At 61.0% G+C, this 223,472-nt stretch carries 209 protein-coding genes, 8 tRNA genes and 6 pseudogenes (2 of these 223 cut by a window edge); 125 read left to right on the top strand and 98 right to left on the bottom strand.

Annotated elements, in window-relative coordinates; genetic code table 11:
- Together ACVWZP_RS11800 and ACVWZP_RS11795 are read left to right on the top strand one after the other, a co-directional pair.
- On the top strand, window positions 1-2,103 hold the 3' portion of the coding sequence (locus ACVWZP_RS11800) for a sensor histidine kinase (RefSeq protein WP_057003736.1). 549 nt of this gene lie to the left of the window's left edge; the window shows 2,103 of its 2,652 coding nt (coding positions 550-2,652); its start codon lies off the left edge, out of view; it ends in the stop codon at window positions 2,101-2,103.
- A gap of 37 nt (window positions 2,104-2,140) precedes the next feature.
- Complete coding sequence (locus ACVWZP_RS11795; RefSeq protein WP_457369759.1) at window positions 2,141-2,830, top strand: response regulator; 690 nt, start codon at window positions 2,141-2,143, stop codon at window positions 2,828-2,830.
- Between the two features lie 146 nt (window positions 2,831-2,976).
- Here ACVWZP_RS11795 and ACVWZP_RS11790 read toward each other — a convergent pair whose 3' ends face one another.
- On the bottom strand, window positions 2,977-4,014 hold the full coding sequence (locus ACVWZP_RS11790) for a patatin-like phospholipase family protein (protein ID WP_017848819.1): 1,038 nt from the start codon (window positions 4,012-4,014) through the stop codon (window positions 2,977-2,979).
- Window positions 4,015-4,231: 217 nt separating this feature from the next.
- Between ACVWZP_RS11790 and ACVWZP_RS11785 the strand changes: the two genes are divergently transcribed.
- From ACVWZP_RS11785 to ACVWZP_RS11775, 3 genes are all read left to right on the top strand, one after another.
- Window positions 4,232-4,510 (top strand): hypothetical protein, encoded by a 279-nt coding sequence (locus ACVWZP_RS11785; RefSeq protein WP_017848818.1) that lies wholly within the window; start codon window positions 4,232-4,234, stop codon window positions 4,508-4,510.
- A gap of 82 nt (window positions 4,511-4,592) precedes the next feature.
- The gene (locus tag ACVWZP_RS11780; RefSeq protein ID WP_457369758.1) at window positions 4,593-5,354 is read left to right on the top strand and encodes a CHAD domain-containing protein; all 762 of its coding nucleotides are present in this window, start codon (window positions 4,593-4,595) and stop codon (window positions 5,352-5,354) included.
- 90 nt (window positions 5,355-5,444) lie between these two features.
- Complete coding sequence (locus ACVWZP_RS11775) at window positions 5,445-6,242, top strand: acyl-CoA thioesterase (RefSeq protein ID WP_017848816.1); 798 nt, start codon at window positions 5,445-5,447, stop codon at window positions 6,240-6,242.
- A gap of 3 nt (window positions 6,243-6,245) precedes the next feature.
- Here ACVWZP_RS11775 and ACVWZP_RS11770 read toward each other — a convergent pair whose 3' ends face one another.
- The 3 genes from ACVWZP_RS11770 to ACVWZP_RS11760 form a co-directional block, all read right to left on the bottom strand.
- Complete coding sequence (locus ACVWZP_RS11770; RefSeq protein WP_017848815.1) at window positions 6,246-6,608, bottom strand: Mpo1-like protein; 363 nt, start codon at window positions 6,606-6,608, stop codon at window positions 6,246-6,248.
- A gap of 109 nt (window positions 6,609-6,717) precedes the next feature.
- Window positions 6,718-8,199, bottom strand: a complete 1,482-nt coding sequence (locus ACVWZP_RS11765; protein WP_046483459.1) for a methyl-accepting chemotaxis protein — start codon at window positions 8,197-8,199, stop codon at window positions 6,718-6,720.
- Between the two features lie 98 nt (window positions 8,200-8,297).
- Complete coding sequence (locus tag ACVWZP_RS11760; RefSeq protein WP_046483457.1) at window positions 8,298-9,104, bottom strand: TatD family hydrolase; 807 nt, start codon at window positions 9,102-9,104, stop codon at window positions 8,298-8,300.
- 236 nt (window positions 9,105-9,340) lie between these two features.
- Here ACVWZP_RS11760 and ACVWZP_RS11755 point away from each other — a divergent pair, with 236 nt between their 5' ends.
- From ACVWZP_RS11755 to ACVWZP_RS11745, 3 genes are all read left to right on the top strand, one after another.
- Window positions 9,341-10,768, top strand: a complete 1,428-nt coding sequence (locus tag ACVWZP_RS11755; RefSeq protein ID WP_057003735.1) for an MltF family protein — start codon at window positions 9,341-9,343, stop codon at window positions 10,766-10,768.
- A gap of 103 nt (window positions 10,769-10,871) precedes the next feature.
- The gene (locus tag ACVWZP_RS11750; protein ID WP_017848811.1) at window positions 10,872-11,306 is read left to right on the top strand and encodes a DoxX family protein; all 435 of its coding nucleotides are present in this window, start codon (window positions 10,872-10,874) and stop codon (window positions 11,304-11,306) included.
- 260 nt (window positions 11,307-11,566) lie between these two features.
- Window positions 11,567-11,875 (top strand): hypothetical protein, encoded by a 309-nt coding sequence (locus tag ACVWZP_RS11745; RefSeq protein WP_017848810.1) that lies wholly within the window; start codon window positions 11,567-11,569, stop codon window positions 11,873-11,875.
- Between the two features lie 4 nt (window positions 11,876-11,879).
- On the opposite strand, the gene ACVWZP_RS11740 is transcribed toward ACVWZP_RS11745, so the two are convergent.
- The 3 genes from ACVWZP_RS11740 to ACVWZP_RS11730 are packed head-to-tail and all read right to left on the bottom strand — an operon-like array spanning window position 11,880 to window position 15,232.
- On the bottom strand, window positions 11,880-13,568 hold the full coding sequence (locus ACVWZP_RS11740; protein WP_457369757.1) for a Gldg family protein: 1,689 nt from the start codon (window positions 13,566-13,568) through the stop codon (window positions 11,880-11,882).
- A gap of 15 nt (window positions 13,569-13,583) precedes the next feature.
- The gene (locus ACVWZP_RS11735; RefSeq protein WP_046384248.1) at window positions 13,584-14,309 is read right to left on the bottom strand and encodes an ABC-2 transporter permease; all 726 of its coding nucleotides are present in this window, start codon (window positions 14,307-14,309) and stop codon (window positions 13,584-13,586) included.
- Window positions 14,306-15,232, bottom strand: coding sequence for an ABC transporter ATP-binding protein (locus ACVWZP_RS11730; RefSeq protein ID WP_079443151.1), 927 nt, complete (start codon window positions 15,230-15,232; stop codon window positions 14,306-14,308). Before ACVWZP_RS11730 ends, ACVWZP_RS11735 begins: the two co-directional genes overlap by 4 nt.
- A gap of 260 nt (window positions 15,233-15,492) precedes the next feature.
- Between ACVWZP_RS11730 and ACVWZP_RS11725 the strand changes: the two genes are divergently transcribed.
- Both ACVWZP_RS11725 and greB read left to right on the top strand, forming a co-directional pair.
- Window positions 15,493-16,653 (top strand): hypothetical protein, encoded by a 1,161-nt coding sequence (locus ACVWZP_RS11725; RefSeq protein WP_262381800.1) that lies wholly within the window; start codon window positions 15,493-15,495, stop codon window positions 16,651-16,653.
- A 126-nt stretch (window positions 16,654-16,779) separates the two neighbouring features.
- The gene (gene greB / locus ACVWZP_RS11720) at window positions 16,780-17,253 is read left to right on the top strand and encodes a transcription elongation factor GreB (protein WP_026140354.1); all 474 of its coding nucleotides are present in this window, start codon (window positions 16,780-16,782) and stop codon (window positions 17,251-17,253) included.
- A gap of 43 nt (window positions 17,254-17,296) precedes the next feature.
- Here greB and ACVWZP_RS11715 read toward each other — a convergent pair whose 3' ends face one another.
- Window positions 17,297-19,807 carry an ABC transporter permease gene (locus ACVWZP_RS11715; protein ID WP_424801515.1) on the bottom strand — a complete coding sequence of 837 codons (2,511 nt, stop codon included), beginning with the start codon at window positions 19,805-19,807 and terminating at the stop codon, window positions 17,297-17,299.
- Window positions 19,807-20,490: an ABC transporter ATP-binding protein gene (locus ACVWZP_RS11710; RefSeq protein WP_017849531.1), complete on the bottom strand. Its 684-nt coding sequence runs from the start codon at window positions 20,488-20,490 to the stop codon at window positions 19,807-19,809. The genes ACVWZP_RS11715 and ACVWZP_RS11710 overlap by 1 nt, the downstream gene beginning before the upstream one ends.
- Before the next feature lie 10 nt (window positions 20,491-20,500).
- Here ACVWZP_RS11710 and ACVWZP_RS11705 point away from each other — a divergent pair, with 10 nt between their 5' ends.
- The 3 genes from ACVWZP_RS11705 to ACVWZP_RS11695 all read left to right on the top strand — a co-directional run bounded on the left by ACVWZP_RS11705 (window position 20,501) and on the right by ACVWZP_RS11695 (window position 22,513).
- Window positions 20,501-21,106, top strand: coding sequence for an arylesterase (locus tag ACVWZP_RS11705; RefSeq protein WP_026140353.1), 606 nt, complete (start codon window positions 20,501-20,503; stop codon window positions 21,104-21,106).
- Between the two features lie 58 nt (window positions 21,107-21,164).
- Window positions 21,165-21,458 (top strand): hypothetical protein, encoded by a 294-nt coding sequence (locus ACVWZP_RS11700; RefSeq protein ID WP_017849529.1) that lies wholly within the window; start codon window positions 21,165-21,167, stop codon window positions 21,456-21,458.
- Window positions 21,459-21,544: 86 nt separating this feature from the next.
- The gene (locus ACVWZP_RS11695; RefSeq protein ID WP_017849528.1) at window positions 21,545-22,513 is read left to right on the top strand and encodes a L,D-transpeptidase family protein; all 969 of its coding nucleotides are present in this window, start codon (window positions 21,545-21,547) and stop codon (window positions 22,511-22,513) included.
- Between the two features lie 134 nt (window positions 22,514-22,647).
- On the opposite strand, the gene oprI is transcribed toward ACVWZP_RS11695, so the two are convergent.
- On the bottom strand, window positions 22,648-22,899 hold the full coding sequence (gene oprI / locus ACVWZP_RS11690) for an outer membrane lipoprotei OprI (protein WP_003172710.1): 252 nt from the start codon (window positions 22,897-22,899) through the stop codon (window positions 22,648-22,650).
- A gap of 612 nt (window positions 22,900-23,511) precedes the next feature.
- Here oprI and ACVWZP_RS11685 point away from each other — a divergent pair.
- Window positions 23,512-23,793: a GNAT family N-acetyltransferase gene (locus ACVWZP_RS11685; protein WP_003189869.1), complete on the top strand. Its 282-nt coding sequence runs from the start codon at window positions 23,512-23,514 to the stop codon at window positions 23,791-23,793.
- 70 nt (window positions 23,794-23,863) lie between these two features.
- On the opposite strand, the gene ACVWZP_RS11680 is transcribed toward ACVWZP_RS11685, so the two are convergent.
- Entirely contained in the window at window positions 23,864-24,940 is a 1,077-nt protein-coding gene (locus ACVWZP_RS11680; RefSeq protein WP_017849526.1) for a 3-deoxy-7-phosphoheptulonate synthase, read from the bottom strand.
- Window positions 24,941-25,071: 131 nt separating this feature from the next.
- Window positions 25,072-25,506: a PilZ domain-containing protein gene (locus tag ACVWZP_RS11675; protein ID WP_017849525.1), complete on the bottom strand. Its 435-nt coding sequence runs from the start codon at window positions 25,504-25,506 to the stop codon at window positions 25,072-25,074.
- Between ACVWZP_RS11675 and ACVWZP_RS11670 the strand changes: the two genes are divergently transcribed.
- From ACVWZP_RS11670 to cysB, 5 genes are all read left to right on the top strand, one after another.
- Window positions 25,505-25,891, top strand: coding sequence for a YbbN family protein (locus tag ACVWZP_RS11670; protein WP_017849524.1), 387 nt, complete (start codon window positions 25,505-25,507; stop codon window positions 25,889-25,891). The two genes, ACVWZP_RS11675 and ACVWZP_RS11670, sit on opposite strands and share 2 nt — an antisense overlap.
- Entirely contained in the window at window positions 25,888-26,841 is a 954-nt protein-coding gene (locus ACVWZP_RS11665) for a putative 2-dehydropantoate 2-reductase (RefSeq protein ID WP_046384244.1), read from the top strand. The genes ACVWZP_RS11670 and ACVWZP_RS11665 overlap by 4 nt, the downstream gene beginning before the upstream one ends.
- 15 nt (window positions 26,842-26,856) lie before the next feature.
- Complete coding sequence (locus ACVWZP_RS11660; RefSeq protein WP_046384243.1) at window positions 26,857-27,774, top strand: 5'-nucleotidase; 918 nt, start codon at window positions 26,857-26,859, stop codon at window positions 27,772-27,774.
- A gap of 70 nt (window positions 27,775-27,844) precedes the next feature.
- The gene (locus ACVWZP_RS11655) at window positions 27,845-28,345 is read left to right on the top strand and encodes a universal stress protein (RefSeq protein WP_046384242.1); all 501 of its coding nucleotides are present in this window, start codon (window positions 27,845-27,847) and stop codon (window positions 28,343-28,345) included.
- A gap of 104 nt (window positions 28,346-28,449) precedes the next feature.
- Window positions 28,450-29,424, top strand: a complete 975-nt coding sequence (cysB, locus tag ACVWZP_RS11650; RefSeq protein WP_017849520.1) for an HTH-type transcriptional regulator CysB — start codon at window positions 28,450-28,452, stop codon at window positions 29,422-29,424.
- Window positions 29,425-29,430: 6 nt separating this feature from the next.
- Here cysB and ACVWZP_RS11645 read toward each other — a convergent pair whose 3' ends face one another.
- Both ACVWZP_RS11645 and ACVWZP_RS11640 read right to left on the bottom strand, forming a co-directional pair.
- Entirely contained in the window at window positions 29,431-29,919 is a 489-nt protein-coding gene (locus ACVWZP_RS11645; RefSeq protein WP_046384241.1) for a GreA/GreB family elongation factor, read from the bottom strand.
- Between the two features lie 12 nt (window positions 29,920-29,931).
- On the bottom strand, window positions 29,932-30,300 hold the full coding sequence (locus ACVWZP_RS11640) for an alpha-amylase family protein (RefSeq protein ID WP_017849518.1): 369 nt from the start codon (window positions 30,298-30,300) through the stop codon (window positions 29,932-29,934).
- A gap of 132 nt (window positions 30,301-30,432) precedes the next feature.
- On the opposite strand from ACVWZP_RS11640, the gene earP reads away from it, so the two are divergent.
- Both earP and ACVWZP_RS11630 read left to right on the top strand, forming a co-directional pair.
- Complete coding sequence (earP, locus tag ACVWZP_RS11635) at window positions 30,433-31,566, top strand: elongation factor P maturation arginine rhamnosyltransferase EarP (RefSeq protein WP_457369756.1); 1,134 nt, start codon at window positions 30,433-30,435, stop codon at window positions 31,564-31,566.
- Between the two features lie 49 nt (window positions 31,567-31,615).
- Window positions 31,616-32,188: an elongation factor P gene (locus ACVWZP_RS11630; protein WP_079443153.1), complete on the top strand. Its 573-nt coding sequence runs from the start codon at window positions 31,616-31,618 to the stop codon at window positions 32,186-32,188.
- A gap of 152 nt (window positions 32,189-32,340) precedes the next feature.
- On the opposite strand, the gene ACVWZP_RS11625 is transcribed toward ACVWZP_RS11630, so the two are convergent.
- The 3 genes from ACVWZP_RS11625 to ACVWZP_RS11615 all read right to left on the bottom strand — a co-directional run bounded on the left by ACVWZP_RS11625 (window position 32,341) and on the right by ACVWZP_RS11615 (window position 34,420).
- The gene (locus tag ACVWZP_RS11625; RefSeq protein WP_010211852.1) at window positions 32,341-32,760 is read right to left on the bottom strand and encodes an organic hydroperoxide resistance protein; all 420 of its coding nucleotides are present in this window, start codon (window positions 32,758-32,760) and stop codon (window positions 32,341-32,343) included.
- A 177-nt stretch (window positions 32,761-32,937) separates the two neighbouring features.
- The gene (locus tag ACVWZP_RS11620; RefSeq protein WP_026140352.1) at window positions 32,938-33,390 is read right to left on the bottom strand and encodes a MarR family winged helix-turn-helix transcriptional regulator; all 453 of its coding nucleotides are present in this window, start codon (window positions 33,388-33,390) and stop codon (window positions 32,938-32,940) included.
- A 79-nt stretch (window positions 33,391-33,469) separates the two neighbouring features.
- Entirely contained in the window at window positions 33,470-34,420 is a 951-nt protein-coding gene (locus ACVWZP_RS11615; protein WP_046384239.1) for a LysR family transcriptional regulator, read from the bottom strand.
- 108 nt (window positions 34,421-34,528) lie between these two features.
- On the opposite strand from ACVWZP_RS11615, the gene ACVWZP_RS11610 reads away from it, so the two are divergent.
- Entirely contained in the window at window positions 34,529-35,278 is a 750-nt protein-coding gene (locus ACVWZP_RS11610; protein WP_046486453.1) for a sulfite exporter TauE/SafE family protein, read from the top strand.
- Here the strand turns inward: ACVWZP_RS11610 and ACVWZP_RS11605 are convergent.
- Window positions 35,268-36,149 (bottom strand): LysR family transcriptional regulator, encoded by an 882-nt coding sequence (locus ACVWZP_RS11605; RefSeq protein WP_169881500.1) that lies wholly within the window; start codon window positions 36,147-36,149, stop codon window positions 35,268-35,270. The genes ACVWZP_RS11610 and ACVWZP_RS11605 overlap by 11 nt on opposite strands.
- A gap of 70 nt (window positions 36,150-36,219) precedes the next feature.
- On the opposite strand from ACVWZP_RS11605, the gene ACVWZP_RS11600 reads away from it, so the two are divergent.
- Together ACVWZP_RS11600 and ACVWZP_RS11595 are read left to right on the top strand one after the other, a co-directional pair.
- Entirely contained in the window at window positions 36,220-36,426 is a 207-nt protein-coding gene (locus tag ACVWZP_RS11600) for a DUF1127 domain-containing protein (protein ID WP_167379481.1), read from the top strand.
- A gap of 45 nt (window positions 36,427-36,471) precedes the next feature.
- Window positions 36,472-37,695 (top strand): winged helix-turn-helix domain-containing protein, encoded by a 1,224-nt coding sequence (locus ACVWZP_RS11595; protein WP_079443155.1) that lies wholly within the window; start codon window positions 36,472-36,474, stop codon window positions 37,693-37,695.
- Between the two features lie 102 nt (window positions 37,696-37,797).
- On the opposite strand, the gene ACVWZP_RS11590 is transcribed toward ACVWZP_RS11595, so the two are convergent.
- Complete coding sequence (locus ACVWZP_RS11590) at window positions 37,798-39,144, bottom strand: class II 3-deoxy-7-phosphoheptulonate synthase (protein WP_017849509.1); 1,347 nt, start codon at window positions 39,142-39,144, stop codon at window positions 37,798-37,800.
- Between the two features lie 125 nt (window positions 39,145-39,269).
- Between ACVWZP_RS11590 and ACVWZP_RS11585 the strand changes: the two genes are divergently transcribed.
- Window positions 39,270-40,025 carry a spermidine synthase gene (locus ACVWZP_RS11585; RefSeq protein WP_017849508.1) on the top strand — a complete coding sequence of 252 codons (756 nt, stop codon included), beginning with the start codon at window positions 39,270-39,272 and terminating at the stop codon, window positions 40,023-40,025.
- 117 nt (window positions 40,026-40,142) lie between these two features.
- Here ACVWZP_RS11585 and ACVWZP_RS11580 read toward each other — a convergent pair whose 3' ends face one another.
- Complete coding sequence (locus tag ACVWZP_RS11580; protein ID WP_017849507.1) at window positions 40,143-40,934, bottom strand: crotonase/enoyl-CoA hydratase family protein; 792 nt, start codon at window positions 40,932-40,934, stop codon at window positions 40,143-40,145.
- A gap of 423 nt (window positions 40,935-41,357) precedes the next feature.
- On the opposite strand from ACVWZP_RS11580, the gene ACVWZP_RS11575 reads away from it, so the two are divergent.
- Complete coding sequence (locus ACVWZP_RS11575) at window positions 41,358-43,031, top strand: DEAD/DEAH box helicase (RefSeq protein ID WP_017849506.1); 1,674 nt, start codon at window positions 41,358-41,360, stop codon at window positions 43,029-43,031.
- A 368-nt stretch (window positions 43,032-43,399) separates the two neighbouring features.
- Window positions 43,400-44,395: a hypothetical protein gene (locus tag ACVWZP_RS11570; RefSeq protein ID WP_457369755.1), complete on the top strand. Its 996-nt coding sequence runs from the start codon at window positions 43,400-43,402 to the stop codon at window positions 44,393-44,395.
- 189 nt (window positions 44,396-44,584) lie between these two features.
- On the opposite strand, the gene ACVWZP_RS11565 is transcribed toward ACVWZP_RS11570, so the two are convergent.
- Window positions 44,585-45,352: a DODA-type extradiol aromatic ring-opening family dioxygenase gene (locus ACVWZP_RS11565; RefSeq protein ID WP_457369754.1), complete on the bottom strand. Its 768-nt coding sequence runs from the start codon at window positions 45,350-45,352 to the stop codon at window positions 44,585-44,587.
- Window positions 45,353-45,454: 102 nt separating this feature from the next.
- Between ACVWZP_RS11565 and ACVWZP_RS11560 the strand changes: the two genes are divergently transcribed.
- The gene (locus tag ACVWZP_RS11560) at window positions 45,455-46,111 is read left to right on the top strand and encodes a thiopurine S-methyltransferase (protein WP_261754679.1); all 657 of its coding nucleotides are present in this window, start codon (window positions 45,455-45,457) and stop codon (window positions 46,109-46,111) included.
- Window positions 46,112-46,182: 71 nt separating this feature from the next.
- On the opposite strand, the gene htpX is transcribed toward ACVWZP_RS11560, so the two are convergent.
- Window positions 46,183-47,070: a protease HtpX gene (htpX, locus tag ACVWZP_RS11555; RefSeq protein ID WP_017849408.1), complete on the bottom strand. Its 888-nt coding sequence runs from the start codon at window positions 47,068-47,070 to the stop codon at window positions 46,183-46,185.
- A 304-nt stretch (window positions 47,071-47,374) separates the two neighbouring features.
- Window positions 47,375-48,587, bottom strand: a pseudogene (locus ACVWZP_RS11550) (pyridoxal phosphate-dependent aminotransferase).
- Between the two features lie 202 nt (window positions 48,588-48,789).
- Here ACVWZP_RS11550 and msrB point away from each other — a divergent pair.
- The 3 genes from msrB to ACVWZP_RS11535 all read left to right on the top strand — a co-directional run bounded on the left by msrB (window position 48,790) and on the right by ACVWZP_RS11535 (window position 50,256).
- Window positions 48,790-49,182 carry a peptide-methionine (R)-S-oxide reductase MsrB gene (gene msrB, locus ACVWZP_RS11545; protein ID WP_134939760.1) on the top strand — a complete coding sequence of 131 codons (393 nt, stop codon included), beginning with the start codon at window positions 48,790-48,792 and terminating at the stop codon, window positions 49,180-49,182.
- Window positions 49,183-49,309: 127 nt separating this feature from the next.
- Entirely contained in the window at window positions 49,310-49,795 is a 486-nt protein-coding gene (locus ACVWZP_RS11540; protein ID WP_017849411.1) for a glutathione peroxidase, read from the top strand.
- Window positions 49,792-50,256, top strand: a complete 465-nt coding sequence (locus tag ACVWZP_RS11535; RefSeq protein WP_046384229.1) for a MarR family winged helix-turn-helix transcriptional regulator — start codon at window positions 49,792-49,794, stop codon at window positions 50,254-50,256. Before ACVWZP_RS11540 ends, ACVWZP_RS11535 begins: the two co-directional genes overlap by 4 nt.
- Here the strand turns inward: ACVWZP_RS11535 and ACVWZP_RS11530 are convergent.
- Window positions 50,237-52,546 (bottom strand): response regulator, encoded by a 2,310-nt coding sequence (locus ACVWZP_RS11530; protein ID WP_457369753.1) that lies wholly within the window; start codon window positions 52,544-52,546, stop codon window positions 50,237-50,239. The two genes, ACVWZP_RS11535 and ACVWZP_RS11530, sit on opposite strands and share 20 nt — an antisense overlap.
- A 169-nt stretch (window positions 52,547-52,715) precedes the next feature.
- Here ACVWZP_RS11530 and ACVWZP_RS11525 point away from each other — a divergent pair, with 169 nt between their 5' ends.
- Both ACVWZP_RS11525 and ACVWZP_RS11520 read left to right on the top strand, forming a co-directional pair.
- A complete protein-coding gene (locus ACVWZP_RS11525; RefSeq protein ID WP_026140337.1) occupies window positions 52,716-53,606 on the top strand; it encodes an ATP-binding protein in 891 nt (296 codons plus the stop codon).
- Window positions 53,603-54,085: a GAF domain-containing protein gene (locus tag ACVWZP_RS11520; RefSeq protein ID WP_017849415.1), complete on the top strand. Its 483-nt coding sequence runs from the start codon at window positions 53,603-53,605 to the stop codon at window positions 54,083-54,085. Before ACVWZP_RS11525 ends, ACVWZP_RS11520 begins: the two co-directional genes overlap by 4 nt.
- A 39-nt stretch (window positions 54,086-54,124) precedes the next feature.
- Here ACVWZP_RS11520 and ACVWZP_RS11515 read toward each other — a convergent pair.
- Window positions 54,125-55,573: pseudogene (locus ACVWZP_RS11515) on the bottom strand (ATP-binding protein); the annotation flags it as partial.
- 114 nt (window positions 55,574-55,687) lie between these two features.
- Here ACVWZP_RS11515 and ACVWZP_RS11510 point away from each other — a divergent pair.
- Complete coding sequence (locus tag ACVWZP_RS11510; RefSeq protein ID WP_457369752.1) at window positions 55,688-57,220, top strand: recombinase family protein; 1,533 nt, start codon at window positions 55,688-55,690, stop codon at window positions 57,218-57,220.
- A gap of 62 nt (window positions 57,221-57,282) precedes the next feature.
- On the opposite strand, the gene ACVWZP_RS11505 is transcribed toward ACVWZP_RS11510, so the two are convergent.
- The 12 genes and pseudogenes from ACVWZP_RS11505 to ACVWZP_RS11450 all read right to left on the bottom strand — a co-directional run bounded on the left by ACVWZP_RS11505 (window position 57,283) and on the right by ACVWZP_RS11450 (window position 68,153).
- A complete protein-coding gene (locus ACVWZP_RS11505; RefSeq protein WP_457369751.1) occupies window positions 57,283-58,323 on the bottom strand; it encodes a hypothetical protein in 1,041 nt (346 codons plus the stop codon).
- Between the two features lie 317 nt (window positions 58,324-58,640).
- The gene (locus ACVWZP_RS11500; protein WP_457369750.1) at window positions 58,641-59,003 is read right to left on the bottom strand and encodes a hypothetical protein; all 363 of its coding nucleotides are present in this window, start codon (window positions 59,001-59,003) and stop codon (window positions 58,641-58,643) included.
- Between the two features lie 121 nt (window positions 59,004-59,124).
- Window positions 59,125-59,514 (bottom strand): hypothetical protein, encoded by a 390-nt coding sequence (locus ACVWZP_RS11495; RefSeq protein WP_457369749.1) that lies wholly within the window; start codon window positions 59,512-59,514, stop codon window positions 59,125-59,127.
- The gene (locus tag ACVWZP_RS11490) at window positions 59,507-60,118 is read right to left on the bottom strand and encodes a replication/maintenance protein RepL (RefSeq protein WP_457369748.1); all 612 of its coding nucleotides are present in this window, start codon (window positions 60,116-60,118) and stop codon (window positions 59,507-59,509) included. Before ACVWZP_RS11490 ends, ACVWZP_RS11495 begins: the two co-directional genes overlap by 8 nt.
- A 672-nt stretch (window positions 60,119-60,790) precedes the next feature.
- Window positions 60,791-63,001 (bottom strand): annotated as a pseudogene (locus tag ACVWZP_RS11485) (transporter substrate-binding domain-containing protein); the annotation flags it as partial.
- A gap of 8 nt (window positions 63,002-63,009) precedes the next feature.
- Window positions 63,010-63,633, bottom strand: coding sequence for a response regulator transcription factor (locus ACVWZP_RS11480; RefSeq protein WP_017849417.1), 624 nt, complete (start codon window positions 63,631-63,633; stop codon window positions 63,010-63,012).
- 255 nt (window positions 63,634-63,888) lie between these two features.
- Complete coding sequence (locus ACVWZP_RS11475; RefSeq protein WP_017849418.1) at window positions 63,889-64,275, bottom strand: response regulator; 387 nt, start codon at window positions 64,273-64,275, stop codon at window positions 63,889-63,891.
- Window positions 64,276-64,447: 172 nt separating this feature from the next.
- Window positions 64,448-65,779 carry a deoxyguanosinetriphosphate triphosphohydrolase gene (locus ACVWZP_RS11470; RefSeq protein ID WP_017849419.1) on the bottom strand — a complete coding sequence of 444 codons (1,332 nt, stop codon included), beginning with the start codon at window positions 65,777-65,779 and terminating at the stop codon, window positions 64,448-64,450.
- Window positions 65,780-65,850: 71 nt separating this feature from the next.
- The gene (locus ACVWZP_RS11465; RefSeq protein ID WP_126587920.1) at window positions 65,851-67,014 is read right to left on the bottom strand and encodes an EAL domain-containing protein; all 1,164 of its coding nucleotides are present in this window, start codon (window positions 67,012-67,014) and stop codon (window positions 65,851-65,853) included.
- A gap of 92 nt (window positions 67,015-67,106) precedes the next feature.
- Window positions 67,107-67,448: a hypothetical protein gene (locus ACVWZP_RS11460; protein WP_017849421.1), complete on the bottom strand. Its 342-nt coding sequence runs from the start codon at window positions 67,446-67,448 to the stop codon at window positions 67,107-67,109.
- Entirely contained in the window at window positions 67,445-67,834 is a 390-nt protein-coding gene (locus ACVWZP_RS11455; protein ID WP_017849422.1) for a phage holin family protein, read from the bottom strand. Before ACVWZP_RS11455 ends, ACVWZP_RS11460 begins: the two co-directional genes overlap by 4 nt.
- Window positions 67,835-67,838: 4 nt before the next feature.
- Entirely contained in the window at window positions 67,839-68,153 is a 315-nt protein-coding gene (locus ACVWZP_RS11450) for a DUF883 family protein (protein WP_017849423.1), read from the bottom strand.
- 346 nt (window positions 68,154-68,499) lie between these two features.
- Between ACVWZP_RS11450 and ACVWZP_RS11445 the strand changes: the two genes are divergently transcribed.
- On the top strand, window positions 68,500-69,708 hold the full coding sequence (locus tag ACVWZP_RS11445) for an ammonium transporter (RefSeq protein ID WP_026140339.1): 1,209 nt from the start codon (window positions 68,500-68,502) through the stop codon (window positions 69,706-69,708).
- Here ACVWZP_RS11445 and ACVWZP_RS11440 read toward each other — a convergent pair.
- Window positions 69,695-71,425: a cation:proton antiporter gene (locus tag ACVWZP_RS11440; protein WP_046385334.1), complete on the bottom strand. Its 1,731-nt coding sequence runs from the start codon at window positions 71,423-71,425 to the stop codon at window positions 69,695-69,697. The genes ACVWZP_RS11445 and ACVWZP_RS11440 overlap by 14 nt on opposite strands.
- A 152-nt stretch (window positions 71,426-71,577) precedes the next feature.
- Here ACVWZP_RS11440 and ACVWZP_RS11435 point away from each other — a divergent pair, with 152 nt between their 5' ends.
- From ACVWZP_RS11435 to ACVWZP_RS11425, 3 genes are all read left to right on the top strand, one after another.
- Window positions 71,578-71,814 (top strand): glutaredoxin family protein, encoded by a 237-nt coding sequence (locus tag ACVWZP_RS11435; RefSeq protein ID WP_046384225.1) that lies wholly within the window; start codon window positions 71,578-71,580, stop codon window positions 71,812-71,814.
- A gap of 74 nt (window positions 71,815-71,888) precedes the next feature.
- A complete protein-coding gene (locus tag ACVWZP_RS11430; RefSeq protein ID WP_017529348.1) occupies window positions 71,889-72,224 on the top strand; it encodes a hypothetical protein in 336 nt (111 codons plus the stop codon).
- 71 nt (window positions 72,225-72,295) lie between these two features.
- A complete protein-coding gene (locus ACVWZP_RS11425) occupies window positions 72,296-73,186 on the top strand; it encodes a pseudouridine synthase (RefSeq protein WP_457369747.1) in 891 nt (296 codons plus the stop codon).
- A 54-nt stretch (window positions 73,187-73,240) separates the two neighbouring features.
- Here the strand turns inward: ACVWZP_RS11425 and ACVWZP_RS11420 are convergent, their stop codons facing one another.
- A complete protein-coding gene (locus ACVWZP_RS11420) occupies window positions 73,241-73,462 on the bottom strand; it encodes a YgdI/YgdR family lipoprotein (RefSeq protein WP_017849428.1) in 222 nt (73 codons plus the stop codon).
- A gap of 79 nt (window positions 73,463-73,541) precedes the next feature.
- The gene (mobA, locus tag ACVWZP_RS11415) at window positions 73,542-74,144 is read right to left on the bottom strand and encodes a molybdenum cofactor guanylyltransferase MobA (RefSeq protein ID WP_046384223.1); all 603 of its coding nucleotides are present in this window, start codon (window positions 74,142-74,144) and stop codon (window positions 73,542-73,544) included.
- 76 nt (window positions 74,145-74,220) lie between these two features.
- Here mobA and moaB point away from each other — a divergent pair, with 76 nt between their 5' ends.
- Both moaB and ACVWZP_RS11405 read left to right on the top strand, forming a co-directional pair.
- Window positions 74,221-74,760, top strand: a complete 540-nt coding sequence (gene moaB / locus ACVWZP_RS11410; protein ID WP_017849430.1) for a molybdenum cofactor biosynthesis protein B — start codon at window positions 74,221-74,223, stop codon at window positions 74,758-74,760.
- A complete protein-coding gene (locus ACVWZP_RS11405; protein WP_046384222.1) occupies window positions 74,744-75,970 on the top strand; it encodes a molybdopterin molybdotransferase MoeA in 1,227 nt (408 codons plus the stop codon). The genes moaB and ACVWZP_RS11405 overlap by 17 nt, the downstream gene beginning before the upstream one ends.
- Window positions 75,971-76,037: 67 nt before the next feature.
- Here ACVWZP_RS11405 and ACVWZP_RS11400 read toward each other — a convergent pair whose 3' ends face one another.
- Window positions 76,038-76,367, bottom strand: coding sequence for an EscU/YscU/HrcU family type III secretion system export apparatus switch protein (locus ACVWZP_RS11400; protein WP_046384221.1), 330 nt, complete (start codon window positions 76,365-76,367; stop codon window positions 76,038-76,040).
- Window positions 76,364-77,947, bottom strand: a complete 1,584-nt coding sequence (gene fliK, locus ACVWZP_RS11395; protein WP_454833154.1) for a flagellar hook-length control protein FliK — start codon at window positions 77,945-77,947, stop codon at window positions 76,364-76,366. Before fliK ends, ACVWZP_RS11400 begins: the two co-directional genes overlap by 4 nt.
- A 200-nt stretch (window positions 77,948-78,147) precedes the next feature.
- Between fliK and ccmA the strand changes: the two genes are divergently transcribed.
- The 14 genes from ccmA (at window position 78,148) to phnN (ending at window position 88,853) form a co-directional block, all read left to right on the top strand.
- Window positions 78,148-78,783, top strand: a complete 636-nt coding sequence (ccmA, locus tag ACVWZP_RS11390; RefSeq protein WP_017849434.1) for a cytochrome c biogenesis heme-transporting ATPase CcmA — start codon at window positions 78,148-78,150, stop codon at window positions 78,781-78,783.
- On the top strand, window positions 78,780-79,448 hold the full coding sequence (ccmB, locus tag ACVWZP_RS11385) for a heme exporter protein CcmB (RefSeq protein WP_017849435.1): 669 nt from the start codon (window positions 78,780-78,782) through the stop codon (window positions 79,446-79,448). Before ccmA ends, ccmB begins: the two co-directional genes overlap by 4 nt.
- Before the next feature lie 90 nt (window positions 79,449-79,538).
- Window positions 79,539-80,294: a heme ABC transporter permease gene (locus ACVWZP_RS11380; RefSeq protein ID WP_017849436.1), complete on the top strand. Its 756-nt coding sequence runs from the start codon at window positions 79,539-79,541 to the stop codon at window positions 80,292-80,294.
- Window positions 80,291-80,467: a heme exporter protein CcmD gene (gene ccmD, locus ACVWZP_RS11375; protein WP_017849437.1), complete on the top strand. Its 177-nt coding sequence runs from the start codon at window positions 80,291-80,293 to the stop codon at window positions 80,465-80,467. Before ACVWZP_RS11380 ends, ccmD begins: the two co-directional genes overlap by 4 nt.
- Window positions 80,464-80,919: a cytochrome c maturation protein CcmE gene (gene ccmE, locus ACVWZP_RS11370; RefSeq protein WP_057003716.1), complete on the top strand. Its 456-nt coding sequence runs from the start codon at window positions 80,464-80,466 to the stop codon at window positions 80,917-80,919. The genes ccmD and ccmE overlap by 4 nt, the downstream gene beginning before the upstream one ends.
- A gap of 3 nt (window positions 80,920-80,922) precedes the next feature.
- Complete coding sequence (locus ACVWZP_RS11365; RefSeq protein ID WP_457370393.1) at window positions 80,923-82,911, top strand: heme lyase CcmF/NrfE family subunit; 1,989 nt, start codon at window positions 80,923-80,925, stop codon at window positions 82,909-82,911.
- Window positions 82,908-83,444, top strand: a complete 537-nt coding sequence (locus ACVWZP_RS11360; RefSeq protein ID WP_017849440.1) for a DsbE family thiol:disulfide interchange protein — start codon at window positions 82,908-82,910, stop codon at window positions 83,442-83,444. The genes ACVWZP_RS11365 and ACVWZP_RS11360 overlap by 4 nt, the downstream gene beginning before the upstream one ends.
- Window positions 83,441-83,914, top strand: coding sequence for a cytochrome c-type biogenesis protein (locus ACVWZP_RS11355; RefSeq protein WP_017849441.1), 474 nt, complete (start codon window positions 83,441-83,443; stop codon window positions 83,912-83,914). Before ACVWZP_RS11360 ends, ACVWZP_RS11355 begins: the two co-directional genes overlap by 4 nt.
- On the top strand, window positions 83,907-85,091 hold the full coding sequence (gene ccmI, locus ACVWZP_RS11350) for a c-type cytochrome biogenesis protein CcmI (RefSeq protein WP_057003715.1): 1,185 nt from the start codon (window positions 83,907-83,909) through the stop codon (window positions 85,089-85,091). The genes ACVWZP_RS11355 and ccmI overlap by 8 nt, the downstream gene beginning before the upstream one ends.
- A gap of 15 nt (window positions 85,092-85,106) precedes the next feature.
- Entirely contained in the window at window positions 85,107-85,502 is a 396-nt protein-coding gene (locus ACVWZP_RS11345; RefSeq protein WP_017849443.1) for a hypothetical protein, read from the top strand.
- A gap of 1,009 nt (window positions 85,503-86,511) precedes the next feature.
- Window positions 86,512-87,324, top strand: coding sequence for an iron-containing redox enzyme family protein (locus ACVWZP_RS11340; RefSeq protein WP_046384217.1), 813 nt, complete (start codon window positions 86,512-86,514; stop codon window positions 87,322-87,324).
- Window positions 87,325-87,356: 32 nt separating this feature from the next.
- Window positions 87,357-87,524 carry a rubredoxin gene (locus tag ACVWZP_RS11335; RefSeq protein ID WP_017849446.1) on the top strand — a complete coding sequence of 56 codons (168 nt, stop codon included), beginning with the start codon at window positions 87,357-87,359 and terminating at the stop codon, window positions 87,522-87,524.
- On the top strand, window positions 87,525-88,121 hold the full coding sequence (locus ACVWZP_RS11330) for a LysE family translocator (RefSeq protein WP_046384216.1): 597 nt from the start codon (window positions 87,525-87,527) through the stop codon (window positions 88,119-88,121).
- 168 nt (window positions 88,122-88,289) lie between these two features.
- Window positions 88,290-88,853: a phosphonate metabolism protein/1,5-bisphosphokinase (PRPP-forming) PhnN gene (gene phnN, locus ACVWZP_RS11325; RefSeq protein WP_457369746.1), complete on the top strand. Its 564-nt coding sequence runs from the start codon at window positions 88,290-88,292 to the stop codon at window positions 88,851-88,853.
- On the opposite strand, the gene ACVWZP_RS11320 is transcribed toward phnN, so the two are convergent.
- Window positions 88,842-89,723 carry a LysR family transcriptional regulator gene (locus tag ACVWZP_RS11320; RefSeq protein WP_046384215.1) on the bottom strand — a complete coding sequence of 294 codons (882 nt, stop codon included), beginning with the start codon at window positions 89,721-89,723 and terminating at the stop codon, window positions 88,842-88,844. The genes phnN and ACVWZP_RS11320 overlap by 12 nt on opposite strands.
- Window positions 89,724-90,184: 461 nt before the next feature.
- Between ACVWZP_RS11320 and ACVWZP_RS11315 the strand changes: the two genes are divergently transcribed.
- A complete protein-coding gene (locus tag ACVWZP_RS11315) occupies window positions 90,185-91,687 on the top strand; it encodes a M10 family metallopeptidase C-terminal domain-containing protein (RefSeq protein WP_457369745.1) in 1,503 nt (500 codons plus the stop codon).
- A 30-nt stretch (window positions 91,688-91,717) separates the two neighbouring features.
- On the opposite strand, the gene ACVWZP_RS11310 is transcribed toward ACVWZP_RS11315, so the two are convergent.
- The 8 genes from ACVWZP_RS11310 to gcl form a co-directional block, all read right to left on the bottom strand.
- A complete protein-coding gene (locus ACVWZP_RS11310; protein ID WP_026140344.1) occupies window positions 91,718-92,914 on the bottom strand; it encodes an MFS transporter in 1,197 nt (398 codons plus the stop codon).
- 322 nt (window positions 92,915-93,236) lie between these two features.
- Complete coding sequence (locus tag ACVWZP_RS11305) at window positions 93,237-94,241, bottom strand: sulfate ABC transporter substrate-binding protein (protein WP_046384213.1); 1,005 nt, start codon at window positions 94,239-94,241, stop codon at window positions 93,237-93,239.
- Between the two features lie 95 nt (window positions 94,242-94,336).
- A complete protein-coding gene (locus ACVWZP_RS11300) occupies window positions 94,337-95,161 on the bottom strand; it encodes an ion transporter (RefSeq protein ID WP_079443172.1) in 825 nt (274 codons plus the stop codon).
- Between the two features lie 31 nt (window positions 95,162-95,192).
- On the bottom strand, window positions 95,193-96,068 hold the full coding sequence (locus tag ACVWZP_RS11295; RefSeq protein WP_457369744.1) for an urea transporter: 876 nt from the start codon (window positions 96,066-96,068) through the stop codon (window positions 95,193-95,195).
- 69 nt (window positions 96,069-96,137) lie between these two features.
- Entirely contained in the window at window positions 96,138-97,496 is a 1,359-nt protein-coding gene (locus ACVWZP_RS11290) for a glycerate kinase type-2 family protein (RefSeq protein ID WP_457369743.1), read from the bottom strand.
- A 129-nt stretch (window positions 97,497-97,625) separates the two neighbouring features.
- Window positions 97,626-98,516 carry a 2-hydroxy-3-oxopropionate reductase gene (locus tag ACVWZP_RS11285; RefSeq protein ID WP_457369742.1) on the bottom strand — a complete coding sequence of 297 codons (891 nt, stop codon included), beginning with the start codon at window positions 98,514-98,516 and terminating at the stop codon, window positions 97,626-97,628.
- 107 nt (window positions 98,517-98,623) lie between these two features.
- Entirely contained in the window at window positions 98,624-99,406 is a 783-nt protein-coding gene (gene hyi, locus ACVWZP_RS11280; protein ID WP_108524416.1) for a hydroxypyruvate isomerase, read from the bottom strand.
- A 10-nt stretch (window positions 99,407-99,416) separates the two neighbouring features.
- Window positions 99,417-101,192: a glyoxylate carboligase gene (gene gcl / locus ACVWZP_RS11275; protein WP_017849458.1), complete on the bottom strand. Its 1,776-nt coding sequence runs from the start codon at window positions 101,190-101,192 to the stop codon at window positions 99,417-99,419.
- 266 nt (window positions 101,193-101,458) lie between these two features.
- On the opposite strand from gcl, the gene ACVWZP_RS11270 reads away from it, so the two are divergent.
- Window positions 101,459-101,899: a GlcG/HbpS family heme-binding protein gene (locus ACVWZP_RS11270; protein ID WP_108524418.1), complete on the top strand. Its 441-nt coding sequence runs from the start codon at window positions 101,459-101,461 to the stop codon at window positions 101,897-101,899.
- A 135-nt stretch (window positions 101,900-102,034) separates the two neighbouring features.
- Here ACVWZP_RS11270 and ACVWZP_RS11265 read toward each other — a convergent pair whose 3' ends face one another.
- Entirely contained in the window at window positions 102,035-102,640 is a 606-nt protein-coding gene (locus ACVWZP_RS11265) for a TetR/AcrR family transcriptional regulator (RefSeq protein WP_046384206.1), read from the bottom strand.
- A gap of 283 nt (window positions 102,641-102,923) precedes the next feature.
- Here ACVWZP_RS11265 and ACVWZP_RS11260 point away from each other — a divergent pair, with 283 nt between their 5' ends.
- The 4 genes from ACVWZP_RS11260 to ACVWZP_RS11245 are packed head-to-tail and all read left to right on the top strand — an operon-like array spanning window position 102,924 to window position 105,923.
- Window positions 102,924-103,676 (top strand): transporter substrate-binding domain-containing protein, encoded by a 753-nt coding sequence (locus ACVWZP_RS11260; protein ID WP_108524425.1) that lies wholly within the window; start codon window positions 102,924-102,926, stop codon window positions 103,674-103,676.
- A 17-nt stretch (window positions 103,677-103,693) separates the two neighbouring features.
- Complete coding sequence (locus tag ACVWZP_RS11255; RefSeq protein ID WP_457369741.1) at window positions 103,694-104,410, top strand: ABC transporter permease; 717 nt, start codon at window positions 103,694-103,696, stop codon at window positions 104,408-104,410.
- Complete coding sequence (locus ACVWZP_RS11250; RefSeq protein WP_046384203.1) at window positions 104,407-105,129, top strand: ABC transporter permease; 723 nt, start codon at window positions 104,407-104,409, stop codon at window positions 105,127-105,129. The genes ACVWZP_RS11255 and ACVWZP_RS11250 overlap by 4 nt, the downstream gene beginning before the upstream one ends.
- Window positions 105,130-105,146: 17 nt before the next feature.
- Entirely contained in the window at window positions 105,147-105,923 is a 777-nt protein-coding gene (locus ACVWZP_RS11245) for an amino acid ABC transporter ATP-binding protein (protein ID WP_046384202.1), read from the top strand.
- Between the two features lie 71 nt (window positions 105,924-105,994).
- On the opposite strand, the gene ACVWZP_RS11240 is transcribed toward ACVWZP_RS11245, so the two are convergent.
- On the bottom strand, window positions 105,995-106,783 hold the full coding sequence (locus tag ACVWZP_RS11240; protein ID WP_046384201.1) for an MlaA family lipoprotein: 789 nt from the start codon (window positions 106,781-106,783) through the stop codon (window positions 105,995-105,997).
- A complete protein-coding gene (locus ACVWZP_RS11235; RefSeq protein ID WP_046384200.1) occupies window positions 106,776-108,074 on the bottom strand; it encodes a serine/threonine protein kinase in 1,299 nt (432 codons plus the stop codon). Before ACVWZP_RS11235 ends, ACVWZP_RS11240 begins: the two co-directional genes overlap by 8 nt.
- Window positions 108,075-108,310: 236 nt before the next feature.
- Between ACVWZP_RS11235 and ACVWZP_RS11230 the strand changes: the two genes are divergently transcribed.
- Window positions 108,311-108,679: a hypothetical protein gene (locus tag ACVWZP_RS11230; protein WP_046384199.1), complete on the top strand. Its 369-nt coding sequence runs from the start codon at window positions 108,311-108,313 to the stop codon at window positions 108,677-108,679.
- Between the two features lie 93 nt (window positions 108,680-108,772).
- Here ACVWZP_RS11230 and ACVWZP_RS11225 read toward each other — a convergent pair whose 3' ends face one another.
- Complete coding sequence (locus tag ACVWZP_RS11225) at window positions 108,773-110,326, bottom strand: glycoside hydrolase family 17 protein (RefSeq protein ID WP_046384198.1); 1,554 nt, start codon at window positions 110,324-110,326, stop codon at window positions 108,773-108,775.
- Window positions 110,327-110,657: 331 nt separating this feature from the next.
- On the opposite strand from ACVWZP_RS11225, the gene ACVWZP_RS11220 reads away from it, so the two are divergent.
- From ACVWZP_RS11220 to ACVWZP_RS11210, 3 genes are all read left to right on the top strand, one after another.
- Entirely contained in the window at window positions 110,658-111,509 is an 852-nt protein-coding gene (locus ACVWZP_RS11220) for a glycine betaine ABC transporter substrate-binding protein (protein WP_026139996.1), read from the top strand.
- A 259-nt stretch (window positions 111,510-111,768) separates the two neighbouring features.
- A complete protein-coding gene (locus ACVWZP_RS11215) occupies window positions 111,769-112,080 on the top strand; it encodes a DUF485 domain-containing protein (RefSeq protein ID WP_017846760.1) in 312 nt (103 codons plus the stop codon).
- Complete coding sequence (locus tag ACVWZP_RS11210; protein ID WP_017846761.1) at window positions 112,077-113,735, top strand: cation acetate symporter; 1,659 nt, start codon at window positions 112,077-112,079, stop codon at window positions 113,733-113,735. The genes ACVWZP_RS11215 and ACVWZP_RS11210 overlap by 4 nt, the downstream gene beginning before the upstream one ends.
- A gap of 328 nt (window positions 113,736-114,063) precedes the next feature.
- Here ACVWZP_RS11210 and gltA read toward each other — a convergent pair whose 3' ends face one another.
- On the bottom strand, window positions 114,064-115,353 hold the full coding sequence (gene gltA / locus ACVWZP_RS11205; RefSeq protein WP_017846762.1) for a citrate synthase: 1,290 nt from the start codon (window positions 115,351-115,353) through the stop codon (window positions 114,064-114,066).
- A gap of 363 nt (window positions 115,354-115,716) precedes the next feature.
- Between gltA and sdhC the strand changes: the two genes are divergently transcribed.
- The 11 genes from sdhC (at window position 115,717) to ACVWZP_RS11150 (ending at window position 129,760) form a co-directional block, all read left to right on the top strand.
- Entirely contained in the window at window positions 115,717-116,091 is a 375-nt protein-coding gene (gene sdhC / locus ACVWZP_RS11200; protein ID WP_017846763.1) for a succinate dehydrogenase, cytochrome b556 subunit, read from the top strand.
- The gene (gene sdhD, locus ACVWZP_RS11195) at window positions 116,085-116,453 is read left to right on the top strand and encodes a succinate dehydrogenase, hydrophobic membrane anchor protein (RefSeq protein ID WP_017846764.1); all 369 of its coding nucleotides are present in this window, start codon (window positions 116,085-116,087) and stop codon (window positions 116,451-116,453) included. Before sdhC ends, sdhD begins: the two co-directional genes overlap by 7 nt.
- Before the next feature lie 3 nt (window positions 116,454-116,456).
- A complete protein-coding gene (gene sdhA, locus ACVWZP_RS11190) occupies window positions 116,457-118,229 on the top strand; it encodes a succinate dehydrogenase flavoprotein subunit (RefSeq protein ID WP_017846765.1) in 1,773 nt (590 codons plus the stop codon).
- Between the two features lie 11 nt (window positions 118,230-118,240).
- Window positions 118,241-118,945 (top strand): succinate dehydrogenase iron-sulfur subunit, encoded by a 705-nt coding sequence (locus ACVWZP_RS11185; RefSeq protein ID WP_017846766.1) that lies wholly within the window; start codon window positions 118,241-118,243, stop codon window positions 118,943-118,945.
- A 261-nt stretch (window positions 118,946-119,206) separates the two neighbouring features.
- Window positions 119,207-122,038 carry a 2-oxoglutarate dehydrogenase E1 component gene (locus ACVWZP_RS11180; protein ID WP_046384197.1) on the top strand — a complete coding sequence of 944 codons (2,832 nt, stop codon included), beginning with the start codon at window positions 119,207-119,209 and terminating at the stop codon, window positions 122,036-122,038.
- A 44-nt stretch (window positions 122,039-122,082) separates the two neighbouring features.
- Window positions 122,083-123,306, top strand: coding sequence for a 2-oxoglutarate dehydrogenase complex dihydrolipoyllysine-residue succinyltransferase (odhB, locus tag ACVWZP_RS11175; RefSeq protein ID WP_017846768.1), 1,224 nt, complete (start codon window positions 122,083-122,085; stop codon window positions 123,304-123,306).
- Between the two features lie 101 nt (window positions 123,307-123,407).
- Complete coding sequence (gene lpdA / locus ACVWZP_RS11170; RefSeq protein ID WP_046384196.1) at window positions 123,408-124,844, top strand: dihydrolipoyl dehydrogenase; 1,437 nt, start codon at window positions 123,408-123,410, stop codon at window positions 124,842-124,844.
- 203 nt (window positions 124,845-125,047) lie between these two features.
- Complete coding sequence (gene sucC, locus ACVWZP_RS11165; RefSeq protein ID WP_017846770.1) at window positions 125,048-126,214, top strand: ADP-forming succinate--CoA ligase subunit beta; 1,167 nt, start codon at window positions 125,048-125,050, stop codon at window positions 126,212-126,214.
- Window positions 126,214-127,095: a succinate--CoA ligase subunit alpha gene (gene sucD / locus ACVWZP_RS11160; RefSeq protein WP_003172813.1), complete on the top strand. Its 882-nt coding sequence runs from the start codon at window positions 126,214-126,216 to the stop codon at window positions 127,093-127,095. The genes sucC and sucD overlap by 1 nt, the downstream gene beginning before the upstream one ends.
- Window positions 127,096-127,526: 431 nt before the next feature.
- Window positions 127,527-128,840 carry a branched-chain amino acid transport system II carrier protein gene (gene brnQ / locus ACVWZP_RS11155; RefSeq protein WP_169886615.1) on the top strand — a complete coding sequence of 438 codons (1,314 nt, stop codon included), beginning with the start codon at window positions 127,527-127,529 and terminating at the stop codon, window positions 128,838-128,840.
- Between the two features lie 179 nt (window positions 128,841-129,019).
- Window positions 129,020-129,760, top strand: a complete 741-nt coding sequence (locus tag ACVWZP_RS11150; protein ID WP_017846772.1) for a DUF599 domain-containing protein — start codon at window positions 129,020-129,022, stop codon at window positions 129,758-129,760.
- A gap of 113 nt (window positions 129,761-129,873) precedes the next feature.
- Here the strand turns inward: ACVWZP_RS11150 and ACVWZP_RS11145 are convergent, their stop codons facing one another.
- Complete coding sequence (locus ACVWZP_RS11145; protein ID WP_017846773.1) at window positions 129,874-130,125, bottom strand: hypothetical protein; 252 nt, start codon at window positions 130,123-130,125, stop codon at window positions 129,874-129,876.
- A 158-nt stretch (window positions 130,126-130,283) separates the two neighbouring features.
- Between ACVWZP_RS11145 and ACVWZP_RS11140 the strand changes: the two genes are divergently transcribed.
- From ACVWZP_RS11140 to ACVWZP_RS11125, 4 genes and pseudogenes are all read left to right on the top strand, one after another.
- Complete coding sequence (locus tag ACVWZP_RS11140; RefSeq protein WP_108524429.1) at window positions 130,284-130,760, top strand: PaaI family thioesterase; 477 nt, start codon at window positions 130,284-130,286, stop codon at window positions 130,758-130,760.
- Window positions 130,757-131,209 carry a PaaI family thioesterase gene (locus tag ACVWZP_RS11135; RefSeq protein WP_017846775.1) on the top strand — a complete coding sequence of 151 codons (453 nt, stop codon included), beginning with the start codon at window positions 130,757-130,759 and terminating at the stop codon, window positions 131,207-131,209. The genes ACVWZP_RS11140 and ACVWZP_RS11135 overlap by 4 nt, the downstream gene beginning before the upstream one ends.
- A gap of 89 nt (window positions 131,210-131,298) precedes the next feature.
- Window positions 131,299-133,204: pseudogene (gene htpG, locus ACVWZP_RS11130) on the top strand (molecular chaperone HtpG).
- A 67-nt stretch (window positions 133,205-133,271) separates the two neighbouring features.
- Entirely contained in the window at window positions 133,272-134,000 is a 729-nt protein-coding gene (locus ACVWZP_RS11125; RefSeq protein ID WP_046384193.1) for a dienelactone hydrolase family protein, read from the top strand.
- Window positions 134,001-134,098: 98 nt separating this feature from the next.
- Here the strand turns inward: ACVWZP_RS11125 and ACVWZP_RS11120 are convergent, their stop codons facing one another.
- The 7 genes from ACVWZP_RS11120 to ACVWZP_RS11090 form a co-directional block, all read right to left on the bottom strand.
- Complete coding sequence (locus tag ACVWZP_RS11120) at window positions 134,099-134,965, bottom strand: pirin family protein (protein WP_046384192.1); 867 nt, start codon at window positions 134,963-134,965, stop codon at window positions 134,099-134,101.
- A 64-nt stretch (window positions 134,966-135,029) separates the two neighbouring features.
- Window positions 135,030-135,446 carry an OsmC family protein gene (locus ACVWZP_RS11115; RefSeq protein ID WP_046384191.1) on the bottom strand — a complete coding sequence of 139 codons (417 nt, stop codon included), beginning with the start codon at window positions 135,444-135,446 and terminating at the stop codon, window positions 135,030-135,032.
- 222 nt (window positions 135,447-135,668) lie between these two features.
- Entirely contained in the window at window positions 135,669-136,889 is a 1,221-nt protein-coding gene (gene fabB / locus ACVWZP_RS11110) for a beta-ketoacyl-ACP synthase I (protein WP_017846780.1), read from the bottom strand.
- Window positions 136,890-136,900: 11 nt separating this feature from the next.
- A complete protein-coding gene (fabA, locus tag ACVWZP_RS11105) occupies window positions 136,901-137,416 on the bottom strand; it encodes a 3-hydroxyacyl-[acyl-carrier-protein] dehydratase FabA (protein WP_003190035.1) in 516 nt (171 codons plus the stop codon).
- Window positions 137,417-137,665: 249 nt separating this feature from the next.
- On the bottom strand, window positions 137,666-139,567 hold the full coding sequence (locus tag ACVWZP_RS11100; RefSeq protein WP_457369740.1) for an ATP-binding protein: 1,902 nt from the start codon (window positions 139,565-139,567) through the stop codon (window positions 137,666-137,668).
- Complete coding sequence (locus ACVWZP_RS11095) at window positions 139,564-140,493, bottom strand: ABC transporter substrate-binding protein (RefSeq protein WP_457369739.1); 930 nt, start codon at window positions 140,491-140,493, stop codon at window positions 139,564-139,566. The genes ACVWZP_RS11100 and ACVWZP_RS11095 overlap by 4 nt, the downstream gene beginning before the upstream one ends.
- A 1-nt stretch (window position 140,494) precedes the next feature.
- A complete protein-coding gene (locus ACVWZP_RS11090) occupies window positions 140,495-142,615 on the bottom strand; it encodes a TonB-dependent receptor plug domain-containing protein (protein ID WP_318533470.1) in 2,121 nt (706 codons plus the stop codon).
- Between the two features lie 195 nt (window positions 142,616-142,810).
- Here ACVWZP_RS11090 and ACVWZP_RS11085 point away from each other — a divergent pair, with 195 nt between their 5' ends.
- The 9 genes from ACVWZP_RS11085 (at window position 142,811) to ACVWZP_RS11045 (ending at window position 150,674) form a co-directional block, all read left to right on the top strand.
- On the top strand, window positions 142,811-143,836 hold the full coding sequence (locus tag ACVWZP_RS11085) for an NAD(P)H-dependent glycerol-3-phosphate dehydrogenase (protein ID WP_017846784.1): 1,026 nt from the start codon (window positions 142,811-142,813) through the stop codon (window positions 143,834-143,836).
- A gap of 10 nt (window positions 143,837-143,846) precedes the next feature.
- A complete protein-coding gene (locus tag ACVWZP_RS11080) occupies window positions 143,847-144,194 on the top strand; it encodes a DUF4389 domain-containing protein (protein ID WP_017846785.1) in 348 nt (115 codons plus the stop codon).
- Window positions 144,191-144,640: a phosphohistidine phosphatase SixA gene (gene sixA / locus ACVWZP_RS11075; protein ID WP_057003702.1), complete on the top strand. Its 450-nt coding sequence runs from the start codon at window positions 144,191-144,193 to the stop codon at window positions 144,638-144,640. Before ACVWZP_RS11080 ends, sixA begins: the two co-directional genes overlap by 4 nt.
- 85 nt (window positions 144,641-144,725) lie before the next feature.
- Window positions 144,726-146,381, top strand: a complete 1,656-nt coding sequence (locus tag ACVWZP_RS11070) for an AMP-binding protein (RefSeq protein WP_457369738.1) — start codon at window positions 144,726-144,728, stop codon at window positions 146,379-146,381.
- 30 nt (window positions 146,382-146,411) lie between these two features.
- Window positions 146,412-146,855 (top strand): hotdog fold thioesterase, encoded by a 444-nt coding sequence (locus ACVWZP_RS11065; protein WP_017846788.1) that lies wholly within the window; start codon window positions 146,412-146,414, stop codon window positions 146,853-146,855.
- A 97-nt stretch (window positions 146,856-146,952) separates the two neighbouring features.
- Window positions 146,953-147,756, top strand: a complete 804-nt coding sequence (locus ACVWZP_RS11060) for an alpha/beta fold hydrolase (protein ID WP_017846789.1) — start codon at window positions 146,953-146,955, stop codon at window positions 147,754-147,756.
- A complete protein-coding gene (locus ACVWZP_RS11055; protein WP_057003700.1) occupies window positions 147,753-148,607 on the top strand; it encodes an alpha/beta hydrolase in 855 nt (284 codons plus the stop codon). The genes ACVWZP_RS11060 and ACVWZP_RS11055 overlap by 4 nt, the downstream gene beginning before the upstream one ends.
- A 114-nt stretch (window positions 148,608-148,721) precedes the next feature.
- Window positions 148,722-149,540, top strand: coding sequence for a DUF4892 domain-containing protein (locus ACVWZP_RS11050; protein ID WP_457369737.1), 819 nt, complete (start codon window positions 148,722-148,724; stop codon window positions 149,538-149,540).
- Window positions 149,541-149,612: 72 nt separating this feature from the next.
- A complete protein-coding gene (locus ACVWZP_RS11045; RefSeq protein ID WP_046384183.1) occupies window positions 149,613-150,674 on the top strand; it encodes an AI-2E family transporter in 1,062 nt (353 codons plus the stop codon).
- Between the two features lie 43 nt (window positions 150,675-150,717).
- Here ACVWZP_RS11045 and ACVWZP_RS11040 read toward each other — a convergent pair whose 3' ends face one another.
- Window positions 150,718-151,752, bottom strand: coding sequence for a sensor histidine kinase (locus ACVWZP_RS11040; protein WP_046384182.1), 1,035 nt, complete (start codon window positions 151,750-151,752; stop codon window positions 150,718-150,720).
- On the bottom strand, window positions 151,752-152,513 hold the full coding sequence (locus ACVWZP_RS11035) for a response regulator (protein WP_046385333.1): 762 nt from the start codon (window positions 152,511-152,513) through the stop codon (window positions 151,752-151,754). Before ACVWZP_RS11035 ends, ACVWZP_RS11040 begins: the two co-directional genes overlap by 1 nt.
- Before the next feature lie 259 nt (window positions 152,514-152,772).
- Here ACVWZP_RS11035 and pyrF point away from each other — a divergent pair, with 259 nt between their 5' ends.
- Window positions 152,773-153,471, top strand: a complete 699-nt coding sequence (pyrF, locus tag ACVWZP_RS11030; protein ID WP_017846795.1) for an orotidine-5'-phosphate decarboxylase — start codon at window positions 152,773-152,775, stop codon at window positions 153,469-153,471.
- A 63-nt stretch (window positions 153,472-153,534) separates the two neighbouring features.
- Here the strand turns inward: pyrF and ACVWZP_RS11025 are convergent, their stop codons facing one another.
- Complete coding sequence (locus ACVWZP_RS11025) at window positions 153,535-154,542, bottom strand: NADP-dependent oxidoreductase (RefSeq protein ID WP_046486359.1); 1,008 nt, start codon at window positions 154,540-154,542, stop codon at window positions 153,535-153,537.
- Window positions 154,543-154,770: 228 nt separating this feature from the next.
- Here ACVWZP_RS11025 and ACVWZP_RS11020 point away from each other — a divergent pair, with 228 nt between their 5' ends.
- The 4 genes and pseudogenes from ACVWZP_RS11020 (at window position 154,771) to ACVWZP_RS11005 (ending at window position 159,230) form a co-directional block, all read left to right on the top strand.
- The gene (locus ACVWZP_RS11020) at window positions 154,771-155,532 is read left to right on the top strand and encodes an SDR family oxidoreductase (protein WP_046384180.1); all 762 of its coding nucleotides are present in this window, start codon (window positions 154,771-154,773) and stop codon (window positions 155,530-155,532) included.
- Between the two features lie 202 nt (window positions 155,533-155,734).
- Window positions 155,735-157,147 (top strand): aminotransferase-like domain-containing protein, encoded by a 1,413-nt coding sequence (locus ACVWZP_RS11015; protein WP_057003696.1) that lies wholly within the window; start codon window positions 155,735-155,737, stop codon window positions 157,145-157,147.
- A 115-nt stretch (window positions 157,148-157,262) separates the two neighbouring features.
- Window positions 157,263-158,369: pseudogene (locus ACVWZP_RS11010) on the top strand (HAMP domain-containing protein); the annotation flags it as partial.
- Complete coding sequence (locus ACVWZP_RS11005; RefSeq protein WP_370737521.1) at window positions 158,349-159,230, top strand: methyl-accepting chemotaxis protein; 882 nt, start codon at window positions 158,349-158,351, stop codon at window positions 159,228-159,230. The pseudogene ACVWZP_RS11010 and the gene ACVWZP_RS11005, both read left to right, overlap by 21 nt.
- A gap of 39 nt (window positions 159,231-159,269) precedes the next feature.
- On the opposite strand, the gene ACVWZP_RS11000 is transcribed toward ACVWZP_RS11005, so the two are convergent.
- Window positions 159,270-160,082 (bottom strand): alpha/beta fold hydrolase, encoded by an 813-nt coding sequence (locus tag ACVWZP_RS11000; RefSeq protein WP_457369736.1) that lies wholly within the window; start codon window positions 160,080-160,082, stop codon window positions 159,270-159,272.
- Between the two features lie 117 nt (window positions 160,083-160,199).
- Window positions 160,200-160,958: a hypothetical protein gene (locus tag ACVWZP_RS10995; RefSeq protein WP_457369735.1), complete on the bottom strand. Its 759-nt coding sequence runs from the start codon at window positions 160,956-160,958 to the stop codon at window positions 160,200-160,202.
- Window positions 160,959-161,327: 369 nt separating this feature from the next.
- Here ACVWZP_RS10995 and ACVWZP_RS10990 point away from each other — a divergent pair.
- From ACVWZP_RS10990 to ACVWZP_RS10975, 4 genes are all read left to right on the top strand, one after another.
- A tRNA-Glu gene (locus ACVWZP_RS10990) sits at window positions 161,328-161,403 on the top strand.
- A gap of 2 nt (window positions 161,404-161,405) precedes the next feature.
- Window positions 161,406-161,481, top strand: a tRNA-Gly gene (locus ACVWZP_RS10985).
- 104 nt (window positions 161,482-161,585) lie between these two features.
- Window positions 161,586-161,661 (top strand) — tRNA-Glu (locus ACVWZP_RS10980).
- A gap of 3 nt (window positions 161,662-161,664) precedes the next feature.
- Window positions 161,665-161,740, top strand: a tRNA-Gly gene (locus ACVWZP_RS10975).
- 283 nt (window positions 161,741-162,023) lie between these two features.
- Here the strand turns inward: ACVWZP_RS10975 and ACVWZP_RS10970 are convergent.
- Window positions 162,024-163,646 carry an acyl-CoA synthetase gene (locus ACVWZP_RS10970; protein WP_017846813.1) on the bottom strand — a complete coding sequence of 541 codons (1,623 nt, stop codon included), beginning with the start codon at window positions 163,644-163,646 and terminating at the stop codon, window positions 162,024-162,026.
- Window positions 163,647-163,907: 261 nt separating this feature from the next.
- Here ACVWZP_RS10970 and ACVWZP_RS10965 point away from each other — a divergent pair, with 261 nt between their 5' ends.
- Both ACVWZP_RS10965 and ACVWZP_RS10960 read left to right on the top strand, forming a co-directional pair.
- Window positions 163,908-165,407 (top strand): PAS domain-containing sensor histidine kinase, encoded by a 1,500-nt coding sequence (locus ACVWZP_RS10965; protein ID WP_057005316.1) that lies wholly within the window; start codon window positions 163,908-163,910, stop codon window positions 165,405-165,407.
- Between the two features lie 16 nt (window positions 165,408-165,423).
- Window positions 165,424-166,059 carry a response regulator transcription factor gene (locus tag ACVWZP_RS10960; RefSeq protein WP_017846815.1) on the top strand — a complete coding sequence of 212 codons (636 nt, stop codon included), beginning with the start codon at window positions 165,424-165,426 and terminating at the stop codon, window positions 166,057-166,059.
- Between the two features lie 6 nt (window positions 166,060-166,065).
- Here the strand turns inward: ACVWZP_RS10960 and ACVWZP_RS10955 are convergent, their stop codons facing one another.
- Together ACVWZP_RS10955 and ACVWZP_RS10950 are read right to left on the bottom strand one after the other, a co-directional pair.
- Window positions 166,066-166,680, bottom strand: a complete 615-nt coding sequence (locus ACVWZP_RS10955) for a TetR/AcrR family transcriptional regulator (protein ID WP_126587881.1) — start codon at window positions 166,678-166,680, stop codon at window positions 166,066-166,068.
- A complete protein-coding gene (locus ACVWZP_RS10950; protein WP_457369734.1) occupies window positions 166,673-167,524 on the bottom strand; it encodes a 3-hydroxybutyryl-CoA dehydrogenase in 852 nt (283 codons plus the stop codon). Before ACVWZP_RS10950 ends, ACVWZP_RS10955 begins: the two co-directional genes overlap by 8 nt.
- A 161-nt stretch (window positions 167,525-167,685) precedes the next feature.
- Between ACVWZP_RS10950 and ACVWZP_RS10945 the strand changes: the two genes are divergently transcribed.
- Window positions 167,686-168,732, top strand: coding sequence for an AraC family transcriptional regulator (locus ACVWZP_RS10945; RefSeq protein ID WP_046384175.1), 1,047 nt, complete (start codon window positions 167,686-167,688; stop codon window positions 168,730-168,732).
- Between the two features lies 1 nt (window position 168,733).
- Here the strand turns inward: ACVWZP_RS10945 and ACVWZP_RS10940 are convergent, their stop codons facing one another.
- A complete protein-coding gene (locus tag ACVWZP_RS10940; protein ID WP_046384174.1) occupies window positions 168,734-169,753 on the bottom strand; it encodes an AraC family transcriptional regulator in 1,020 nt (339 codons plus the stop codon).
- Between the two features lie 259 nt (window positions 169,754-170,012).
- Here ACVWZP_RS10940 and ACVWZP_RS10935 point away from each other — a divergent pair, with 259 nt between their 5' ends.
- Window positions 170,013-171,791 (top strand): acyl-CoA dehydrogenase, encoded by a 1,779-nt coding sequence (locus tag ACVWZP_RS10935; RefSeq protein WP_046384173.1) that lies wholly within the window; start codon window positions 170,013-170,015, stop codon window positions 171,789-171,791.
- 43 nt (window positions 171,792-171,834) lie between these two features.
- Entirely contained in the window at window positions 171,835-173,340 is a 1,506-nt protein-coding gene (locus ACVWZP_RS10930) for an acetyl-CoA hydrolase/transferase family protein (RefSeq protein ID WP_046384172.1), read from the top strand.
- A 53-nt stretch (window positions 173,341-173,393) separates the two neighbouring features.
- Here the strand turns inward: ACVWZP_RS10930 and ACVWZP_RS10925 are convergent, their stop codons facing one another.
- The 6 genes from ACVWZP_RS10925 to ACVWZP_RS10900 form a co-directional block, all read right to left on the bottom strand.
- Window positions 173,394-175,133: a dipeptidase gene (locus tag ACVWZP_RS10925; protein ID WP_232591448.1), complete on the bottom strand. Its 1,740-nt coding sequence runs from the start codon at window positions 175,131-175,133 to the stop codon at window positions 173,394-173,396.
- Between the two features lie 184 nt (window positions 175,134-175,317).
- The gene (locus tag ACVWZP_RS10920; protein ID WP_457369733.1) at window positions 175,318-176,535 is read right to left on the bottom strand and encodes a phospholipase D-like domain-containing protein; all 1,218 of its coding nucleotides are present in this window, start codon (window positions 176,533-176,535) and stop codon (window positions 175,318-175,320) included.
- A gap of 56 nt (window positions 176,536-176,591) precedes the next feature.
- The gene (locus ACVWZP_RS10915) at window positions 176,592-177,239 is read right to left on the bottom strand and encodes a MotA/TolQ/ExbB proton channel family protein (RefSeq protein ID WP_046384169.1); all 648 of its coding nucleotides are present in this window, start codon (window positions 177,237-177,239) and stop codon (window positions 176,592-176,594) included.
- A gap of 17 nt (window positions 177,240-177,256) precedes the next feature.
- Window positions 177,257-179,536 carry a TonB-dependent receptor gene (locus ACVWZP_RS10910; protein WP_046384168.1) on the bottom strand — a complete coding sequence of 760 codons (2,280 nt, stop codon included), beginning with the start codon at window positions 179,534-179,536 and terminating at the stop codon, window positions 177,257-177,259.
- Window positions 179,537-179,560: 24 nt separating this feature from the next.
- Window positions 179,561-180,286, bottom strand: a complete 726-nt coding sequence (locus tag ACVWZP_RS10905; protein WP_457369732.1) for an energy transducer TonB family protein — start codon at window positions 180,284-180,286, stop codon at window positions 179,561-179,563.
- A 2-nt stretch (window positions 180,287-180,288) separates the two neighbouring features.
- Window positions 180,289-180,696 (bottom strand): ExbD/TolR family protein, encoded by a 408-nt coding sequence (locus ACVWZP_RS10900; RefSeq protein WP_005786670.1) that lies wholly within the window; start codon window positions 180,694-180,696, stop codon window positions 180,289-180,291.
- Window positions 180,697-180,886: 190 nt separating this feature from the next.
- On the opposite strand from ACVWZP_RS10900, the gene ACVWZP_RS10895 reads away from it, so the two are divergent.
- Together ACVWZP_RS10895 and ACVWZP_RS10890 are read left to right on the top strand one after the other, a co-directional pair.
- The gene (locus tag ACVWZP_RS10895) at window positions 180,887-181,441 is read left to right on the top strand and encodes a GNAT family N-acetyltransferase (protein WP_457369731.1); all 555 of its coding nucleotides are present in this window, start codon (window positions 180,887-180,889) and stop codon (window positions 181,439-181,441) included.
- Window positions 181,438-183,012: an alkaline phosphatase D family protein gene (locus tag ACVWZP_RS10890; RefSeq protein ID WP_046384165.1), complete on the top strand. Its 1,575-nt coding sequence runs from the start codon at window positions 181,438-181,440 to the stop codon at window positions 183,010-183,012. The genes ACVWZP_RS10895 and ACVWZP_RS10890 overlap by 4 nt, the downstream gene beginning before the upstream one ends.
- Here ACVWZP_RS10890 and ACVWZP_RS10885 read toward each other — a convergent pair.
- Window positions 183,009-183,635: a serine-tRNA(Ala) deacylase AlaX gene (locus ACVWZP_RS10885; protein WP_046384164.1), complete on the bottom strand. Its 627-nt coding sequence runs from the start codon at window positions 183,633-183,635 to the stop codon at window positions 183,009-183,011. The genes ACVWZP_RS10890 and ACVWZP_RS10885 overlap by 4 nt on opposite strands.
- Before the next feature lie 89 nt (window positions 183,636-183,724).
- On the opposite strand from ACVWZP_RS10885, the gene ACVWZP_RS10880 reads away from it, so the two are divergent.
- Window positions 183,725-184,657, top strand: coding sequence for a LysR family transcriptional regulator (locus ACVWZP_RS10880; RefSeq protein ID WP_046384163.1), 933 nt, complete (start codon window positions 183,725-183,727; stop codon window positions 184,655-184,657).
- A gap of 97 nt (window positions 184,658-184,754) precedes the next feature.
- On the opposite strand, the pseudogene ACVWZP_RS10875 reads toward ACVWZP_RS10880, so the two are convergent.
- The 3 genes and pseudogenes from ACVWZP_RS10875 to ACVWZP_RS10865 form a co-directional block, all read right to left on the bottom strand.
- Window positions 184,755-185,012 (bottom strand): annotated as a pseudogene (locus ACVWZP_RS10875) (PA2817 family protein); the annotation flags it as partial.
- Between the two features lie 35 nt (window positions 185,013-185,047).
- A complete protein-coding gene (locus ACVWZP_RS10870) occupies window positions 185,048-185,455 on the bottom strand; it encodes a PA2817 family protein (RefSeq protein WP_017846829.1) in 408 nt (135 codons plus the stop codon).
- 74 nt (window positions 185,456-185,529) lie between these two features.
- Window positions 185,530-187,977, bottom strand: a complete 2,448-nt coding sequence (locus ACVWZP_RS10865) for an acyl-CoA dehydrogenase (protein ID WP_102618884.1) — start codon at window positions 187,975-187,977, stop codon at window positions 185,530-185,532.
- Between the two features lie 202 nt (window positions 187,978-188,179).
- Here ACVWZP_RS10865 and ACVWZP_RS10860 point away from each other — a divergent pair, with 202 nt between their 5' ends.
- From ACVWZP_RS10860 to ACVWZP_RS10845, 4 genes are all read left to right on the top strand, one after another.
- Window positions 188,180-188,839 carry a transglutaminase-like domain-containing protein gene (locus ACVWZP_RS10860; RefSeq protein WP_046491106.1) on the top strand — a complete coding sequence of 220 codons (660 nt, stop codon included), beginning with the start codon at window positions 188,180-188,182 and terminating at the stop codon, window positions 188,837-188,839.
- Between the two features lie 56 nt (window positions 188,840-188,895).
- A complete protein-coding gene (locus ACVWZP_RS10855; RefSeq protein WP_017846832.1) occupies window positions 188,896-189,513 on the top strand; it encodes a glutathione S-transferase family protein in 618 nt (205 codons plus the stop codon).
- Between the two features lie 134 nt (window positions 189,514-189,647).
- Complete coding sequence (locus ACVWZP_RS10850) at window positions 189,648-190,580, top strand: ABC transporter ATP-binding protein (protein WP_057005849.1); 933 nt, start codon at window positions 189,648-189,650, stop codon at window positions 190,578-190,580.
- On the top strand, window positions 190,577-191,356 hold the full coding sequence (locus ACVWZP_RS10845; RefSeq protein WP_046384161.1) for an ABC transporter permease: 780 nt from the start codon (window positions 190,577-190,579) through the stop codon (window positions 191,354-191,356). Before ACVWZP_RS10850 ends, ACVWZP_RS10845 begins: the two co-directional genes overlap by 4 nt.
- A 72-nt stretch (window positions 191,357-191,428) precedes the next feature.
- Here the strand turns inward: ACVWZP_RS10845 and ACVWZP_RS10840 are convergent, their stop codons facing one another.
- Window positions 191,429-191,974: a TetR/AcrR family transcriptional regulator gene (locus tag ACVWZP_RS10840; protein ID WP_046384160.1), complete on the bottom strand. Its 546-nt coding sequence runs from the start codon at window positions 191,972-191,974 to the stop codon at window positions 191,429-191,431.
- A gap of 91 nt (window positions 191,975-192,065) precedes the next feature.
- On the opposite strand from ACVWZP_RS10840, the gene ACVWZP_RS10835 reads away from it, so the two are divergent.
- The 4 genes from ACVWZP_RS10835 to ACVWZP_RS10820 all read left to right on the top strand — a co-directional run bounded on the left by ACVWZP_RS10835 (window position 192,066) and on the right by ACVWZP_RS10820 (window position 198,386).
- Window positions 192,066-193,259: an MFS transporter gene (locus tag ACVWZP_RS10835; RefSeq protein ID WP_046384159.1), complete on the top strand. Its 1,194-nt coding sequence runs from the start codon at window positions 192,066-192,068 to the stop codon at window positions 193,257-193,259.
- A 107-nt stretch (window positions 193,260-193,366) separates the two neighbouring features.
- Entirely contained in the window at window positions 193,367-194,515 is a 1,149-nt protein-coding gene (locus ACVWZP_RS10830) for a TDT family transporter (RefSeq protein WP_017846837.1), read from the top strand.
- Window positions 194,516-194,572: 57 nt separating this feature from the next.
- The gene (locus ACVWZP_RS10825; RefSeq protein WP_177032455.1) at window positions 194,573-196,447 is read left to right on the top strand and encodes an MFS transporter; all 1,875 of its coding nucleotides are present in this window, start codon (window positions 194,573-194,575) and stop codon (window positions 196,445-196,447) included.
- Window positions 196,448-196,622: 175 nt separating this feature from the next.
- Window positions 196,623-198,386, top strand: coding sequence for a M91 family zinc metallopeptidase (locus ACVWZP_RS10820; protein ID WP_457369730.1), 1,764 nt, complete (start codon window positions 196,623-196,625; stop codon window positions 198,384-198,386).
- Between the two features lie 67 nt (window positions 198,387-198,453).
- On the opposite strand, the gene sugE is transcribed toward ACVWZP_RS10820, so the two are convergent.
- From sugE to rdgC, 3 genes are all read right to left on the bottom strand, one after another.
- Window positions 198,454-198,768, bottom strand: a complete 315-nt coding sequence (gene sugE / locus ACVWZP_RS10815) for a quaternary ammonium compound efflux SMR transporter SugE (protein ID WP_017846842.1) — start codon at window positions 198,766-198,768, stop codon at window positions 198,454-198,456.
- Window positions 198,769-198,874: 106 nt separating this feature from the next.
- The gene (locus tag ACVWZP_RS10810; RefSeq protein ID WP_017846843.1) at window positions 198,875-199,840 is read right to left on the bottom strand and encodes a bile acid:sodium symporter family protein; all 966 of its coding nucleotides are present in this window, start codon (window positions 199,838-199,840) and stop codon (window positions 198,875-198,877) included.
- Window positions 199,841-199,994: 154 nt separating this feature from the next.
- On the bottom strand, window positions 199,995-200,915 hold the full coding sequence (gene rdgC, locus ACVWZP_RS10805; RefSeq protein ID WP_079443201.1) for a recombination-associated protein RdgC: 921 nt from the start codon (window positions 200,913-200,915) through the stop codon (window positions 199,995-199,997).
- Window positions 200,916-201,074: 159 nt separating this feature from the next.
- Between rdgC and ACVWZP_RS10800 the strand changes: the two genes are divergently transcribed.
- The 7 genes from ACVWZP_RS10800 (at window position 201,075) to ACVWZP_RS10770 (ending at window position 204,281) form a co-directional block, all read left to right on the top strand.
- Window positions 201,075-201,150 (top strand) — tRNA-Val (locus tag ACVWZP_RS10800).
- A 19-nt stretch (window positions 201,151-201,169) separates the two neighbouring features.
- Window positions 201,170-201,246: transfer RNA gene (locus ACVWZP_RS10795), tRNA-Asp, on the top strand.
- 226 nt (window positions 201,247-201,472) lie between these two features.
- Window positions 201,473-202,402 carry a pca operon transcription factor PcaQ gene (gene pcaQ, locus ACVWZP_RS10790; protein ID WP_256822526.1) on the top strand — a complete coding sequence of 310 codons (930 nt, stop codon included), beginning with the start codon at window positions 201,473-201,475 and terminating at the stop codon, window positions 202,400-202,402.
- 129 nt (window positions 202,403-202,531) lie between these two features.
- Entirely contained in the window at window positions 202,532-203,251 is a 720-nt protein-coding gene (pcaH, locus tag ACVWZP_RS10785; protein WP_017846846.1) for a protocatechuate 3,4-dioxygenase subunit beta, read from the top strand.
- A gap of 12 nt (window positions 203,252-203,263) precedes the next feature.
- Window positions 203,264-203,866, top strand: coding sequence for a protocatechuate 3,4-dioxygenase subunit alpha (gene pcaG, locus ACVWZP_RS10780; RefSeq protein WP_457369729.1), 603 nt, complete (start codon window positions 203,264-203,266; stop codon window positions 203,864-203,866).
- Between the two features lie 243 nt (window positions 203,867-204,109).
- Window positions 204,110-204,185 (top strand) — tRNA-Val (locus tag ACVWZP_RS10775).
- 19 nt (window positions 204,186-204,204) lie between these two features.
- A tRNA-Asp gene (locus ACVWZP_RS10770) sits at window positions 204,205-204,281 on the top strand.
- A gap of 79 nt (window positions 204,282-204,360) precedes the next feature.
- On the opposite strand, the gene ACVWZP_RS10765 is transcribed toward ACVWZP_RS10770, so the two are convergent.
- Window positions 204,361-205,881: an MFS transporter gene (locus tag ACVWZP_RS10765; RefSeq protein ID WP_126589467.1), complete on the bottom strand. Its 1,521-nt coding sequence runs from the start codon at window positions 205,879-205,881 to the stop codon at window positions 204,361-204,363.
- Between the two features lie 107 nt (window positions 205,882-205,988).
- Between ACVWZP_RS10765 and ACVWZP_RS10760 the strand changes: the two genes are divergently transcribed.
- Window positions 205,989-206,912 (top strand): LysR family transcriptional regulator, encoded by a 924-nt coding sequence (locus ACVWZP_RS10760; RefSeq protein WP_046384153.1) that lies wholly within the window; start codon window positions 205,989-205,991, stop codon window positions 206,910-206,912.
- Here the strand turns inward: ACVWZP_RS10760 and ACVWZP_RS10755 are convergent.
- The 8 genes from ACVWZP_RS10755 to ACVWZP_RS10720 form a co-directional block, all read right to left on the bottom strand.
- Window positions 206,872-207,564 (bottom strand): response regulator, encoded by a 693-nt coding sequence (locus tag ACVWZP_RS10755; RefSeq protein ID WP_046384152.1) that lies wholly within the window; start codon window positions 207,562-207,564, stop codon window positions 206,872-206,874. The two genes, ACVWZP_RS10760 and ACVWZP_RS10755, sit on opposite strands and share 41 nt — an antisense overlap.
- The gene (locus ACVWZP_RS10750; protein WP_457369728.1) at window positions 207,561-210,212 is read right to left on the bottom strand and encodes a DUF4118 domain-containing protein; all 2,652 of its coding nucleotides are present in this window, start codon (window positions 210,210-210,212) and stop codon (window positions 207,561-207,563) included. The genes ACVWZP_RS10755 and ACVWZP_RS10750 overlap by 4 nt, the downstream gene beginning before the upstream one ends.
- Window positions 210,213-210,342: 130 nt before the next feature.
- Window positions 210,343-212,412 carry a potassium-transporting ATPase subunit KdpB gene (gene kdpB, locus ACVWZP_RS10745; protein ID WP_108524447.1) on the bottom strand — a complete coding sequence of 690 codons (2,070 nt, stop codon included), beginning with the start codon at window positions 212,410-212,412 and terminating at the stop codon, window positions 210,343-210,345.
- Between the two features lie 12 nt (window positions 212,413-212,424).
- On the bottom strand, window positions 212,425-213,084 hold the full coding sequence (gene kdpC, locus ACVWZP_RS10740) for a K(+)-transporting ATPase subunit C (RefSeq protein WP_057005840.1): 660 nt from the start codon (window positions 213,082-213,084) through the stop codon (window positions 212,425-212,427).
- 10 nt (window positions 213,085-213,094) lie between these two features.
- Window positions 213,095-214,801 (bottom strand): potassium-transporting ATPase subunit KdpA, encoded by a 1,707-nt coding sequence (gene kdpA / locus ACVWZP_RS10735; RefSeq protein WP_046384148.1) that lies wholly within the window; start codon window positions 214,799-214,801, stop codon window positions 213,095-213,097.
- A 107-nt stretch (window positions 214,802-214,908) separates the two neighbouring features.
- Window positions 214,909-215,007, bottom strand: coding sequence for a K(+)-transporting ATPase subunit F (kdpF, locus tag ACVWZP_RS10730; RefSeq protein WP_074851717.1), 99 nt, complete (start codon window positions 215,005-215,007; stop codon window positions 214,909-214,911).
- Between the two features lie 523 nt (window positions 215,008-215,530).
- Window positions 215,531-216,661, bottom strand: coding sequence for a catalase family protein (locus ACVWZP_RS10725; RefSeq protein ID WP_432782513.1), 1,131 nt, complete (start codon window positions 216,659-216,661; stop codon window positions 215,531-215,533).
- Window positions 216,662-216,690: 29 nt separating this feature from the next.
- Entirely contained in the window at window positions 216,691-218,502 is a 1,812-nt protein-coding gene (locus ACVWZP_RS10720) for a di-heme-cytochrome C peroxidase (RefSeq protein ID WP_457369727.1), read from the bottom strand.
- A gap of 247 nt (window positions 218,503-218,749) precedes the next feature.
- Between ACVWZP_RS10720 and ACVWZP_RS10715 the strand changes: the two genes are divergently transcribed.
- From ACVWZP_RS10715 to ACVWZP_RS10700, 4 genes are all read left to right on the top strand, one after another.
- The gene (locus ACVWZP_RS10715) at window positions 218,750-219,481 is read left to right on the top strand and encodes an FKBP-type peptidyl-prolyl cis-trans isomerase (protein ID WP_017846882.1); all 732 of its coding nucleotides are present in this window, start codon (window positions 218,750-218,752) and stop codon (window positions 219,479-219,481) included.
- Window positions 219,482-219,796: 315 nt separating this feature from the next.
- Window positions 219,797-220,255 carry a YkvA family protein gene (locus tag ACVWZP_RS10710; RefSeq protein ID WP_457369726.1) on the top strand — a complete coding sequence of 153 codons (459 nt, stop codon included), beginning with the start codon at window positions 219,797-219,799 and terminating at the stop codon, window positions 220,253-220,255.
- A gap of 106 nt (window positions 220,256-220,361) precedes the next feature.
- Window positions 220,362-220,700 (top strand): helix-turn-helix domain-containing protein, encoded by a 339-nt coding sequence (locus ACVWZP_RS10705; RefSeq protein ID WP_046385332.1) that lies wholly within the window; start codon window positions 220,362-220,364, stop codon window positions 220,698-220,700.
- Complete coding sequence (locus ACVWZP_RS10700) at window positions 220,697-221,068, top strand: hypothetical protein (RefSeq protein ID WP_017846885.1); 372 nt, start codon at window positions 220,697-220,699, stop codon at window positions 221,066-221,068. The genes ACVWZP_RS10705 and ACVWZP_RS10700 overlap by 4 nt, the downstream gene beginning before the upstream one ends.
- Here the strand turns inward: ACVWZP_RS10700 and ACVWZP_RS10695 are convergent.
- Complete coding sequence (locus ACVWZP_RS10695; RefSeq protein WP_057005839.1) at window positions 221,065-222,834, bottom strand: bifunctional diguanylate cyclase/phosphodiesterase; 1,770 nt, start codon at window positions 222,832-222,834, stop codon at window positions 221,065-221,067. The genes ACVWZP_RS10700 and ACVWZP_RS10695 overlap by 4 nt on opposite strands.
- A gap of 118 nt (window positions 222,835-222,952) precedes the next feature.
- Window positions 222,953-223,472, bottom strand: the 3' end of a protein-coding gene (locus tag ACVWZP_RS10690) for a carboxy terminal-processing peptidase (RefSeq protein ID WP_169850794.1). It continues 1,562 nt past the right edge of the window; only the last 520 of its 2,082 coding nucleotides appear in the window; its start codon lies off the right edge, out of view; its stop codon occupies window positions 222,953-222,955.

The raw sequence follows: 223,472 nt of genomic DNA, 5'->3' as shown, positions 1-223,472 counted from the left end.
TTGCTGGAGCGCCTGCGCGACGGCAAGGTGTATGTGCCGGAACAGGCCCGCGCGGCCATCGACGCGTTTTTCACCCAGACCAACCTGATGGCCCTGCGCGAGCTGGCGATGCAAACCGCCGCGGCTCACGTCGACGACGACCTGGCCCAGGGTTACCGCCAACTCGGCCAGGCCGCGCCGGCCGTGCGTGGGCGCTTGCTGGTCGGCGTCGACGGCGATGCGCAAGCCGAGCGCCTGGTGCGCCATGCCAGCCGCGTGGCGCAGCGTCGCCATCTGCCCTGGACCCTGGTGCATATCGATAACGGCCGCGCACGCGATGAGCAAGCGCGTCTGCGTCTGCAAAATGCCCAGCAACTGGCCGAACGCCTCGGCGGTGACGTGGTGCTGTTGCGTGCGGGGGAGGTGACCAAGACGTTGATCCAGCATGCCGCCGAGCGCCGCGCCAGCCTGGTGCTGGTCGGGCAGTCGCGGATGAACTGGCGACGTCGGCTGTTCGGCGGTGGCGTGGCCGAGCGCCTGATGCGCAATGCGCGCGGTCTGGAAATCAATATCCTCGACAGCGACGACGTACCTGCACCGCCGCGTCTGCCGGATGTGCGCGGGCTGGTGTGGTTCGACTATGCGCTGGCGGTGGTCGCGACGGTGATCGCGGCGGCCCTGGCCTGGGCGGTCGCCAGTGTGTTGCCGTTGCCGAATATCTCGCTGGTGTTTCTCGCGGCGGTATTGCTGGTGGCGGTGCGCAGCAGCCTGGGGCCGTCCCTGATGTGCGCGGCGCTGTCGTTCCTGACGTATGACTTCCTGTTTATTCCGCCAAAATTCTCCTTCGCCATCCAGCGTGAAGAAGACGTGCTGACTCTGTTGTTCTTCCTGCTGATGGCGGCGCTGACCGGTAACCTCGCGGCGCGCCAGCGCCGGCAGTTGCAGGCGTTGCGCGATACCCAGGAAGAAACCAGCGAGCTGCTCGACCTGTCGCGCAAACTCACCGCCGCCACCGACCGCCAGGCGGTGATCAGCGCGGCGGCGCATCACCTGGAAGGCTGGAGCGACCTGGATCTGTGCCTGGTCAACCGCGACGGCCAGGGCGGCTGGAAAGTCGAGACCGGCGGGCCGCTGACCTTCACCGAAGCCGAACGCGCCGCCGCCGACTGGGCCTGGCAGCATGATCAGCCGGCGGGCAAGGGCACCGGCACGTTGCCGTTCGGGGGCTGGTGGTGGTGGCCGCTGTCGAGCGAAGAGGGCCCGCTGGGGTTGCTCGGTGTCAGTGCAAAACCCGGTATGGAACTGAGCGGCCAGCGGCGTCGCTTGCTGATCGCCTTGAGCCAGCCGCTGGCCCAGGCGTTGGCCCGCGCGCAATTGGCGCAGGAGCTGGAGTCCGCGCGCCTGCACGGCGAGACCGAGCAACTGCGCAGTGCCTTGCTCGCCTCGGTGTCCCACGATTTGCGCACGCCGTTGACGTCCATGCGCGGCAGTATCGACAGCTTGCTGGCACTCGGCGAAGCCATCCCGCTGGAGGATCGCCGCGAGTTGCTCGAAGGCACCCGCGATGAAGCCGAGCGCCTCGACCGCTATATCCAGAACCTGTTGGACATGACCCGCCTGGGCCATGGCGCGTTGAAGCTGGCGCGCGATTGGGTCTCGCCCGGTGATATCGTCGGCAGCGCCCTCGGCCGTTTGCGCGCGGTGCTGGCGCCGTTGCAGGTGAGGATCGATGTGCCGTCTGAACTGCCGTTGCTGTATGTGCATGCCGCGTTGATCGAGCAGGCGCTGGTCAACGTGCTGGAAAACGCCGCTCGATTCTCGCCGGCCCAGGGCCATTTGCACGTCAGCGCCGGGGTGTCGGATAACCAGCTATTCTTCGCCGTGGCGGATGAGGGCCCCGGGATTCCCGAAGACGAGCGCGCGAAGATTTTCGATATGTTCTACACCGCTGCCCGTGGCGATCGCGGCGGCCAGGGCACCGGTCTGGGCCTGGCGATCTGCCAGGGCATGGTCGGTGCCCATGGCGGGCATATCAGCGTCGCCGATGGGATTGGCGGGCGGGGCACTTGCATCACGCTGTTCCTGCCTTTACCCGCACAGCCTGGCCTGGAACGCGAGGCGTGAGCTACTCTCTTTTTTCGATGGATTTTGATTGGACACCATGAGCCAGACCGCGACGATTTTGGTCATTGACGACGAACCGCAGATCCGCAAATTCCTGCGCATCAGCCTGGCCTCCCAGGGCTACAAAGTGATCGAGGCCGGCACTGGCAACGAAGGCCTGGCCCAGGCCGCCTTGAGTAAGCCGGATTTGCTGGTACTCGACCTCGGCTTGCCGGACATGGACGGCCAGCAGGTGCTGCGCGAGTTTCGTGAGTGGTCGACGGTGCCGGTGCTGGTGTTGTCGGTGCGCGCCAGCGAAGTGCAAAAGGTCGAGGCGCTGGATGGGGGCGCGAACGATTACGTCACCAAACCCTTTGGCATCCAGGAGTTTCTGGCCCGCGTGCGCGCCTTGTTGCGCCAGGCCCCAGCGGGTGAAGCCCAGGAAGCGGCGTTGTGTTTTGGCCCGCTGACGGTGGACCTGGCCTTCCGCCGCGTATTGCTGGACGGTGCCGAAGTGGCGCTGACCCGCAAGGAATACGCGGTGCTGGCGCAATTGGCGCGACATCCGGGGCGGGTGATTACCCAGCAGCAATTGCTCAAAGACATCTGGGGGCCGACCCATATCGAGGACAGCCACTACCTGCGCATCGTGGTGGGCCACCTGCGCCAGAAGCTGGCGGATGATCCGACTCAGCCGCGGTTTATCGTGACCGAGGCGGGGGTGGGGTATCGGTTGCTGGGGGCTTAGGTCTGGTGGGTTTTCGTTGGCTGTCAGGGCCTCATCGGGGGCAAGCCCCCTCCCACAGGTTGAAGGCGTTCACAAATCAAAATGTGGGAGGGGCGGTGCGACGATTCGACTTGCCCCCGATAGGGCCCCCAGCCACACCGCCAATCTCAGTGCTGCTCACTCTCATACCGATCCAACGTATCACTGGCGATCTCGCGCCCCAGGGCGATCAGTTCCGGCGCCTTGTAGAACTCGAAAAACCGGCACACTCGCTTCGGCACGTTGATCAGCACATCCGGCGGGTAGCCGGCGATCTTGTATTGCGCCAGCGATGTCTGCATCACCTCGAAGCTCTGGTTGATCAGGTCCAGCAATGATGCCGGGCCGACGTTATCGATGATGAACGAACCGGTCGCCGACTTCGGCGCCCCGGCTTTTTCCGGGGCGGCGGCGGGCTGCTGGGATTCCGGTTCGGCCGACTCCAGCCACGGGTTGATCTCGGCCGCTTGGGCCTGCAAGGCTTCCTGTTCGAGCTTCATCAACTGCTCGGCCTGCTTGCGGCGAAACGGCAAGTGCGAACCCAGCGACTTCGCCAGGCTGTTGAAGCGGCTCTTGAATGCCGGCGGCCGCTGGATCACCGGCAAGTGGTAGTGTTTCTGGTTGGTCGCGTTGAGGTTGACGGCAATGATCAAGTCGCAATGGCTCGACACCACCGGCACGATCGGCAGCGGGTTGAGCAGGCCGCCATCCACCAGCATGCGGTTGCCCTGCATCACCGGGGTGAACAGGCTCGGAATCGCCGCCGATGCGCGCATGGCCTGGTGCAGGCAGCCTTCCTGGAACCAGATTTCCTGCTGGTTAGTGAGGTCGGTGGCCACGGCGGTGTAGGGGATGCGCAGCTCTTCGATATTGATCTCGCCGACGATCTTGCGGATCTGCCCGAAGACCTTCTCGCCGCGAATCGCTCCCAGGCGGAAGCTCACATCGACCAGGCGCAGTACGTCGAGGTAATCCAGGCTTTCGATCCAGTTGCGATACTCATCGAGTTTGCCGGCAGCATAGATTCCGCCGACCACCGCGCCCATGGAGCAGCCGGCGATACAGGCGATGTCGTAGCCGCGCCGTTCGATTTCCTCGATCACACCGATATGGGCATAGCCCCTGGCCCCACCGGAGCCCAGCACCAAGGCAACACGCTTCTTCATGGTCGATGTCCTTCGTTAAGCAGGCGCCCACAATGCGCCCAATACGGGGGCGGCTTCAATCTTCGCGCCACCGCGCAATATTTTTCCAGAATAGCGGCTAGGCTCGGGTATGCTCTGGCAATCGGCGCTTTTGATTTCGGGTGGCGGACAAGGCACTTTTCTTTGTAGGCAACGTCTACACGGTACGACCGTTTTTCTTTATTTTGAGGTGTCATCGATGAAAGCCTGGATGTGTGTGCCTGTGATCATGTTGGCCCTGGCCGGTTGCGCCGGGAAAACTGCCTATCGCGACAGCTGCGGCAGCCAATTGGACGCCGCGTGGAAAGAGCTGGACCTGGCCAAGGCCGAAGGCTTTGCCGGTACCGTGAGTTACTCCAAGGCCTTGTCCCTGTTGACCGGCGCCAAGACCCAGCAGCAATTCGAAGCGTTCGAAGGCTGCGCCAACAAGGCCGAGAAGGCGCGTTTCTATATTCGTGAGTCGCGCGCCGGCCGCTGATTCGTCGCAGCTGTCGAGTGCAACCAGGCTGCGTCAGCGGTTTGAGTGATGCAGGGATTATTCGTCGTCAGTGGGGGAAAGCATGTCAGCCTTGGTAGATCAGTTAGTCGCTCAGGTCATCGGCCTGGAAGTAGGGTTACTGAGCTGCCAGGCTCGGCTCGCCGCCGTCACCGACGATGAAGCCCTGCATGATTTGCGCACCACCGTGCGGCGCCTGCGTAGCCTGTTGCGACCCTTGCGCGGCTTGCCGGGGGTCGAACAACTCGAACTGGCCGCCAGCACCGTCGGCCAATTGACCACCCCGTTGCGCGATCGTGAAGTGCTGGCCGCGCATCTGCACCAGCACGGTCACCATGCCGCCGCCGACCGTCGTCTGCGCCTGCAACCCGAGGCCTATCGCCACGTCGCCCAGGGCCCGGAGCTGGCGCACCTGCTGCAGATCCTCGATGCATTCCCGCGGTTTATCCGTGCCTCGCAACACCAGAAACTGCTCAGGGGCCTGCGCACGCGTATCGAGAAACGCCTGGCCAAGCAATGGCACAACCTCGATGACGCCCTGCAGGACCCCAGTCACGATCGCCACCGTCTGCGTTTGTTGATCAAGCGCGTGCGCTACGCCGCCGAAGCCTACCCCGAGCTGGACAAGCTGCCGGTCAAGGCCGTGTTGCGCCTCAAGCAAGCCCAAGGCGCCCTGGGCGATTGGCATGATTGCTGGCAGTGGCTGCTCCAGGCCGAGCATCAAGCCGATCTGCAGCCCTGTGTGACGATTTGGCGTCGCACCATGGCCCAGGCCGAAGGCGAGGCGGATCGGGTGCTGGACAAACTCTGCGCGGATTGTTTCTGAGCCGGTCCGGTTTTTGGCCGGAATAGGCGCTGTACCTGGTGGGTGCGCTGGTTAAGATCGCTGCTCCGGTCTTTTTGATGTGAGGTCGCCATGCGCTTCAGTGATTTGCTCGACGCCGCCCGTAACCACCCGCTGGAGGTCACCATCCCCGCCGAATGGGCGCAGGGTCGCGCGACCTTTGGTGGCCTGGTGGCCGCTTTGCAATATGAAGCGCTACGCGCCCAGGTCCCTGCCGACCGGCCGTTACGCTCGTTGGCAATCACCTTTGTCGGCCCGGTCGCCGCGGATGTGCCCGCCAGTTATCACGTCGAAGTGCTGCGCGAAGGCAAGGCGGTCAGCCAATTGCTTGGCCGGGTGGTGCAGAACGGTGAAGTGGCGACGCTGGTCCAGGCCAGTTTCGGCGCGTCCCGTGAGTCGCAAGTCGTGGTGGCGAGCGAGCCGCCGCCGACCTTCAAGCATTGGGATGAATGCCAGGAGCTGCCGTATATCCAGGGCGTCACCCCGGAATTCATGCGGCACCTGGCGATGCGCTGGAGTGTCGGCGGCCTGCCGTTTACCGGCAATACCTCCCGCGACATGGGCGGTTGGGTGCGCTTGCGCGGCGATGTGAAGGAAGAGCCGCTGACCGAGTCGCACATCCTCGCCCTGGTGGATGCCTGGCCGCCAGCGTTGCTGCCGCACCTACGCAAGCCCGCGCCGGGCAGTACCCTGACCTGGACCATCGAATTTATCCAGCCGCTGCAAGACCTCACCACACTTGACTGGTGCCAGTACTACGTCAACATCGAACACGCCCGTGACGGCTACGGCCATGCCGCTGCGGCGCTGTGGAGCCCGAGCGGCGAGTTGATCGCCATCAGCCGCCAGACCGTGGTGGTCTTCGCCTGACCTTCAGTGCCGGTGGCGCTGACGCCAGGCGCGCCACCAGCCGCCGCTGAGCACAAAGCGCGGGAAGCTCACGAACTGCTCGACCAACAGGCGTTGGACCGCGTCTTTGCGGTCGCTGAACGGTTCACCGGCCTGGGCTTCCAGGCTGTGGCCATGCCGCTGCAAGGCAAGGCCGGCGAGGATGCCGACAACGCCCACAGCCAAACTGGCCAGGCTCAGGCTGAACACCCCGGAAACGACCAACAGAAACCCGATGATAAACAGCGGCACCGCGATCATGTGCAACGCCAGGTTGGTCGGGTGCTGGTGGTTTTGCGGGTACTGACGCCATTGCCAGGCGGGGAGATTGGGATGACGTTTGCCCATGATGATGAATCCTCTGTCCGTTGAAACAACTTGAACAGAGTTTAGGTCGGGTCGGCTGGCGCGGCGAATCAAGGCTGGCTATGGGGGCCATAGCCTCGCCTTGTATTGCTTATAGCTTCAACTGGCCAATCGCCTTGCTCAACTCCCCGGCCAATGTGGCGAGCTGATTGCTGGTGGTGGCCGAATCCACGGTCTGCTGCACGGTGTTCTCGGTCACATCACGAATACTCACCACGGCGCGGTTCATCTCTTCGGCGACATGGCTCTGCTGTTCGGCGGCGACGGCGATCTGGGTGTTGCTTTCGCGCATCTGCGCCACGGCGCCGGTGATTTCGGCCAGTGCCGCGCCGGCTTCCTGGGCCTGTTGCACGCAGTCATCGGCCTTGAACGAGCTTTCTTGCATGAAGTCCACCGCATCGCGGGTGCCGGCTTGCAGCGCCGAGACCATGAGCGTGATTTCGTCGGTGGAGGTTTGCACGCGTTTGGCCAGGTTGCGCACTTCGTCGGCGACCACGGCGAAACCGCGGCCCATCTCTCCGGCGCGGGCGGCTTCGATGGCGGCGTTGAGCGCGAGCAGGTTGGTCTGTTCGGCGATGCTGTGGATCACGCTGACCACGCCGTTGATTTTCTGGCTGTCTTCGGCGAGTTTCTGGATCATCTCGGCGGTCTGTTGCACGCCGCTGGACAGCCCGGCGATTGAGCGCTGCACCCGATCCACCACTTCGCGGCCGCTGCCGGCGAGGGTGTCGGCGGTCTGGGACAAATCGCGGGTGGCGCCGGCGTGCTGGGCGATGTGGTGGACGGTGGCCGTCATCTCGTTGATGGCGGTGGCGGCTTGGTCGGTTTCGCTTTGCTGGCCGAGCATGCCGTGCTGCACCTCGTTCATGCTGCTGGCCAGTCGCGCCGCGCCCTCATCCAGTTGCTTGGCGGTGCTGGCCACGGTGTTGACCACTCGCTGGTAGCCGGCTTGCATGGCATTGAACGCGCTGGCCATCTGCCCGACTTCATCTTTGCAGGCCAGCGGGACACGCGCCGACAAGTCGCCGGTTTTCTCGACGTGCAGCATCACGTCCTTGAGGGTGTTGAGCTGGCTGAGCAGGAAGCGGATCAGCAACTGCGACGCGCAGAGCATCGCCAGCATCAGGATCAGCACCGCCACCGCGTAGTTGGCGAAGCGCTCACTGAACACCTGGCTCAGGCTTGGCGCGTAAGCGAGCACGGCGACCTGTTGCCCGTCGGCGCGGGCGACCACTTCAGCGCCCATCAACGGGTTTTCGCCGAATAAGGGCAGGTGATTGAGTTCGACCCAGCCGCTGGCACTGCTCAAGTCTGACAGATCTTGATCAGCCAACTGTGGGACTTGGCCACGGGCAAACGTCAGCCACGCCTCGCCCTTGGGCAGCGCCTTGTCGGCCGGCCAGGCGCTGAGCACGCGCGCCTGGGCTTGTGCCGAGGCCTGGGACGCCTGGCTGCGCGACTGCTGTTCGAGATGCACAGCGTATAGCACCAACAGCAGCGTGGTGATAAAGGCGACCGCGTTGACGGCCCAGAATTTGTATTTCAGCGAGATATTGCTAAGCCAGGCACCCATAGAAGGTTTTTCTCTGATAGCGGAAACAGCATTGGCAAGGTGCCATTATTGTGCCGCTACTGAAAAAATACCACTTTGATATGGGTCAATACGCCACATCAAACCACAGCGGGTAGGCCAAAAAAAATACGCGCGCAGGCGGTGCTGTGCTGGGCCAGGTCTTCCAGGCTTTCGTTGCGGTGCAGGGCGACTTCGCGCAGCACCTCCGGCAGGTAGGCCGGTTCGTTGCGGCCGTTTTTCGGTTTGGGCCGCAGGGTGCGCGGCAGCAGGTAAGGCGCGTCGCTTTCCAGCATCAGGCGGCCCCGAGGAATTTCTCTGACCAGCGGATGCAGGTGCGTCCCACGGCGTTCGTCGCAGATCCAGCCGGTGATGCCGATGTGCAAGTCGAGATCGAGGTAGCTGAACAGCGCCTGCTGCTCGCCCGTGAAACAATGCACCACGGCGGCGGACAAGTGATCGCGGTAATCCTTGAGGATCTCCAGCAGGCGCTGGTTGGCGTCGCGTTCGTGGAGAAACACCGGCAGTTTCAGCTCGACGGCTAGGGCCAGGTGTTCTTCGAGGACTTTTTCCTGCTGCGGGCGCGGTGAGAAGTCGCGGTTGAAATCCAGCCCGCATTCGCCCACCGCGCGCACGCGGCTGTCGTTGAGCAAACCACGTAGGCGTTGGGCGCTGTCGCCGTTCCAGTCGCTGGCGGAGTGGGGGTGGATGCCGGCGGTGCAGAACAGTCGCTGGCCGCTTTCATCCAGCTTTTCGCACAATTGCAGGGCCTGTTCGCTGCCGTCGACACTGGTGCCGGTGAGCACCAATTGTTGCACGCCGGCGGCATACGCACGCTCGAGAACGGCCTGGTGCTTCTCGTCGAAACTTGGGTTTGTCAGGTTGACGCCGATATCAATGAGTTGCATGGTGCTATCTCCGCCTGCGGCCGGAAAGCATATCAGAGCTGTAGATTTATAAGAAAAACCTAGAACTACAACGAGTTATAGCTGTCTTTGAACGTCGCAAGTGACATTGTGGTGGGTCTATCGCCTACCCTGGTGCCGCCGTTGCGTGCCTTGTCAGCGCATAAAGCGCTCTGTTTCTGACCTCCAGCCCCTCGTTTTTCGCGAAGGTGCTGGCCAGTATTCTTTCCGGAGAGCGGATGATCCGACCCTCGGCGTTGCTTATGTTGTGCCTGACGTTATCGCTGCCCATGGCGGCGGTCGCGCGGCTGGACGGGCCGCTGGAAGTGACCAAGCCGAGCAAGGTGCGCGACCTGGCCGAGATTCGCTCCAGTCGTACCCTGCGCGTACTGGTCAACCAGAGCCGCAACAGTTCCGGCGAAATCCAGGGCCAGGCCATTGGTGTCGAATACCATCGCCTGCGTGCGTTCGAGCAGTACCTCAACGACCAAGCCCGCGATGGCCAGGAAATCAATCTGAAGATCATCCCCAAGGCCAAGGACCAACTGCTTGGCGCGCTGGCGCGGGGTGAAGGCGATCTGGTAGCCCCCGGGGAATTGCTGGAAGTGAAGGCTACGCACAAGATCAGTGCGAGCGACCCGATTGCCAGCGGCGTGCCGTTATGGCTGGTGGGGGTCAAGGGCGAGCGCCGGTTCACCCGGCTGGAGCAGTTGTCCGGGCGCACATTGGCGCTGACCACCGGCAGCGCGGCGGCGGATGCGATCAACCAGGTCAACCAGAAACTGGCCCTGCACAAGCAGCCGCCGATCAAGGTGGAGTGGGTCGACCCGAGCCTGGCGGTGGAGGACGTGCTGGAGATGGTCCAGGCCGGCATCTTTCACCTGACCATCGTCGAGAAGCCCATCGCCGAACGCTGGTCGAAGATCCTGCCCAAGCTGCGCTTCGACAAGCAGGTGGTGATCAATGAGCCGGGCGAAGAGTATTGGTTCGTGCGGCAGGACGCCGCGATGCTGCGGGCGAGTATTGATCGCTTCCTCAAGACCTACCGCACGCCGTCCGACCAGGACGTGGCGTTTCAGCGCATTTATCGACGCCTTTACCAAGTGCGCAACCCGCTGGCCCGCATCGACCGCCAGCGCCTGGAGAAACTGCGCCCGATCCTGCAAAAGCATGCGCGCGAGCAAGGCATGGATTGGTTGAACCTCGCCGCGCTGGCCTTCAAGGAGTCCGCCCTCGACCCAAGCGCGCGCAGCAGCGGTGGCCCCACCGGCCTGATGCAGATCACGCCTTCGGCGGCGCAGCGGGTGGGCGTGAACAATATCGAAAATCTCGACAGTAACGTGCAGGCGGGCGCACGTTACCTGTCGATGATCCGCCGCAAGTTTTTCGCCAGCCCCAAGCTCAACGAGCGTGAGCGCATGGCGTTCGTGCTGGCGGCCTACAACATGGGGCCGGAACGCGTGCAAGGCATGCGTACCGAAGCCAAGCGGCGTGGGTTGAACCCCAATCAGTGGTTCTTCCAGGTGGAGCGCATTGCCATGGAGCAGGTGGGGATGAGCGGCGTGAGCTATGTGAATAGCGTCAACAAGTACTACCTGGCGTTTGATCGGGAGCGGGACTCCCTGGAGCCGTCGGCGTTGGAGCCGAAAATCGCTTCGCGCAAGTGATCGATTTTATAGATATTAATCAGGCATTTTTTCGGCTTTTATCATTGCCTAAACTGATTAATATAGCGGCCAACCAACCCCTACTCTGAAAAGGATTATCCCCATGAGCCCACTGATCAAAAGCATCCTGTCCACCCGCGCCGGCTATGGCTTGACCATTCTGCGCATTGTCGTCGGCATCATCTTCGCTGCCCACGGTTCGCAAAAACTCTTTGGCTGGTTTGGCGGCTACGGCCTGGCGGGCACCGCGCAGTGGATGGAAAGCATCGGCCTGGCGCCGGGCACCCTGATGGCCTTGTTGTCGGGCGGTACTGAGTTCTTCGCCGGCCTGGCCTTGATCATCGGTCTGCTGGCACGCCCTGCGGCCTTGGGCCTGACGATCCTGTCGCTGGTGGCGATCTTCTCGGTGCATATCCATAACGGTCTGTTCATGGCGAACAATGGTTATGAGTTCGCCCTGGCCTTGCTCGGCGGCTCCCTGGCCGTCCTGTTCGAAGGTGCCGGCAAACTGTCCGCCGACCGCGCCATCACCCACTGATCGGTCTGTAACCGCTGGAGAAGGCCCGCCATGTGCGGGCCTTTTCGTTGCGCGGGATTCTTGACACCGCCCCATCGGCTTCTCTAGGATGTTGGTTATGCGCCGATTTAAACAGCTAATTGCGGGGCGCCACTGGGACTCGATGCAGCCCGACAGAAGCCAGTTCTCATTGCAGACGCCGGCTTCGAAATACCGCTAAAGCGCTGGTTCGGTGTTGCCTCTCACCTGCCCGCAGACTTTTGAGGCAGAGACACGACACGATGAATGCACCACGCCCCCTCATACGCCTGGCTCCGATCACTGCGGAGCTGACTCAACGCAATCCGAGAATTCTCCTGGGCGGCAAGCACCAGCCGACGCTGTTGCGTTACCTGGACGGCTGGCCGCGTCGGGGCGGGCGGCCCTCGGCGTTCCTGATCCAATTTGTCGAAGATGGCGATTCCCTGGCACGCTTTGCCAGCAACAGCTTTGACCTCGCGGTGATCCAGGCGCCCAGCGCCAGTGACGCGGCTGAGGTGATCCGCCAACTGACGCGCATTGCCCGACAAGGTTTGATCGCGCGGCGCTGAGCCCTCAATAAAACGCCGACGGCGGCACCGGCCAGCGACGACGCCGCCGCCGAAACAGCCCCCAGGCAATCAGGCACAGCAGTGCCGGCAACGGCACAATCACCAGCAGTTTTACGTTGCGTTCCAGGCGCTGCACTGGCGCGTAAAGCGTGTTTTTCAGCGTATGCAGTTCCATCGGTAGACGCAGGCGTTCCTTGTTGAGCGCTTGCAACTGGGTACTGGTATCGACCGACTCCGTGCCCAGGGCCGTGACGTCGGGGTTAAGGCGCTGCCATTCCTTTTCCGTTCGTGCCAGGCGCCGTTCCAGCTCGGCAGCCTGATCCCGATAGGCGCGTTCGGCAGCCTCGCGCCGCTTCGCCAGCAGCTTCAATGAATGGCCGGCCACCGCGCGCGGGCGAATATCCGCCAGGGCCTGCGGCGCGGCGAGGTTATCCAGTGCGTTCATGACAAACAGTTTGTTGGCATTTCGCGCGGATTCGCCGGGAGGCTCGCTCAACATATCCGTATCTGCAACCACGACCACATGGATCTGCGCCGCCTTCTGCAACCCCGGCGGCCGCCCGCCAAATCCGTCGGCAAACGCCGAATAGGCTGGCCCTTCGAGGCGGGCAGCGATCACGTGAGGCTCGCCACGCGTGGGTAACGCACTGCCCACGGCGTCTGAATCGATCAGTAACGACTGTCTGGAACTGCGCAACAGCGGCGTGAAGATGGCGCGGCTTTTATCCAGGGAGAACAGGGCGCCGCTATTCGACACGGTCACTGTGCCCAGCTTCCAGGTGCTGACATCGCGGGTATTCATTGCTTGGCGTGGCAGGGTGAATGTGGCCGGTTGATGTTCCGACGGGGCATAGGTGGGGTCGACCAGCACTTTGTTGCTCGGCATGCTGACCCCCCAGCCGGCGAGCAACGCGTCTAGCCGGGTGGCGGAGGACGTTGTCTTTGAGCCGCCTTTGTCGAGGGGGTCGATAAACATCAGCAGTTTGCCGCCGCCCAGGACGAACTGGTCGATCGCATACAGTGTTTTTTCCGGCAGCCCGCGTGGATGTACGAGCATCAGGGTTTTAATCCGCGAGGGCACATGATCGGCCGTCGGCTCCAGCTCCAGGAGGTCGAAATGTCGGTGCAATTCCAGTACCAGCGGCTCGATGGATGCGCCGGCCGGTAACCCTGATAACAGCCCGACGATCGCGGGCTCGGGGTGCAGCAACTGGGTGATCAAGTGGCTGATTTCATACTCCAGCAGCGGCTCGTTCTCCGGGTTGAACGACTCGATGCGTTGGGCGGTTTGCCCCTCCCGAGCGCCGATAAGACCGAAGAACCCCGGTTGATCGCGCAGGCCATACAGTCCTGCTTTGTAGGCATCCTCTGAAAAGGGAGTGGGATCGATAATGTGCAGATTGATCTTGCCGTTTGCTGCGTGTTCGAACGCCCTGAGTTGTTCTTCAACGCGTTTGGCATAGTGTTTCAGGATGCTTTTTTTGGCCGGTATGCTTGAATTGAAATAATAGAAGTCCAGTGGACTTTCCAGTGTGGTGAGTAAGTGCAATGCCGAGGGTGACAATGTATTGGTCTGTTGTTGGGAAAAGTCCTGGCGTAAATCAGGAAGTTTGACTACCCATACCAGGTTGAATGCGAGGAACAGCAGCAGTATGACGCTAAGTGTCATGCCGGTGCGCAATGGATATCGCATCGAGAGTGTTCCTTCTCAGCTGTTCTTGTAGTTGAGGATAACGGTCGTCGCAGCAAGAAAAGCAATGATCATGCTGATGAAATACGCGCCGTCCTGAAAGGTAAGTGTCCCGTGATCAATCAGGCCAAAACGCAGGAGTGGGCTGAGAGATGTCAAACTGTCGATGATCCAGATGGGGGCTTGACGCTCCAGTGCATCCAATATCGAAGACACGCCGCTGGCCAATAACAACAGGCTCAGCGTCAATATGAAAATGGCCAGGCGCTGGCGGGTCAGTGCACAAATAAAAACACCCACTGAGAGATAGCTTCCGCTCAATAACCAACTGGCCAGGAATTGGGATGCGATGACCCGGTTGTCCGCACTGCCCAACAAGTTGACCACCGTCACGATGGGGAATGTCAGTAATAATGCCAGGCCCGCCACGACCCAGGCGGCGAGGAACTTCCCAATAACCAGTTCGGCGGGCCGCACAGGCAGTGTTTTCATGAAATCGCCAAAGCCTGTCTCATTCTCGTCCGCCCAAAGTTGAGTCGACAGTGCAGGGATCAGTAACAGGTACAACCAAGGGTGCCATTGAAAAAAGCCCTGCAAATCGCTGCTGCTGCGCTCCAGCAATTGGCTGGTGTGCAACCCCAGCAAGGTCGACAGCAACAGGAACAGCGCAACGCTCAGGTAGGTGGCAGGTGCCGATAGATAGCTGGCAAGCTGGCGTTTGAAAACAGATGGCAGCAGGTTCAATGGGAGGCCTCCTGGCTCAGGTGGTGAACGACATCGTTCAGGCGGCCTGGCTCCAGATTCAGTGAGTGTATTTCCCAGCGTCGGTTGGCAATCAATGCGCAGATGGCGGGGTAGATGGAGTGTCCCGGCATGGCGAGAACGGTTACCGTGCCCGGGCCGTGCCGGTCTTCTTCGATACCTGCCACGCCGGGCAGTACCGCAAGTGCCAGTAAATCCAGGGCTGACTCCGCCGCCAGGGTGACCGCGCGAAAGTGCCGGGAACTGCGCTGCAGCTCGGCCATCGGGGTGTCCGCCAACAGGCGCCCGCCGCCAATGACCAGGGCGCGGGTGCAGACGCCGGCCAGTGCTTCGCAATCGCGTGAGGCAACGATGATCGTCATCTCGTCGGCCAACGACTGGATAAGCCTGCTGATCTTGCCTTGCTGATGGGGCGCCAACCCTTCGCTGGGTTCGTCCAGTAACAGCACGTCGGGGTCGTGCAGCAGGGCCTGGGCAAACGCGACTTTGCGTTTCAGGCCAGGGGGAAGGGTGTTGATCGGGTAATCGAGGACTGGCCAGAGTTCGAGTCGGCTGGCCGCGTGATCCACCCGCCTGCGTCGCTCCGCGCCTTGGAATCCCCGAACGGTGGCGATGAAACTGAGCAGGTTCTTGACCGACAGGGTCGGGTGACTGACACCGGATTCGGGTTGATAGCCTATTGCCTTGCGTGCGTGATAGCCGTGCGTGTGTGTATCCAGCCCCAGAATCCGCACTTGCCCCGAGGAGGGTTGGATGGCGCCGGCGATCATTTTTAAAAGTGTCGTTTTACCTGCCCCCTCCAATCCAAATACACCAAGGCACTCTTGGCGTTTGGCAGAAAATGAGACATCGCTGATTACACTCTTTTTGTTCAAGTATTTTGTGAGGTTGCTTATCTCGATCATTATGCTTTTCTGTTCGGTTGGTGAGGCAAGAAGAATGAAGAGGCAAGCGCCTTTGTTGAGTGATATAGGGCTCGGGTTTAAAAATGGTACGTTCAATGTACAGCGCTTGGAAATGCTGAAGTATCTTAATAAGAGAAGTCCTACGTTCAGTCTGTTACTTCGCTGAAACAATCGTTGAGTGATAAATGCATGTTGATGGTCGGATGTTTATCTGATGTTTATATACGCTTTGCTTGTTGTCATGAGGCCTGATTACTATGATGCTTCTACGTACCCTAGTTCTTGAACGCTCTGGTGAGGATGCGCCGGTCAACGGTGCTCTGCTCTGTGGTTTTGCTGTTCCCCAGATCGCGTCGAACTTTCTTGTGTACAGCCTGGATGAAGAAATAGAGCCGGGTAGTTCCCGGGTATATGTCGCAGCATTGCGTAGGAAAGTTGAACGCTACTTCTTGGGTGGGGTGGATGCCCAAGAGGATCTGCAAGTTGCGATGCGGGTGTTTAAACAAATACTGACCCTGGCCGCGTCCGGTACCAAGTCGGGTAGCGTCGGCGACGGCCAGATTCCCTATCACTTTGTCGACTTGAAAGGCTGTAAGTTGCCGCCCGCCAGGCCCGAAGATCATCATTCAATGAACATCAAGAAAGCCTTGGTGATGAAGGTGATTACCTTGGGCACATCGGCCCCTGCGTCAGAGGCGATTGAAAGTCCCACGCTGATTGTCCCGTCCATTCGTTTTTCTTCCAAATTGGTCTCGGCTCCCAAAGTCACCAAAGCGCCTGAAAAGGTCTTGCCCGTGGTGATCGAGGGGCTGGCTGAACCTCAGCGGCAGGTGCCCGCGGTCGTGGCGCCAACTGCTGCGCCGGTCGTCGCGGTTGCACCCAGTGCGCCGCCGGCATCCAACGAACAGGCAGAACACAATTCACTGTTCGAGGTGGACAGCACCTTGACCAACCTCGCGCGTGTCGCCCAGGAACTGACCCAGCAAAAACTCGCGATGCAAAAGCGCGAAGAAGCGCTCGAACAGCGCCAGGTTGAACTGCAGCGAGGGCTGGCGGAGCTTGAGCAAAAGCGCCAGGAACTGACCCGTCGCATGGTGCAGGAGGAGGGCGCCGTGCAGTTGCAGGCGCAGGCGTTGGAGGGGCGTGAAGCGCAGTTGGCAAATGCCGTGGTCATGCAGCAGCAAGGGCAGCGTCAAATGGATGAGCGCACCCGCGTCCTCGAAGAGCGGGCCATTCAAGTCGAGGCGCAAGAGCTGCGGGCGCGTCAGAAAGGCGAGACGTTGGCGGCGCTGCTCGTGCAGTTACCAGGGTTGCGCCAGAATGTGCATGCCATTCTCTTTGAACTCGACCAGGCGTTGGACGGCCTGGCCAGGAATGAGCTGGTTCAAGCGAGCAGCGAGCCGGGCGCAATCCAGCTGTGATGCGAGGCGTCAGAGGGTCTGGCTACTTTCCCCGGTTCATTTATCATCACCCTCTGTTCGTCGACGCCGGGGCCTGCATGCCGCGGCGTATTGGAATCAATGGACATTGCCTGGGGATGCACACGTTTGAGTACCAAGCTGATTACCAAAGAAGGTCATGAGGCGCTGAAGAAGGAGTTGGATTACCTGTGGCGCGAAAAGCGTCCGGACACCACGCGCAAGGTGACTTGGGCTGCTTCCCTGGGGGATCGCAGCGAGAACGCGGACTACCAGTACAACAAGAAGCTGCTGCGTGAGATTGACCGACGGGTGCGCTACCTGCGCAAGCGTCTGGAAGACATGCGCGTGGTGGAGTACATGCCCGAACAGGAAGGGCGGGTATTTTTCGGTGCCTGGGTGGATATCGAAAACGAGCAGGGCGAAACCAAGCGTTTTCGCATCGTCGGCTATGACGAGATCTACGAACGCATGGACTACATCTCCATCGATTCGCCGATGGCGCGGGCGCTGCTGCGCAAGCAAGTCGACGATGAGGCCATCGTGCAGACGCCGAACGGCGAGGTGTGCTGGTGGATCACCGCTATCGAGTATGTGAAATAGACAATGATGGCCCGCGGTCTGTGACGCGCGGGCCACTGTCGTCTCAGCCTTCGCGCAATACCGCCAATGGCGTGGCATTCAGCGCGCGACGCGTCCCGAACACCCCGGCAGCGCCGATCAGCACGCCACCGATCACCGGCAGCAACAGCAACCACGGGTGTGGGTGCCAGGCCAGGTCGAAGGCATAGCGGTAGAGCACCCAGGTCACCAGTTCGGTGCCCAGCGCCGCGAGCAAACCGCTGACGGCGCCGAGCAAGCCGAACTCGATGCGTCGGGCCTTCACCAGCAGCTTGCGCTCGGCGCCCAGCGCACGCAGCAGCGCACCTTGGCGAATGCGCTCGTCCAGGGTGGCCTGCAGGCCGGAGAACAGCACCGCCATCCCTGCCGCCAGCACGAACAGCAGCACGTACTCCACGGCCAGCGTTACTTGGGCGAGGATGCTGCGCAACTGTTCCAGCAGGGCCTCGACCTGCAGGATCGTGACCGCCGGGAAGGCCCGGGACAGGTCGACGATCTGCCGGTCATGGCCGGGGGCCAGATAGAAGCTGGTCAGGTAGGTGGCCGGCAGGTCTTTCAAAGTGCCAGGCTGGAAAATCATGAAGAAGTTGGGCTGGAAGTTATCCCAATTGATGGTGCGCAGGCTGGTGACCCGCGCTTCACGGGTTTCGCCCGCCACGGTGAACACCAGGTGGTCGTCGAGCTTGAGTTTCAGGCTTTCGGCAACCTTGGCTTCCACCGACACGCCCGGTATTTCATCGCCCGGTTGCTGTGACCACCAGGTACCCGCGGTCAGGGCATTGCCCGGCGGCAGGTCGGCGGCCCAGGTCAGGCTCAGGTCGCGCTGGATTGCGCGGTCGCCGCTGGAGTCCTTGCTGACGATCGCCTGCACGGGCTCGCCGTTGACGCTGATCAGCCGGCCGGGCACCACCGGATACAGCGGCGCCGATTGTGCCTGCAGTTCGAGCAGGCGAGCGCCAAAGGCGTCTTTGTCGGCGGGCAGGATGTTCAGCGCGAAGTAGTTGGGGGCATCCTTGGGCAGCTGGTTTTGCCAGGTGTCGAGCAATTCGCCGCGCAGCAGGGCGATCAAGCCCATGGACAGCAGGATCAAGCCGAACGCCAGCGACTGGCCTGCCGCCGCCAACGGATAGCGCAGCAACTGGCCCAGGCCCAGGCGCCACGGCAGGGACGCCCGGGCCAGCAGGCGGCGCAGGCTCTGCAACAGCAGCAGGAGCAGGCCACCGAGGATCAACGCCGCAACCACGCCCCCGCCGAGCAGGGCGAAGGTCAGCACCAGGTCGAGGCTCAGGCGCCACATGATCAGGCCCAGGGCAAGCAGCGCCGCGCCGTAGACCATCCAGGTGCTGGACGGGATGGGCAGCAGGTCGCGCCGCAACACGCGCAGCGGTGGGACGCGGCCCAGTGCCGCCAACGGTGGCAGGGCGAAACCGGCGAGGGCCACCAGCCCGGTGCCGATCCCGGCAATGGCCGGCAGCAGCCCGCCGGGCGGTACGTCCGCCGGCAGCAGGTCGTGGAGGAAATAGAACAGGCCAAATTGCGCCAGCCAGCCCAGCAGGGCGCCGGCCAGGCTCGCCAACAGGCCGAGTACGCTCAGTTGCAGGCTGAACAACAACATGGTTTCACGCCGCGATAAACCCAGGCAGCGCAACAACGCGCTGGCATCAAAACGTCGGCTGGCGAAACGGTTGGCGGACAACGCCACGGCCACACCGGCCAGCAACACCGCCACCAGGCTGGCCATGTTCAGGTAGCGCTCGGCCTTGCCCAGGGCGCCGCCGATCTGCTGGTTGCCATCCCGCGAGTCCTGCAGGCGCTGGTTGGCCGCGAGGCCCGGCTTGATCAGGTCGCGATAGGTTTGCAGTGCCGTACTTGAGGGGGCTGCGCGCCACAGTTCGCGGTAACTGACGCGGCTGCCGGGCTGGACGACGCCAGTGGCGCCCAGGTCGGCCAGGTTGATCATCACCCGTGGCGTGAGGCTGTAGAAATTGCCGGCGCGGTCCGGTTCATAGGTCAGCACACGCGCCAGGCGCAGGGACTTCATGCCCACGTCGATGCTGTCACCGACTTTCAGGTCGAGTGCGGTGAGCAGCCGTGCCTCCACCCAGGCTTCGCCGGGTTTCGGGCCGCCGCCCGCGGTTTCGTCAGCGAATGGCGCGGCTGCGCTCTTCAGTTCGCCGCGCAGCGGGTATTGTTCGTTGACCGCCTTGATGCTGGACAGCTGGATGCCGTTATCGGTGGCGATAACGCTGGAAAACTCGACGACGCGTGCGTGATCCAGGCCCAGTTCGATCCCGGACCTGATTTGCTCGGGGCGCGCGGGTGAGCTGCCCTCGAGCACCAGGTCGGCGCCGAGGAACTCGGTGGCGCGCAACAGCATGGCGCCATTAAGGCGTGCGCCGAAGTAGCCGATGGCGGTGCTGGAGGCCACGGCCACCAGCAGGGCGAAGAACAACACGCGCAATTCGCCGGCGCGGGCATCGCGCAGCAATTGGCGCAGGGCAAGGCTGAACAGGCGCAACAGCGGCAAGCGTGCCATCAAGGCTCCAGGGGCGCGACCAGCAGGCCGGCTTCAAGGCGGATCAGGCGTCGGCAACGGTGCGCCAGGCGCTCGTCGTGAGTGACCAGGACCAGGGTCGTGCCGCTTTCTTTATTCAGTTCGAACAGCAGGTCGCTGATGCGCTCGCCGGTATGGCTGTCGAGGTTGCCGGTGGGTTCGTCGGCAAACAGCACGTCCGGTTCGGCGGCAAAGGCGCGGGCGATCGCCACCCGTTGCTGCTCACCCCCGGAGAGTTGGCGTGGCGAGTGGGTCAGGCGTTGGCCCAGGCCGACCCGTTCGAGCAGGTACCTGGCGCGCTCGCGGGCGTCTTTGCGGCCGTCCAGCTCCAGCGGCAGCATGACGTTCTCCAGGGCGTTGAGGCTGTCGAGCAGTTGGAATGACTGGAAGACGAAGCCCACATGCTCGGCGCGGATGCGCGCGCGCTGGTCTTCGTCGAGGCTGCTCAGGGCTTGGCCGGCGAGGATGACTTCGCCGCTGCTGGGCAGGTCGAGGCCGGCCAGCAGACCGAGGAGGGTGGACTTGCCGGAGCCGGAGGCACCGACGATAGCCAGGCTATCGCCCTTGTTCAGTTCCAGGCTCAGTTCGTGCAGGATAGTCAGTTCACCTTCCGCGCTGGGAACCACTTTGCTAAGGTTTCGCGCGATGAGAATGCTTGCGCCCATGGAGAATCCGATGCGAATGTGGTTTTTGAGTGCTGGCCTGGCCTTGATGTGCATGGCCCAGAACGCAGCGGCGGGTACAGTCCTGATCGTTGGCGATAGTATCAGTGCCGGTTTCGGACTGGATACCAGCAAAGGGTGGGTAGCCTTGTTGGGACAGCGGCTCAAACACGAAGGTTTCGACGATAAAGTGGTCAACGCGTCCATCAGCGGCGACACCAGCGCCGGAGGCCTCGCGCGGCTGCCGGCGGCGCTTGCGGAGCATAAGCCCAACCTGGTGATTATCGAGCTGGGCGGCAATGACGGCCTGCGTGGACAGCCGCCCGCGCAATTGAAACAAAATCTTGCGTCGATGATCGAGCAGTCCCAGGCGGTCGGCGCCAAGGTCCTGCTGCTGGGCATGCAGTTGCCGCCTAACTACGGTCCGAAATACACCACGGCATTTGCCGGGGTCTACGCGGCCCTGGCCAAGGAGAAGAGCGTGCCGTTGGTGCCGTTTTTCCTCGACGGCGTGGGCGGTCATCCCGAGTTGATGCAGGCCGATCAACTGCACCCGGCGGTCGGCGCCCAGGGTAAGTTGCTGGAAAATGTCTGGCCGACGCTAAAACCGCTGTTATGACGCTTTTCTACCGGCAGGCTTTCGGCTAAGGTGGCGCCCCCCCGATTTGGAGCCCTCGATGTCGCGTCCTGCCTGGTCCCTGTTTAATTACCAACTGATCGAGCCGGACGAGCAGCTGGATCTGTTCGCCTGCCAGGAAGTCCGGGTGCATCTGGTCACGCGTCAATTGGAGCTGGGCGGCACGATCGATCGCACGCTCTGCGGCACGTTGTTGCCGGCTCAGCCACGCTGGTCGGCGGTGGATCGCTCGATTTTCCAGGATCAGCGCCTGTGCCCCCTGTGCCGTGCCATCTTGGAGTCGCAAAAGCGTGGCACGCCGCCGATCTGGCCGGAGCTGCGCTTCGAGTGGTGAGGGGCGCTACGAGCTTGCAGCTTGAAGCCCGCATCGCGTATACAATCGCTTTTTACCTACACGTTGTTCTGCGAAGGATTTTCCGGATGTTGTCGCGCCTTTCCGCCGTCACCTGCTGCCTGTCTCTTGCCGCCCTGTGTGCGGCGGGTTCCGCGGCGGCCTTGCAGTTGCCCTTGCCACCCCCGGGCGAAGACATCGTCGGCCAGGTCCAAGTGATCAAGGCCAAGTACGAAGATACGTTTGCCGACCTGGGTACCACCTACGACCTGGGCTACTCGGAGATGGTCGCCGCCAACCCGGGCGTCGATGCCTGGTTGCCGGGGGCGGGCACCGAGATCGTCCTGCCGACGCGGTTCATCCTGCCGCCGGGCCCCCGCGAAGGCATCGTGATCAACCTTGCCGAATACCGGCTCTACTATTTCCCCAAGGGCCAGAACGTCGTCTACACCTTCCCGCTGGGGATTGGTCGTGAAGGCTGGGGCTCGCCGATCGCCCATACCAGCATTGTCGCGAAAACGCCGAACCCGACCTGGACGCCACCCGCTTCGATCAAGGCCGAGCACGCCGCCAACGGCGATCCGTTGCCCAACGTGGTACCGGCCGGCCCGGACAACCCGCTGGGGCCGTTCAAGTTCACCCTGGGCACGCCGGGCTACCTGATCCACGGCTCCAACATGAAGTTCGGTATCGGCACGCGTACCAGCCACGGCTGCTTCCGCATGTTCAACAATAACGTGCTGGAAATGGCCGGCATGGTACCGGTGGGTACTCCGGTGCGTATCATCAACGATGCCTACAAGTTCGGCAGCAGTGGCGGCAAGGTCTACCTCGAAGCGCATACGCCGCTGAACGACGATGGCACGCCGTCGGTGGTCGACAAGCACACCGCGGTGATCAACGCGCTGCTCAAGCGTGAAGACCTGGCCAATCACCTGCGGGTGAACTGGGATCAGGTGCGCGACGTGGTCGCGGCGGAAGATGGCCTGCCGACTGAAATCGGTGTGCCGGCTGCGGCGTCGATGGTCTCGAACGCGCCGCTCGATCCGTTGCAATAAGCCGGTTCGATCAATCGCCCGCCACGGCCTTGGGCTGCGGCGGGCTTTTTATTGCCCGTGATCCGGGACCGAATCGCAGGCAATAAAAAGCCGGTCCAAGAATGGACCGGCTTGGTAACAACCCCGAAGGACTATTACTTGCGGCTAGCTTTTTCAAGCATGCGCAGAGCGCGCTCGTTAGCTTCGTCAGCAGTCTGTTGTGCTTTTTGAGCAGCAGCCAGAGCTTCATCAGCTTTACGGTAGGCTTCGTCTGCACGAGCCTGGGAGCGAGCTGCTGCGTCTTCAGTTGCAGTCAGACGAGCTTCGGTTTCTTTGGAGACGCTGCTGCAACCGGTAGCCAGAACTGCGGCCAGAGCCAGAGCAGAGAATTTCAGAACGTTGTTCATCGTGTTCCCCTTCAAGGACTTTCTATAAGATAGCTACTATCTCAGAGTGAGCTAATAGCCGGCGTACATACTACTCATTACTTGTAGTAAGTAAACTGACGTAGCGCAAGAAGCAAAAAAAAATTTCTGTGCTGAATCTATTTTGGCTAATCTTTTGGGAAATTGTATAAAAAGCGTTCAATTTTTAGCAGTCTGCTGAAGAATGCATGCGCCCTGAAAGGGCCGGCCAGCATGTGTCAAGCCTTGTAAGTAGATGAAAATTTATATACTGAAGCTAACACTTTTGTACAGGTTGACTTTGCCAAACCCTGTATCTTTTGCGCATGTAGAGGTGACTTTAACAGCGCCTGTTCGTCTCAAGCTTCAACTGCCGGCAATGTTCAGGCTTTCGGTCACCGATTGATCGAGGCCCTTTCTATATCCGCCAGCCCCAGGGATGACGAGTGCGTCTTGAGCAATTTCAGGATTGCCGCCTACTATTCTCTACGTGCTGGTTGTGAGCGCTCACGGTTTTCTCGTCGTCGAAACCGGCACGGGGTGGCGTAGATGTTCCTTCGCCGGAAAAACATCGGTAAGGTAGGGGTCAGAATCCAAGACCCGCGAGGAGTAGTGATGAGCGAGGCGTTGTCCATCCACCATGACCAGGCTGGTCATCAGTTCGAGACCAATGTGGACGGTCATCGTGCCTACCTGACCTATATGGACCTCGGGAAGCAGACCTTGGACATCTATCGGACCTTCGTGCCCAACGCACTGCGAGGTCGCGGTATCGCGGCTGCATTGACCGAGGAAGCCTTGAAGTTCGCCGAAGAGGCCGGCTACACGGTGATCCCGTCGTGCTCTTACGTCGAGCGCTACATGGAGCGCCACCAGCGCCATGCGGCCAAGCTGTAAGGCATGAACTGCAACATGAAAAACGCCGGGCTTAGCCCGGCGTTTTTGTGTGCGCTGATCAGGATCAGACTCAGCTGCGCTTGCGCAGGGGCAACACGTCCTTGAGCTTGGCGTGCATGCTGCGCAGGGTGTTCTCGGTGGTCGCCCAGTCGATGCAGGCATCGGTGATCGACACGCCGTACTGCAAGTCGGCCAGGTCTTTGGGGATAGCCTGGCAGCCCCAGTTCAGGTGGCTTTCGACCATCAGGCCGATGATCGACTGGTTGCCTTCCAGGATCTGGTTGGCGACGTTTTCCATCACCAGCGGTTGCAGGGCCGGGTCCTTGTTGGAGTTGGCGTGGCTGCAATCGACCATGATGTTCGGCTTGATCTTGGCCTTGTTCAGCGCCTGTTCGCACAGGGCAACGCTGACCGAATCATAGTTGGGCTTGCCGTTGCCGCCGCGCAATACCACGTGACCGTAGGCGTTGCCTTTGGTGGTGACGATGGAGACGCCGCCTTCCTGGTTGATACCCAGGAAGCGATGAGGGCTGGAGACCGACTGCAGCGCGTTGATCGCCACGGTCAGGCCGCCGTCGGTGCCGTTCTTGAAGCCCACGGCCGAAGACAGGCCGGACGCCATTTCGCGGTGGGTTTGCGATTCGGTGGTGCGCGCGCCGATGGCCGACCAGCTGATCAGGTCCTGCAGGTACTGCGGGGAGATCGGGTCGAGGGCTTCGGTGGCGGTGGGCAGGCCCATTTCGGCCAGGTCCAGCAGCAACTTGCGACCGATGTGCAAGCCGTCCTGGATCTTGAACGAGTCGTCCAGGTACGGGTCGTTGATCAGGCCCTTCCAGCCGACGGTGGTACGCGGTTTCTCGAAATAGACGCGCATGACCAGATACAAGGTGTCGGACACTTCTTCGGCCAGCGCCTTGAGGCGCTCGGCGTATTCGTGGGCCGCCTTGAGGTCGTGGATCGAGCATGGCCCGATTACCACGAAGAGGCGGTGGTCGGTGCCGTCGAGAATGTCACGAATGACTTCGCGACCCTTGGTGACGGTCTGCAGGGCAGCGTCGCTCAGGGGGATTTCGCGCTTGAGCTGATCGGGCGTGATCAGGGTCTCGTTGGATTCGACGTTCAGGTCGTTGATCGGTAAATCAGCCATCGTGTTACTCGTCAGGGTCACGGGTGCCGGCCGCCAGCCATCCCCGTGCGGCGGAGCACAGCATGATTTGAATGCAGGGGGGAGGAACCTTAGCGCGTAACACGGGCCCGCGACAATGGGCAAAGCCCGCTTTAATCCAGTGCCGGCGCTACAAACGCCTCATGGGAGAATTCACCGGCATGCCGCGCCACCCACTCGCGGGCCATCGTTTCGAACTGCTCGGGCGTCGACTCAGCGTCTTCGTGCTGGCGGCAGTAGCGCTCTATCCGGCATGCTTGCTCACCCATGCGTGCGCCGAACAACGCATGTTCATCGGTAAACGAGATGCCGACGCGATAGCCGTCTTCTACCTTGCGGCACCATGCCACATAGCCCGGGTAGCGGGCCCCGGCGCCCAGGGACGGGATATGCAGGTCAACCGCTGTACCCTGGCGCCAGGCACGCGGGCAATTGCAGGCGATGCCGCCCAGGCCGATAGTGTGCAGGCGTTGGCGGGGAATGGGGGGAGAGGGACGTTGGATCAACAGGGCAGCGACATCATCAGGATGAGGTAAAAAACGACCCATGTACACGGACTCCGAGCACCGTCCAGTCGACGGCGGTGGCAGCAGTATAGTGAAGGAGCAGGCATTGACCGACCTGGATATTGACCAGCAACTGTTGGGATTACCAGGCATTTCGCTCGTGCTGTTTACCAGCGTGGGCTGTTCCGGTTGCCGTTGGGCGCATCAGCAGCTACCGGGCTGGCAGTTGCCGGTGGATCGGTTGTGCTGGGTGGATGCCGGGCACAACGGCGGCGCGGTGGAACGTTATCAGGTCTTTCATTTGCCGGCGCTGTTCGTGGTGTGCGAGGGTCAATTCTTCGGGCAGATACAGACACGTCTTACACCTTCCGAGCTTACCGACGCTATTCATCAAGCGCTTACCCGCACTCCAGAGGATTTGCCATGACCGCATTGTCGCCACGCATTGGCATTATCGGCACCGGCGCCATCGGTGGTTTCTACGGCCTGATGCTGGCGCGCGCCGGCTTCGATGTGCATTTCCTGCTGCGCAGCGAATACGCAGCGGTCAGTGAGCGTGGCCTGCGCCTCAACAGCAGCGTGCATGGCACCTTGCACCTGAACCCCGTGCAGGCCTACGCCCACGCCGCCGACATGCCACCGTGCGACTGGCTGCTGGTAGGCACCAAATCCACGGGCAATGTCGACCTGGCCCCGACCATCGCCCAGGTCGCGGCGCCCGACGCGAAGGTGGTGTTGCTGCAAAATGGCCTCGATGTCGAAGACAGCCTGCGCGAACACTTGCCGGCGTCCCTGCATCTGCTCGGTGGGTTGTGCTATATCGGCGTACACCGTTCCGCCCCCGGCGTCGTCGAGCATCAGGCGTTGGGCCGGGTCAACCTGGGTTATCACAGCGGCACTGCTGCCAACGACGAAGCGCGCCAGAAGGCGATTGTCGAAGCAGGCGCCGCGTTGTTTCATCAGGCCGGCATCGAGTCCCAGGCCATGGCCAACGTACACCTGGCGCGCTGGCACAAGCTGGTGTGGAACGTGCCTTATAACGGTCTCTCCGTGCTGTTGGGCTGTGGCACCACGGCGATGATGGCGGACGAGTCCAGCCGCGAACTGATCCAGGCGCTGATGGCCGAAGTGGTGAAGGGCGCTCACGCCTGCGGTCATGAGATTCCGGCCAGCTATGCCGAGCAGATGTTTACCATGACCGAAAGCATGGACGACTACCTGCCCAGCATGTACCACGACCATATCCATAAACGCCCGCTGGAACTGGCGGCGATCTACGCTCGCCCACTCGCCGCCGCCAAGGCCGCCGGCTGCGAGCTGCCGCGCATGCAGGCGTTGTATCAGGCCTTGAGTTTTATTGATCGGCATAACCGCTGATTGGGGGGAACCACCATGGCAAACGGATTGGGCGACAAACTGGTGCTGGCGATTTCATCGCGGGCCCTGTTCGACTTGAGCGATAGCCACAAGGTCTACCTGGCCCAAGGCGTGGAGGCCTACCGCAAATACCAGATCGAGCACGAAGAAGAAACGCTCGAGCCGGGCGATGCCTTCCCGCTGGTCAAAAAGCTGCTGAGCCTCAACGCCAGCCTGGGCCGGGCCCGGGTCGAAGTGGTGCTGGTGTCGCGCAACAGTGCTGACACCGGCCTGCGCGTGTTCAATTCGATCCAGCATTACGGGTTGGACATTTCCCGCGCCGCTTTCGTAGGAGGGCGTAGTCCATATCCTTATTTGGCGGCGTTTGGTTGCCATCTGTTTCTTTCGACCCATGCTGACGATGTGCGCAGTGCGCTCGATGCTGGGTTCGCCGCGGCGACGATTCTGTCGGGCGGCGCGCGCCGTGCATCGAGCGAGGAGCTGCGGATCGCATTCGATGGCGATGCGGTGTTGTTTTCCGACGAGTCGGAGCGCGTTTACCAACAGGGCGGGCTGGAGGCGTTCCAGGCCAGCGAACGCGAATCGGCGCGCCAGCCGTTGCATGGTGGCCCCTTCAAGGGCTTCCTCGCGGCGCTGAACCTGTTGCAGCGTGAGTTTCCGGACGCGGCCTGCCCGATCCGCACTGCCCTGGTCACCGCCCGGTCGGCGCCGTCCCACGAGCGGGTGATCCGTACCCTGCGCGAGTGGGATATCCGCCTGGACGAGTCGTTGTTCCTCGGCGGCCTGGAGAAATCCGCGTTCCTGGAGGCGTTCGCCGCCGACGTTTTTTTCGACGACCAGGCCGGCCATTGCGAGAAAGCCAGGGAGGTGGTGGCCACCGGGCATGTGCCCCATGGCATCAGTAATGAGGTGAAGGTTCAGACGCCGAGCTAAGTCAGTCTAATTCCCCAAGGCGCTGCTAAGCTCATTCAATCTCCGCCATCCTGGCAGTCCAGGAGGTTTTATGATCCGTTCGATGCTGTATGCCACGGACCTTGGTCTGTATGCGCCTTATGTGATGCAACATGCGCTGGCGCTGGCGCGAACGTTCAAGGCTGAGCTGTCGGTGATTCATGTGGTCGAACCCATCGGGCTGTTCGCCGAATCGGTGTTGCAAAGCTACCTTGATGAAAAGGCCCTGAACGAATGGCAGAGCCAGGGCCTGAGCACAGTGATGGCGACGATCGAGCAGCGGGTCCTTGAGAGTTTTCGCGAGGAGCTGGGGGACGGCGCGCAAGACTTGCAACTGATCCACTCGGTGCGGGTGATCCAGGGTGACCCGTGCGAGGTGATTCTCGACCAGTTGCGTAAACTTTCCGTGGATTTGTTGATCGTAGGCAGTCATAGCCACGCAACGGCCGCGGCCACACCCCTTGGGCGCACTGCCGCGCGGGTGTTGCAGCTGTCTCCGGTGCCGGTTTACCTGGTGCCATCGTTACAACGTCGACGCAGTGATGACGTGTGAGGGGGAGTGATAGATAAAAAGTTCTAGATTTATCAGTCTAACCTTTAATATAGTTATATACCGTCGCTGATACCCGTGGCGTCTATCTGCTTTGAGGGATACATATGAAGCTTCAACAACTGCGCTACATCTGGGAAGTGGCGCACCACGATCTCAACGTTTCCGCTACCGCTCAAAGCCTGTACACCTCGCAACCGGGTATCAGCAAACAGATCCGCCTGCTCGAAGACGAGCTGGGTGTCGAAGTGTTCGCCCGCAGCGGCAAGCACCTGACCCGCGTCACCCCGGCCGGTGAGCGTATCATCACCACCGCCGGCGAGATCCTGCGTAAAGTCGAAAGCATCAAGCAGATCGCCCAGGAATTCTCCAACGAGAAGAAGGGCACCCTGTCGATCGCGACCACCCACACCCAGGCACGGTATGCGTTGCCGCCGGTGATCCGCGATTTCATCAAGCAATACCCGGACGTGGCCCTGCACATGCACCAGGGGTCGCCGATGCAGATCGCTGAAATGGCCGCCGACGGCACCGTCGATTTCGCGATTGCAACGGAGGCCCTGGAGTTGTTCGGCGACTTGGTGATGATGCCGTGCTATCGCTGGAACCGTTGTGTGGTGGTGCCGCAAGGCCACCCGCTGGCCAAGCTGCCGAAGCTGACCCTGGAAGCCCTGGCGGAATACCCGATCGTGACTTATGTGTTCGGCTTTACCGGCCGCTCCAAGCTCGACGAAGCCTTCAGCCACCGCGGCCTCACGCCGAAAGTGGTGTTCACCGCCGCCGACGCCGACGTGATCAAGACTTACGTTCGCCTGGGCCTGGGCGTGGGGATCGTCGCCAAGATGGCGGTCGACACCCAGCTCGATAAAGACCTGGTCGTGCTCGACGCCAGCGAGTTGTTCGAGTCCAGCGTGACCAAGATCGGTTTCCGTCGTGGCACGTTCCTGCGTGGTTTCATGTGCGACTTCATCGAGAAATTCGCCCCGCACCTGACGCGCGAAGTCATGGCCAAGGCGATCCAGTGCCACAACAAGCAGGAACTGGAAGAGTTGTTCGACGGCGTAGAACTGCCCGTCCACTGAGTGGTTTCAGCGGGCCTCGGTCACCGTAAAGTGTTGCCGGGCGCCCGCCACCAGGATTTCCACCTCATCGCCTTCGAACTTGCCCAGCAGGCTGTGGCCCAGGGGCGAGCGCGGGGTGATGACGGTGACCGGTTGCCCCACCACATCGACTTTCAAACCCGCAGCATCCGGCGCCAGGAACAACCATTGCTGGCGACCGTTTTCGTCCTCCAGGCCCACTAGCGCGCCGACTTCTATGCCCCGTTGCTCATCGTATGCACGCAGCTGCAGTTGCAGGTTCTGGCACAGCGCCAGCGACTGCTTGATTTCTTCCACCCGCTTGGCCTGCCCGGCCGCCAGGTAAGACGCTTCCAGGCCGAGGGTGTCGTATTTGTTTTCGGCGATGTTTTCTTCGTGGGTCGCGGTTTCGTAGGCGGTCTGCGCGGCGCGCTGGGCGATGTCGAGGTCGACGCTGAGTTTTTCCAGGATCAACTGGAGGACGGCGTGTTTATTCATGGTTGGGCTTGATCATTCGCAAAATTGCAGGACATTCGCCTTGCTCTTTTCATTGGGCGCGTTCTGGTCCTGTTGCAGCCAGAACTGGCATTTGGGGTTGGACAGGTTGCGCGCATTGTTGCGCGCCTGATCCAGGCTCTGCCGTTGTTCCTGCTTGCGCAGGTTCTCTTGATACTGCTCGAACAGACGGTTCGGCGGTTCCACCGCGACCGGCGCGGGCTTGCCGAGTTGCTCGACGGCCTGGGCGACCGGCGCCAGGCTCTGCGGGAACAGATAGCGCGACGCCAGCCAGGTGGTCAGCGCAATCGCGATAAACCCCAGCCACACGCCCAGGGCGATAGCGAGACAAAGCTTGAACAACGACAGCGGACGGTCAGACATGGCGGCCTCCTGGCAGGCATTTACGGCGTGGCGGCGATTGTCGCACAGCCACCGTGCAGAATAATCGCGATCAAGCCTTCTGCATCGGGGCATTTATGCGGACAATCGAGCCTTTGAGCGTGGGAGCCCGGAATGAAAGCCCGCTGGGATATTTTTTGCAGCGTCGTCGACAACTACGGCGACATTGGCGTGACTTGGCGCCTGGCCCGGCAATTGGTGGTGGAGCACGCCTGTGACGTGCGCTTGTGGGTCGATGACCTGCGGGCCTTCGAACGCATGTGCCCGGAGATTGATGTGCAACGGGAGCAGCAATGGCAAGAGGGCGTCGACGTGCGCCATTGGCCGGCGCAATGGTCGGCCACGCCATCGGCGGATGTGGTGATCGCCGCGTTTGCCTGCCAGTTGCCGCCTGACTACATGGACGCGATGGCCGCGCGCGAGCACGCGCCGTTGTGGATGAACCTGGACTACCTGAGTGCCGAGGACTGGGTGGTGGGGTGCCATCGTCTGCCGTCGGTGAAGTTCAAGGGGGTGCAGAAGTACTTCTTCTTTCCCGGCTTCCGGCCCGGCACCGGTGGCCTGTTGCGTGAGGCGGGGTTGCTGCAACAGCGTCAGGCGTTTCAGCAGGATGCTGGCGCGCAGAAATATTTCCTGCAAAGCCTGGGCGTATTTCCCGCAACCGGTGCGCGGCTGATGTCGCTGTTTGCCTACGAAAATGCCGCGCTTGCCGGTTGGCTGGACGTGTTGGCGACGGACGGGCGCGCCACTCATCTGCTGGTGCCGGAAGGGCGCATCCTCGGCGATGTGCAGCGCTGGCTCGGCGTGGACCGGCTGGCGGCGGGCGATACTCATCAGCGCGACGCCCTGACCGTGCAGGTGCTGCCGTTCGTGCGCCAGGAGCAATATGACCGCCTGCTGTGGTGTTGCGAGTTCAACGCCGTGCGCGGCGAAGACTCGTTCGTGCGGGCCCAATGGGCCGGGCGCCCGTTGCTGTGGCACATCTATCGCCAGGACGAAGACATCCACCTGGACAAGCTCGACGCCTTTCTGGAGCTGTACACCGCAGCCCTTTCGCCGGCGGCAAAACTCGCGGTGGTAGCGCTTTGGCAGGCCTGGAACACCGAGGGTGATATGGCCCTGCCGTGGAAAAAGCTGCTGGAACACTGGCCGGAAGTGGCTGCACACGCCGAAACATGGTGTCTGGAACAGGCCTTGCAGGCGGATCTTGCGACGGCGCTGGTACAGTTTTATGAAAGTTGGATATGATACGCCACCTTGATTTTTGTAAACCCCATCCAAATTTCGGATATACGCAATGAAAACTGGTAAAGAACTGAAACCCGGTATGGTAATCCGTATCGACAACGATCCTTGGTTGGTTCAGAAAGCTGAGTTCACCAAGTCGGGCCGTAACAGCGCGATCATGAAGACCAAGCTGAAAAACCTGCTGACTGGTTACAAGACCGAAACCGTTTACAGCGCTGATGACAAGCTGGACGACGTGATCCTCGACCGTAAAGAAGCGACCCTGTCTTTCATCAGCGGTGACTCTTACACGTTCATGGACACCACCGACTACACCATGTACGAGCTGAACGCTGAAGATATCGAAGCCGTTCTGCCGTTCGTGGAAGAAGGTATGGACGACGTCTGCGAAGCCATCTTCTTCGAAGACCGCCTGGTTTCCGTAGAGCTGCCGACCACTATCGTGCGTAAGGTTGCCTACACCGAAGGTTCCGCTCGCGGCGACACTTCGGGCAAAGTCATGAAGCCTGCCAAGCTGGCTAACGGTACCGAACTGCAAGTGGCCGATTTCATCGAAATCGACGACATGATCGAGATCGACACCCGTGAAGGCGGTTCGTACAAAGGTCGCGCCAAGAAGTAATTCTGGCCCCACCGGTACGAAAAAAGCCCGACCTTGAGTCGGGCTTTTTTGTGGGCGTTTACCTGTCACTTCAAGTATTGCCTCAGCATCATCCGATGCTTGCCGCAACGCCGGCACGTGGCTGGCGGCGTGTCGTTGGCGAGCCGCGCGGGTTAGACGGTGACGTGCAGACGCACATCGACGTTGCCGCGGGTGGCGTTGGAGTAGGGGCAGACTTGGTGGGCGGCGTCGACCAGGCTTTGCGCGTCGTCCTGGGCCAGGCCCGGCAGGCTGATGTGCAGGTCGATATCCAGACCGAAGCCACCCGGGATCTGACCGATGCCGACATGGGCAGTGATCGACGCATCATCCGGAATTTTGCGTTTGGTCTGGCTGGCGACGAATTTCAGTGCGCCGATAAAGCAGGCCGAGTAGCCGGCGGCGAACAGTTGTTCCGGGTTGGTGGCCTGACCGCCGGCACCGCCCAGTTCCTTGGGGGTGGAGAGTTTGACGTCGAGGATGTTGTCGTTGGACACGGCACGACCATCACGGCCGCCGGTGGCGGTGGCTACTGCGGTATAGAGCGTTTGCATGGTGTTGCCCTCTTGGTGTTTTGCGCTAAATGTTTGCGCGCTAAGTAGTTGGTGGGATGAATGTATAGCGCTAATGTTTAGTGCGCAAGATAAATTTCAGAATTTTTTCGTAAGGGCACCTCAAAACCACCTGTGGGAGGGGATTGCCCCCTCCGCAGGTATGGGGCTTGGGTGTGTTTAGACCGCGCCTTGCAGATTGCCCCGCAACGCAATCAAATCAGCTTGCAGCTTGCGCAGTTGCTCCAGCTCCAGGCCGCTGGCGCCGAGGATGCACTGAGGAATCCCCTTGGCCTTGTCTTGCAAGGCACGGCCAGCGTCGGTCAGTTCCACCACCACCACTCGCTCGTCTTCGCGACTGCGCGTGCGGCTGAGCAGGCCCTCGGCTTCCAGGCGCTTGAGCAGGGGGGTCAGGGAGCCGGGATCGGTCAGCAGGCGGCTGCTGATTTCGCCGACAGTCAAGCCATCTTCTTCCCACAGCACCATCATGGCCAGGTACTGCGGATAGGTCAGGCCGAGGGCTTGCAGCAACGGCTTGTAAACCTTGGTCATCAGCAATGAAGTGGAGTGCAGGGCGAAGCACAGCTGGTTATCCAGCAACAGGGACTGGCAAGGATCGGGATTTTTGCTCATGGTGCTGCCTCAAAAAAGCGTATCTGGGCTGGAATCTAGCGGGCAAATCTTTAATGCGCCAGGTAATTCTGTCCGGGGGTCAGACCAATCCGCTTTGCAGTGCCAGGTCCCAGGGCGGCACTGGGCTGAAGCGCGATTTCAGGTATTCGAGCAACAAGCGGCTACGTGCGTTCGGCTGTTGTTCCAGGCGCAGCGCATAGATGCCGGTGGTTTCCGGGCTGGGCAGGCCGTTTTCGCAAAACAGTGGCAAGAGTTCGCCGCGGACCAGGTATTCACTCGCCAGCCAGGTGGGCAGGTGCGCGATACCCAGGCCGGCCAGGGCGCCGGAGAGCAGGGCTTCGGCGTTGTTGGCGCTCATGCGGATGCGTTGCGGGCGATAGGTGGCGCGACGCCCGTCCAGTTCGAAGCGCCAGGCGAAGATCGGCGCCAGGCCATCCCAGTCCAGGCCGTCGTGTTCGCTGAGGTCTCGCGGATGGGTCGGCGTGCCACGGTTTTTCAGGTAGGCCGGGCTGGCACAGGCAATTCGCACGATGCTGGCCAGCGGCGTGGCGATCAGCCGGGTGTCGACGATATGCCCGGCACGCAGCACCAGATCGACCTTGCCCAGGTGCGCGCCCTGCATGTCCACGAAGCTGTCGATCAAATGCAGGTGTACATCCAGCCCCGGGTAGACGTTCAGGAAGTCGGCGATCACCGGCGCCAGATGCCGTCGACCGAACGCCGCCGGTGCGTCCACGCGAATCAAGCCTTCCGGCGCATGGCTCAAGGACACCGCTTCCGCCCGTGCCAATTGCAACTCGGTGACGATGCGCCGCGCGCGTTCGGCGAACGCCAGGCCGGCCGGTGTCGGCAGCACCGCGTGGGTGCTGCGCTGGAACAAGCGGCTGCCCACCGAGCTTTCCAGGCTGTCGATACGCCGGGCCACGGCGGAGGGCGTCAGCGGATGGCGACGCGCGGCGGCAGAAAAACTGCCGGTTTCCAGCACATCGAGAAACAGGCTGAGTTGGTCGGTGAGGATATGCGGGTTCATCGGTCGACGCTTATGCGGGATTGGCACAGCCATTGTGCGTTGCTGTGCGTATCCGCGCCAGAGCGGACTGCGTAGCATGCAAGGCTTGGGATTGTGGAGTAATGCGTGGTGTTGGATATAGCGATGTACTTGGTTATGGGCGCGGCATTGGGCACGGTGGGCGGCCTGTTCGGCATTGGCGGCGGGTTGATTGCCATCCCGGTGCTCGGCGTGCTGTTCGGCCTCGATCAGCAGATCGCCCAAGGCACCGCGCTGGTGATGGTGGTGCCCAACGTGATGCTCGCGCTGTGGCGTTATCACCAGCGTAATCGCATTGAACTGCGCCACGCGCTACCGCTGGGGGTAATGGGCTTCAGCTTTGCCTGGCTCGGCTCGATCTGGGCCGTGGGCCTGGACGCCGGCGCGATGCGTGTCGGCTTTATCGCATTTCTGCTGGCGCTGTCGGCCTACAACCTGCTGCGCATGTTCACCCGCAATGCGCCGCCGACGGCACAGATGCGCCATGCCTGGCCGTGGCTCGGGGTGTTGGGCGCGGTCTCCGGCTCTATGGGCGGTTTGTTCGGTGTCGGTGGTGCGGTGGTCGCCACGCCGGTGCTGACCAGTGTGTTCGGCACCACCCAGGTGGTGGCCCAAGGCTTGTCCCTGGCCTTGGCGCTGCCCAGCACCGGGGTGACTCTTGTCACTTACGCCTGGCACCACGAAGTGGACTGGATGATCGGCATCCCCCTGGCGGTCGGTGGCCTGCTCAGCATCAGTTGGGGTGTAAAAGTCGCCCACGCTCTGCCGGAGCGCCTGTTGCGCGGTTTGTTCTGCGGTTTCCTGGTGGTGTGCGCCGTGATGCTGATGTTTAAGGTTTGAAGCCGTCGATGATGTACTCCGCCAGGCATTCGGTGATAGGTGACGTCATCAACGGGTTGCGTAACAAGCGCAGATTCATCGACGGCAAGGGCGGGAAACCCTCGTCACTGCCGAGCATGCGCAGGTCATCTGTCACCAGGCTTTCCATGCTGACCATCACTGCCAGGCCGGCGCTGACCACGGCCTGGATCGCCGCCCCGTTGGTGCTGTTGTAGGCCAGGCGATAATTGCGCCCGACGGTATCCAGTGAGGTACGCGCCCACTGGGTGTAAAGGCAATCGGCGCCGGACATCGCCAGTGGCAGGGCGTCGTGCTCGTCCACGCAGAAACACGGTGCCGCGGCCCACACCACGCGCTCGGTGCGCAACAGCTCGCCGATATCATTGCCGGGCTCGCGGCTGATCACCGTCAACGCCAGATCCCGCCGTTGCATCAGCACGGTGGATGCCTCGCAGTGCATCTCGATCTGGATCAACGGGTAGGCCTTGGAAAACTGTTTGAGAATCCCCGGCAGGAAGCGCATCACATAGTCGTCCGGGGTGCCGATGCGTACCAGCCCGACCATATGCGGTTCTCGCAGGGTGTTGAACACCTCGCTGTGCAGTTTCAGGATGCGCCGCGCATACCCCAGCAGCACCTGGCCCTCCGGCGTCAGTCGCACTTGGCGGCCGTCGCGCTCGAACAGTTTGCGCTGCAGCACGTCTTCTTCCAGGCGCTTCATCTGCATGCTGACCGCCGATTGGGTGCGGTTGACCTGCTCGCCGGCACGGGTAAACCCACCCTGGTCGGCGATGGCGACGAAGGTGCGCAGCACGTCGGTGTCGATGCTTGGGTAGGCGGCCAATTGATCAATTCCTGAGATGTATTTCATAAGAAACATTCGTTGGATTGATCATAGCCGCCGGCACACACTCGCGTCATCCCCAAGGGAGGGCGAGAAGATGAAAGGTCAAACAGGTTGTGCAGGATGGACGAAGCGGCCGCTTTCCGGGCTGTTCCAAGCGATTGCGCGGTGGCAGGTATTGCGGCACGAGCGTCGGTTAGTGGCCACGCTGAGCGATGCGGCGCTCAAGGATATCGGGCTGAGCCGCGCTGACGTGGAGCACGAAACCCATCGGCATTTCTGGGAAGACCCACTGCGAAAATGACCGAGGATGCAGTAGGGTGGTCGGCACGTTCATACGGAGATGCCCATGCCCGCCGACCTGTCGTTTTCCCTCAAGCAAGCGCGCCGCATGGCACTGGCCGCCCAGGGCTTTTCCGGGCGCCAGGCGCCTGCATTGATCAAGGCCGCACACCTCAACCGCTTGATCGACCGCCTGGGTGTGCTGCAGATCGATTCGGTCAATGCCGTGGTGCGCTCCCATTACCTGCCGTTGTTTTCCCGCCTGGGTCAGTACGCCCCGTCACTGCTTGAGCAGGCGGCCTGGAGCCAGGGCCGACAGCGTTCGTTGTTCGAGTATTGGGGGCATGAGGCCTCGTTGTTGCCGATGGCGCTGTACCCCTTGATGCGCTGGCGCATGGAGCGGGCAAAACAAGGGCAGGGGATCTACGCGCAGATGGCGCGTTTTGGTCGCGAGCAGCAGGCCATCATCCAGCGCGTGTTGAACACTGTCGAACAACAGGGCGCCTTGGGTGCAGGCAGTCTGTCGACCCGCGCCGAGCGCGCCGGCCCGTGGTGGGACTGGAGCGATGAAAAGCACGCGCTGGAATGGCTGTTCGCCGCTGGCCTGGTCACGGTTGCCGGTCGGCGCGGGTTCGAGCGGCTCTACGATTTGCCCGAGCGCGTCATTCCCGGCGACCGGCTGCACCAGGCCCCGTTGAGCGAGGCCGAGGCTCAGCGCGGTTTGCTGCTGCACAGTGCGACTGCGCTGGGTGTGGGCAGCGAAAAAGATCTGCGCGATTATTTCCGCCTGGACCCCGCCGACACTCGCAGCCGTTTGGCCGAGCTGGTCGAAGACGGCCAATTGCTGATGTGCCGCGTGCAGGGCTGGAAGCAGCCGGCCTACTGCCTGCCGGAGCCGAAAGTACCGCGCAAGGTGCCGGCCAGCGCACTGTTGTCGCCGTTCGATTCGCTGATCTGGGAGCGCAGCCGCACCGAGCGGCTGTTCGATTTCCGTTATCGGCTGGAGATTTACACGCCGCAGGACAAGCGGGTGTACGGCTACTACGTGCTGCCGTTTCTGCACAACGAGCGGATCGCCGCGCGCGTCGACCTGCGTGCCGAACGCGCCCACGGCCGCCTGGCCGTGCATGCGGTGCATGAAGAAGAGCCGGGGCTGGACGAGGAGGGGATGTGTGCGCTGGCGCTGAACTTGCGGCAAATGGCCGATTGGCTAGGGCTCGAACAGGTGCAGCTCAATTGCCCACGGCCGAGTGCCGACCGATTAAGGGCGGCGATGCTCACATCACGGTAGGCCCGAGCTTGCTCGCGAGAAACGTTAACGGTGACGCGGGAAACCGACACCCCGCGGCATTCTCAGGTTTTTCGCGAACAAGCTCGCGCCTACCGAATGGGGTCACCGTTTTACTTGCTTCAACGTCTCTGCGATCAGGAACGCCAGCTCCAGCGACTGATCGGCATTCATCCGCGGGTCGCAGTGGGTGTGGTAGCGGTCCGACAAGCCATCTTCGGTGATCGGCCGCGCGCCGCCGATGCATTCGGTGACGTTCTGCCCGGTCATCTCGATATGAATCCCGCCGGCATAGGTGCCTTCGGCCTCGTGTACCTGGAAGAATTCCTTCACCTCGCCGAGGATCTGCGCAAAGTCGCGGGTCTTGTAGCCGCTGCTGGCCTTGATCGTGTTGCCGTGCATCGGGTCGGAGCTCCACAGCACCTGTTTGCCCTCACGCTGCACGGCGCGAAGCAGCGCCGGCAGGTGGTCGCCGACCTTGTTGGCGCCCATGCGCGCGATCAGGTTCAAGCGGCCGGGGTCGTTGTCCGGGTTGAGGATGTCGATCAGGCGGATCAGGTCATCCGGGTTCATGCTCGGGCCGACCTTGACCCCGATCGGGTTGTGTACCCCGCGCAGGAACTCGACGTGGGCGCCGTCCAACTGACGGGTGCGATCGCCGATCCACAGCATGTGGGCTGAGCAGTCGTAGTAGTCGTTGGTCAGGCTGTCGCGGCGCACGAAGGCTTGTTCGTAGTTGAGCAGCAGCGCTTCGTGGGCGGTGAAGAAGCTGGTTTCGCGCAGTTGCGGCGAGCTGTCCATGCCGCAGGCGCGCATGAAGGCCAGGGTTTCGTCGATACGGTTCGCCAACTGGCTGTACTTCTCGGCCAGTGCGGAGTTGGCGATGAAGTCCAGGTTCCACTTGTGTACCTGGTGCAGGTCGGCAAACCCGCCCTGGGCGAACGCGCGCAGCAGGTTAAGGGTGGCGGTGGACTGGTGGTAGGACTGCAGCAGGCGGTCGGGGTCCGGCACACGGCTTTTTTCGTCGAAGCCGATGCCGTTGACGATATCGCCACGGTAGGCCGGCAAGGTGACGCCATCGATGGTTTCATCGTTGGACGAGCGCGGCTTGGCGAACTGGCCGGCCATGCGCCCGACTTTCACCACCGGGCAGCCGGCGGCGAAGGTCATCACGATAGCCATCTGCAGCAGCACCTTGAAGGTGTCGCGGATTTTTGCGGCGGAGAACTCGGCAAAACTCTCGGCGCAGTCGCCGCCTTGCAGCAGGAAGGCGCGCCCCTGGGTCACCTCGGCAAACTGGCGGCGCAACTCGCGGGCCTCCCCGGCAAATACCAGCGGCGGGTAGCTGGCCAGGCTCTGCTCCACCTGTAACAGGTGTGCAGCGTCCGGGTACTGGGGTTGTTGCTGGATCGGCAGGGCGCGCCAGCTGTCGGGGCTCCAGGGTTGGCTCATCGTGGACTCGATAGGGTGATTGACGGTCGGGCGCCAATGTTATCAGCAATTAGTGCGTGACCTGTTGCCGCCGGTTGGCCGACAATCGCGCCTTTGCCCTGGGGTGAACCCGTTAGGAGTTGTAGATGAGCGAGGAGCGTGTCGAGCGCCTGCTGGCCGAGGTCCATGATGACTTCGGCATGATCCGCGTGCTCGAAGTGGCCGATTACCGTTTTCTCGAGTTTGGCGACGCCATCGAGCAAAGCTGCGTGTTCACCGCCGACCCGAGCTGGCTGGAGTACGACTACACCCGTGCGATGCTGATCGGTGCGTTGTGCCACGAGCAGCCGGAAAGCGCGTTGTTCCTCGGCCTGGGCGCCGGCACGCTGACCCAGGCGTGCCTCAAGTTCCTGCCGCTGGAGGATGTCGAAGCCATCGAGCTGCGCCCCGAAGTGCCGCGCCTGGCCATTGAGTTCCTGGGGCTGGACGACGATCCGCGCCTGTACATCCGCATTGGCGACGCCCTGGAACTGCTCGAAACCGCCGAAACGGCCGACCTGATCTTCGTCGACCTGTACACCGATGTCGGCCCCGGCGTCGGGCACCTGGCCTGGACCTTCCTGGAAAACTGCCAGAAGAAACTCAACCCCGGCGGTTGGCTGGTGATCAACCAGTGGGCCACCGACGACGGCAAGCCGTTGGGTGCGGCCCTGCTGCGCGGGTTGTATCACCGGCATTATTGGGAGCTGCCGGTGAAGGAGGGCAATGTGATCCTGCTGGTGCCTTCGGAGCTGGATCAGGCGCTGGACGCTGCGGCGCTCTCGGCCCGCGCCGAAGCGCTGGCACCGCGATTGGGCTATTCGTTGCAGCCATTGATCAAGGCGATTCGGCCGGCAACCTAGTTGTCTGAACGGGCGTCATCGCGGGCAAGCCCACTCCCACATTTGACCGAGCACATCCTGAAGGAATGTGGTCGATGTGGGCGCGGGCTTGCTCGCGATGACTGCGGCACGGCCAACTCAAATTCCCCTGAATACCCCCGGGCGCTTCTCGAGCATGGCGCGCACGCCTTCCTTGGCGTCTTCGCTGTTGAACAATTGCGCGACCAGCGGCGGTAACGCGGCGGCCGCGACAGCTTCGCCCTCCAAGCGCGCCAGGCGGGCCGACATCAACGTGGCTTGCACGCCGAGGGGTGCCTGGCGCGCGATGCGGCTGGCCAGTTCGATGGCGCGCGGCAGCAGGTCTTCGCTGGCCATCACTTCCTGCACCAACCCCAGGCGCAGGGCTTCGTGGGCATCGAACTCATCGCCGGTGAGCAGCCAGCGCATGGCGTTGCCCCAGCCTGCTATTTGATGAAAGCGCAACGTCGCACCACCAAATGGAAAGATCCCACGTTGTACTTCCATCTGCGCGAAGCGAGTGTTGCTCGCGCAGAGATTGATATCCGCCGCCAGCATCAACTCGATGCCAAGGGTCAGGCAGTAGCCCTGAGCGGCGACGATCACCGGTTTGCCGACCCGAGGGCCGGCGAACACGCCCCAGGGATCGCAGCCCCCCGGTGGCGGTTGCCAGCCTCCGGCCATCACTGCGCTGACGTTGGCCAGGTCCAGCCCGGCGGTGAAGTGGTCGCCGTGGGCGAACACCACGGCCACCCGCGCATCGTCGTTTCGATCAAATTCGCCATAGGCCAGGCTCAGTGCGTTGAGCAGATCCAGGTCAAAGGCATTGCGCTTGGCGACCCGATCCAGGCCCAACAACAGGACATGACCCAGGAGTTCACGGCTGACGAGGCTGCTGCTGGCTTGATTCATCGGGTGTGCCCTCGGGCGCAGTAAGGGGTTTCGGACCAAAGGGGCCGAGTGTGCGGGTGAACCGTTTAAGCGTTTCAGCCAACAGGGCCGGGCACTTGAAAAATAGACCCTGGAGCCCATCTGCGCAAAGGCGGTGACGCAGTGCGGTTTATCGGCGCTTTGCGATAAAAAAAGCTCCCTTTTTCAGCTATTTCCGGTATAGTGCGCGCCGGCCTTTAACCGGGCCGCGTTTAGGTAGCGCAATTCCCCGAAGTCAGCTTCGGCTGCACGTCCGCACAGCGGACTCTTCCTTGACGAATCTTTTTCATTCATTCGTTTTCGCAAATCCCCGCCGACAAAGCAGCCAGGGCGACTCTTGAGTCTCAACACGGCATGCGCAGCTTTGGAGCATGGGTCTTTGCGGATGCACTTAGAGGCAGACCCATGACCCAGGAAACCGGCGGCTTCGCCGCTTTTAATCTTAACCCGAACATTCTTGCTGCCGTCATTGCGACTGGCTACGAAGAACCTTCGGCGATTCAGCAGCAATCGATCCCGATCATCATGGCCGGCCACGACATGATTGGCCAGGCGCAAACCGGTACCGGTAAAACCGCCGCGTTCGCCCTGCCTATCCTGCACTGCATCGATCCTGCCAAGCGCGAACCGCAAGCCCTGATCCTGGCGCCAACTCGTGAGTTGGCGCTGCAAGTAGCAACCGCTTTTGAAACCTACGCCAAGCAAATGCCAGGCGTAACCGTTGTGGCCGTCTACGGCGGCGCGCCGATGGGCCCGCAACTCAAGGCTATCCGTAATGGCGCACAGATCGTTGTCGCCACTCCGGGTCGTCTGTGCGACCACCTGCGTCGTGACGAGAAAGTCCTGTCGACCGTGAACCACCTGGTTCTGGACGAAGCTGACGAAATGTTGAAGCTGGGCTTCATGGATGACCTGGAAGTCATCTTCAAGGCACTGCCACCGACCCGTCAGACCGTGCTGTTCTCGGCCACCCTGCCGCAGTCGATCCGTGCCATTGCCGAACGCCACCTGCGCGATCCGCAACACGTGAAGATCCAGACCAAGACTCAGACCGTTACCGCGATCGAACAGGCTCACCTGTTGGTTCACGCTGACCAGAAGACCTCGGCTGTATTGAGCCTGCTGGAAGTCGAAGACTTCGACGCGCTGATCATGTTCGTGCGTACCAAGCAAGCGACCCTGGACCTGGCCAGTGCCCTCGAAGCCAAAGGCTACAAAGCCGCTGCGCTGAACGGTGACATCGCCCAGAACCAACGTGAGCGCGTGATCGACTCCCTCAAGGATGGCCGTCTGGACATCGTTGTAGCGACCGACGTAGCTGCTCGTGGCCTCGACGTTCCACGTATCACCCACGTGTTCAACGTTGACATGCCTTACGATCCAGAGTCCTACGTTCACCGTATCGGCCGTACCGGCCGTGCGGGTCGCGAAGGTCGCGCACTGCTGCTGGTGACGCCGCGTGAGCGCCGCATGCTGCAAGTGATCGAGCGTGTGACCGGTCAGAAAGTCGCCGAAGTCCGCCTGCCGGATGCCCAGGCCGTTCTCGATGCACGCATCAAGAAACTGACCAACAGCCTGTCGCCACTGGTGGCTGACGCTGAATCGACCCACGGCGACCTGCTGGACCGCCTGACCGCCGATATCGGTTGCACCCCGCGTGCCCTGGCTGCAGCCCTGCTGCGCAAAGCCACCAACGCTCAGGCCTTGACCCTGGCAGCCATCGAGAAAGAACGCCCACTGGTACCGAACAACGCGCCACGCGGTGATCGTCCAGAGCGTTCCGGCGACCGTCCTGAGCGTGGTGATCGTGAGCGTCGCGCTCCGGTGCCATTGGCTGAAGGTCGTGCTCGCTGCCGTACCGCGCTGGGCGCGCGTGATGGTATCGCGGCCAAGAACCTGCTGGGCGCTATCCTCAACGAGGGTGGCCTGGCACGTGAAGCCATCGGTCGCATCCAGGTCCGTGACAGCTTCTCCCTGGTGGAGCTGCCGGAAGACGGTCTGGAAAAACTGCTGACCAAGCTGAAAGACACACGCGTTGCCGGTAAGCAGCTCAAGCTGCGTCGCTACCGCGAAGATTGATCCGCCCCTGGGCTGATTGATCGCACCTAAAAAAATCCCCGACTGGTTCGGGGATTTTTTTTGCCCGGCAATTGGCGCGGATCGTCGTGGGGTGGTCGGCCATAACGGTCAGCTGCTGATCTTATTGGGTTTAGGAAAAGTCTGAGTTTCTGAGCGGCCTTTCTGGCAGCCGGCTTTGCGTAAAGTTTTTACTATCAAGTGACGGGGGGCGGATAAACCTGAGTTGCATCGCTCAAGGGTAAAAAACGCTCTCAATCTGCTCTCGTCAGTTGTTCAAGTTGGAAAGGTTCGCTTGTAACCGTGTCGAGGGATAGGCGCCGGGCTTGACGGCTATTGATTGATTTTTCCAGAAAGGAGCTGTGGCTGTTATGCGTATTAGTAATTCACAGTTGTTTCCACAAACAATGCCTGAGCCTGCGACTTATCCTCCCAGCCAACCGCCTGTTAATCAGGCGCGAGAGCCAGCGCGCGAGCACGGTTTGCCATGGACCGAGCGCGCACTCGCTTCGGATGCCGCGGCCGCTCGTTCAAGAAGAAATACGCCATCCATGCCTGTAGCGTCTGCGACCACGACGTCAACGCTTAATAAAGTCAGCGATCCAAAACTGGAAATCAAGAAGGTAGCCACATCGCCCAATGGGTTGTATGGCCTGAGTTACTCGCTGTCCGCGCCTGGCGCTGGGTTGAGTAACATTACGTTTCCAATGAGTATCGACGAAGGCCTTCAACGAAAAGGAAGCAAGGACGCAGGGATTTATTATGCGATGCAGTTTGGCGTCAATGATGCACAAGGTCGGCCTCTTGGCCGTGGCTATATTGGGATGCAGCCGCGCGGGGATGGCAAGGCGCTGATTGTGTTTTCTGGAAACGGTGAGCATTTCAAAGCGCCACAAGGCCGCCCCGAGTTTGATGGGGGAAAGGGCGCCAGTAACAGCACCTTGGTAGATTTTAAATTTGGGAATAAATATAACCTCACGGTAGAACGAGATCCTGAGGATGCCCATAAGTTGAGGGGGTTTATTCAGGACGTTACCGATGCCGACATGCCGGGCCCCAAGCAGCATGTCAAAGATATTTATGTCGATCAGAAGTTTGCCTTGGCTGGCAGAGACAGAGGCTTCGTCGAACATTACGGCGCGAAAATAGACCGAAGTTCGCAGATCGCACCTACTCGCGGTAGTTTCTCCGCCCCCTTTACTACAGACGATAAGGGCAATGTCAGGGTGGGTGAAATCAAGAGTGATGGGCTCTATGGCCGGTACAAGAACTCGATGGTGGGACTGCAGCGGGTGATCAGCGAAGCGGGTAAAGGTAAGGAAATACAATTCTCTTTTCAGGGCGCAGGTTATGAGAAGAAAGCCTGAAGGCGCTGTTGATAGAGCCTGAGTAAGCGTTTCAACGCTACGCCTGTTGGAGTTGCGCCCCTTGAAAATGTTGGCGATGCAAAAAACCGGAAGGCCCACGCAGGTGAGGATTTCCGGTTTTTCTTCTTGGGCCGCGCTCGCTTTGTGGGCGGCCCTCAATCTGGGTTTGCCCGCGCATTGGGATGTGCGTCAGCCGAAGCGGTAGATGTCCATGCCCAGCGCGCCCATGGTGAAGCCTTGGTGCGCCACGCTGAAGTCGCCGCCGGCACCCCGCGCAAAGTAGAGCGGCAGTAAATGTTCATCACTGGGATGGCTGCGCACGGCGTTGGGCGCCTGGCGGCGATAATCGTGCAGCGCGGCTTCGTCGTTGGCGGCAAGCTTGTCCACCATCCAGTCACGAAACGCCCGCGCCCACGGCTCGATGCTTTCGGACCCGGCGTGCCAATCCAGTTCACCGAGGTTGTGGGTGATGCTGCCGGAGCCGATCAGCAACACGCCTTGTTCGCGCAGGCTGGCGAGGGCGTGTCCGACCCGGGTCTGCAGGGCAGGGCCCATACGGCTGGGCAAGGACACTTGCACCACCGGGATATCCGCGGCCGGATACATCAGCGACAGCGGCACCCAGGCGCCGTGGTCGAAGGGACGGCGCTCATCGATGCGCGCATTCAAGCCATCGGCGTGCAGCAACTCGACAATCTCGCGCGCCAATTGCGGGTCGCCCGGCGCCGGGTATTGCACGGCAAACAACTCGGCCGGAAAGCCGCCGAAGTCATGCCAGGTTTCCGGTGCGGCGTTGCAGCTGACCAGCAATTCCTGGCTTTCCCAATGCGCCGACACCACCACAATCGCCTTCGGCCGTGGCAGTTCAGCCGCCAGGCGCTGCAGAGCCGGGCCGCTGGCACCGGGTTGCAGGGCGAGCATGGGCGAACCATGGGAGATAAACAGAGTGGGGAGCATAAGAAGGGCCCTCAGGGTTAACATGCCCCATCTTCAATCAGATCAATGATCTAAATCTAATATAAGTTTTAGTGCCTTTTGATCGAATTTTTAGGGTGATGTATGGATTCTCAGTTTTGGCGGGAGCGCTGGGCACGTAATCAGATCGGTTTTCACTTGCCCGAGGTCAACCCCTATCTGCAACGGCACTGGCCGCAGTTGGCGGTCGCGCAGGGGGCAAAGGTGCTGGTGCCCTTGTGTGGCAAAAGCCTGGATCTGGTGTGGCTGGCCAGTCAAGGCTGTCGCGTGCTCGGGGTAGAGCTGTCGGAGCAGGCGGTTGAGGCATTCTTCAGTGAGCAGGGGCTGATACCGCATATCAGCCAACGTGGCGTGTTCAAGGTGTACCAGGCGGATGTGATCGAGGTGTGGTGCGGTGATTTCTTCGCGCTGGACGCGCAGGCGCTGCTCGATTGCACGGCGCTTTATGATCGCGCGGCGTTGATCGCCTTGCCGCCGCTGATGCGGGCGCGCTACACCGAGCACCTCAATACGCTTCTGGGGCCGGGTTGCAAGGGGTTGCTGATTACCCTCGACTACGACCAGACGCAAAAGGCCGGCCCACCGTTTGCGGTGACCGATGATGAGGTGAAGGCGCTGCTGGGGGCGCACTGGGCCCTCGAAGTGCTTGAGGAGCAGGACGTTTTGGGTGAGAGCTGGAAGTTCGTTCAGGACGGCGTAACCCGGCTGGAAGAGCGAGTCTATCGACTCACGAAGCGCTGAGTCCTGGGCGGGTAAGGCGCCCACAAAAAAGGGGCGATCAGATCGCCCCTTTCCGTGTCGCCGCCAAGCGGTCAGCCGCGACGACGCAGTGCGTCAATCCGCTCTTCCAGCGGCGGGTGGCTCATGAACATGCGCGCCAGGCCCTGCTTGATGCCGCCGTTGATGCCAAACGCGGTCAGGCTGTCCGGCATATGCACCGGCAGGCCCTGTTCGGAGCGCAGGTGCTGCAAGGCTGCAATCATCGCCCCGGTGCCGGCCAGGCGGGCACCGGCTTCGTCCGCGCGAAATTCCCGTTTGCGCGAGAACCACATGACGATCGCGCTGGCCAGGAAGCCCAGCACCAGTTCAGCGAAGATGGTTGCCACGTAGTAGGCAATGCCGCGGCCTTCTTCGTTCTTGAAGATCACCTTGTCGACGAAGTTGCCGATGATTCGCGCGAAGAACATCACGAAGGTGTTCACCACGCCCTGGACCAGCGCCAGGGTGACCATGTCACCGTTCGCCACGTGGCCGATCTCGTGGGCCAGCACCGCCTTGACTTCATCGTAGGAGAAGCGCTCCAGCATGCCCTGGCTCACCGCAACGAGCGCGTCGTTCTTGTTCCAGCCGGTGGCAAAGGCGTTGGCTTCATAGGCCGGGAAGATCCCGACCTCCGGCATCTTGATACCGGCCTCGCGGGACAACTGTTCGACGGTCTGCAGCAACCATTGCTCATGCCGGGTGCGTGGCTGAGTGATGACCTGGGTGCTGGTGCTCATCTTCGCCATCCACTTGGAGATGAACAGCGAGAACAGCGAGCCGGCAAAACCAAAGACCGCACAGAAGATCAGCAGCTGATTGAGGTTCAGATCAACCCCGTTGGCCGCCATGAACCCGTTGAAGCCGAAAAGGCTCAGGGTGATGCTGGCAATCAGCACGACCGCCAGGTTAGTGGCCAAGAACAGCAGGATGCGCATCATGGTTGTAGAGTTCTCCTCATGCTAAATATGTCGCGTACTGCGGGGTATATAAGGTGCGACATGGGGTGATTCAACCGAGCGACTATTTCAAACTGTGTCCTACAGCCTGAATGTAGAGTCTTGAAGGGAATTTCCGACCTGTATTGCCCCGCTTGATCAGCCTCCTGTTGCCTCGCGGCCCTTTGATTATAAGGGGCACGCGCTGGGAGAGGGGCAAACGCAGTGCGGAGCGGGGCAATGGGCAGAGAAGTGTTGCCAGATACTCGCTGTACGACCAGATCCCGGTCGTACAGCGTCATAGTCGTTACTGGCGATAGGACTTGAGGAAGTTGCCGATGCGACCGATGGCCATGTCCAGGTCATCCACACGCGGCAAGGTCACCACGCGGAAGTGATCCGGCCACGGCCAGTTGAACGCGGTGCCTTGCACCACCAGGAGCTTTTCCGACAGCAGCAGGTCGAGCACGAACTTCTCGTCGTTGAGGATCGGGCAGACTTTCGGGTCGATGCGTGGGAAGGCGTACAGCGCGCCCATCGGTTTCACGCAACTGACGCCGGGAATGTCGTTGAGCAATTCCCAGGTGCGGTTGCGTTGCTCCAACAGGCGGCCCTGAGGCAGCAGCAGATCGTTGATGCTCTGGTAACCGCCCAGCGCGGTCTGGATCGCGTGCTGGCTCGGTACGTTGGCACACAGGCGCATATTGGCCAGCATGTCGATGCCTTCAATGTAGCTCTGGGCGTTGTGCTTGGGCCCGGAGATGGCGACCCAGCCGGAGCGGAAACCCGCCACGCGGTAGGACTTGGACAAGCCGTTGAAGGTCAGGCAGAGCAGGTCCGGCGCGAGGGAGGCGGTGCAGATGTGGACGGCATCGTCGTAGAGGATCTTGTCGTAGATCTCGTCGGAGAACACCACCAGGTTGTGCTGGCGCGCCAGCTCGAGCATGCCCAGCAGCACTTCCCGCGAGTACACGGCGCCGGTCGGGTTGTTCGGGTTGATGATGACCAGCGCCTTGGTGTTCGGGGTGATCTTGGCCTTGATGTCGGCCAGGTCCGGGAACCAGTCGGCGCCTTCGTCGCACAGGTAGTGTACCGGGCGGCCACCGGCCAGGGTCACCGCGGCGGTCCACAGCGGGTAGTCCGGCGCCGGCACCAGCACTTCGTCGCTATTGTTGAGCAAGGCCTGCATCGACATCACGATCAGTTCGGACACGCCGTTGCCCAGGTAGATGTCCTCGATGCCGACACCTTCGACCTGCTTCTGCTGGTAATACTGCATCACCGCCTTGCGCGCACTGAACAGGCCTTTGGAGTCGCTGTAGCCCTGGGCGGTGGGGCAGGTTGCGGATCACGTCCTGGAGGATTTCGTCCGGCGCTTCGAAACCAAAGGGCGCCGGGTTGCCAATGTTCAGCTTGAGGATGCGATGGCCTTCCTCTTCCAGGCGCTTGGCGTGCTTGAGCACCGGGCCGCGAATGTCGTAGCAGACGTTGGCGAGCTTGTTCGATTTGCTGACCTGCATGGCGATGTGATCCTGAAAATGAACGATCCAGACGGTACGGAGCCTACCGTGCTGAGAATCCTGCGTTGGTCGCACCCATAAATACGTTTGAATGCCGCTAACGCGGGTGCCAGACTGCCGGGTTGAAGAGGCGCAATCATACGTGCCGCCTGATCCCTGGAAAAGACACAGATCAGGGTTTTTCAGTTGCCGAGGTGTACTGATGGAAAAGCTGCAGAAAACCATTGAAGAATGGAAAGCGATGCTCGATCCGGAGCAATACAACGTGTGCCGCCTGAAGGGCACCGAACGGCCGTTTTCCGGCAAGTACAATGCCACCAAGACCGACGGCGTGTATCACTGCATCTGCTGCAATGAGCCACTGTTCGACTCTTCCACCAAGTTCGATTCCGGCTGCGGCTGGCCCAGCTTCTACGCACCGATCGCCGACCGCGCGATGATCGAGATCCGCGATGTCAGCCACGGCATGATCCGCACCGAAGTCACCTGCGCCAAGTGCGACGCGCACCTGGGGCATGTGTTCCCGGATGGCCCGCCGCCGACCGGCCTGCGCTATTGCATCAACTCGGTGTGCCTGGACCTCGTGCCGCGCTGAGCCTGAGTCGCCCCTGCGTCTTGCGCGGGGGCGATGTATACCGGGCTATCAGTTTGATCAATTCAATTGCACGCAATTGAATTGCTCGCTATGTTTTTCCTTCTTTCTCCTGATCCGAGGCATTGCCATGAGCGATAACCTGCTGAGCATCCCTTGCACCACCATCAAGGGTGAGCAAAAGACCTTGGCCGATTTTGCCGGCAAGGCCATTCTTGTGGTCAACACTGCCAGCAAATGCGGCTTCACCCCGCAGTACAAGGGCCTGGAGCAACTCTGGCAGCAGTACAAGGACCAGGGCCTGGTGGTGCTGGGGTTTCCGTGCAACCAGTTCGGCAAGCAGGAACCGGGCAACGAAGGCGCGATTGCCGAGTTCTGCGAGCTGAATTTCGGCGTCAGCTTCCCGTTGTTCAAGAAGATCGACGTCAATGGCGGCGCTGCCCACCCGCTGTTCGTGCAGTTGAAAAAACGCGCGCCGGGCCTGCTGGGTTCCAAGGGCATCAAGTGGAATTTCACCAAGTTCCTCATCGGTCGCGACGGCCAGGTGGTCAAGCGCTTTGCGCCAACCACCAAGCCCCAGGAGTTGACCCAAGAGATCGAAGCCCTGCTCAAATGACCGACCTGCCCACCGTGTCCCTGGCGCTGGACAACCAGCTGTGTTTCAAGCTCTACGCCGCATCGCGCGCGGTGACCCGCGCCTATAAACCGATGCTTGACCAGTTGGGCCTGACCTACCCGCAATACGTGGTGATGCTGGTGTTGTGGGAATGGCACCACGCGACGCCGCCCCAGCCCACGGTCAAGGCCCTGGGCGAGCGCTTGATGCTCGATTCGGGCACGCTGACACCGCTGCTCAAGCGCCTGGAGCAGCTTGGGTTGGTGAGGCGCCAGCGCAGCGCGCAGGATGAACGCGAAGTGCATTTGAGCCTGAGCCACGCCGGGGTGCAGTTGCGCGGCCAGGCCCATCAGTTGAAAACCCGCTTGCTGTGCGACAGCGGTGTCGACCTCAACCAGGCCGATGCCTTGCGCGAGGGGTTGGACCAATTGCTCGCGCAGATCAGAGACTTGTCGTCTTAGGCACCCACAGGTCCAGCAGCGCATTGAGTTCTTCGCGGCGAAACGGCTTGGCCAGGTAGTCATTCATCCCCGCCGCCCGGCAACGCTCGCGTTCTTCCGACAGCGCGTTGGCGGTCAGGGCGACAATGGGCAGGTCCGGCCAGCGCCCGCTGCGACGAATCTGCCGACTGGCCTCGTAGCCATCCATCACCGGCATGTTGCAGTCCATCAGCACCATGTCGAAGTGCTGTTCTTCGAGGAACCTGAGCGCTTCGCCACCATGGGCGGCGACGATCACTTCGCAGCCCAACTTGCTGAGCATGCCCTTGGCCACCAGTTGATTGACCGGGTTGTCCTCCACCAGCAGGATGCGTGCCCGGTGGACCAGGGGCGTGGCATCGAGTGCGATCGGGTCGAGGATCAAGTGCGCGTCGCTGCGCAGATTACGTTGCAGGATCTGGTACAGCGCGTTGCGGCTCAAAGGGCGCGCCTGTTGCTGCAACGGCGCCAGGGCCGCGACTTCCTCACTGGGCATGAAATTGCCATAGGCGGTCACCAGCAGGATCGGCGCCGTGATGGCCGGGCGCAGGCGAAACAGGCACTCCGGGCAGTCCGTGATCAACAAGTCGGGTTTTTTCCCGCTCAAGTCCTCATCGATAGAATAGCAATGCACTGTCAGCCCCCAGTGAGGTAACAGGGTACTGAGCAGCTCCGCCAGGCCGCTGTCGGCACTGGTGATTGCAATGACTTCGCCCGTCAGCGGCGCGAGCCGGGGCCCAGGCAAATGGGCGGGCAGCGGCAGGTCGGCGCAGAACTGGCTGCCGAAGCCGACTTCCGAACTGATGCTCAGCCGACCGTGCATCGCCTCGCACAGGTTATGGGTCAGCGCCAGGCCCAGGCCGGTGCCGCCAAACTGGCGGGTGATGCCCGCGCCAGCCTGGGTGAACGGCTGGAAGATCTTCACCTGCGCGTCCTGGGCAATGCCGATCCCGGTGTCGCACACTTCGATTTTTACTCGGCCATCCTGGGCGCTGAGGCGCACATCCACGCGGCCGAAGCGCGTGAACTTCAAGGCGTTGGACAGCAGGTTACTGACGATCTGCCGCACACGTGTCGGGTCGCCGAGCACCTGCGCCGGGAACTGCGGGTCGATCAGGCACGTCAGTTCGACACTCGGCGCGGCGTTCTGCGATAACAGGTTGGCGGTGTCTTCCACCAGCGCGCCGAGGTCGAACGGGATGCGCTCCAGCTCCAACTGGCCCGCGTCGAACTTGGACAGGTCGAGGATATCGTTGAGCAGTTCCACCAGCACCTTGCCGGAATCATGGGCGATCGACAGTTGCTGGCGCTGCTCGGCGTTGAGCGGGCTGTCCAGCGACAGCGCGATCATGCCCAGCAACCCATTGAGCGGCGTGCGGATTTCGTGACTCATATTGGCCAGGAACGCCGCCCGCGCCTGAGCCATGCCCAGCGCGTTCATTTTTGCTGCTTCCAACTCATCGTTGGACTGGCTCAAGCGCTGGTTGCTGGCCTTGAGCTCCAGCGTGCGCGCCGAGACGATGTTTTCCAGTTGTCCCAGGTACTCGGTGAGGCGGTCCTCGGCGTGACGGCGCTGCTGGATCTCGGTTTCCAGGGTGTCGAATTGCTGGTTGGCCATGTTGACCAGCACGCCGATTTCATCGTGCTCGTGCCCCGGCGGGCAATCCAGGCGTGTCTGCCTGCGCGTGCTCAGCTCGCGAATGATGCGTACCAGCGGTTGGGTCAGCATCACATAGAACAGGCCCAGCAGGATCCCGGTCAGCAGCAGGCTGCGCACAAACCCGTTGATCAGGGTGACCTCGGCGCGGTGCAGGAAGCGGCTGCCAAAGGCGTAGGTGTCTACGTCGAGGCGCAGCACGCCAAGGGATTCGTTGGGCATATGGCTGAGGAACAGCCGGTCTTCAAACTGGCGGTTGGCGCCGAACAGGAAATCGCTGACGGGCCGGTAGGGGCTTTCCTTGCGCGGCCGTCCGACGTCGGCCAGTACCACGCCGTTGTTGTCGGTCAACCGCGCCTGAATGATGGCGGGGGAGTGCAACAGGCCGAGGGTCAGCTCCTGGGCCAGCTCGGCGTCGATGTTGTAGGCGATGCGCGACGCCGGGTTATGGCTGATTTCAATCAGCGAACGAATTTCACGGTTGATGGATGCGTCTTCGCTGGCATAATCAATGCCGATCTGGATCAGGCTGAGCAAGGTTCCCAAGACGAAACCGACCAGCACAGTCAATCTGGCTTGTTTATAAGACAAGCGGTGGGCGAACTTGATATCCATCGAGTGTTGAACCACTTCACGTTTCCCTTCGCCCGGCAAGCATAGCTGAACATCCACAGGTTCAGGCTTGCCCGGCACGAATCGTCAGTTTTAGAGGTGCAGCCCGGAGCGCTCGGCCGCAGGGTTGCCAATACGCCATCTTTTACAAGAACTTGCCAGAGGAATAGTCGTGGATTCTCGATTGAATGCCTTTCTTGAGCGTGCCGATGCCGTACTCGCGCGCCTGGAACCCCTGTTGCCAGCCCCGCGCCAAACCATCGACTGGAACCAATGCCTTGCGGCCCGTTGGCAGCGTGAGGGTCGCAGCGGCTTCCTGCTGCCGCTGGAGGTCAGCCTGGACATGCGTCTGTCCGACTTGATCGGTGTGGACAAGCAGCGTGAAACATTGGCGCGCAACACCCAACAGTTCCTCGACGGCCTGCCCGCCAACCATGCGCTGCTGTGGGGCTCGCGCGGCACGGGGAAATCGTCGATGGTGCGCGCCTTGCTCGCCCAGCACGCCAGCGCCGGTTTACGCTTGATCGAAATCGAACGCGATCACCTCGCCGACCTGCCGCGTGTGGTCGAACAACTGCTCAAGCTGCCGCAGCGTTTCATTCTGTTCTGCGATGACCTGTCGTTCGAGGCCGGTGAAGGCGATTACCGCGTGCTCAAGAGCGTGCTGGACGGTTCCCTGGAACAGGCGCCGGAAAACGTGCTGCTGTATGCCACGTCCAACCGTCGTCACCTGGTGCCGGAAAACCAGAGCGACAACGATAACTGGAAACGCGTGGATGGCGAGCTGCACCCGAGTGAGGCGGTGGAAGACAAGATCGCCTTGTCCGATCGTTTTGGCCTGTGGCTGTCGTTCTACCCATTCACCCAGGAACATTTCCTGAACGTGGTGGAACACTGGATCGGCGAGCTGGCGCGCAAGGCCGGCCTGCAGTGGCAGCGTGATGAAGACCTCGATATCCTCGCCGTGCGCTGGGCCACCGGGCGTGGCAACCGCAACGGCCGTTGCGCGTATCAATTCGCCCGTTACTGGGTGGGCCTCAAATTGCTGGAGCGTCAACCATGATCGATTTGCAGCAGGCCGGCAGCGGTCTGGATGGCTATGCCATGTTGTGTGCGCAGTTGGAGTCGCTGCTGGCCGATGAGCGCGATTTCATCGCCAACAGCGCGCAGTTCTCTGCGTTTTTGTTCAATCAGTTGGATGACTTGAACTGGGCCGGTTTCTACCTCAACCGTCACGAAGAGTTGGTGTTGGGGCCGTTCCAGGGGCAGATCGCGTGTGTACGCATTCCGTTCGGGCGTGGCGTGTGCGGTGCGGCGGCCGCGTCGCGCCAGACCCAGCGGGTGGAAGATGTGCATGCGTTCCCGGGGCATATCGCCTGTGACAGCGCATCGAACAGTGAACTGGTGGTGCCGCTGGTCAAGGATGGCCGACTGATTGGCGTCCTCGACCTCGACAGCCCGTCGCTGGCCCGGTTTACCGCGCAAGACCAGGTTGGTATCGAGCAGTTGGCGGCGATTTTCCTGCGCCTGACCGACTGCTGACCGACCGTTGCGGGGGCGGGCCGTGCGGCGCGCTCCTGCCTACCCTGGAGAGCCCAGGCCGTTGAGTTGCATGTGCAGCAGGCGCTCCAGTTCCAGCATGCACTTTTCCAGGGTCTTGATGCCGGTTTCGATCACCGCCCGATCATCGCCGCGGGCGCAGGCCTGCTCCAGCGCTTCGCATTGCGCCGCCAGTACACTGGCCTGGACGATACGCGCAGCGCCCTTGATCTTGTGGGCCTGCTCGATGATGTCCTGCAGTGAAGCCTGCTGGGCCCACAACGTGACCAATATCTGGCGATCGTGACAGCTGCTGCTCAGCAGTTCCTCAAGCAGCCGCCGAGTCAGTTGCGGATCGCCGCCCGTCAGCGCATCCAGGTGGCTGAGGTCGAGTCGCGGGCCGGACGGCTGCGGCGCGATCTGCGCCAGTTGCCGTTCCAGCGCCGTGAGGCTGATCGGTTTGAACAGGCAGTCGTTCATCCCGGCTTCGGCGCAGCGCAGCTTCTCTTCGGGCTGGGCGTTGGCGGTAAACCCCAGGACCACGCAGGGTGTCAGTTGCTCCCGCTGCTCATACTCACGGATCGAGCGGCTTAACTCATAGCCATTCATGATGGGCATGTTGCAGTCGGCGATCACCAGGTCGAAGTGTGCCTGGCGCCAGGCCTGGAACCCGGCGGCGCCATGTTGGGCTGCGGTGAACTGGTGGCCCAGGTAACCCAGTTGCTGGCACATCAGCAGGCGATTCGCCGGATGATCATCCACCACCAGCACGTTGAGCACCGGCGCCGGTGCGGGCGCGGCCGGCAGGGGTTCGTCCGCGGCCTGGATGGGCTGCAGGCAGTTCATCTTCAGGCTGACATGCACCTGGGTGCCGACCATGGGCACGCTGCTCAGGCTCAGTTGCCCGCCCATCATCGCGCACAGGCTGCGGCAGATCACCAGCCCCAGGCCCGCGCCGCTGCGGGCCAATTGCCCGGAATTGTCGGCCTGGGCAAAGGGTTCGAACAGGCGCAACTGGTCGTCGCGGCTGATGCCGATCCCCGTGTCTTCGACCACCAGCTTCATTTCGACTTGCTGTGCCAATTCGGTGGCTTGCACCTGCACCTTGATCTTTACCTGCCCGCGCTCGGTGAACTTGATCGCATTGCTCACCAGGTTGGACAGCACCTGCTTGAAGCGCAGCGGGTCGATCAGCACGTCGGTGTCATCGAGTTCGGGCTTGAACTCCAGCAGCAAACTCAGGGTTTTCTGGCGTGCCAGGCCGTCGAACACCCGCACCACCGACTCGATCACTTCCCGCAGGTTCACACGCTCCGGCGCCAGGCTCAGGCGGCCGGATTCGATCCGCGCAATGTCCAGAATATCACCGATCAGCTCCAGCAGGTCCTTGGCCGAGTGGTAGGCGACTTCGATCGCCGGGCGGTCGAGATGCCCCTGGTCGGCGCGCTTGAGGGTCAGTTCGAGCATGCCGATCACCGCAATCATAGACGTGGATTGTAGAAACGCTACAATCCATTATCTACAAGGGCTTAAGACGTTATGACAGAGCAAAAACCATTGCCCAGGGCGTTCTCTGACGTGTTCAGAAACGACGAAACGATAAACGTGTATAGCTACATCAGATTTTCCTCCAAAGCCCAAAGCTTGGGCTTTGGGGAGGTTCGACAACTCGAACAAATCAACCGATTTTTCGAGCAATATCCTATCGCTCGACTTGTCGAGCGCTACGAAGATTTAGGCGTGTCTGCTTTCAAGGGCAAAAATCTAAAATCAGGACAATTAGCTAGATTCGTTGAACGTATCAAGTCAAAAGAAATTCTGCCTAACTCTCTACTTTTAGTAGAGAGCTTTGACAGAATAAGTCGAATGGGCGGTTATGACGCATTAGAACTTATTATCTCAATCATTCAATCAGACTGTGCAATTTACACACTTTTTGATAATCGTCTTTATTCGAAACGAAAGAAAGATAGTAGCGTTGATATTAGTCTAATACAGAATATTCTTGAACGTGCAAATGATGAATCTCGTGCTAAATCAGAACGAATTTTAGACGCAAAAAAACGGAATAGAGAAAAAGGCGAAAATGGCGGAGTTATCACTAAACAATGTCCTTTCTGGATTTCGTTTGTAGATAATAAATTCGTACTAAATGAACATTCAAATGCTGTAAGGCGTATGACAGAGCTTTGCTATGAGATGGGTTTTCAATCAATTGCACAGCAGTTAAATAGAGAAAATCACCCACGAAAATACACAAGTAGCACTGTGAGCAAAGTGCTTCACAAACACGCAATTTACGGCTCTTATCTTGCTCTAAAACTTGACGAAAATGGCGTTAGAAACGTCTTTAACAAAGAGATAAAAAACTATTATCCTTCTGTGATTAGCGAGTCCGAATTTCACAGAATTAGTGCAAAACTTCAAGAGAGATTAGACCCAAAATTCTCTGGTAGAAAAGCGGAGGATTTTAGAAACATTTTTAGGGGTTTGGCATTTTGTAAGTGCGGTTCTACATTTCGCTTTCATAAGCAGAAAAACCATTATGTTGATTTAGTCTGTCAAGCCTCAACGTTTAATAACTGCGAATATGCACTAGAAAAAAAGGGTGTTAGACATAGATATTTTCTGATTGAAGATTTGTTTATGATGTATCACAAACAAATCCCGTTTGAAACGATTCTTGTCAAATCTGACGATATTAAAATGCTTGAAAAAGAGCAGCAAGAAAATGCTGGTTTGATTATTGCGAAAGAAAAAGCACTTGCAAATAACTTTTCAATTCTCGAAAAGTCATCAGAAAATTCACAAAAGTATATTTTGAGTAGAATTGATGAAGTGAGTCTCGAACTCGACGAACTGAAAAAAAATCAGTACGAGTTGTCATTGAGAATTAATAATTTGCACATAACGGATAAAACGTCTGTTCATACACACGATGTGTATAAGCTTCTTTTAAGCGAAAATGGTCGTATAAAAATCAATAATTTTTTACACTCGCAAAAAGTAAAATTGATTATCACGCCAGTGAAAAAAAAGCATTTCTCTATTGATATTTTTCACGCAGATAGACTGATTGATACAATCGACGTTGCAAATGACGAATATACTGCACGTCTAAAATCTCACCTTGAATGAAACCGATTAGCCCTTTTAGTTGAGCGATTAGAAATCGCTTAACTAAAAGCACTTAAAGTGTTTCACGTGAAACTATTAATGTTTTTACGTCTGCGATGCGTAGGTCTTGTTACTTCTAAACCTTCTTTTTCAAGCTCTGAAACTTCTGTGTCAATCATATTATCAACAAGCAAAATATCACTTTCATCAGCTTTATCACTTTCAGTGATTCTATTCGCTTTTTCTTCAACATCTTGTCGTTTAATCAAAATTTCAAGCGTTGAGTCATTTCTTATACTATTCACCCACCCAATCAAGCTCGATTTAAAATCATTAAAGGCCTTTACAATAAAATTCAACTTCGCTTTTTCAAGCATTATTTGAGACTTTTTATTGTCCAGTTCAATCTCTTTAATCTCTAATTCTTTTAGTTTTGTTTCTGCTTCTTTCTGTGCAAGAACCGCCACAGTCGTTACGTTCTGCGCTTCTAAAACGAGTTTTGAGGCGTTTTGAGCTTCTGCTTTTGCTTTGTCATACTCGTGACGTTGTGCAGTCTTACGCCTGCCCACGTTGACCCTCAACGGTTTGTGGTGTGTGTGATCGATATTACAATGCTTCAATACTGACTGATTAAACTGTAATTTCAACTTCGCTAAAACGTTCTTTCTATCCAAATCAGCCAATCTCTGCCCTGAAAAAATCCTAGGAACAAGAAGGTTTAAGTGAGGATTTGCCTGGTCGTGTATATTCAAAAAACACGCTCGACCAAAACGATTAACATCCTCTTTTATCTCTAATTCTATGTGAATTGTATTGACCAAATCTTTTGATATTTTTGTCCATTGTTCAGCGGTAGGCTTATGCGGAGGGGGTAATATAAAGTTAAAAGATTGAGCAAAAGACTCAACTTTTCTACCTCCTTTTTTGTTTTTCGCATCGAATGAAATCGTTTCTTGAATAGTGTTATTAAGAAACGTATTTACGTCAGAGTTGAACAGTGAGTAGATAGTCGTGTTTTTATGATTCTTGTGCTTCGCACTTGCTAAATAACTAGCATATTCAGACAATCCAAAATCTTTATTTTTGACACGCTCTGTTGTTACAGTCCAGTTTTTTATGCTCATATCGAACCTTCAAAAATGGTTCGACAGGTCTTACAAACTATTGTAAATTTCGGAAAATCAAACTCTGTGCTTGTATGCCAAAGAAGACCGTGTTGGGTTTTTTTCTTGCAGTTCGCACAGAGTAAATATAAGTTATTCATTTGTGTTTTAAGTTGTTATACCTTTATAGTAGCATATCGTAACAACGAAATTTCATAGTTGTTCAGCCGATTAGTCAGAGTTCAAGATAGGACAACCCTGAAGGGTTGACGGGCTGGCGCCCTTCCTCTTGCTAGGGGATACCCCTAGAACCCAAAATCAAAAGCCTAAAAGCCTAATCAAAAGCGCCTAAACGAATTATCTCTACGTGTATTTAAAATCTGCTGTTTATCAACAGTCGATTTTAAAGACACTTTACGAGATTTAAAAAATAGACGCACAACATCGTTAACGATAAAAACCAAGGCAAGACGTTCAGACATATTGCTACGTTCTTGACCAAGAAAAACTACTTGCCTAACAATTTCCCGCTCTTTGTTTTTTGAACTTGCTTGATATGTTTCGACAAGCTCAATCAGCAAAAGTAGTTGCTGAATATTATTCGCATTGCTCAATAATATCTGAAATGCTCTGACGACTTTCAAGTCTCTTATTGAGCCAATCAGATTTTCTGCTTTTTTTCTAACTTCTATTTCGCTCATAGTAATTTGTATTTTGTATCATTATACAATTACTATGTTCTGACTTACCTTTTAACCCCCCTTGCGGGGGGAAGGGGGGAGATGGTAAATAACGGCAGTACCTGCCGCATAGATAACAATTTTAATAATACGGGTTTGTCGGCAAATTATAAGTCTTAATAACAACGCCCTTGCTTAAATACTCTGGATTTCTCCAAAAGTCTCCATCTTGCATTGTCCAGAGTGTTTTTGACTCTTCACAACTTCGTGTTTTAAAGTTAAAACTGTGACTTATTTCCAGCGCCGTACTTCCTCGCTCATTAATGTCGTCTTTGTTTTTACAATCACGAGAAGCAGCTTGATAAGCTCTTACAGACTCTTGTCGTTCTTTATCTGTCATTCTGTCTTTTACTGAAACTTTATTTTCAATTACAGTTCCTGCCGGAACATTGCTAGTAGTTTCAAAATATCCCGCATTTACCGCAATGCACAGCGCAAATAGCACAAACGAAAATTTAAAAAAATCATTCATGTTTAGTTCCTGCACTGTTGTGCATATGCTTTATTTGAACATCATCATAGACAGAAGCTTTTTCAAAATCTGCGCGACGCTCTTTATCCATGCGTTGATAAAGCCCAATAAAAAAGAAATTCGTATTGAGATAAATGCTGTTGTTTTCGTCCACAATTAACACTTTTTTAGTAATGAGTGTTTTCCAATTTCGATTTATTACAGAAGCGCTGATTTTCGTTTTTGCTGCGATTGACGCTTGTGTCATTGCAACAACATTACCCCATTTTAGCGTGTCTAAAATGTGCACGATAATCTTAAATTCCGTCGGTGTTAATTCTAGTTTTAGTAGATTCTCTGAAAAGCCGTAAAAATATTTCACGTCTTTCTTTAACGAATTTTCTTTATCTAATTCTATTTTAGTCGTTACTTTTGCATTGATTTGTTTGTCATCGTCATTAGCGTTTTTCTTGTCATTTACATATCTACTATGTAATACAGACATTGCTGATTCAACAGCGCGATTGACTTGTTCAGCAATAAATTGAGCATTGTCAGAATTTGCAGGTCTAAAATTATCATCTTGTTCAATGTTTGCACTATTAACATCTATAAATTCATTCATTTATTTCCTCATTTTGTTAGTCATAATCATAGCGTAGCATTTAGATTTGAGAAATAAAGACTTAAACGACAAAATAATTAACTTTTTTGAAATTAAAATTTCTGTATGAGCAATTTTTCTTGTTTAAGAGAACTTGGAGAAGGTTTATTTATTGATTGAGAAGTTAATTGCACTGTCGAAATAGTCATTGACGAAAAAGTCAACGTCATTGACGAAAAAGTAAAAGTGCATTGATAAAAAAGTCATAAGCATTGATTAAAAAATCAATGACTATTGATGGAAAAGTATATGAGCATTGATTAAAAAGTACATAAACATTGATTTTTTAGTCAATACCGAAGGGCTGTAAGCCACGTATAACGTGGCTTTGAGGGTTGCTTAAGATGGTAATGAGGTAAGGCTTTTAAGGTTTAATAAGGCCCGTAAGAAGCAATTAAAAATACACGGCATAAACTGCCGTTAATTTACTTATTTTTTTGTAAAAGCAATAAAGCAGAAAAGCATTAAAAAGCGATTTGGCTATTCTCTCTTGATGATTCACCCATTACGTTGCCCCCGAGGGGTCAGGTGAATTACTCACGTCCAGATAGCGCCCGCGCCTATGCGGCGTTTTCGGGCGATTTGTCAAAAAATGCACGTCAAGATACACTCAAATCACGTTCTACAATCTGCGCCTATGATTGCGTTCATCGGGGTGCGGATTTCGTGGCTCATGGTTGCCAGAAAGGTGCTCTTGGCACGGTTGGCTTCGTCGGCACGTTCCTTGGCGGCGCGCAGCTCATCGAACAGCTGGCGTCGTTCGCTGATGTCGATCCAGCCGCCGATGATGCCCTGGACTTCGCCGGTGGAGTCGCGGTAGGGCAGTATCCAGTGGTAGATCGTCAGCTTTTTGCCATTGATGAGCAGGGTGCGATCAAGGATCAGCGGGTTGCCCTCGGCGACCACGCGCAGATAGTCGGCGTGATACTGAGCCGCTTCGGTTGCCTGGGCCGTGCTCATCTGCATCACACTTTTGCCGATGACCTCTTCGCGCTTGACGTCGAACACCTGCAGGTAGCTGTCGTTGCAGGTCTGCAACAGGCCGTTGCGGTCGCGGACATAGATCGGGTGCGGCGTTTCGTTGACCAGTGCGCGCATGAATTCGAACTGGTCGTTGAGGGCGCGTTCGGCCATCTTGCGGTGCTTGATCTCCCGGCGCATGTAGGCGTTCCAGGTCAGGGAAATCAGCAGCAGCAGGCCGGTGACGAGGATGATCTGGGCAATCAGGTGGTGGTAGTTGCGCCAGTAGCTGTCGGAGGCGGCGGCGTAGCCTCGCCAACGGCTGTTGATCACCCCGAGCTCATCGGGGGCGATGCTCAGCAGCGCCTTGTCGAGGATCGCGCTCAACTCGGTGGCACCCCGTGACGTGGCCAGCGCAAAGACTGCGGGGAGGGTGCCGATGCTGCCGCTGATCTGCAGTTTGTCCTGAAACACTTGGGAGGACAGAAAATAGTTGGCGATCACCAACGAGTTCACCGCGCCTTCCACATGCCCCTGGGCCAGGAGTTCCGAGGCCTTGAAGGTATCACTGGTTTCCACCAGGCGAATGTGCGGGAAATCCTTGCGCAGAAGGCTTTCCAGAGGGTTGCCTTGGGTGATCGCCAGGCGCTTGCCTGCCATCTGTTCAAGATTCGATGGGGCGTTGGGTTCCTTGCGCGTGAGCAATACGTAGGAGTTTTCCAGATAGGGACGACTGAAGTTCAGTTGAGCTTCGCGTTCCGTGCTGGGAATGATGGCGCCGATGAGGTCGGCTTTGCCGGTATCGACTTGCTCGATCATCGCGTTGACATCGCGTGCGCGCAGGATCTCGAAGCGCAACCCGGTGCGCAGGCGGATCAGCTCCAGGAGGTCGGCGGTGATGCCGCGGAAGTTGCCGTCGGCATCGAAGAAGGTCAATGGCGCGAAGGTTTCGTTGGCGATTACCCGGACCACCGGGTGCGCCTTCAGCCAGCGTTCCTCGCGTTGCGTCAGTTGCAGTTTTTGCGCGGTGAGCAGGATGTCGCTGCCCGCACTCCAGCGTTTGGCAATGCTCTCCTGCTCATTGGTCGGCACCGCCGCCAGCACCGCGTTGAGGATGCTCAAGAGGGTGTGCTGGTCCTGGCGCACGGCAAAGCTGAAACCATAGGCTTCGTGCTTGCCGAAGTTGGCCATGCGGATATTTTTCAGGTAGCCCTTGTTGATCATGTAATGGGTGGAAATGGTGTCGCCGAGAAACACATCCGCCTGGTCGAATGCCACCGCATTCAGGGCGTTCTGATAAGAGGGGTAGGTGTGGATGATCGCCTCGGGATACAGCTTCTCGACTTCGCCCAGCGGCAGGTAGTGATAGACCAGGCTCAGGCGCAGCCCGGCCAGGCCCTCACTGAGGCTGCGGGTTTCGCCCTCGCGTGTCACCAGCACTGGCTGGTCCACGGCATACGGTGCTGAAAGGGTGAGCAGCGGGTTGGTGGCCTCAAAGCCATTGGACGAGCCCAGCAGGTCGATTTCACCGGCTTCAAGCGCCTGAATGGAGGCTTCCCGGTTGGGGTAGCGCAGCACTCTGACGGGGAGCGCCAGCGCCTTGGCCAACAGCCCGGCGTAATCGGCCGTGAGCCCCTCATAGTCGCGTCCGCTGGCCGTGAGGTCGAAGGGCGGGTAGTCGGGAGCTGCCGCGCCGAGCACCAGTTCGCGTTTGTTCTGCAGCCACTGGCGTTGCGTCTTGTCCAGTTGAGTGTCCAGTTGAACGGCGCCTGCGCGGCTCAATAAGGTGAAGTGTTCCGGTTCCGTTTGAGCAGCGAGCACAGAGGTGCTCAAGCACACGCCTGCGCTCAATATGATCAGATAGTCCTTTATACGCCTGGGCATCCGCTTTCTCACACTAGCGCGTTTCGTTTTGCCAACTCGATAAGTTCTACCAAGGACTTGGCTTTGAGTTTTTGCATAAGCCTCTTTTTGTAGGTGCTGACGGTTTTGTTACTGAGAAACATACCTTTGGCAATTTCCTTGTTGGTGCGACCTTGTGCAAAAAGTTGCAAGACCATTAATTCGCGATCATTCACTGCCTTGAATAGTTCCAGTTCCTGGGAATTACTGTCCGGGCCGCAGGCGTTCAATGCCTGGCTGGGGAAGTAGTTGTAGCCGGATAATACAGCGCGGATGGCACTCAGCAGTTCACTCAGGTCGCCCTCTTTGCACACATAGCCGTCGGCGCCCGAGCGCATGCAGCGGGTGGCGAACAGGGTTGGGCATTGGGCCGTCAGAATCAGGGTTTTCATCGAAGTATTCATTGCGTTAAATCGGCACAGCACTTCGAGGCCATCAAGTTTTGGAATACTGATATCCAGAATGATCAGGTCTGGAAGGCATTCGCGAACCATTTGTATTGCATCACAACCGTTATCCGTTTCGCCGACGACTTTATAGCCTTCGTGTTCCAACAACATACGAATCGCCAGCCTGATAACAGGATGGTCATCAATAATGAAAACTGTGTTCATAATCACATTCCATGCAAGTGCAAATAAAGCGGGCACATTAGCTCAGAAGGCGAGGCGGGAGCATGGAGGTGAGGGGGCGTAGATACAGAACAGGAATATTCCTACATTAAAAAAGGTATTTCCTTACGATCTATCAAGGCTTTGTGGACGTCTGTTTCAGAATTCGGTCGGCGATGCGGGTTCGGGCCTTGGCCCACCGGTTAAGCGGTTGTTGTGGTGAGTTTTTCCTATGTGGAGATGTTTAAATTCCTACATTTACAGCGGGCTTATCAGCGTCATTAGTTCGTCCCGGTTTAACGGTTTTGATAAATAGCCAAGTAACGGCAAGTTACGTTGTAAGGCTTGAGTCTTCAGATTCGCCAGTTCGGGCAGGGGCAGCCCGCTCAACAGGATCGCCCCTGCGATAAACCCCCGCCGACCGGCGATTTCGACTAACTCAAGCCCGGGCAGATCTGGCAGGCATTGGTCGCACAGCATGAGGTCGAAGGGCCGTTCGGACTGGGTCATCAAGCGGATCGCCTGTTCGGCGTTTTCCGCCAGGGTCAGGTGCTCGAAGCCGAAGCTGTTGAGCAGGCACTGGGTTGCCAGGAGCTGAAAGGGGTGATCCTCCACCAACAGGATGCGAAGGCAATTCTTGAACATAGGAAGGGCACACGGTGAGTCAAGCGGCGATTGGGCGGGGCGTAGGAAGGCGCCCTATGCCCTTTAAGAGCGTGCGTGATTATTCATCGGGTGTTTGTACTGATTCGATCAGGCCGCTCTGTTCCCTTCGTAGGTAGATTCTGTTCAGGCAACAGGCAGCTGGATCAGTCATCTATTGCGGGCTGGAACGCCCGGTCATTTCCCGCGCCATCTCGGTGGCGTAGCTGTCGGTCATGCCGGCGATGAAATCGATCATCCGCAGGAACGAGGCGTGCAGCGACCAGGCCGGGTCGGGGGCACTGTTGCCCAGCAAGTCGAGGATGCGCCGGTTCTTGAACGACGGCGTGCGCCCGCCGTGCTGTTCAAGCGCCGCCCCGCAGAAGGCGTTGAGGAGGATTTCCAGGGTGGTGTAGGCGCCGATTTCATGCAGGGTCTTGCGCTTGTCCTGGAAGATTTTCTTGCGCGCCATGTCCTTGGCATCCAGCACGCAGCGTTTGGCGGGGCCGTGCATATGCTCGACCAGATCACCGTGCAAGGTGCCGGCGAGCAAGGCGTCCTGTTGTTCGACGAAAGCGCGTGCGGCGGCGTTGGTCAGGTGTTCGATGGCTTTGCCGCGCAGGATCGCCAGTTTGCGCCGCCGTGAATCCTGGGCGCCCAGTTGCCGGTAGGTTTGCGGCAGGTCGTCGCCGACCAGGTCGAGCAGCAGCGACTCGACTTCGGCATATTGCAGCAAGTCCATTTCCAAGCCGTCTTCCAGGTCGATCAGCGCGTAGCAGATGTCGTCCGCGGCCTCCATCAAGTACACCAGCGGATGGCGCGCCCAGCGTTGTTCTTCCAGTTGCGGCAGGCCGAGCTTGTGGGCGATCTGCTCAAGAATCGGCAATTCGCTCTGGTAGCAGCCGAACTTGTGTTTCTTGTAGCCCAGGGAGTCGGCATGGCGGGCGGTCCACGGGTATTTCAGGTAGGTGCCCAAGGTCGCGTAGGTCAGCCGCGTGCCGCCGTCGAACTGGTGGTATTCCAGCTGGGTCAGCACCCTGAAGCCCTGGGCGTTGCCTTCGAAATTGAGGAAGTCATTGCGCTCGGCCACGCTCATGTCGTCCAGCCAGCCGCGCCCGGCGGCCTGCTGGAACCAATGGCGGATGGCGTCTTCGCCGGAGTGTCCGAAGGGCGGGTTGCCGATGTCGTGGGCCAGGCAGGCCGATTGCACCACCATGCCCAGGTCGCTCGGGTCGCACCACTCGGGCAGGGCGCTGCGCAGGGTTTCGCCCACGCGCATGCCGAGGGAGCGGCCGACGCAGCTGACTTCCAGGGAGTGGGTCAGACGGGTGTGGATATGGTCGTTGCTCGACACCGGGTGGACTTGAGTCTTGCGCCCCAGGCGGCGGAACGCGCCGGAGAAAATGATGCGGTCATGGTCTTTGTGAAACGGGCTACGGCCCAATTCTTCCGGGCTGTGCAGGGGCTTTCCAAGACGTTCGCGAGTCAGCAGGGTGGGCCAATCCAAGGCGGGTACTCTCCGTGCGGTGAATGACTCGCCCAGCTTCCCGGTTCCGGGTGGGCGGAGCAAGCGAAAATCTACAGGCCGACCGCGTCGATATCGATTAACAGCAAGCGCTGACCGTTATCGAAGAATTGTCCGGCGGTCAGGCAATACTGGTTGGTGGTGGCGTCGCGGTAGGTCGAAGACAGCGTCAAGCGGCGCTCGTCCCAGCCTTCGGCCAGCAGATGATAGAAATACGGGCGCCACGACCAATTGTGGCCGAGGTAGCGGCTGTCGGCTTGCCAGGCGTCCTGGCGCCATTCGAAATTGGGGGTCAGTTGGGTGCCATGCCGGTCGCACTGGTAGAACCGCAGCAGCCAGGGATAATCCGGCAATTGCGGCAAATGGCTCAGCGGCGCCTGGCCCTGGGCCCAGGTCTGGAGGATTTTCATCAGTTCGGCCAGTTGTTGGCGCAATTGCATGATGCGTCCGCGTTCGGCGAGTTTTTTCTGCACGTAGGCGCCACGCAGTTGGGCGAAGCGCGGCACGAAAGCATCGGCGGCGAACCAGTCCAGTTGCGCCTGGGCAAACAGATAGCCCTGCACATACCGCGAGCCGCATTCCAGCGCAAAACTCAACTGCGCCTCGGTCTCCACCCCTTCGGCAATGATCCAGCAGCCGGTTTTTTCCGCCATTTGCGCCAGTGCCCGCACCACTTCACTGCTGGGGCCCCCTTTGGCGGCCTCCTGAAACAGGCGCATGTCCAGCTTGAGAATGTCCGGCTGCAACGCCAGCACGCGGTCGAGCTGCGAATAGCCGGCGCCGAAGTCATCGATGGCGATGCGCGCGCCGGCCTCGCGATAGCGCGCCACCACGTCGGCCAGGCGCTGGATATCGCCGCCCAGCTCAGTGATCTCGAACACGATGCGCTGTGGATCGACGCCGTGAGCCTGCACCTGTTGCAAACTGGGCAGGGCCTGGCCGGCACGCAGGCGATTGATCCAGCGCGGTGAGATATTCAGGCTCAGAAACCAGTCCTGCGGTACCTCGTGCAGACGGCTCAAGGCGTTGTCGCGGATCTGCCGGTCCAGGCGCCGCAAGGCCACGCCTGAGGTGCGCGGGTCGGCGAACAACGGGCCGACCGACAGCAGGCGACCGTCAGCCTGGCGCAGGCGGCCGAGAGCCTCGACGCCGGCGATGCGCCCGGTGGCGGTGTCGATGAAGGGTTGGAAGCAGGCGAGCGGTTGCCCGTCGATCACGGGGCCTCCTTAAAAACGTTGGCAACAAAGTGCCCGGCCCTCGTTGACGAGGGCCGGGCCGATTCTGTTTGCAAGAATGCAGCCAGCAGGCCTCAACCTTTGCGTGAGGCGCCCTGCATGGCTAATTTGATCAGTGGGATCAAACCGGCGCCCAGCCGTACCAGGCGGGTCAGGCTGCTGAGACTGCCGCCCTTGGCGCCCTTGCCGGTAAAGAAGCCGATCAGCGTCACTGCGGCCACGCCCCACAGCGGCGCATGCTTGATGCCCAGGCTGTCCTGCCAGTGCTGGCCCATGTTGCGCACCTTATTCAGGGGCGCCATCAGTTGCTGGGACTCGTGGCGGATTTCCTGGCGGTGCATTTCCATGCGCAGGCGGATCAATGCCTTGCGCATTTCCCGGCGCGAGTTGGTGGGTGGGATTTCAGTCAGGCTCATGGCAGCAGGCGCTCCCGGTCATTGGCCAGCTCTTCGAGGGTGGCGTGGAACGGCGTGGACTCATCGAACACCGCCGCCTTCAAGCGCACACCGCAGAATGCAGCGGCCAGGGTATAGAACACGCAGAGGCAGATGATTCCGGTCAGGCGGTAGCCGGTGTCCCACACCAGAATCATCACCAATGTCGACAACCCCACCAGCAACAGCAGGGCAAACACCAGGGCCAGCCCGGCAAACAGCAGCAGGCTGACGGTGCGCGCTTTCTGCTCCTGCAGCTCGATGCCGAACAGTTCGACATGGCTGTGCAGCAAGCCCAGTACGGCTGCGCCCAGGCGTCGGGACGTTGAACTTGGGCCCGTGGACGAGCCGGATTCGCCGATAGACATAGGATTAGCGCCTTGTAGCCAACAGACCGATCAAGAAGCCCACGCCGGCGGCAATGCCCACTGATTGCCAAGGGTTGGCCTGCACATAATCTTCGGTCGCGGTGACGGCGGCCTTGCTGCGGTCGCGCAGGGAGTCTTCGGTCAGTTGCAGGGTTTCACGGGCCTTGAGCAGGCTGTCGTGGATCTTGGCGCGCAGCTCGTCGGCCTGGTCACCGGCCAGGATGGCGGTGTCGTCCAGCAACTTTTCAGTATCACTGACCAGCGTTTGAAAATCCGCCATCAGTATTTCTTGAGCCGTCTGTGCTGTTTTGCTGGCCATGGTTATCTCCGTGAGTGGCTGATCGGTACGTGTGGTTTCGAGTCACCGGTATCGGTGAAGGTTCATTGCAAATGACTGGTACAGCTTTTGCTTTGCCTTGGTGCGCAGGCCCCTGGGTCTGCGCTGAATCTGGGCGGTTGGGCCGCAAACCGGTGAAAACCTTACCCTATATAACTGAAACTCGCGGAAAAACCCTGTCGGGAATGGCCGGTTGTGCTGATCGCTGCGCTAAAGCGGTTCACGCCCTCAGAAGAGGGGCGGAGCCGGTGGTACCAATTTAGTGCGCGAAACGCCGGTTTGAACCGCTTTGGTGCTTTTTGCCTTTATCGCAGGCCTGCCAACCTCCATGGAAAATCTGCAAAGCGCAGTGGACACCCTCGTCCACAGCTCCAACACCCTGTTCATTCTGATCGGTGCGGTCATGGTTTTGGCCATGCACGCCGGTTTTGCCTTCCTCGAAGTCGGCACCGTGCGTCAGAAGAACCAAGTCAACGCCCTGTCGAAAATCCTCAGTGACTTCGCGATCTCCACCCTGGCCTATTTCTTTATAGGCTATTGGATCTCTTATGGCGTGAGCTTCATGCAACCGGCGGCAGTGATCAGTGCCGATCACGGCTATGGTCTGGTGAAGTTCTTCTTCCTGCTGACCTTTGCCGCGGCGATTCCGGCGATCATTTCCGGGGGCATTGCCGAGCGTGCACGATTTGTTCCGCAACTGTGCGCTACCGCGTTGATCGTGGCGTTTATCTACCCGTTTTTCGAAGGCATGGTGTGGAACGGCAATTTCGGCGTGCAGGCCTGGTTGCTCGCGACCTTCGGTGCCAGCTTCCATGACTTCGCCGGTTCCGTGGTGGTGCATGCCATGGGCGGCTGGCTGGCGTTGGCGGCGGTGCTGTTGCTCGGGCCGCGCAACGGGCGTTATCGCGAAGGGCGCCTGGTCGCGTTTGCGCCGTCGAGCATCCCGTTCCTGGCGCTGGGCTCGTGGATTCTGATTGTCGGCTGGTTCGGCTTTAACGTGATGAGCGCACAAACCCTGAACGGCGTCAGTGGCCTGGTGGCGGTCAACTCGCTGATGGCCATGGTCGGCGGTACGGTTGCGGCGCTGGTGATTGGCCGCAATGACCCCGGCTTTCTGCACAACGGCCCGCTGGCCGGGCTGGTGGCGATTTGTGCCGGTTCCGACCTGATGCATCCGGTGGGCGCATTGGTCACGGGGGTTGTCGCCGGTGGCTTGTTTGTGTGGTGCTTCATTGCCGCCCAGGATCGCTGGAAGATCGACGATGTGCTGGGTGTCTGGCCGTTGCATGGCCTGTGTGGCGTGTGGGGTGGCATTGCCTGCGGCATCTTCGGCCAGACCGCCCTTGGCGGGTTGGGCGGGGTCAGCCTGATCAGCCAATTGATCGGCACCGCGTTGGGTGTGCTGGTGGCGTTTGCCGGCGGCCTGCTGGTGTATGGCGTGATCAAGCGCGTACACGGGCTGCGCCTGAGCCAGGAAGAGGAGTACTACGGCGCGGACCTGTCGATCCACAAGATCGGTGCGATCAGTCAGGATTGATCGGCGCCTCTTCGTCAGGGGCCGCCCGCGGGTAGAAGCCGTGCAGCAGACGGTAGCGGTTATGCCGCACCTCATCGACCCGCGCTTGCACCTGCTGGTCCGGCAGGCCCAGCAGGATCAGGGCGTGGGAGGCGAGCATCAGGCTCGACTCCAGCAGCTCGGGCACCACTTCGCTGGCGCCCGCGGCTTTCAGTTCGGCTAATTGGCTGTCGTCGCGGGTGCGTACCAGGATCGGTACGTCGGCGTTGATCCGGCGGGCTTCCTTCAGCACCAGCAGGGCGACTTCGGTGTTATCCACGGCGATCACCACCAGCCGCGCCCGCTCCAGGCCGACTGCGCTGAGCAGGGCGCCACGGCGGCAGTCGCCGTAATGCACGCTGTTGTCTTCGGTGGCGGCTTCCTGCACCCGTTCCGGGTTGTCATCCAGGGCGATAAACGCCTGTTGTTCGTGGTGCAGAAAGCGCCCGATGGATTGCCCGACGCGGCCATAGCCGCAGATCACCGCATGGTCGCGTAACTCGGCGTTGAGCGCGGTGATGGCTTCGAGTTGCACCTGCTGGTTGGGTTTGCGGTGCAGGCGCAGGGCAATGCCCGGTGCCGCGCGCAGCAAAAGCGGGGTCAGCAGCATCGAGCAGAAGGTGGCGGCCAGCAGCAAGCCGTTGAACTCATCCGGAATCAGCCGGCTCTGTTGCATCTGCGCCATCAGCGCAAAACAGAACTCGCCGCCCTGGGCCAGGGCCAGGCCGCTGCGCCAGGCGGTTTCGCGGTCGCTGCCGCGTAGTTTGACCAGCGCCGCGACCACGCAGCCCTTGGTCAGCATCAGCGTGAAGGTCAGGCCGAGGATCAGCAGGCTGTGGCTGATGAACAGTTGCAGGTCGATGAGCATGCCGATGCTGACGAAAAACAGCCCCAGCAGAATGTCGCGAAACGGCCGGATATCCGCCTCGATCTGATGCCGGTAATGGCTTTCCCCCAGCAGCATGCCAGCCAGGAACGCACCAAGCGCCGGGGAGAGGCCCAGCAAGTGCGTGAGCCAGGCGGTCAGCAACACGATCACCAGCGCCAGCAGCACAAACAGCTCGGCCGAATGGGAGGCGGCGACTTCATGGAACAGACGCGGCAATAACCAGCGGCTGGCGAGCAACAGGCCGACGAACAACAACAATGTCTTGGCCAGCGTCAACGGCAGTGCCCAGTACCAGGCCTGTTCGCTGCCACCGGCGAACACCGGCACCAGGGTCAGCAGCAACACCGCCACTACATCCTGGAACAGCAGCACGCCAATCGCGTTCTGGCCGTGGCTGCTGAAGATTTCCCCGAGGCTGCTCAGCTCTTTGCTGACAATGGCCGTGGACGACAACGCCAACCCCGCACCGAGCATCAAGGCGATGTTCGGCGACACGCCAAAGGCCATCAACAGGCCTCCCAGCAGCAACCCGCAGCCCAGCACTTGCAAGCTGCCCAGGCCAAATACCACGTGGCGCAGGGCGAACATCTTGCTCAGGGAGAACTCCAGGCCAAGGGAAAACAGCAGGAATACCACGCCCAGCTCGGCGAGGTCGGGCAGGTTTTCGCTGTCATTCACCCAGTCGAGGGCGGTCGGCCCCACGGCCAGGCCCACGCACAGGTAGCCCAGCACGGGCGGCAATTGCAGCCGGCGAAACAGCGCAATCACCACCAGGGATGAGGCCAGAATGATCAGCAGGTTGGCGAACACAAGCATCTCCGTTGCAGGGCGAGCGGACAAAAAGCCGCGAGAATCGCTGAATCAGTTATAGGGCATGATGATCTGGGTCAGGGTTTATCGGCTCGCCAGCGCTATAGAGTCGGCCTAAAATGGGCGCCTATTCCTGATCAGGTCCTGTCGTCATGCCTCCTGAATGCCAGTTGTTCACTACTTCGGGTTGCCATCTGTGTGAGCTCGCCGAAGCAGAAATCATGCCGTTGGTCGAACATGGGTTGCTGGTTGAGCTGGTGGATATCGCCGATTCCGAAGCCTTGTTTGAAGCCTATGGCCTAACGATTCCGGTGCTGCGCCGGGTGGATACCGGGGCTGAACTGGGGTGGCCGTTCGACACGGAGCAGGTGGTGGCCTTCCTATTCTAGCGCTTGGGCGATGGCAGCTTTCTCAATATTGGGTTACTGTATGTTTGTACAGCGATTGAATAGAGGGAACGCCCGTGGTGAATGTTGAACAACTGAAAAGCAGCGTTAATCGCATGTCCGCCGACGTCGTGCGCGATGCGGTGAACGAGCTGCGCCTCGACGGCCTGGTCACGGAAGGCAAGACGCCGTTTAACAAAGTGCATTTCAATACCTGCTTTGCCGAGATCGAAGCGCTGTTCCAGCGCGCCGGTTATCACAAGCAGTTGGATGTGGTGGGTTACCAGGGCTTGCTGTACGCGCTATATGATCCGGGCCGTTGGGAAGCGGTGGACGTGCTGCGCTGGCTCAAGGAATTTACCGAGGCCGCCAGTGCTTCGCCGATCCTGCGGGCGCAATTGGCCAAGGCCTGAGATCCGCCCTAGGCTCAATCCCGCTCCATGCGGGATAATGCCGGCCTGTTTCCCAGGCTTCGAGCATCTGCATGTCCACTTCCGGTTTTTCCGCGTCCCAGCATCAAGCCAGCACCCTGTACTTGCCGCCTGGCCCTTGGGCGACGGTGCTCGACTGCCTGTGCGAGAATTTCCCGGCGATCGGCCGCACGCAGTGGCTGGACCGCATCGCCCGTGGCCGGGTGCTGGATCTGCAGGGTAGCCCGATCCGCCTGGACCTGGCCTACAAGGAAGGCCTGTGCATCTACTACTTCCGCGAAGTGCCGAACGAAAAAGTCATCCCAGTGCAGGAAACCATCCTGTACGCCGACGAACACCTGGTGGTGGCGGACAAACCACACTTTCTGCCCGTCACCCCGGCGGGTGAGTACGTCGAGCAAACCCTGTTGCGCCGCCTGATCCGCCGCCTGGACAACCCGTCCCTGGTGCCCCTGCACCGCATCGACCGGCATACGGCGGGGCTGGTGCTGTTCTCGGCCAACCCGCAAAGCCGCTCGGCCTATCAGCAGTTGTTTCCCACGCGTCAAATCGACAAGTTCTACGAGGCCATCGCCCCGGCCTTGCCGAACCTGACCTTCCCGCTGGTCCACAAAAGCCGTCTGGTGGATGGCGAGCCGTTCTTTCGCATGCAGGAAGGGCCGGGCGCCAGCAACACCGAAACGGCCGTGGAAGTGCGCGAAACCCACGGCGACTTATGGCGCTATGGGCTGTTCCCTGTGACCGGCAAGAAGCACCAGTTGCGTGTACACATGACGGCGCTCGGCGCGAGCATTTGCAATGACCCGTTCTACCCCGAGGTGATCAAGGATGCCGTGGACGACTACGCCAATCCCTTGAAGCTGCTCGCCCAGGGGGTGCGTTTTATCGATCCGGTCACGGGTGCAGAACGCAGTTTCCGCAGCCAGATCACGCTCGACTGGTAACCGCAGAAACGACAAGGCCCGCGCGAGGCGGGCCTTGTATGCAAGCGTTGCGGCTTACAGGTCTTTAACGGTACGCACTTGATCCTTGTTGATGCGGGTGCGCTTGCCGTCAAGCTGTTCGAATTCGTAGAAACCCGTATCTTCATTGTATTTCGGGGTATCGACAGCCTGGATTTCGCGACCGTCATTCAGGGTGATCACTGTCGGCGAGGCGCAACCGGCAAGGGTAGCGAGGCCCAGTGCAAGCATGAAAGCGGCGATGGTCCGTTGAGTCATGAGTGTGTCTCCAAGAAAATTCTTTTTGATTGCTGACTGTGTGACGCGTGGCGCGTCGACAAAGTTCCTTGTGCGGGGTTCATTCTGACACGTCGGGCCTGGTGTGTAACAGCGCAGGCGTGTTCAGGTTGGCCAGGCGCGGATCATCTGCCGGGCATTCCAGCCCGATGCCCCCCAACTGCAGGAAGATCTTGCGCGGGCTGCGCTCACCGGCTTGCCAGGCCTGTTCTACCGCGCTTTGCAGGTGGGTGGGGATGATGCAGATCAACGGTTCCCAGAATTCGCCGTGGCGCACCATCACCGGCAGCCGCGGATTGCGCTGCGCCGTCTTGCGCAGGTCGGCGAGCAGTCGAGCGTCAAGATGCGGCACATCGCACGGCAAAATCAGTAAGTGCTCATGGCGGGCGGCGTTCAAACCTGCGCGGATACCGGCCAGCGGCCCGGGGAAATCCGTACTGTCGTCACTCACCAACTGGTCGGCATACGGCGTGTAGCGGTCCGGGTTGCGGTTGCACGAGATGATCAGGTCGTCGGTCAGTGGGCGCACCAAGTGGTGCAAGTGCGCGATCAATGGCTGACCCTGCCATTCCAGCAAGCCTTTGTCTTGTCCGCCCATGCGTTGGCCGCGGCCACCGGCCAACAGCAGAATCGAACAGGGCAGAGGCGAAGAATCGTCGGGCATGGGGGTTCCGCAGCGGCAGGTAAATAGGGGCCTGTGATATAACATCGGGCTGTTCCTTCGACAACCGGACCGTGCCATGAAAGCCAAGGCAGATGCGCCCTTTGTACCCCTGAATATCGCTGTACTGACGGTCAGCGACACCCGCACCCTGGACACCGACACCTCGGGCCAGGTTTTCGTCGACCGCCTGATCGCCGCCGGCCACCTCCTGGCCGAGCGCGTGCTGCTCAAGGACGACCTCTACAAGATTCGCGCCCAGGTGGCCCACTGGATCGCCGAAGACGTGGTGCAGGTCGTGCTGATCACCGGTGGCACCGGTTTCACCGGCCGCGACAGCACGCCCGAAGCGGTGAGCTGCCTGCTGGACAAACAGGTCGACGGCTTTGGCGAGCTGTTCCGCCAGATCTCCGTGGCCGACATCGGCACCTCCACCGTGCAATCCCGCGCCCTGGCCGGCCTGGCCAACGGCACCCTGGTGTGCTGCCTGCCGGGTTCGACCAACGCCGTGCGTACCGGTTGGGACGGCATCCTCGCCGAGCAACTGGACAACCGTCACCGCCCCTGCAACTTCGTACCGCACCTGAAGCAGGCCGAACCCTGTGAATCCCGTGGATAAGCCGGGCAAGACCGGCGCCTTGATGCCGGTGGAAGAAGCCCTGCAACGCTTGCTCGAGATGGCCGAGGCCGCGCCGATTCGCGAGCAGCAGGTATTGCCCCTGGCCGCGGGTGATGGCCGCGTACTGGCGCAGGATTTGATCTCCACCCTCGATCTGCCGCCGTGGCCCAACAGCGCCATGGACGGTTATGCCATGCGCCTGGCGGACTGGACGGGCGAACCGTTGGCGGTGAGCCAGCGCATCTTCGCCGGTCAGGCCCCCGCGCCATTGGCTGCCGGCACCTGCGCGCGCATCTTCACCGGGGCGCCCGTGCCGCAAGGCGCGGACTGCGTGGAAATGCAGGAAAACGCCGTGGTCCACGCCGACGCGCGTGTGAGCTTTACCGAGCCGTTGCATATCGGTCAGAACATTCGCCCGCAAGGGCAGGAAACCACCGTCGGCGAAGTGGTGCTGACCGCGGGCACGCGCCTGGGGCCGATCGAACTCGGCCTGGCTGCGTCCCTCGGTCTCGACCAATTGACCGTGGTGCGCCGCGTGCGGGTCGCGGTGCTGTCCACCGGCGATGAGTTGATCGAGCCCGGCCTGCCCCTCGGCCCAGGGCAGATCTACAACAGCAACCGTCGCGTGCTGTGCAGTTGGCTGGAGCGCCTGGGATGCGAAGTGATCGATGCGGGCATTCTTCCCGATGACCTGGACCAGACGCGCACGTGTCTGGCGGGCCTGGGCGCGGTTGACTTGATTCTGTCGACCGGCGGTGTGTCGGTGGGCGAGGCGGATTTTCTCGGCATTGCCCTGCGTGAAGAAGGCGAGCTGGCCTTGTGGAAGCTCGCGATCAAACCGGGCAAGCCGCTGACCTTCGGCCATTTCCGTGGCGTGCCGGTGATCGGCCTGCCGGGCAATCCGGCGTCGACGCTGGTGACGTTTGCCCTGTTGGCACGCCCCTATCTGCTGCGCCGCCAAGGTGTGGCGGAGGTCGAGCCGCTGCGGTTCGAGGTGCCAGCGGGGTTCGTCTGGCCCAAACCGGGCAACCGCCGCGAATATTTGCGCGGGCGCATCGAGCAGGGCAGGGCGGTCATCTATCGCAACCAGAGCTCCGGCGTGCTGCGCAGCGCGGCGTGGGCGCAAGGGTTGGTGGAGGTGCTGGAAGGGACGACGCTGGCGATGGGCGACCGGGTGAATTTCATTCCCCTGAGCGAAGTCCTGAACTGAAGCCGATCCAAATGTGGGAGGGGGCAAGCCCCCTCCCACATTTGGATTGTTGTTTGTCTGGGGCTACTCAGTAGTCGTCGCCACGCTCGGTGACATCGCGCTCGACCGGCTCGGCGTGCGGGTCGTACCCCGCCGGAAACTTGCCCTTCAGCGTCCAGGCAAACGCAATGATCTCGGCGATCGTGCGGTACAACTCTTCCGGGATACTGTCGCCCAGTTCCATGCGCGCCAGCAGCTTCACCAGCTCGGCGTTTTCATAGATGGGCACTTCGTTTTCCCGCGCCAGCTTGAGGATCGCTTCGGCCAGGGCATCGTCGCCCTTGGCGGTCAGGGTCGGCGCTTGTTGGCCGTCATACTTGAGGGCGATGGCCTGGCGCGGTGGGTTGGCGTTGTTCATGCGGTTTCGTCCACCCAGCGTTGCTCCAATCCGGTTTTCGGCCCGCGTGGCGGCGTGCCGAGGTGGCAGTCGAGGTCGCCGACATTGATGCCCGACGTCACCAGGCGCTCGCGCAAACTGCCCAAGTGACTTTCGATCAAACTGGCGGTGAACGGTCGCGTCGCCCACAACTGGCTCGACAGTTTGCCCTGCGACAACTGCGCCTGGACCTGCAACGGCCCCAGCGGCTCCATGTCGAAGGCCAGTTCCACGCGCCAGAGCATCTGCTTGGGGTCTTTTTTGTCCTTGCGTTCAGGCTGGTCCTTGTCCTGCGCGGGCTCTTCGCGCTGGAACTTGACCTGCAGCGGCACGATGTCCTGCAGGGTCCGCATGGGAATTTCCAGCTGCCAGGTGGTTTGCAGGCGGCCGTCGGCGGTGGTGCCGGTCTGTTCCAGGCTCGACAGCTGATGGCTCTGTAACCGCGAGATGGCCCCGGCGGCCAGGCGCAGCAGGTTCTCCAGGTCGCCTTCGCCTGCCAGGCGTTGCATCAGCCGTTCCGGCAATGGAAAACCGGCGGGTGCCTGGCGGGCGCTGATCTGCCCGAGGGTGTTCAGCGGGCTGCGCACGAAGTTGGGCAGTATCTGGGCCAGGGTGTTGGCGGCGAGGATGGCATTGAGGTTGGTGCTGACGGGCAGGGCGGGCAGCAGATCGGCGACCAGGCGCAGCAGCGCGCCCTTCATATCCAGCGGTGGAATTTGCGGGTTTTGCCCGGCCAGCAACTTGGCTTCAAGAAACGCGCCGCTGTTCTGGATGACTTGCGCCAGCACCTTGGGATTGCTGACTTGCGCCAGGTCGGGCAATGCCGCGAGCAGCCGCGTGGCGGCCGAGCGCAGTTCGACGGACGTACTGTCGTCCTGGGGCAGGCGTTGCAACGCGGTGAACACCGCATCCAACGAGCCCTGGCGGCTTTGCTGGGTGGCGAGTTGCTGGGTCACGGCCAGTTGATCCTTGAGCCCGCTCAAGGGCACAAAGTTCAGGGTCTGCGTGTCCTGTACCACGGCGCTGAGCAGGCTGCCGACGCGTAGCGGTTGCGGGCTTTCCAGGGTCAGGGTCGTGCCGGCCAGGGCGCTGTTGAGGACTGTCACCAACGAACGGTAGATCGTCGGTTGCGTGGTGCCTTGGGGCAGCGCTTGGCTGGTCAGGACTTTGGCTTGCAGCAAGGTGCCCGCCGGCATTTGTGTGGTGTCGATGCGGGTGAGGGCGGCGACGTTGGCGCTCAAGGCCTGCTGCAGGCTGAGGGTCAGGTTACCGGCGGACGTCTGGCTCACCGCCACATTGCTGCCCAGCGGCAAGGGTTGCGGGCTGCTGGCCTGCACCAGCGTCTGGCGGCCACCGTCGAGGGTCAATTTGAGCAGCAACTGAAAGGCTTCGCCGCCTTGTTTAAGTGCGATGACTTCGGCGTTCGCGGTTTTTCCCGGGTCGATCAAGCCGATCTGCGGCTCCAGCAGTTTCAGCAACTCACCGGTTGCTGGCGCCGGCGCAGGGGCCGGCCCGGCTGTCGGGGCAGGAGAAAGCGTAGGAAGGTTGATCTCACCGGTCATCGTGCGTGTCGTCTCAGGGGAAATAGCCCTCTTTAGCGTAGGGCATCGCATGTATAATGCGGCCCGTCTGCCATGAGAGCGGTAAAAACCTCACAACTATTTGATCCAGCTCTCTAAAATCGGTCGCCAAAGCCGTTATTGTGCTCCTTTCTATAACGGCCGCAGCACCGCCGACTTGAACCGTAAAGGCCCGCGATCTTTTGACCAGCCCTCTTCTTGAAGCCGTAGCGCTTGCCTGTGAACGCGACCTGCGCCTGCTGTTCGAGCACCTCGACCTGCGCCTGGCGGGCGGTGACATGGTGCAGATCAGCGGGCCCAACGGCAGCGGCAAGACCAGCCTCCTGCGTTTGCTGGCCGGGTTGATGCAGCCCACGGCGGGCGAAGTGCGGCTCAACGGCAAGCCCCTGAACGAACAACGCACCGAGCTGGCCCGCAACCTCACCTGGATCGGCCACGCCGCCGGGATCAAGGACGTGCTCAGCGCCGAGGAAAACCTCAGTTGGCTCAGCGCCCTGCATCATCCGGCCAGCCGCGAGGCGATCTGGCAGGCACTCGCCGCCGTCGGCCTCAAGGGCTTCGAAGATGTGCCCTGCCACACCTTGTCGGCCGGCCAGCAGCGCCGCGTGGCCCTGGCGCGCCTGTATCTGCCCGGCCCGCCGCTGTGGATTCTCGACGAACCCTTCACCGCCCTCGACAAACAAGGTGTCGCCCAGTTGGAAGAACACCTGGCGCGGCATTGCGAGCAGGGCGGCCTCGTCGTGCTGACGACGCACCACAGCCTGACGCGCCTGCCCGCCGGTTACCGCGAGCTGGACCTGGGGCGGTGGTCGGTATGAGTGTGTTCGCGCTGTTGGTGGCCCGCGAGGCGCGGCTGTTGTGCCGGCGCCCGGCCGAACTGGCCAATCCGCTGGTGTTCTTTGCGATTGTCATCGCGTTGTTCCCGCTGGCGGTCGGCCCCGAGACTAAACTGTTGCAAACCTTGTCTCCGGGACTGGTGTGGGTGGCGGCCCTTTTGTCCGTGCTGCTCTCGCTGGACGGGCTGTTTCGCAGTGATTTCGAGGACGGTTCCCTGGAACAGTGGGTCCTTTCGTCGCACCCCCTGCCACTTCTGGTATTGGCCAAGGTACTGGCACACTGGGCGTTTTCCGGCCTGGCGCTGGTGTTGCTCTCGCCGTTGCTGGCAATGATGCTAGGGTTGCCCAGTGAATGCCTGCCGGTATTGCTCATGTCCTTGTTGCTCGGCACGCCGGCGCTCAGCCTGTTGGGAGCGGTGGGCGCGGCGCTGACGGTGGGTTTGAAACGCGGCGGCCTGCTGCTGGCCTTGTTGATTCTGCCTTTGTATATCCCGGTGTTGATCCTCGGCAGCGGCGCTTTGCAAGCCGCGCTCATGGGCATGCCGGCGACCGGTTACCTCCTGTGGCTTGGCAGCCTGACCGCCCTGGCGGTAACCCTGACACCCTTTGCCATAGCCGCCGGCCTGAAGATCAGCGTCGGCGAATAATGAAGTCGGGTTACGCGTAACCCGTTCTTCAACATAAGAAAGACCCTACGCTTCTTGCAAATACAAGACGCAACCGTGATGGAAACAGCAATGAACTGGACCTGGTTTCACAAGCTCGGCTCGCCCAAATGGTTTTACGGCATCAGCGGCAAGCTGCTGCCGTGGTTGAGCATCGCCGCCGTAGTGCTGATCGGCCTCGGCCTGGTCTGGGGCCTGGCCTTCGCGCCGCCGGATTACCAGCAGGGCAACAGCTTTCGCATCATCTATATCCACGTGCCTACCGCAATGCTGGCCCAGTCCTGCTACGTGATGCTGGCGGTGTGCGGCATCGTCGGCCTGGTGTGGAAGATGAAACTCGCGGACGTCGCCCTGCAATGCGCCGCGCCCATCGGTGCGTGGATGACCGCCGTGTCGCTGGTCACCGGCGCGATCTGGGGCAAACCCACCTGGGGCTCGTGGTGGGTGTGGGATGCACGACTAACGTCCATGTTGATCCTGCTGTTTCTGTACTTCGGTCTGATTGCCCTGGGCAACGCGATCAGCAATCGTGACAGCGCCGCCAAGGCCTGTGCGGTGCTGGCGATTGTCGGTGTGATCAACATCCCGATCATCAAATACTCGGTGGAGTGGTGGAACACCCTGCACCAGGGCGCCACCTTCACCCTCACCGAAAAACCGGCGATGCCCGTGGAAATGTGGGCGCCGCTGTTGCTGATGGTGCTGGGGTTCTACTGCTTCTTCGGCGCTGTGCTGCTGATGCGGATGCGCCTTGAAGTGCTCAAGCGTGAAGCCCGCGCCAGTTGGGTCAAGGCCGAAGTGCAGAGCAGCCTGGGAGCGCGTGGATGAGTTTTGCTTCTTTCAGTGATTTTCTCGCCATGGGCCACCATGGCCTGTATGTCTGGACGGCCTATGGCATCTGCCTGGCGGTACTGGCCCTCAACGTTGCCGTGCCGATCCTGGCCCGCAAGCGTTACCTGCAACAAGAGGCGCGTCGTCTGCGCCGGGAGACCGAAAAGTGAATCCGCTGCGTAGAAAGCGTCTGTTGATCATCCTTGCCATTCTGGCCGGCGTCGGTATTGCCGTGGGCCTGGCGATGAGCGCCCTGCGGGAGAACATCAACCTGTTCTACACCCCAACCCAGATCGCCAACGGCGAAGCACCGCTGGGCACGCGCATCCGCGCCGGCGGCATGGTGGAGAAGGGCTCGTTGAAACGCTCCGGCGATTCTCTCGACGTCACCTTCGTGGTCACCGACTTCAACAAGGCCGTGACCATTACGTATCGCGGCATCCTCCCGGACCTGTTCCGCGAAGGCCAGGGCATCGTCGCCCTGGGCAAACTGAATGCCGATGGCGTGGTGGTGGCCGATGAAGTACTGGCCAAGCACGATGAGAAATACATGCCGCCGGAAGTCACCAAAGCGTTGAAAGACAGCGGCCAAACCGCTCCAACTCCAGCCAAGGAGGGCTAAGTGATGACGTCCGCACTGTTTATTCCGGAGCTGGGCCATTTGGCGATGATCCTCGCCCTGTGCTTCGCCATCGTCCAGGCCGTGGTGCCGTTGCTCGGCGCGTGGCGCGGCGACCGCCTGTGGATGAGCCTGGCGCAGCCGGCCGCCTGGGGCCAGTTTGTCTTCCTGGTGTTCGCGTTCGGTTGCCTGACCTACGCCTTTATGACCGACGATTTTTCCGTCGCCTATGTGGCCAGCAACTCCAACAGCGCCTTGCCCTGGTATTACAAGTTCAGCGCCGTGTGGGGCGCCCACGAAGGTTCGCTGCTGTTGTGGGCCCTGATCCTCGGCGGTTGGACCTTCGCCGTATCGATCTTCTCCCGGCAACTGCCGCAAGTCATGCTGGCCAGGGTGCTGGCAGTGATGGGCATGATCAGCGTCGGCTTCCTGCTATTCCTGATCATGACGTCCAACCCGTTCAGCCGCATCTTGCCGCAGATTCCGGTGGACGGGCATGACCTCAACCCGCTGCTGCAGGACATCGGCCTGATCGTCCACCCGCCGATGCTCTACATGGGCTACGTCGGTTTCTCCGTGGCCTTCGCCTTCGCCATCGCCGCGTTGCTCGGCGGGCGCCTCGATGCGGCCTGGGCGCGCTGGTCGCGGCCATGGACCATCGTCGCCTGGGCCTTCCTCGGCATCGGGATCACCCTGGGTTCGTGGTGGGCCTATTACGAGCTCGGCTGGGGCGGCTGGTGGTTCTGGGACCCGGTGGAAAACGCGTCCTTCATGCCATGGCTGGTGGGTACGGCGCTGATTCACTCGCTGGCCGTCACCGAAAAACGCGGTGTGTTCAAGAGTTGGACAGTGTTGCTGGCCATCGCGGCGTTTTCCCTCAGCCTGCTCGGCACTTTCCTCGTGCGTTCGGGCGTGCTGACTTCGGTTCACGCGTTTGCGTCCGACCCTGCCCGCGGTGTGTTCATCCTGATGTTCCTGCTGTGTGTGGTCGGCGGTTCCCTGACCCTGTTTGCCCTGCGCGCGCCGGTGGTCAAGAGCCAGGTCGGCTTCAACCTGTGGTCGCGGGAAACCCTGTTGCTGGGCAACAACCTCGTGCTGGTGGTGGCCGCGTCGATGATCCTGCTCGGCACCCTGTACCCGCTGGTGCTGGATGCGCTGACCGGCGCCAAGCTGTCGGTCGGTCCGCCGTATTTCAACGCCTTGTTCATTCCGTTGATGGGCTTGTTGATGGTGGTAATGGCCGTCGGCGTGCTGGTGCGCTGGAAAGACACCCCGGTGAAATGGCTGGTGGGCATGCTGACCCCAGTGCTGCTGGGCAGCGCCGCCTTGGCCGTGATCGCCGGTATCGCTTATGGCGATTTCAACTGGGCGGTCCTCGCCACGTTCATGCTCGCCGCCTGGGTATTGCTGGCCGGCATGCGCGACATCGTCGACAAGACCCGTCACAAAGGCCTGATCAAAGGCCTGCCCACCCTGACCCGCAGCTATTGGGGCATGCAGATTGCGCACATCGGCATCGCCGTGTGTGCCCTCGGCGTGGTGCTCTCCAGCCAGAACAGCGCCGAGCGTGACCTGCGCCTGGCCCCCGGCGAGTCCATGGACCTGGCCGGTTACCACTTCATCTTCGAAGGCGCCAAGCACTTCGAAGGGCCGAACTTCACGTCCGACAAAGGCACCGTGCGCGTAGTCCGCAACGGTAAGGAAGTCGCCGTGCTGCACCCGGAAAAACGCTTGTACACCGTGCAGAGTTCGATGATGACCGAAGCCGGGATCGACGGCGGTTTCACCCGTGACCTTTACGTCGCCCTGGGTGAGCCGCTGGGCGAAGGTGCCTGGGCGGTGCGCGTGCATGTCAAACCGTTCGTGCGCTGGATCTGGTTCGGCGGTTTGCTCACCGGTCTGGGTGGTGTGCTCGCGGCGCTGGACCGGCGCTATCGGGTCAAGGTCAAGAGCCGGGTGCGTGAAGCCCTGGGCCTGCAAGGAGCGGCGGTATGAAGCGTTGGTTGATGGTCGTGCCGCTGGCATTGTTTCTGCTGGTGGCGGTGTTCCTGTATCGCGGGTTGTACCTGGACCCGGCCGAGTTGCCCTCGGCCATGATCGGCAAGCCGTTCCCGGCGTTTTCCCTGCCGACGGTGCAGGGCGACAAGACCCTGACCCAGGCCGATTTGCTGGGCAAACCGGCGCTGGTCAACGTGTGGGGCACTTGGTGCATTTCCTGCCGCGTAGAACACCCGGTGCTGAACAAACTCGCCGAGAACGGCGTGGTGATCTACGGCATCAACTACAAGGACGACAATGCGGCGGCCTTGAAGTGGCTGGCGGAATTCCACAACCCGTACCAGCTGGATATCCGCGATGAAGACGGCAACCTGGGGTTGAATCTCGGCGTCTACGGCGCCCCGGAAACCTTCTTTATCGATGCCAAGGGCGTGATCCGCGACAAGTATGTCGGCGTCATCGATGAAGTGGTCTGGCGCGAACAACTGGCCGCCAAGTATCAGGCCCTGGTCGACGAGGCCAAGCCATGAAGCGCTGGTTAGCTGCTGCCGTATTGGCCCTGGGCCTGGCGGGCGTGGCCCACGCCGCCATCGACACCTATGAATTCGCCAATGACGCCGAGCGTGAGCGTTTTCGCGAACTGACCAAGGAACTGCGCTGCCCCAAGTGCCAGAACCAGGACATCGCTGACTCCAACGCGCCCATCGCCGCCGACCTGCGCAAAGAGATCTTCCGCATGTTGGGGGAGGGCAAGGACAACCAGCAGATCATCGACTTCATGGTCGACCGCTACGGCGATTTCGTGCGCTACAAACCGGCCCTCACCGGCAAGACCGCACTGCTCTGGTTCGGCCCCGCCGGGCTGCTGCTGGCTGGCATGGTGGTGATGGTGGTGATCGTCCGCCGTCGCCGCGCCGCGCCTACCGATGGTTCCGACGCGCTATCCCCCGACGAGCGCCAACGCCTCGACCAATTGCTGGACACCAAGACTGATGATTGATTTCTGGCTCGCAGCCGGTTTGCTGCTTCTGATTGCCCTGAGTTTCCTGTTGATCCCTGTGTTGCGCGGCCGTCGTGCCCAGCGCGAAGAGGATCGCACCGCGCTGAACGTGGCGCTGTATCAAGAACGCGTGGCCGAACTGCAAACCCAGCAGGACGAAGGCGTGCTCAACGCCACGCAACTCGACACCGGCCGCGCCGAAGCCGCGCGCGAATTGCTGGCCGACACCGAAGGCATGGAAAAGCCCCGCGAATCGCGCCTGGGCAAGCCGCTGCCATTGCTCGCAGCGGTTTTGGTGCCCGTGCTGGGCATTGGCTTGTATCTGCACTTCGGTGCCAGCGACAAGGTCGAACTGACCCGCGAATTCTCCCAGCCACCGGTATCCATGGAAGACATGACCCACCGCCTGGAACGCGCCGCCGCCGCCCAGCCGGATTCGGCAGAAGGCTTGTACTTCCTCGGTCGCGCCTACATGGCCCAGGACCGCTCCGCCGATGCCGCCAAGGTCTTCGAGCGCACCGTGGCCCTGGCCGGGCGCCAGCCGGAGCTGTTGGGCCAGTGGGCCCAGGCCCAGTACTTCGCCGACAACAAGCAGTGGTCGCCCAAGGTCCAGGCCCTGACCGACGAAGCCCTCAAGCTCGACCCGCGAGAAGTCACCAGCCTCGGTCTGCTTGGCATCGCGGCCTTTGAAGGCCAGCGCTACCAGGAGGCGATCGATTACTGGAGCCGCCTGCTGGCGCAACTGCCGCCCGAAGACAACTCCCGCGTCGCCCTGCAAGGCGGGATCGACCGCGCGGCAGAGCGGCTGAAAGCGAGCGGTGGCACCGTCGCCCAAAAAGCCGTGATGAAAGTGCGCGTGGACCTCTCCGCCGACATCAAGGCCAAGGCCCTGCCAAGCGACAGCGTGTTCATCTTCGCTCGCGCTGTCTCCGGCCCGCCGGCGCCGCTGGCGGCCAAGCGTGTGACCGTCGCCGACCTGCCGGTCACCGTCGAACTGGGCGATGCCGACGCAATGATGCCGCAGTTGAAACTGTCCAACTTCCCTGAAGTCCAACTGGTTGCGCGCATATCCCGGGCCGGTCAACCGACCACTGGCGAGTGGATCGGCCGCAGCCAACCCCTGGCCAGCACCACCACTGCGCTGCAGCAGCTGACCATCGACAGTCCGGACAAGTAATTCGAGGAAACGCCTATGACCGCCCTTGCACGCATCACCCTGCTCAGCCTGGTATTGGGCTTGAGCGCTTGTGCGGTCCACCGCCCACCTCCGGCACCCACCGGCCCGACCATTCCCCCATCGGGCCCCTCGACCAAGCCAGCCACCAGACCCTCCAGCCCGGTCACCGCACCCGCGAAAGCGCCACCGAGCAAGTCGCCGACCTTCGCCCCGCCACCCGGCGCGGCCAGCCACTGGGACGGCAAGATGCAAGTGTATGTGCTGGAAGACCAGCCCGACACCTTCTACCGCCAGCGCACCTACTACCGCTGGAGCAACGGCTGGAGCCGCTCCATCAGCCCGGACGGGCCGTGGGAAGAGACCGACGTGCATGGCGTACCGCCGGGGTTGAGCAAGCAGTACGCGCAGTGACAGAAGGCGACCTTTGGGTCGCCTTTTTCATGCCTGCAGTGTGGTCCTTCAAACGCTGGAGATCCAATGCCGGGGCCGGACTTGTCCGAGATAGAGGTCTGTCAGATAAAAATGATTTCCGAACTCAGCGCCATGAGTCCGTCATAGGCTGATGGCGTCATTCGGCGGATCTTCATCCTTACTCTCAACAAGTGCCGTTCGATAAAAGATTGTGCTGTCTTCGCACTTTCCACACGGACTGCCGCCATTCGCCCCTAGACGGACAGTTTGGGTGAAAAAATCGGCTCGACACCTACAAGCGGCTGACGCGGCGTTGCTGCTTTCTTCGCCTTGTAGGACGGACCCTGTAGCGAGCAGGTAGGTATGAATGCCACCTCTGCGGACACGTACTTGGTGACCAGGGAATTGAGTTTCAGGCAAGGCGAAAACTACTGCGATGGCATGGCGGAAAACCGCGCCTGTACTGCTGAAGGGCTGGGTCACATTGATTTCGTGATACTCGCACTTGAACTCCGCAGGATGGCGATCTGCGACACGCCCGCAATATCCGTATTGATTGAGACGGCGTCTGGTCAGCGAGCCGAGGAGGCCTGCGCGCCACAGTACGCCTACCGTAAAGGTAGGGCGAGATGAGCGAGGGGTAACTGCAAACCTGTAATTATGCTGCCCGGTAGCTCATAAGTTGAAGTTTGAAATTGCCCGTCAGGGGATGGTTGATGCGGTGTTGGGGATGTAACTCCATTAAATGAGAGGTTTCACTCAATAAAAAAGGAAGTTTCTATGTGTTGCCTACTTTTGTTGGAGTAGGAAGGAGGTTTTTTTAAACTTGGCGGTTGGCTCATAGTTGGTTCGTAGCGGATGGCAAGGCTCTAAGTCGCATGTTTCATAGGTTTGTTGGAAATAATTGATTTGTGGATTGACATGTGTGGCGTGATGCTAATAATTTTGTGTGCAATGCCTTTTTAAAGGCGGGTTGAAATTCATTTATTATAAAAACAAGGATAATTATATGAGTGTTCAGAATCCGATCGGCGCGGGATCAAATGAAAGATCTACTCGTGGTGAAATATATAAAGTGTGCGAGGCTGGTTATAATGAAATCGCAAATGCGATAGTGCGGCACTCTGCCCTACGTGAGCTTGAGTCGTTTGGGAAAATTATTTCCGATAAGCCACTAAGTCATCCAGAAAGGGCTCTATTTTTTGCAACTATTTGGGCTTTCTTCAAGGATGTTCCGGCTGGAATCGTCGCATTGGCTGCGCGCGTTACGGATGAATGGATTAAAGAAGATATGTGGCACGGCACGGCTAAAGCCGCGCATATTCTTTACGCATCCGTGGATGAATACGGTCTACATCAACATAGCAAGCATATGTTGCCAACCCATCATCAAATGTTCAAACAACTGACCACTCACCTGGGACTTTCCGATGCTGAGCTGTTCAATCCTCACTACATTCTTCCTGAGGGCACCGCCATGGGTAATAATACCCATCGAATGTACCGTTCTGAGTTTTTAGGTGAGGCATTGGGTTTTCATTTGGCGTCAGAAATGACTTCCTCACGAGAGTTTCAGTTTTTCCTGAAAGGATTTCAAAAATATGCCGGCGAATATGGTCTGGTCGACGAAGATGACCCCGTTTTGGCATTCTTTGCGATTCATTGTGAGGTTGAACCTATGCATGTCGCGACCGGGCGCGAAATCATGATTTCGTACTTGGAGAAAAATCCAACTATTGCCCCGCATGCAATGCGCGGGGCGATGGCATTTATGGATGGGTTCGAGCAAATGTTTGCCGCTTTGAATCGGCGGCTGGCCTGAAAATCGAACTTCTGATAGTGAAGGACATTATTATGAGTCGGTCTTATGAGTGCCAGATTTGCCACTACGTTTATTCAGAGTCTTCAGGCGAGGCTCTAGTCGATATAGAACCCGGCACGACTTGGGATGAGATTGGGGAGGCGTTTCAATGCCCGCACTGCCAAGCGAAGAAAAAGCTGTTTATTGAGGTTCTGAGTTAGATGCAGGGTTTTCTGAGTTCGATGGTATTCGCCACAATGCTTTCCATAGGTTTTGGACCGATAGCCTTGATCATCCTGAGGCAGTCCATCGCCTGTGGCTTTCGCGGCGCACTACCTGGGGCTCTAGGTGCGGCAGTTGCAGATGCGGTTTTTGCGGCTGTCGCATTTTATGGTTTGCAGACAATCAAGGCATTTTGGCTAGCCAATAACCGTCTGTTGACCTGGGTGGCAATTGCTTACCTGTTTTATCTGGGGGGCATTACATTTGCAAAACATACAGCTGTGGCACAAGTAAAAACGACAGCAGGATTTATCCCGGTCTTTTTACTGACGCTAATGAACCCACTCACTATCGTAGCGATCTCCTCCTATGTGATTGCCAGCGGCACGCTGTTTGAGGGGCTCGGGCTCTACCTGAGTCTGGCGGGTTTTCTGGTGGGTTCATTTTTAGGCCAGATGTTATATGCGCTGGGTGGCAGCCTCATCAGGACTGCGCTGATCGATAATCCTGATCTTGATGTGATCAATCGCATCAGCGGTGGATTATTGATTGGCTTTGCGGTGTGGCAATGCGCGCGCGTTTTGTCTGGAGGCTGACCCTCTGCCTTCCGGGAAACCGTGCACAGTTCCTGCACCCGAACATGAAAGCGCCTACGCGCACGCCTGACCGAGTGCATAGCGCGTCACAATCCGATACTGTGGCCGCCGCCGTGAAACGTAGTCGGTCATGCAACAAATCTGCAGACAAGCGAAGAGGGTGTATTGATGGCGGGCAGGTTGATCTATCTCATCGGGCCATCGGGTTCGGGCAAGGACAGCCTGTTGGACGCTGCACGACCACGTTTGGCCGAACGTGGCTGCCGCATTGTGCGTCGGGTGATTACGCGCTCGGCGGAAGCGGTGGGCGAGGCGGCACAGGGGGTGAGCGCCGAGCAGTTTGTCGCGATGCAAGCCGAAGGCGCGTTTGCGTTGAGTTGGCAGGCCAATGGGTTGTCCTATGGCATACCCGCGGACATCGACGCGTGGCTGGCGGCGGGGGAGGATGTGCTGGTCAACGGCTCCCGTGCCCACCTGGCGCAGGCCCGCGAGCGTTACCCGGCGTTGCTGGTGGTGTTGCTGAGTGTCGATCAGGTGGCGCTGCGCCAGCGCTTGCTGGCGCGGGGGCGTGAGTCGGTGGCGGATATCGATGCGCGCCTGGCGCGTAATGCACGGTTTACGGCGCAGTTGCTGGCCGGCATGGGTGCGGGGTTGCTCGTGCTGGATAACTCCGGCCCGCTGGAGCATACGGTCGAGTGTTTGCTGCGCTACCTGGGCCCGTCAGCGCGTTGACAACCGTTCCACATACTCCACAAACGCCCGCGCCTTGGCACTCGCCATCCGCCCTGTCGGAAACACGGCCCATAAGTCCCGCGCCGGCAAATGCCAGTCGGTCAGCACCGGCCTCACCGCGCCACTGGCCAGTTCCGGCGCGAACATCCAGGCCGATGCCAGGGTCAGGCCCAAGTGGTTCAGCACAGCCGCGCGTACCCCTTCCGCCGCTGTGATGTGCAAGCGGCCATGGACGACGATCGGGTATTCGCGGGCGTCTCGGGTAAATGTCCAGCGCGCGCCCTCGCCCTGGGTGTAGATGACCGCCTGGTGTCGCAGCAGATCGGCTGGCGTGGCGGGTTCGCCGAAGCGTTCGAAGTAGGCCGGGGTGCCCAGGATATGGCAGGGCGACGCCCCGATCTTGCGTGCGGTCAGCCCCGAATCGCTCAGGTTGCCCATGCGCAGGGCGACGTCGATGCCTTCTTCCACCAGGTTGAGGCTGTGGTCGTCGAGTACCACATCGATGTTCAACCCAGGGTACTGCTCCAGGAACGGCCCCAGGTGCGGAAGGATATGCAGGCTGGCGAAGGTCACGGCGGCGCTGATGCGCAAGTTACCCGACAGCCCGGCGCCCGCGCTGCGGGCAGCGTCGTCGGCCTCGTTGGCCTCATCGATGGCGCGCTTGGCTTTTTCGAAATACGCCAGGCCCGCTTCGGTCGGCGTCAAGCCCCTGGTTGAGCGCAGTACCAAGCGCACCGCCAGGCGCGCTTCCAACTGCGCGACGCTCTTCGACACCGCGGGCTGGCCGATGCCCAGGCGTTTGGCGGCGGCGGAGAACGAGCCGGTTTCGACAACGTGGACGAAGGTTTCCATGGCGGTCAGGCGGTCCATCGGGTGTCCCTTGCTTGTGATTGAGCGCATCGCGACGCAGTACGGCGCAAAGCCTACGGGGAATGGCCATGGCTTGTCACCCGCTCCCAGGCGGGGTTTATCGCCGTGAAGAAGCTTAAGTGGATATGTCTTTGTCTGGCGGGAATTGAAGTAAGCCAGTGACGGGTATTTGTTTAGAATTTGTTTTTTTATTGTAAAAGCAACCCGGTATTGGTGAGTCGGTTGTGTGGTTGGATGTTTAAATTGCAAATAAAATCCTGGTTGTCTGACTGCATGTTACGCGGCGTGTGGTTGTTTCAGCTGAAACTAAAATAGTGTTGGTCCGCTATTTTTCACTGTGCGAGATTATCGGCGATAACGATGAGCCTGGTTTGACGCGGCTCGCGGTTATTGATACTTAATCTCCGGATCGATTCGATTCGGTGTTCTTGTGTATTCATTAATAATACGAGTGCCGCACAATGAATGGACCTGATCTGTTTTCTGTAACTTCCCGCATGGGGTTTCCGATATCGGACCCCGGCCCGTTTGGTGCCGGGGCCTCGAAGAAACCGTCGTTTACGACGGACCAGGCGGCCAAACAAATCACGCGGGAAAATCATCGTTTCCGTGACCGTAACGGCGATCAGAAGATCGACTTGCACTACACGGTCGACGCGAGTTTCACCGCCCAGCAGAAACAGCGCGTGCACCAGGCAGTGCAAGCCTGGCAGGATGTGGCCAATATCAGTTTCCGCGAGCAGTCAAACGGTACGGACGGAGCGCTCAGTATCCACAACAACCCTCGCGGCGACCGGGGGGTTGCCGACTTACCTCATGGTTCCACGAATCGGACAGCAGCCACGATCGGCACCCGGGGCGGGGCGGCTTCGCCTGCGCTGGGCAGTCACTTTTCGGTCACGGCTATTCATGAAATCGGTCACGCTATTGGCCTGCAACATCCGGGACGCTATAACGGCGACGGTGCCAACTACCAAAACGGCGCGGTCTACGCGCAGGACACCAAGGCACGCACCGTGATGAGTTACTGGTCGGAACGCCATCAATCCGGTCATGACTTCAGATCGCTCAATCCGTCTGCCCCGATGATGGACGATATCGCCGCGGCGCAACGCTTGTATGGCGCCAACCACCAGACCCGCAAGACCGACACCGTCTATGGTTTCAACTCCAATACCGAGCGCGAAGTGATGAGCCTTACCAGCGCCAGGGACAAACCGGTGTTCTGTGTGTGGGATGGTGGTGGTGTGGATACGCTGGATTTTTCCGGGTTTTCCCAGGATCAGAAGGTCGATCTGAATGCGGAGTCGTTCTCTGACGTGGGCGGCTTGAAGGGCAATGTGTCCGTCGCCAAGGGATGTGTTATTGAAAACGCGATCGGCGGTGCCGGTCGTGATGCCTTGATCGGCAATGATGCGGCCAACCGCCTCAAGGGCGGTGCCGGCGCCGACACGTTGAGGGGCGGCGGCGGCGCGGATACGTTTGTCTACGATAACGTCAGCGACTCCGCCGCACAGAGCCCAGACCTGATCGAGGACTTCACCAGCGGTACCGATAAGATCGACGTCTCGGGTGCGTTAAAAGCGGCAGGTGTGCGCGCCCTGGTGTTTACCGATCGGTTCAGCGGCCGCGCCGGTGAAGCGGTGCTCAAACACGATGCCAGTACGGGGGGGGCGAGCCTGGCCATTGATCTGAAGGGGACGGGCAACGCGGACATGGTGATCAACAGCAAGGGGCAGATCAAGCCTGGCGATGTACGGTGGGATGGGTCGCAGCCTGAAGTTCAGTCTGTGCCGACGCCAGCCCCAACTCCAGCTCCAACCCCAACCCCAACCCCGCCGCCGGGTGAAACCCCAAACGGGCCGTCCGCACTGATCGAAATGCTTGCCAAGACGCTGTCAGCGTTCGTGTTACAGCTGCTGCAGATTATCGCCCCATCGTCCAGTGGCAGGCCGCGCTCGTAACCCCACCCACGATCCCGAGGCATCATGCCGTCAGGCAGTGACCGCCGAAGTGTGGCGCGAAGCACTGAGAAAGCGCAGCAGCGCCACCAGCGGGAACGCACTGCCCACCAGCATCACGCCCAGCCAGCCGCCGTGTTCGTACACGCTGCTGGCAATCGCCGAGCCGAAGGCACCGCCGATGAAGATGCTGGTCATGTACAGCGCGTTCAGGCGGCTGCGGCTGTTGGCGTCGAGGGCGTAGATGGCGCGTTGGCCGAGGACCATGTTCATCTGCACGCAGAAGTCGAGGACCACGCCGGTCACCGCCAGGCCGATCACGCTGTACAGCGGGTGTACGAAGGCCGGCAGGAAGCTCAACACCGCAAACACCATGGCCAGCAGTGACGCGCGGTGGGTGTGGCCGGCATCGGCCAGGCGCCCGGCGATGGGCGCGGCGATGGCGCCGATGGCACCGACCAGGGCGAAGATCGCGATCTGGGTCTGGCTCAGGCCATGGTTGCGCACCAACTCCAGCGGCGCGGCGGTCCAGAACAGGCTGAAGGTGGCAAACATGCAACCTTGATAAAAGGCGCGCTGGCGCAACAGCGGTTGTTCACGCAGCAGGGTGCCGAGGGAACGCAACAACTGGCCATAGCTGGCGCTGTGGTCGGGCTGGCGCTTGGGGATGGTCATCAGCAAGACCACGCTGATAACGGCCATCAACGCGGCGGCGGCCATGAACATCGCGCGCCAGCCGAAATGGTCGGCGACCACACTGGACACCGGCCGCGCCAGCAGGATGCCCAGCAACAGGCCGCCCATGATGCTGCCGACCACGCGGCCACGGGACTCGGCAGGTGCCAGGTGCGCCGCCAGTGGGATCAGGATCTGCACCGACACCGAGCTGAAACCGATCAACAACGACACCAGCAGGAACAGGTTCGGTTGCTCGGTAAACGCCGCACCCAGCAGGCTGGCGATGGCGATCACGGTGGTGCTGATCATCAGCTTGCGGTTTTCCAGCAAGTCGCCCAGGGGCACCAGGAAGAACAGGCCCAGGGCGTAGCCGATTTGCGTCAGCGATACGATCAGGCTGGCCATGGCGGGCGTCAGGCCGATGTCCGGCGCGATCAGCTCGATGATCGGTTGCGCGTAGTAGATGTTGGCGACGATGGCGCCGCAGCAAAACGCAAACAGCATCACCATCCCGCGGGTCATGGTGCTCGTAGCGTGGGGAGTAGCGTTCATGGTGTTCTCATAAAAGCGAAGGAAGATGGCGAGCGAGAGTAAAGACAAGACACTGCGACGAGTAGGCTGTTAGCGGTGATAACACTCATGCCGTGAAATGATGACTGAAGCCTTGGCGTTGGCTTCGAGCGCCCATGATACATGCAGACACACCGGCCGAAACAGGCGACCCGGCGGCCTGACGATCATGCTTGGCATCAAACGAATGTGGGAGCGGGCTTGCCTGCAATGCGGACACCCCGGTGTATCGGACACACCCGGGCGACGCTATCGCAGGCAAGCCAGCCCCCACATTGGCTCGCGTTTCTTCAGTGCAAGCGGCTTACTGCCCGTTATAGATCTGGTCGAACACCCCGCCATCGTTGAAGTGGGTTTTCTGCACGGTGCGCCAGTCGCCAAAGGTCTTCTCGACCGACAGGAAGTCGACTTTCGGGAAACGATCGGTGTACTTGGCCAGCACTTTCGGGTCACGCGGGCGCAGGTAGTTGTTGGCCGCGATTTCCTGGCCTTCCGGCGACCACAGGTACTTCAGGTAGTCTTCGGCGACTGCGCGCGTGCCTTTCTTCTCGACCACTTTGTCCACCACCGTGACCGGTGGCTCGGCTTCGGCGGAGACACTTGGGTAGACCACTTCGAACTGATCGCGGCCGAATTCGCGGGCGATCATTTCCGCTTCGTTTTCAAAGGTCACCAGCACATCGCCGATCTGGTTGGTCATGAACGTCGTGGTCGCGGCACGGCCACCGGTGTCCAGCACGGGCGCCTGCTTGAACAGCTTGCCGACAAAGGCCTTGGCCTTGTCTTCGTCACCGCCGTTCTTCAGCACGTAGCCCCAGGCCGACAGGTAGGTGTAGCGACCGTTACCCGAGGTCTTCGGGTTGGGCACGACCACTTGCACACCATCCTTGAGCAGGTCCGGCCAGTCTTTCAGGGCTTTCGGGTTGCCCTTGCGCACGATAAACACGGTGGCCGAAGTGAACGGCGCGCTGTTGTTCGGCAGGCGGGTAGCCCAGTTGTCCGGCACCAGTTTGCCGTTGTCGACCAGGGCGTTGATGTCGGTGGCCATGTTCATGGTGATTACATCAGCCGGCAGGCCGTCGATCACCGAGCGCGCTTGTTTGCTGGAGCCGCCGAAGGACATCTGCAAGGTCAGCTTGTCGTTCGGGTGCTCGGCTTCCCAGTGTTTCTGGAAGGCGGCGTTGTAGTCCTTGTAGAAATCGCGCATCACGTCGTAGGACACGTTGAGCAGGGTGGTCGGTGCGGCCTGGACGACACCGGCCAATGCAAGGCCGGCGGCCAGAAGAGAGGCGCTAACGAGTTTTTTCACTGCTCATTCCTTGTTGTACGAGAGTAGAGATAGGCACTTTGCCAGCGACTATAGCCGGGGGGGCACATTCGCTTAAAGATCAAAAAGATCTTTGCTTATTTCAACTTATTAAACAGTGCATTGCCACACCGTGAACAAAACGCCGCGTTCGCGTCATGGGTGTTTTTCTTGCACACCGGGCAGTCCGTTTGCAACTGTTCACCGCGCATGGCGTTGGCCAGTTCGGCGGTGAAGATCCCGGTGGGCACGGCGATGATCGAATAACCGGTGATCATCACCAGGGACGAGATTACCTGGCCCAGCGGGGTCTTGGGCACGATATCGCCGAAGCCCACGGTGGTCAGGGTCACGATCGCCCAGTAGATGCCCTTGGGGATGCTGGTGAAGCCGTTCCCAGGCCCTTCGATTACATACATCAAGGTGCCGAACACCGTCACCAGGGTGCAGACGCTGAGCAGGAACACCACGATCTTCTGCTTGCTGCCGCGCAACGCCGACATCAGGTAGTTGGCCTGCTTGAGGTACGGCCCGAGCTTGAGCACCCGGAAGATGCGCAGCATGCGGATGATGCGGATGATCAACAGGTACTGGGCATCGCTGTAATACAGCGCGAGGATGCCGGGCACGATGGCGAGCAAATCCACCAGGCCATAGAAACTGAAGGCATAGCGCAACGGCTTGGGCGAGCAGTACAGGCGCAGGCCATACTCGATGGCGAAGATGACGGTGAAGCCCCACTCGATGTAGGCCAGCACGGCGGCGTAATTGTCGTGGACTTCCTGGATGCTGTCGAGGATCACCACCACCAGGCTGGCGAGAATGATCAGCAGCAGGGTGCTGTCGAAACGCCGCCCGGCCGGTGTGTCACTCTGGAAAACCATGACATAGAGACGCTGGCGCCAGTCGTTGTTGCTGTCCATCACGTTCGCCCCTATCGAATATCGGGCAAGCCTAGGGGGATTCGAACGGGCTGTCCACGCGGGCTTTGTGCCACATCCGGCGGCTGGCGCGCACCAACCAGCAGGCGAGGATAAAGGGCGCGGTCAACGCGGGCAGGTGCAGCGCGGCAAAACCGGGGGTGAGGATGATCGCCAGGACGATGCCGGCCAGCGGCAACCCAGGTCGGCGGCGTGTGCCGCTCAGGGCCAGGGCGGCCAGCGCCGGGTTGTAGCTGTGCAGGCCGAGGAGGGCGCCGACGGGCTCGCCCAGCAGCAGGGCGAACAGCACGCCGAGGACGGCGCCGGTCAATGCCCATGCTGCGGCACGGCGGTTGGCCAGGCATAACCCGAGCGCAATCAATGCGCCGGCCAGGGGCTGGTCGAGCAGCAGGATTTGCGCGAGGCCGCTAAAAGGCGCGCTGACGATGCCGAGAGCGTCGGGTTCGCGCAAGGCCACGGCGCTTTCGGCGGCCGCGCCCAGCAGCAGCCAGCCGAGGCCGACAAACGGCGCGGTATAGGCGGGCAAGGCCTCGGGCTGGGTGGTGTGTCGCAGCCATTGTCGGGTCAGGATCGCACTCAGGCCGCCGCAGGCGAGGATCAGCGGCACCACCATGACCGACCAGGCAAAGTGCTGGCTGATCAACAGGCCCAGCAACACACCGTTGTAGCTGTACAGGCCGGCCTGGCGTTCCGCCTTGGGATAGTCGCGGCGCTGGGCCGTGAGCAAGCCGGCGAGACCCCCCAGCAGTGCACCGCCGAGCAGGGCCGGAGCGCCGAGCAGGATCGCCAGCAGACACAGCAGACCACACAGCGGCTGGTGCTGCAGGACGATCTGGCTGAAGCCGTTGAGCAGCGCTTCGGCCCAGTCGGGGCAGGAGGGAGTGGGCATTGTTGTGTGAGTCAGTGAGAGCGAGTTGTCCTCATCGCAGACTTGCCTGCGATGAGGCCCTGACCGGCGCTAGATCAACGTCTGATCGACCCCGGTTGCGCAACCCGCAGTTTCGGCCCTTGCAGGTCCATCGGGATGCTGAAGGGGGCATTCAACAGGGTGGGCAGCCTCGAGAATCAGAATGGCGCGAAAGTCGTTGACGTTGGTGCGGGTCGGTTCGGTGATGATCAGATCGTCGAGGGCGGCGAAATAGCCGTAGCCATTGTTGTTGTCCAGCTCGTCGCAGGCCGACAGCCCCAGCGCTTCGGCGCGGGCGTAGCTGGTGGGGGTCATGAGCGCGCCGGCGTTGTCTTCCGAACCGTCGATGCCGTCGGTATCGCCGGCCAGGGCGTAGACGCCGGGCAGGCCCTTGAGGCTGTCGGTGAGGCTCAGCAGGAATTCGGCGTTGCGCCCGCCACGGCCAGTGCCGCGCACGGTCACGGTGGTTTCCCCGCCGGACAGGATCACGCATGGCGCCGCCAACGGCTGGCCGTGCTGCACGATCTGCCGGGTGATCCCGGCGTGGACCTTGGCCACGTCCCGCGCTTCGCCTTCGAGGTCGCCGAGGATCAGCGGGCTGAACCCGGCCTGGCGGGCTTTTACCGCGACCGCTTCCAACGACTGTTGTGGGCGGGCGATCAATTGGAAGTGGCTGCGGGCGAGCAGCGGGTCGCCGGGTTTGACGGTTTCCGAGGCCGGGTTCTGCAACCAACTGCGCACGGACGCCGGCGCGTCGATGTCATAGCGCTTGAGAATGGCCAGGGCCTGTTGCGAAGTGCTTGGGTCGCCGACCGTGGGGCCGGAAGCGATCACCGTGGCCAGGTCGCCCGGCACATCGGAAATCGCGTAGGTATAGACCGTCGCCGGCCATGCCGCCCTGGCCAGTCGGCCGCCCTTGATCGCCGAGAGGTGCTTGCGCACGCAATTCATCTCGCCGATGGTGGCGCCGGATTTGAGCAGGGCTTTGTTGATGGCCTGTTTGTCGGCCAGGCTGATGCCTTCGGCGGGCAGAGCGAGCAATGCCGAGCCACCGCCGGAGAGCAGGAAGATCACCCGGTCGTCTTCGCTCAGTTGGCTGATCAGCGCCAGCACGCGCTGCGCCATTTTGATGCCGGCGGCATCCGGGACCGGGTGGGCGGCTTCGACCACTTCGATTTTCTGGCACGGCGCGCCATGGCCGTAGCGGGTGACCACCAGGCCCGTGACTTCACCGTGCCAGGCGTTTTCCACGACCAGCGCCATGGCGGCCGCGGCTTTGCCGGCGCCGATCACAATCACCCGGCCGCTGCGGTCGGCGGGCAGGTAGGCTTCGAGGACTTGCCGGGGATGGGCGGCGTCAATGGCTGTGGCAAACAGCTCACGAAGCAGGTGTTGCGGATCGACCGACATAAGCGGGCTCCCGGGGATTTTTTGTTATTAGAGATGCAGCAATTGCGGCTATTGAAATGCGATCAACCTGTGGAAGGGGGCTTGCTCCCTCCCACATTTGACGGCATTTCAAAAGGGCAGCGGTGTGGGTTATTTGTCGCGAATCGAGAAGTTCGCCATATGCTCCAAGCCCTTGATCAACGCCGAGTGGTCCCAGTTGCCGCCCCCGATCGCGGTGCAGGTGCTGAACACCTGTTGGGTGCCAGCGGTGTTCGGCAGGTTGATCCCCAGCTCCTTGGCCCCGGCCAGCGCCAGGTTGAGGTCCTTCTGGTGCAGGTTGATGCGAAAGCCCGGATCGAAGGTGCCCTTGATCATGCGTTCGCCGTGTACTTCAAGGATCTTCGACGAGGCGAAGCCGCCCATCAGCGCTTCACGCACCTTGGCCGGGTCGGCGCCGTTTTTCGCGGCGAACAGCAGCGCTTCGGCCACCGCCTGGATGTTCAGCGCGACGATAATCTGATTCGCCACTTTGGCTGTCTGGCCGTCGCCGTTGCCGCCGACCAGAGTGATGTTCTTGCCCATGCTCTGGAACAGCGGCAAGGCACGCTCGAAGGTCTGCGGCTCACCGCCGACCATGATGCTCAAGGTGCCGGCCTTGGCCCCGACTTCACCGCCGGACACCGGCGCATCGAGGTACTGCGCGCCGGTCTGGTTGATCCTGGCGGCAAAGGCCTTGGTGGCGGTGGGGGAGATCGAGCTCATGTCGATCACCACCTTGTTCGGCGACAGGCCGGCGGCCACGCCATCGGCGCGGAACAGCACGTCATCGACCTGCGGGGTGTCGGGCACCATGACGATGATGAATTCGGCTTCCTGGGCGACGTGCTGCGGGGAGGCCCGCGCGATGGCGCCGGCGGCGATCAACTCGGCTGGCGCCTTGCCGTGATGCTCGGACAGGAACAGTTGGTGACCGGCTTTTTGCAGGTTGGCGGCCATGGGTTGGCCCATGATGCCGGTGCCGATGAATCCGATTTTAGCCATGAAAAAATCCTCTTTTTATTCGATAGAGCGCGGTCTGCCAAACACATGGGGTCCAAATGTGGGAGGGGGCAAGTCCCCTCCCACAGGTTGGTTGCGTGTTGTGCCTGTCAGAGGGCGTTATGGGTCTTGAGCCAACCCAAACCCGCTTCGGTGGTGGTCAACGGCTTGTATTCACAGCCGATCCAACCCTGATAACCGATACGGTCCAAATGCTCGAACAGGAACCGATAGTTGATCTCCCCGGTCCCGGGCTCGTTGCGACCCGGGTTATCCGCCAGTTGGATGTGGTTGATCTCACCCAGATGCGCAGCCAGGGTGCGGGCCAGATCGCCTTCCATGATTTGCATGTGGTAGATGTCGTATTGCAGGAACAGATTGGCGCTGCCCACCTGTTCGCGAATCGCCAGAGCCTGCGCGGTGTTGTTCAGGTAGAACCCAGGGATGTCGCGGGTGTTGATCGCTTCCATCACCAGCTTGATACCCGCCGCTTGCAGGGTGTCGGCGGCGTATTTGAGGTTGGCGACGAAGGTCTTTTCTACGATGGCATCGTCCACGCCCTGCGGCCGGATGCCCGCCAGGCAGTTGACCTGGGTGTTGCCCAGCACCTGGGCGTAAGCGATGGCCAGGTCGACCCCGGCGCGGAACTCCTCGACCCGATCCGGATGGCACGCCAGGCCCCGTTCGCCCTTGGCCCAATCGCCGGCCGGCAGGTTGAACAGCACCTGGGTCAAGCCATTGGCATCCAACTGCGCCTTGATTTCGGCAGAGCTGAATTCGTAGGGGAACAGGTATTCGACGCCTGCAAAGCCCGCATCGGCGGCCGCTTTGAAGCGAGCGAGAAACGCCTGTTCGGTGAACAGCATGGACAGGTTGGCGGCAAAGCGCGGCATAAGGTTCTCCTTAATCGAGCAGGGAAATGGCGGTCGGCGCATCGTTGCCGACCAGGGCCAGATCTTCGAATTCGTTGACGGCGTTGATCTCGGTGCCCATGGAAATATTGGTCACGCGCTCCAGAATAATCTCAACGATCACCGGAACCTTGAATTCTTCGAGCATTTCCTGGGCGCGGCGCAGTGCCGGCTGGATCTGGCCAGGCTCGAACACGCGCAGCGCCTTGCACCCCAGGCCTTCGGCGACCGCGACGTGGTCGACGCCATAGCCGTTGAGTTCCGGGGCGTTGAGGTTGTCGAAAGACAACTGCACGCAGTAGTCCATTTCGAAGCCGCGCTGGGCCTGGCGGATCAGCCCCAGGTAGGAGTTGTTCACCACTACGTGGATATACGGCAGCTTGAACTGCGCGCCCACGGCCAGTTCTTCGATCATGAACTGGAAGTCATAGTCGCCGGACAGCGCCACCACCTTGCGGCTCGGGTCGGCCTTGACCACGCCGAGCGCCGCCGGGATGGTCCAACCCAACGGGCCGGCCTGGCCGCAGTTGATCCAGTGACGCGGCTTGTAGACATGCAGGAATTGCGCGCCGGCAATCTGCGACAGGCCGATGGTGCTGACGTAGCAGGTGTCTTTGCCGAACACCTGGTTCATCTCTTCGTACACCCGTTGCGGCTTGACCGGCACGTTGTCGAAGTGGGTCTTGCGCTGCAGGGTGGCCTTGCGCTGCTGGCAGTCATGCAGCCAGGCGCTGCGGTCCTTGAGTTTGCCTGCGGCTTTCCACTCGCGGGCGACTTCGATGAACATCGTCAGTGCGGCCCCGGCGTCGGAAACGATGCCGAGGTCCGGGGTGAATACGCGACCGATTTGCGTCGGTTCAATGTCGACGTGAATGAACGTGCGCCCCTCGGTGTACACCTCCACCGAACCGGTGTGGCGGTTGGCCCAGCGGTTGCCGATGCCGAGCACCACGTCGGCTTTCAGCAGCGTCGCGTTGCCATAACGGTGCGACGTTTGCAGGCCGACCATGCCTACCATCTGCGGGTGATCGTCGGGGATGGTGCCCCAGCCCATCAAGGTCGGGATCACCGGGATGCCGGTCAACTCGGCGAACTCCACCAGCAGGTCGCTGGCATCGGCATTGATCACGCCGCCACCGCTCACCAGCAGCGGGCGTTCGGCCTGGTCGAGCAGGGCCAGGGCTTTTTCCACCTGGATGCGCGTGGCCAGCGGTTTGGCCAGGGGCAGCGGCTGGTAGGCGTCGATGTCGAATTCGATCTCGGCCATCTGTACGTCGAACGGCAGGTCGATCAGCACCGGGCCAGGGCGGCCGGAGCGCATTTCATAAAAGGCCTTCTGGAACGCATACGGCACCTGGCCGGGTTCGAGGACCGTGGTCGCCCACTTGGTCACCGGCTTGACGATGCTGGTGATGTCCACGGCCTGGAAATCTTCCTTGTGCATCCGCGCCCGGGGGGCCTGGCCGGTGATGCACAGGATCGGAATCGAGTCGGCCGAGGCGCTGTACAGGCCGGTGACCATGTCGGTGCCCGCCGGGCCCGATGTGCCGATGCACACGCCGATATTGCCGGCCTTGGTGCGGGTGTAGCCCTCGGCCATGTGCGAAGCGCCTTCAACGTGGCGAGCAAGGACGTGATCGATGCCACCGACCTTCTGCAAGGCCGAATACAGCGGGTTGATCGCGGCGCCTGGGATACCGAAGGCGGTGTCTACCCCTTCACGACGCATCACCAGAACGGCGGCTTCGATTGCTCTCATTTTGCTCATTGTTTTGGTGCCTCTTGCGTTTTGTAATTGTATACAAGTGGTGTTTGGTCGAAGTGTATTCACGGCGAGCGCCACAGGTCAATGCATTTTATTCAGTAGCCTTTGCGTTCGTCGGAAGGTCTTTGCAGGGTATTTTTTCGACATTCGGTAGGTTTGCGCGAAAATATTGTATACAAAAGATAACTATATTGTGTTCTATTTGTCGCATCCGGTATCTGTTCCAACAGAGCCCACGGCTTTCCCATAACAAGATAAGGACGGCACCCATGAGCGCTTTAACCTTGAAAGTCGCAGTCAACCTGGCCGGCCAGGCCCTCGCCGCAGGCCGCGCCATTGCCTCGGCACCGCTGACCATTGCGGTGCTGGACGGCGGCGGTCACCTGATCACCCTGCAACGGGACGACGGCGCCAGCCTGCTGCGCCCGCAGATCGCCATCGGCAAGGCCTGGGGTGCGATTGCCCTGGGCAAAGGCTCACGCTTGCTCGCGCTGGATGCGCAGCAACGCCCGGCGTTTATCGCCGCAGTGAACAGCTTGGGGCAGGGCAGCGTGGTGCCGGCGCCGGGCGGGGTGTTGATTCGGGATCAGGAAGGGCTGGTGCTGGGGGCGATCGGGATCAGCGGGGACACGTCGGATATTGATGAGCAGTGTGCGATCACGGCGATTGAAGCGCTGGGTTTGTGGGCGGATGCGGGGGTGTCAGCCTGATTTTTGGATGACTGTCTGGGCCTCATCGGGAGCAAGCTCCCTCCCACATTTGACGGTATTCACAAATAGACATGTGTAAACCCGATCAAATGTGGGAGGGCGCTTGCTCCCGATTGCCACAGGCGCCTCGGTGTTTTAGTCCGGCGCACAGCCTTTGAGCACCAACCGAATAATCGTCTGCGCCGCCGCCTCGTAATCCGCTTCATCCAATTTGGCCTTGCCGGTCACCGCCGAAATCTGCCAATCAAAATCCGCATACGTCTGGGTTGCGGCCCAGATGCTGAACATCAAGTGATTGGGATCGATCGGCGCAATCAACCCGCGGTCCACCCAGTGCTGGATGCACTGGATATTGTGCTTGGCCTGGGCGTTGAGTTGCTCGACCTGTTCGGCGCTCAGGTGCGGGGCGCCGTGCATGATTTCGCTGGCGAACACCTTGGAGGCGAAGGGCAGGTCGCGGGAGATGCGGATTTTCGAGCGGATGTAGTTGCTCAGTACCACCGCAGGCTCACCCTCCGGGTTGAACGGCGTGGAGGCTGCCAGGATCGGCTCGATGATGCTCTCGAGCACTTCGCGGTAGAGGTTGTCCTTGGACTTGAAGTAGTAGTAGACGTTGGGCTTGGGCAGCCCGGCCTTGGCGGCGATGTCGCTGGTTTTGGTCGCGGCGAAGCCCTTGTCGGCAAACTCCTCGCTCGCCGCCCGCAGGATCTTTTCTTTGTTGCGCTCGCGAATGCTGCTCATAAACCAGAGGGTTCCTTGCCATGACAGGCGGTTGCGCATGGTAGCACCGGCCATCCGCGAGCCTCAACAATGTGCCCGCGACACTCTTGGGGTCGATCGTGCATCCCGGTTTTGGCCTACAAAAAACTCGGAAATAGACTATCTGTAAAATATAGACGAATTGTTTAGGTTGGCGTAGTGTCCGCTGGGTCAGTGACTGAGCCTGCGTCAATCACCCGTGTTCCTTCGGGTTAACCAGGCCTCAGGCACTACCCAGAATAAAAATAATTCGGTAGGTGCCTTCATGAAACAGGTCAAACAGACGCTCTATGCCGTAACGATCACCCTCGGGCTGTTGTCGGTGGCCCATGCGCAGCCGCTGCGTTTCGCCACGGAGGGTGCTTATCCGCCTTTCAACTATGTGGACTCGAATAACCAACTGCGTGGTTTTGACGTCGATATGGCGAACGCCCTGTGCGCCAGGCTCGGCGTCGAATGCACGATTGTTGCCCAGGACTGGGAGGGCATCATCCCGGGCCTGCTCGCGAAAAAGTACGACGCGATCATCGCCTCGATGGCCATCACCGAAGAGCGCCAGAAGACCGTCAGCTTCACCCAGCCCTACAACCGCACGCGCATGGTTCTGGCAGTGCCCAGGGGCAGCGACATTCAGGACGCCGCGCCGGCCACGTTGTCCGGCAAGACGGTCGGCGCTCAGTCGTCGTCCACCCAGGGTATCTACAACCAGGATGTCTATGGCGCCAATGGGGCGCGGGTCAAGTTGTACGTCGGCCAGGACGAGGCCAACAGCGACCTGCTCAACGGCCGCCTGGATGCGGTGGTCAACGACAGCGCGCCAATGCAGGAGTGGTTGAAGAACACCGACCCGCAGTGTTGCCGGGTGCTGGCTATCCCCGGTACGCAAAGCGACGCCGGTATTGCCGTGCGCAAGGCCGATGAGGCGTTGCGCGCGAGGCTGAACCAGGCCATCGCGGACGTGATCGCCGACGGCACGTATCGACAGCTCAAGTTGGCCCATGGCCTTGAGGATGATTAAGCGCGGGGGCGTCTTCCATGTTCGAGTCATTAGGGTTGTTGTCGTTGGGCGCCGGTGGGTGGGGCGGCGCGCTGCTGGCGGGCGCAGGGGTCACGATGGCGCTGGCATTGGCGTGTGTGCCGCTGGGGTTGCCATTGGGGTTGTTGGTGGCGCTGTGCAGCAGATCGGCAAACGCCACGGTGAGGGCGATGGCTGCGCTGTTCTCCACCTGTTTTCGTGGCCTGCCGGAGTTGCTGACGTTATTGATCGTGTATTACGGCATCCAGATCGCGCTGCAGAAGTTCCAGGCGTATTGGGGCGGTTCGGCCGAGTTTGGCATCAACGCGTTCGTGGCGGCGGTGATCGCGTTCAGCCTGGTGCTGGCGGCCTTTTCCAGCGAGGTGTGGCTGGGGGCGTTGAAGACCGTGGCGCGCGGCCAGTACGAAGGCGCCCAGGCACTGGGCTTGAGCCGCAGGCACACGTTTTTCAAGGTAGTGCTGCCGCAGGTGATGAGGATCGCCTTGCCGGGGCTTTCGAACAACTGGTTGAGCCTGCTCAAGGACACGGCGTTGGTGTCGACCATTTCCCTGGTGGACCTGATGCGCCAGACCAGCCTGGCGGTGAACGCCACCAAGGAACCGATGTTGTTTTATCTGGCGGCGTGTGGCCTGTACCTGCTGCTGTCGTCGATGTCGGGGTTTTGCGTCGCGCAGCTTGAAAAGCACTACGGCCAGGGTCGGGAGCGTGCCTCATGATGGGGGGCGAGCGTTTTGCCGAGTGGCTCGGGCTTGAACTGCTTCAGCGCTACGGTGCGCAGTTGTTCGATGGCTTGTTGCTGACCCTGCAATTGGTGGCGATATCCAGCAGCGCCGGGATGGTGCTTGGCGTGCTGTTGGCGTTGGGCAGGACTTCACGCTGGCGTTTGTTGCAGTACGGGTGCAGGGCCTATCTCTACTTTTTCAGGGGCTCGCCGCTGTTGGCGCAGTTGTTCCTGATCTATTACGGCTTGGGTTCCTTCCACGGTTTCTGGCGCGACCTTGGCCTGTGGGGCTGGTTCGGCGACCCGTGGTTTTGCGCCGTGCTGGCGTTCACCTTGAATACGGCGGCCTATCAGGCCGAGATCTTTCGCGGCGGGTTGCTCTCCGTGCCCCGTGCCCACTATGAAGCCGCGACGGTGTTGGGGTTGAGCCGCACCACCACGTTTTTCAAGGTGACCTTGCCGCAGGTGCTCATCGTGACGGTGGGGCCACTGGGCAATGAACTGATTTTGATCATCAAGGCCAGCGCGATTGTGTCGCTGGTGACCTTGCTGGATTTGATGGGCGTGGCCAAGCTGGCGTTCTCACGCACTTTTGATTTCCAGGTGTATGTGTGGGTGGCGCTGGTCTACCTGCTGGTGGTCGAGTGTGTCCGGCGAGGGGTGAACCGGATCAATCGTCGACTCACCCGCCACATGCGGCCAACTGACGAATGATAGGGAAGGGTGGATACATGGGGTCATCAGGGGAGTTTGAGCGGTCGATCTGCGCGCCTGCGCCGGTGGTGATCGACGTCGAAGGGCTGAGTAAATGGTACGGCCCATACCAGGTGCTGCACGGTATCGACCTGCGCGTGGTGCAGGGCGAGCGGATTGTGCTGTGCGGCACCTCGGGCTCCGGCAAGTCCACATTGATCCGTTGCCTCAATCGTCTGGAACCGGCGCAGCAGGGCCGAATCCAGGTGCTGGGCGCCGACTTGAGCGCTTCGCCGACGCTCTGCCGCGCGGCCTTGCGTGAGGTCGGCATGGTGTTTCAGGGCTTCAACCTGTTTCCGCACCTGACCGTCTTGCAAAACTGCATGCTGGCGCCGATGTCCGTGCGCGGCATGCCCCGCGACAGCGCGCAGGACCAGGCGATGGCGCTGCTGAAAAAAGTCGGGATCGATCAACACTGGAAAAAATACCCGGCGCAACTGTCGGGCGGCCAACAGCAGCGGGTCGCGATAGCCAGGGCATTGTGCATGACCCCGAAAATCATGCTGTTCGATGAGCCGACGTCGGCACTCGACCCGGAGGCTGTCGGCGAGGTGCTGGACGTGATGGTCATGCTCGCCGAAAGTGGCATGACCTTGCTCTGCGTCACCCACGAAATGGGCTTTGCCCGGCAAGTCGCCGGGCGTGTGCTGTTTCTCGATGGCGGGCGGATCATCGAAGACCAGCCGCCGGAGGCGTTTTTCACTGCGCCACGCACACCTCGCGCGCAAGCGTTTCTGGCGCAGGTGCTGGGGTAGGCGGCTGGTATCGAGCAGGCAAAAAAAAGCCATTCGAGCGCGTCGAATGGCTTTTTTACCGCGCGCTGCGCTTATTCGGCAATCTGCAACTTGCGCGATTCCGTATAGATGTAGCGCACCTTTTCGTACTCGAACGGCGAGTTCAACTGACCGTAGCGGAAGCTGGTCTGGTAACGCTTGTCGACCACGCGCAGGGCCCAGATCTCCGGATGGTTGGAGCTGACTTCGGAGACGTTCAGGAAGTTGATCTGCGATTCGGCGCTGTAGTCGACCACCAGGCCGCTGGTATCGCGCAGGTTCGATGGGCCCAGGATCGGCAGCACCAGATAGGCGCCGCCAGGCACGCCGTAGAAACCCAGAGTCTGGCCGAAGTCTTCGCTCTGGCGCGGCAGGCCCATGGCGGTAGCCGGGTCCCACAGCCCGGCAACGCCGATGGTGGTGTTGAGCAGCAGGCGCCCGGTGGTTTCCAGGGAGCGGTGACCCTTGAGTTGCAACAGGCTGTTCAACAGGTTGGGCACATCGCCGAGGTTGTTGAAGAAATTGCTTACGCCGGTACGCAGGAAGCTCGGCGTGACGTAGCGGTAACCGTCGACCACCGGCAGGAACACCCATTGGTCGAAGCGGTAGTTGAAGTGGTAAACGCGACGGTTCCACGATTCCAGCGGGTCGTACACGTTGAGGGCGGTCAGTGACGAGCGTTCGAACTCGCGCTGGTCCAGGCCCGGGTTGAACTTGAGTTTGCTCAGCGGCTCCTTGAAGCCGTCGGCACCCACGACGGTGGGCGCGTGCGCCTTGCTGTTGTCGGCATTGGCCACGCTTGCGCACATCAGGGCGGCAAGCAGCAGAAGATATTTAGCCACGGAAAAACTCCAGCATGGCGTCGGCGTTGACGCGGTAATTGAGGTTGCCGCAATGGCCGCCCAGCGGGTAGACAGTCAAGCGATCGCCGAAGGTTTGACGCAGGAAGCCGAGGTCGCCCGGGCCGAGGATCACGTCGTCGGCGTTATGCATGACGGCGATTTTCGGGCTGGTGTGCAGGTAGTCCTTGAGGGCGTACAGGCTGACCTGATCGACCAATTGCAACAGGCTGCCGCCATCGGAACGGGCGCGCCACATCGGGATGACCTGTTCGGTGAGGTAGCAATCGAAGTCACATTGCAGCGCGCGCTTGAGGAACGGCGTGAGGCTGGTGCCTTCGGTGATCGGGTACTTCGGCGGGATGATCAGGCCGCGGCGGTTGATCAGGTCCGAGGTGAAGGCGATGTCGGCCGCCGAAAAACGGAACGTGGTGCCGATCAGCATGGCCATCTGTTCGTTGGTCAGGTGCTGCTTGGAGTTCTGGAAGTCGTAGAGCAGGGCGTCGTTAAGGTCGATGTAGCCCTTTTGCTGGAAGTAGCGGGTCAGCTTGTTCAACACCAGTTCATAAAAGGTCGTGGTGTTGTTGATGCCCTTGACCTCGGTCTGCACCAGCTTGTCGAGGTTGGTGATCGAGGTGTACAGGTTGACCGGCGGGTTGAGCAGCAGCACTTTCTTGAAGTTGAAGCTGCGGCGGGTTTCGTCGAGCTTGCTGACAAAGGCCGCATCCAGCGCACCGAGGCTGTAGCCGCTGAGGTAAAAGTCGGTGACCGGCAGTGAGGCGTTCTGCGCGCGCACTGCTTGCATCACGCGGTACATGTCTTCGGCGTCTTCCTGGGTGATACCCGGCGTGGCGAAGCGCGAGGCGGCGCTCATGAAGTCGAAGCTGGTCGGCGATGACAGTTGCACGACGTGGTAGCCGGCCTGGTAGTACAGTTTTTTCAGGTATTCGTTGATGCTGCTGTCAAACCGCGCACCGGTGCCCGAGATCAGGAAGATCAGCGGTGCGGCGCGGTCTTGCTTGGCGATGCGGTAGGTGAGTTTCTTCACTGCCCAGAAGTTGTCGGGCAGGCTGAACTCGCGCTCGGGACGCATGTTCAGGGTGTAGTCGGACTGGTTGATTTCGTCGTCGCTCGGCAAGCTGGGCCGAAGGTCAGGCGGGGTGGTGGCGATGGTCGCTTCGAACGGGTTGGTCAAAGGGAAGCCATAGCTGGCCTGGTCGATGTCGACGGCCAGTGCTGACGCACTCAAAAAAAGGCTGCCCAGCAAGGCAGCGCAGCGCAAGGAACGGAGCATGACTTAATCCCTAAGAGGAAACGTGCTGAATGAAGTTCGCAGGCTATGACCACCGCGTTGCCACCGAAGTGCCAGCCATCGGCACGAAAAGTCGGATAAAAAACGTCGGAGTCGGGGTAATAGTAGGCAGAAGATACACTTTGCCGCGTATTGATGGACACTTATCTGCGTACACATCTTGCTAACGGCCACCGGGGGATTAAGCTGAGCGCCGTTTTTGCCTATCGGAGTGCTCCATGTCCCGCCGCTTGCCGCTGACCCTACTGCTCATTGCCTTGCCATTATGGCTGGCCGCCAGTTATGCCGCGCGTTACGGCTTCATGGAGGATGGCCGGTGGGTCGGCATTTGCGCGGATGAAGCCAACCGCTGGGAATGCCAGGTGCGTTCGAACCTGGGCTTGATGATTCACTTCCAGGTGATGGGCTGGGCTGCGCTGATCGCGTCGGTGCTGGCGTTTTTCGTGCCGGGCCGTGCGGGGTGGGGGTTGGCGGTGCTGGGGCTGGTGTTCGGGTTGCCGGCGTTGGCGTTGTACAACACCACATTTGCGGTGTTTGCGGTGGTGATTGCCGGGTTGCGCTTGGTCCGCAAGCCACGGGCGGCCTGATAGGGGCAATCGGGGCAAATCGAATCGTCGCACCGCCCCTTCCACATGGGAACGCGTTCCAAATGTGGGAGGGGCTTGCCCCCGACGGCACTCTTAAGCCTTGCGCATCCGCAAGCACCGCCACAAAGCCACAACCATCAACCCACTGACCAGCGCCCAACCCCACGCCTGCTGGTTCAACAGACCTTCGCGGAACAGCTGCGGCGCAATGCCGGCACCGATGATAAAGGCCAGTAGGGCAATTTCCCGACGTGGCCCGGTCACCGGGCGAATCAGATAGACCAGGGCAGGCAGCACCAGCGCCGCACTTGGGAAGCTGCGGTAGCGCGGGTCAAACACCAGCGCCAGCATCATCACCGCGCCAGCGAACCCGGCGATTGCCACCAGCCAGCCCGCGCGCGGCTCCAGCCAGTTGAACGCCCGCTCGCGCCAACCCTCGCGGCTGCTCAAGGCCAGGGCCGCATGTGCCAGTACCAGCAGGTTCAACGCGACCAGCAGCCCCGCCCACACCCATTCATCATAGAAGCGTGCGGTTACGCGGGTCAGTTCGGCCCAGGTGCCGATGGAACAGGCGGCGACGGCCCCGAGCAGCGGCAGCAGCCAGGCGGCGCGCACGCTGCGCACTCGCCCGCCGAGCGCCAGGGTGCCCAGCAGGATGAGTCCACCGACTCCCAGCCACAGTGGCCAGTACGGTACGTTGGTCACTGGGCCTGCGAGGATGCCTTTGTCCTGGCGATCGGCATCGAACAAGCCCCAGTAGCCGCCGACAGCGCCTTCACTGGCACGCTTCCACGGCTGGTCGAAGGCTTCGATCAGGTTGTAGTGCCAGCCATTGGCTTCGGCCATGGCCACGAAACCGCGCATGAACTTGGCCTCATTGACCCGGCTCGGCACCGCGGTTTCGCGCTGGCGGCCTTCGCTGGGCCAGCCGGTCTCGCCGATCATTACGTCCTTGGGCGCGAATTTATTGCCGAAGGTCTGGCGCACGTCACCGACATGCTTGAGCGCCTGGTCGATTCCCGAGGGGGCGTCTTCCCAGTACGGCAGCAAGTGGATGGTCAGGAAATCCACCGCCGGGGCAATTTCCGGGTGTTGCAGCCAGAATTCCCAGACGTCGGCATACGTGACTGGCTGCTTGATCTGGCTTTTGACCTTATGGATCAGCTTCACCAACTGTGCGGCCGTGACTTCCTTGCGCAGCAGGGTTTCGTTACCGACGATCACCGAAGTCACCACGTCGGCGTTGGCGTTGGCCGAGGCGATCAAGGCGTCGACTTCTTTTTCGGTGTCGACCGGGTTGCCGTTGACCCAGGCGCCGATCATCAGTTTCAGCCCGTGCTTGCGCGCCAGGTCCGGCAAGGCTTCCAGGCCGGTCATGGAGTAGGTGCGGATGCATTCGAAGCGGGTGGCCAGCAGGGCCAGGTCGGCGTCCATGCGCTCGGGGCGCAGCTTGAACGGCTGGTCGAACGGTGATTGGTCCTTGTCGAACGGTGTGTAGGAGGCGCATTGCAGTTTGTGGCTGGCGCTGGCCACGTCCGGCAGCACCACTGGCCGGCCGAGGCCATACCAGTACCCGACCAGCGCAAGCAGGCCGAGGATCAAGGCGAATAAATAGGGCAGGGCAGGGAAGCGGGCAGTTGCGGGCATGGTCGGCTTATCTGGGGAGCAAAGGCGCGCATCTTACCCGGATTTGTCGCGTCCCAGTGGGGCTGCATGATTTAGACATGCAAAGTTCGGGCGGGGTATGAGGTGAGCGTCCCATAACAACGCTAGCTGGCGATGTGATGTCGTTTCTTGCTTACCTGAGGTCGCTGACAGAGCAGGACAAAGGCCCCGGCAGGTTGATGATCGAAGTATCAGCACTCCACTGATGTCGTTGCCGCCGGATCGATGCGCGTGAAGGGGGCGTGGCGCACCACATAACAACAGGTTGACGTCGCTCGACATCCGTCGGGCGCAGCACTTTCGGGGAAGTACGATGAAGATGCGACGACTCTTGGGCGCAGTTGCCACTCTGGTAGTTGCGATGAGCTCCACACTGGCCAGCGCCGACAGCAAAACCCTGAGCATCGGCTACGTGGACGGTTGGTCCGACAGCGTTGCCACCACTCATGTGGCGGCAGAAGTGATCAAGGCAAAGCTCGGTTATGACGTCAAGTTGCAAGCGGTCGCCACCGGGATCATGTGGCAGGGTGTTGCTACCGGCAAGCTCGACGCCATGCTCTCTGCCTGGCTACCCGTGACCCACGGTGAATACTGGGCCAAGAACAAGGACAAGGTGGTCGACTACGGCCCCAACTTCAAGGATGCGAAGATCGGCCTGATCGTGCCGGAGTACGTCAAGGCCAAGTCCATCGAAGACCTCAAGACCGACACCACCTTCAAGAACAAGATCGTCGGTATCGACGCCGGTTCAGGCGTGATGCTCAAGACCGACGAAGCGATCAAGGCCTATGGCCTGGACTACAAGCTGCAAGCCAGCTCCGGTGCCGCGATGATCGCCGAACTGACCCGCGCCGAAGACAAGCAGGAATCCATTGCAGTCACCGGGTGGGTGCCGCACTGGATGTTCGCCAAGTGGAAACTGCGGTTCCTGGACGATCCAAAAGGGATCTATGGCGCTGCTGAAACCGTCAACAGCATCGGTAGCAAGGGCCTGGAGAAGAAAGCCCCGGACGTCGTGGCGTTCCTGAAGAAATTCCAATGGGCTTCCAAGGACGAAATCGGTGAAGTCATGCTCGCCATCCAGGAGGGTGCCAAGCCCGATGCAGCCGCCAAGGACTGGGTTGCCAAGCACCCTGAGCGGGTTGCCGAGTGGCTCGCCAAGTAACCCCCCTTTGATGTAACCCCTTGTGGGAGGGGGCTTGCCCCCGATAGCGATGGATCAGTCAGATCATCAGCGACTGACACACCGCAATCGGGGGCAAGCCCCCTCCCACATTATTTTCGCCGCCCGCAAATGTTTCTGCGCCCTCGCAAACCCTCGCTACACTCCCTCTAATACTAAGGTCGTCTGGAACCTGCCCCGTAGCCGCATACAGTGGCTATTGTTTCAATAATAACAAAGCTGTGCTGCGAGGATAAAAACAATGAACGACAGCATTTACCTCTCGATTCAAAACAGCCCGCGCTTCAAGGAGCTGGTTAGAAAAAGGGAAAGGTTCGCCTGGATTCTCTCGGCGATCATGCTAGGGCTTTACTCCGGATTCATCCTGTTGATTGCCTACGGGCCACAATTGCTGGGGGCTAAGATCAGCTCCACTTCGTCCATCACCTGGGGAATCCCTATCGGTGTCGGGCTGATTCTATCGGCCTTTGTCCTCACTGCGATCTACGTGCGACGCGCCAACGGCGAATTCGACGATCTGAACAATGCGATTCTCAAGGAGGCTGCGCAATGATCCGTCGTCTATTGGCTGTACTGGGTGCTTCGGTCTTCGCGCCTGCTATATGGGCGGGGGAGGCGTTGACCGGTGAAGTGCAAAAACAACCGCTGAATATTCCAGCGATCCTGATGTTCGTGGTCTTTGTCGGCGCGACGTTGTGCATTACCTACTGGGCGTCCAAGCGCAACAACTCGGCGGCCGACTACTATGCGGCCGGCGGCAAGATCACCGGTTTCCAGAACGGCCTGGCGATTGCCGGCGACTATATGTCGGCCGCGTCCTTCCTGGGTATTTCCGCACTGGTATACACCTCCGGCTACGACGGCCTGATCTACTCGATCGGCTTCCTGGTGGGCTGGCCGATCATTCTGTTCCTGATCGCCGAGCGCCTGCGTAACCTGGGCAAATACACCTTTGCCGACGTGGCGTCCTATCGCCTCGGGCAAACCCAGATCCGTAGCCTGTCGGCTTGCGGTTCGCTGGTGGTGGTGGCGTTCTACCTGATCGCGCAGATGGTAGGCGCGGGCAAGTTGATCCAGCTGCTGTTCGGCCTTGATTACCATGTAGCGGTGATCATGGTGGGTGTCCTGATGTGCTTGTACGTGCTGTTCGGCGGCATGCTGGCGACCACCTGGGTGCAGATCATCAAGGCAGTGTTGCTGCTGTCCGGCGCCACGTTCATGGCGGTGATGGTGATGAAGCACGTCAACTTCGACTTCAGCACGCTGTTTTCCGAGGCGATCAAGGTTCACCCTAAAGGTGAAGCGATCATGAGCCCTGGCGGTTTGGTGAAAGATCCGGTCTCCGCGTTCTCCCTGGCTCTGGCACTGATGTTCGGTACCGCCGGCCTGCCGCACATCCTGATGCGCTTCTTCACCGTGAGCGACGCCAAGGAAGCGCGCAAGAGCGTGTTGTACGCCACTGGTTTCATCGGCTACTTCTACATCCTGACCTTCATCATCGGTTTCGGCGCGATCCTGCTGGTCAGCACCAACCCGGCGTTCAAGGATGCTGCAGGCGCCTTGCTCGGTGGTAACAACATGGCGGCGGTTCACCTGGCCAACGCGGTGGGTGGCAGTATCTTCCTGGGCTTCATCTCGGCTGTGGCGTTTGCCACCATCCTCGCGGTGGTTGCGGGCTTGACCCTGGCCGGTGCTTCGGCGGTGTCCCATGACCTGTATGCCAGCGTGATCAAGAAAGGCAAGGCCAACGACAAAGAGGAGATTCGCGTCTCGAAGATCACCACTATCGCCTTGGCGGTGCTGGCAATCGGTCTGGGTATCCTGTTTGAAAGCCAGAACATTGCGTTCATGGTCGGCCTGGCGTTCTCTATCGCTGCCAGCTGTAACTTCCCGGTGTTGCTGCTTTCCATGTACTGGAAAAACCTCACCACCCGTGGCGCAATGATTGGCGGCTGGCTCGGGTTGGTCAGTGCCGTGGGCCTGATGGTCCTGGGGCCGACCATCTGGGTGTCGATCCTGCATCACGAAAAAGCCATCTTCCCGTATGAGTACCCTGCGCTGTTCTCGATGTTCATCGCGTTCGTCAGCATCTGGTTCTTCTCCATCACCGACAAGTCGGCGGCGGCAGTCAAGGAACGGGCACTGTACTTCCCGCAGTTTGTGCGTTCGCAGACTGGCCTGGGGGCGAGTGGGGCGGTTTCTCACTAAGGTTGTAGCTCAATAGGAAATGCCCCGGTCGATAGGCTGGGGCATTTTTTTTTTGGCTGGAGTTTTGTGGTGGCTGGGCCATTGCTATCGGGGGCAAGCCCCCTCCCACAGTTGATTGCATTCCAAGGTGGGTAGTTGGTCAGGTTTGGGGGGGCTTAATAGGACGTGTCCCGGTCGATAGGCTGGGGTTTTGTGTTGACTGGGCTAGTGTCATCGGGAGCAAGCTCCCGATAGCTGAATTTCAGACAAAACAGTTTCTTGGTTCCTGCACAAATAAAAACGGCCTCCATGAAGGAGGCCGCTTTTTTATTGCGCGTCGGTCAGATGCTTACTTGCGATCTTCCAACTTGGTAATGTCACGCGACTCGTAGCCGGTGTACAGCTGGCGCGGGCGGCCAATCTTGTACGGGCTGGAGAGCATTTCTTTCCAGTGGGAGATCCAGCCCACGGTCCGCGCCAGGGCGAAGATCACGGTGAACATGCTGGTTGGAATGCCGATCGCCTTGAGGATGATCCCCGAGTAGAAGTCGACGTTCGGGTACAGCGAGCGCTCGATGAAGTACGGGTCGGTCAGAGCGATCTCTTCCAGGCGCATGGCCAGTTCGAGTTGCGGATCGTTCTTGATGCCCAGTTCCCTCAACACTTCGTCGCAGGTCTTCTTCATGACGGTGGCGCGTGGGTCGCGGTTCTTGTAGACCCGGTGACCGAAGCCCATCAACTTGAACGGATCGTTCTTGTCCTTGGCCTTGGCGATGTATTTGTCGATGTTCGAGACATCGCCGATTTCATCGAGCATGGTCAATACGGCTTCGTTCGCACCGCCGTGGGCGGGGCCCCACAGCGCGGCGATACCGGCGGCGATACAGGCGAACGGGTTGGCACCCGAAGAGCCGGCCAGACGCACGGTAGAGGTGGAGGCGTTCTGCTCGTGGTCGGCATGGAGGATGAAGATCCGGTCCATTGCCTTGGCGAGCACCGGGCTGATCGGTTTGATCTCGCACGGGGTGTTGAACATCATGTGCAGGAAGTTTTCCGCGTAAGTCAGGTCGTTGCGCGGGTACATCATGGGTTGCCCCATGGAGTACTTGTAAACCATTGCGGCCAGGGTCGGCATCTTGGCAACCAGGCGGATCGCGGAGATTTCGCGATGCTGCGGGTTATTGATGTCGAGGGAGTCGTGATAGAAGGCCGACAGGGCGCCGACCACGCCGCACATGACGGCCATCGGGTGGGCGTCGCGACGGAAGCCGTTGAAGAACGTCTTCAACTGCTCGTGAACCATGGTGTGGTTCTTTACAGTACTGACAAACTGGGCTTTCTGCTCGGCGGTTGGCAACTCGCCATTTAGTAGCAGATAGCAGGTTTCCAGGTAGTCCGATTTCTCAGCCAGTTGCTCGATCGGGTAGCCCCGATGCAGCAAAATGCCATTATCGCCATCAATATAGGTAATCTTCGACTCGCATGAGGCGGTCGACATGAAACCTGGGTCGAAAGTGAAACGGCCCGTGGCCGTCAGGCCCCGTACGTCGATAACATCAGGACCAACGGTGCCGGTTAAAATGGGCAGCTCGACGGGGGCTGCGCCCTCGATGATCAACTGCGCTTTTTTGTCAGCCATGTGGCCTCCTATTTATGCTTCAAATCATCAGACAGACCCCCCACGCAGGGCCCGCACCACTATAGTGAGATAAATTCAGATGTCAATTTGCCTAAAGTCTTGCCCCAGAAGGCTTTAACCGGACTTTTTCCTCGAAATTTACCGCCATTTACGCCTTTTATCCTGCCAACGCAATGCGCTATTAGGGTGAGGTCAGCGCGTTGTCATTAGTAACCTAACTGTCTATACTCGGCCACCGACCGCCAAGGGCTTTTGGGCTTGCTTTCATTGGGGGTCGCACTCCCTGGGTGGTGTTACCTGACCAGTCCGCTCCCCAACAACTTTGCCCTGATTGTTAGGGGCTCTTCAGTGTGAAAAAAAGCCGTGAATAGCCAACGACCTGTAAACCTAGACCTAAGGACCATCAAACTCCCCATCACCGGCGTTACGTCGTTCCTGCACCGTGTTTCCGGCATCATCCTCTTCCTGGGCCTGGGCTTCATGCTTTATGCATTGAGCAAATCCCTGGGTTCCGAGGAAGGTTATGCCGAGGTGAAGGCATGCTTGACCAGTCCGCTGGCCAAGTTCGTAGCATGGGGCCTCTTGTCCGCTCTGCTGTATCACTTGGTAGCCGGCGTGCGCCACTTGATCATGGATATGGGCATCGGTGAGACGCTGGAAGGCGGCCGCCTGGGCTCGAAAATCGTCATCGCCGTTTCCGTGGCGCTGATCGTTCTGGCAGGAGTTTGGATATGGTAACCAGCGTAACGAATCTGTCGCGTTCGGGCCTCTATGACTGGATGGCACAGCGTGTGTCTGCGGTCGTTCTCGCGGCTTATTTCATTTTCCTGATCGGATACCTCGTCGCCAATCCGGGCATCGGCTATGAGCAATGGCATGGCCTGTTTTCCCACAATGCGATGCGAATCTTCAGTCTGCTGGCCCTTGTAGCCCTGGGCGCTCACGCCTGGGTCGGCATGTGGACCATTTCGACCGACTACCTGACGCCGATGGCGCTGGGCAAGTCTGCGACAGCAGTACGGTTTCTCTTCCAGGCAGTATGCGGCGTCGCGATGTTCGCTTACTTCGTCTGGGGTGTGCAGATTCTTTGGGGTATCTGATCCATGGCTAACATTCCAACTATTTCCTTCGACGCCATCATCATTGGTGGCGGCGGCGCCGGCATGCGCGCAGCGCTGCAACTGGCTCAGGGTGGTCACAAGACTGCCGTGATCACCAAGGTGTTCCCGACGCGTTCCCACACCGTATCGGCCCAGGGTGGCATCACCTGCGCCATCGCCTCCGCCGACCCGAACGATGACTGGCGCTGGCACATGTACGATACCGTCAAGGGTTCCGACTATATCGGTGACCAGGACGCTATCGAATACATGTGTCAGGAAGGCCCGGCCGCCGTGTTCGAGCTGGACCACATGGGTCTGCCGTTCTCGCGTACCGAGCAAGGTCGTATCTACCAGCGTCCATTCGGCGGTCAGTCGAAGGATTACGGTAAAGGCGGCCAGGCTGCCCGTACTTGCGCCGCGTCCGACCGTACCGGTCACGCGCTGCTGCACACCCTGTATCAGGGCAACCTGAAAGCCGGCACCACGTTCCTGAACGAGTACTACGCGGTTGACCTGGTAAAAAACCAGGACGGCGCATTCGTCGGCGTGATCGCTATCTGCATCGAAACCGGTGAAACCACCTACATTCGCGCCAAGGCTACCGTTCTGGCGACTGGCGGTGCAGGTCGTATCTACGCCTCGACCACCAACGCACTGATCAACACCGGCGACGGCGTTGGCATGGCGCTGCGTGCCGGCGTGCCGGTGCAAGACATTGAAATGTGGCAGTTCCACCCAACCGGCATCGCCGGCGCCGGTGTACTCGTCACCGAAGGTTGCCGTGGTGAAGGTGGCTACCTGATCAACAAGCACGGTGAGCGTTTCATGGAGCGTTATGCTCCGAACGCGAAAGACCTTGCCGGTCGTGACGTTGTAGCCCGTTCCATGGTCAAGGAAATCATCGCCGGCAACGGCTGTGGCCCGAACGGCGACCACGTGCTGCTCAAGCTCGATCACCTCGGCGAGGAAGTGCTGCACAGCCGCCTGCCAGGTATCTGCGAACTGTCCAAGACCTTCGCGCACGTTGACCCGGTGGTTGCTCCGGTTCCGGTTGTTCCGACTTGCCACTACATGATGGGCGGCGTGCCGACCAACATCCATGGCCAGGCAATCACCCAGAACGCCGACGGCGTGGACGAGATCATCCATGGTCTGTTCGCGGTGGGCGAAGTGGCTTGCGTATCGGTACACGGCGCCAACCGTCTGGGCGGCAACTCGCTGCTCGACCTGGTGGTCTTCGGCCGCGCTGCCGGCCTGCACCTGGAAAAGGCGCTGACCGACGGCATCGAATACGATGACGCTACCGACGCCAACATCGAAGCTGCCCTGGCGCGTCTGTCCGCTCTGAACGAGCGTACCGAAGGCGAAGACGTGGCTACCCTGCGTCGCGAGCTGCAAAGCTGCATGCAGAACTACTTCGGTGTATTCCGTACCGGCGAATACATGCAGAAGGGTATTGCCCTGCTGGCTGACCTGCGCAAGCGCATCGCCAACGTCAAGATCAACGATAAGAGCCAGGCGTTCAACACCGCTCGTATCGAAGCCCTTGAGCTGCAAAACCTGTTGGAAGTGGCTGAAGCGACTGCGATTGCCGCCGAGGTTCGTAAAGAGTCCCGCGGTGCTCACGCTCGTGAAGACTACGAAGACCGTGACGATGAAAACTGGCTGTGCCACACCCTCTACTTCCCGGGTGAAAAGCGCGTCACCAAGCGTGCCGTTAACTTCTCGCCGAAGACGGTTCCGATGTTTGAACCGAAAATTCGGACTTACTAAGGGTGGCTGCCATGTTGAAAGTCAGTGTGTATCGCTACAACCCTGATCGGGACGCTGCGCCGTTCATGCAGGAATTCCAGGTCAATACCGGTGGTAAAGACTTGATGGTGCTGGATGTGCTGGCCCTGATCAAAGAGCAGGACGAAGGGTTCTCCTATCGTCGCTCTTGCCGTGAAGGTGTTTGCGGCTCCGACGGCATGAACATCAACGGCAAGAACGGCCTGGCGTGCATCACGCCGCTGTCCGCCGTGGTCAAAGGCAACAAGCTGATCATTCGTCCTCTGCCAGGTTTGCCGGTTATCCGTGACCTGGTCGTCGATATGAGCATCTTCTACAAGCAATACGAGAAGGTTAAGCCATTCCTGCAGAACGATACGCCGGCTCCGGCCATCGAGCGTCTGCAGTCCCCGGAAGAGCGCGAGAAGCTCGACGGCCTGTACGAGTGCATCCTGTGCGCTTGCTGCTCGACGTCGTGCCCATCCTTCTGGTGGAACCCGGACAAATTCCTGGGCCCGGCTGCTCTGCTGCAAGCATATCGCTTCCTGGCAGACAGTCGTGACACCCAGACCTCCGAGCGTCTGGCTTCACTGGATGACCCGTTCAGCGTATTCCGCTGCCGCGGGATCATGAATTGCGTCAACGTATGTCCTAAAGGCCTGAACCCGACTAAGGCCATTGGTCACATCCGTAACATGCTGCTGCAAAGCGGCGTGTAATTGACGTTGTAGCAAAGCAGGACCGTTGTGCCCGTAAATGCTACGGCGCAGGCTTCAACCGGCGCCGTAGTCTTAACTTGAGCAGCGACTTACAAAGCCGCGGCTCTTATTTTGAAGAAATGAGACAAGCAGGGGCATTCGGGTTGGTACCCGAACTATCAGCGTGATCCTAAGTGGCTTGTTTTGGTCGCTGCACTTGGCCTTTTGCAAGCAAACTCGGTGTCGCCGCCGGTGGTGTCCCCAAATCGAGGGTGACCAAGCATGCAAGAAAGCGTGATGCAGCGCATGTGGAACAGCGGCTATCTTTCAGGTGGTAACGCTGCCTATGTGGAAGAGCTTTATGAGCTCTACCTGCACGACCCTAACGCTGTGCCAGAAGAATGGCGCACCAAATTTCAGACGTTGTCTTCAGACGGCAACGCTGCCACCGATGTATCGCACGCAACAATTCGCGATCAGTTCGTGCTGCTGGCAAAGAACCAGCGCCGCGCCCAACCGGTTTCCGCCGGAAGTGTGAGCAGTGAGCATGAGAAGAAGCAAGTTGAAGTACTGCGACTGATCCAGGCCTACCGTATGCGCGGCCACCAGGCGGCCCAGCTCGACCCGCTGGGGCTCTGGAAGCGTCCTGCACCTGCAGACCTGTCGATCAATCATTACGGCTTGACCAATGCCGATCTTGATACGACCTTCCGTGCCGGAGACCTGTTCATCGGCAAAGAGGAAGCGAGCCTACGCGAAATTCACGAAGCGTTGCAGCAGACATATTGCCGCACCATTGGCGCTGAGTTCACGCACATCACCGACTCCGAACAGCGTCACTGGTTCCAGCATCGCCTGGAAGGCGTGCGTGGCCGTCCGGTGTTGTCTGCCGATGTGCGCAGCCACCTGCTTGAGCGCGTGACCGCAGCCGAAGGCCTCGAAAAATACCTGGGCACCAAATACCCGGGCACCAAGCGTTTCGGCCTGGAAGGCGGCGAGAGCCTGATTCCGATGCTCGACGAGCTGATCCAGCGTTCCGGCTCCTACGGCACCAAGGAAATCGTGATCGGCATGGCCCACCGTGGCCGTCTCAACGTGCTGGTCAACACCTTCGGCAAGAACCCGCGCGACTTGTTCGACGAGTTCGAAGGCAAGAAAAAGGTCGAGCTGGGTTCCGGTGACGTTAAATACCACCAGGGCTTCTCGTCCAACGTGATGACCACCGGCGGTGAAGTTCACCTGGCCATGGCCTTCAACCCGTCCCACCTGGAAATCGTTTCTCCAGTGGTCGAGGGTTCGGTGCGCGCTCGCCAGGATCGTCGTAACGACGCGACCGGTGAGAAGGTTCTGCCGATTTCCATCCACGGCGACGCGGCATTCGCCGGTCAAGGCGTGGTCCTGGAAACCTTCCAGATGTCGCAGACCCGCGGCTTCAAGACCGGCGGTACTGTTCACATCGTCATCAACAACCAGGTGGGCTTCACCATCAGCAACCCGTTGGACGCGCGTTCCACCGAGTACGCCACCGACGTTGCCAAGATGATCCAGGCGCCGATCCTCCATGTGAATGGTGATGATCCGGAAGCCGTGCTGTTCGTGACCCAACTGGCTGTCGACTACCGCATGCAGTTCAAGCGTGACGTGGTGATCGACCTGGTTTGCTACCGCCGTCGCGGTCACAACGAAGCGGACGAACCAAGCGGCACCCAGCCGTTGATGTACCAGCAGATCACCAAGCAGCGCACCACCCGTGAGCTGTACGCCGAAAGCCTGACCAAGGCCGGTGTGGTTGACGAAGCGCGTGTTCAGGCGAAAGTCGACGAATACCGCAACGCGTTGGACAACGGTCTGCATGTTGTAAAAAGCCTGGTCAAAGAGCCGAACAAAGAGCTGTTCGTCGACTGGCGTCCGTACCTGGGCCACGCCTGGACTGCGCGTCACGATACGTCGTTCGATCTGAAGACTCTGCAGGAACTGTCTGCCAAGCTGCTGGAAATTCCTGACGGCTTCGTCGTACAGCGCCAGGTCGCGAAGATCTACGAAGACCGTCAGAAGATGCAAGCCGGCGGCCTGCCGATCAACTGGGGTTACGCCGAAACCATGGCGTATGCGACCCTGGCGTTCGAAGGTCACCCGATCCGCATGACCGGCCAGGACATCGGCCGTGGTACGTTCTCGCACCGTCACGCGGTTCTGCACAACCAGAAAGACGCAGGCACCTACATCCCGCTGCAACACCTGTACGAAGGCCAGCCACGTTTCGACCTGTACGATTCGTTCCTGTCCGAAGAAGCCGTACTGGCGTTCGAATACGGTTACTCGACCACCACGCCTAACGCGCTGGTGATCTGGGAAGCCCAGTTCGGCGACTTCGCCAACGGTGCCCAGGTGGTTATCGACCAGTTCATCACCAGCGGCGAGCACAAGTGGGGCCGTCTGTGCGGTCTGACCATGCTGCTGCCACACGGTTATGAAGGTCAGGGTCCGGAGCACTCCTCGGCCCGTCTGGAGCGTTACCTGCAGCTGTGCGCCGAGCACAACATCCAGGTGTGCGTGCCGACTACCCCGGCCCAGATCTACCACTTGCTGCGTCGCCAGGTCATTCGCCCACTGCGCAAGCCGCTGGTAGTGCTGACGCCGAAATCGCTGTTGCGTCATAAATTGGCCATCTCGACCCTGGAAGATCTGGCGGAAGGCTCGTTCCAGACCGTTATTCCAGAAATCGATACACTGGACGCGGCCAAGGTCACTCGCCTGATCCTGTGCAGCGGCAAGGTCTACTACGATTTGCTGGAAAAACGCCGTGCCGAAGGCCGCGAAGACATCGCCATCGTGCGTATCGAGCAGCTTTACCCGTTCCCGGAAGATGACCTCATGGAGATCATCGCGCCTTACACCAACCTCACTCATGTAGTGTGGTGTCAGGAAGAACCGATGAACCAGGGCGCCTGGTACAGCAGCCAGCATCATCTGCGTCGCAGCATTGGTAACCACAACAAGGCCCTGGGCCTGGAATACGCCGGTCGCGATGCTTCTGCCGCGCCTGCCTGTGGTTATGCATCGATGCACGCCGAGCAGCAGGAAAAACTCCTGCAAGATGCTTTCACTGTTTAACGCCTTCGCGCTGACTGAAACCGAATTTTAAGGACCCACAGATAATGGCTATCGAAATCAAAGCCCCGACATTCCCGGAATCGGTTGCCGATGGCACCATTGCCACTTGGCACAAGAAACCAGGCGAGGCTGTAAAGCGTGACGAACTGATCGTCGACATCGAGACCGACAAAGTCGTTCTGGAAGTGTTGGCTGAAGCTGACGGCGTGTTGGGCGCGATCATTGCCAACGAAGGCGATACCGTCCTGTCCAACCAGGTACTGGGCTCGATCGAAGCGGGCAGCGCTGCTGCCGCTCCGGCTGCCGCTGCACCGGCTGTTGCTGCTTCTGCTCCAGCTGCCGCTCCGGCGGCGGGTGGCGAAGATCCAATCGCCGCACCGGCTGCTCGTCAGCTGGCCGAAGAGAACGGCATCAACCTGGCTTCCATCAAAGGCACCGGCAAAGACGGCCGTGTGACCAAGGAAGACGTGGTTGCTGCCGTTGAAGCCAAGAAAAACGCTCCAGCTGCCGCACCCGCCAAGGCTGCAGCACCTGCTGCCGCTGCTCCTGTGTTCGCCGCTGGCGACCGCACCGAGAAGCGCGTGCCGATGACCCGCGTGCGTGCCACCGTGGCCAAGCGTCTGGTTGAAGCACAGTCGAACATGGCGATGCTGACCACCTTCAACGAAGTCGACATGACCGAAGTCATGGCCCTGCGTTCGAAGTACAAGGACCTGTTCGAGAAGAGCCACAACGGCGTGCGCCTGGGCTTCATGTCGTTCTTCGTGAAAGCGGCCACCGAAGCGCTGAAACGCTTCCCGGCAGTCAACGCTTCCATCGACGGCAGCGACATCGTTTACCATGGTTATGCAGACGTCGGCGTTGCCGTGTCCAGCGACCGCGGCCTGGTGGTTCCGGTTCTGCGTAACGCCGAGCTGATGAGCCTGGCTGAAATCGAAGGCGGCATCGCCGGCTTCGGCAAGAAAGCCCGTGACGGCAAGCTGACCATCGACGAGATGACCGGCGGCACCTTCACCATCACCAACGGTGGTACCTTCGGTTCGATGATGTCGACTCCGATCGTCAACCCGCCGCAAGCTGCGATCCTGGGCATGCACAACATCATCCAGCGTCCGATGGCCATCAACGGCCAAGTCGTGATCCGTCCGATGATGTACCTGGCGCTGTCTTACGATCACCGCCTGATCGATGGTAAAGAAGCCGTGACTTTCCTGGTGACCATCAAGAACCTGCTGGAAGACCCAGCTCGTCTGCTGCTGGATATCTGATAGAAGCAGCTGCGGGCCTCAAGTGACAGGCTGCCGGATACGGCAGTCGGGCTTGGGGCCTGCGGCTTGACAGCTTGCTGCTAAATAGAGGAACTATTTTCATGTCGCAGAAATTTGACGTTGTAGTGATTGGTGCAGGTCCTGGCGGCTATGTTGCCGCTATCAAGGCCGCACAACTGGGCCTCTCGACTGCTTGCATCGAAAAATACACCGACAAGGAAGGCAAACTGGCACTGGGCGGTACTTGCCTGAACGTTGGTTGCATTCCTTCCAAGGCGCTGCTGGACAGCTCCTGGAAATTCCACGAAGCGCAAAGCGGTTTTGCCATCCACGGCATCAGCCACGCTGGCGTGACCATGGACGTACCCGCGATGGTTGGCCGTAAAGCCAACATCGTCAAAGGCCTGACCTCCGGCGTTGCCACCCTGTTCAAGGCCAACGGCGTAACTTCCCTGCAAGGCCACGGCAAGCTGCTGGCTGGCAAGAAAGTTGAAATCACCAAGCCGGACGGTTCGGTCGAAATCATCGAAGCCGAAAACGTGATCCTGGCTCCAGGTTCGCGTCCGATCGACATTCCACCAGCACCTGTTGACCAGAAAGTCATCGTTGATTCGACCGGCGCCCTGGAATTCCAAGCAGTTCCCAAGCGTCTGGGCGTGATCGGCGCCGGCGTGATCGGCCTGGAACTGGGTTCGGTCTGGTCCCGCCTGGGTTCCCAGGTCACTGTGCTCGAAGCCCTGGACACGTTCCTGCTGGCTGCTGACACCGCAGTGTCCAAGGAAGCCCTGAAAACCCTGACCAAACAGGGTCTGGACATCAAGCTGGGCGCTCGCGTGACCGGCTCGAAGGTCAACGGCGAAGAAGTGGTCGTGACCTACACCGACAAGGATGGCGAACAGACCATCACCTTCGACAAGCTGATCGTAGCCGTTGGTCGCCGTCCAGTGACCACCGACCTGCTGGCAGCCGACAGCGGCGTGAACATCGACGAGCGTGGTTTCATCCACGTTGACGATCACTGCGCTACCACCGTTCCAGGCGTCTACGCCATTGGTGACGTGGTTCGCGGCATGATGCTGGCGCACAAGGCTTCCGAAGAAGGCATCATGGTTGTCGAGCGCATCAAGGGCCACAAAACCCAGATGAACTACGACCTGGTCCCATCGGTTATCTATACCCACCCGGAAATTGCATGGGTCGGCAAGAACGAACAGCAGTTGAAAGCTGAAGGCGTTGAAGTTAACGTCGGCACCTTCCCGTTCGCTGCTTCTGGTCGTGCCATGGCAGCCAACGACACCGGTGGTTTTGTCAAAGTCATCGCTGATGCCAAGACTGACCGCGTATTGGGCGTCCATGTGATTGGCCCAGGCGCAGCAGAACTGGTCCAGCAGGGCGCAATCGGTATGGAATTCGGCACCAGTGCCGAGGACATCGGCATGATGGTTTTCTCCCATCCGACCCTGTCCGAAGCATTGCACGAAGCCGCGCTGGCAGTGAATGGTCATGCCATTCACATCGCGAACAAGAAGAAGCGCTAAAACGAGATAATAAGAAACCACGGCGGTTGCCCGTCGTGAGCCTTGCGCGCAAGACTCACCGCGGAATATCCGCTGGACGCAGTCTTGCGCAGCTTGACCGGGCTTGAGTCCGGCAAGTTGCGTAAGCAGCAGTCACAGGTGGCGCGGCACTCATAATGAGCGCAGCGCCGAATGCGCAGTACCTAACGAAGACGGTAAAAAGCATGAATCTTCACGAGTATCAGGGTAAGCAGCTGTTCGCTGAATACGGCCTGCCAGTATCCCAGGGCTACGCAGTAGACACCCCGGAAGCAGCAGCAGAAGCTTGCGATAAAATCGGCGGGACCGAATGGGTTGTAAAAGCCCAGGTTCACGCAGGTGGTCGCGGTAAAGCGGGCGGCGTTAAGCTGGTTCGCAGCAAAGAAGACGCCAAGGCCTTCGCACAGCAGTGGCTGGGCAAGCGTCTGGTGACTTACCAGACTGATGCCAATGGCCAGCCAGTCACCAAGATCCTGGTTGAATCGTGCACTGATATCGCTAAAGAGCTGTACCTGGGCGCTGTCGTTGACCGTTCGAGCCGTCGCATCGTGTTCATGGCTTCCACCGAAGGTGGCGTGGACATCGAGAAGATCGCTCACGATACCCCTGAAAAAATTCTGAAAGCCACTATCGATCCACTGGTTGGCGCTCAGCCATTCCAGGGTCGCGAGCTGGCTTTCCAGCTGGGTCTGGAAGGCAAGCAAGTTGCCCAGTTCGCCAAGATCTTCGTAGGTCTGGCCAAACTGTTCCAGGATCACGATCTGGCCCTGCTGGAAGTGAACCCGCTGGTGATCAAGGCTGACGGCGATCTGCATTGCCTCGACGCCAAGATCAACATCGACGCCAACGCCATGTACCGTCAGCCTAAGCTGAAGACTTTCCACGATCCGTCGCAAGACGATCCGCGCGAAGCGCACGCTGCCAAGTTCGAACTGAACTACGTAGCCCTGGAAGGTAACATCGGCTGCATGGTCAACGGTGCCGGCCTGGCCATGGGTACCATGGACATCGTCAACCTGCATGGCGGCAAACCAGCCAACTTCCTCGACGTGGGCGGTGGTGCTACCAAAGAACGCGTAACCGAAGCCTTCAAGATCATCCTGTCCGACTCCAACGTCGCTGCAGTACTGGTCAACATCTTCGGCGGCATCGTTCGTTGCGACATGATTGCCGAAGGCATCATCGGTGCAGTGAAAGAAGTCGGCGTGAAAATCCCGGTTGTTGTTCGCCTTGAAGGTAACAACGCTGAACTGGGCGCTAAAGTACTGGCAGAAAGCGGTTTGAACATCATCGCGGCTACCAGCCTGACCGACGCTGCTCAACAAGTTGTCAAAGCTGCGGAGGGCAAATAATGAGCGTCCTGATCAATAAAGACACCAAAGTTATCTGCCAGGGTATTACCGGTTCGCAAGGTAGCTTCCACACCCAGCAAGCCATCGAATACGGCACCAAGATGGTTGGTGGTGTAACTCCGGGCAAAGGCGGCACCGAGCACCTGGGCCTGCCAGTGTTCAACACCGTTAAAGACGCAGTAGCTGCCACTGGCGCGACCGCCAGCGTGATCTACGTTCCGGCTCCTTTCTGCAAAGACTCGATCCTGGAAGCGGCGTTCGGCGGCATCAAGCTGATCGTGTGCATCACCGAAGGCATTCCTACCCTGGATATGCTGGATGCCAAGGTCAAGTGCGACGAGCTGGGCGTGGTCCTGATCGGTCCTAACTGCCCAGGCGTGATCACTCCAGGCGAATGCAAGATCGGCATCATGCCTGGTCACATTCACTTGCCAGGTAAAGTCGGTATCGTTTCCCGTTCCGGCACCCTGACCTACGAAGCTGTGAAGCAGACCACTGACGCCGGTTTCGGTCAGTCGACTTGCGTCGGCATCGGCGGTGACCCGATCCCAGGCTCGAACTTCATCGACATCCTGAAGCTGTTCCAGGAAGACCCGAAGACCGAAGCGATCGTCATGATCGGTGAGATCGGCGGTTCGGCTGAAGAAGAAGCGGCTGCCTACATCAAGGCCCACGTGACCAAGCCGGTTGTTTCCTACATCGCTGGTGTGACTGCCCCTGCTGGCAAGCGCATGGGCCATGCTGGCGCAATCATCTCTGGCGGCAAAGGCACTGCAGACGAGAAATTCGCTGCACTGCAAGACGCAGGCGTAAAAACCGTGCGTTCGCTGGCAGACATCGGCAAGGCCCTGGCCGAGCTGACCGGTTGGGCAGTCAAGTAAGCCTCGCGCTTAACTGACGCTTCACCAGCAAAGGCCACCTTCGGGTGGCCTTTGTGCATTCTGGGCGGCCCATTTATTGAAATGTACGTGGTCCCATGTGGGAGGGGGCTTGCTCCTGATAGCGGTGGCTCAGTCACTGATGATGTGATTGAACCTCCGCTATCGGGAGCAAGCTCCCTCCCACATTTTTTGTCTGTATCGCCACATTAAGTATGAAAACACGACATTCCAATGTCGCTTATCGGACAGTTCGCCCTGCAACAGTGCGTTTATCGGCCAAATTCTGTAACCTTGCCGCCTCTTTAAGCGCTCGCATCCCAAAAGGAAGCCGCGCGCTAGACCGGTCGGTGCCCACAAGGGCCGGCAGCATTTCCCTCATCCATAGGGAAGCCCTCTCTAAATTCCGATTCAGTAGTGTGGTATTTCCTCAAATGAAAGTGTTGAAAAGTCAGGACATCCTGGCGTTGGGCTTCATGACTTTTGCCCTGTTTGTAGGGGCCGGCAACATCATCTTCCCGCCTATCGTTGGTTTGCAGTCCGGGCCCCATGTCTGGATGGCGGCGTTGGGTTTCCTGATCACCGCAGTCGGGCTTCCGGTGGTCACCGTGATCGCCCTGGCCAAGGTCGGTGGTGGTATGGATGCGTTGAGCAGCCCGATCGGCAAGATCGCCGGTGGCCTGCTGGCGGCGGCAGCGTATCTGGCGGTAGGGCCGCTGTTCGCCACCCCGCGTACCGCGACCGTGTCCTTTGAAGTGGGCCTGGCGCCGTTGACCGGTGAAAGCCCGCTGGCGCTGTTCCTCTACAGCGCGGTGTACTTTCTGGTGGTGTTTTTCGTCTCCCTGTACCCGGGCCGTCTGTTGGACACCGTGGGCCGTTTCCTGGCGCCGCTGAAAATCATCGCGCTGTCCATCCTTGGTATCGCCGCGTTTGCCTTGCCGGCCGGTGACGTGGGCGTCGCCAACCCGGAATACGTGGCCGCGCCGTTCTCCCAAGGCTTTATCAATGGTTACCTGACCATGGATACCCTGGGCGCGCTGGTGTTCGGTATCGTGATCGTCAACGCGATCCGTTCCCGTGGTGTCGAATCGCCTAAATTGATCACCCGCTACGCGATCATTGCCGGGCTGATTGCCGGCGTCGGCCTGGCGTTGGTGTATGTCAGCCTGTTCCGCCTCGGGGCGGGCAGCCATGAGATCGCCGCCGGTGCCGCCAATGGCGCCGCTGTCCTGCACGCCTACGTGCAACACACCTTTGGTTCCCTGGGCAGTGGCTTCCTGGCCGTGCTGATCTCCCTGGCCTGCCTGGTCACCGCCGTCGGCCTGACCTGTGCCTGCGCCGAGTACTTCAGCCGGATCCTGCCGCTGTCCTACAAGACCCTGGTGGTGATCCTGGCGCTGTTCTCGCTGTTCGTGTCCAACCTGGGCCTGACCAAACTGATCGCGTTTTCGATCCCGGTGCTCACTGCGATCTACCCGCCATGCATCGTGCTGGTGGCTTTGAGCTTCTGCAAAGACTTCTGGCAGGAGCAGAGCCGCATCGTTGGCCCGGTGATGTTGGTGTCGTTCATCTTCGGCTGCATCGATGCGCTCAAGGGCGCCGGCCTGGCGGGCTGGATGCCGTCGCAATTGGCCAACCTGCCGTTGAGCGAGCAGGGCCTGGCGTGGCTGGTGCCATCGGTGATGATGCTGGTGGTCGCGGTGGTGGTTGACCGCATGCTGGGCAAGCGCAGCGAAGCGGTCGCGTAACCCCCGGCTTCAGGCTGTATTGAAATGCCCCGTATCGATTGATACGGGGCATTTTTTATGGGCGGCGGGCAGTGCCTTTTTCCGTGGGCTAACGTCGAAGGAGTAACGCAAAGCTCAAGCTGGAACCCGGCGCCCACACTTAACCGGGTTCATGAAATCTGTCGTGTATAAGGACCCGCATGCCGTTTATCGAAGCCAACCTGATCCACTTGCTTGCCGCCCTCTGGTTCGTCCTCTGTTGGGGCGGCTACACCCGTTATGCCACCTGGAAAGCCCGCGACACTGCCTGTCTGGCCAGCGTGCTGCACCTGTATCGCGAAGACTGGATGCGTCGCATGCTGCTGCGTGACAACCGCATCGCCGACGCCAGTGTGATTGGCAATCTTGAGCGCAACGCGTCGTTCTTCGCCTCCAGCACCTTGATCATCCTTGCGGGCATTCTCACCGTGTTGGGCGCCTCGGAGCGGGCGGTTTCATTGCTGGCCGATATTCCCCTGGTGCAGCAGGCATCCCAGGGTATGTCGGAGATCAAGCTGCTGTGCCTGGCACTGGTGTTCGTCTACGCGTTCTTCACGTTCAGCTGGTGCATGCGCCAGTACAACTTTGCCGCGGTGCTGGTGGGGTCGGCGCCGATGATCGGTGAGCGGCATGTGTCGGAGCAGGAGCGCAAGGCGTTTGCCCTGCGGGCGGCGCGGGTGATTTCGATGGCGGCCAACCAGTTCAACTTTGGCCTGCGCGCTTATTACTTCGGGATGACCATGCTGGCATGGTTTGTCAGCCCCTGGCTGTTCATGTCGATGAGCGCCGGGGTGGTGTTGGTGCTGTATCGCCGAGAGTTTCATTCCGACGTGCTGCAAGTGATGGTGTATACGCAGACCGATACGTCGCTGCCGGACGTGGCCAAAGACCCGGTGGCGTAAAGCGCTGCAGGCATAGCGCCGGTTTATCGCACTGCGCGCCAACAGCAGACAAAGTAAAGCCCGCTATCTAAGCGGGCTTTCTTTTTGCAGCCAAGCTATTTCAAGCCCCGGTATCAAGAACCGGTTGCTGGGGTAGCAGGTGCTGCTTCTTGTGCTGCGGCTTTGTTCGATTCGGCCTGAGCTTTGGCAGCATCGCCGTTTTCTTTCGCAGCTTCGTTCACTTTATCCTGTGCTGCAGCCATATCTTTCTGAGCTTGCTCAGAGTGCGCGGCGGCATCTTGGGCTTTGTTTTCGGATTTCTTGTCGCAGGCAGCGAGACCGAGGGCAGCGGCCAGCATCATGGAAATAGCTAAAGTCTTGCGCATTGGGTGTTTCTCCTTAGTGAAGATATCTACTGGCCTTTCGAGCACATGGGGCCAGCATTAGTTCCTTATATCCCACAGATATATAAAGCATTTTCCCAAGGAACTTTTTCCGACGGTCCATACTGCGCCGGACCCACATTCATCAGAGTCTGAACCGAATGACCGAAAATCCCTTGTTAGAGCGTGCCAAGCGCTTTATTTCAGCGTTGCGCCATTGCCAGGTGCTGAGCATTACCGTTCATCAAGCCAGCGAAGAGGGGATTACCCTGGTTCTGCCCTACAGCCCGATGATCGTGGGTGATCCCCAGACGGGCGTGATCCATGGTGGCGCATTGACCTCGCTGATGGACACCGCCTGCGGCATGGCCACCCTGTGCGTGTTGCCGGAGTTCGAGGTGTGCCCGACCCTCGACCTGCGCATCGACTACATGCATCCCGCCGAACCGCACAAGCCGGTGTATGGTTTTGCCCAGTGCTACCGGGTGACCACCGACGTGATTTTCACCCGTGGTTTCGCTTACCAGGATGACCCGCAACAACCCGTCGCCCACACGGTGGGGACGTTCATGCGTATGGGCAAGCGCCTCAAGGGCGCGCAGGGGCTGGGCAGTACAGTCACGGGAGAACAGGTATGACACATCACTTCAAGACACGTCTGGAGCAGGCCCATGAGCACGGTAACTACAAGGCGCTGCTCGATCTGATCCCCTACGCCAAGCTGATCGGCATCGAATGCACGCGGATAGGCGATGAGCTGCTGTTCCGCCTGCCGGCCAACAAGGACAACATTGGTAACCCGATATTACCGGCGCTGCACGGCGGTGTGATTGCAGGCTTTATGGAACTCTGCGCCGCGTTGCACCTGCTGGTGTTCACCGGCGCACCGGGCCTGCCGAAAATCATCGACTTTTCCCTGGATTACCTGCGTGCCGGCCAGTTTCGCGACACTTACGCCAAGTGCCAGGTCTGGCGCCAGGGTCGACGGGTGGCGAACGTGTCGATCACCGCCTGGCAAAGCACCGCGGCCGAACCCATCGCCACCGCCCGCGCGCATTTCAAGATCGGAGAAGTGTCCCGCCCTTGAAATCCTGGTCTTAGCCCCCAACTTTGATGACAACCCGCCGCCAACCCTTCAGGGCGCGGCCACTGCCATCCAATTGGAGTTTGATGACCATGAGTGTGGAAACTCAAAAGGAAACCCTGGGCTTCCAGACCGAGGTGAAGCAACTGCTGCACCTCATGATCCATTCGCTGTATTCCAACAAGGAAATTTTCCTTCGCGAGTTGATCTCGAACGCCTCTGACGCTGTCGACAAATTACGTTTCGAAGCCCTGTCCAAGCCGGAGTTGCTGGAAGGCGGCGCCGAACTGAAAATCCGCGTGAGCTTCGACAAAGACGCCAAGACCGTCACCCTCGAAGACAACGGTATCGGCATGAGCCGTGAGGATGCGATCACCCACCTGGGGACCATCGCCAAATCCGGCACTGCCGATTTCATGAAGCACCTTTCGGGCGACCAGAAGAAAGATTCGCACCTGATCGGCCAGTTCGGCGTGGGCTTCTACTCGGCCTTCATCGTCGCCGACAAGGTTGAAGTGTTCAGCCGCCGCGCCGGCCTTGACGCCAGCGAAGGCGTGCATTGGTCTTCGAAAGGCGAGGGCGAGTTTGAAGTCGCTACCCTCGACAAGGCTGATCGCGGTACGCGCATCGTGCTGCACCTGAAACCCGGTGAAGACGAATTTGCCGATGGCTGGCGCCTGCGCAACATCATCAAGAAGTATTCCGACCACATCGCCCTGCCGATCGAATTGCCGAAAGAGCAGGCCGCCGCCGAAGGCGAAGAAGCACCGGCCGTTGAGTGGGAAACCGTCAACCGCGCCAGCGCTCTGTGGACCCGTCCGCGTACCGAGATCAAGGACGAGGAATACCAGGAGTTCTACAAGCACATCGGGCACGACTACGAAAACCCGCTGAGCTGGAGCCACAACAAGGTCGAAGGCAAGCTGGAATACAGCTCGCTGCTCTACGTACCGGCCCGCGCGCCGTTCGACCTGTACCAGCGCGAAGCGCCAAAGGGCCTGAAGCTCTACGTGCAGCGCGTGTTCGTGATGGACCAGGCGGAATCGTTCCTGCCGCTGTACCTGCGCTTTATCAAAGGCGTGGTCGACTCCAACGACCTGTCGCTGAACGTGTCGCGGGAAATCCTGCAGAAAGACCCGATCATCGACTCCATGAAGTCGGCGCTGACCAAGCGCGTCCTCGACATGCTGGAAAAAACTGGCGAAGAACGAGCCTGAGCAATACAAAGGCTTCTGGAAGAACTTCGGCCAGGTTATGAAAGAAGGCCCGGCGGAAGATTTCGCCAACAAGGAAAAAATCGCCGGCCTGCTGCGTTTTGCCTCCACCCAGGGCGAAGACGGCGAGCAGGTGGTGTCCCTGGCCGAGTACCTGGCACGCGCCAAGGAAGGTCAGGACAAGATCTACTACCTGACCGGTGAGACCTACGCTCAGGTCAAGAACAGCCCGCACCTGGAAGTCTTCCGCAAGAAAGGCATCGAAGTGCTACTGCTGACCGACCGTATCGATGAGTGGCTGATGAGCTACCTCAGCGAATTCGACGGTAAGACCTTCGTCGACGTGGCGCGTGGCGACCTGGACCTGGGCAACCTGGATTCCGAAGAAGACAAAAAAGCCGCTGAAGAAGTGGCCAAGTCCAAGGAAGGCCTGGTTGAGCGGATCAAGGCCTCCCTGGGCGACGCCGTCAGCGAAGTGCGGGTTTCCCACCGTCTGACCGACTCCCCGGCGATCCTGGCCATCGGCGAGCAGGACCTGGGCATGCAGATGCGTCAGATCCTCGAAGCCAGCGGTCAGAAGGTGCCGGACTCCAAGCCGATCTTCGAATTCAACCCGGCTCACCCGCTGATCGAGAAACTCGACGGCGAACAGAGCGAAGAGCGTTTTGGCGACCTGTCGCACATCCTCTTCGACCAGGCAGCCCTGGCTGCCGGCGACAGCCTGAAAGACCCGGCCGCCTATGTGCGCCGACTGAACAAGCTGTTGGTTGAACTGTCGGTTTAACCCCGTTGTAGAAAAACCCGCTTCGGCGGGTTTTTTCGTTCTTGTGCAACCTCAACTGGAGTAAATGATGAGCCAAGTCACTGTGCGTTCCGTGGTCTATCAGATTGATGGCCAGTCTTATGAAAGCCGCCTGGCCTTCGATGCCAGCCAAACCGGCCCGCTGCCGGGCCTGTTGATGGCACCGAACTGGATGGGCGTGAGTGCAGGGGCCGAAGAGATTGCCAAGCGCGTCGCCAGCAAAGGCTACGTGGTGCTGATCGCCGACCTGTACGGGCAAACCGTGCGCCCGTCGAATAACGATGAAGCCGGTGCGGCGATGATGCCGTTGAAGAATGACCGCCCGTTGCTGAACAAGCGCATGCAGGCCGCGTTAGCGCAACTGCAAGGCCAGAGCGAAGCTGCGGTGGATACGTCCAGGTTGGCCACCTTCGGTTTCTGCTTCGGCGGTTGCTGTGCGCTGGAGCTGGCGCGCACCGGCGCAGCGTTGAAGGCTGCGGTGTCGTTCCACGGCACCCTCGACACGCCAAACCCGGCGGATGCGAAGAACATCAAGGGCTCCGTGCTGGTGTTGCATGGTGCTTCCGACCCGCTGGTGCCGAAAGCACAACTGCCAGCGTTCGAAGATGAGATGAACGCGGCTGGTGTGGATTGGCAACTGCTGAGCTATGGCGGTGCGGTGCATTCCTTCACCGACCCGCATGCCAACGTGCCGGGCATGATGATGTACGACGCGAAGACCGCTGCGCGGGCCTTCCAGTCGATGCATAACTTGTTGGATGAAGTGTTCAAGGGCTAAGTCTCTGGCGTCTGTCCTGGCCTCATCGCGAGCAAGCCAGCTCCCACATTCGAGCGCATTCCTACAGGGTAAATGCGGTTAAATGTGGGAGCAGGCGGCTATCTCACCGGCAACTCAATTCTTTCGGTTTCACCGGGCACCGTTGGCCAATCCCCAGCCGCCCAACGCTGCCGGGCCTGCTCGATCACGGCCGGGTCGCTCGCGACAAAATTCCAGTTGATCCGGCGTGGCCCATCCAGCGGCGCGCCACCGAACACCACCAGGTGACAATCGCTGTCGGCAGACAGGGTCATCGCCTGTCCGCTCGGCAACACCACCAGACTGTGTGCCTCAAGCGGCTCACCGTCCAACTGCACGTCACCCTCCAGCACATACACCGCGCGTTCTTCATGCTCGTCGGGGATCAGCAGGGTGGTGGCCGTCTGCATCTGCACATCGGCGTACAGCGTGGGCGACAGCACCGGCACCGGTGATTTGAGGCAGAAGCCATTGCCGGCGATCAGGCGGATCTGCACGCCCAGGTTGTCGCTGGTGGGCAAGCTGGCTGCCGGATGGTGGCTGTAATGCCCCGGGCCGCTCTCGTGGTCCCTGGGGGAGGCGAGCCACACTTGCAGCCCATGCAGGCTGAACCCCTTGCTCTTGATTGCTTCGGGCGTGCGCTCGACGTGGGCAATCGCGCTGCCGGCGGTCATCCAGCTCACATCGCCGGCCTGAACCATTTGGTCCGAACCGAGGCTGTCCTTGTGCTGCAAGGTGCCTTCGAACAGGTAGGTGAGGGTCGACAGGCCGATGTGCGGATGCTGGCGGATATTCATGCCGCTGCCCGGTGCATAGCGGGTCGCCAGCATATGGTCGAAAAACACGAACGGCCCGACGCTACGGCATTCTCGCGATGGCAGCGGGCGCAGGATGGGCTGGCCTTCGACATCTTCGAGGCGAGGGCGGATCACGGTGAGGGTGGTCATGGTGCGTCCCTGTCGGAGCGGGTTGGATAGCCCTGAGCATAACCCGCTCGACCGGAGGTTGCCGCTATTGGCTGAAGGCACCTTCCGACAATTTCGTCTCGATACTCACCTCGGCGGTGGTCATCAGCTTGTGTATCGGGCAGCGGTCGGCGATGCGGTGCAGTTCGTCGCGTTGCTGATCGGTGAGCACGCCCTTGAGCGTCAGCTTGACGTTGAGGTGGTACTTGCCCTTTTGCTCTTCGCTGTCGTCGTGGGTGATTTCCACGGTTACGCCGGTCAGCGGGATGCCCTTTCTCTGCGCATACAGCTTCAGGGTCAGGGCCTTGCACGACGCCAGGGCTGCGTCGAAATAGTCGTGGGGCGAGGGCGCGGTGTCGTCACCGCCCAGGCTTTTGGGCAGATCGGTGAACAACTCGTGGTTATCGATGTTGAGGCTGTGGCGGAAGTTGTCGGCATTCAGGGTGTTGACGGTAACAGGCATGGCGAACCTCTCAAGCGTGGCAGGAAGAAAGTCATGCAGTTATAGAACATGCTGGCACTCAAGTGTTCCAGGATTTTTTCCAGGTAGCGGCGGGCAGGATTCCCAGCATCAGTTCGAGGCAACGGAGCAACACCCGCGTACAAGCGAGGCGACCCCGAATTCAAGCGCAAAAAAAACGCCCCGAACCAGTCGGGGCGTTTTCATCTGATCAAGCTGCGGGGCTTACTTGCCCTGCCAGCGTTTCAGCACCAGGGTGGCGTTAGTGCCACCGAAGCCGAAGCTGTTGCTCATCACGGTGTCGACTTTTACGTTTTCGACGGTCTTGGTCAGGATCGGCATATCGGCCACGACCGGGTCCATCTCTTCGATGTTGGCCGAGCCAGCCATGAAGTTGCCTTCCATCATCAGCAGGCAGTAGATCGTTTCGTGAACGCCGGCGGCGCCCAGGGAGTGACCCGACAGGCTCTTGGTGGAGCTGATGGCCGGTGCCTTGTCGCCGAATACCGCGCGCACGCCTTCCATTTCCTTGGCGTCGCCGACCGGAGTCGAGGTGCCGTGGGTGTTCAGGTAGTCGATCGGGGTATCCACGGTGGACATGGCCATCTGCATGCAGCGGATGGCGCCTTCACCGCTTGGCGCAACCATGTCGTAGCCGTCGGAAGTGGCGCCGTAGCCGACGATTTCCGCGTAGATCTTCGCGCCACGGGCCAGAGCGTGTTCCAGCTCCTCGACCACCACCATGCCGCCGCCGCCGGCGATGACGAAACCGTCACGCTTGGCGTCGTAGGCGCGGGAGGCCTTTTCCGGGGTGTCGTTGTACTGGGTGGACAGCGCGCCCATGGCGTCGAACAGGAACGATTGGCTCCAATGTTCTTCTTCGCCGCCGCCGGCGAACACGATGTCCTGCTTGCCCAGCTGGATCTGCTCAACCGCGTTACCGATGCAGTGAGCACTGGTGGCGCAAGCGGAGGAGATCGAGTAGTTCACGCCCTTGATCTGGAACGGCGTGGCCAGGCAGGCGGAAACGGTGCTGCCCATGGTCCGCGTGACACGGTACGGGCCAACGCGCTTCACGCCTTTCTCGCGCAGGATGTCCAGCGCTTCCATCTGGTTCAGGGTGGACGCGCCGCCGGAACCGGCGATCAGGCCGGTACGCACGTTCGAGACCTGATCGTGGCTCAGGCCGGAATCGGCGATGGCGTCCTTCATGGCCAGGTAAGCGTAGGCGGCAGCGTGGCCGACGAAGCGGTAGATCTTGCGATCGATCAACTCTTCGAGGGGCAGGTCGATGGAGCCGGAAACCTGGCTACGCAGACCCATTTCGGCATATTCCGGGTTGAAGCGGATGCCAGGGCGACTTGCACGCAGGTTAGCGGTGACGGTCTCTTTGTCATTGCCCAGGCAAGAAACGATGCCCAGACCAGTGATAACGACGCGGCGCATGCGGATAACCCTTAAAAGTTGTCAGTGGAAGTGAATACGCCGACCCGAAGGCCTTCGGCAGTATAGATCTCGCGACCGTCGACAGTCACCGAACCGTCGGCGATCGCCAGGTTCAGCTTGCCCTTGAGGACGCGCTTGATTTGAATGTTGTAGGTGACTTTCTTGGCGCTCGGCAGAACCTGGCCAAAGAACTTCACTTCGCCCGAACCCAGGGCGCGACCGCGGCCCGGCAAGCCTTGCCAGCCGAGGTAGAAACCGACCAGTTGCCACATGGCGTCGAGGCCCAGGCAGCCCGGCATGACAGGGTCGCCTTCGAAATGGCAGGCGAAGAACCACAGGTCCGGGGTGATATCCAGCTCGGCGACCAATTCACCTTTGCCGTACTTGCCACCCTCTTCACTGATATGGGTGATGCGATCCACCATCAGCATGTTCGGGGCGGGCAGTTGCGCGTTACCTGGGCCGAACAGCTCACCGCGACTGCAGCGCAGCAGGTCTTCCCGAGTAAAGGCGTTTTGTTTGGTCATGCGAGCTCCTCAATAATCCCATGCGGCAGGGTAGGGCAAATCTTCCCGAACCGACTGAAGCGTTCATGCCTCACATCGGCAGCCTACACATAGACTATTGCGTTGTAGTGAAAGTCACAGCGTCAAGGCACTGAATGTACACTTGTTCACTGAAATTTTAAACCGGGCCTGTTTATCGGTCCGTTCGGGTGCCTAAGACTGCCGCACTTTCGTCTTTCACGCCAGTCGCAGTTGGCTGATGGCGCGGCGCTATTGCACCCAACGCTGCAGGATTTGCTGCAAATCCGTGCGTTTGAACGGCTTGGCCAGGTAATCGTTCATTCCGGCGGCCAGGCAGAGTTCACGATCGCCCTGCAAGGCGTTGGCGGTGAGGGCGATGATCGGCAGCTCGGCGCAGCCCGGCAGTTGGCGAATCTGGCGGGTGGCTTCGTAGCCGTCGATCAGCGGTAGCCGGCAATCCATCAGGATCGCGGTGAAAATCAGGCTCTCGGCGCTGCGGATCGCTTCGGCGCCGTCGGTGGCCAGGCTGACTTCAAAGCCCAGGCTGCGCAGCATGGCTTCGACCACGGTGCGGTTGACCGGGTTGTCTTCCACCAGCAGCACATGGCGGCCGTCGCCCGCGCTGGCTTTACCTTCGGCGTTGGCGGCGATGGCCGGCACGCTGTGCTGGTCGATGGCCAGCGGGATTTCCAGGGTGAACGCCGAACCGCGACCTTCTTCGCTCTGCGCGCGCAGGGTGCCGCCCATGCGTTCGGCCAGGGTGCGGGCGATGGGCAGGCCCAGGCCGGTGCCGCCGTAACGTCTTGAAATGGAACTGTCGGCCTGCTGGAACGCATCGAACATCAGTTCCAGGCGCTCGGCGGAAATGCCAATGCCGCTGTCGCGCACGGTGCAGGTGAACCACACCAGTTCATGGTCGAGGGGTTGCCAATGGGGCTCGACGCTGACGCTGCCGTGCTCGGTGAACTTGAGCGCGTTGCCGATCAGGTTCACCAGAATCTGGCGGATACGCGTCGGGTCGCCCTGCACGCGCAACGTGTCCAAGCCCGGCGGGATCGGCAGTTCGAGGCTCAGCCCGCGCTGCTGGGCGCTGTGCTGGAAGGCCTGGGCGCAGCTGTTGATCAGGTCTGCGAGGTTGAACGGAATGTGTTCCAGCTCCAGGGCCGCGCGTTCGATGCGCGAGAAGTCGAGGATGTCATTGATGACCTTGAGCAAATGTTCCGTGGACTCGGAGGCCAGCGCGGCATATTCGGTCTGCTCTTCGGTCATCTCGGTGGTTTCCAGCAACTGCAGCATGCCCAGCACGCCGTTCATCGGCGTGCGCAGCTCGTGGCTCATCATCGCCAGGAAGTCCGACTTGGCGTTGTTCGCCCGTTCGGCTTCCTCGCGGGTCTGGATCAGTTGCGCCATGGCCTGCTGCTGTTCGCGGCTGGCCTGGTTGAGGCCTTCGGCAAGGTTGTTGATGTGCCGCGAGAGGTCGCCCAGTTCGGAGTCATCGACAATCGGCAGCGGGGTCTTGTAGTCGCCTTGCTGGATCGCCTTGACTGCATTACCCATCGCGCTGATCGGCTGCGACAGGCTGGCGGCCAGGCGCCGCGCGAGCAAAAAGGTGAACAGCAGGGCAAACAGCGCGAGTACGCCGGCCTTGAACAGAATCTCCTGTTGGCGCTGGCTGAAGGCATCGTTGGACATGCCGACGATCACCCGGCCCAGGTAGTCGGCACGCGGCGCCTTGGGTTCGTTGAGGTTGTCCTGGAAAAAGTCATTGCCCAATTGGATATGTTGCAGGCGGATCGGGGCCTGGAACACTTTGACCGACAGCGAGCGGTCGTGGTTTTCCGACGGTTGCTCGACGTACACCAGGATGTTCTCGGCGCTGTCCTGGATCTCCAGGAAGCGCACATGGGGCGTGGCCAGCGTCGCGCGCAGCAGGCTGTCGAGCACGTCGTTGTTGCCGGAGATCACCCCGTATTCGGTGGCCGGGGCCAATTGGTTGGCGATCAACTGGCCGGTGTGGTCGAGTTCCTGGCGCAGGTCCTGGATCCGCACGAAGGTGAAGAAGCTGATCAACAGCAACGTCAGCAACAGCGCCGGCCCCAGGGTGATGAGCTGGGTGCGGGTGTTGATGTCCCAACGACGACGTAAGGTCATGGGCGTTGTTCTCCTTCGGCCAGGCGGGCGGCGACGTTGGCTTCGTCGACCTGTTCGATGCCCAGTGAGCGTGCGACTTGCGGGTTGCCCACGACTTTGAAACGCTCCGGGTACACGGCGCGCGGCCAGCCGGCCGGCGGGTGATCGAGCAGGCGGTCGAGCACGGCCAGCCAGTCGGTCTGGTCGCTGTAAGTACTGGCCAGGCTGCCGGCCTTGACGAAGCCGGCATTGGGCCCCACCAGCGGCAGTTGCCGGGCATAACTGCTCAGTAGCAGGTTCTTCGCGGTTTTCGGGTTGTATAACTGCGGGTCGTCAAGGCCGAGCAGCACATCGCTGTTTCTGAACAAATGCTGCAGCGGGCGACTGTCGTTAATGTCGTCCCAGCGCTGGGGCACGATCTCCAGGCCCATCGGCGCGGCGTATTGGCGCAACTCGCGGAGCAGGAATTCACTGTCGGCGCCGTAGAGCACGCCGATGCGGCGGGCCTGGGGCAGGATTGTGGCGATCAGCCGCAGTTGGCGCTCCAGCGGCGGGTCACTCCACAGCAGGCTGATTTTGCCCGGCACGCCCTGGCCCATGCGCTGGTGGGCCTGCAGGCGGCTGATGCGCAACACCAGGGTCGACGGCCCCTGGGTATCCTGCAGGCGCCAGTCGAGGCTGGGCAGGTCCAACAGGATCAGGCGCGTATTGGCCGGTAGGCGGCTGGGCGCGGGCAGGTTGGCGAGGGGGGTGAAGGTCACACGGTCGTCGGGGCGCTGCTGGGTGAGCGCCTGGACGAAGGCCTGCACCCCGGCGCCGTCTTCGGCGGCGGTCAGCAGGATATCGGCGCTCCAGGCCGGTACGCTGAGCAGCAGGCACAGCAGCAGCAGGCCGCGTTGCCAGCGTCTGGGGAGAGAGAGGAGGGTCATCCGTGACTGAGCGCCCATGTCAGAACTCTAACTCCGCGCTGAAGTAGAGCACTTGGCGATGGTCGTAGTTGTTGTCGGCCCAGGTGGTGGGCTGGTTGTCCAGGCGTTGTTGCAACATGCCGGCCAGTTCCACGTTGGCGTTGCCCAGGGCCATGCGCTTGGCGACCCGCAGGTCGACCCGTTCGAAGCGATAGCGGTTAAGGGCGTCGTCGCCATAGTAGAACAGGGCGCTGGACCAGCCTTGCCCCCATTCGCGCAACCAGCCGGCCGAACCGCTGTTGCGTGCGGTTTGCGCCTTGTCCAGCGGGTTGCTGGTGCTGGCGTCGACGTAAGCGTAGGTCAGCCGCAGGCGGTCGGCGTTGCTCATGCGCCAATCGAATTGGGATTCTGCGCCGGTAAAGCGCGAGCTGTTGGCGTTGCTGGCAATGTACTGATTGTTGCGCAGCGGCGAACTGATCATGTCGGTGATTTCGTCGTAGAACAGTTTCACGTCCATGTTCAGCCCGATGTCGGCAAAAAAGCCGTTATAGCCCAATTCGCGGGATTTCATCAGTTCTTTGTCGAGGTTGCCCGGACCGCGCGTGACCACGAAGTACTGCCCGGAATTCTGCCCGTAGGCCGGCGAGTCGAGGTTGGTGACGCGATAGCTCCAGTTGACGTTGTTCTCGAACATGTCCGGCGAACGGATCGCCTCGGAGTACACCGCGCGCAGGCCGTGGCGCGGGTTGATCAGGTAGTTGACCGCCACCCGCGGCGTCAGCGAGTTGCCGCTCAGGTGGGTGTCTTCGTACATGGCGCCGCCCTGCAGCAACCAGTGCTCGCTGGCGCGCCATTCAAGCTGGCCGAACAGGCGCCAGGTGGTGTCATCCAGAGTGCCGTTGAAATAGGTGTCGGAGTCGGCGCGGTCATAGCGATAGTTCATACCGCTGACCAGGCGCAGGCTGTCGGACAGGCTCAGGGTGTCCTGGATCTCCAGGTCGTAGCGGCTTTCGCGGGTGCTTTGGTCGATGTCGCCGCATACGCTCTGGCTGGCGCCGTTGCGCCATTGGTCCAATACTTGGTTGCCCAGTGCTTGTTCGTCGGCGCTGCCGGGAGGCGCAACACCTTGGCTGTAGGTGTCCATATGCCGGGCCAATCGCTCGGCATAATTGGGGTTGAGCTGCCACAGCCGGGTCAATTCCGGGCTGAACGACACCTTGGCGTCACAGGCTTTCCAGATCTGCCGGCGGTCCCATTGTTGGGCCGAGCCCTGGATATACAAGCTGTGTTCGGGATTGAAATCGAAATTCCAGCGCAGGGAGCCGGCATAGTCCTTGGCGGTAACGTCGGAATTGTTGCCGCCCTCGGTAATCCCGGCGAATACCGGCGTGTAGGTATAAGGACGCTGGTTGGTCCCTTCCTTGGCATTCAGTTGCCAGTCGATGCTCTGTTGCGTGTTCAGCGTCTGGCTCACCGCCAGGCTGAAGCGGTTGAGACGCCGGCCGTCACGACGGTCGGCGCCCACCGCGTTGCTGTCAAAGCCATCGTCCTGCTGCCCGGACATCGACAGGCGCAGGTCGCCGGTTTCCCAGCCTACGCCCTGGCTGGCATAGAAGTCGTTGATCCCGCGTTCGCCGCGTACCACTTTTACCCTTGAACCGTGGCTGTCGGCCGGTGAGCGCGTGAGGATATTCACCACAGCCATCAACGCATTGGCGCCGTAGCTGACGGTGTTGGGCCCGCGGAACACTTCGATGCGCTCGATGTCTTCCATGGCCACCGGAATATCGCTCCAGTCCACCGTGGCCAGGCCTGCGCGGTACACCGAGCGGCCGTCGATCAAGACCTGCATGCGTCGCGCATCGCTGGCATTGGTGCCGTGGTAGTTCACCGCCGCCTGGTTGCCGCTGGTGTAGCCGACCATCATGCCCGGCACCAGCCGCAGCAACTCAGCGATGTCCCGCGCGCCGCTGGCCTTGATCAGTTCGCTGTCGATCACGGTCATGCTGCCGGGCACGGCGGCGGCCGATTGTTTGAGGCGAGTGGCAGTCAGCACCTGTGGCAGCGGTTGGTTGTCGAGGAACAGGTCGTCGGCGAACACCGCGCCGCTGCACAACAGCATCAACCACAACGATGAACGGGGAGGAGGGCCCAAATACACGGCACGGCCTTGATAATTACGGATAGCCGACCATGTTAACCGAGGCCGGGCCATTTGCCAGTCGTCGCCTTTGCAATTACCCCGCGTCGCTATGGCATTTTCCGACAGGCGTGTGAATTGATACGGGGGCTGGCCGCAAGCGGGGGGCTCCGTATAATGCGGCCATCGCCACTGGTATGGATTAACGGATTGCATATGACTGAACAGCGCCCTATTGCGGTCCTGGGAGGCGGAAGTTTTGGTACCGCCGTGGCTAACCTGCTGGCTGAGAACGGTCATGCGGTGCGCCAGTGGATGCGCGATCCCGAACAGGCCGAGGCCATTCGCGTCCATCGAGAAAACCCTCGTTACCTTAAAGGCATCAAGATTCATCCGGCGGTCGAGCCGGTCACCGACTTGCAGGCGACCCTGGAGGCCTGCGAGCTGTGTTTCGTCGCGCTGCCTTCGAGTGCGTTGCGTTCGGTACTCGCGCCTCACGCCGAACGCCTGGCGGGCAAGCTGCTGGTCAGTTTGACCAAGGGCATCGAGGCGCACACCTTCAAGCTGATGAGCGAAATCCTCGAAGAGATCGCCCCGCAGGCGCGCATCGGCGTGCTGTCCGGGCCGAACCTGGCGCGGGAAGTGGCCGAACATGCACTGACCGCCACCGTGATCGCCAGTGAAGATGAAGCACTGTGTGAGCGGGTCCAGGCCGTGCTGCATGGGCGCACCTTCCGCGTGTACGCCAGTGGCGATCGCTTCGGCGTCGAGCTGGGCGGTGCGCTGAAAAACGTCTACGCGATCATTGCCGGGATGGCGGTGGCGCTGGGCATGGGCGAGAACACCAAGAGCATGCTGATCACCCGTGCGCTGGCGGAAATGACCCGCTTCGCGGTGAGCCAGGGCGCCAACCCGATGACGTTCCTGGGCCTGGCGGGCGTGGGCGACCTGATCGTCACCTGCTCGTCGCCGAAAAGCCGTAACTATCAGGTCGGTTTCGCCCTCGGCCAGGGCCTGAGCCTGGAAGACGCCGTGGCGCGCCTGGGCGAAGTGGCCGAAGGGGTCAATACCCTCAAGGTGCTCAAGGCCAAGGCCCAGGAGGCCGGCGTGTACATGCCGCTGGTCGCCGGGTTGCACGCGATCCTGTTTGAAGGGCGCACCCTGAATCAGGTCATCGAGTTGCTGATGCGCGCCGAGCCGAAAACCGATGTCGACTTTATTTCCACCAGTGGTTTCAACTGAGGAACGCGTCATGAACGATCCGAAAGCAGCTCCCAAGTACGAGTCCATCGCCCTGCGCATCTTGTGGATGCTGGTGTTTGCCCTGGTGTGGCAAGTGGCGCAATTCCTGCTCGGTGCGTTGGTGGTGGTGCAACTGATTTACCGGTTGGTCTACGGCGCGCCGAACCTGGGCCTGATGAATTTTGGCGACAGCCTGAGCCAGTTCCTCGCGCAGATCGGCCGCTTCGGCAGTTTCCACACCGAGCAAAAGCCCTGGCCATTCGCCGACTGGCCGACGCCGCGTGCGCCGGAAGGCGAAGCCGCCCACAGCGTGCCGCCAGCACCGCACCCGGTGCGCGATGAAGAGCCAAAACTGTGAAACTGTGGATTTTGCGGCATGGTGAAGCCCAAGCGCATGCCCGCACCGATGCCGAGCGCGAGCTGACCGAGCATGGCCGCGCCGAAGTCTTGCGCAGCGCGGCGCACCTGATCGGCCAGCCCATCAGCGCGATCATTGCCAGCCCGTATGTACGGGCGCAGCAGACCGCGCAGCTGGTGCGTGAAGCGCTGGGCTTCGTGCCGGACATCCGCACCGTGCCCTGGCTGACACCGGACGGCAATCCGCAGCAGGTGCTGGAAAAGCTCGACACGGATGAGAATGTGCTGCTGGTCAGCCATCAGCCGCTGGTCGGCAGCCTGATCAGCTTTTTGCAGCATGGTCATCAGCGTCAACCGCTGCCGATGTACACCGCCAGCCTGGCGGAGTTGGAGGGGGAATGCCCGCTGGCGGGGCTGATGAGCCTGGTCAGTGTGAAACACCCGTAGGCGCTTTCACTGCTTTGTGTGTGCTATATAGTCAGCCGAGCAAGTGCTTGGTTGGCTATCATCGGACCACAAAGGAGCGCGTCCCATGCCCGTCGCTTTTCGTTTGCCGTTGCAGGTCTTCTTCGAACGTGAAGCGCGGCATCCGCGCAAACCCTTCCTGGTGCAGCCCGTCGGCGGCGACGAGGTACAGACCCTCACTTGGGCCGAGGTCGGCCACCAGGCCCGCTGCGCCGCGCATTGGCTGCGTGCGAGGGAACTGCCCCAGGGTTCGCACGTAGCCCTGATCTCGAAAAATTGCGCGCACTGGATCATCGCCGACCTGGCCATCTGGATGGCCGGGCATGTCTCGGTGCCGCTCTATCCCAACCTCACCGCCGATTCCGTCGCCCATGTGCTGAAGCACTCCGAGGCGGCGCTGGTGTTCATCGGCAAGCTCGATGACTGGCCCGCCATGGCGCCCGGGGTTCCGGCCGACGTGCCCACCATCGGCCTGCCGCTGTGTCCGGCGGGTGACTTGGATTTCAGCTGGACCGAGCTGCAAGCCTGTTCACCGATCCAGGATCAGCCGCTACCTGCCGCGTCGGATCTGGCCACCATCATCTACACCTCCGGCACCACCGGCCTGCCCAAGGGCGTGATGCACAGCTTCGGCGCCCTGGGCTTTGCCGCCACCGGAGGCACCGAATTGTTCGGCCTGGGGGAGGGTGACCGGCTGCTGTCGTACCTGCCCTTGTGCCATGTGGCGGAGCGGATGTTTGTGGAATTGGCGGCGATCTATACCGGGCAAACCGTGTATTTCGCCGAAAGCCTTGAGACTTTTCTGAGGGACCTGCGTCGGGCACGGCCGACGGCGCTGTTCGGGGTGCCGCGTATCTGGACCAAATTCCAGATGGGCGTCTACGGCAAGATCCCGGCGACGCGCCTGGAGCGCCTGTTGCGGCTGCCCTTCATCGGCAAACGCGTGGGCCGCAAGGTGCTGGCCGGCCTGGGCCTGGACGCGTTACGCATTGCGCTGTCCGGCGCGGCGCCGGTGCCCGAAGCCTTGTTGCGCTGGTATCAGCGCCTGGGCCTGGATGTGCTGGAGGTGTACGGCATGACCGAGAGTTGCGGCTATTCCCATGTTTGTCGCCCCGGCCAGCAGACGATCGGCTGGATCGGCCTGCCGTGCCCGGGCGTTGAAGTGCGTATCGACCCGCTCGGCGAAGTGCAGGTGCGCAGTGGCGCGACCATGCTCGGTTACTTCAAGGACCCGGAAAAAACCGCCGAAACCCTCACCCCGGACGGCTTCCTGCGCACCGGCGACAAGGGCGAGCAGGACGCCGAGGGCCGTCTGCGCCTGACCGGGCGTCTCAAGGAAATCTTCAAGACCAGCAAGGGCAAGTACGTGGCCCCGGCGCCGATCGAAAACCGCCTGGCCGAACATGCACGGATCGAACAGGTGTGTGTGGTCGGCGACGGCCTGCCTGCGCCGATGGGCCTGTGCGTGCTGTCGGCGGCGGGCCAGGCGGATGCGCGCCAGGCCTTGCACGGCAGCCTTGAACGCTGGCTGGAGCAGGTCAACGCGGCGTTGGACAAGCATGAGCGCCTGCGTCAATTGGTGGTGGTGAAAGACAGTTGGGCGGTGGAAAACGGCTTCCTGACACCGACCTTGAAGATCAGGCGCAATGTCATCGAATCGACCTACGGCCCACAGTTTCAGGTGTGGAGCGAGCGCACCGAAGTCATTCTGTGGCAGGATTAGGGTCATCATAAAACCAATAGGGACAACGGTATGAGCCTGTGGCGCACCCAACCCAATATCGAACAACTCAACGCTCTGCAGAAAAACACCATCGGTGAAGTGCTGGACATTCGCTTCGAAAGTTTCGACGAAGAATCCCTGACCGCCAGCATGGTGGTCGATCAGCGTACCCATCAGCCCTACGGCCTGCTGCACGGCGGCGCGTCGGTCGTGCTGGCCGAAAGCGTCGGCTCCATGGCGGCCTACCTGTGCATCGATGCGAGCAAGTTCTATTGCGTCGGCCTCGAGGTCAACGCCAATCACCTGCGCGGGGTGCGCAGCGGGCGGGTGACGGCGGTGGCGAGGGCGATTCATATCGGCCGCACCACCCAGGTGTGGGACATCCGCCTGACCAACGATGATGGCAAGTCCAGCTGCGTCTCGCGCCTGACCATGGCCGTAGTGCCCCTGGGCGAGAACCCGCCGGCGCGATAGGCGTGGCGTGAGTGTCATCATTCCTGGCGGTTACGGTCATTGCCGTAACGGTCGGGCGTGGTGACAATCAATGTCTGTTTTTATAGATGGAACCGGTATGTCGCAGCACGTGTTTTTTGCCCACGCCAATGGCTTCCCTTCGGCTACCTACGGCAAGTTGTTTGCCGGCCTGGCCCCGGAATATACCGTCGCGCACCTGCCGCAGCACGGCCACGATCCACGGTTTCCGGTGGACGACAACTGGCAGAACCTGGTGGACGAACTGATCCACCATCTGCAACAGCAGCCCGAGCCGGTGTGGGGCGTGGGCCATTCCCTGGGCGGCGTGTTGCATTTGCACGCGGCCATGCGCTGCCCGCAGTTGTATCGCGGCGTGGTGATGCTCGACTCGCCGGTGCTGACCCGTGCCGACCGCTGGGTGATCCGCGCCGCCAAGCGCTTTGGTTTTATCGACCGCCTCACCCCGGCCGGGCGCACCCTGGGCCGCCGTGAAGAATTCGCCGACCTGGACGCCGCGCGCAGTTACTTCGCCGGCAAGACCCTGTTTCGCGGCTTCGACCCGGAATGCTTCGACGCTTACCTGCAACATGGCCTGTATCAGGTCGGCGATCGCCTGCGCCTGCGTTTCGATCCGGCCACTGAAATCAGTATCTACCGGGGCGTGCCCCACACCAGCCCGGGCCAGGTGCGCCAGTTGAAAGTGCCGCTGGCGGTGGTGCGTGGGCGCCAGAGCCGGGTGGTGATGCGCCACCACGCCAGCGGCGTCGGGCGCCTGCCCATGGGAGAAATGCTCACCATGCCCGGCGGCCATATGTTCCCCCTCGAACGCCCCCAGGACACCGCGACCTTGCTCAAGCAGCTGTTCGCCCGTTGGGAAGCCCGCGAGCGCAGTTGCGCATGAGTACGCCGGTCGAAGAAGTGCGCCTGAGCCTGCCGCATATCGAATTGGCCGCGCATCTGTTCGGTCCCGAAGACGGTCTGCCGGTGATCGCCTTGCATGGCTGGCTGGACAACGCCAACAGCTTCGCGCGGTTGGCGCCGAAACTGCAGGGCATGCGTATCGTCGCCCTCGACATGGCCGGCCACGGGCATTCGGCGCATCGTCCGACGGGGGCCGGTTATGCCCTGTGGGATTACGTCCACGATGTGCTGCAGGTCGCCGAACAACTGGGCTGGAAACGTTTTGCATTACTTGGCCATTCCCTCGGCGCCATCGTCTCCCTGGTATTGGCCGGTGCCTTGCCGGAGCGGGTGACGCACCTGGGTTTGATCGACGGTGTGATCCCGCCGACCGCCTCCGGCGAGAACGCCGCCGAACGCCTGGGCATGGCGTTGCAGGCGCAATTGAACCTGCAGGGCAAGCGCAAGCCGGTCTACAGCAACCTTGATCGCGCCGTCGAAGCGCGGATGAAAGGGCTGGTGGCCGTCAGCCGCGAAGCCGCTGAACTGCTGGCCCAGCGCGGTTTGATGCCGGTGCCGGGCGGTTACACCTGGCGAACGGACAGCCGCTTGACCCTGGCATCGCCGATGCGTCTGACCGACGAGCAAGCCATGGCTTTCGTGCGCCGCGTAGGTTGCCCTACTCAACTGGTGGTCGCCGCTGACGGCATGCTGGCGAGACATCCCGAATTGCTTTCCCAGCTACCGTTTACCGTGACGACCCTGCCCGGTGGCCATCATTTGCACTTGAATGACGAGGCGGGCGCGGTCCTTGTTGCAGACTGTTTCAATCGGTTCTTCTCTGCACCTTGACTTGGCGCGGTCAACTGCCGAGGCTGGGCGGATTGAAAGGGAGTCAACCATGAACGATCTCAACACCGATCTTGAAACTGCTGCGACCTCCGATGGCCAGGGCTCAACTATCCGATGAGCGTGCGTAAAGGCTGTATCCGTGCCTTCGGGCTGTGTGTGTTCAGCCCGTTGGTGTTCGCCGCCGATGTGCCGGGTAGCCAGGACTTGCCCGCCGTGGCCCGTCAGGTCGACGCGCAAATCGTCGATTATCGTCCCGCCGAAGAAAAAGAGCGCATCTACCCCATGGGCGCGATCCGCAAGATCAGCGGCCAGTTGCGTTACGAAGCCCAGGCCACCGCGCGCGGCCAGGCCACCGCCATCACCTATGAACTGCCCGCCGAGCACACCTCCAGCGCTGCGTTCACCGCCACGCGCGAAGCGCTGCAGCAGCAGGGCGCGCAGCTGTTGTTCTGGTGCCAGGCCCGTGACTGCGGTGAAAGCAGCCTGTGGGCCAATGAAGTGTTCGGTAATGCCAAGTTGGTCGGCGCCGATGGCCAGCAGGAATACCTGCTGTTGCGTCTGGCCGCCCCGCAGGACAATTCCCTGGTGGCGTTGTACGGCATCACCCGCGGCAATCGCCGGGCTTACCTGCATGTCGAACAGATCGATGCCGACGCCCCGCTCGGGGAACTGCTGCCGACCTCCGCCACGCTGTTGCGCGAACTCAAAAGCACTGGCGAGCTGGATTTCCCGGCTTTGGGTGCGGACCCCGATACCACCTGGTTGACCCTGATTTCCCGCGGTTTGAACCTCGACACCACCCTGCGTGTCAGTTTGACCGGCCCCCATGCCGAAGCGTGGCGCCAGGCCCTGATTGACAAGGGCGTGCGGGCCGCACGCCTGGAAACCGGTACCGAGCCAGCCAAAGGCCTGCACCTGCATCTGATACGCTGACCGAAACAGGGCGAACGGACCCGCGCCGTTCGCCTAAACTGACTGCCTTCAGCCTTTTCCTAGAGAAACTCCATGCTCAATAACGATCGCCTGCTGGTGCAAATCCTGCTGCTGGTGCTGTTCGGTGCCAGCTTCTGGGTGATGGCGCCGTTCTGGTCGGCGCTGTTCTGGGGGGCGGTGCTGGCGTTTGCCAGTTGGCCGCTGATGGTGTTGCTGACCCGCTGGCTGGGCGGCCGCGAATCCCTGGCCGCTGGCATCCTGACCTTGGGCTGGATGCTGCTGGTGGCGGTGCCGCTGGTATGGCTGGGGTTCAACCTCGCGGACCATGTGCGCGACGCGGTGACGTTGATCAAGGATATTCAGGTCGACGGTTTGCCGGCGGCGCCGGCCTGGTTGGGGTCGATTCCCTTTGTCGGAGAACGGCTGGTGGCGATGTGGGACAGCATCGACCAGCAGGGCGCGGCGCTGATGGTCAGCCTCAAGCCGTACCTGGGGCAGGTGGGCAACTGGCTGCTGGCGCGCAGCGCGCAGATCGGCGGCGGCATCCTGGAGCTGACCCTCAGCCTGGTGTTCGTGTTCTTTTTCTACCGTGACGGGCCGCGCCTGGCGATGTTCGTCCACCGCCTGCTGGAGCGCTTGATCGGCGAACGTGCCGGTTACTACATCGAACTGGTGGCCGGCACCGTGCAACGCGTGGTCAATGGCGTGATCGGTACGGCCGCCGCCCAGGCCGTGCTCGCGCTGATCGGCTTCCTGATCGCCGGGGTGCCGGGCGCGCTGGTGCTGGGTATCGTCACGTTCCTGCTCAGCCTGATCCCCATGGGGCCGCCGCTGGTGTGGATTCCGGCCACGGCCTGGCTGGCGTGGAAGGGCGATTACACCTACGCAGTGTTCCTCGGCGTGTGGGGCACGTTCATCATCAGCGGCGTGGACAACGTGCTCAAGCCGTACCTGATCAGCCGTGGCGGCAACCTGCCGCTGGTGATCGTGTTGCTCGGGGTATTCGGCGGCCTGATCGCGTTTGGCTTCATCGGCCTGTTTATCGGCCCGACCTTGCTCGCCGTGGCGTACAGCCTGCTGATGGATTGGAGCGCGACCCAGGCCCAGAGCCGCCGCGAAGACGAACCGCTGTAGCTGAGTGGCCAAGATTTATGGGGGAGTTGGACGGCGTTGGCCGTCAGGCGCGGGGCAACCACATCACGGCAGTCAACCCACCGCCCGGGGTTTCCTCGAGGCTCAACCGTCCGCCCAGGCGTTCCACCGCGTCCTTGGCGATGGTCATGCCCAGGCCCACGCCGCCGGAGTTGCGGTTGCGCGAGCCTTCCAGCCGATAGAACGGTTCGAACACCGCCTCGCGCTTGTCGGCGGCAATCCCGGGGCCGTGGTCAATCACGCGGATGGTCAGGGCCTCGCGGCTGTCCTCCAGTTCCACGCGCGCGCTGCCGGCGTAGCGCAAGGCGTTGTCGATCAGGTTGTTGAGGCATGAACGCAACGCCATCGGCTGCACCTGCAAAGGCGCACAGGTGCCGGCACATTGCACATTGGAACCTTGGTCCTGGGCGTTCTCACTGATCGACTCCACCAGCGCCTGCACATCCAGCCAGTGCCGGCTTTCGCTGGTGCGTTGTTCGTGCAGGTAGCTCAAGGTGGCGTCGAGCATGCCGATCATGTCGTTCAGGTCCTGGCGCATCTGGCCTTGCAGCTTGGCGTCTTCGATCTGCTCCAGGCGCAGCTTGAGGCGCGACAGCGGGGTGCGCAGGTCATGGGAGACCGCGCCGAGCATGCGCGCGCGCTGACCGACTTGTTCGCGAATACGTTTTTGCATCAGGTTGAAGGTTGACGCGGCCTGCTGGGCTTCCCGGGGGCCCGATTCGTCGAGAGGCGGGCTGTCGAGGTCCAGGCTCAAGCGCTCGGCGGCCTCACTCAGGCGCTGGATCGGCCGGCTCAACAATTTGGCGCCATACCAGGCGGCGATGATCAACGAGAAAAACTGAAACGTCAGCGGCACCACCGGGCCGCCAAACCATGGGCGAGGGCGTTTAGGCAGGGGCCTCATCGTGCCGTCCGGTTGCTCGACGAAGGTGTCCTTGCGCGGTGGCGGAGGCGGGTCATAGTGGTGGAACCAGAAAAATGCCAACGCATGGGCCAGTACAATCGCCAACAGCAACACACCGAACAAGCGGCCGAACAGCGTGTTGAGGGCGTTGCGCATCAGCCGATATCCCGTGCGTCGAACAGATAGCCTTCACCGCGCACGGTCTTGATCAACTGCGGTGCTTTGGGGTCATCGCCCAGCTTCTGGCGCAGGCGCGAGACCAGCAGGTCAATGCTGCGATCGAAGGCCTCGATGGAACGACCGCGGGCCGCATCCAGCAACTGTTCGCGGCTCAACACCCGGCGCGGCCGCTCGATAAACACCCATAGCAGGCGGAACTCGGCGTTGGACAGCGGCACCACCAGGCCATCGTCGGCCACCAATTGGCGCAACACGCTGTTGAGCCGCCAGTTATCGAAGCGGATATTGGCGCGCTGCTCGGTGCGGTCGTCGCGCACCCGGCGCAGGATGGTCTGGATGCGCGCCACCAATTCACGCGGCTCGAACGGCTTGGACATATAGTCGTCGGCGCCCAGTTCCAGGCCGATGATGCGGTCGGTGGGTTCGCAGCGGGCGGTGAGCATCAGGATCGGAATGTCCGACTCGGCGCGCAGCCAGCGGCACAGCGACAGACCGTCTTCGCCCGGCAGCATCAGGTCGAGCACCACCACATCAAAGGTTTCGGCTTGCATCGCCACGCGCATCGCGGTGCCGTCGGTGACGCCGGTGGCGAGAATATTGAAGCGCGCCAGGTAGTCGATCAGCAGTTCGCGGATCGGCACATCGTCGTCGACAATCAGCGCGCGGGTGTTCCAGCGCTTTTCATCGGCGCTCACCGCGTTTTTTTGCTCGTCGTTCAGCGGGACGGAAGTATGCATAGTGCGATCATCTGCCTGGTGGTAGCGGTCAGCATAGGCGCCCAGCCCCATGGCTGGTAGTGCTGGTCGGTGGGTCGTGCGGGCGAGGCTAGCGGTAGGGCGTGTTGAGGGCATGTCGTGAATGTATCTGCTTTGATACAAATGGCCGAAAGGTCCGCCTGAGTGCGCTTGGTCAGTATTTACCGATCATCGGATCCCGCAACGGCGTCGCTTGCGCTACAATTCGCGCCGATTTCGACTTGCCTGAGAGCCCATTCCAATGTCCGTCTGCCAGACTCCTATCATCGTCGCCCTGGATTACCCCACCCGTGACGCCGCACTGAAGCTGGCTGACCAGTTGGACCCGAAGCTGTGTCGGGTCAAGGTCGGCAAGGAACTGTTCACCAGTTGCGCCGCGGACATCGTCGGCACGCTGCGTGACAAAGGTTTCGAGGTGTTCCTCGACCTGAAATTCCACGACATCCCCAACACCACCGCGATGGCGGTCAAGGCGGCCGCCGAAATGGGCGTGTGGATGGTCAATGTACACTGCTCCGGCGGCCTGCGCATGATGGCCGCCTGCCGTGAAGTGTTGGAACAGCGCAGCGGCCCTAAACCCTTGCTGATCGGTGTGACCGTGCTGACCAGCATGGAGCGCGAAGACCTGGCCGCGATCGGCCTGGATATCGAACCTCAGGAGCAAGTGCTGCGCCTGGCGGCCCTGGCGCAAAAAGCCGGCCTCGATGGCCTGGTCTGTTCGGCGCTGGAAGCCCGGGCGCTCAAGACCGCCCACCCGTCGCTGCAATTGGTCACCCCGGGGATTCGCCCGGCGGGCAGCGCCCAGGATGACCAGCGCCGTATCCTCACGCCGCGTCAGGCCCTGGACGCCGGCTCGGACTACCTGGTGATCGGCCGCCCGATCAGCCAGGCGGCGGACCCGGCCAAGGCATTGGCGGCAGTCGTCGCCGAGATCGCCTGATCGATCACCGATCAACCATGTGGGAGGGGGCAAGCCCTCTCCCACATTGACATCTGCTGTGTATCAGCTGACTTTGAGCACCAGCTTGCCGAAGTTCTCCCCGTTGAACAGCTTCATCAGCGTCTCCGGGAACGTCTCCAGTCCTTCCACAATGTCTTCCTTGCTCTTGAGCTTGCCCTGCGCCATCCAGCCGGCCATTTCCTGCCCGGCGGCGGCAAAGTTCGCCGCGTGATCCATCACCACGAAGCCTTCCATGCGTGCGCGATTGACCAGCAATGACAGGTAGTTGGCCGGGCCTTTTACCGCGTCCTTGTTGTTGTACTGGCTGATCGCACCGCAGATCACTACGCGGGCTTTGAATGCCAGGCGGCTGAGCACGGCGTCGAGAATATCGCCGCCGACGTTATCGAAATACACATCCACGCCCTTGGGGCACTCGCGCTTGAGCGCGGCGGGCAGGTCTTCGTGTTTGTAATCGATGGCGGCGTCGAAGCCCAGTTCATCCACCAGGAACTTGCACTTGTCGGCGCCACCGGCAATACCCACCACGCGGCAGCCTTTGATCTTGGCGATCTGCCCGGCAATGCTGCCCACCGCCCCGGCCGCGCCGGAGATCACCACGGTTTCGCCGGCCTTGGGTGCGCCGGTCTCGAGCAGGGCGAAGTAGGCGGTCATGCCGGTCATGCCCAGCGCCGACAGGTAGCGCGGCAGGGGCGCAAGCGTGGGGTCGACCTTGTAGAAACCACGCGGCTCGCCGAGGAAGTAATCCTGCACCCCCAGGGCGCCGTTCACGTAGTCCCCGACGGCGAATTTAGGGGTGTTCGAGGCGATTACCTTGCCTACACCCAGCGCCCGCATCACTTCGCCGATGCCGACGGGCGGAATGTAGGATTTGCCCTCATTCATCCAGCCGCGCATGGCCGGGTCGAGGGACAGGTATTCGTTGCGCACCAGCACCTGCCCGTCCTGTGGCGTGCCCACCGGCACTTCCTGGTAGGTGAAGGTCTCCCGCGTGGCCGCGCCGACCGGGCGTTTGGCGAGCAGGAACTGGCGGTTGGTCTGGGCAGTCATGGCAAGGACTCTTGAGAAATGAAGCCTGATTGATAGACCCATACTGGCCTGCGAGCAAGGTCGGCCGAGGACTGCGAATGCTTGGCGATAGGCTTCGATGATAGTCAGCCGGGCGGTCTTATCATTGTGATTCATGCAGCGCTAACCGGCCTTCTGATAGTGCTGACGCGCCCGTGTCGGGCTTGGCTAGACTCGGCCCACGGCTATTTCTCCCATAGGACATCCCCCATGAGCATGACGTTTTCCGGCCAGGTCGCCCTGGTCACCGGCGCCGCCGCCGGTATTGGCCGCGCCACCGCGCTGGCGTTTGCCGCCGAAGGTTTGAAGGTAGTGGTTGCCGACCTCGACGTAGCGGGTGGCGAAGGCACTGTCGCGCTGATCCGCGAGGCCGGTGGCGAGGCGCAGTTCGTGCGCTGCAACGTCACCCTGGAAGCCGACGTGCAGCAATTGATGGCGCAGACCATCGCCGCGTATGGCCGCCTGGACTACGCCTTTAACAACGCCGGGATCGAGATCGAGAAAGGCAAGTTGGCGGACGGCACCCTCGATGAGTTCGACGCGATCATGGGCGTCAACGTCAAGGGCGTGTGGTTGTGCATGAAGTACCAATTGCCGTTGCTGCTGGCCCAGGGCGCTGGTGCGATCGTCAACACTGCGTCGGTGGCGGGGCTGGGCGCCGCGCCGAAGATGAGCATCTATGCCGCGTCCAAGCACGCGGTGATCGGCCTGACCAAATCGGCGGCCATCGAGTACGCGAAAAAGAACATCCGCGTCAACGCGGTATGCCCGGCCGTGATCGACACCGACATGTTCCGCCGTGCCTATGAAGCTGACCCGCGCAAAGCCGAATTCGCCGCGGCCATGCACCCGGTCGGGCGCATCGGCAAGGTCGAGGAAATCGCCAGTGCGGTGTTGTACCTGTGCAGTGACGGTGCGGCGTTCACCACCGGCCACGCCCTGGCGGTGGACGGCGGTGCCACCGCGATCTAGGACTCCAAGCCGCACCTCATTCGAAAAAGTTTGAGGTGCTGTGGGGCGTTTCCATAGCTGGCAAAACGCCGTGATCCAATGTGTATCAGGAGGTAAATAAGTCAATAAAATCAATACTTTAGTTACTGTTGGCGACCGGTTGGAGCGGGCTTCTGTGCTTAACTGTTTTGGGTTGAATAACAGATAGTTAAGTGAGTGGCTCATGGATTTAGGGATCGATCGACAAGCCCTTGTACCGGTGGTGCAGCAAATCGTCAGCGCGGTGGCGGAATGGATTCGCAAGAGCGGGGTCAGCCCCGGTACACGCTTGCCGTCCATCCGCCAACTGGCCCTCGACAACCTGCTCAGCCAGTCCAGCGTGATCGAGGCATTCGAGCGCATGGAGGCCCAGGGCCTGCTGACCTCGAAGCAGGGCTCCGGGTTTGTGGTGGCGCAGCCGCCAGTGGCTCAGGAACGCCACTGGTATGAAGGCGCGGAGCGAGAGTGGGGCGCTTTCACCGACAGCCCGTTGGGCGAGTTGAAACTCGGCTGCGGTTGGCTGCCGGACGCCTGGCGCGAAAGCGATGACATCAGCTACGCGATCCGCGAAGTCAGCCGCATCGATACCGGCGGCCTGTTCAACTACAGCACGCCACTGGGGCTGCCGGCGCTGCGCGAGCAACTGCTCAAGCGCCTGACCCAGATTCACGTGGCCACCAGCCTCGACCGCATTCTCACCACCCATGGCGCCAGCCATGCCCAGGACCTGCTGATCCGCACCTTGCTCAAGGCCGGCGACACGGTGGTCGTGGAAACCCCCGGTTATGGCAACCTCTTTCGTCAGTTGGCCTTCCACGGCGTCACGCTGCTGGAAGTGCCGCGTACCCAGGGCGGCCCGGACGTCCCGGCGCTGGAAGCCCTGCTGCGTCGCCATCGTCCCAAGTGCCTGTTTATCAACAGCCTGTATCACAACCCCACCGGCACCAGCCTGTGCCGCAAGGTGGCCGAGCGTTTGCTGGCGCTGGCGCACAGCGAAGACTTTCTGATCATCGAAGAAGATGTCTACGCCGACCTGCAACACGCCAGTTGCACGCGGCTCTCGGCGCTGCCCCATGATGACCGGGTGATCTATGTCTCGAGTTTTTCCAAGACCCTCAGCAGTGCCCTGCGCGTCGGCTACCTCAGCGCCAGTTCGCCGATCATTGCGCAATTGGTACACCTCAAGACACTCACCGGCATCGGTACCTCGCGTTTTGCCGAAGCGGTGATGGCCACGTTGCTGGCCAACGGCACCTATCGCAAATGGGTGCAGCGCCTGCGCAAACGCCTGAACGCGCAAATGGCCGCGACCTTGCAGGTGCTGGAGGATGAGGAATGGCAGGTGTTCGCCGTGCCCGCCGGCGGCATGTTTGTCTGGGCGCGGCCTCGCATGGCCGACCGTTCACGCTTGCAGGCGTGTGCGCGGCAACTCGGCGTGTTGATGTCGCCGGGGGCGCTGTTCAGCCCCACGGGTGAACACAGCGAGTGGCAGCGCATCAATGTGGCCTATGCTGCTGATCAGCGGGCCCTGGCGTTGTTCCGCGCCGCGGGGCCCGCCAGATCGACCTCGACCATTCTGAAAACGACGAGTGTGTAGCTTTTTGCCATTATTGTGGCGCCAACGACTTGTGTTCAGGGCCTTGGGGTTGCGAATCTCGCTGCTGGGAAACCGGACTTGATGGCATCCGCCATTGCAAGAGGATTCAAGTGCAATGATTTCGGCCGTGCAACGACGTTTCGCCAACCTCGGTATGGCGAAAAAACTGGGTTTGGGCTTCAGCCTGGTACTGCTGTTGACTGCGTTGGTCGCAGCGATTGGCGTGTGGTCCCTGCAAACCGTTGGCCTGCGTTTCGAGGGCCTCAAGAGCATGTCTTCGCTCAACAGCGGGCTGCTCAAGGTGCGTTTGATCGAGCAGGACTACGCGCTGCACGCCGACCCCAAGTCCGTCGACGCCCTGCATGAGCAAGTCGACGCCTTGGCCGCCCTGGCCGCCAGCCTCAAGGCCGAGTCTGCGACCAACGTGCCGCTGATGACCGAGGTCGAACAGGCCCTGGCGGCTTACCGCAAGGCGTTCGATGAGTTCGTCGAACTGACCCAGACCAAGGACCTGGCACTGGAAATGGCCAGTTGGTCGGTGTCCAGCGTGGCCAATAACCTCGATGTGTTGCAGGCCGGCCTGGCCGACGATGGCGCCTATGGCCTCAAGGAAAGCCAGGGCAAGGAGGGCGCCGAGTTTATCGAGCAGGCGGGGCAGGTCAGCCAGGTTTCGCGGTTGATGCTGCAAGCCATGAACGAGGCCCATGTGCGCCTCGATCAGAGCCGCAAAGGGCAGGAAGACAACGCCGAACAAGGCAAGATCGAACAGGCCGAGCAAGCGCTGGCCCAGGTCGAATTACTGAAGACCTCGGTCAAGGACGCCGGTTACCAGACGGTGCTCAATGAGGTCGGCGGGCATATCGCTGCGTTCAATGAAAAGCTCGGCGAATACACCGGCCTGCTGGCCCAGGAAAAAGTGGTCTACAAACAATTGCATGATCGCGCCGATCAAGTGGTCAGCCGCGTCGACCAGGCGTATGCCGCCGAAGATCAGTCGATGCAGGCGCAGTTGAAGAAAAGCGCGCTGCTGATCATCGGCTCCTCGGCCCTGGCGCTGTTGATGGGCTTGATTGCGGCCTGGGTGATTACCCGGTTGATCGTCGCGCCGCTGCGCCGGGTGATCGCGGTGGCCCAGCAGATCGCAGCCGGCGATTTGAGCGGGCGCATGGACGTCAGCCGCCGTGATGAAATCGGCCAACTGATGCAGGCGATGCAACAGATGGGCAGCGGCTTGAGCGATATGGTCAGCAGGCTGCAAGCGGGCATCGAGCAATTGGCCAGTTCGGCGCATTCGCTGTCCAGCGTCACCGAGCAGACCAACATCGAGGTCAGCAGCCAGAAGGAAGAAACCGAGCAGGTCGCCACGGCGATGAACCAGATGACCGCCACGGTCCACGATGTGGCGCGCAACGCCGAAGAGGCCGCACAGGCTGCGCAGACCGCCGATGACAAAGTCGACAGCGGCCAGCAGGTGGTGCGCCAGAGTTTGCAGCGCATCGAACAGCTGGCCACGTCCAGCACCAGCGCGAGCGCCAGCATCGACAGCCTCAGCAGCGAAATCCAGAACATCGGCAGCGTGTTGAGCGTGATCAAAAGCGTGGCCGAACAGACCAACCTGCTGGCGCTCAACGCAGCCATCGAGGCCGCGCGCGCCGGTGAGCAAGGCCGTGGTTTTGCGGTGGTGGCCGATGAGGTGCGGGCGCTGGCCAAGCGCACCCAGCAATCGACCGAGGAGATCGAGCGCCTGGTCGGCACCTTGCGCAGCGCGGCGCAAGCGTCGGTGCAGCAGATCCAGCAGAGCGGCGAGTTGGTGAAGCTGGCCGTCAGCGATGCGCTGGAAACCGAAAGCGCGCTGGGCAGCATTGCGGTCGCGGTGTCATTGATCCAACAAATGAATCAGCAGATTGCCGCAGCGGCCGAGCAACAGAGTTCGGTGGCCGAAGAGATCAACCGCAGCGTCACCAGCATTCGCGCGAGTGCCGATCAATCGGCGTTGAGCATGCAAGGCAATGCCGCGTCGAGTATTGCGCTGGCGCGGTTGGGCGCGGAACTCAAGGGCATGGTGGGGCACTTCCGCCTTTGATCGCCGCCGCCGGGCCGCGATCAAAGGGCCGGGGCGCGATCAGGCGTGGTTGGCGAGGAAGGTCAGCAGCGCTTCATTGACGAAGTCCGGGTTCTCGCGGCTGGAGATATGCCCGGCGTCGGGAATCAGGCTCAGGCCGCAGCCGATCAGGCTGGCCATCTGCTCGGACTCGGCGGGTGGGCGAGGCGTGTCCTGTTCGCCGCACAGCACCAGGGTGGTGTCGGCGTCCAGGCGTGACAACTGCTCCAGCACATCTGCGCGGCTGAAGATCAGCCGGCCCAGGGGCACGATGCTGTCCAGCAGGCGCGCCGTGGGGTAGCCCTGCAATACTTTGCGGAAATCCTGGTACAGCGCCGATGCGCGGTCGATACCCGGGCAGAAAAAGATCGGCGCGACCACATCCAGCAGCGGCTCGGGGATGGCGCCGGCGTCTTCGATCATCTTGAACAGCGAAAAGTAGTGCTGGCGCGTGGCCTCGGGCTCGGCGCCGAGGTAGGTGTCCATCAGCACCAGGCTGTTGACCCGCTCGGGTGCCAGCAGGGCCAGGCGTGCGCCCCACATGCCGCCGACCGACAAACCCACCAGATTGACCTGGGCAATCTGCAATTGGTCGAGCAGTGCCAGGGCCTGGCGCGCCAGGTCGTCCAGGGAGCGCGTGTGCGCCGGCAGCGGCCCGGACTCGCCGTGGCCCCACAGTTCGGGGACGATCACGCGGTATTGCTGCGACAGCGCTTCGATCTGCGGTGCCCACATGGCGCGGTCCCACAGGTAACTCGAACCCAGCAGGACGACCGGGCCGCGGCCCTGGTCAACATAGTGCAGCGGTTGTCCATCAATCACGGCGACAGGCATAGCGGGCCTCTAACTTCACGGAGTGAGGGGGACTTTTGTACGCGAGTCGGCGGCGAGGGGATAGATGCTAAATGATGGCATGTGGCGAGGAGCGCTCGCCACATGGGGTGGGGGAGGTCAGTCGTAGATGACTTTTTTCTTCCATTCGGCATCGGTGTCGGCGACTTTCAGGCCTTCGGTCAGTTCGTTGACTTCATCTTCCGCCGGTTTGCTGTTGGTCAGCACCGTGGAGTTGGCGCGCGCCAATTGACTCTCCAGCAATTGCAGTTGCTCTCTGTAGATCGCCGGCTCAGGCTGTTTGCGCAGGTACTGCACGCCGCGCTCGAAGGCCAGGCGCGCCTGGCCCGGCTGGTTCTGTTGCAGGGCATGCTGGCCGAGGTTGTTGAAGAACTCGATGTGCAGCAGGACCAGGATGTGGCGAATCTCCCTGATCCAGTGCTTGGCTTCATTGGCCGGCAGGAAACCGTCCTGGGCGGCGCGGGTGACCTGGCCGTGCAGGGCTTCGAGCAGGAAGCGCACGTCCTTGGCCTTGGCTTCGGTCTGGATCGGGCCGGGCGGGTTGTTGATCGGGATCGATTCGCCCTGGGCCACCAGCGCATTCAGTTCGGCGATCCGCGCCTTGAGCGGTGCGCTGGACTTGTTGAGGTGCAACAAGCGCTGGTTGACGTTGAGTTCCAGGCGGGTCAGCAGCAGCTTGAGTGCCGGAGTCATCAACTGGCCGGGGAAGGTCTCGGTGATTTCACCACAGCGACGCAGCCGGTCATTAAGCTCGATCACGGTGCGTTGCTTTTCCAGTTTGTTGTTTTCCACCACATGGTTCATATAGCCAATGGCGATCAGTATTGCGATCCCGGCTATTACCAGCAGGGTGATCATGAGTGGTGTCACCGGTGCGACCTCTTTATAGGGTTTGCTGTTGAGTGTAGTGACTGAGACATCTGCCGGATAGGACTGTTCGACCAGTTGCCCAGGTAGTTTCTTCTATATACGTAAGCATTCCCTGCGTAGATGCACAATGCCATCAGTTGCTGAGCGAACTATAGCGTCTTGTCGGGCGCCAGAATATAGGCGTCAAGGCGCGGACGCGCAGAATGCCCGCACGGGCCTGGAAAGGGGGGCGAAGTCATTGATTTAAATAAATTTATCCTGGGGGGTTGACGACCTTTCAATCCATCCATAGAATGCGCGCCACTTGCAGCGTAAAGCACACAGCGAAACGCGGCAGGGAGTGAATGTTGTACGTGTGTCCCCTTCGTCTAGTGGCCTAGGACACCGCCCTTTCACGGCGGTAACAGGGGTTCGAGTCCCCTAGGGGACGCCAATGCGGGAATAGCTCAGTTGGTAGAGCACGACCTTGCCAAGGTCGGGGTCGCGAGTTCGAGTCTCGTTTCCCGCTCCATTTTTAAGCAGTGTTGCCTTCGGGCGGCATTGAGTGAAACCAGGACCAAGTCTTAGGACGAGGCCTCTGGGCACTGAAATACACACCATGTGTTTCAGTAGCGTGTCCCCTTCGTCTAGTGGCCTAGGACACCGCCCTTTCACGGCGGTAACAGGGGTTCGAGTCCCCTAGGGGACGCCATTTGCGGGAATAGCTCAGTTGGTAGAGCACGACCTTGCCAAGGTCGGGGTCGCGAGTTCGAGTCTCGTTTCCCGCTCCAATTTTTGATTCGCAGTGTCCATCGGACCTGGGAGTCAGCGAAAAAAAGACGCTTCGGCGTCTTTTTTCGTTTCTGCGATAAATCAAATATTGCATCTGCTGAGGGTGGCTTGAGCGCTTCGGGCTATCCGACACACCTCAACCGCACCTGCACAAAAAACAATGCCCTCCATAGAGGAGGGCATCGGTTTGAGGTTGGCTGCATCAATCCCGTCAGCTAGCGTCCATGCCGTTCAATCGGACACGAGCGTGTGCGCGCAGCGTTCGGGCTTGATGGAAACGGCCTAGAGCTTTTTCGCCATGTCGCGCAGCATGAACTTCTGGATCTTGCCTGTCGACGTCTTCGGCAACTGTGTGAACACCACCGTGCGTGGCACCTTGAAGCCCGCCAGGTGTTCGCGACAGAAGCTGATGATGTCGGCTTCGCGGACGTTCTGGTGGTCGGCCTTGAGGGTGACGAAGGCGCACGGCGTTTCACCCCATTTTTCATCGGGGCGGGCGACGACCGCGGCTTCGAGGATTGCCGGGTGGCGGTACAGCACACCTTCGAGTTCGATGGTGGAGATGTTCTCGCCGCCGGAGATGATGATGTCCTTGAGCCGGTCGCGGATTTCGACATAGCCGTCAGGATGGGTCACCGCCAGGTCGCCGGTGTGGAACCAGCCGCCTTCGAACGCTTCGGCGGTTGCCGTCGGGTTCTTCAGATAGCCTTTCATCACCGTGTTGCCCCGCATGAAAATCTCACCGATGGTGTGGCCATCATGGGGGGTGGGTTCGAGGGTTTTCGGGTCGGCAACCATCACGCCTTCCAGGGTCGGGTAGCGCACGCCCTGGCGCGCCTTGATCTGGGCGCGTTCTTCCAGGGGCAGCTCATCCCATTCCGAGTGCCAGGCGCACAGGGTCACCGGGCCGTACACTTCGGTCAGGCCGTAGACGTGGATCACCTTGATGCCCATTTCTTCCACGGCGCCGATCACCTTGGCGGGTGGCGCCGCGCCGGCGACCATCGCGTTCACCGGGTGGTCGATGGCAGCCTTGGCCGAGTCGGGCATGTTCACCAGGGCGTTGAGCACGATTGGCGCGCCACACAAGTGGGTGACCTGATGCTCGCGGATCAGGTTGAGGATTCTCTGTGGGTCGACGCGGCGCAGAAACACATGGACCCCGGCCAAGGCCGTGATGATCCACGGGTAGCACCAACCGTTGCAGTGGAACATCGGCAGCGTCCACAGGTACACCGGGTGGTTGCCGATCGCCCAGATCATTTGGTTGCCCAGGGAGTTCAGGTAGGCCCCGCGGTGGTGGTAGACCACGCCCTTGGGGTTGCCGGTCGTGCCCGAGGTGTAGTTCAGCGAGATGGCTTGCCATTCGTCTGCAGGCCACTGCCAGGCGAAATCCGGATCGCCCTCTGCGAGAAACGCCTCGTAGTCCAGGTCGCTGACCGGCTGGCCTTCGCCGTATTCCGGGTCGTCGACGTCGATGACCAGCGGCGGATGGTCAAGCATGCCGATGGCCGCATGCACCACATCGTGGAACTCACGGTCGGCGATCAGTACCTTGGCTTCGCCATGCGCGAGCATGAAGGCGATGGCCTCGGCATCCAGGCGCACGTTGAGGGCATTGAGTACCGCGCCAATCATCGGCACGCCAAAATGCGCTTCGAGCATGGCCGGGATGTTGGGCAGCATGACGGCCACGGTGTCGTTTTTGCCGATCCCGCGACCGGCCAGGGCCGAGGCCAGGCGCCGGCAACGGCTGTAGGTTTGCGCCCAGGTGGCGCGTATCGATCCGTGGATCACGGCAGGGTAATCGGGATAAACGCTGGCAGTGCGTTCAATGAAGCTTAAAGGCGAAAGAGCAATGTGATTAACGCTGGTCGGCTCGAGGCCTTGGTCGAAAATGGACATGGTGCGGATACCCGGTGGCTGATTATTAGCTCTATTGTTCGAGACGCTGGTAACGGCAGTTAAGCTGACGGTGCCGGCCTTGAGGCTTTATCGTTGGCACGCCGGTCCCTGCGGGAAAAGCTCAATGACTTCTCCGGCGGCTTTTATATACTGTCCGCGCAGATATATGGAAGTACTACCTGTGTTGTATAGTATATGTACTATATCTTGATGAAACGCTTCCGCTGACCTCGACGTTCCCCTCCCTGTATAGGTTCCATGATGATCGGCAACTCCGTGCGCTTGACAGGCGGTTCGCCGCTGCTCAGGCATGACCCGCAGCCGAGTCTGCTGCTCGATGCCCAGGCTCGGCCGCTGGAGTTCAACGCCGCGCTGCTGGCGTTGCTTGAGCAGTTGTCCCTGGTCGATTGTATGAACCTGTTGCCGATCAATTGCTTGCCGCTGGTGCAGGCGTGCCTGGGGCAGCAGCGGGCGATCGAAAACGTCGAGGCACAGTTCGCCGAGCGCATTCTGGTGTGGACGTTCATTCCCGACCCGGATGAAAACCGCGTGCTGGCGCGCTGCCGGGAAGCCAGCGCGCAGATTGTCGCCGAGCGCGAATCCACCAAGGCGCGGCGCCTGTATCGGCTGATCATCGAAAACACCACCGACCTGATTTCCCGGCACACCCCGGATGGCGCTTTTCTCGACGCTTCACCGGCTTCCTGGGCCTTACTGGGCTATTGGCCGGGGGAATTGCGCGGGACTCGGGCACAGCGCCTGTTCCATCGGCAAGGCTTGGCGGGGTTGGTGCGGCGCGCCCGGGAGGGCCTGGAGCAGGACGGTTATTACACCATGACCTATCGCATCCGCCATCGCCAGGGCCATTACCTGTGGTTTGAAACCGCCTGCCGGGCGATCCGCGAGACCTACACCGGCGCGGTGGTGGAGGTGGTCAGCGTGTCCCGCGACATCACTGCCAGGGTCCAGGCCGAGGAAACCACCCTGACCGAACGCGAGCTGCGCGAGGCCCAGCAACGCCATCATCAGGACGAACTGGCGCACACCGCGCGCGTGGTGACCCTGGGTGAACTGGCATCGGGTATCGCCCATGAAATGAATCAGCCGCTGGCGGCGGTGGTCAATTACGCCAACGCCAGCCAGCGTTATCTGGCCGCGATGGGCAGCGATTCGCCGGCGGCCGAACGGGTGGCTCAAGGCCTGGAACGGATTTCGGTGCATGCCAATCACGCCGCGCAAGTGATCAAGCGCTTGCGTGCGTTTCTGCGCAAGGGGCGCCGCCGCATGGAGGCGCTGAACCCCGGCGAGGTCGCCCGCGAAGCGGTGCGCCTGTGTGCCTGGGAGGCCAGCGATTGTCAGGTGACGATCGAGGATCGCCTGCCGGATAATCTGCCGCTGATTTACGCCGACCGGGTGTTGCTGGAACAGGTGCTGCTGAACCTGCTGCGCAATGCCATCGAGGCGAATCGCGAAGCCCATCCCGGCCAGCCCTCGCTCATCGTCATGAGTGCCTTGGCGCAGCGTGACGGGTGGGTGCAGATCGACGTGAGCGATCAGGGCCCCGGTGTCTCGCCGGCGCAGTTGGAACAGATATTCACGCCGTTCTATACCAGCAAGGCCAATGGCCTGGGCCTGGGCTTGTCCATGAGCCGCAGCATTATCGAAGGCTTCGGTGGCGAGTTGCAGGCCGAACCGATGCCGGTCGGGCTGCAAATGTGCTGCCGCTTGCCCACGCTCGCGCAGAGCGGCGCTCCACAATAAGAAGAGGAATCAAGCGATGGTGAGCGTGACGGAACAGGTGGTGTATGTGGTGGATGACGACCAGGGGATGCTCGACTCGACCGTCTGGTTGCTGGAGTCGGTGGGCCTCAAGGCGCTGCCGTTTACCAGTGGCCGCGAGTTTCTCGACGCCTGCGACAGCCGCCTCAACGCCTGTGTGCTGCTGGATGTACGCATGCCGGGCATGGGCGGCCTGAATGTTCAGGAGCACATGCGCAGCCGTGATTTGCACCTGCCGGTGATTTTCGTCAGCGGCCACGCCGATGTGCCGATTGTGGTCCGCGCGTTCAAGGCCGGGGCGCATGACTTTATCGAGAAACCCTACAACGAACAGTTGCTGCTGGACAGTGTCCTGCAGGCCCTGAGCAAGGCCGATCATCGCCAGAGCCTCGGTGAAGGACCGGCGCGGGTACAGGCGCGGCTGCAGCAACTCACGCCACGCGAGCGCGATGTATTGCTGCCGTTGGTGCAGGGTTATACCAACCGCGAAATCGCCGAGCAGTTGGGCGTCAGCGTCAAGACCATCGATCTGTATCGCGCACGGGTCATGAAGCGCATGGCGGCCAGCCATTTGCCGGAGCTGGTGGGGATGGCGATTGCCGCCGGCCTGGTGGACCCCCTGCAATTGCGCTGATAGGCCTCAGGCCACGGCAATCTGCAGGCTCGGCCGGTCGCTGGCCCTTGTTGCCAGCACGCGCTCGATGGCGCCGGTCAGCAGGTTTTCCAGTAACTCGGTGCGTTCGGCATCATCCAGCGCCTGCCCGGCCAGCCAGCTCGGCGCATTGTTCAGCAGCGTGGCGATCGCGTGGCCGGCCGCTTGCAGGGCGTGGACACTCAGCCGCCGCGGTCGCCCGAGCATTTGCAGCAGTCGGTGCTCGTATTGTTCGCGCAACTGCCGGACCCGTAGCTGCTGGTCTTCCGTGAGGCAGCCGCAATCACGCTCCACCAGGCGGAAGTGCCATGGCATCTCTCGATGCAAATTCAGGTGGGCGTGGATCAGCCGTTGCAAGTTGTCCTGGCGTGAGCGCGGCCGCTGCTCGACGCGCCCCAGGGTGGTCAGCAGTTCTTCGTAGAACTCTTCGATCCAATCCAGCAGCAGGTGCTGCTTGCTGGGGTAGTGGTGGTACAGCGAGCCCGGGGTCAACCCCAGGCTGCTGGCCAGCTCGCGCATGCCGACTTGACCGAAGCCTTTACTGGCGAGCAACTCCAGGGCCTTGTTGCGGTGTTCGCACAAGCGCGAGCGATACTCAGCCATAGGTATGGAAGCCGCGCCCGGTCTTGCGCCCCAGGTAACCGGCGGCCACCATTTCCTTGAGCAGCGGCGCGCTGCGGTATTTGCTGTCCTGGAAGCCCTCGTAGAACGCTTCGAGGATCGCCAGCAAGGTGTCCAGGCCGATCAGGTCGGCCAGGGCCAGCGGGCCGATCGGCTGGTTGCAGCCCAGGCACATGCCGGCGTCGATGTCTTCGGCGCTGGCCAGGCCTTCCTGGAACACCAGGATCGCTTCGTTGATCATCGGCACCAGAATCCGGTTGACCACGAAACCCGGGCGGTTGCCGGCGGTGATCGCAGTCTTGCCCAGGTGCTGCGCCAGCTCGATGGCCTGGGCGTGGGTCGTGTCGCTGGTCTGCAGGCCACGAATCACTTCGATCAGGCCCATCACCGGCACCGGGTTGAAAAAATGCAGGCCGATAAAGCGCTCCGGGGCGTTAACGCCGGCCGCCAGTTCGGTGATGGACAGCGAAGACGTATTGGAGGCAATCACGCATTGCTCATCGACATGAGCGGCGATCTGTTGCAGCACGCGCCGCTTCAGTTCGAGGTTTTCCGTGGCGGCCTCGATGACCCATTGGGCATTCGCCAGGCTGGCGTAGTCGGTGCTGGTGCGGATCTTGCCCAGCGCCGTATGCTTCTGGGGTTCGCTGAGGATGCCCTTGTTGACTTGGCGATCGAGGTTCTTGCCCACGGTGGCCAGGGCTTTTTCCAGGGCGCCGGCGGAGATGTCCAGCAAGGTCACGTTGATGCCGGCCACGGCGCAGATCTGGGCGATGCCGTTACCCATGGTGCCCGCGCCGATCACGCCGATATTCTGCAGATTCATCGTCAGTCTCTCTTCAATTGTGCGCTGCCGTCGCACGGCAGACATGCCTTGCAATACGGTCCATTGGGCGAGAGTCTAGGGCCCGACAATGTGGCGGCCTATGCCGAAACCTGTCAGTTGTATTGGCGTTTCTTACCATGTGTCCGCTACAGGAACTCAGAATGATGCCCACCCGGGAAAAGGATTCGGTTGCCGTCTACTTCGTGCAGGTCATGATCCATGCGCTGCGCGATCAGCCCGAGCGGCTCGCCGCGGTGCTGTGCGAAGCGGGCATCGCGCCGGCGTTGCTGACCCAGCCCGAGGCCCGGGTGCCGGCCAGCGCGTTTGCGGCGTTATGGCTGATTCAGATCCGTGAGTTGAACGACGAGTTCTTCCGCCTGGACTCCCACGGCATGCCGCCGGGCAGTTTCGCCCTGATCTGCCGTGGCCTGATCCAGGAGCCGAACCTGGGCAAGGCGCTCACCCAGTGCCTGGCCAGTTTCGCCCTGTTCCTGCGCGACTTTCGCGGCAGCCTCAGCGTGCATGGCAAGCGCGCGGTACTCAGCCTGGAAGTCGGCGGCGGCGATGAGGACACCCGGCGTTACGGTGAGGAAACCTTCCTGGTGCTGATGATCAGCCTGCTGTGCTGGCTGGGCGGACGCCGCGTGCCCATCGATCGCGCCGACTTTCGCCATGTGCGTGCGCCGCTCAGCGACGATCAATTGCTGTGGGGCTACAACCTGACGTTTGGCGCGGCCCGCACCGAAATCGAGTTCGCCAGCAGCTACCTGCGTCTGGCCGTGGTGCAGGACCTGGCGTCGCTCAAGGTGTTTCTGCGCAGCGCGCCGCAATGGCTGGTGATCCGCTTTCGCAACCAGGACGGCATGGCGACCCAGGTCTACCAACGCCTGCGTGGCAGCCACTACAGCCAGTGGCCGGCGCTGGAGGATCTGGCCGTGGATTTGCACATGAGCCCCAGCACCTTGCGCCGCCGATTGGAGCGCGAAGGTTGCTCGTTTCAGGAGATCAAGGACGAAGTGCGCCGCAGCTTGGCGCTGGAACTGCTCTGCCAGACGCGCGCCAGCATCGGTGAAATCGCCGCGCAATGCGGTTTTCAGGAACCCAGCGCATTCCATCGCGCGTTCAAGAAGTGGACCGGCGAAAGCCCGGGGCGTTACCGCGAGCGGGTCCAGGGCAAAGTGTCGCGGCCTGCGCGCCTGGACGCCTGAGTCATTTTCGGTTGAGCGCCGCGTCGCGGTAAGTCCTGGGTAACTCGCCGGTCCATTGGCGAAAGGCCCGGGTGAACGCCGAAGGGTCCGAGAACCCCAGCTGTTGCGAGGTCTGGTTGATCGACATCGACGTCTGGCTCAAGTAATGAATGGCCATGTCGCGGCGTACCCCGTCCTTGAGTTTCTGGAACTTGCTGCCTTCGGCCAGCAGCTTGCGCCGCAGCGTTCTTTCCGTCAGGTGCAGCTCACTGGCGGTGCTCTGGATGGTGGCCTTGGCGAGATCGCTGACGTTCTCCAGGTGGTCCAGCACCCGTCGCGTGTAAACCGGGTAATAGGCGGGGCGGGTGAACCAGTCCACCGGTGCGCGCTGCAGGTGGTAGGCCAGGGTTTCCGCGGTTTGTACCAGCGGCGCGGTGAGCATCCGGGCGTCGAACACCAGGCAGGTCTCAGGTTGGTCAAAATGCGTGGGGCACGGAAACATCAAGCGGTATTCCGCTGAATGGGCAGGCTCGGGATGGTCGAACGTCACCCGCTTGAGCGTGATCCGCTGGCCGATCAGCCAACTGGGGAAACGATGCCAGAGCAAGAGTAAAAAACCCCTCAACAGGTAACCGGGGTCCAGGCTCGGGTCGCTCAAGGCCATGGAAAACATGGCCTCATCACCGACGACTTTCAGCTCCAGGTGCAGGGAGTCGTTCATCACGTTGTAGAAATGGCTGAGCTTGTAATACACCGAATGCAGGTTGTGCGAATGGATCACTTGCTTGGCCATTATCGCGAAGCAGCCCTTCGGGCAGCGCTGTGAACCTGCGCCGAAAAACTCATCATCACTCAAGCGCCACACGGCCTGCATCAAGCGACTGAACTGGTCGGGGGTGATGCGCAGGTGCAGGTTGTCCAGGCGCTTGCGGCTGATGCCGGCTTCCTTGAGCAATACCTCTTCGTCCAGCGCGAGGCGGCGCGCAGCCGTCATCAGGATGTGGGCGAAGTACATGGAGATGGAATAACGCTCGATGCCCATCGTTCAGGAGTCCGGCAGCAGGGGAGGTTAGTTTAGCCAAAAGTGACTGTCCGTTTATGTCTGTTTTTCGACTGATTTGGTAATTGCCACGCGGGGCTGGATCGGAGGAAGCTGAATAGAGCTTTGCGCTGCTGGCTCCGTCCCTGCTTGCTACCGACCCGGGTTTTTAAGGTAATGGCCGTTTTGGTCAATTACCCGGCATGGGGTAGCGGGCGAAGGGTGTAGCGGCCTGTCTAACGAGTGAATGAGGAAAGTAACAATGAGTGGTTATGCCCATCCGTACCGCGACACCGAATTCGTGCTGGAGGAACTGGTCGGATTTGAGCAGTTGTGCGCGAGCGCCCAGCTTCAGGATGTCAACAGCGAGTTGGTCAGCGCCATCTTGAGCGAGGCAGGCCGCTTGGGCTCCGGCGTGCTGGCGCCGCTCAACCGGGTCGGTGATACCCAAGGTACGCACCTGGGGGAACAGGGTGTGCAAGAGGCACCGGGTTTTGCCGAGGCATATCGGCAATTCCAGGAAGGCGGCTGGCCCTCGTTGACCGCTGCGGAGCAACACGGCGGGCAGAACCTGCCGAACGTGATCGGCACGGCCGTCAATGAGATCTGGCACTCAGCCAATATGGCGTTCGCCTTGTGCCCCATGTTGACCCAGGGCGCCATCGAAGCCATCGCCCATCACGGCTCGGCCGAACTGCAAGGCGCCTACCTGGAAAAACTGGTGAGCGGCGAGTGGACCGGGACGATGAACCTGACCGAGCCGGATGCCGGCTCCGATCTGGCGGCCATCAAGAGCCGCGCCGTGCCCCAGGGCGACCACTATCTGATCACCGGGCAGAAGATTTTCATCACCTGGGGCGATCACCAGATGACCGACAACGTCGTGCATTTGGTCCTGGCACGTTTGCCGGATGCGCCGGCGGGCGTCAAAGGCATTTCGCTGTTCGTGGTGCCCAAGTTCCTGCTCGATGCCCAGGGCCAGCCGGGTGTGCGCAACCGCGTGCAGTGCATCTCCCTGGAACACAAACTGGGCATTCATGGCAGCCCGACCTGCGTGATGAATTTCGGCGATCCCGAAGGGGCCGTCGGTTATCTGCTTGGCGAGCCGCACATGGGCCTGGCCTGCATGTTCACCATGATGAACCACGCCCGCCAGAGTGTCGGCCTGCAGGGGCTGTCGATTGCCGAGCGCGCTTACCAGCAGGCCCGTCAATACGCCAAGGACCGTCTGCAGGGCACGCGCAAGGATGGCAGCCGTTTCTCGATCATCCACTTTCCCGATGTGCGCCGGATGCTGTTGCAGATGAAAGCGTCCATCGAAGCGATGCGCGCGTTGTCGCTGGTGGCCGCCGCCGAAGTCGACCGTGCCGCGCATGCGCCCACGCCGGAACTGGCGCGCCATCACCAAGGGCGGGTCGATGTGTTCACCCCGATCGTCAAAGGCTGGCTGACCGAACTGGCCCAGGAAGTCACCTCCCTCGGCGTGCAAATCCACGGCGGCATGGGCTTCATCGAAGAGACCGGCGCGGCGCAGCATTATCGCGATGCGCGCATCCTGACCATTTATGAAGGCACCACCGGCATTCAGGCGCTCGACCTGGTGGGGCGCAAGACCCTGCTGAACCAAGGCGCGTTACTGAACAGCCTGCTCGAGGAAATGGATGAAACCGTCGAGCAACTGCGTCACATCGATGCCCTCGACTATCAGGCCGTGGCACTGGCCGCTGCGCTCGGCGCCGGGCGCGAGGCCTTGTCGCGGTTACTCGACAACGCCAAGCACGATGCGGATTGGGCCGGCAGTGTCAGCGTCAACTTCCTGATGCTCTTCGGCTACCTGTCGGGCGGCTGGCTCATGGCGCGTTCTGCTGTGCAGGCGCATGCGCAGTTGGAAGCCGGCACGGGCGATGCGGCCTTCCTCAAGGCCAAGGGCGTCAGCGCACGCTTCTACGCGGAGCAATTGTTGCCGCGGGTACACGCATTGTTGGCGGCGGTCAGCGCTGGGAGCGCGAGCATCATGGCGTTGGATGAAGAACAGTTCTGACAGCGCGTTGATTTTTGTGCCTAACTTTTTTGAGGTTCACCCCATGCATCACCAGCGCATCCGCCTGGATTCCTTGCACGAAAAAATCATGAGCGCGGCGCAGGCCGCCGCGTTCATTCAAGACGGCATGACCGTGGGCATGAGTGGTTTCGGTGGCGCAGGGGACGCCAAGGCCGTGCCGCTGGCGCTCATCGAACGAGCGCGGCAGGATCCGCTCAAGATCAACCTGATCACCGGCGCGAGCCTCGGTCGTGGCCTGGACGGGCAGATGGCCGAGGCCGGGCTGCTGGCGCGGCGCATGCCGTTTCAAGGCGACCCGGTGCTGCGCAAGGCGATCAACGAAGGCCGTGTGGTGTTTATCGACCAGCACCTGAGCGAAGTGGTCGAACAACTGCGTGACGGCAGCCTGCCCAATCCGGATATTGCGGTGATTGAAGCGGTGGCGATCACCGAGCAGGGCCATATCGTGCCGACGTCTTCGGTCGGCAATTCGGCCAGTTTCGCCCAGACGGCACGGCAGGTCATTGTTGAGCTGAACCTGGCCAGCAGCCCCTATTTCGAAGGGATGCACGATATTTTCCTGCCCCACGGGCGCCCTGGCCGCGGGCCGATTCCGGTCATCCGCGCGGATGATCGCATCGGCACCCAGGCCATCGAAATTGACCCTGCCAAGATCGTCGCCATCGTGCTCTGCGACACGCCGGAATCTGCGATTCCGATGCTGCCGCCCGATCATGAGACCCAGGCGATTGCCGACCATCTGGTGGCTTTTTTCGAGCAGGAAGTGGAGCACAAACGCTTGGGCAGAAGCCTGGCGCCGTTGCAAGTCGGCGTCGGCTCCATTGCCAACGCCGTCATGTGCGGGCTGATCGATGCGCCGTTCACCGACCTGGTGCAGTACTCGGAGGTGTTGCAGGATTCGACCTTCGAATTGCTCGACGCGGGCAAGCTGAAGTTTGCCTCCGGCTGTTCGATTACCTTGTCCGGCCCCTGCGGCCAGCGGGTGTTCGGCAACCTGGGAAAATACGCCGACCGCCTGGTGTTGCGGCCCCAGGAAATTTCCAATCACCCGGAAGTGATTCGACGCTTAGGCGTGATTGCCATCAACACCGCGCTGGAATTCGACCTGTACGGAAACGTCAATTCCACCCACGTCTGTGGCACGCAGATCATGAATGGCATCGGCGGTTCGGGAGACTTCGCCCGCAACGCGCTGCTGTCGATTTTCGTGACCAAGTCGATCGCCAAGGACGGTGCGATTTCCCGCGTGGTGCCGATGGTCAGCCATGTCGACCACACCGAGCATGACGTCGATATCCTGGTGACTGAGCAAGGGCTGGCCGACCTGCGCGGCCTGGCGCCGAAAGAACGGGCCGAGTTGATCATCAACCACTGCGTGCATCCGGATTATCGCGAGGCGTTGCGCAGCTACTTCAAGGCCGCGTGCGCCAAAGGTGGGCATACGCCGCATGTGTTGAGCAAGGCCTTGAGCTGGCACATCAATCTGCAGGAAACCGGTTCGATGCAGGCGGCCGCCGTCGGCGTCTAGGGTGTCTGCGCCAACTGAAACAAGCCCGCCGTTGCGGCGGGCTCCCGCCGCATTCAGAGCTGCGGTAACTGACCGACCCGCGCCATCATTTCGGTGACGATTTGCAGGTCGAGGAGGAACTGCTCGACCGTCTTGAACTCATTGTCGGTGTGCCCGGTGTACTTCTCTTCCGGGCGTGCCAGGCCGAACTGCACGCCGTTGGGCAGTTCATGCACGGAGGTGGCGCCGGCCGAGGTGCCGAACGCGTGTTTCATGCCCAGGTTTTCCGTGGCCACCGCCAACAAGGCTTTGACCCACTCACCTTCCGGGTTGCGGTACATCGGTTCGGCGATCGAGTAGGTGAAGTTCACGTTGACCTTGGTTTTCTTGTCCCAGGCGCTGAGCTTGTCGGCAATTTGCGCTTTGAGTTTCTCCGGCGACTGCCCCTTGGGCACGCGCAGGTTCACCGCCAGCTTGAAGCTCTTGTCGTCGAGGTCGACGAACGTCAGCGAGGTGGTCAGTGGGCCCATGAAGTCATCGGCGAAGCCCACGCCCAATTTGCCGCCCAGGTAATCCAGGCCCCAATTGTCGGCGGCATAACGCGCCGCGTCGGTGATGTGGTTGTGCTTGAGGGCGATCTTGCCGTCGACGCTGTGGATCAGTTCCAGCATGCGCGCGACCGGATTCACCCCGGATTCCGGTTCGGACGAATGCGCCGAGACCCCGGTGACCGTCAACTGCACCTGTTTGCCGACCACCTTGGCGCTCACCTGGAAGTCACCGCCATTGCGCTCGGCGTATTGCGTACCGGCCTCTTGCAGGCTGGCCGCCAACTCGGCGGGTTTGTCGCTGAGCAACGTGGCGACCGACGCCGAGGGAATCTGGTTGGTGGCCTTGCCGCCGGTCATGGCGATGATCTCTGCGCCTTTGCCTTCGCCTTTGCGGCGTGGGAAGGTGGCCATGATCGTGCCGTAACCTTTTTCGGCAATGACCACCGGGTAGCCGCCATCCAGCGCCAGGTTGTACGGTGGCGTCGGGTTGCGTTCGAAGTAATAGGGGATCGCGTCGCCGGAGGTTTCCTCGGTGGTGTCCACCAGCAGCTTGAACGTGCGCGCCAGCGGCAGCTTCTCTTCCTTGATCACCTTCATGGCGTACATCGCCACCACGATGCCATTTTTGTCGTCTTCAGTCCCGCGACCGTACATGCGGTCGCCAATCAGCGTGACCTTGAACGGATCGAGCCGGGTGCCGTCTTTCAACACCCAGTTTTCCGGCGTCACCGGCACCACATCCGCATGCGCGTGGATACCCACCACTTCATCGCCGCTGCCTTCCAGGGAGATTTCGTACACGCGGTTATCGATGTTACGGAAGTTCAGGTTGAAGGCTTTCGCCAGGCCCTGCAGCTTGTCGGCGATCTTGAGGAATTGCGGGTTTTTGTACTGCGGCACGCCGTCGACGTTGAACGTCGGAATTTCCACCAGCTCGCGCAGGGTCTCGGTGGCGGCCTTGGCGTATTTCAGCCGCGCATAAATGCCCAGCAGGCGATTGATTTCGTTCTGTTGCTCGGCGCTCAGGGGTTTGTGCTCGAGAAAGGCGCTGATCGCCGGCCCCGTATCGCTGGTTTTGCCCAGCTCGCCCTGGGCCAGGGTGCCGAGGAAACTGTTGAAGTCAGTGACCGAGGTTGCGCTGAAGTCCTTCAGAATCGCCGTGCTCTGCTGTGGGGTGATATTGGCGAAAGCCGGGCTGACGAGGGTCGAAAGGCTCGCGGCGAACACGCTGGCGACAGCCAATTGCTTGAGTGGAAAGTACATGGCGGGAGGCATTCCTTTGCTGGTAGTGAGTGGGGTATTTCTGATCATTAAGTCAGAAATATTTCCACACACTACCACCACAGGGACTGAGAATGGCAGACCTTGGCGTAGGAAATTTCTCAGTCAAACGCCCCCGCGTCGAAGGGTACATCCCTGTGCGCGCGGGCGTTGAATCGTGTCCAGGTCAAGGTTGGCCAGGGTGCGGCGCAGGGTAATCGGCCGTTACGTCCAGTGCTTTGGCGTAGGGCCCATCCCACAACTGCTCATGCAATTGGCCTATACGCTTGGCCATCGCTTCGCTGCGCATGACCACCTCCAGGTTGCGCGAATTATCCAGATAACCGCCCAGCCAATTGCTGGTGCCGACCCAGGCCACTTGCCCGTCGATCTCCAGGGTCTTGCTGTGGATCACCCGTGCGTAGGGGATAAACCCTTGCTTGGCCTGGGGCAGGGTGACGATCTTGATCTGCACGTTGGGCAGCACCGCGAGGCTTTTCAAATAGGGCAGTTCCAGCGCATCGGTGTTCCAGTTGGACACCATCAGCTTGATCGACACCCCGCGTGCGGCGGCGGCACGCACGGCGTTGTCGATCACCGCATAGTAGGGCCGGGTTTTATCCGGGCCGTAGGACAGCGGCGCGTAGTCCAGCAGTTGCACGCGCACTTCGTGCTTGGCTTCGCCGAGCAGGCGCGGCAGTTCGAGTTGGGAGTCGCCCACCCCGGGCGGGTTGTAGCGTTGCGGGCTGGCCACCAGGTAATTGCCGCTGCGCGCAGGCGCCTGGCCGGCCATCGGCAGCGGCACCGGGCTGTGTGCGCTCAGCGCCGCCTGGGCTTGCCAGTCCTGATCGAAAATCGCCTGGACCTGGCCGACCACCGTGGCGTCGGTGATGCGCAGCCCGGTTTCGTGGATATGTTCCAGGGACCGCCAGTCGAAATTCTGGCTGCCGACAAACGCCTGCTGCCCATCCACCACCATGTATTTGGCGTGGATGATGCCGCCACTCAGTTGCGCGTAGGGCAGCACGCGCAAGGTCAGGTTGGGAATCGCGCGCAGGCGTTCCAGGGTGGAGGCTTCTGATAGGCGAATGCCTTTTTCCTCCAGCAGGAAGCGAATTTTCACGCCGCGTTTACCGGCGGCCTCCAGGCGCTCGATCACCCGCTCCAGTACCGAGCCTGGATGGTCGGCGGCATAAAACTGGCCGATGTCGATCGTGCTTTTGGCGCCGTCGAACAGCTCGATCCATACCGGGCCCGGCTGGCGTAGATCGGCGCTCGCCAGGTCGGTGTCCAGCGGCACGGTGTGTACCAGTTCGAACCCCGGAATTGAAAAGTCCGCCTGGGCCAGCGGACTGAGCAGCCAGCCGGCGAGGCCGGCGATACGGCATTTCATCGATAGGGACATAGGCATCTCGTCAGGGAAAAAGACAGGGCGGGCGCCTCACGCGCCCGCCCTGACAGTCATGCCGTGCGGCTGTGCAACGAGGTCGGCACCAGGTGCGGCACTTCGCCTTGCACGCGGGCCCCGGTGGCAGCGCGGATCAGCAGGATCTTCAACTGATCGTTGATGCGTTCCAGGCTGTCCTGGAAGAAGTTGTGGAACACCACGCAGAACAGCGCGATGGCGATCCCCAGGCCCGTCGCGAACAACGCGGTGCCGATACCGCCGGAAATCTGCCCAGGGTCGGACACCCCCGCGCTGGCCAACGCCTTGAAGGTGTCGATGATGCCGAGGATGGTGCCGAGCAAGCCCAGCAACGGCGCGGCGGTGGTGATGGTTTCGATTATCCACAGGCTGCGGGCCAGCGGGGCGCGGGTGGTCAGGTACTGGGTTTCGATCACATCGTCCAGGTCCTTGCGCGAACCCTGCGAGGCTTTCTGTGCCAGCACCGGCATCACCATGTTCAGCGGCAGGCTGTCGCGGCGGCTCAGGCTTTCCGGCAGGTCACGTTCGCTGTGTACGTGGGCGCCCAGCACCTCGGTCAAGGCACGGGCCTGGCGGCGCACATAGGCGAAGTAAATACCGCGCTCGATGGTGATAAAGATGGCGATGGCCATCGCGGCGTACATCACATAGAAGGTGATGTCGTGGAGCAGGTTCATGTTCATGTTCGATTACCTCGCCGTTAGAAATTGGCTTCCAGGGACACCGTCACGGTGCGTTCCAGGCCAACGATGTAGGCCGGGTCGCCGTCGCGGAAACCGCTGTAGCTGGCCGCGTTGGTCTTGGTGGTGTACACGCCGTCCAGGTACTTCTTGTCGAACAGGTTGTCGACGTTCAGGCGCAGGGTTGCGTCCTTCACCACTTTCTTGTCCACCGGCAGGTAGATACCGGCGCCGGCGTTGAACACGGTGCGGCCGGAGATGGCTTCGTCGTTGGTCAGGTCACCGTAGAGCTTGCTGGTGTATTTGCCGCCGAAGGTGCCGTAGAAGCGTCCGTCGTCATACCCGATGTTGGCGGCCAGCATGTTTTTCGGCACGTTGGCGAACTGCTTGCCGCTGGTGGGCAACAGGATGGCTTTGCCCGCGTTGTACACGGTCAAGTCGTCCTGTTGCTCGGCCTTGGTATAGGTGTAGGAGGTGTAGTAGTTGAAGTGGTGGGGCAGCAGGCCGCTCCATTCCAGCTCCAGGCCGCTGTTGTTGACCGATCCGGCGTTGATGTCGGCGAAGTCGCCGTTGACGTCCTTGGACGAAACCTGGCGATCCTTGAACTGCATGTAGAACAAGGTGGCGGCCACGGTCATGTCGTCGCCGGTGAAGCGCCAGCCCAGCTCATGGTTCCAGCTGGTTTCCGGCTTGGAGTTGATCGAGTCCACGCCCTTGTCGTACAGCACGTAGTTCTGCGGGATACGCATGTTGCGCGACAGGCTGTAGAACAACTGGTCGCGTTCGTCGAGCTGGTACTTGAGGCCGGCGTTGGGCAGCAGCTTGTTGTAGGTCTGGTGACGTTTTTCCGGCTGCTCGGTGAGGCTGCCGTTGTTGGTGCCGTCGCGCTTGACGTTCATGTAGGCCAGGCCGGCCACCAGGGTCCAGTCCGGGTTGATGTACCAGGTGTCCTGGGCCCAGACTTTCTGCGCCGGCGTGACGGTGAAACGATCGCGGCCTTGCACGGTGTTGCCGTTCGCATCGACCACGGAAGTGCCGTCCGGCCAGGTATCGGTAGGCTTGCCGTTGCTCTTGAGCGCGATGAACGGTTGGGTCTGGCTTTGGCGCGCGCGCTCGTACCAGTAGCCGAATTGCAGGCTGTGATCGCCCAGGTCCCAGTTCAGTTTGGTGGTAATGCCGGGGCGCCAGGTCTGGGTGCGGGAGGGGCGGTAGTACACGCCGGTGGTCGAGGAACCGTCGGCATTGTATTGCGCGGCGGTGGGCAAGTTGCCCAGGTCGAAGACGCCGCCTGCGTTTGAGCCGCGGTTCAGCGCGTAGCTCGACGAGTTGACGCCGCTGCCGTTACCCCAGAAGTAATACGGGATCACCGACAGGGCCAGGTTGTCGGCCAGTTTGAACTGGGTATTGAGCACGCCGGTAAAGGTCTGGAACGGGTTCTGCGCGAGGGCGTAGTAGCTGTTGAGCTTGCCGTTGCTGCCGACCGTCGGTGTGGCGGGGTAGGGGTCGAACTTGCGGCCGTTCTGCTGGAACTGCGATTTGGTCAGTTGGCTGTAACTGTTGTTGTCCTGCTCGTGGTACTTGAGGATCAGGTTGGCGGTGTTGCCGTTGCCGGCGTCGAAGAAGCTGTTCCACTCGACCTTGTCCGCACGCACGGCGCCCGAGCCGCGCCACATCTGCCCTTCGGTATGGGACGCCGACAGCCAGTTGCTCAGGCCGTTGACCTCGCCGGTGTTGAGCCGGGCAAAGGTCTTGCGGGTGGCGTTGCTGCCGATGGTCTGTTTGACGAAGGCCCCGGTTTCCTTGGTGGGGCGAATGGTCACGATACCGATGTTGCCGCCGCTGGAACCGATGTGCGGGCCGTCGGCCTCCGACGAGCCTTGGGTGACGAAAATCTGGTCGATGTTTTCCGGGTCGCCCAACAGGTTGGAGTACAGCGCATAGTTGCCGGAGTCGTTGATCGGCATGCCGTCCACCGACATCCCCACCTGGTCGGAGTTAAGCCCGCGCATGGTGAAGCGAAAACCCGACAGGCCGGTGGCATCTTCGCTGGAGATGTTCAGGCCCGGGGTGTACTTGAGCTTGTCGATGGCGTTGCCGGTGGCGGTTTGTTTATCCAGCGCTTCCTTGGTTATCGTGGAGCGCCCCTTGATGCTTTCTTCCTGCACCATGTAGCCGCCACCGGCAGTGGCCTTGCCTTGTACGCCGATGGTGCCGACGTCGCTGTCGCCGGTGTCGGCCATGACCATGCCATGCCCCATGCTCGCGGCAACGAGTGCCAGATGAATCCGTGTGAACCTCATCAGTGTCGTCCTAGTGTCGGGTGCTTATTGCACGCTGTAGTTGAAGGTGGCGGTGAAGCGCTGCTCGTTGCGCCCCCCGAAGGCTTGCTCGGGGAACGGCTTGACCTGCTTGATACGCCGCAGGCTGTTGGCGGCGGCCCGGTTGAGCAACATGCTCGAGGCCGGGGTCTGCACGCCGGAGTCGAGTACCCGACCCTGGCGGTCCACCAGCAGCCAGACCACCACGTCGCCACTTGGGCGTTCGAGGGAGGCCTGGCGTCCTGTGGGGTATTGCTTGTAAGTGTCCAGCTCGTTACGCAAACCCTTGAGGTAACCGCCCTCCAGGGCCTGGCCGTCGACCTTGGGCGGTGCGGGCGGGGCCGGAGTCGGCGCAGCCTGGGCGACCGCCGCGGGCGCGGGTTTGGCCGCCACCGGGGGCGGTGTCGGCGTGGGTTTGGCGACCACGGGCTTGGGCGCCGGCTTGGGCTTGGGTTCAGGTTTCGGCACCGGCTTGGGCGGTGGCGGGGGCGGTGGTGGAGGGGCCGGCTCGGCCTCTTCATCCTCGATCACCGGCGGTGGCGGTGCTTGCTCCGCCACGGGTGGCGGCACCACCTCGGGCTCCGGCTCGACCAATGCCAACTCGACCGCCGACTCGTCGTACACCGGTTCGACCTTCAACGTCTGGGACTGGATACCCAGTGCAATCAGCACCAGGGCGATCAGGGCCGGGACACTGCCCAGCAGCCGACGCGCACGAAACAGGACATACATGATCAGGACTTACGCGTGGCGATGGACACGGAGGTAAAGCCACCCAGACGCAGGGTGTCCATCACCTCCACCAGGCGCGAAACCTCCACGCCCTTGTCGCTGTTGACGATGATCGTCGACTTGGTATCCGGCTTTTCAGCCGCCTTCAGCGCCGGTACCAGAGCGTCGACCGTGAGGTCCTTGCCATCCAGTTGCAACTGGCCTTCCAGGCCCAGGGTGAGGATGAATTTGTTCTGCGGCTTGAGCTGCTGCGAACTGCTGGCGCTGGGCAGTTGAGTCTTCATGCCGAGTGCCGGAATCACGTTCAGACTCACGAGTACGAAAAACACCAGGAGGAACATCATCACGTCGATCATCGGGATCAGTTCGATGTGTGCCTTGCGTTTTTTCGGTTCATCCCAGGTTCTCATTCCGCTACCCCGTTATTGAATTAGGGGCGACACGCTAACAACGGAAAATGACCGAACGGTTAACTTTAATTTACGTTTTGACGTGTCTAGGACGTGTCTTACAGATTGGTTTCCGGTCACTTCCACGACGTAATGAAACTGAAACGCCGGGGGTACATTCTCGAAAAATTTACACCGAGAGCCGTCTTGTATGAGTCAGTCATTGCCGCATTTGTTGACTTCGCGTTTACTGTTGCGGGCGCTGGAAAGCGACCAGGCCGCGGTACTTTCCAGCCTCGCCAACGGGCCGAAGATTGCTGACAACACGGCCAACATTCCATCGCCCTATACCCTGGAAACGGCCCGGACGTTTATTGACGGGATGCAAGACAAATACCGCGCCGGCGATCTGTTGAGCCTGGGCATGCACCTGCGCGAAACCGGCGAATTGATCGGCATCGTCAGCCTGCGTCTCAATGCGCGTCACCACTACGGGCACCTGGGCGGATGGGTGGCGGCGCACTGTCGCAACCAGGGCTATGCGGCCGAGGCGGCGCGTGCGGTGATGGACTTCGGGTTCGCCGAACTGGGCCTGTACCGAGTGGGCAGCCAATGCTTTGCCCGCAACAAGGAGTCGGCGCGGGTCATGGAGAAAATCGGCCTGCTGTACGAAGGCTGTATGCGCGCCGCGTTTCTCAAGAATGGGGTGTATGAGGACTTGCTCGGGTTTGCGACCGTGCGCAATGACTGGGAGCGCCGGGCGTGAGTCGTGCGGTTGACCATGATCGGCGCCGGGTGCTGGCCGGGCTGGCGCTGGCCACCACCTTTTCGATCCTCAGCCCGTTTGCCCGCAGTGCGGGGATCGATTATCCGTTCACGTTGGGCGTGGCCTCGGGTGATCCGTTGCCGGATGGTTTCGTGATCTGGACGCGCCTGGCGCCGTTGTTCAATGCGGCGGACGGTCGCGGCGGGTTGGCGCGTGCGGTGCCGGTGCGTTGGCGGGTCGCCAGCGATGCGGGGATGACGCGCATTGTGAGGCAGGGTGAGGTGATGGCGAGCGAGCGCTTTGCCCACTCCGTGCATGTGGAAGTCGCGGGGCTGGAAGCCGGCAGGCCGTATTGGTATCAGTTCGAAGGGCTGGGGGCGCAGAGTGCGGTGGGGCAGTCGCGTACCGCGCCGGCTTTGCATGCCCTGGCGACGGCGCGTTTGGGGTTCGTGTCGTGCTCCCACTGGGAACGCGGATACTTCAGTGCCTATCGTCACCTGGCGGCGGAGCAGCCGGACCTGGTGTTTTTCCTCGGTGACTATATCTACGACAGTTCCTACGCGGCCGATTCGGGAAAAGTCATTCGTTCCCACGGCAGCGGCAACGCGCTGACCCTGAGCGACTATCGCAACCGCTATGCGCTGTACAAGACCGATCCGGATCTCCAGGCCTTGCACGCGGCGGCGCCCAGCGTGGCGACCTGGGACGATCACGAGGTGCAGAACGACTATGCCAGCCGCTGGTCCCAGGACCCGAAGGTTGCCGTGGCGCAGTTTCTCAAGCAGCGGGCGGCGGCGTATCAGGCCTATTACGAGCATATGCCGCTGCGCGTGAGCAGCCTGCCCAACGGGCCGGATATGCGCGTTTATCGGCGCCTGGACTACGGCCGCCTGGCACGTTTCCATGTGCTCGACGGTCGACAGTATCGCTCCGAGCAACCGTGCATTCAGGCCAACGGCAGCCATCAGGGCCACATCGCCGCCAACACCTGCAGCGACTTGCGCGACCCCGCTCGCACCATGCTCGGTTGGCAGCAGGAGGCCTGGCTGGACCAGGGGTTTGCCCAGTCGAAAGCGCAATGGAACGTGATCGCCCAGGACTTGCTGGTGGCGCCGCTGCTGCAGCGCGACCTGACCCAGCACACGCTGGGCCATTGGACCGATGGTTGGGATGGCTACATGGCGAACCGTTCACGGATGCTCGCGTCCATCGCGCGCCACCAGGTCAACAACCCGGTGTTCTGGGGCGGCGATATACATTCATTCTGGGCCACGGATTTGCATGCCGATGCCAACAACCCGGACTCGCCCGTGCTCGCCACCGAGTTCGTCGGCACCTCGGTGACCTCCGATGGGCCGCCTTATGACGCCTTCACCCAGATGCTGCCGCAGAATCCCCATGTGAAGTTTTTCGACAGCCGCCAGCGCGGGTATGTATCGGTGGCGTTGGATAGCCAGCGCATGCTCACGGACTTTCGTGTGATTACCGATCCGCGTGACCCGGCCGCCACGGTGTCGACGCTCAAGTCGTTCGTGGTGGAACCGGGGCGGGCCGGGGCGATCGCGGTTTAATCCAGGCTGTAGCGTACCGACAGCGTGCCCTTTTTCTCCGACACGGCCAGGATCGTCACCTGGCCCAATTCGCCCAACGCCTGCACATGCGTGCCACCACAGGCATACGCGGGCAACTCGCCGAAGCCGACTTCGCGGATGCCGTCTTCCAGGCGCATCTGGCGCGGGTAGTCGGCGGCGATCCATTGGTCGAGCTGTTGTTGAAGCGTGTCGGCCTCCATGGCTTGTGCGCTTTCGCCGCGGATAAAGGTGATCTTGCCTTCGCCCGGCCAGTGGTGGGCCTTGATCGGCATCCAGCCCAACGCCTCGCCGGCGTTGCCGATCAAGTGTCCGGCGGAATGCAGGCGGGTGTGCAAGGCACGGCGTGGTGCATCGACCCGTGCGTTGATCGGGCCCGGTTCTACGGGCTGGTCGAGGTAATGCACCACGCGCTCCGCCTCCTGGGTCACCCGCAGCACCCGGCTGTCGCCCAGCCAGCCGGTGTCGAATGGCTGGCCGCCGCCCTGGGGGTGGAAAATCGTCGACTGCAGCGTGACCGCAAACTGCTCTTCGTGGGCGGTGCAGCTCAGCACTTCAAGCTCGGCGGTCAGGTGGTCGTGGGTGAAAAACAGGCGCTCGGTCATCGTCTACATCCGCATCAAGGTTCTGCGGGCAGTATAAATAGTGCGCAGATGGGTGATAATCCGTTCAATTATCAATGGACTTGTGCGTCATGAGCATCAATCTTCCTTTGCCGCTGCTGGGTGAAATGGCGATTTTCGTCAAAGTGGTGGAAGCCGGCAGTTTTTCTGCGGCAGCGCGACAACTGAGCGTGTCGCCTTCGGCGGTGAGCCGCAGCATCTCGCGTCTCGAACAGGCGTTGGCCACGCGCCTGCTGCAACGCACCACGCGCAAACTGCGTTTGAGCGAGGGCGGCGAAGAGGTGTTCAAGCGTTGCCAGGAGATGGTCAACGCGGCGCGCTCGGTGATGGAAATCAGCGGCCAGTTCACCCACGAGGCCGAGGGCCTGGTGCGGGTCAGCGTGCCCAAGGCGGTGGGGCGGTTCGTGGTGCATCCGTATATGCCGGAATTTCTGCGGCGCTATCCCAAGGTCGATGTGCAACTGATCCTCGAGGACCGGCAGGTGGACCTGATCGATGACAACGTCGACCTGAGTATCCGTATCACCGACAGCCCGCCGCCGGGCCTGGTGGGGCGGCAATTACTGCCCATCGAACACGTGTTGTGCGCGACGCCGCAGTACCTGGCCGAGCATGGCACGCCGAGTCATCCCCATGATCTGCTGGCGCACAGTTGCATCTACCTGGGCGAAACCCCGGGGGACTCGCGCTGGAAGTTTCGCCGGGCGGGCAAGGCGGTCACGGTGGGCGTGCGGGGGCGGTATGCGGCGAACCACACCGGCGTGCGTCTGGATGCGGTGTTGCAGCATGTTGGGATTGGCAGCTTGCCGTATTTCACGGCGCGGCATGCGTTGGATGAGGGGCGCCTGGTGCAGGTGTTGCCTGAGTGGGACTTTATTGCGTCCTACCATGGCGAGGCCTGGCTGCTGCACTCGCCGACGCGGTACCTGCCGCCGAAGGTGCGGGTGTTCATTGATTACCTGGTGGCGTGCATGGCCACCGAGCCGACGCTGCGCCGACGGTAGTGTGGGAGGGGGCTTGCGCCCGATAGCGGTGGATCAGTCATGCATGTATTGGCTGACACACCGCCATCGGGGGCAAGCCCCCTCCCACATTGAATGATCAGTGCTTGCTCTGGTCCTGCGGCATCGCCAGCAGCTGTTTTTCCTGGTTCCAGTCGAACGGTTCGTCGTTCTGTTCGGCTTCAAAGCGACGCTCTTCCAGGGCCTGGTACAGGTCCAGTTCTTCGTCGGGCATGAAGTGCAGGCAATCACCGCCGAAGAACCACAGCAGGTCGCGTGGCACCAGATGGGCGATTTGCGGGTAACGCAGGATGACCTGGCTCATCATGTCCTGGCCCAGGTACTGGCTCTCGGTAGTGTGGGAGGGGGCTTGCCCCCACCCACATTGAATGATCAGTGCTTGCTCTGGTCCTGCGGCATCGCCAGCAGCTGTTTTTCCTGGTTCCAGTCGAACGGTTCGTCGTTCTGTTCGGCTTCAAAGCGACGCTCTTCCAGGGCCTGGTACAGGTCCAGTTCTTCATCGGGCATGAAGTGCAGGCAATCGCCGCCGAAGAACCACAGCAGGTCCCGTGGCACCAGATGGGCGATTTGCGGGTAACGCAGGATGACCTGGCTCATCATGTCCTGGCCCAGGTACTGGCTCTCGATCGGATCGATCGGCAGCAGGGCGCGCAGTTCATCGAAACGCTCCAGGAACAGCAGGTGGCTTTCCTCGGGCACCTGTTCGGCTTCGCCGACGGCAACCAGGATGCTGCGCAGGTGGTCGAGCAAGACGAGATGATCAGCAACGACGTTGGACACGAGATAAGTCCTCAAAGCAAAAACGGGCGCGAGAGTATATAGCTCAAGCGCCCGTAATTATATGGCCTGGGGGATCAGCGGACTTTACCCGCGGCCTGGGCCAGTTCTTCCTTGCTGAAATCATCCACGTCGATCACCTTGCGCCGTGCCGCTTCGGCTTCACGCAGGGTTTGCGCCTCGGCCGGTTGCAGCACCCCGGCGTGCAGTGCGGCGTCGATGGCCGGTTCGCCGGCAGCCGGTTTGACCTGGCCGCTTTTGAGGGCCGCATGCAGTTTTTTCTGCAGCGGATGGCTGGCGGCGAGCAGGTCGCAGGCATGTTGCAGGGCGCCCACCGGGTCTTGCGCCGATTGCGGGCGGTAGCAGCCAGCCAGCAGTTCTTCGAGGGTCGGATCGCCCTTGGCGCGACCGATCACCGCGGCCACTTCGGCATCCAGCGCATCGGACGGGCCGGTATGGCGACGGCCGAACGGGAACACGATGACCCGCAGCAGGCAACCGAGCAGCTTGTTCGGGAAGTTGCTCAGCAGTTCATCCAGCGCGCGTTCGGCTTCGCCCAGGCTTTCTTCCATGGCCCAGGTGAACAGCGGTTCCAGGTGGTCCGGCGAATCCAGGTCGTGATAACGCTTGAGCGCCGCCGAAGCCAGGTACATATGGCTCAGCACATCGCCCAGGCGTGCCGACAGGCGTTCGCGGCGTTTCAACTCGCCGCCCAGCAGCATCATGCTCAGGTCGGCGAGCAGGGCGAACGCCGCAGCCTGACGGTTCAGCGCGCGGAAGTAAGCCTGGCTCAAGCGGTTGCCGGGGGCTTTTTCGAAGTGGCCGAGACCCAGGTTGAGCACCAGGGTGCTGGCGGCGTTGCTCACGGCAAAGCCGATGTGCTGCATCAGCAGGCCATCGAATTCCTTGAGCGCCTGGTCGTGGTCTTCGCGGCCGGCCAGGGCCATTTCCTTGAGTACGAAGGGGTGGCAACGGATCGCGCCCTGGCCAAAGATCATCAGGTTGCGCGACAGGATATTTGCGCCTTCCACCGTGATGAAGATCGGCGCGCCTTGCCAACTGCGGCCCAGGTAGTTGTTCGGGCCCATGATGATGCCCTTGCCGCCGTGGACATCCATGGCGTGGCTGATGCATTCGCGGCCGCGCTCGGTCAGGTGGTACTTGAGGATCGCCGACAGCACCGAGGGTTTTTCACCGAGGTCCACCGCGTTGGCGGTGAGCATGCGCGCGCTGTCCATCAGCCAGGCGTTGCCGCCGATGCGGGCGAGGGCCTCCTGGATACCTTCGAAGGCCGCCAGCGGCACGTTGAACTGCTCGCGTACCTGGGCGTATTGGCCGGTCACCAGGCTGGTGAACTTGGCTGCGCCGGTGCCGACCGCCGGCAGGGAAATCGAGCGGCCCACCGACAGGCAGTTCATCAGCATCATCCAGCCCTTGCCGAGCATGTCCTGGCCACCGATCAGGTAGTCCAGGGGGATGAACACGTCCTTGCCGGAGTTGGGCCCGTTCATGAACGCGGCGCCCAGCGGCAGGTGACGACGGCCGATGTCAACGCCCGGCGTATCGGTGGGAATCAACGCGAGGCTGATGCCCAGGTCTTCTTCTTCGCCCAGCAAGTGGTCCGGGTCATGTGCCTTGAACGCCAGGCCGAGCAGGGTCGCGACCGGGCCCAGGGTGATGTAGCGTTTTTCCCAGTTCAGGCGCAGGCCGAGGGTTTCCTCGCCTTGCCATTGACCTTTGCAGATCACCCCGGTGTCGGGCATGGCGCCGGCGTCGGAGCCGGCCAGCGGGCCGGTCAGGGCGAAGCAGGGAATATCGTCGCCACGGGCCAGGCGCGGCAGGTAGTGGTTGCGCTGTTCATCGGTGCCGTAATGCAGCAGCAGCTCGGCCGGGCCGAGGGAGTTGGGGACCATCACGGTGGACGCCAGGTCGCCGCTGCGGGTCGCGAGTTTCATCGCCACCTGGGAGTGGGCATAGGCGGAGAAGCCTTTGCCGCCGTACTCCTTGGGAATGATCAGGGCGAAGAAACCATGGGTCTTGATGTGTTCCCAGGCGGCGGGCGGCAGGTCCATGGCCTGGCCGATTTGCCAGTCGCTGACCATCGCGCACAGTTCTTCGGTCGGCCCATCGATGAACGCCTGCTCTTCTTCGGTCAGGCGTGCCTTGGGGTAGGCGAGCAACGTGTTCCAGTCGGGGCGGCCGCTGAACAGCTCGCCGTCCCACCAGACGGTGCCGGCGTCGATGGCATCGCGCTCGGTCTCGGACATTGGCGGCAAGACCTTCTGAAACCAACTGAACAGCGGCTTGGTGACGTATTCGCGGCGCAGGTCGGGCAGCAGCAGCGGCGCGGCGACGATGGCAATCAACACCCAGCAGATCAGCAGCAGCCAACCCGGTGCGTGGCTCCAGGCGCCCATCGCCAGCAGGTAAACGGCGACCACGCCCAGGGCGGGCAGGGGCGCGGTGCGGCGGTGTGCCAGGTAGGCAATGCCGACCACCAGAACCAGTATCCACAACAACAACATATTCAATCCTCCGTGAAACCAGGGGCGAAACCACCGTTGAGCTTAGTCGGCATCCGAGAAAGCGCGGTGATCAGGGTGTGGCGAGTTGTACTGGAAGCACCTTGGGATCACCGATCACCAGGCGCCGACATTTGGCCGAATCGTCGTTATCACTGTGGCGGACCTGTCGTTAGACTCCAGGCTTCCCCCGGAGATCAAACCCATGGAAACGTACCTGAATCCCAGCCGCTTCATCGATAGTGACCACCCTGCGGTGGTGGAGTTCGCCGAAAAACATCGCGGTTCCAGCGCGGATTCAGGTGACCAGGCAGTCAGTCTTTATTACGCCGTGCGTGAGGCGGTGCGCTACAACCCCTATACCTTCAGCCGCGACCCCAACACCCTGAACGCCAGCTTCGCCCTGGCTGCCGGCCAGAGCTACTGCGTGCCCAAGGCCACCTTGCTCGCCGCCTGCGCACGGCACTGCGGGATTGCGGCGCGCATCGGCCTGGCGGATGTGCGCAATCACCTGTCGACGCCACGCCTGATCGCGCTGCTCAAAAGCGATGTGTTCGCCATGCACGGTTATACCGAGCTGTACCTGAACGGGCGCTGGGTCAAAGCCACGCCGGCGTTCAACCAGCAATTGTGCGAGCTGTTCGATGTGCCGCCGCTGGCGTTCGATGGGATCAACGACAGTGTGTTCCACGCCTTCAATCGCCAGGGCAAGCGCTCGATGGAGTACGTGGTGGACCATGGGCAATTTGCGGATGTGCCCGAAGATTTCTTCTTTGCCCACCTGGAGAAATGTTACCCGCACCTGTTTGGCGAGCAGATGCCGAGCGTGCTGGGTGACATGCAGGACGATTTAAGCCGCCCGTGAACCGGCGTATGCTGCTGCGTTAATCAAGCCATGTTCATCAACAATAAGGCGCGGTCATGCTGAAGATCTGGGGGCGTAAAAATTCATCGAACGTCAGGAAAGTCCTGTGGTGCGCCGAGGAACTCGGCCTGGACTATGAGGCCATCGATGCGGGCGGGGCGTTTGGCGTGGTGGACACGCCGCAATACCGCGCGTTGAACCCGAATGGCCGGGTGCCGATGATCGAAGACGGCGACTTCGTGCTGTGGGAATCCAACACCATCGTGCGTTACCTCTGCGCCAAGCAGGCGTCGAACTGGTACCCGAGCGACGTGAAGGCGCGGGCCAGTGCCGAAAAATGGATGGACTGGACCACCTCGACCCTCGCCGAGCCGTTCAAGGCGGTGTTCTGGGGCGTGGTACGCACCCCGGCGGAAAAACAGAACTGGGACAGCATCAACGCCGGGCGCCAGGCCTGCATCGATGCACTCGGCACCGTGGAGAAGGCGCTCGCCGAACAGCCCTACCTGTCAGGCGACGCCATCGGCATGGGCGATATCCCCTTGGGCTGCTTTGTTTACGCCTGGTTTGAAATGCCCATCGAACGCCCGGCCATGCCCCACCTGGAGGCTTGGTACCAACGCCTGCAACAGCGCCCGGCGTACCGCAAAGCGGTGATGACCGCGTTGACCTGATACTGACTATTAATACAGGTGACTGTACTTGTGCGGCGCGGGCAAGCACCATGTTTGTCATGCGCCGCCGTTGAACGATGCGCGGTGTGCCTTCATCTATTGTCCCTATTCCCTTCTTTGGTGCGTATTCCGCTATGAGTTCCGCTCTGTCCATCCGGCAGCTAACCAAAACCTACGGCAACGGTTTCCAGGCCCTGAGTGGTATCGATCTGGACGTTGCCGAAGGTGATTTCTTCGCCTTGCTCGGCCCCAATGGCGCCGGCAAATCCACCACCATTGGCATTCTCTCGACCCTGGTCAACAAGACCAGCGGCACGGTGAATATCTTCGGCCATGACCTGGACAAATCCCCGGCGGCGCTCAAGCGTTGCATCGGCGTGGTGCCCCAGGAATTCAACTTCAACCAGTTCGAAAAGACCTTCGACATCGTCGTGACCCAGGCCGGCTACTACGGCATCCCGTCGAAAATCGCCAAGGAACGCGCCGAGCAGTACCTGACCCAACTGGGCCTGTGGGACAAGCGCGACGTGCCTTCGCGTTCGCTCTCCGGCGGCATGAAGCGACGCTTGATGATCGCCCGCGCGCTGGTCCACGAACCGCGCCTGCTGATCCTCGACGAGCCCACCGCGGGGGTGGACATTGAACTGCGTCGCTCGATGTGGACCTTCCTCACCGAGCTGAACCAGAAAGGCATCACCATCATCCTCACCACCCATTACCTGGAAGAGGCTGAGCAACTGTGCCGCAACATCGGCATCATCGACCACGGCACCATTGTCGAGAACACCAGCATGCGCAACCTGCTGGGCCAGTTGCATGTGGAAACCTTCCTGCTCGACCTGAAGACCGAACGGTCGGCGCCGCCGCAATTGCTCGGCTACCCATGCCGCCTGGTGGACAGCCGCACCCTGGAAGTCCAGGTGGATAAAGCCATGGGCATCACCGCGCTGTTCGGCCAATTGGCGACCCAGCACATCGAAGTGCTGAGCCTGCGTAACAAAACCAATCGCCTTGAGGAGTTGTTCGTGTCCCTGGTGGAAAAAAACCTGGCGAAGGTGGCGGTATGAATGCTGAACTGCAACCCAACCTCATCGCCCTGCAAACCATCGTCTACCGTGAAGTGAAACGCTTTACCCGGATCTGGCCGCAGACCCTGCTGCCGCCGGCGATCACCATGGTCCTGTACTTCGTGATCTTCGGTAACCTGATCGGCCGGCAGATCGGCGGCATGGGCGGTTTCACCTACATGGAGTACATCGTGCCGGGCCTGATCATGATGTCGGTGATCACCAACTCCTACGGCAACGTGGTGTCGAGTTTCTTCGGCAGCAAGTTCCAGCGCTCCATCGAAGAACTGATGGTGTCGCCGGTGTCGCCGCACACCATTCTGATCGGCTACACCTTGGGCGGCGTGCTGCGTGGCTTGATGGTCGGCGTGATCGTGACCTTGTTGTCGTTGTTCTTCACCCAACTGCAAGTGCATCACCTCGGCATCACCCTGGTGGTGGTGGTGCTGACGGCGACGATCTTCTCGCTGCTGGGCTTCATCAACGCGGTGTTTGCACGCAACTTCGATGACATTTCGATCATCCCGACCTTCGTGCTGACGCCGCTGACCTACCTGGGCGGGGTGTTCTACTCCATTACCTTGCTGCCGCCGTTCTGGCAGACCGTGTCGCTGGCCAACCCGGTGCTGCACATGGTCAACGCCTTCCGCTACGGCATCCTGGGCGTGTCGGATATCCGGATCAGCGTGGCGATCACCTTCATGGTCGTGGCCACGGCGGTGTTGTACATCGGTTGCGCGCGGTTGCTGGTGAGCGGGCGCGGGATGCGGACGTAACGCCGGATTACACGCCGTAAAAAATGTGGGAGCGGGCAAGCCCGTTCCCACATTGGTTTCTGAATAACGTCTTTACCCTTGCAGCGCCAACTCGATCAGCGCGTGCAGCTCATCCACCGCCAGTGGCGCGGGGGAGAACAGAATGCGAAACACCGTCGGCGCCGCCAGCAGGTTGATCAGGCGGTCCGCGCTCGGCGGTGGCGGCGTGGCGTTCGGGTAGCGCTCGACGATCGTTTGAAGCTGCCCGCTCAGGATGCTCACGCAATACCCCGGCGTCTGGCTGGATTGCACATCGCGCATCATGTTGCGCCCCGGCTCCGAACTCATCTCATCCAGGTATTGCTCGGCCCACGCCCGCAGGTCGCCGCGCAGGCTGCCGGTGTTGGCCGGCGCGCTGTCCGGGCGCATGCGCGCCAGGGCCACATCGGCGAGCAACACCGAGAGGTCGCCCCAGCGGCGGTAGATGGTCGACGGCGTGACGCCCGCGCGCGCCGCGATCATCGGTACGGTGACGCTGGACCGCTCATGGGTTTCCAGCAGTTCGCGCACCGCCGAATGGACGGATTCTTGTACCCGGGCACTACGGCCCCCCGGGCGGAGGCCTTCTTTTATCGCCATGCCTGTGACCTTAACACAAAGAATTTGCTTTAAGCGGCGAGCAGTAGCACACTCGACAAAAGCAAAATATTAGCTTTAGCGGAGCGTGCCCATGTCCAGCCTCACTTCTCATCGTTCCAGCCTGGTGTTCCTGGCGATCACCTTGCTGACATTCCTGGCGGCCTCCAGCGCGCCGACGCCGTTGTATCACCTGTACCAGGAGGGCCTGCATTTTTCCTCGGGCATGCTCACACTGATCTTCGGGGTCTACGCCTTGAGCTTGCTGGCGGCGCTGTTGACCGTGGGCTCGCTGTCGGATCACCTGGGGCGCAAGCCGGTGATTTTTGCCGCACTGGCCCTGAATATGCTGGCGATGCTGCTGTTTATCAATGAGAGCAGCGTGGCCTGGCTGATCGCCGCACGGACGCTGCAGGGTTTCGCCACCGGCATGGCCACCGCGGTATTGGGCGCGGCCCTGCTCGACACCGACCGCCAACAGGGGCCGCTGGTCAATAGCGTCGCGCCCTTGCTGGGCATGGCTTGTGGCGCGATGGGCAGCAGCCTGCTGGTGGAATTCGCGCCGCTGCCCACCCAGTTGATCTACTGGACACTGCTCGCGCTGATGCTCGGGCAGGCCATGTATGTGTGGCGTTTACCGGAAACCGTCAGTCGCATCCCCGGCGCGCTGGCGTCATTGCGCCCGACTTTGCACGTGCCGCCGCAAGCGCGCCGGGCGTTGTGGCTGTCGTTGCCGGTGGACGTGGCGGTGTGGGCCATGGGCGGCTTCTATCTGTCCCTGGCGCCGTCGCTGGTACGGGCGGCGACCGGCTCGACCTCCAACCTGATCGGTGGCGGCCTGGTCGCGGTGTTGACCTTGAGCGGCGCGCTGATGATTTTCAGCCTGCGCAATCGCCCGGCCCACAAGGTCCTGCGGTTGGGCGCCAGCCTGCTGGCCGTTGGCGTGGCGCTGATTCTCGCGGCGGTCCACAGCGCCAGCCTGCCACTGTTTTTCATCGCCACGTTGATCGCCGGCAGTGGTTTTGGCGCGGGCTTTCTCGGGGCCTTGCGCAGTGTGGTGCCGCTGGCCTTGCCCCATGAGCGGGCGGGGTTGATGTCGGCGTTTTACGTGCTGAGCTACCTGGCGTTCTGCCTGCCGTCTTTGCTGGCGGGCAATCTGATCCGCAGTTTTGGCCTCATCGCCACCACGGACGGCTATGGTGTCGTGCTGATCATGCTGACCCTCGGCGCCCTGGCCGGGTTGCTGCGCCAGGATGCATTGCGGGTCGGGTGCAAGGGCAGCGTATGACGCTATATTGGTAAAATAGATAACAGTTAGAGATATTACCCGTTATATAGATATGCGCTCAGGTTCTACCATGGCCCCAACCTCCTACGAGGAAGAGGATTGCCATCATGACCTGCTCGACCACCCTGAACTACAAACCCTTCAGCCACCTGGCCCGTCCGCGGGAAGTGATCCGCCAGTTCACCCCGAACTGGTTCGCCGCCACCATGGGCACCGGGGTGTTGGCGCTGGCGCTGGCGCAACTGCCGGTCAATCTGCCCGGCATGTACGCCATCGCCGAAGGGTTGTGGCTGTTCACCATCGGCCTGTTCATCCTGTTCAGCGCCTTGTATGCGGCGCGCTGGGTGATGTTTTTCGACGAAGCGCGACGGATCTTCGGGCACTCCACGGTGTCGATGTTCTTCGGCACCATTCCCATGGGCCTGGCTACGCTGCTCAACGGTTTGCTGCTGTTCGGCCTGCCGCGCTGGGGCGCTGGCGTGGTGCCGCTGGCCGAAGCGCTGTGGTGGCTGGACGTGGCGATGGCAGTGGCCTGCGGTGTGCTGATTCCGTTCATGATGTTCACGCGCCAGGAACACAGCATCGACCAGATGACCGCCGTCTGGCTGTTGCCGGTGGTCGCCGCCGAAGTCGCCGCCGCCAGCGGTGGCTTGTTGGCGACGCACCTGGCGGATGCCCACGGGCAACTGGTGATGCTGGTGACCAGCTACGTGCTGTGGGCATTTTCCCTGCCGGTGGCGTTCAGCATTCTGACCATCCTGATGCTGCGCATGGCCCTGCATAAGCTGCCCCACGCCAACATGGCCGCGTCGAGCTGGCTGGCACTTGGCCCGATCGGCACCGGCGCCCTCGGTATGCTGCTGCTGGGCGGCGATGCACCGGCGATCTTCGCCGCCAATGGCTTGCCCACTGTCGGTGAAATCGCCTACGGCCTGGGCTTGATCGCCGGGATTACCCTGTGGGGCTTCGGTTTGTGGTGGATGCTGATCGCGGTGCTGATCACCCTGCGTTACCTGCGCGCCGGTATCCCGTTCAACCTGGGCTGGTGGGGCTTCACCTTTCCGTTGGGGGTCTACGCCCTGGCCACGTTGAAGCTGGCGAATGTGTTGCACCTGGGGTTCTTCAGCGTAGTGGGCGGCGTGCTGGTGCTGGCGTTGGCGCTGATGTGGCTGGTCGTCGCCAAGCGCACCGTGCAGGGGGCCTATAAAGGTGAGCTTTTTGTTTCGCCGTGTATTGCAGGATTAGGGAATAAGTAAGCGGGATTAGGTAAAGTCGTGGCCTGAAAAAAACCAGGCCACGCAGGAACACGGACGATGAGCCACCCCTCACAATTCACCTTGCTGCGCACACGGCGCTTTCTGCCGTTCTTCATTACCCAGTTACTGGGTGCCTTCAACGACAACATCTTCAAGCAATCGCTGATCCTGGCGATTCTCTACAAATTGACCATCGACGGTGACCGCGCCATCTGGGTCAACCTGTGCGCTTTGTTGTTTATCCTGCCGTTCTTCCTGTTCTCGGCGCTGGCCGGGCAGTTTGGCGAGAAATTCAACAAGGACGCGTTGATCCGCGCGATCAAGGTCGGCGAGATCGTGATCATGGCCGTCGGCGCCACCGGCTTTTTGTTCAATCATCTGGAACTGATGCTGCTGGCGTTGTTTGCCATGGGCACCCATTCCGCGCTGTTCGGCCCGGTGAAGTACTCGATCATGCCTCAGGCCCTGCGCGAGGATGAGCTGGTGGGTGGCAACGGCCTGGTGGAAATGGGCACGTTCCTGGCGATCCTCGCTGGCACCATCGGCGCCGGGATCATGATGTCGTCCGCCCATTACGCGCCGGTGGTGGCGGTGGCGATTGTCGGCGTGGCGCTGCTGGGTTACCTGGCCAGCCGCGGCATTCCGCGGGCGGCGGCGTCTTCGCCGCAACTGCGGCTGGACTGGAACATCTTCAGCCAGTCCTGGGCCACCTTGCGCCTGGGCCTGGGGCAGACCCCGGCGGTGTCGCGCTCGATCGTCGGCAACTCGTGGTTCTGGTTTGTCGGCGCGATCTACCTGACGCAGATCCCGGCCTACGCCAAGGAATGGTTGTACGGCGACGAAACCGTGGTGACCCTGATCCTCACGGTGTTCTCGGTGGGCATCGCGCTGGGCTCGATGCTCTGCGAAAAACTCTCCGGGCGTAAAGTGGAAATCGGCCTGGTGCCGTTTGGCTCCTTCGGCCTGACGGTGTTCGGCCTGCTGCTGTGGTGGCATTCCGGCGGGATGCCGCAGAACGTGCAGGCCAACGACTGGCTGGCGGTGCTCGGGTACGGCCAGGCCTGGTGGGTGTTGTTCGATATCCTCGGCCTGGGTGTGTTCGGCGGCTTCTATATCGTGCCGTTGTACGCACTGATCCAGTCGCGCACCGCCGAGAACGAACGGGCGCGGGTGATCGCCGCCAACAACATCCTCAACGCGCTGTTCATGGTGGTCTCGGCGATTGTGTCGATCCTGCTGCTGAGCGTGGCCAAGCTGTCGATCCCCGAGCTGTTCCTGGTGGTGTCGCTGCTCAACGTGGCGGTCAACGCCTACATCTTCAAGATCGTCCCCGAGTTCACCATGCGTTTCATGATCTGGCTGCTCAGCCATTCCATGTACCGCGTCGAGCATCGCAACCTGGAACTGATCCCGGACGAAGGCGCGGCCTTGCTGGTGTGCAACCACGTCTCGTTCGTCGATGCGCTGTTGATTGGTGGCGCGGTGCGTCGGCCGATTCGCTTTGTCATGTACTACAAGATCTACCGCTTGCCGGTGCTCAACTTCATCTTTCGCACCGCCGGGACGATTCCGATTGCCGGGCGTAATGAAGACATCCAGATCTACGAAAAAGCCTTCACACGAATTGCGCAGTACCTGAAGGACGGCGAGTTGGTGTGCATCTTCCCGGAAGGCAAGTTGACCAGTGATGGCGAGATGAACGAGTTCCGCGGTGGTGTGACGCGCATTCTGGAAGAGACGCCGGTGCCGGTGATTCCATTGGCGTTGCAGGGCTTGTGGGGGAGTTTTTTCAGCCGCGACCCTAACAAGGGCTTCTTTCATCGCATTTGGTCGCGCGTGACACTGGTGGTCGGCCAGCCGGTAACGGCGCAGGCAGCGACACCGTCGCACTTGCAGGGTTTGGTCGGGGAACTGCGGGGGGCGGTGAAGTAGCGAGCCAGGTTTACTCGGCATGCGTGCTGCTGGCGAGCGGTGTGGCGCCAGGATGTTCCGGCGTGACGCGGCTCCTTCATGCCCAGTCCGGTAATTTTTCACTCTATTGGAGGAACGTTTTCGGTCAGCACGCCACAGAGTTATCGTCTTCCTCTGCGTATGACGGGAGCTAACGATGGACTCTCCTTCTACCTCTGCTTCTTCACCGCAGCCGCAGCTGGCTTACTCCGGCGAAGATCAAAAAGCCAACTCGGCCTATCGCGCGGCGAGTGATCCCGTCAGACAGGCCGCCCATGCGGCTCCGATCACTGCCAATGTGCCGTTTATGTACAACAATACTCATGGGCCATCCAGGGTGGAGATCGGTTCAGTCGAGGCTGGCCCGGTGACTTATGGCAGTGACTCCGATCTCCAGCGGCGTGCAAGGCAATCTGATGCTGCGCCGGCCGATTCATACTTCCAGAGCGCGCCCAGTCGTGAACAGGTTCGCGCCAAGGCCGAGGGCCGGCAAGGCAGTATTGATTTTGGCGGCCCTTCATCACCCTCTGCGCCGACCAAGGTCGACCCGAGTCGGGGATACCATGATGGCAATGTCAGCATTACTCGCGAACGTGGCACCTCGTCTCGTGCACAACGGAACCATGAGACCCTTCGCATCAAAACCGGCAATGGTGATGATTCTATCCATATCGAAGAAAGCCGGGACGGTGGGCTCCTCGCGCAGATCAATGGGAAATCCTACGACATTCAACATCATGAAAATCCCGCAATCAAACAGGGCGTTGTGGTCGAAACCGGCGGGGGGAATGATGGCGTCAGCATCGGTTACGGGGGGAGTCGGGAAACGTTTATCTATGCCGGCGCGGGTAACGATACGGTTTACGCCGGGTCGGGCAAGACGAATGTGTTCGGCGGGGAGGGTTCTGACGTGATTAACCTGGGCAGCGGTGAAAGCTACGCCGAAGGTAATGATGGAAATGACTTTATCACCGGGGGCAGTGGCAATGCTGTGATTTACGGTGGCAAAGGCAGCGATGAATTGCGTGCAGGCGGAGGGCCAGATACCAAAACCAACTACGTGGATGGCGGGGAGGATAACGATCTGATTTATGGCGGAAGGGGGCACAACATTCTGCATGGCGGACCGGGCGATGACCATATCGTCGGGGGAGACAGCAATACTATTTATACCGGGAGGGGGCGGGATACTGTCCAGACAACCAATGAAAATGATCGTGTCTTCGGACGGCGAGGGGTCGACGATCTGAGCCAGCTCCGTTCCCAGTCAGGCTTTCGGGAAGTCGCCCCCCTTGACGTCGGTCATCGCGGGATCAAAGTCGAAGGAAGCCCGGAGTTCCGCCAGCGTGTAAATGATGACCTTGAGTTTCTCAGAGGTTCGCCGGTGGGGCAGAGGGTGCTTGCAAAAATCGATTCGCTTGAAGCGCCTGTCAAGATCCGACAAGGGGCCGATGGTAGTTTCTATGACTACAGTGATCCAGGTCTCGGAGTTACGCGCAGCGATGAAGGCCGCCGTGCTGATTATGGCGACGGTTTTGTCAAAGACGGCGTTGCGGGCATACCTGCAACAGATCCGGTCCTGACGTATCAACCTAACTTCATTGTGCCGGGGGACCAACGGCCTCCGATCATTGTTCTGCAACATGAGCTCGCCCATGCGATCAATTTTGGTGAAGGCTCTGCGCTGACAGGTACGACTTTTTCAGGCACCAAAATGGTGGGTTACGACTCAAATGGCCGACCCCGGTTCATGCCGGTGTACGAGGATAATTTTGAGCGCCAGGCGGTCGGACTCTTCACCAGCCACGCCCCCTATAAATTCGACCCGAATCTGCCGGCCTCCACCTCCAACGTCTGGCCCTTCACCGAAAACGCGCTGCTCTACGAGCTTGGTTTGCCATTACGCCAACGCTATACGTAACCATGCGTCGATCGTTGCTGCGGGGGGAATTATGTAGGTGGGGGGCGAGACTGCGTGCCGGCAGAGGCTACGCGCTGATCTTGAGCCCCACCAACCCGGCGATGATCAACGCCACACTGGCCAGCCGGAACAGCGCCATGGATTCCCCGAACAGGATAATCCCGGCGATCACCGTGCCCACTGCACCTACGCCGGTCCAGATGGCGTAGGCGGTGCCCAGTGGCAATTCCTTCATGGCCAGCCCCAGCAGGCCGAGGCTGATGGCCATGGCGGCAATCGTCAGGGCGGTGGGCAGCGGCTTGCTGAAGCCGTCGGTGTATTTCAAGCCGACGGCCCAGCCGACTTCGAACAGCCCGGCGAAAACCAGAATGATCCAGGACATGATGACCTCCCTCTATAAAAGCGGGGTCGTCCCCTGATGTGTACGCGATAGCGTCGCGGGGTCGTCCCCGCGGCGTTCGGTAGAGTGCCGAAGATTGATCAAACGATCAAGTTTTCGCAGTGGCTTCCAGGGTGCGGCGGTCTTCCTTTTCGCTCATGCGGCGGAAGTACGTCGACAGCAGCGCCCCGGAAATATTGTGCCAGACACTGAACAGCGCACTCGGCACTGCGGCCAGCGGCGAAAAATGCGCGCTGGCCAGCGCGGCACCCAGCCCGGAATTCTGCATGCCCACTTCCAACGCCAGCGACTTGCGTTGCGCCAACGGCAGCTTGAACAGGCGGCCGGTGAAATAGCCCAGCACGTAACCGAAGCTGTTGTGCAGCATCACCACGGCCATGATCAGCAGGCCCGACTCGGCGATCTTGGCCTGGCTGGCGGCCACCACGGCGGCGACGATGATCACGATGCTCACCACCGATACCAGCGGCAGCACCTCCACCGCATGGCGGACCCGCTCGCCGAGCACACGTTGCGCCACCACGCCAAGCACGATCGGCAACAGCACCACTTGCAGGATCGACCAGAATAATTCCATGAACGACACCGGCAGCCAGGCCGAAGCCAGCAGCCAGATCAGCGCCGGGGTCAGCAGTGGCGCGAGGAGGGTGGTGACGGCGGCGATCGCCACCGACAACGCCAGGTCGCCACGGGCCAGCCAGGTCATCACGTTGGACGAGGTGCCGCTTGGGCAGCAGCCGACGAGGATCACGCCGACGGCGATTTCGGGCGGCAGGTTGAAGGCCCGGCACAGCAACCAGGCCACGCCCGGCATGATCACAAAGTGCGCGACCACGCCCAGGGCCACGCGCCACGGATGGCGGGCGACTTCGGCGAAGTCTTCGAGTTTGAGGGTCAGCCCCATGCCGAACATCACCAGGCCCAGCAGCGGGACGATGGCGCTTTTCAAGCCGATGAACCAGCCGGGTTCGACGAAGGCCAGCACGGCAAAGATCAACACCCAGTAGGCGAAGGTATTGCCGACGAAGCGACTCAAGGCGGCGAGTGCGCGCATGGGGAAGTCCTTATTATTAGGTGTACGGAAAAACCATTGTAGGAGCGAGCTTGCTCGCGAAAATCGTCAACGATGACGCGGGCATTTTGAATGCACGCGGCGCGCTCAGGTTCTTCGCGAGCAAGCTCGCTCCTACAGTAAGGCGATAGTGCGCTTAGATACCCTGTGGGGTTTCTTCGCCGCCCAGTGCTTCGATCAGCGCCGGCAGGAATTCGCCGAAGGTCAGCATCATCAGGGTAAAGCTGGCATCCAGTTGGCCCAGGGCTTCGTCGCCACCGTCCTGTTCGGCCTGGTCCTGCAGCAGGTCTTCGAACTTCAGGCGCTTGACGGTCATCTTGTCGTCGAGCATGAAGGACAGCTTGTCCTGCCAGGCCAGCGACAGTTGGGTCACCACTTTGCCGGTGCTCAGGTGCAGCTGGATTTCTTCGCTGGTCAGGTCCTGGCGCTTGCAGCGCACGATGCCGCCGTCTTCGTGGGTGTCGCGCAGTTCGCATTCGTCGAGGACGAAGAAGTCATCGGCCGGTTTCTGGGTGGTGACCCAGTCGGTCATGACCGCGGTTGGCGCGGTTTTCACGGTGAGTGGGCGCACCGGCAGGGTGCCGATCACTTCACGCAGGGTCGACAGCAGGTCTTCGGCGCGTTTCGGGCTGGCCGAGTTGACCAGGATCAGGCCCTGTTTCGGCGCGATCGCGGCGAAGGTCGACGAACGACGGATAAACGCGCGCGGCAGGAAGGCCTGGATGATTTCATCCTTGATCTGGTCCCGTTCCTTTTTATAGACCTTGCGCATTTGCTCGGCTTCGATCTCTTCGACCTTCTCTTTCACGGCGTCACGCACCACGCTACCCGGCAGGATGCGTTCTTCCTTGCGCGCAGCGATCAGCATGAAGTCACCGCTGACGTGAACCAGGGGAGCGTCTTCGCCTTTACCGAAAGGTGCGACGAAACCGTAAGTGGTCAACTCCTGGCTTGCACAAGGGCGCGCCAGTTTGGTGGCCATTGCAGTTTCCAACGCCTCGGCATCAACAGGCAGATCTTGGGTCAGGCGATAGATAAGCAGGTTCTTGAACCACATGGGGTGAGTCTCTCCTTTATACAAAGGGGGGCATTATTGTCTTGATAGCGGCTGAGGCCAACCCTGCCTAAGCCATTGGAAGGGCTGAAAAAAAAGATTTAAGAAAGTGCTTGCCAGACCTTGGGTCGCTCCGTAGAATGCGCGCCACACCGAAACGAAGGGTGATTAGCTCAGCTGGGAGAGCATCTGCCTTACAAGCAGAGGGTCGGCGGTTCGATCCCGTCATCACCCACCATTCGCTTCAAGTGTTACGCGCAGCGGTAGTTCAGTCGGTTAGAATACCGGCCTGTCACGCCGGGGGTCGCGGGTTCGAGTCCCGTCCGCTGCGCCATATTCGGTAACCTGGAACGCTGAACGCCAGGTCACCACAGAAAGCCCGCTCATCGAGCGGGCTTTTTTGTGCCCGGGATTCGGCGCCCTGGCGACGCCGCCCAACCTGCGTTCGCTGTGTGGTGAGATCGATCGGCGGTACACTTTCGCGGGCAATCTTCCGAACCAGCTTACTTCTCGCGCTTTTTCACGCGCGGCAGGGGACACCTCGAAGGCGGCAACATACGGTGAATATCGATACCCGCATCAAATTCCGCCATCTGGTGTGCTTTCTCGAAGTGGCGCGCCAGGGCAGTCTGGCGCGCGCCTCGGAAAAATTGGCGATCAGCCAGCCGGCGCTGTCCAAGACCCTCAAAGAACTCGAAACCCTGCTGACCGCCACTTTATTCGTGCGCAGCAAAAGTGGCGCGGCGTTGACTGAAGCCGGAGTGGCTTTTTTGCGTTATGCCGGGCCGAGCGTACAAGCGCTGCGAGAAGGGGTGAATAGCCTGCGTGCCGGCGAGCACGAACCCTTCACCGCCAGGCTCGGCGTGCTGTCCACCGTGGAAAGTTTGCTGGTGCCCGAGGTCGTCTGTCGTTTGCATGCCCGACATCCCGCGTTGGTCGTGAGCGTGGTGACCGGGCCGAGCGCGTACCTGTTGTCGCAATTGCGTGTAGGGGAGTTGGACCTGGTGGTCGGACGCATGACCGATAGCCCGCAGATCCTGGGGCTGATGTTCGAGCATCTGTACAGCGAATCCATGACCCTGGTGGTGCGTAACGGCCATCCGCTATTGGCTGACCCGCAGGCGCATGAACATATCGAAAATTATCCGCTGGTGTTGCCGCTGGCGGGGACGACGATCCGCAAATACGCCGACAGCCTGTTTGTGCAGCACGGCATCAGCCCGCCGCGCCAGCGTCTGGAAACCCTGTCGTTGATCTTGAGTCGGCGTTATGTGCAGGGCAGTCAGGCGATCTGGGTCGCGCCTTTTGATGCGGTCAGGCAGGACCTGAATCGAGGTGATCTGTTTGAGTTGGAGTTGGGTATTCGTGAACCCGGTGGTTCTGTGGGGCTGTGCAGCAATCCCTCGCTGACGATGTCCATGGCGGCTCAATGGTGCGTGGAGGTGTTGCGCGAGGTGGGCGCGGAATATCGCGAAGGCAGCTATCCATAACCATTTGGATATGGATAGGGTCGGTTTTTTCAGTGTTGGAGGACGCCTGATCAGGCGAGACTGGGGCGGTGATTGCCGGTTACCCAGCGTTCACCCCTGATTTTCATCCATAACAAAAAGGAAACCGACATGTCTGATGCGGACAACAGCCGTTTCGTCATTCGTGATCGTAATTGGCACCCCAAAGCCCTGACGCCTGACTACAAAACCTCGATCCTGCGTTCCCCGCGTCAAGCCTTGGTGAGCATCCCCCTATCCCGCTCGGAAACCAGCGGCCCGGACTTTTCCCACCTGAAGATGGGGCAGCACGATAACGATCTGCTGCTGAACTTCAACCACGGGGGCTTGCCCATCGGTGAGCGCATCATCGTCGCCGGTCGGGTCTGTGACCAGTATGGCAAGCCGATTCCCCATACCCTGGTGGAGATGTGGCAAGCCAATGCCGGTGGTCGCTATCGACACAAGAAAGACAGCTATCTGGCCCCCATCGACCCTAACTTCGGTGGCGTCGGCCGTGCCTTGACCGACCGCGACGGCAACTACAGTTTCCGCACGGTCAAGCCCGGCCCGTATCCGTGGCGCAATGGTCCCAACGACTGGCGTCCGGCGCATATTCACTTCTCCATCAGTGGCCCGTCGATTGCCACGCGATTGATCACCCAGCTGTATTTCGAAGGTGACCCGCTCATCCCGATGTGCCCGATCGTCAAGTCGATCGCCAATCCGGATGCGGTGCAGAGCCTGATCGCAAGGCTTGATATGAGCATGGCCAATCCCATGGATTGCCTGGCTTATCGCTTTGATATCGTTCTGCGCGGTCAGCGCAAGACCCACTTCGAAAACCGTTGAGGAGGCACGTCCATGCCCGTTGAACTTCTGCCTGAAACCCCGTCGCAAACCGCCGGTCCTTACGTGCATATCGGCCTGGCGCTGGAGGCGGCAGGCAACCCGCCCCGCGAGCAGGAAATCTGGAACGAAATGGCCAAGCCTGGTGCGCCGGAGGAGCACATCCTGTTACTGGGCCATGTCTATGACGGCAACGGTCACCTGATCCGCGATGCGTTCCTGGAATGTTGGCAGGCTGACCACGAAGGCGTTTACGACAGCGACTACAACCTGGAAAAGCCCTTCAACGGTTTTGGCCGCACGGCGACCACGGATACTGGCGAGTGGCAGATCCATACCGTCAAGCCGGGCACCGTGAAGAACGCTGCAGGTGTGCCGATGGCGCCGCACGTCAATGTTTCGCTGTTCGCGCGGGGCATCAATATTCACTTGCAGACCCGAGTGTACTTCGACGATGAAGCCCAGGCCAATGCGGTCGATCCGGTGTTGAATCTGATCGAGCAGCCTCAACGTCGGGAGACGCTGGTCGCCACGCGTTGCACGGTTGATGGCAAGTTGGCTTATCGTTTCGATATCCGCATACAGGGCGAAGAAGAAACAGTGTTCTTCGACTTCTGACGGAGGTGGGGCACGGCAAGCCCGCTCATTGAGCGGGCTTTTTGCGGTCTGGGCTTTGGAAAACCCGGTGCGGGGTGACCTCTTAACGGGCCATCGGTTAAACGCTATAGCGCCGCGTTTGGCCCAGAAGAGGCCCGTTTTTACCGGGGCGCGCCGCTCATTGAAAAATATTTAAAATAAATTGCATTTAAATCAACACATTGCGGATTTTTCGTATATGATGCGGCCCACACCGAAAGTGAAGGGTGATTAGCTCAGCTGGGAGAGCATCTGCCTTACAAGCAGAGGGTCGGCGGTTCGATCCCGTCATCACCCACCATTCGCTTCAAGTGTTACGCGCAGCGGTAGTTCAGTCGGTTAGAATACCGGCCTGTCACGCCGGGGGTCGCGGGTTCGAGTCCCGTCCGCTGCGCCATATTCGGTAACCTGGAACGCTGAACGCCAGGTCACCACAGAAAGCCCGCTCATCGAGCGGGCTTTTTTTTGTCTGCAATTCAGTTCGGCTCTCCCTGTGCGGCCTCGGCGTGGAGGGGCGCGATGGGGCGTCGACCGAGGAAAATCAACACCGCCGCCGCCGTCAGCAAGGTGAAGCCCGCCAGCAGTTGCAACAAGTTGTTGAAGCCGGCGATATAGGCCGTGCGCAACACCGCCACGGGCAGGCTCGCACTGGCGTGCTGCACATTGCCCATGACCAGGCTCTGCGCAATGACGGAAACGTCCAGCGCCGTGTGCTGCGGCAGATGATGCGCAACCAGGGCGCTCAACACCGCCAGGGTAACCGCCAGCGCCACGCCTTCACTGGCCACGCGTGTGGTATTGAAAATCCCCGCCGCCATGCCCGCACGTTCTTTGGGAACCACGCTGATCGCCAGCCCGTCCATCAAGCCCCATGGCAACCCGGTGCCGATGCCGATGATCAGCATCGCGACCACTGTCTGCCACGGCTGGCCGACCTGAACCAGGCTCAGCGCATACAAGCCCGCCGCCGCGATCAGCAGGCCAATGGCGCACAGCACGCCCGCCGACAGCCAGCGCGTGAGCGTCGCCGCGAGCATCGGCACCCCCAGCATGGGCGCCGACAGTGCGAGCATCATCAAGCCTGCCTCGGACGCGCCGTGGCCTTCGACGCCGATAAAGCGCAGCGGCAGCAACACGATCAGGACGATGTAGCAGTAACAGGTGCCGATCGGCAGCAGTTGCACGCCAAGGAAGCGCGCAAAGCGAAACAGCTGCAGGTCGAGCATCGGGTGGCGGACGCGATGTTCAACGAGGATAAACACCAGCAGCAACACGGCGGCCGCCGCCAGCAGGTACCGTGTGCTCGCCGCGCCCCAACCCTGTTCCGGCGCGAGGATGACCGCTGTGGTCAAGCTCACCAGCATGGCCGAAAACGTCAGCACGCCGGCCGTGTCCAGGCGCAGTGCCCGGGGATCGCGGCTTTCCCGCAGGGTCGGCGCGGCGAGCATGAGCGAGAGGCCTGCCAGCACGGCCGTGCCGAGGAAAATCGCGCGCCAGCCCCACTGTTCGATCAGCAGCCCCGACAACAGCGGGCCAAACGCCAGCCCCGCGCCGAAGGTGGTGCCCAGCAGGCTGAAGGCGCGCGTGCGCGCATGCCCGTCAAATTCCTGGGCCAGCGCCGCACAACCGCTGGCCAGCGCGATGGCCGCCGCGACGCCCTGCAGTGCGCGCAAGGCATCCAGCCAGAGCATGCCCGGTGCCACCGTCAGCCACAGGGAGGCGCCAGTAAACAGTGCCATGCCCCATAAAAACAGGCGCTTGCGCCCATAGCGGTCGGCGAGGGTGCCGGCGGCCATCAACAAGCTGCCGAAGCTGAGCATGAACGCGTTGGTGATCCACGCCAGTTGCGTGGGGTGGGCGGCGAATGTCTGGCCGATAAATGGCGTGGCGACAGCGCCGCCGGTAAAGCTCATGGGCAACACCAACGCCGCCAGGCAAATCGCGGCCAGGATGGCATGGCGGCCCGGGGCGGGCAGGGTCTCGGTGGTGGTGTGCATGGGGGGGCATTCCGGCTGTTTTATGAAGACAAAGACTCTAGACAGGATGCAATCATCGATAAACAGCCTTACATTCCACTCATAACGGACTGAATGGATGTAATGGCGTGACGGATAATCTCAGCGGCGTGATCGCCTTCGTCAAAACGGCAGAAGCCCTCAGCTTCGTGGGGGCAGCGCGGGCACTGGGGGTTTCCGCCTCGGCGGTGGGCAAGAATGTCGCCAAACTCGAAGCCTCGCTGAATGTGCGCCTGCTGCACCGCAGCACGCGCAAAGTCGGCCTGACCGCCGAAGGTCAATTGTTCTACGAGCGCTGTCGGAAAATTCTCGACGACCTGCACGACGCCCGCGCCATGCTTTCCCATGCCATACAAGCGCCCCGTGGCAAATTGCGCGTCAGCCTGCCGACCATCGGCTACCGCTTTCTCTTTCCGCATATGCTCGCGTTCAGGCAGACCTACCCGGAGATCGAGCTGGAACTGGATTTCAACGACCACCTGGTGGATGTGATCGAGGAGGGCTTCGACGTGGTGATCCGCAGCGGCGGCCTGGCCGATTCGAGCTTGATGGCCCGCAAGCTGGGGCCGTTCAGGTTTGTGCTGTGTGCATCGCCCGCGTATCTGCGCGAGCACGGGCGGCCGGCAACCCTCGCCGATCTTGAGCGCCACCCATGCCTGCGTTATCGGTTTGCCACCACCGGCAAGATCATGGACTGGACGTTGTCCGCCAACCCCGCGATCACGGCGTTGCGCCTGCCCACGGCGCTGACGTTGAACAATATGGAAGCCATGCTCAGCGCCGCCGTCGACGGCCACGGCATTGCCTACGTGCCGGACTTTCTCGCCCGCGAAGCGCTCGCCCAAGGGCAGTTGGACACCGTGTTGGAGGGCCACTGCGAGGACGAGGGCCAGTTCTGGGCGTTGTGGCCGTCCAGTCGCCATCTCTCGCCGAAAATCCGCGTGTTCGTGGACTTCGCCGCCGCGCGCCTGTTCACAACCCGACCAACCGGTAGCCCACCTGCAACTCGGTAATGAAGTACTGCGGCTGCGCCGGGTCGGCCTCGAGTTTTTGCCGCAAATGCGCCATGTGTACACGTAGGTAGTGGGCGCGGTCGACGTAGTCCAGGCCCCACACGTCCAGCAGCAGTTGCCGGTGAGTCAGCACCCGGCTCTGGCCGCGAATCATCGCGCAGAGCAAGCGGTACTCGATGGGCGTCAGGTGGACCGGCTGGCCCGAGCGCGACACTTCATGGGTGGCCAGGTCGACCTCGATCTCGCCGAACGCCACCTTGCTGGTCGCCACCACGCTGCCGGTCTGCCCATGCCGGCGCAGTTGGGCGCGGATGCGTGCGAGCAGTTCGGGCACGCCGAACGGCTTGGTCAGGTAGTCATCGGCGCCGGCGTCCAGGGCGGCGACTTTTTCTTCTTCGCGGTCACGCGCCGACAACACCAGGATCGGCACCGCCAGCCAGCCGCGCAGTTCGCTGATCAGTTGTTTGCCATCGCCGTCCGGCAGGCCGAGGTCGACGATCACCAGGTCTGGCTGACGGCTGGCGGCATGGATCAGCGCGCGTTTGACGCTGTCGGCCTCGAACACCTGAAAACCTTCATCTTGCAGGGCAATGCCGACAAAGCGGCGGATGTTGGCCTCGTCTTCAACAATCAGAATGCGTGCAGTGCTCATAAGGGTTCCATGACGGGCGGGGTGCCCGCCGGTAGCGTGATGATGAAATGCATGCCGCACGCGCGGCCGGGGTTGGCGTCGATGCGCCCGCCGTGAGCCTCGACGATACGTTTGGCCAGCGCCAGGCCCAGGCCGATGCCGGCGACGGACGATTCCTGCTGGCCGCGGGTGAAGGGTTCGAACAGATTCGCCGGCGCATGGCCGGGGCCGGTGTCGCTGACCTCCAGCACAATGCCCTTGCCGACCTGGCTCGCGGCCACGCGGATAGCGGTGCCCGGCGGGGTGTACTTGGCGGCGTTGTCCAGCAGGTTGACCAGCACCCGCTCGATCAGCAGCGCGTCGACTTCAACCAGCGGCAAGTGCGCGTCGAGCGTGGTGTGGACAGGGTGCCGCGCCAACGGTTCGCGCAATTGGCGCAGGGCGCTGCCGACGATTTCTTCCAGCGAGTGCCATTGGCGGTTCAGGCGCACGCCGCGTTCTTGCATGCGTGCCATGTCCAGCAGGTTTTCGATCAGGCGCTGCATGGACGTGGCTTGTTCGTGGATGCCGTGCAGCAGATCGGTCAGCGGCCCCGGCGGGGCGTGGGGCAGGGCGGTGTCGGCGGCGCCGATCAGCGTGGTCAAGGGCGTGCGCAGGTCGTGGGAAATCGCCGCGAGCAGGGTGTTGCGCATTTTCTCGCCTTCCATCTGCACCAGGGTGCTTTGCGCCACCTCGACGAAATGCACGCGCTCCAGGGCAATCGCCAGCTGACTCATGCAGGCTTCGAGCAGGCGGCGTTCCTGTGGGTCGTTCAGGCGCTCGCTCTGCGCCAGTTCCAGCACCAGCACGCCGCGCACGCGCATCGGCGCTTTGAGCGGCAAGTAGCAGCCCTTGGCCGCCGACAGGGTGTCGGTGCCGTGGCCGGCGGGGTGGCCGTGGTCGTAAGCCCATTGGGCGATGCTGTCGTCGATCGGCAGCCCGCCCGCGCTGACGCTGTGTACGCCATCGGCGGCATCCGGCAGGGCCAGGCCGACCCGGGCTTCGAAGACGCCGCTGAAGGTGCGCAGCGCGACTTCGCTGATGTGCTCCACGGTCAGCGCGGCCGACAGGTCGCGGGCCAGGCGCGCCAGGGAGGTTGCGCGGCGTTCGCGCGCGGCAGCGGTGCGCGCTTCGTGGCGCAGGCGCGCGGTGAGTTGGCCGGTGATCAGGGCGATGCCGAGCATCAACGCAAAGGTGAAGAAATATTGGGTGTCGTTGACGGTGAATGAATAGCGCGGCTGTACGAAAAAGAAGTCGAAACACAGCACCGCGAGCATCGCGGCCCACACGCCGGGGCCGCGTCCATAGCGCAGCGCCACCAACACGACGGTGAGCAAAAACAGCATGACCACGTTGGCCAGGTCGAACACCTGCAAGAGCAGGGCGGCGCCGGCGCTGGCGGCGAAACAGGCGAGGCTGGCCCAGAGGTAGGCCAGTCGAGTGCCGGGCAGCGCCGCGGGTTTTTCGTGCACGACGGGCTTGCCCGGCAGCAGGCCGTGGGCAATCACGATCTGATCGATTTGCGGGTGATGGCGGCTGATCCGGTCGCTGACCGACTGATGCCAGAACCGCCACCGGCGGCGCGGATGATGGCCGAGCACCAGGCGATTGGCATTGTGCTCGCGGGCGCAGGCGACCAGGGCTTCGGCGACGTCCATGCCCGGCAGTGTGGCCGTGTCGGCGCCGAATTCGCCGGCCAGGGCCAGGGTCTTCATCGCGCTCAGGTAGCGCTGGGCGCCGCGTCCCTGGGCCGACGCGACGTGGACCACAATCCAGTCCGCTTCCAGCTTCTGCGCCAGGCGCGCCGCTTCACGCACCAGGCGTTCATCGCCAGCGTCACCGGCCACGCCGACCAGCAGCCGTTCGCGGGCCGGCCACAGGGCCTTGATCGACTGTTCGCGGCGGTACACGCGCATTTGCGTGTCGACCCGGTCGGCCGTGCGCCGCAGTGCCAGTTCGCGCAGCGCCAGCAGGTTGCCCTTGCGGAAAAAATGTTGCGACGCACGCGACGCCGCCGGGCCCAGGTACACTTTGCCGTCCTTGAGGCGTTGCAACAGATCGTCCGGCGGCAGGTCGATCACCACCACGTCGTGGGCGTTATCGAACACATGGTCGGGCACGGTTTCGCGCACGCGGATGCCGATGATCCCGCTGACCAGGTCATTCAGGCTTTCCAGGTGCTGCACGTTGAGGGTGGTCCAGACATCGATGCCGGCGCTGAGCAGCTCTTCCACGTCTTGCCAGCGTTTGGGATGGCGCGAGCCGGGCACGTTGCTATGGGCCAGTTCATCCACCAACACCACGGCGGGATGGCGGCGCAGGGCGGCGTCGAGGTCGAATTCGCTGAGCGCGAACTCGCCATGCTGCAGCGCGGCGCGGGGCAGTTGTTCCAGTCCATGGAGCCACTCGGCGGTTTCCGCGCGGCCATGGGTTTCCACCACCCCGGCCAGTACGTCGCGGCCCAGGGCAACTTCGCGTTGCGCCGCGGCGAGCATGGCGCAGGTCTTGCCCACCCCTGCGTTGGAGCCGAAGTAGATACGCAATTTGCCGCGTAAGGCGGCCTGTTCTTCTTGTTGTACCCGCGCCAGCAGGGCGTCGGGGTCGGGGCGTTCGTCGTTTAAGGCGGGCATGTCATTCCTCTGGTTGTCTGTAGGAGCGAGCTTGCTCGCGAAAAACCTGAGGGTGCCGCTGGGTGTCAGGTTTCCCGCGTTATCGTTAACGCCCTTCGCGAGCAAGCTCGCTCCTACAGTGGTTGGCGCGCTATACGAGGCCCAACCCCGTCAGCAGCAGGTCGATCAGCTTGATCCCGGCAAACGGCACCAGCACCCCGCCCAGGCCGTAGATCAGCAGGTTGCGGTTGAGCAGCGCCGCCGCGCCGATCGAGCGGTAGGTCACGCCACGCAGGGCCAGGGGAATCAGCGCGACAATGATCAGCGCGTTGAAAATCACCGCGCTGAGAATCGCCGAGTTGGGGCTGGCCAGGTGCATCACATTCAATGCGCCGAGCTGTGGATAGGTCGCGACAAACGCCGCCGGGATGATTGCAAAGTACTTCGCCACGTCATTCGCCACGCTGAAGGTGGTGAGGGCGCCGCGGGTCATCAGCATCTGTTTGCCGACCTCGACCACTTCGATCAGCTTGGTCGGGTTGCTGTCGAGGTCGACCATGTTGCCGGCCTCTTTGGCTGCCTGGGTGCCGCTGTTCATCGCCACCGCCACGTCGGCCTGGGCCAGCGCCGGCGCATCGTTGGTGCCGTCGCCGGTCATCGCCACGAGCTTGCCCTGGGCCTGGTAGTCGCGGATCAATTGCAGCTTGTCTTCCGGGCGGGCTTCGGCGAGGAAGTCATCCACGCCGGCCTCCACCGCAATGGCGGCAGCGGTCAGGCGGTTGTCGCCGGTGATCATCACGGTCTTGATGCCCATGCGCCGCAACTCGGCGAAGCGTTCCTTGATGCCGCCCTTGACCACGTCCTTGAGTTCGACCACGCCCAGCGCCTTGGCACCGTCGCTGACCACCAGCGGCGTGCTGCCACGCCGCGCGACTTCATCGACCTTGGCCTGCAAGCTTGTCGGAAAACTGCCGCCCAACGCCTCGATATGGCTGCGAATCGCGTCCGCCGCACCTTTGCGAATCGCCCGGCCTTCGGGCAGGTCGACCCCGCTCATGCGGGTTTGCGCGGTGAAGTGGACAAAGCTGGCGCCCAACTGGTGAATGTCCCGCGCGCGAATGTCGAACTTCTGTTTGGCCAGTACCACGATGCTGCGGCCTTCCGGGGTTTCATCGGCCAGGGACGCCAGTTGCGCGGCGTCCGCCAACTCGGCCTCTTTTATCCCCGGCGCCGGCAAAAAGCTGCTGGCCTGACGGTTGCCCAGGGTGATGGTGCCGGTTTTGTCCAGCAGCAACACGTCGATGTCGCCCGCCGCTTCGACCGCCCGCCCGGAAGTGGCGATGACATTGGCCGACATCATCCGGCTCATGCCCGCCACGCCGATGGCCGAGAGCAGGCCGCCGATGGTGGTGGGGATCAGGCACACCAGCAAGGCCACCAGCACCGTGGCGCTGACCACGCTGCCGCTGCCGCTCATGACCACGGCGAAGATCGAGTAAGGGCTCAGCGTGGCGATCACCAGCAGAAACAACAGGGTCAGGCCCACCAGCAGGATGGTCAGCGCCACTTCGTTCGGGGTCTTCTGGCGCTTGGCCGATTCGACCATCGAGATCATGCGGTCCAGAAACGACTCGCCGGGGTTGACGCTGATACGCACCACCAGCCAGTCCGACAGCACACGGGTGCCGCCGGTGACCGAGGAAAAGTCGCCGCCGGCCTCGCGAATCACCGGTGCCGATTCGCCAGTGATCGCGCTTTCGTCCACCGACGCCACGCCTTCAATCACGATGCCGTCCAGCGGCACCAGGTCGCCGGCTTCGATCAGCACCACCTGATCTTTGCGCAGCAGCGTCGCTTCCGTTGGCAGCCACGCCGCGCCGTGCTTGGGCTGTTGCAGCAACTTGGCCAGGGTCTGGCGTTTCATGCCGCGCAGGCTCGCGGCCTGGGCGCGGCTGCGTCCTTCGGCCAGGGCCTCGGCGAAGTTGGCGAACAGCACGGTGAACCACAGCCACAAGGTGATGCTGAGGATAAAGCCGCTGGGCGCTTCACCCTGGCCGCCCAGGGACTGGAACCACAACAGGGTGGTGAGGATGCTGCCCAGGTAGACCACGAACATCACCGGGTTTTTCCATTGCGCCTGGGGCTGCAGTTTCTTCAGCGCATCCCCACACGCGGTGAGGACGATGGCGCGATCAAACAGAGGTAAACGAGCATTCTTCATGAGGGAAATCTCTTACTCACTGGCCGCAATAGGGGGCTGACGCGATGGCAGGCGGGCGTCCAGCGCAAGGTTGAGTTGCAGCACATTGACCCGTGGTTCGCCGAGCAGGCCGAGGGTGCGCGCGCTGGTGTATTGGTTGACCAGTTGCAGCAGCTCGGTTTCGGGGATCTGCCGCAGGCGCGCCACCCGTGGCAGTTGCAGCCGCGCATTGGCCAGCGAGATATGCGGATCGAGGCCTGAAGCGGAAGCGGTGACCGCGTCCACCGGAACCAGGGCATCGGCGGCCAGGCCGTTGTCCTGGCGATAGGCGTGGGCGCGTGCGGCCACCTGGTCCACCAGCTTCTGGCTGGTCGGCCCCAGGTTGCTGGCGCCGCTGGAGCCGGCGTTGTATGGCTGCGACACGCTTTTGCTCGGGTCTTGCGGGTCGGCGCCGAGGGTCATGCTCGGGCGGCCGTGAAAGTACTCCGGCCGGGTGAAGTGCTGGCCGATCAGGGCTGAGCCCATGACCAGGCCGTCGCGTTCAATCAGCGAGCCGCGGGCCTGGAACGGGAACACCAGTTGGGCGGTCACGGTGGTGAGCGCCGGGTAGGCGAACCCCGTCAACAGCATGAAAAACACCGCCGAAACCAGCACCGGGCGCAACAGCCCTTTGAATATCGATTGAGTCGTCATCCACGTGTCCTCAGTTGTACGTCTGGCCGGACAGCAACTGCAGTTGCTCCACCAGCGGGCCGAGCGCGAGCGCCGGCAAAAAGGTCAGGCCACCGACCACCAGCACCACGAACACCACCAGCAACATGAACAGCGGGGTCGCGGTGGGAATGGTGCCGGCACCGGCAGGCACGGTTTTCTTCATTGCCAGGGAACCCGCCACGGCGAGCATCGGCAGCATGGTGAAGAAGCGCCCGATCAACATCGCCAGGCCGATGGTGGTGTTGAAAAACGGCGTGTTCGCGTTCAAGCCGGCGAAGGCCGAGCCGTTGTTGGCGGTGCCGGAGGTATAGGCGTAGAGCACCTCGCTGAAACCGTGGGGGCCGAGGTTGTTCAGGCTGGCCAGGGTGTCGGGCCACAGGGCGGCGAGGGCGGTGAAGCCGAGGATGCTGATGGGGTGCGCGAGCACCGAGAGCATCACCAGTTTCATCTCCCGCGCCTCGATTTTCTTGCCGAGGAACTCGGGGCTGCGGCCGATCATCATGCCCACCAGGAACACCGTCAGCAGGGCGTACTGGATCAGGTTGATAAAGCCCACGCCGTCGCCGCCGAACACGCAGTTGAGCATCATCTGCGCCAGGGGCACGAAACCGCCCATGGGGGTCAGCGAGTCGTGCATGGTGTTGACCGAGCCGGTGGTCGCGGCGGTGGTGGTGGCGATGAACAGGCTGCTGTCGGCGATGCCGAAGCGCAGTTCCTTGCCTTCCATGTTGCCGCCGCTTTGTTCCAGCGACAGGCTCTGGTTGGCGCCGGCCTGGGTCAGCAGCGGGTTGCCGTTTTGCTCGGCGCCGTAGACCAGGGCGAGGAAGCCGATGAACATCACCAGGAAGGTGCCGAAAAACACCCAACCCTGACGACGCTGCACCAGCATGCTGCCAAAGGTGTAGGTCAATGCCGACGGGATCAGCAACATGCTGAGGATGTGTAGGATGTTGGTCAGCGGCGTCGGGTTTTCGAACGGGTGCGCCGCGTTCATGCTGAAGAAACCGCCGCCGTTGGTGCCGATGTGCTTGATCGATTCAAAGCTGGCCACCGCGCCGACAATCAACTGCTGCTGCGCGCCTTCCAGCGTGGTGACCAGCGCCTGGGAAGCGAAGGTCTGCGGCATGCCCTGCCAGACATACACCAGCGCCATGCCCAGGCACAGCGGCAGCATTACGCGGTAGAGCGTGCGGGTGAAGTCGACCCAGAAGTTGCCGAGGTCGCCCGAGCTGGAGCGGCTCAAGCCGCGAATGAAACCGGCCGCCGCGACCACGCCGGAGGTGGCGCCGACGCACATCAGAAAGGTGATGACCGCCATCTGGCTGAAGTTCGACAGGCTCGTCTCGCCCGAGTACGCCTGCCAGTTGGTGTTGGTAATAAAGGACACCGTGGTGTTGAACGCCAGGTCCGGCGTTTGCGCGGCCAGCCCCAGCGGGTTGATCGGCATCACCGCCTGCAGGCGCAGGACCAGATAGCCCAGCAGCATCATCGCCGCGTTCGACAGCAACAGCGCCGAACCGTAGCGGGCCCAGCCCATGTTTTCCTGCGGGTCGATACCCAGCAGGCGATAGGTACAACGTTCCGGCCAGGCATGGTAAGTCCCGGTGAACACCCGGGTCAGCCATTTGCCCATCAGTACCGCGAGTCCCGTCATCAACCCCAGGACCAGCGCAAATTCCAGCAGCGTGCTTAACATGTCGTGGCTCCGTTCAAATCTTGCCCATGGCGACAATGGCCATGGCAGTCGCAACAAAAAACACCAGGGAGAGGCCAATAAACATCAGGTCGTACATGGCGAACTCCCTAGAATTTTTCTGCGCGAATAAGTGCGTAGCCCAAGTAAGCGAACAGCCCCACGGCGCATAAGCCGCTGGCGATATAAATGAACGTGAGTGTGAGCACGGTGTAACTCCCCTGAATGAATAAGCCGCAATGGCGGACGCGGGGAGGTTAATCGCTGGGGTATCAAGCCCAGGCACTGATTAGCGGCGGCGGTATTAAGACGGTATAGAGACGAAGTCATGCGAGGCGAACGAAAAAAAGGGATAGCCCGCCGCCCGGGTATCCCTTGAAAAACTGGGGTTCTGCTGATGTTGACGCGCTGTTTATTTGGCTTTCTTTTTCTTCTCGCTGCGCGTGGCGAGGTGCTCGAAGCAAAACGCGGCGGTGCCGAAGAGTGCAATCATTGAGAGGACGACCATGCCTAAAGTTGAACTTTCCACGATGACTTCCTACGGATGTTTGGGGGTAGGAAGTGACGGTAGAACGTTCGCGCTTAGTGACTCAATAGAGGCGACGTAATCGTTATGGCGAATTGGCAATCTATACGCATTCTTTACGAAAAGCAGAACGACACAACATCTGCTTATTGTAATGAGATCTAAATGTGGGAGGCAGCAAGCCCCCTCCCACACAGCCCCCAACCTTACAAGTTGCGGCTATGCCGATAGTCGCTGACGGCTTCGTACACCGCTTTACGCAACCGGTTGATCCCGCCGATGGGGCGATGCGCCTCCAGCCCGAACCACGGGTTGAACGACTGGTTGTCGCACGCCAGGTTCAGCGCCGGCGTGTCGAAATCCTGGGCGGGGATCGTCACCTTGGCCACGGTTTCATAGGGCGCATCGCTTTCCTTCCATTCGATGCTGGTGTCTTCGATCGGCATGAACTTCTGCGGGTTCTGCCGCTGGATCTGCAACACGAAACACGCCGGTACGCGGTCGGTGGACAGTTGCTGGTTCAGCGCACTGCGCAGGAAGTTCGGCAGGTCCTGGTTCTGTTTGGGCAGCACGTAATCCGGGCAGCTTTGCGGGTCGGGTGCGACGCGGAACTTGGCGTTGGCCGCGCCGAACTTGTAGGGCGAGACGGAAAAGTACGTGGTCTGGGTCGGGCTGGCTGGCGCGGGGGCCAGGGTCGCCAGGGCGATGAACAGGTGGCGCACCTGCCAACTGCGCGGGTCGAGCTTGGGAAAAAATGCCAGGACCTTCTTGCCGTCTGCCTGGGCCCCGATGTTCTGCGCGTATTCGGCCACGTCGCTGACAAAGAAGTTCGGGTGGCTGAACATCACGAAGTCCTGCTCGGCCCGCGCTTGCTGGTCGGCGAGCAGCTGTTTGCCCGGCACGTCGAGCAGCTTGATGGCCATGCCGCGTGCATCGCGGATGCTGTCGAATTGCGGGTAGGCGTTGCCGTTGGACAGCCGCATCATGGCGTGCCAGGTCTTGCCCGGTTCGGCGAACACACCTTGGCGTAACGCCGGGTCGAGGTCGGCCAGCACACTGACTTCGGCCTTCACGCAACCGTGGGCCTTGGCGTGGGCGTCGCGCAGGTAGCGCGTGCCTTCGCGGTGTTGGTCAACGATACGCACTGCCGTCTGGATAATGCCTTGGGTCATTGCCGCTTCACCGGACGGGATCTGCTCATCCGGCGACACCGGACCGCTGTACTGCCAGGCGTACCAGGCGGTGGCGGCCAGCCAGCCGAGCAGGCCAAGGGCCAGCAGCCATGCCAGGGTTTTGCCGAGCACGGTGCCGAGGCGCAGCCACAGGCGCGCGAGCATGGACGGTTGCTGGTTGTGCGAGTGGATAATCATGGCAGTTGTTGCTCCAGCGGGCCGCCGAGGACTTTGAGGTATTCGAGCAGCGCCCAGCGTTCCTGGGGCAGCAGGCCGCGGCCGATGACCCCGTTGCCACGCTGGCCGGCACGGAATTCATGGCCGCTGTTGTGGTTGCCGGTGATGCGCGTATCGAACAGGAAGGCATTTTTGAACGCGTCGGTCTGAAAGCCCAGGTGGCGCGGGTCGTAGTCGAAGGTGCCTTTATAGAAGGTGGTGGCGCGCTCGTCCTGGGGCGAGAGCAACTGGTAGATCGTCGGCACCGAGCCGTTGTGCAAGAACGGCGGGGTGGCCCACACGCCGGCCAGCGGCCGCGCTTTGTAGGCGCGCAATTCGCGCACGCCGATGGGCAGGCCGTAACCGTCCAGGCGTGGGCGCTCGGCCGGGGTAACGCCGGCGGCGCGGTAGGCGTGGTCCTCAACGAAGGCGGTGACGTAGGCCAGGCCCTTGGCCACGGAGATTTTTTTCAGGTCCAGCGGTTCGGTGGGCGTGGGGTGCAACTCGACGTTCAGTTGGGCCAGCTCCGCCGGGTCCCATTTCAAGGCGCTGAGGTCATAGCGCTGGTCGGCAATGTTGTTGGCGGCGCCAGGGTCGGTGCCGATGGCGTCCACCGGGAGCATCTTCAGTTGCTGTACCGGGCGGCCATTTTGCTGGGTGACGGCCGGCACATGGCAGCCGGCGCAGTTTTCGGCGAACAGTGCGCGGCCCTGGGCGGCGAGGGGCTTGTCGATGGCGCCGAACAGGTCTTCCGGCCAGGTCGGCGGCTTGAGGCGCTGCAGGGTTTCTTCGATCAGGTTCAGGTCGCGCACCCGCACGCTCGACGGGTAGCGCGCGTAGCCCTGAAGCGGTTGGCCGGCGTTGTCGAAGAAGCCCAGGGTGGCTCCCACGCCGAGGGCTTCGCCGATATTGCGCGCCATCGGTTGTTGCGCTGAACCGTTCCACTGCACCCAGTCGAACGTCCAGATATCCCACAGCTGCGGGTAGTCCACAGGCGCGTTGGCAACGCGGTAATTGTCCGGCGAAATCGCGTCGCCGAAGCTGGCGTTGGCGATGCGGCCGAAGGCATCGGTGCGCCCCGGGCCTTCTTCGGTGGGGTAGAGGCCGCGATGGGTGTCGTTCCAGGCGACTTTGAGGAACTGGTTCAGCGACTGTTTGAAGTCCTGGCGCAGCAGTTGTTCATTGTGAGTGTCGTAATCGTGGCCAAGCACCTTGCGGGCGAAGCGCTCGAATTTCCAGGGGTTGTAATACGTCGCGGCAAGGCTGGCCACCAGGGCCTGGCCGAAACTGCCGCCGCGCAAGGTCGGCACGCTGGACGGCAGCACGTGCTGGGCCGAACCGCCGTCGATGCGCAGGGCCTGGCCGTTGAAATGCAGTTCGCCGGTGTGGCAGGCGGCGCAGGTGATGTCCAGGTATTCGGTATTGTTGCCGGCATTCTTGTGTCGAGCGAAGCCGACCGGCAGGTTGCCGGGGTTTTGTGTGCTGGGCACTTGCTTGGGGTCGACCAGGAAGCCGAAGCGTGCCAGGTACTCCGGGGCGGCGAAGCGCTGTTCGGAAAACGGCAGTTCCAGCGCGGTGAACCAGTCGTAATGCAGGCCTTTTACCTGGGTGCCCTGGGGCGTGAAGTAATAGGTCTGGCGGTCGGCGGCACTCCATTGGTCCTGGTAGCGTACCTGTTCCACGGGCACGTAGTCCGGCAGCCTGGGGTTGACGGTGTAATAGAGCACCACCGCCAGGATCAGGCCCAGCAGGGCGAGAATCAGCAATAAAACACGGGAAAAAATGCGCAAGATAACTATCCTTGTCGAGTGATTGCGTTGTTATGCCACTACGCCACAGGTGCGGCAAGTGGCCATGGTCCTGCTGACAGGCAGTCCCGCGATCCGTCGCGGGCGCCCATCATGAATGAAAATGCGTTTAAACACGTGAACTTATCAGAAGTTTCCTGCTCAGATGCCGGTAGCCATTGGTCGTGGCCGCCTGATAAGCTCGCGACTTTATTCGATTGCCCTTTTGGCGCATGAACAAGGAAATAGCATGAAACAGCATCGGTTGGCGGCGGCGGTGGCCCTGGTTAGCCTGGTACTTGCGGGTTGTGATTCGCAGACCAGCGTAGAGCTGAAAACCCCGGCGCAGAAAGCTTCCTACGGTATCGGCCTGAACATGGGCAAAAGCCTTGCCCAAGAAGGCATGGATGACCTGGATTCCAAAGCGGTAGCCCAGGGCATTGAAGATGCCGTCGGCAAGAAAGAGCAGAAGCTGAAAGACGACGAACTGGTTGAAGCGTTTGCCGCACTGCAAAAGCGTGCAGAAGAACGCATGGCCAAAATGAGCGAAGAGTCGGCAGCCGCCGGCAAGAAATTCCTCGAAGACAACGCCAAGAAAGACGGTGTAGTCACCACGGCTTCCGGCCTGCAGTACAAGATCACCAAGAAAGCCGACGGCCCTCAGCCTAAGCCGACCGACGTAGTGACTGTTCACTACACCGGCAAGCTCACCAACGGCACCACCTTTGACAGCTCCGTGGATCGCGGCAGCCCGATTGACCTGCCGGTCAGCGGCGTGATTCCGGGTTGGGTCGAAGGCCTGCAACTGATGCACGTCGGCGAGAAGGTCGAGTTGTACATCCCGTCCGACCTGGCTTACGGTGCCCAGAGCCCGAGCCCGGCGATTCCGGCCAACTCCGTGCTGGTATTCGACCTGGAACTGCTGGGTATCAAGGACCCGGCCAAGGCTGAAGCTCCTGACGCACCAGCCGCCAAGAAGTAATCGGCGCCTGAACACCCAACGCCCCGTCTCGACGGGGCGTTGTTGTTTCTGCCGCACGCTTGCACACTCAAGCCTGTGCAAACCCAAACGAACGTCCGCAAGGTGCGGCAGTCTGATCAAGACTCGAGTGCAGGTAGCCGGACGCAAGCGCCAAGTCAATGAATTCTTGGGTTTTTTTGATGTGCGCAAAAAACGCCCGATCTGACTGAAAGCCTTGTAAACCGTGGCTCTCAGCGGTGAAAACCGGCTCTGTTCACAAGGTTATCCACAATTTGTGTGGATAACCTTCTCTGTCCCATGGAACTGGAGTGCCGAATGAAACCACCCTTCAATTTCGCCCGTTTTCTGCCCATGGCCGCGCGCTTGCTGGGGCGTGGGCGCTTGCCGACGCTGTTGTTCGCCGTGGCGGCCAAGGGCGCAAGCCAGGGCAACCGCCTCGGTAAGCTCAAGGATGACCTCAAGTTGCTCCAGGCCCTGTGCCTGGCCTACTGGCGGGGCGAGTACCGCGCGATCAGCCCGAAGGCGCTGGTGTCGGTCGTCGCAGGACTGATGTATTTCCTCAGTCCGATCGATGCGATACCGGACTTTATTCCCATGTTCGGCATGCTCGACGACATCGCCGTGCTGGCCTGGGTCATGAAGAGCCTGAGCGCCGAACTGAGCGCCTTTCGCGCCTGGCGTGAGGCGCAGCGTCCGGAAAAGCTCGCCGTGGTTGAGCGCCTGCCTGCGACGCCCGCGCTGCTGGCCCAGGAAAACCGGCAAAAAAACCCATGATACGGCGATCCCCCTGCGACCTTTGTGGCTGTTAGGATTACACTCCTTAGGAAAGCGCTTAAGGAAAGTGCTTACTTAGTAAGTGTTGTTATCCTACGGGGCTGTCATGGATATTCAGATAATTTCACGGGATGGCGAACCCGAATATGCGGTGTTGCCATGGGATCAGTACCAGGCGCTGCTAAAAGCCGCCGGTCAGCAGCAACCCGCACCAGCACCGTCTTCTACTGCCCACGCCGCGCCAGCCCAGGACCTGCACCCGCTTGCAGACCTGCGCGGCTTGCGCGAAGCCAAGGGCCTGGCTATTGAAGCCCTGGCCCGTACCGTGGGGATCAGCCCCTCGTACCTCGGATTGATCGAAAGTGGTGAACGCCAGCCGGATGCCGCGATCCGCCGCAGTCTGGCCTGGGAATTGGGCGTGGCAGGTTGGAGGGATGAATCTTGAGCCTACGTATCAGCCGTCAACACTGGGATGGGTTACTCCACGAACTGGACCAGGCGCGCCGCCAGCGCCACTTGCTGACTTACCGTGCGCTGCTGGAGCGCCTGCAATTTCCCACGCCGGCGATGCAGACCCTCACCGCCGCCCTGGAACATCTGGCGGCGCTGGATGCCAAGGCCGAGCAGCCATTGCGCAGTTCCCTGGTGATCAGCCAGGGTGCCAGCCGCCTGCCGCGTACCGGTTTTTTTGAATGCGTGGAGCGCCTGGGGCGTTTTTGCGGGCCTTCCGATGGCGTGGCCGCCGCGTCCTGGCACGCTTCGGAGGTGGTGCGCGTGTTCGAATACGAGTACCCGGAATCCGCCGAGGCTTAAACCGGCAGGGGCAGCATGTCCAGGCTGTCGATCACGTGGATGCTGTAACCGGCGATGTCCTTGGCATGGTGTTTAGCCTGGGACGCCAGCTCCGCCAACTGACTGGCATCGAGTTGTCCACAGGCCTGTGGATACAAATGCACCACGCCGATGGACAGCGACAACAGAGCATATTCCTGGCGCACACCCTGGCGGTTCAAGGCCACAAAGCAGCCGGCGTCCAGATGTTCGGCGCGATAGAAGCGTCGGCATTGGGTGTGGAAATCGTCCAGCAGTTGATTGAGCCGTTTGCGCCAATCCTGCGGCCCGAGCACCAGCAAGAAGTCATCGCCGCCGATATGCCCGACAAAGTCGCGGCTGGGGTCGACCCGGTCATTCAGGCATTGCGCCAGGCACAGCAGCACTTCATCGCCACGCCCGTAGCCATAGATGTCATTGAACGGCTTGAAGCTGTCGATATCCACGTAGCAAATCACCGACTCGCGTTGCTGCTGCAACAGTCGCGTCAGGCACTGCTGGATCGGCACGTTGCCCGGTAGCAGGGTCAACGGGTTGGCGTAGCGCGCCTGCTGGATCTTCAGCTCGGTGATCAGCTTGAGCACATCGATCACCCGGCCCAGGCCGAGGTAGTCGCCGTTCAGCGTGATGATGAAGTCTTCCTCGATGCGTTGGCGGGCGCGGCTGGTCAGCAGCCGGCTGACCTGTTGCAGGGACTGGCTCAATTCCACCGCGAGAAAATCATCGCTCATCAGGCGGCTGATCGGCTTGCGCGCGAACAGGTCGGTGGCGAACGGTTTGAGCAGGGCGTCGGACAACGAATGGCGATGCACAATCCCGACCGGCCGGTCGCGCCCATCCAGCACCGCCAGGGAGTTGAGGTTGGCCTGGCGGCGGAAGGACTCCAGCACCTGGGCGGTGGCGGTGTCCTGATTCACTGCCGGCTGCTCGTTGAGCAGGGCGCTGAGGTCACTGCCTTCTTCGCTGAGGGCAATGTTGGCGTTATCGGGTTTGGGTAGCATCAGGCGCGCTTCCTGCGGCGGGTGTTCTTGGGGACGACAGAGCAAATAACCCTGGACCAGGTCGACCCCCATCTCGGTCAGCACCGCCAGCTCTTCCGGCAGCTCGATGCCTTCGGCAATCACCTGGGCGCGCGACGCCCGGGCGATCTGCAGGATAGAGCCGACAAATTCGCGCTTGAGCGCGTCCTGGTGGATGCCGTCGATAAAGTGCCGATCGATCTTCACGTAATCCGGACGCAGTTCCGACCACAGGCGCAGGCTGGAATACCCCGCGCCCAAGTCGTCGAGCGCGATGGCGAAACCCATGTCGCGGTAGTGATGCAGGGCGGTTTGCAGCAGGTCGAAATCGTCGGTGGGCGACTGCTCGGTGAGTTCGATCACCACTTGGCTGGGGGGGATGCCGAAGTCCCGCAGCAGTTGCAGGGTGCGGCCCGGTTGGTGCGCGGTTTCCATCAGGGATTCCGGCGAGATATTGAGAAACAGCTTGCCCGGCAACTTCTGCTCGCTGAAGCGTCGGCATGCGCTTTCGCGGCAGGCTATTTCCAGTTCGCTGAGGCGCCCGGCATGGCCGGCCACGGCAAACAGGGCGACCGGGGAGTGCAGCGGGCTGTTGGACGGGCCACGGCTGAGGGCTTCGTAGCCGAGGATACGCCGCTCGGACAGACAGATGATCGGTTGGAACAGGCTGTGCAAACTGCCTTGAGCCAGGATAGAGCCCAATGCATTCAGCTGTTCGGTCATGGTCATGGCGATCTCGATCGAAAAAAAAGGACCGCAGGCGGTGAGCCGACGGTCCTTTATTTCACGACAGAATGATGTCTATATGATGACACTCTGCGGAGCGATCACATTAAATAGCCATCATTTACTGCTTGGCCACCTGTTTGGTCACTTTCAGGTAGTCCAGCAGAATCCGGCCTGTCTCGGCCAGGTAGGCGTCGTCTTCCGGCTTGGTTTTATCCGCCTCGGCCGGCAGCGCGTCTTCATCTTCTTTCTTCAGTTCCTTGAGTGGGTCTTCGCCCTTGGCCTTGCGGCGGACGTTCTCCAGCACCAGTTGCTGATTCTCGATGTCGGCGTGCTGCTTGCGACGATCCACTTCATTGAGGCTGACGGATTTTTCTTCCATCAGCTTCTTGGCCAGGGCCAGCTTGTCGCGGATGAACACGAACTCGGCATCCTTGGCGGAGCGGGTGTCGTGGTCAGCCTTCAACTGCGCCAGGAATGGCTTGAACGGGTCCGACGCGGGCTTGATCGCAGGACGGATGGTGTCCCACGGCATGGCCTCGGGCAGGGCGCTCTCGCCGATTTCCTTGGTGTCGATGATCGACGGGAAGTCGATGTCCGGCAGCACGCCCTGATGCTGGGTGCTCTGCCCGGAAACCCGG

The organism is Pseudomonas sp. TE36184, assembly GCF_054060055.1.
This window is presented reverse-complemented; position numbering and strand designations above follow the sequence as displayed.

Coding starts and splice junctions, on each gene's coding strand:
- ACVWZP_RS10830 (WP_017846837.1), top strand. CDS start 193,367: ATGACCTGCTCGACCACCCTGAACTACAAACCCTTCAGCCACCTGGCC.
- ACVWZP_RS11040 (WP_046384182.1), bottom strand. CDS start 151,752: ATGCGCAACGCCCTCAACACGCTGTTCGGCCGCTTGTTCGGTGTGTTG.
- ACVWZP_RS11575 (WP_017849506.1), top strand. CDS start 41,358: ATGACCCAGGAAACCGGCGGCTTCGCCGCTTTTAATCTTAACCCGAAC.
- ACVWZP_RS10750 (WP_457369728.1), bottom strand. CDS start 210,212: ATGCCCGCCTTAAACGACGAACGCCCCGACCCCGACGCCCTGCTGGCG.
- ACVWZP_RS10820 (WP_457369730.1), top strand. CDS start 196,623: ATGGACTCTCCTTCTACCTCTGCTTCTTCACCGCAGCCGCAGCTGGCT.
- ACVWZP_RS11675 (WP_017849525.1), bottom strand. CDS start 25,506: ATGGGTCGTTTTTTACCTCATCCTGATGATGTCGCTGCCCTGTTGATC.
- sucC (WP_017846770.1), top strand. CDS start 125,048: ATGAATCTTCACGAGTATCAGGGTAAGCAGCTGTTCGCTGAATACGGC.
- ACVWZP_RS11730 (WP_079443151.1), bottom strand. CDS start 15,232: ATGATCGAGATAAGCAACCTCACAAAATACTTGAACAAAAAGAGTGTA.
- ACVWZP_RS11460 (WP_017849421.1), bottom strand. CDS start 67,448: ATGAGCCTGACTGAAATCCCACCCACCAACTCGCGCCGGGAAATGCGC.
- ACVWZP_RS10810 (WP_017846843.1), bottom strand. CDS start 199,840: ATGCGCGCACTCGCCGCCTTGAGTCGCTTCGTCGGCAATACCTTCGCC.
- ACVWZP_RS11115 (WP_046384191.1), bottom strand. CDS start 135,446: ATGCCTGTTACCGTCAACACCCTGAATGCCGACAACTTCCGCCACAGC.
- earP (WP_457369756.1), top strand. CDS start 30,433: ATGAAAGCCCGCTGGGATATTTTTTGCAGCGTCGTCGACAACTACGGC.
- ACVWZP_RS10855 (WP_017846832.1), top strand. CDS start 188,896: ATGCTGAAGATCTGGGGGCGTAAAAATTCATCGAACGTCAGGAAAGTC.
- ACVWZP_RS10835 (WP_046384159.1), top strand. CDS start 192,066: ATGTCCAGCCTCACTTCTCATCGTTCCAGCCTGGTGTTCCTGGCGATC.
- ACVWZP_RS11680 (WP_017849526.1), bottom strand. CDS start 24,940: ATGGCTGATTTACCGATCAACGACCTGAACGTCGAATCCAACGAGACC.
- ACVWZP_RS11360 (WP_017849440.1), top strand. CDS start 82,908: ATGAAGCGTTGGTTGATGGTCGTGCCGCTGGCATTGTTTCTGCTGGTG.
- ACVWZP_RS11150 (WP_017846772.1), top strand. CDS start 129,020: ATGCCGTTTATCGAAGCCAACCTGATCCACTTGCTTGCCGCCCTCTGG.
- kdpC (WP_057005840.1), bottom strand. CDS start 213,084: ATGACGACTCAATCGATATTCAAAGGGCTGTTGCGCCCGGTGCTGGTT.
- ACVWZP_RS10910 (WP_046384168.1), bottom strand. CDS start 179,536: ATGAGGTTCACACGGATTCATCTGGCACTCGTTGCCGCGAGCATGGGG.
- ACVWZP_RS11000 (WP_457369736.1), bottom strand. CDS start 160,082: ATGCCTGTCGCCGTGATTGATGGACAACCGCTGCACTATGTTGACCAG.
- mobA (WP_046384223.1), bottom strand. CDS start 74,144: ATGCCCGACGATTCTTCGCCTCTGCCCTGTTCGATTCTGCTGTTGGCC.
- ACVWZP_RS11185 (WP_017846766.1), top strand. CDS start 118,241: ATGTTGAAAGTCAGTGTGTATCGCTACAACCCTGATCGGGACGCTGCG.
- ACVWZP_RS10945 (WP_046384175.1), top strand. CDS start 167,686: ATGATGCCCACCCGGGAAAAGGATTCGGTTGCCGTCTACTTCGTGCAG.
- ACVWZP_RS10865 (WP_102618884.1), bottom strand. CDS start 187,977: ATGTTGTTGTTGTGGATACTGGTTCTGGTGGTCGGCATTGCCTACCTG.
- ACVWZP_RS11015 (WP_057003696.1), top strand. CDS start 155,735: ATGGATTTAGGGATCGATCGACAAGCCCTTGTACCGGTGGTGCAGCAA.
- ACVWZP_RS11660 (WP_046384243.1), top strand. CDS start 26,857: ATGGCAAACGGATTGGGCGACAAACTGGTGCTGGCGATTTCATCGCGG.
- ACVWZP_RS10900 (WP_005786670.1), bottom strand. CDS start 180,696: ATGAGAACCTGGGATGAACCGAAAAAACGCAAGGCACACATCGAACTG.
- lpdA (WP_046384196.1), top strand. CDS start 123,408: ATGTCGCAGAAATTTGACGTTGTAGTGATTGGTGCAGGTCCTGGCGGC.
- ACVWZP_RS11220 (WP_026139996.1), top strand. CDS start 110,658: ATGAAGATGCGACGACTCTTGGGCGCAGTTGCCACTCTGGTAGTTGCG.
- ACVWZP_RS11335 (WP_017849446.1), top strand. CDS start 87,357: ATGAGTCGGTCTTATGAGTGCCAGATTTGCCACTACGTTTATTCAGAG.
- ccmD (WP_017849437.1), top strand. CDS start 80,291: ATGAGTTTTGCTTCTTTCAGTGATTTTCTCGCCATGGGCCACCATGGC.
- ACVWZP_RS11565 (WP_457369754.1), bottom strand. CDS start 45,352: ATGCTCCCCACTCTGTTTATCTCCCATGGTTCGCCCATGCTCGCCCTG.
- ACVWZP_RS10885 (WP_046384164.1), bottom strand. CDS start 183,635: ATGACCGAGCGCCTGTTTTTCACCCACGACCACCTGACCGCCGAGCTT.
- ACVWZP_RS11135 (WP_017846775.1), top strand. CDS start 130,757: ATGACACATCACTTCAAGACACGTCTGGAGCAGGCCCATGAGCACGGT.
- ACVWZP_RS11065 (WP_017846788.1), top strand. CDS start 146,412: ATGAGCCTGTGGCGCACCCAACCCAATATCGAACAACTCAACGCTCTG.
- ACVWZP_RS11095 (WP_457369739.1), bottom strand. CDS start 140,493: ATGGGCGCTCAGTCACGGATGACCCTCCTCTCTCTCCCCAGACGCTGG.
- ACVWZP_RS11475 (WP_017849418.1), bottom strand. CDS start 64,275: ATGTTCAAGAATTGCCTTCGCATCCTGTTGGTGGAGGATCACCCCTTT.
- cysB (WP_017849520.1), top strand. CDS start 28,450: ATGAAGCTTCAACAACTGCGCTACATCTGGGAAGTGGCGCACCACGAT.
- ACVWZP_RS10715 (WP_017846882.1), top strand. CDS start 218,750: ATGAAACAGCATCGGTTGGCGGCGGCGGTGGCCCTGGTTAGCCTGGTA.
- ACVWZP_RS11245 (WP_046384202.1), top strand. CDS start 105,147: ATGGGGTCATCAGGGGAGTTTGAGCGGTCGATCTGCGCGCCTGCGCCG.
- ACVWZP_RS10850 (WP_057005849.1), top strand. CDS start 189,648: ATGAGTTCCGCTCTGTCCATCCGGCAGCTAACCAAAACCTACGGCAAC.
- ACVWZP_RS11020 (WP_046384180.1), top strand. CDS start 154,771: ATGAGCATGACGTTTTCCGGCCAGGTCGCCCTGGTCACCGGCGCCGCC.
- sdhA (WP_017846765.1), top strand. CDS start 116,457: ATGGCTAACATTCCAACTATTTCCTTCGACGCCATCATCATTGGTGGC.
- pcaG (WP_457369729.1), top strand. CDS start 203,264: ATGCCCGTTGAACTTCTGCCTGAAACCCCGTCGCAAACCGCCGGTCCT.
- ACVWZP_RS10930 (WP_046384172.1), top strand. CDS start 171,835: ATGCATCACCAGCGCATCCGCCTGGATTCCTTGCACGAAAAAATCATG.
- ACVWZP_RS11450 (WP_017849423.1), bottom strand. CDS start 68,153: ATGGCCAGCAAAACAGCACAGACGGCTCAAGAAATACTGATGGCGGAT.
- ccmI (WP_057003715.1), top strand. CDS start 83,907: ATGATTGATTTCTGGCTCGCAGCCGGTTTGCTGCTTCTGATTGCCCTG.
- ACVWZP_RS11500 (WP_457369750.1), bottom strand. CDS start 59,003: ATGAGCGAAATAGAAGTTAGAAAAAAAGCAGAAAATCTGATTGGCTCA.
- ACVWZP_RS10845 (WP_046384161.1), top strand. CDS start 190,577: ATGAATGCTGAACTGCAACCCAACCTCATCGCCCTGCAAACCATCGTC.
- ACVWZP_RS11340 (WP_046384217.1), top strand. CDS start 86,512: ATGAGTGTTCAGAATCCGATCGGCGCGGGATCAAATGAAAGATCTACT.
- ACVWZP_RS11100 (WP_457369740.1), bottom strand. CDS start 139,567: ATGACCTTACGTCGTCGTTGGGACATCAACACCCGCACCCAGCTCATC.
- ACVWZP_RS11080 (WP_017846785.1), top strand. CDS start 143,847: ATGAACGATCCGAAAGCAGCTCCCAAGTACGAGTCCATCGCCCTGCGC.
- ACVWZP_RS11330 (WP_046384216.1), top strand. CDS start 87,525: ATGCAGGGTTTTCTGAGTTCGATGGTATTCGCCACAATGCTTTCCATA.
- ACVWZP_RS11790 (WP_017848819.1), bottom strand. CDS start 4,014: ATGAAGAAGCGTGTTGCCTTGGTGCTGGGCTCCGGTGGGGCCAGGGGC.
- ACVWZP_RS10765 (WP_126589467.1), bottom strand. CDS start 205,881: ATGCACACCACCACCGAGACCCTGCCCGCCCCGGGCCGCCATGCCATC.
- ACVWZP_RS11630 (WP_079443153.1), top strand. CDS start 31,616: ATGAAAACTGGTAAAGAACTGAAACCCGGTATGGTAATCCGTATCGAC.
- ACVWZP_RS11380 (WP_017849436.1), top strand. CDS start 79,539: ATGAACTGGACCTGGTTTCACAAGCTCGGCTCGCCCAAATGGTTTTAC.
- brnQ (WP_169886615.1), top strand. CDS start 127,527: ATGAAAGTGTTGAAAAGTCAGGACATCCTGGCGTTGGGCTTCATGACT.
- ACVWZP_RS11230 (WP_046384199.1), top strand. CDS start 108,311: ATGTCCCGCCGCTTGCCGCTGACCCTACTGCTCATTGCCTTGCCATTA.
- ACVWZP_RS11505 (WP_457369751.1), bottom strand. CDS start 58,323: ATGAGCATAAAAAACTGGACTGTAACAACAGAGCGTGTCAAAAATAAA.
- ACVWZP_RS11490 (WP_457369748.1), bottom strand. CDS start 60,118: ATGAATGAATTTATAGATGTTAATAGTGCAAACATTGAACAAGATGAT.
- ACVWZP_RS11050 (WP_457369737.1), top strand. CDS start 148,722: ATGAGCGTGCGTAAAGGCTGTATCCGTGCCTTCGGGCTGTGTGTGTTC.
- ACVWZP_RS11345 (WP_017849443.1), top strand. CDS start 85,107: ATGACCGCCCTTGCACGCATCACCCTGCTCAGCCTGGTATTGGGCTTG.
- ACVWZP_RS10995 (WP_457369735.1), bottom strand. CDS start 160,958: ATGATCACCCTGCTGGTAATAGCCGGGATCGCAATACTGATCGCCATT.
- ACVWZP_RS11215 (WP_017846760.1), top strand. CDS start 111,769: ATGAACGACAGCATTTACCTCTCGATTCAAAACAGCCCGCGCTTCAAG.
- ACVWZP_RS11615 (WP_046384239.1), bottom strand. CDS start 34,420: ATGAACCCGCATATCCTCACCGACCAACTCAGCCTGTTTCTCGATGTG.
- ACVWZP_RS11290 (WP_457369743.1), bottom strand. CDS start 97,496: ATGTCGGTCGATCCGCAACACCTGCTTCGTGAGCTGTTTGCCACAGCC.
- ACVWZP_RS11620 (WP_026140352.1), bottom strand. CDS start 33,390: ATGAGCAAAAATCCCGATCCTTGCCAGTCCCTGTTGCTGGATAACCAG.
- hyi (WP_108524416.1), bottom strand. CDS start 99,406: ATGCCGCGCTTTGCCGCCAACCTGTCCATGCTGTTCACCGAACAGGCG.
- ACVWZP_RS11645 (WP_046384241.1), bottom strand. CDS start 29,919: ATGAATAAACACGCCGTCCTCCAGTTGATCCTGGAAAAACTCAGCGTC.
- ACVWZP_RS11775 (WP_017848816.1), top strand. CDS start 5,445: ATGCGCTTCAGTGATTTGCTCGACGCCGCCCGTAACCACCCGCTGGAG.
- fabA (WP_003190035.1), bottom strand. CDS start 137,416: ATGACCAAACAAAACGCCTTTACTCGGGAAGACCTGCTGCGCTGCAGT.
- ACVWZP_RS11670 (WP_017849524.1), top strand. CDS start 25,505: ATGTACACGGACTCCGAGCACCGTCCAGTCGACGGCGGTGGCAGCAGT.
- ACVWZP_RS11300 (WP_079443172.1), bottom strand. CDS start 95,161: ATGGACAGCAACAACGACTGGCGCCAGCGTCTCTATGTCATGGTTTTC.
- ACVWZP_RS10970 (WP_017846813.1), bottom strand. CDS start 163,646: ATGTCCATTTTCGACCAAGGCCTCGAGCCGACCAGCGTTAATCACATT.
- ACVWZP_RS10895 (WP_457369731.1), top strand. CDS start 180,887: ATGAGTCAGTCATTGCCGCATTTGTTGACTTCGCGTTTACTGTTGCGG.
- ACVWZP_RS11005 (WP_370737521.1), top strand. CDS start 158,349: ATGCAGGCGATGCAACAGATGGGCAGCGGCTTGAGCGATATGGTCAGC.
- sugE (WP_017846842.1), bottom strand. CDS start 198,768: ATGTCCTGGATCATTCTGGTTTTCGCCGGGCTGTTCGAAGTCGGCTGG.
- ACVWZP_RS11535 (WP_046384229.1), top strand. CDS start 49,792: ATGACCGACCTGCCCACCGTGTCCCTGGCGCTGGACAACCAGCTGTGT.
- ACVWZP_RS11365 (WP_457370393.1), top strand. CDS start 80,923: ATGACGTCCGCACTGTTTATTCCGGAGCTGGGCCATTTGGCGATGATC.
- ACVWZP_RS11785 (WP_017848818.1), top strand. CDS start 4,232: ATGAAAGCCTGGATGTGTGTGCCTGTGATCATGTTGGCCCTGGCCGGT.
- ACVWZP_RS11740 (WP_457369757.1), bottom strand. CDS start 13,568: ATGCGATATCCATTGCGCACCGGCATGACACTTAGCGTCATACTGCTG.
- ACVWZP_RS11435 (WP_046384225.1), top strand. CDS start 71,578: ATGCCTCCTGAATGCCAGTTGTTCACTACTTCGGGTTGCCATCTGTGT.
- ACVWZP_RS11225 (WP_046384198.1), bottom strand. CDS start 110,326: ATGCCCGCAACTGCCCGCTTCCCTGCCCTGCCCTATTTATTCGCCTTG.
- ACVWZP_RS11180 (WP_046384197.1), top strand. CDS start 119,207: ATGCAAGAAAGCGTGATGCAGCGCATGTGGAACAGCGGCTATCTTTCA.
- ccmB (WP_017849435.1), top strand. CDS start 78,780: ATGAGTGTGTTCGCGCTGTTGGTGGCCCGCGAGGCGCGGCTGTTGTGC.
- ACVWZP_RS11570 (WP_457369755.1), top strand. CDS start 43,400: ATGCGTATTAGTAATTCACAGTTGTTTCCACAAACAATGCCTGAGCCT.
- ACVWZP_RS10695 (WP_057005839.1), bottom strand. CDS start 222,834: ATGACCATGACCGAACAGCTGAATGCATTGGGCTCTATCCTGGCTCAA.
- ACVWZP_RS11235 (WP_046384200.1), bottom strand. CDS start 108,074: ATGCTCCGTTCCTTGCGCTGCGCTGCCTTGCTGGGCAGCCTTTTTTTG.
- ACVWZP_RS11770 (WP_017848815.1), bottom strand. CDS start 6,608: ATGGGCAAACGTCATCCCAATCTCCCCGCCTGGCAATGGCGTCAGTAC.
- ACVWZP_RS11125 (WP_046384193.1), top strand. CDS start 133,272: ATGAGCCAAGTCACTGTGCGTTCCGTGGTCTATCAGATTGATGGCCAG.
- sdhD (WP_017846764.1), top strand. CDS start 116,085: ATGGTAACCAGCGTAACGAATCTGTCGCGTTCGGGCCTCTATGACTGG.
- ACVWZP_RS11295 (WP_457369744.1), bottom strand. CDS start 96,068: ATGCCCACTCCCTCCTGCCCCGACTGGGCCGAAGCGCTGCTCAACGGC.
- ACVWZP_RS11745 (WP_017848810.1), top strand. CDS start 11,567: ATGAATGCACCACGCCCCCTCATACGCCTGGCTCCGATCACTGCGGAG.
- ACVWZP_RS10965 (WP_057005316.1), top strand. CDS start 163,908: ATGATCGGCAACTCCGTGCGCTTGACAGGCGGTTCGCCGCTGCTCAGG.
- ACVWZP_RS11060 (WP_017846789.1), top strand. CDS start 146,953: ATGTCGCAGCACGTGTTTTTTGCCCACGCCAATGGCTTCCCTTCGGCT.
- ACVWZP_RS11665 (WP_046384244.1), top strand. CDS start 25,888: ATGACCGCATTGTCGCCACGCATTGGCATTATCGGCACCGGCGCCATC.
- ACVWZP_RS11780 (WP_457369758.1), top strand. CDS start 4,593: ATGTCAGCCTTGGTAGATCAGTTAGTCGCTCAGGTCATCGGCCTGGAA.
- ACVWZP_RS11585 (WP_017849508.1), top strand. CDS start 39,270: ATGAGCGAGGAGCGTGTCGAGCGCCTGCTGGCCGAGGTCCATGATGAC.
- ACVWZP_RS11700 (WP_017849529.1), top strand. CDS start 21,165: ATGTCGCGTCCTGCCTGGTCCCTGTTTAATTACCAACTGATCGAGCCG.
- msrB (WP_134939760.1), top strand. CDS start 48,790: ATGGAAAAGCTGCAGAAAACCATTGAAGAATGGAAAGCGATGCTCGAT.
- ACVWZP_RS11795 (WP_457369759.1), top strand. CDS start 2,141: ATGAGCCAGACCGCGACGATTTTGGTCATTGACGACGAACCGCAGATC.
- pyrF (WP_017846795.1), top strand. CDS start 152,773: ATGTCCGTCTGCCAGACTCCTATCATCGTCGCCCTGGATTACCCCACC.
- odhB (WP_017846768.1), top strand. CDS start 122,083: ATGGCTATCGAAATCAAAGCCCCGACATTCCCGGAATCGGTTGCCGAT.
- ACVWZP_RS11655 (WP_046384242.1), top strand. CDS start 27,845: ATGATCCGTTCGATGCTGTATGCCACGGACCTTGGTCTGTATGCGCCT.
- ACVWZP_RS10950 (WP_457369734.1), bottom strand. CDS start 167,524: ATGAATCTGCAGAATATCGGCGTGATCGGCGCGGGCACCATGGGTAAC.
- ACVWZP_RS10915 (WP_046384169.1), bottom strand. CDS start 177,239: ATGAACATGAACCTGCTCCACGACATCACCTTCTATGTGATGTACGCC.
- ACVWZP_RS11605 (WP_169881500.1), bottom strand. CDS start 36,149: ATGAAATACATCTCAGGAATTGATCAATTGGCCGCCTACCCAAGCATC.
- ACVWZP_RS11595 (WP_079443155.1), top strand. CDS start 36,472: ATGCCCGCCGACCTGTCGTTTTCCCTCAAGCAAGCGCGCCGCATGGCA.
- ACVWZP_RS11480 (WP_017849417.1), bottom strand. CDS start 63,633: ATGAACACAGTTTTCATTATTGATGACCATCCTGTTATCAGGCTGGCG.
- pcaH (WP_017846846.1), top strand. CDS start 202,532: ATGTCTGATGCGGACAACAGCCGTTTCGTCATTCGTGATCGTAATTGG.
- ACVWZP_RS11055 (WP_057003700.1), top strand. CDS start 147,753: ATGAGTACGCCGGTCGAAGAAGTGCGCCTGAGCCTGCCGCATATCGAA.
- ACVWZP_RS10925 (WP_232591448.1), bottom strand. CDS start 175,133: ATGTACTTTCCACTCAAGCAATTGGCTGTCGCCAGCGTGTTCGCCGCG.
- ACVWZP_RS11320 (WP_046384215.1), bottom strand. CDS start 89,723: ATGGACCGCCTGACCGCCATGGAAACCTTCGTCCACGTTGTCGAAACC.
- gcl (WP_017849458.1), bottom strand. CDS start 101,192: ATGAGCAAAATGAGAGCAATCGAAGCCGCCGTTCTGGTGATGCGTCGT.
- ACVWZP_RS10905 (WP_457369732.1), bottom strand. CDS start 180,286: ATGTATGTCCTGTTTCGTGCGCGTCGGCTGCTGGGCAGTGTCCCGGCC.
- ACVWZP_RS11445 (WP_026140339.1), top strand. CDS start 68,500: ATGGAAAATCTGCAAAGCGCAGTGGACACCCTCGTCCACAGCTCCAAC.
- ACVWZP_RS11640 (WP_017849518.1), bottom strand. CDS start 30,300: ATGTCTGACCGTCCGCTGTCGTTGTTCAAGCTTTGTCTCGCTATCGCC.
- ACVWZP_RS11310 (WP_026140344.1), bottom strand. CDS start 92,914: ATGAACGCTACTCCCCACGCTACGAGCACCATGACCCGCGGGATGGTG.
- ACVWZP_RS10920 (WP_457369733.1), bottom strand. CDS start 176,535: ATGTCCCTATCGATGAAATGCCGTATCGCCGGCCTCGCCGGCTGGCTG.
- ACVWZP_RS11255 (WP_457369741.1), top strand. CDS start 103,694: ATGTTCGAGTCATTAGGGTTGTTGTCGTTGGGCGCCGGTGGGTGGGGC.
- ACVWZP_RS11035 (WP_046385333.1), bottom strand. CDS start 152,513: ATGCATACTTCCGTCCCGCTGAACGACGAGCAAAAAAACGCGGTGAGC.
- ACVWZP_RS11600 (WP_167379481.1), top strand. CDS start 36,220: ATGAAAGGTCAAACAGGTTGTGCAGGATGGACGAAGCGGCCGCTTTCC.
- ACVWZP_RS11520 (WP_017849415.1), top strand. CDS start 53,603: ATGATCGATTTGCAGCAGGCCGGCAGCGGTCTGGATGGCTATGCCATG.
- ACVWZP_RS11765 (WP_046483459.1), bottom strand. CDS start 8,199: ATGGGTGCCTGGCTTAGCAATATCTCGCTGAAATACAAATTCTGGGCC.
- ACVWZP_RS11355 (WP_017849441.1), top strand. CDS start 83,441: ATGAAGCGCTGGTTAGCTGCTGCCGTATTGGCCCTGGGCCTGGCGGGC.
- ACVWZP_RS11540 (WP_017849411.1), top strand. CDS start 49,310: ATGAGCGATAACCTGCTGAGCATCCCTTGCACCACCATCAAGGGTGAG.
- ACVWZP_RS11705 (WP_026140353.1), top strand. CDS start 20,501: ATGCGAATGTGGTTTTTGAGTGCTGGCCTGGCCTTGATGTGCATGGCC.
- ACVWZP_RS11250 (WP_046384203.1), top strand. CDS start 104,407: ATGATGGGGGGCGAGCGTTTTGCCGAGTGGCTCGGGCTTGAACTGCTT.
- kdpB (WP_108524447.1), bottom strand. CDS start 212,412: ATGAAGAATGCTCGTTTACCTCTGTTTGATCGCGCCATCGTCCTCACC.
- ACVWZP_RS11285 (WP_457369742.1), bottom strand. CDS start 98,516: ATGGCTAAAATCGGATTCATCGGCACCGGCATCATGGGCCAACCCATG.
- ACVWZP_RS11085 (WP_017846784.1), top strand. CDS start 142,811: ATGACTGAACAGCGCCCTATTGCGGTCCTGGGAGGCGGAAGTTTTGGT.
- rdgC (WP_079443201.1), bottom strand. CDS start 200,915: ATGTGGTTCAAGAACCTGCTTATCTATCGCCTGACCCAAGATCTGCCT.
- oprI (WP_003172710.1), bottom strand. CDS start 22,899: ATGAACAACGTTCTGAAATTCTCTGCTCTGGCTCTGGCCGCAGTTCTG.
- kdpA (WP_046384148.1), bottom strand. CDS start 214,801: ATGTTAAGCACGCTGCTGGAATTTGCGCTGGTCCTGGGGTTGATGACG.
- ACVWZP_RS10940 (WP_046384174.1), bottom strand. CDS start 169,753: ATGGGCATCGAGCGTTATTCCATCTCCATGTACTTCGCCCACATCCTG.
- ACVWZP_RS11695 (WP_017849528.1), top strand. CDS start 21,545: ATGTTGTCGCGCCTTTCCGCCGTCACCTGCTGCCTGTCTCTTGCCGCC.
- htpX (WP_017849408.1), bottom strand. CDS start 47,070: ATGATGCGCATCCTGCTGTTCTTGGCCACTAACCTGGCGGTCGTGCTG.
- ACVWZP_RS10860 (WP_046491106.1), top strand. CDS start 188,180: ATGGAAACGTACCTGAATCCCAGCCGCTTCATCGATAGTGACCACCCT.
- ACVWZP_RS11715 (WP_424801515.1), bottom strand. CDS start 19,807: ATGGCACGCTTGCCGCTGTTGCGCCTGTTCAGCCTTGCCCTGCGCCAA.
- ACVWZP_RS10935 (WP_046384173.1), top strand. CDS start 170,013: ATGAGTGGTTATGCCCATCCGTACCGCGACACCGAATTCGTGCTGGAG.
- ACVWZP_RS11260 (WP_108524425.1), top strand. CDS start 102,924: ATGAAACAGGTCAAACAGACGCTCTATGCCGTAACGATCACCCTCGGG.
- ACVWZP_RS11070 (WP_457369738.1), top strand. CDS start 144,726: ATGCCCGTCGCTTTTCGTTTGCCGTTGCAGGTCTTCTTCGAACGTGAA.
- ACVWZP_RS11750 (WP_017848811.1), top strand. CDS start 10,872: ATGAGCCCACTGATCAAAAGCATCCTGTCCACCCGCGCCGGCTATGGC.
- ACVWZP_RS11495 (WP_457369749.1), bottom strand. CDS start 59,514: ATGAATGATTTTTTTAAATTTTCGTTTGTGCTATTTGCGCTGTGCATT.
- ACVWZP_RS11625 (WP_010211852.1), bottom strand. CDS start 32,760: ATGCAAACGCTCTATACCGCAGTAGCCACCGCCACCGGCGGCCGTGAT.
- ACVWZP_RS11210 (WP_017846761.1), top strand. CDS start 112,077: ATGATCCGTCGTCTATTGGCTGTACTGGGTGCTTCGGTCTTCGCGCCT.
- fliK (WP_454833154.1), bottom strand. CDS start 77,947: ATGACCGGTGAGATCAACCTTCCTACGCTTTCTCCTGCCCCGACAGCC.
- ACVWZP_RS10725 (WP_432782513.1), bottom strand. CDS start 216,661: ATGCTCGCGCGCCTGTGGCTGCGCCTCGGCACCGTGCTCGGCAAAACC.
- ACVWZP_RS11725 (WP_262381800.1), top strand. CDS start 15,493: ATGCTTCTACGTACCCTAGTTCTTGAACGCTCTGGTGAGGATGCGCCG.
- ACVWZP_RS11755 (WP_057003735.1), top strand. CDS start 9,341: ATGATCCGACCCTCGGCGTTGCTTATGTTGTGCCTGACGTTATCGCTG.
- ACVWZP_RS11425 (WP_457369747.1), top strand. CDS start 72,296: ATGTCCACTTCCGGTTTTTCCGCGTCCCAGCATCAAGCCAGCACCCTG.
- ACVWZP_RS10960 (WP_017846815.1), top strand. CDS start 165,424: ATGGTGAGCGTGACGGAACAGGTGGTGTATGTGGTGGATGACGACCAG.
- sucD (WP_003172813.1), top strand. CDS start 126,214: ATGAGCGTCCTGATCAATAAAGACACCAAAGTTATCTGCCAGGGTATT.
- ACVWZP_RS11315 (WP_457369745.1), top strand. CDS start 90,185: ATGAATGGACCTGATCTGTTTTCTGTAACTTCCCGCATGGGGTTTCCG.
- phnN (WP_457369746.1), top strand. CDS start 88,290: ATGGCGGGCAGGTTGATCTATCTCATCGGGCCATCGGGTTCGGGCAAG.
- moaB (WP_017849430.1), top strand. CDS start 74,221: ATGAAAGCCAAGGCAGATGCGCCCTTTGTACCCCTGAATATCGCTGTA.
- ACVWZP_RS11025 (WP_046486359.1), bottom strand. CDS start 154,542: ATGACTGCCCAGACCAACCGCCAGTTCCTGCTCGCCAAACGCCCGGTC.
- ACVWZP_RS11580 (WP_017849507.1), bottom strand. CDS start 40,934: ATGAATCAAGCCAGCAGCAGCCTCGTCAGCCGTGAACTCCTGGGTCAT.
- ACVWZP_RS10825 (WP_177032455.1), top strand. CDS start 194,573: ATGAGCCACCCCTCACAATTCACCTTGCTGCGCACACGGCGCTTTCTG.
- fabB (WP_017846780.1), bottom strand. CDS start 136,889: ATGCGCCGCGTCGTTATCACTGGTCTGGGCATCGTTTCTTGCCTGGGC.
- ACVWZP_RS11455 (WP_017849422.1), bottom strand. CDS start 67,834: ATGTCTATCGGCGAATCCGGCTCGTCCACGGGCCCAAGTTCAACGTCC.
- ACVWZP_RS10705 (WP_046385332.1), top strand. CDS start 220,362: ATGGATATTCAGATAATTTCACGGGATGGCGAACCCGAATATGCGGTG.
- ACVWZP_RS11145 (WP_017846773.1), bottom strand. CDS start 130,125: ATGCGCAAGACTTTAGCTATTTCCATGATGCTGGCCGCTGCCCTCGGT.
- ACVWZP_RS11120 (WP_046384192.1), bottom strand. CDS start 134,965: ATGACCACCCTCACCGTGATCCGCCCTCGCCTCGAAGATGTCGAAGGC.
- ACVWZP_RS11140 (WP_108524429.1), top strand. CDS start 130,284: ATGACCGAAAATCCCTTGTTAGAGCGTGCCAAGCGCTTTATTTCAGCG.
- ACVWZP_RS11560 (WP_261754679.1), top strand. CDS start 45,455: ATGGATTCTCAGTTTTGGCGGGAGCGCTGGGCACGTAATCAGATCGGT.
- ACVWZP_RS11045 (WP_046384183.1), top strand. CDS start 149,613: ATGCTCAATAACGATCGCCTGCTGGTGCAAATCCTGCTGCTGGTGCTG.
- gltA (WP_017846762.1), bottom strand. CDS start 115,353: ATGGCTGACAAAAAAGCGCAGTTGATCATCGAGGGCGCAGCCCCCGTC.
- ACVWZP_RS10710 (WP_457369726.1), top strand. CDS start 219,797: ATGAAACCACCCTTCAATTTCGCCCGTTTTCTGCCCATGGCCGCGCGC.
- ACVWZP_RS10755 (WP_046384152.1), bottom strand. CDS start 207,564: ATGAGCACTGCACGCATTCTGATTGTTGAAGACGAGGCCAACATCCGC.
- ACVWZP_RS11530 (WP_457369753.1), bottom strand. CDS start 52,546: ATGGATATCAAGTTCGCCCACCGCTTGTCTTATAAACAAGCCAGATTG.
- ACVWZP_RS10880 (WP_046384163.1), top strand. CDS start 183,725: ATGAGCATCAATCTTCCTTTGCCGCTGCTGGGTGAAATGGCGATTTTC.
- ACVWZP_RS11265 (WP_046384206.1), bottom strand. CDS start 102,640: ATGAGCAGCATTCGCGAGCGCAACAAAGAAAAGATCCTGCGGGCGGCG.
- ACVWZP_RS11400 (WP_046384221.1), bottom strand. CDS start 76,367: ATGAACAACGCCAACCCACCGCGCCAGGCCATCGCCCTCAAGTATGAC.
- ACVWZP_RS11685 (WP_003189869.1), top strand. CDS start 23,512: ATGAGCGAGGCGTTGTCCATCCACCATGACCAGGCTGGTCATCAGTTC.
- ACVWZP_RS11590 (WP_017849509.1), bottom strand. CDS start 39,144: ATGAGCCAACCCTGGAGCCCCGACAGCTGGCGCGCCCTGCCGATCCAG.
- ACVWZP_RS10955 (WP_126587881.1), bottom strand. CDS start 166,680: ATGGCTGAGTATCGCTCGCGCTTGTGCGAACACCGCAACAAGGCCCTG.
- ACVWZP_RS11270 (WP_108524418.1), top strand. CDS start 101,459: ATGAGCGCTTTAACCTTGAAAGTCGCAGTCAACCTGGCCGGCCAGGCC.
- ACVWZP_RS11760 (WP_046483457.1), bottom strand. CDS start 9,104: ATGCAACTCATTGATATCGGCGTCAACCTGACAAACCCAAGTTTCGAC.
- ACVWZP_RS10840 (WP_046384160.1), bottom strand. CDS start 191,974: ATGGCGATAAAAGAAGGCCTCCGCCCGGGGGGCCGTAGTGCCCGGGTA.
- ACVWZP_RS11710 (WP_017849531.1), bottom strand. CDS start 20,490: ATGGGCGCAAGCATTCTCATCGCGCGAAACCTTAGCAAAGTGGTTCCC.
- ACVWZP_RS11420 (WP_017849428.1), bottom strand. CDS start 73,462: ATGACTCAACGGACCATCGCCGCTTTCATGCTTGCACTGGGCCTCGCT.